Below are 199,451 nucleotides of genomic sequence, written 5' to 3'. Positions count from 1 at the left end.
AAGCAACAAGCCGATGTCATCGAGAATACTCTGCAGATGCTGAGCTCGGATCAAGCCACAGAAAAAGGCCGCATCGCCCACCAGGAGCTGCGCGAGCGCTTCCTCTCTAGGATGTGGGATTTGAGCAAATTTATGAAGCCTCTGAAGCAACGCTTCAGCCGTTGGTACAATGGTCGCAACGCCCGAAAAGGCACACTCTGGGAGGAGCGCTTCGATAGCACACTCGTGGAAGGTAGCAACTGTGCCATCACCATGGCGGGCTACATCGAGCTCAATCCCATTAGAGCGAAAATGGTCAAACGCCCCGAGGACTACCATTGGTGCAGTTACGCTGAGGCGGTGGCTGGAAACGAGCAGGCGCGACTCGGCATTGCTCGACTCCTTGAGTACTGTGAAACCGAATCAGAAGTGCAGCGCGTGCTGGAGACAAGCCAAGTGCATGACAAGTACGCCTGGCGCAGCATCGCCAATCGCTTCCGCATGTTCCTCTACGAAGAAGGACGCGACCTCTACCAAGACAGCTCGCCTAGCGGACCAGAAGGCAAGCAAAAGCGCGGTGGCTTCAGCGATGCAGAGATCGCCCAAGTCCTCAGTCATGGCGGCGAATTGACGGTGCGTGAGAGCCTAGCCCAGCGTGTCAGGTTCTTTAGCAAAGCCGCGGTCATCGGCAGTCAGAGCTTTGTCGAGGAAGTGATCGAGCAACTCCAAGAGAACCACTACTGGCCTACCGCCAAGGGAAGCAAGAAGCCCAGAAAACACAAGCCTCACAGCACCAACTTCAACATCAACAACGAGCCGCTCAATACGCTCCGATCGAGGCAGCTAGAGTAGCAAGAGGCGGGGCCATTCGAGTTTTAGGCCAGCCGGCACAGTCCCACCACCTAACACGCTTCGCAACAGGCAAAGCACTGGCACCACCTTGCCACAAAACGGGTATTCTAGGGCATTCCGGACCGAACATACCCAAATGTTCGCATCCAGCGCCCCATAAGTTCATGTGAAGTTGATCATCAAAGAAACTACCATGTTAGGCTCAGACCTTCTCTAAAATTAGTCTATCTGTGTTATTATTAACACAAAATATGTAATCCAAAAGATAAAGCCCGCTCATTAAATTCGTTTAAATCATGTCCTACAGGAAACACTAATGAGTCCGAATATTCAAAACCACCAGAAACAAGAATACCATAATCTTCCAAATAAAAATCCATAATACGTTCTTCTGGAGAGTTTCGCTTTATTTTAGCTAGATAATCTTCATGTGATAACAAGACATAATCCTCAACATGTTCATATTTCTCCCCTCTCAAAGATTTATAGAAATCATACATCATCGAAGAATACTCTATTGATTTCAACTCATCTAAAGGGAAAATACTAGCAAACTCATCTCTAGTTAACCAATGATCAAAAACTGTTAAATCAGCTGAGTCATAACCAACTTTTGATCGATCTGAATCCATATTTAATAATAGATCCGCATCGGGAAATTTACACTTATCACTCACAACCTTTATCTATTTCTACTTTCCCCTGAATCAGCCCAAATAGAGTCATCGCGTTTAGGGTTCTTTTTAAACCTCTTTTCACTTTTCCATTTATTGTAGTTTTCGTCAGGATGTTTTGTGTCATATTTTCTTAAATACTTCCCCTGTTTCTTTGAACTATTCTAGACAGACTAAAACCAGAAAAATCGATGGCCAGTATTTCAATATTACATTATTCTGTATTATATATTTTTTCTACTTAAGTTTTAGTTGCCTCTTCCATGCCAATGGCAATTCCCCCATGGGACCGTATAAACATTGGTAAATCATTCCCTTCAAAGATCTAACTTTAAAGTTTTTATTGAGTGCATCCTCACGATATAACACATTATGAATTAGCCACGTGTTCTTTTTTTTTCACGAAAGATATCACAACCTCATCCATGCTTTCAACCCAGACCCTTTGCTCTGAATCACCATCATTCCTAACTATGACAGAAATCTCTATGTCAGTTTCTGAGACCACTACATCACGGATTTTGAAGTGGTTTTCGAAAATTGAAGATGTCCAAAAAATAAGGTCTTTCGGAAAATATCCGATAGACAGGCTCTGAACACCTATTAGATATATATCCCTCTCATTTGCAATAGAAGACAACCTAATCAATTCATGGTTAAGAGATTGCAACTCATTCAACTCTCTAAGTAAATCTTTGCCTATATAGTCCTTCAAAACACTTTTAGAAGGATCTAAAGGTTGTTTCCCGTCATGATTCCGAACTTGGTCTATATATGATTCTATAACAGCCCGTATTTCTCTTCTGACTTCGTAGTATTCCTCAGCAGCAGAGACTAATGTTATCAAGAAATTAAATAGTACAAAATGTATTACATGTGCTTTCATGTTTTGTTATTTAGGTTTTCCTGAAGCTCCTGTACCTCTTGGAACTCTCGCTGATGCTGATGGTTTAGTAATTACCTCATGCCAATCACCTGGTTTTTGCTTACGAGAATCCATGGGCACACCTTTACCATTTACATTTTTGATATTGATCTCTCGCCTGAATCGAACCATCTTTATTTAAAACTATTCTAGACAGACTAAAATCAGAAAAATCGAGAATTAAAGGGGAGTGCCACGTCTTTGATCAAGCTATAAAACTTTCGATTTCTTGATTATCTAGCCCCTACGTCTCGTTCACTGTTCTAGGCACTCCCTCACCTAACATTAACTTAGTCTATCTGAGTTACTTTTGAGTTATTACGAGGAGGGCTCACTTGGAATTCCAAATCATCAGCGAGATGCTGTAGGCGAAGGATAAAATGACAATAGTCAGGGTGTAGAAGACCCAAGATGCTCCTGTATCGTTCATATCACATAGGCCGAAAGCTATAATGATTGCGGCGGACAACCAAATGGCAGCGACGGCAATGGCTTTGGCAATATCTCTCATACTTGTCGACTGTTAGAGTTGGTGTTGGAGGTTTTATTCCTCCTCATTGATCTCACCGTTTTGATAAGCCTCCACAAGGGATTCGAGCGCATGAATTTGCTGACGAATTTGTGAGCCACGGTCGGTATCTTTGACCAAGCGCAGTGAGTCATAGGTGCGGATTTTACGCATGGTGGGAATGATATCTTCACCGGTACGTACGACTGAGACTGGATCCTTGAAGCCGTGATGCTCGGCGAGGTATTCTCCTTGGGGTGAGAGAATCAAGGTAAAGCCTCGATCTCCGTATGCCTCCGAAAATGCGCCATCAATGGTGACAGCATTGCCCCCCCGCTTCACTGGGTCTTCGCCTTTTTCCACCTTCACTGGCACGTGACCATTGACGATGAGTCCCCCGTCCTGGACTCCCATATCGCGACAGACTCGCTCGCAGAAGCTATGGTCATGTAGAAATTCGAACCACGGATTGCGGTGTTCTTTTTTGGCTTCTTTGTCTTCGATAAAGTAGGACTCGAAAGTGGCCATCTTATCCTTTCCGAAGAGTGGTGATTTAGGCCCGGCCCATAGATAGTAGAGCCAGTCTACATCGCTTTGATCGGCGGCAGTGCCTTTCTTGAAGGCGCGCTTGATGACGCGATTGAGGGCTCCGAATTGCTCAGGTCCACGGAGGTCTTTGCCATCGATATTGAGGCTTTGGTAGGCACCATCTTCATCGAGTGCGAGGCAGGCGTGGAAGATGACAGCCTTGTCGCGCACTTCGGCCATGCTGCCTCGCTCAGTGACCCACTTCATGTGCTCCCATAGGCGAGCGGAACTGACGAAGGACTCGATTAAGCGTTGCAAGCAGTGCTCCTCTTCGGGGCTGAGCTTGTTAGGGTCTGATGGGTCTACGGTGGGTAGGTGGCTATCTCGGAGTGGGTACTGTTTTCCTTTAATGGTAACGGTGCCGGCTTCGAGGTCGAGGTTATGCAAGATGTTGCGGTCGTCCATTTCCCACTCTCGGTGTCGTTCTACCAACTGCCCCTCTAACTTAAACTGGATGATGGCGATTGCCTTTTGCATGCGTGCGATGACGCGCTCGTCTCGCTCGCCGCCGCGCTTTGGCAAGAAACAATCAGCTGGGTCATCAGCGTAGACGCTCTCGGCTAGCATTTCGAGTGGCTTGGTCAGGATACCATAGCCCTCTTCGAGCTGGAACATCCTGCGGTAACGAAGTGAGACACGCAGGACGATGGCAATCAGGGCTGGGTGCCCCAAGCAGGCTCCCATCCAGCTCACATCGTGATTCCCCCAGACGATGCTGACATTGGGCTGGTGCATGAGGTAATCAATAACCCAGTCGATACGCGAGCCGCGATCGCCTAGATCTCCAGCAACAACGAGTTCTTCGACGCTCAAATTTCGGATGAAGCGCGATGCTGCTCGCAAGGCTTCGTATTCCATTTTGCGGTTCACTAGCTCGCGTATGGTGGCGAAAAGGAAGGCTTCGTGGTGCCCACCGGCCGGGTAATTGAGCAAGATTTCGAAGAGCTCACGAAATTGCTTAGGCGTGTAGTACTTGATGTCCTTGCGGCGCTTGCTGTGGATTTCCCAGCGGATGATATCGAATTGTCGTTGCAATGTCTGCAGCACCCACTGGTAGCGGCCTTCGGAATTGTCTCTGAATTCCTCCTCCTTCATCTGCAGCAATTCAGTCGGGTAATAGAGCAGGTGGAGAAATTCCTTGAAGCCTGGTGAATTGGTATCGCCATCAAAGAGCTCGGCCACCTTGGGGCGTAATCTACCTGAGGCGTTATTGATCACGTGACGTAGTTTGCGCGCTTCACCGTGCACATCGGAAATGACATGTGTCACACCCTTAGGCAGTTCTAACTGCGCCTTGAGCGCCGCAATTTCGAACACCGCACTCTCGGAGCTGCGGTAGGTCTTTGATAGGATTTTAAGCACCATGGGTTCCATGAATCCAACAAAACAATTTTTCGAGAATTTGTAAGTAGAAAAAACAACAATAATTTGCAGAACTTGCACCCTAACAGCCCTTTCAAAATGGCTTACGCAAAATATGAATTCAGTATTGGCAATTGGGGAAATTCCTGCATTTTCGGTGTATGCAAAGGATCAAAGTAGCAGTCATTGGGGCAAGTGGGTACACTGGGATGGAACTCTTGCGTTTACTGCTCATGCACCCTCATGCAGAACTCAGCTGTGTGACTTCGCGTCAGTACGCCGGCCAGCCTCTCAGTGAGGTATTCCCTCGTTTTGCCCAGGTGGAGGGTTCCGACCTGCCGTTCATTGAGCCAGACGCCCAAGGCGTGAAAGAGAGCGGTGCGAGTCTTGCCTTCCTCGCCTTACCTCATGGAGTGGCAGCCGAATATGCGAAAGCGCTCCTAGCACTTGGTATCAAAGTGATCGACCTTTCAGCGGACTTCCGTCTTAACGATCCAGCGGTGTACGAAGAATTTTACGGTGACACCCACCCAGCTCCCGAACTCCTCAGTGAGGCGGTCTATGGCATGCCTGAACTACCTGGTCGCAGCCAAGCAATCACGACGGCTGATTTAGTGGCATCCCCAGGTTGCTACCCTACGAGCATCATCTTGCCACTCGTTCCTTTGTTAGCGAAGGGACTGATCGAAGCCCAATCGATTGTCACCTGCTCGATGAGTGGCGTCAGTGGGGCCGGCAAGACTAGCAACCAGCTATTCTCGTACTGCGAAGCCAACGAGAGCGTGAGGGCCTACGGGGCGCCCAAGCACAGACACCTTTCCGAAATCGAACAAGAACTCAGCCTTGCGGCGGGTGCTCAGGTACGCATGTCCTTCACACCGCATCTGGTCCCAGCACACAATGGCATTTGCACCACGAGCAGCGCGCTAAGTTCAGCGAGCATCGAGGAAATCACTGAGGCGCTAGAGTCTGCGTATTCAGATTGCGATTTTGTCAGATTATTAGGTCCCAATAAGATGGCTGATACTAAAAACGTCACTCGTACGAACTTTATCGACATCGGCTGGGCTCTTGATGAGCGCACTGGCAGAGTACTGCTCTTCAGCGCTGAAGACAACCTAGGTAAAGGCGCAGCGAGCCAAGCAGTACAGAGCTTCAACCTCATGTGTGAGCTCGAAACCACCAGCGGGCTACAAAACCTCTAGCCAAAGCACTGGCTTTTTTCGTACATTGGGGATTCCAGCATCTCCCGGAGCACAATTTACCTATCACTACACACGAATCCCTAACAATGGCCTCACCATTTAGAAGAACATCCGGCGGCGTATGCGCGCCAAAAGGCTTTATCGCCAACGCCGTCAGTGCCGGCATCAAGAACCCGGATGCAGAGCGCCTCGACCTCGCCTTGATCTATAGTGAAAACCCCTGTGTGGCAGCGGGGACATTCACTACCAATCGAATCAAGGCGGCTCCGGTCCGCGTGAGCCAGGCGCACTTGAGAGACCGCGACATCCAGGCCATCCTCGTCAACAGCGGCAACGCCAATGCCTGCACTGGTGTGGAAGGGATTCAAGACGCACGACTCACCGCGAGGACGGTAGCCAAGCAGCTTGGTCTCCGCCAAGCGCAGGTGGCGGTATGCTCTACTGGGGTCATTGGTCTACCGATGCCGATGGTACGTATCACGCCACAACTCGAGCCGCTCGTTGAGGGACTCGATCGTAAGAAAGGCTCAGATGTAGCGCAGGCGATCATGACCAGCGACACCACCCAAAAGGAGATCGCAATCTCGATGCGCATCAATGATTATAAGGTCAAAATAGGTGCTTGCGCTAAGGGCGCAGGAATGATCTGCCCGAGCATGGCCACCATGCTCTGCTTCATCACCACGGACGCCAACATTGGCAAGACCAGCCTCGACAAGGCCGTGCACGATGCAGTTGAAAATTCATTCAATCGCATCACCATCGATGGCGATATGAGTACCAACGATTCCGTCGTGGTTCTCGCCAATGGCCAGAGTGGCATGCCTAGGATCAAACACAATTCCAAGGAATACCGCTTATTCCGTGAGTCGCTCGAGTTCATCATGCTTGAAATGGCAAAGGCACTCGTGCGCGACGGCGAACGCGTCACCAAGTTTGTCACCGTCAAGGTCCAAGGAGCCAAGACATACAACGACGCTAAAAAAGTGGCGGAAGCAGTCGCCAACTCCGCACTAGTCAAAAGCTCTTGGAATGGCAATGACCCCAATTGGGGGCGCATCATCCACGCAGTTGGGTACTCCCGTGCGATGATTCGTGAGGAGCTCATCGACATCCACATTGGCTCGAAGGCTGCCTGTATCGGCGGCATGGAAGCCAGCACCCCGATGGACGAGCTGCGCAAACGCGTGGCTAAAGATAAATTCCAAATCACTATCGACCTCCACCTCGGTGAGGCTGAATACACGGTCTATACCAGTGACATGTCACCGGAGTACATCGACTTCAATCGCTCAGAATACGCATACTGGAAGCAAGCGCGTAAAGATGGACTCACCAAGCAATAGGTCGATAAGAGATAATTCCTAACTTGCAGTAAGAGCCCCTCCCCATCTAACGTACCTAAACTAGGAAATGATGAACCGACCGCGACTCAACACCCAATCCCTCCGTACCGGTATCACGGCTGCACTAGCCTTGAGTAGTCTCTTCATCTTTTCTAGCTGTAGTTCCCACAGCCCTGGCGGCACCATCACTGTGGCCCAAACCAGTGGCTACCAACCAAACTTTGGTCCCTTTGATAGCAATGGCAACTACGTTGATGCCTGGGCAGACAAGCCTCCGCGCAGGCGCTATGTCAACTCAGATGGGAAACCATCTTCACCATCACGCAATAGCGGCTCCGGCTACACGCCGCCAGCTCCAGTGGCCCACACTCCACCCCCTAAGGCGAGCAAACCCACTGCCAGCAAACCCAAGCCTAAGCCGGCACCTAAGCCTAGCTCGAGCGCTCGCAGCCACACCGTGAAGCGCGGCGACACACTCTATGGGCTATCACGTAAGTATGGCGTGAGCGTCAGTGCGATTCAGCGTGCCAACAAGCTTCGCAACACGACCATTCACGTGGGCCAGCGCCTATCAATCCCACGCTAAAGCGCAGACCCATGACCCTTTCTTCTCTCTCCCTGGAGAAGCCAACCGATTCAACCCTATGAAAAAGCTACTCTTCACCTCCATGGTATGTCTTGGCTGCAGTGCCTCATTGCTGGCTGAAAGCTACGAAGTCTACCTCGGCAACGACACCCGCAATGGTATCAATCGCGTACTCGTGGACAGCGAGACAGGAACCTTCTCAAAGCTAAGCATCGCAGCAGAAGCCTCCCACCCATGCTTCCTCGTCATCTCTGAGGATCAGCAATTTCTCTACAGCGCAGGTGTGATCGGTGAAGCCGCAGACGGCAAGCCACTCGAAGGCGTGACTGTATTCCAGCGCAAAGCAGACGGCAGCCTGAGCCAAGTCCAAAACCAGACAAGCAAGGGACGAGCCACCTGCCATATCAATTTATCCGCAGACGGCAAGGTGCTTGCAGCATCGAACTACTGGACGGGTTCAGTAGTCAGCTACTCCATCAAGCCAGACGGCAAACTCAGTAATATCGCTAGCTTCAAGCAACACGAAGGAAAAAGCATCCACCCTCAACGCCAAGAAGCGCCGCACCCGCACTCAGTCTATTTCAGCCCAGACAGCCGCTTCCTTTACGTCGCTGACCTCGGCACAGATACCATTGAAGTCTATGCGGTGGATGCTACTACGGCAAAGCTTAAGCACGTCAGTACAGCCAAAACTCCAGCAGGCTCCGGGCCACGCCACGTCGCCTTTTCTAGCGATGGAAGCCAAGCCTTTGTCCTTAACGAACTGACCAACTCCGTGTCGCAGTTCAAGCGCAACACCGAAAGCGGCGCGTTAAGCATAGTCGGCACCACCATGCTTCTCCCTGAAGGCAGCGAGGGCATCACTAGCTCCGAGATTAAAATAAGTAGTGATGATCAGTTTCTCTATGCGGCAAACCGCGACCTTAAGGGTCTGCAGCGAGACAGCATCTCCGTGCTCAGCCTCGACGCCAATGGAGCCCCCACACTGCAAAAAAACATTGCCGTGGGCGCGTCAATCCCGCGTCACATTGAGCTTAGTCCCGATGGCAAACTACTCCTCGTAGCGGCGAAGAACGCGGACGCTGTCATCGCCTTCCACCGTGACCCAAAGACTGGACTACTCAAGCCAAGTGGTCAGCAAATTACGGTCGAAAAGCCGATGTGGATCGGCTTCACCAAATGATCAAAGCTTGGCTCCACAGCGACGGCAGTAGGTGGCATCAGCAAGGTGTCCGTGCACGCCGCAGCTTGGGCAGGCGTCAGTGGTTTTATCCGTCTCCTGACCTTTGATCAACTCGCTGGTGACAATCCCAGTAGGCACCGCAATCACCGCATAGCCAGTCAGGATCAATATCGTGGTGATAAAGCGCCCAAGATCCGTCTGAGCCACCATGTCGCCATAACCGACAGTAGAGATCGATACAATGGCATAATAGATACTCATGGGGATGCTAGTGAAGCGACTTCCCTCCACGCCACTCTCGACATAAAACATGAGGGTCCCCGCAATGGTTGCGATCAATAAAATGGCGAAAAAGAACACCGCAATTTTTTCTTTCGACCGCGCGAGTCCATGCCAGATCACCTCGGCTCCGTGAACATAATGGACCATTTTTAATATCCGAAACATGCGCATGAGACGTAGCACGCGCACCACAGCAAATGCAGACTCACCACCGGCGATGAAGAACACCAAATAGGCGGGAATACAGGACATCATATCCACAATGCCATAAAAGCTAGTGGCATACTTCCATGGTCGTTTGCTCAGCCACAAGCGAAGCACATACTCAATGGTGAATGCTATGGTAAAGAACCACTCGATCCCTTCCAGCTGGTGGTGAAACTTGGCGTCAATCGCCTCCACGGTCTCGAGCATGGCCACCCCCACACTGAGCAATACAAACCACAGCAGCACCAGATCGAATGCCTTACCCGCTGGGGTCTCAGCTTCAAAAATGATTTCACGCAATTTGGCCCGGATGCCATCCACAGATTGGGAATCGCTCATGACATTATGGATAGCAAATCTAGCAAGTTTCCAACAGCACAGATTCTAACGAAACGATCAGGCGCTAGCAGATGCATTTTCTGCAGCCTTCTCAGCCAGCTTCTTCTGTAGCTCTGGCCACTGCTCACGGCTCACGATGTAGCCCACACAATTGTCGGAGCCACAGAGGCATGGATGATCCTCGTAGCACTCGATATCAAACCCGTAGTCAAAGGTGAGTTCCTCACCTTGCTTGATGGCACGCAGAGAGTAGATATAAATCTCATCCTCCTCAATCCAGGCTTCACAATTAGGGTCACAAGAATGGTTGATGAGTCTAGCGTCATTCCACGGCACATTGCCATCAATATCCCACTTCTCATCAAGGGTGAAAATGTACACTGCTGCGTCGCCGGTCGCTTCAGCCGTAGCAGCTTGATCCCACGCTCGCTTCTCGCTTTCCTTCTTATTCACATACTCACCGATGTATTCGATGATCTGAGTTTCCTTGCTAATATCTTGGCTAGCGTAGACACCTCGCCCATGAATCACCGAATGGCGCACTTCACACAGTTCGCTCTTACCTCGTTCGTGGAGCTCCTTCATCAGGCGAGTGGCTTTGGCTAATTTCTTGAGCCTCTTGTCACGTGCCTTTTTATCTTCGTCGACTGACATCTCAAATTACGTTTGTATCAACAAGTTAGAGTGCTGTATCCACCTTCTCTGGCAGCACCAATTGCTGTGGCAAGAGAGGAAAGACACTACGGAGGTCTTGCTTTTTGAGAGTGGCCCCATCGATGAAGGTCCAGCTGAGTCCTCCATCTCCAGAAATTGCAATTTGAAAGCTCTGACGCAAGAAACTACGCTTAGGTTGATCTTGTGAGTAAAAACTCATTTTCATTTCAGTAGGCACGATGGCAAGGATTTCGTAGTCCACATCATCGCCACTACGGATCTGGCGCACGCCCTGCTTTTTCTTTGGGTGGACGTGGAATACTTTGTAGACTGGCTTGGCCACAAAGGAATCAATGGTGATCCCCGCCTCCTCCATCTGAGAGCCCACTTGCTGGAGCGCGGCCCTAAGCCTCTGCTCGCTGCCCATGCGCTTCGCCTGACGCTGCAGCCAACGTGGATACATCTTGTCGACAGCATAGCTGAAGTTCGATTTAAGCACCTCATTACCGAGCGCCTGGGTAGCTTCCATTGCAGCTTCTTTCGTGGCTTCAGGCAGAGAAATCTCCCCACCAACAAGCTCCTGCGCCTGCAGCGTCGCCATGCATGACAAACACACCCCAATCATTAATCTTAAAATCGCCATATCGAACACAAGCTATTGATCAACTGCTGACGCAGTGGCGTCAAGCTTCAGAAGCACAAGACCACAAAATATCCCCGCAATTCGATTCATCCAAAATTTATCAAATCGGCATTGCTTTCCAGCCAATAACGGCACTAACCTAACGATCTATGGCGAAGAAGGCATTAGGTAAAGGACTTGGCGCATTGATCCAAAAGCAGGAAGCTTCCTCGATTTCGACAAAATCGCAGGCGAATAGCGGCCAGGATGGACAGCCTGGATCTTTCGATAGTTCTGTTCGCTTAGTATCTGTCGATCAAGTCGTGAGCTCGCCCCTTCAGCCACGTAAGCAATTCACCGAAGGGATGCTTGACGACTTGATGGAGTCGATCCGCCAACACGGAATCATCCAGCCACTCATCACCCGCCAGGTGGGTGATAAGCTAGAGCTCATCGCCGGCGAGCGCCGCCTCCGCGCCTCCCTCCGGCTTGGCCTCACGGAAGTCCCCGTCATCATCCGCGAAGCACTCGACAAAGACGTGCTGGAAATGGCACTCATCGAGAACCTCCAGCGCGAAGACCTCAACCCCATTGAAGAAGCCGCAGGCTATGTCCGCCTCTCGAAGGAATTTAAGCTCAAGCAGGAAAACATCGCCAAGCAAGTAGGTAAATCCCGCGCCAGCATCGCCAACGCGATGCGCCTACTCGACCTCAGCGAAAAGGCTCAAAACTTTCTGTCCCAAGGCCTACTCACGGTCGGACACGGTAAGGCCATCCTAGCGATCAAAGACCCAGAGGCTCAAGACAGCGCAGCAGAGACTATCATCCGCAAAAAACTCACTGTACGTGCCGCGGAAAAACTCGCTCAGGAATTCGAAAACCAGGGAGCGAGTGACAAAGCTTCAAAACCCAGCAAGAATGCTCCCTCGGCTGCTGACCAAAAAGTCATCGCCCGCATTCAAAAGCAACTCACCAAAGACTTCTCCACGGCTGTCAACCTCAACCACTCCGGTAAAAAAGGTAGCATCGAAATTGAATTTAAAGGAAACGAAGAGCTCTATCGCATCCTTGAATTACTTGGTGTCAGCATGAAAAAGTCCAATCTGCTCAAAGACTAGCAAGATTCGGTAACACCTAAGCCAACACCGATCGGCTCGATCCCAACATGCCAAACCAATGGCCTGAGATCACATTGAGGTAAATGATTCTCTGCGGTCTACCTCCTCCACCGTCACGCCCCACGCGTTGACTTCCATTCCACTCGGCAAGCACAGGAACCATCGAATTTGAGACAACCGATTCATGGTCAGGGAAGCACGAGACTGTACCCCGAGGGACTCACTCATCCACTTGAAAAAAATCGCACTTTTGTACCATTTTTATGTTGTCAAAGTCTTCGCGCCCCCTTACACAGTGCGCACCGCAACGCGGCAGACATCGTCTGAAAGGCCCATTAGCTCAGTTGGTAGAGCAACGGATTGAAAATCCGTGTGTCCTTGGTTCGAATCCGAGATGGGCCACCATTCTTCCTTTTCTTATCGCCCATCACAGCATTTTGCTAGGTGGGCTTTTTTGTGTCACAGAGCAGCCTAGTGTTTGGTGGTTCAAACACCCATGACAGCATGTATTCGCTTTAGAGTATGCGTACTGTGTTTGCCTGAGCGATGGTGGAGAGCTCACCCGAGGCATGGTGCAAAAGGAGGTGACCATCTTGATTGATTCCAGCCATGACGCCACGGTGCCAATCCTCTCCCTGCTGTAATTGCACATCTTTACCTTGCAGCGCTGAATGCGCATTAGCCTCATCCACAATCATCTTGAAGTGACTATCGCAAAGGCTTCCGAGTGCGATGATCTCACGCACTATTGCTGCGAGAAGTTCCTCCCTAGAAACTTGACCCTCAAACTCGTTTTCTACCGAAGTGGCGACGACGCCTTCGGGGAAATCAGTCACGGAGACATTGACTCCTATACCAATGATCACAAACTCTCCGCAACCTTCTACTAAAATTCCAGAGAGCTTGCGTCCCCCCACCCAGATATCGTTCGGCCACTTCAGCTCAGCAGAAATGCCATAGCGGCGCATCGCTCGAACTACGGCCAAGGCGGCGACGATAGAAAAACGACTCCATAGCGCACGATCTATCGTGGGTTCGAGCACCAAAGAAAACAACAGGCCCTGCTGCGAAGGACACAGCCAAGCATTTCCGCCCCGACCGCGACCGGCTGTTTGGTACTCAGCCAGCACCAAGGTGCCTGATCCCGAACCGTGTTCAATCAATTCAGACGCAGTGTCATTCGATGATTCCAATTCTTGTGCATAGTGGAACAAACCACGCAATTGCGGCATGAGTTCCAGAAACTTTGCACTGTTGAATTTCATAATTCACTATCTGTCCGATCGAATGATCCCGCAAATGGTTTCTCTGAATAGCATCCCATCGTCCCACTAGCAAAAGCTATCTCATCGAAGAAATTTCAAGCTTCCACATCCCCCTAGAAACCTAGGATTTTTTCACACATCCAGTCATATCGCACGGTGGTGTGACCCAATGCATCTAGACAGAAATTTTAGATTCTGTTATAACTAAGGTTCCAACTACTCATCTAACAATGGAAATCGTCATCCAAAACCCACTCCACGAAGAACTCTGCGCCCCGATCACCTCAGGGCACCATATGACCGACATCGACATCGGTAATATTTCCCTCAAAGAACTGGTCGCAACCGAGCTACGTCGCGCTGGTTTCAGTGTCATCGACCTTGCCGACTGCCGCCCCTCAACAGTCCACCTCCCTCTCGACCACTGGATCGATGTCGGCGCGTTGTGCATGCTATCCAGAGAAGATCCAGGCACGTGTTTGTACGACTCTGAAGGAGACTTAGTGGCCTGGAAAGGCTGTGATTCGCCGGATCAATGCAGCAACAAGATGGTGACTGAGGCAAATTGCTTCCGCATGCGCTATCCATGGGAAATTTTACAACTCAACTCTCAGGTAGTTGCCACCATTGACGAACCCTATATCCAAGGTGAGGTGAGTCCATTGGCAGAAGTCGATGGCATCCTTCACCTTGGCGAAGGCTCACGCATTTTACCGGGCGTGGTGATCGAAGGCAATGTCACCATCGGCTCGAACTGCAAGATTGGGCCCAATGCCTACATTCGTGGTGACACCTCGATTGGAAACAGCTGCATCATTGGCAATGCCGTTGAAGTTAAAAATTCGATGATTGGCCCGAACACCGAAATTGCCCATCTCAGTTATGTTGGAGATTCTGTCATCGGTTCCCACGTGAAACTTGGGGCTGGTACGCTCATCGCCAATAGCCGACACGATGGCAAGAACCACCAACTTTTAGTAGACAAGGAACTCCTAGATACTGGCCTCGAAAAGTTCGGAGCGATCATTGGCGACGGAGTAAAAACTGGCGTCAACACGGTGATTTATCCGGGCCGCAGGATTGGCAACGGACGAACCACGATGCCCTCTTCAACCGTCGATCGAGACATGATTTAAGCAACGATTCCCTCCCAAATAACAAAGCCGCTCAGTTAACCCTGAGCGGCTTTTTCGTATTCAAAATATTTTAGAATTAACGAGATGCAGCGCCTGAGAGAGCCTGACCACCTGCGGAGATGTCTTTGCCCACACCTTCCATGGTTTGGCATGAACTAAACGCAAGAACACCAGCGGCTGCAGCAACGAGAATAAGTAGTTTCTTCATGCTGGTTTTATACATCATCCTTGGAGCTTTGTGCAAATCAAATCTGCTAGGTCAAGCCAAGCTCTATGGCGCCACGGTAAAACGCCACACCGCACCTTTGCTGGCGACTCCAGCGACATCCACTGCATCCACTCTCCAGAAATACGTCTTACCTGGCTGAAGCGAACGCTGGGGCGCTAGCACATTATGCTGCACATTCCCGAGCAAGAGAGGTGACTGAGCGTCGGCTTGGGACACCGCGTCGTGGGACTCACCAAAATAAACATGAGCACGCTCTGATTGCCATGCATGAAGCCAAATGAGGTCGCTATTCGCTTGCACTTGGCCGGCGCCGTCAGATGGGATTGGCCTGCTAGCGTTAGCCGTTTGAAATCCTGGAATCCAGTAATCAAGGGCGTCGTATTGGTAGGGCCCCAAGTCACGCTTCCTCAGCCACCAGTCTTCCGTTACCCCCATCACCACGTAAGCTTTCTCAGCGATCTCAGCACCATGCTTAGGGCGGAAATCCCGTTGTTGTGGCTGGCGCAATTGAGCCGCTACACCACCACCCCAATTGTGGTCTGCAATCCCCGGGATGTGATCCTCTGCTGGGAGCCGTTGGGTACCGATACCATTCACATCCGTCACGTTGTTGCGCGTGACCGTGTGCTTGTTTGCCCAGCCCCCATGAGCAGGCAAACAAATATCTCGCACCTGATTATCAAAAGATAAATTGTGGTAGATCATATGGTGGTCGCCTTCAATGTGAATTGCCGGTTTGGTGGACTCACGTTGGTCAATCCCCCAGACGACATTGTGATGAACTAGGCATCCCAGCCCCTCAGACTCAGCTGGGTCGGCACCCTTCTCGATCATGTGTCCCGCAATGTCAGCTCGAATCCCAAACTTCGTATGGTCGTGAGTCCAACAATACCGCACAATAGAGCCAAGGTGAAGGTGCGGACGGAACTGGATCGCGGCTCCATCTTGCTGTAACATTCCAACATCAGGTCCAATATCACATAGCTCCACCGTGTTTGCTCGCCCAGCGCTCAGCACTTCAGAGGCACCTGCACGGTGGATGCTAACGCGTCGTACAAGAGCATTCTCAGCCCCCTGAAGGTGCCAGGTATGGTATCCCACTCCCGACCAATCGAGGTCATGCGCTAGGACATTCTCGATTCGGTCATAGTTGCCTTCCACCCACAAGGCCCCGCCGTCACAATAGCTGAATGTGCAATTGATGACTGCATTGTATGAGCCAGAGATTGGACCGTGCAACCTTGTGGCACAGGTGAAGTCATTGTGCTGCCCCGCATCCTCCTCACCGAGCATTCTTTTGCTGTGCTCAAAATAGAGGAAGTCGCAATCCATGATGGTCGAGTTTCGCGCGTTCTGGAAATCGATCGTACAAGCAAAGAAGTCGAGCCCCTGCACCACCACATGATTCAGCCCATGCGCTTGTATCCCATAAGTCCGGTGCTGCGCTCGCACCTTCTGCGGCCTGCCTCCACCAGGAGCCCAGAGGTAGAGCATGGACGTCTTAGGGTCGTAAAACCACTCACCCTCGCTATCCAAACAATCGAGGTGGCACTCGAGGTAATAACGCTGAGTTTGCTCCCAATAGCCATCATCCCAGAACGTTGGGTCATCGAGTACTGGATTGTCCGCTTTATAACGGAATGCATTGCTTCCAGCTTGGTGAGACATGACTCTCCGCGAGTGAGTCTGCCACTTACCTATATTCATGACTGCCATAGCCCCAGTAAAGTCGATACCAGTAGCCGAAAGGTCAGGTCTTCCAGCTTCTGTACGGGTCACCATTTCACCAAAGCCACTGGCTTTATCGCCATGTGCCCAGTGCGTATCCTGCTGCCATACCGAGCCATCTTGTATGGACGCATTCGGCCACCTCGCCGGCATCATCATCGTGTCGCCCACAAACAATTGCCAAGTATCACGCTCAATCTGCGCTTTGTAAATTTGGCCCTCATGCTGAACCCAATCAACATTCACTGGGTCTGAACCATCAATGGACACTGATTCACCTGCATAGGCTTTGATCACAACAGGCGCGGCGGCAGTAGCCCACATGTTTTCTAACTTTACAGCCTCACGGTACACCCCTTCACGAATGATGCATGTGTCTCCAGGTTTGAGGCGATCGACCGCAGCTTGGATCGTCCGCAAAGGAGTCGCCTTGTCTCCAGAATTACTATCACTCCCATCCGGAGACACGTAGTATTCTGCTGCTGATAGACCGCTCGCTGAAATGAGAAAGCACCAAATCCAAGATAACAATAGACGCATGAGGGTATTACGTAGTAACACAGCACCTGCTAACAAGTATTTTGAGATCGGCAATTTTGAGGATGCCAGAATGCGACCCTACCTTTTACCGTTGGCTCACACCACAGACTATTGATGGGTGGACAGGATCGAGCCACTGGGTCGTAACACCAGCACCTGATGGAGAGCCTGTCTAATTCGTGTACTTAGGCCTTTTCAGGCAAGGCGGCTTTCTTCGACTTCCCTTGAGTCAATGCCATGTAGAGTCCAACGAATACCACAAGCGCTTCGAGCGTGTAGAAGCTCCAGATAGCCTTGAGACCTGAGCCACCAGTAAAACCGTAGTTGTGAAGACCAATGCTCAAGAAATTTACGTGCCACCATGAGAAGGTAACCATTATCGCTAGCAAAATAGAACAAATGTGAATCCCCCAGTCGCGGATGTAGCCGGCCATGCGGGCGTGTAGGATCACCAATGTCCAGAGCACGATGATCAACGCGCCATTTTCCTTTGGATCCCAGCCCCAGAAGCGCCCCCATGAGTCGTTCGCCCAAACACCACCAAGGATAGTACCCACCAAGCTAAAGAAGAGCGTGAAACAAACACCGCCGTATACCACGCGCGTTAGAAAGCGCGAGAAGGACTTGTCATCGTCACCAATCTTGAACAAACGGGAGAAAATATAGACATGCGAAATCCCCGCGGTGAGCAGCCCACCTGCGTAGCCAATGGTGATTGTGATCACGTGTGTCGCGAGCCAGAAATTCGAGCGCAATACAGCGATCAATGGGTTCATGGGGTCGACACCTTTGGATTCTTCATACCACATCGCAAGGAACATCCCCAAGGTGGCAAAAAAGAAGGCTAGGCCGATACAGACGCGGCGCTTAGTGAGCCACTCCATGAAGCCGAGTACAAGGATCACCACCGCAGTGATGAACGGAATCGTGTCATACAAGTTGCCCACCGGTGGGCGCTCCATCAAGATACTTCGATGAACGATGCCTAGAGTGACCAGAATAAAGCCATACACCAAAAGCACCCAGGCAATGCGGTTACACACACGCCCCCAACGGGTCGCAGGTGCAATCCAGCCAAAGGCCACCACAAGGAAACCTAGCACGAAGGGAGTGAGTGAGCGGTAAAAGTAATCGAGCTTGTACATCATGATCTCGCTCTTGATCTTATCCCCTTCGCCACCACGTGCTTTCATCTTTTCTGCGACTCGACCTTTGTAGGCGTTCACTTCTTTCAGTAAGCCTTTTTCACCATCATATGTGTAGCCAAGCGCTAACTTCTCCATCTCTTTGAGATAGGTGATTTGATCGGCGTCTGGCCCAGTCTTGAACTGCATGTAGTGCGAGAGCCAACCTTGACGTTTTGGCCAAGACTTTTGCTCTGGGTCAGAGGGGGGCATCATGGCGATGTCTGAATAAACCGACTCGCCAATTCGGGTCGCAATCATATTGGTGACACGACGCAGACCATCCATTTCAGCTCCTTCTTGCTGAGCTGCTGAGCTAAGAAATTGGCTAAGTTGGGGCCATTTCTCCACCCAACCTGAAAACAATTGAAGCTCAGGGGCTAGTGGACTGCCTTCGTCAGCCATGCGGTTTTTCACCGGATTGAAATGTGAGCTCATGCTCACGTAGCTTTGAATATTTGAATAAAGTCCCAGAAATTGGTCTTCCACCAGATCAAGCTCTTGGCCTTTCTGGCGTTTTTCTGCCAGCTCATTGCGCAGGCGATCCACTTCATGGAGGTGTTCGCCAATCTCAAGGTAACTGTATCGGTCACGGCGCTTTTTACCTTCGTGACTCATGCCGATCATATCGAGCACATTGGCGTCTTCCACTTGGAAAACCTCCATTTTATTGGCAAATTCGTCGCGGAACATCATGTCCAAGACCCACTCAGTAGGTCCAATCTTGACTGATTTCCCATCGCTCTTGAATTTGATACTACGCTTGCCATTGAGCGCAAGCAGTTCAAACCCAGCCCAAGTCGAGAGTGGCTTCACTCGGCCACCATCTTGCACAGCCATCGAGCCAAATGCTTCAACCAAGTCTGGATCCCACTGTGTGTAACCGTCTATTTCAACAGGAGCTCGACGAATCATCGAATCCTTTGCGGTGTAGAGCAACATCGATGCTGCCACCAACAGGGCGAATACAAAGCCCACCCAACGTCCGATTTTACCACTAGTCATGTTTGTTCCTTGCTATGCTGGATGAAACGAATCCAAAAAGTTTAATAATGAAGTGCACAAAAAGTGCGATACCACAGGCGTAAATCGAGTACTTTGGCCATTGGTCCGAGGGATTGGTCTTCACGGTGAAGCCAGATTCAACCAACCCGTCCTTCTCTTCCCAACTCGTCTGGTAGAAAGTGAGATCCTTGTAGCGCAGCGGCTTATTCATCTCGATCTTGAAGCTGCGCTCAGCATTGCCATCAGAATCGAGGACGGTGACATCACTCTCATAAATCATGGCCATCCCTGTGCCTGGGTGCTTTTCCCCGCGTGAATCATCGAGACGTACCTGAAATGGTGTGTTCCAGACCTCACCATGCATGCGAAAACCATAGACTTTCCCATCGATCGTGACGGTCACATCGTGCCCGACTCCCTCGTAGAGCATGACTTCGTGTTGCTTACCTGATTCACGTTCAATGACGCGCACCACACAACTTGAAAGGTTTTGTTCCTCATGCCCAGTAGGTTCAGCGGCCATGGCGTAATAGCCATCCACTGCCACTGCTCCTTCGGGGGCGGATCCTTGCATCGGGTAGAGCTTGGCATTGATGTAGTAATCACTCACCCGAATATCAAATGGTAGCTCGGGAAATAAGTATTCCTGGGTTGCTCCCACTTGTCCACGCACGGCTTCCAATTGCTTGGAGTCGATCACATAAGGGCGCTTCTTGTCGTAACCATCAATCTCAGCAACCTCGACGGATAGCTCAGTCAAGCTAAAGGCGAAGTCCCCTGAAGCTCCGACGGGAAGCACCATGTAGGCCTCACGTGATTGGTGGTATGTGATCGCACCACCGATCATGAGCATGGCCATGCTCACATGGGAAAAGAAAATAGGCAATTGCTTGATCCCCTTGCGCATGCGAATGACCCCGCCAAAAATAAGGTTGAGTGTGAACACCACACATACCCAGTAACCTCCCGGAAGGATGATCGGCAGGTCTTTGCCATTCAAGGTCGGCACCACATACCAGGCGTCGAAAGAAAAATACTTCTTGAGTGTCCAGTACAGGCCTCCAGGCCCAGTTTGCTCAAGCGTGGAGAGCCAAGTAAGGATGAGCAGGAGCACCATGCTGACGATTGCCACATGGAAGCCTCCTAGGACATCGATGACGCGGGTCGCGACGTTTTTATTCTTCTTAGCCATCTATTTTCTCCACTCAATGCTGCGGCAGAATGCCATAAAGTTTTCTCTTTGGGCCGCCACCTCATCGGCTTTGGCTACCATCTTCACTGTGATCAAATTGCCGGCACTCTCCACCATCATGCCAAGCAATGCGGCATCCTCGATGGTGATCCCACGCATCCCTTGGAAAGTGCCTTGTGCCTCAATGAGGCGACCAGTCGCGCCCATCGATTCAATCCCGGCTAATTCCTCCACAACGACAGCATCAGAAGACCCAAATTGCTTCAGCCAACGTTCGGCATTTTCTTTGATGCCACCAGAAGCAATCGAAATGTACACCTCGCCATCCTCATTGAATCGGCAGTTGTAGTCGCGGAAGCGAGTGCTTGGAACGCGCCGCCACTCTGAGGGCATCGCTACCTTTAAATTCCCTTCGGTGTCGTAACTGGTCAAGTCACGCCTTTCCGTGATCTCGATCGGTGGATTTTCATCCTGACAAGAAACCAATAGAATTCCGGCCAATAGTGTGGGAATTCCTAGCAATAACTTTCGAGAGTTCATGGTCAATTGGGGCGATAGTCGCAGTGCAATGATCGTGCAAGGGCAATCTAGTCTTGAGAGGCTAATTGCCGCAACTTTATTCCCTTTGGATATTAATTTCTTGGAATCATTTCATCCAAAATTAAGACTATTACTGAGTTGCTTTTCATCTTCTTTCACACAGACTCCGCTTCGTGCAACCTGTTCGCTTCTATAACCGCTACACAAAAGAACTTGAGACCGAAAGAATTTACGGTGAAGGATTTCTAAAGTGGGCCTATGGAAACCCACTTGGTAAAATTGCGTTGCACGCCTTCGTCAAGCGCCCCCTCTTTTCCTCTTGGTATGGCCGTCGCATGAATGACCCAAAAACTCGCGCAAAAATCGCGCCATTCATCGAACAATATCAAATGAATCCCGATGAATTCCTTGAAGCGACGGATTCTTACCGACACTTCAATGACTTCTTCTTTCGCAAGCTCAAACCGGAAGCTCGCCCGATCGCCGATAGCGATCTCGTATTCCCAGCCGATGGCAGACACCTAGGCTTCGAACACGCAGAAGATGTCGCAGGAGTCTTTATCAAAGGCCAACGTTGGGACCTCAGAGCTCTGATCCATGACGATGCTCTCTATCAAAAATTTAAAGGTGGCAGCCTCGTTCTCTCACGACTTTGCCCCGTCGACTACCATCGCTATCATTTCCCCTGCGCCGGCACCCCGGGTGAAACACGCATGATCAACGGACCCTTATTCTCCGTATCCCCTCTCGCACTGAGGCAAAACCTTGGCTACATGTGGGAGAATAAGCGCACCTGCACCGTCGTCGAAACGGAAAAGCTAGGCACTGTGCTCATTCTTGAAATTGGTGCCACTTGTGTCGGCTCGATCCACCAAACCTTCACCCCCGGTAGCCCAGTCGCTCAGGGCGATGAAAAAGGGTATTTTGCTTTCGGCGGTTCATCCACCATCACCATTTTCCAAGCTGGTAAAGTCCAGCTCGACGATGACCTTCTCAAGCATAGCGCAGAGCAAATCGAACTCTACGCCAAGGTAGGTGACCATATGGGCAAAGTCATCTAACACTTTAATCTATTGGTTATGAATAACTGATAGAAAATTCCTTGCTTGGCGTTTTGTAAATTCTTGCTCATAGTGGATCTCATTCAATTCACTAGGTTAACGGTACCGTTATTGAGCAAAATAGTTGCAACTATCTGATTCTAGTGGGTTGAAGGTAAATAAGACACGTACCCCTACGTGAAAAAACCCTAACTCACCTTACATGTTCCCACGTATTTTAGCCATCCCACTAAGTGCCATAGGTCTCAGTGTGTACGTCAATGCAGAGCCCTTGCCGAAAGCAATGGTGGAAAACGCCAGCAAAGAAATCGACTACATCATCACCAGCGGTAATGAGAAAGAGGGAGTCGAAGCCCTACCCATTGCCGATGATGCAACCTTTCTTCGCAGAGCTTATTTGAACATTATAGGCAGGATTCCAACACTAGAAGAATCCAAGACATTTTTAGATAGCAAAGATCCAGCAAAGCGTGAGCAATTGGTTGACCTCTTGGTCCAATCGCCTGGCTTCAATTCACACTTGCTCAACTTTTACGCTGACCTACTGCGTCTGGAGAACTCGAGTGGCCAATCCGGGTTAGGCTGGGAGCTTTGGCTCAAAGAATCAATCCGTGAAGACAAGCCCTATGACCAGATGGTTTACGAGATGCTGACCGCTACTGGCCACTGTGCAGATGAGCCAGCAGTCGGCTACTACTTGCGCGATCGAGGAATGCTCTTGGACAATGTCTCCAACACCGCAAAGGTATTCCTAGGCACTCAAATCGGTTGTGCTCAGTGCCATGATCACCCATTCGAAGACACCACGCAGAAAGAATATTACCAGCTAGCAGCCTTTGCAGCTCCGCTCCAATACTCAAGCCAGCGGGTAAACGATCAAGTACGCAGCGCCGTGGAGTATCAGATCGAACAACATATGACCAATGTTGACGACATAACGCCTAAGCAAGCAAAACGCCTGCTACACAAACGCAAACGACAGATGACCAAAGACATCATGTCGATCTTCAAAAACTACCACCGCAGCTCAATCAGCCTGAATGAGAAGCTTACCATGAAGCTCCCACACAACTACCAGTACAATGACGCGGAGCCCAATTCTGAGGTCACCCCGCATGTGCTATTTGGAAAAGTACCACTCGCGCACGATAAAGCAGACGCCACATCGCTCGACCAATTTGCAGCTTGGGTCACAGACCGTGGCAACCCGCTATTCACCCGCGTCTTTATCAATCGACTCTGGAAGCACGCCTTCGGATATGGCCTCGTTGAACCGCTGGATAACTGGACCGACCGCACCAAAATTTCGCACCCAGAGGTACTCGACACCTTGGAGCAGATTGCACATGCCTCAGACTACAACACCCGGGAGATTCTTCGGGTCATGTTCCACACGGCTCTCTTTCAGCGCGAAGCTTACAATCAGGAACTCAGTGGTGGCGAGAGCTACGACTTCCGCGGCATGGTGCTCAAAAGAATGTCTGCAGCGCAGTTCTACGACTCCATGCTGACCATTGAATTTGGCAACGTAGACGACCAGGTCAATGAACAGAAGCAAGTGAAGTGGGAGGAATTCCAGAGTGAAGTCAACTTCATGCTCACCGCCTCACCGAGACAGCTCATCGAGCTCGATGAAAAAACCGACGCCGTGGAGGAAGCCACAAAGGAGCTCCAACGTAAAGCCACCCAATTGCGGACAGAAAAGAATAAGCTCGCCGCCGATGGCCAACAGATGAAAGCCAACAAAAAGCAACGCGAACTCAATGCTGTCTATAAAGAAATAAAAGAAGTCAAACGCATGGCAATGGAAGCTGAATCGATGGAAATGAAAATGACTTCGAATAACTACAACCTCAAAGCCAAAGCTAAGAAACGGATGCGAGCTTCCGAAATGAATACCCCCTTTTACCCAGGTAGCATCAATCGCCAATTCGGCGCATCAGACCGCAAGACCACCAATGCGCAGAACACCGACGCCACCATCCCACAAGCTCTCGTCTTGCTGAACGGCTACCAGGTTCACAACACCATTACCACCGGCGTTCTTGCCAAAAATATGAGAAAATCTGGAAAAGCAGAAGACCGCCTCAACACGCTCTTCCTCACGATCTACAATGCTTACCCCACCCCTGAAGAACGCAAACGATTTAGTGACTTACATCGCAACCGCAAGGATGCCGAGCTCCTCGGCAAAGCCATGCTCAACTCGAAACGTTTTCTATTCATTCAATAAGCTCCAAGAACCATGTCTGAACTCGATCGCAGAAGATTCCTCGCCCACACAGCTAAAACCTGCTTTGGCGTCTCCCTGGGCAGCTCAATGGCCACGCTTTTCAGCCCACAGGCTAGCGCTGCCGCTCGTACCGCGGCCAAAGTCGCAGGAGGAGGCAAGGCAAAACACATCATCTACTTATTCATGAATGGTGGGATGTCGCACATTGACACCTTTGACCCGAAGCCAGCTGCTGAAGAACGCATCATGGGCGCCACCAGTGCCATCAGCACCAATGTAGACGGGATTCAATTCGGCCATTACCTCCCAGAGCTCGCCAAGCAAGCCGACAAGCTAGCACTGATCCGTTCAATGAATACTACCCAGGGTGCCCACGAACAAGGGAAGTACTTCATGCGCACCGGTTATGCGCAGCGTGCCTCGATCGTCCACCCCACTGCAGGAGCATGGGTGAATCGACTTAGCGAACCTCTCAACGACACCTTACCACCCTTCGTCACGGTCAATTGCGGTAATGGCCATCCCGGGGCCGGCTTTCTTTCATCAGAATACCAACCACTACCCATCGGCGACCCGAGTAAAGGCCTCCAGTTTTCAAAACGCCCCAAACACACCAGTGCGGCGGCATTCGATAAACAACGAGAAATCCAGCAGATGCTGGATCGCGAGTTTGATGAACGCTTCCACGGAGGCCACAAGCTTGTGCGTTCTTATGGCGAGGTCTACAACTCCGCCGTCAAGTTGATGGAGAGCAAAGACCTCGAAGCCTTTGACATTTCAAAAGAGTCTGAGGCCACGAAGAAGCTATATGGTGGTTCTAAATTTGCCAAAGGTTGCCTATTGGCCAAAAGATTGGTTGAGAAAGGTGTGCGCTCAGTAGAAGTAGAATATGGCGGATTTGACTGGCACCTTGATAACTTTGGCAAGGCTGAAGAGATGCTCCCCATCCTCGATCGAGCTCTCTCAGCATTGCTGATCGACCTAGAGGCCAATGGGCTCTTGGACTCGACTCTCGTCGTCTTAGCTACCGAGTTTGGGCGCACCCCACGAGTCTCCAATGATGGCGGCCGCGACCACTACCCCAAGGCCTTCACCACCCTCATGGCTGGCGGCGGTATCAAAGGTGGATTCTGCTACGGCAGCACCGATGAAACAGCTTCTAATGTCACCAGCACTCCCGTCAATGCCGGCGATTTCAATGCCACCATTGGCCACGCCATGGGACTCGACTTCGAACGCGTGATTCAATCGGACAGTAAGCGCCCATTCAGAATGGCCAGCCGCAAGGGCCAAGTCATCAGCGACTTATTTGCCTAGCGACGCCCCTGTAGAGCTCGCATGAGTGTGAGCTCATCAGCGTGTTCCAGCCCACCTCCAGCAGGAAGCCCTTGAGCGATACGCGTGACACGACAATCAAGGTCACGCAGCATCTCGGCTAGGTAATTAGACGTCGCCTCACCTTCCACATCAGAGCTCAGCGCCAAGATAACCTCCACGGTTTCATCGCTGTCGTGGTGTTCGATTGCCCCCCGCACGCGTCGCTGTAGTTCACCAATCTTGAGGTCTGCTGGGCCAATATTATCCAACGGAGAAAGCTTCCCTCCCAGACAATGATAGTACCCCTGAAAGGCACCGCTGCGCTCGATTGGGAGCACATCCGTAGCTTGTTCGACCACACAAAAAAGCTGAGGCACGCGATGGTGGTCATCGCAAATATCACAGCCTCCATCGCGAGCAAAAAAACCACAAGTCGGGCACAAAATCACCTCATCCTCAGCACGCTCAAGCGCTGAGGCTAGCTCAAGAGGATTGCGCTTCTTATGCTGGATCATCCACACAGCAATGCGTTCGGCACTGCGTGGCCCCACACTGGGCATGCGTTTCAACTCATCGATAAGCGCGCGAATCGGCTCTGGGTAATCAATCTGTGCCATCGTTTAGATCATTAAATATTCACATCGAGCTGCACCCGTTCCTTGCGCAGCACCACCTGCACATCATCGCAAGGCATCTTGTGCTGGGCAGCGTACACCGCAGAACAGACCCAAGCCCAGACCACTGAAACAAGCTCCAGATGTGCCAGCCAAAGGACATTCCAAAGAACGCAGGACATCGAGAAGCCAACTAGAGAAATGAGCGCCATTAACAGCACAAAGGCACGCCTGAGTAGACCAGAGCTCATCAACGTGAACATACTGGTCAAAATACTAGCGACCAAACTCAGCCCCCACTGCACCTCAATCGGGATGATCCAGGGTTCAGAAACTGCGATGGGGTCAGCCATCACTGCCGATTCGAGCCCCTGGTGAATGGATTCCATCCAGCCAAATAACGATAATCCCATGGCCGCAATCAAGCCAGTCATCGCACACAACAAGGCGGGCATCGGCACCGTGCCTATCGGTTTTTGTTTGGGAATTGATGCACGCTCACTCACGGATGACTGGCACTATAACGAGGCGATAGATGCTGACAAGGGAATACCCGGGGATATCAAACAACACGTATTGCCATCACCCTAGGGATTATTTTTGAATCACTTCAAATGCCTTACGGAATGCACCGAGCAACACCTCTCGATCTTCCGCCCCCACTGAAATGCGGATCAGGTGCGCTGGCACGCCACAGGCTTCCGCCCAATCGAGTTCATCGTAGTGCGCCAAGATCGTGTAAGGACACACGAGGCTAAACTCATTACCCAAACTGGGTCCCTTAGACAGCTGCAACTCATCGAAAAACTTCGCTGAATGCTTTTCATTCTTCAAAGTGAATGAGATCAAGCCTCCATAGCCACGGCCATCGCGCTGCACTTTTTGATAGTTCTCTTGGTCATGGATACTCGGATACCAAACTTGATCTACCAATGGATGGGATAGCAACATCTCCACCAAGGCTTCAGCATTATCATTCACTGGAGCGATGCGCTCGAGAAAGCCTCTAGAGTTCTCGTCCAGCACAGCCGCATCTGCTGCATAGAGCCTGCATTGATCTGGACAATCGTCGCTGAGATGCTCGCGCAGATTCTCAAAATAAGGTGACTGTTCAACGACCTGCACACAGCCGGCCATCACGTCCCCTTTACCAGAGATCCATTTACTCAATGACGTGGTGATGATATCCGCATACTTTGCCACGTTCACATTGTAGACACTGGCGATGGTATCATCGACCACGAGTGGGACTCCTCCTTCACGGCATGCCAAAGATACTGCCTCTAGATCTACGGTACGCAATAATGGGTTGCTGGGCACCTCACAGAACACTGCAGCAAACTCGCCAGTGCGGATGCGGCTAATCGCTTCATCAAATGGCTCACCGCAGCAATCGTGCAACATCACCGTTCCCACACCAAAATGGTTTTGCACCTTCAGCACATCCACATAGGGAAAATCCAGCTGAAGTGTCTTCTTTCCAGCATGCAAGGAACTGATCGCACGGTGCACAGCATACACTGCTGACATTCCACTTTCGTAGAGAAACACCGAGTCCGGCCGGTAGTCTCCAAAGCCGGCCAGGCGCTGGCGAAGCTCGGTACTATCATATTCCCAGAGGCCATCGCCCTCCAACACATCCTGAGCTTGGCGGCTCGTCACCACCTCACCTGAAAATCTCCAATACTCCATCGCCACCGCATATGCAGTGTCCGGCACGATCACCGCCTGCAGCCCATCGTAGCTAACCACGCGAGCTGCCACACCAGCACGCTTTTCGATGTACTTGATGGCTCGTTGAGCAGCCGCACGGTGTGGAAGCACAATCACACGCTCGCTTTCAACCGCCAATTCCTTTGCTGCAGCAGCAAAGAGGCGCTCAATCAGTGGGTGCTTAAAGAACCGTGGGTAACCAGCTCTCAGCTTCTTCATCACCTTGTCGCGGCCTTCTTCATAGTCGATGACTGACTCCCAGGTCGGCAGGCAAACAGAAATCGCATGACGGTCGGGCGGGATCGGATGACCCAGCTCTTCTGCTGTCCAGATTGGTGCTGTCTGTAAGTTTCTCAACGCAAGAAGTCGATAGTCGAAGTGCAGCAGATTGCAAGCCCATCTTGATTCCAAGCACACGAATCCAAGTCACCATGAAGCAACATTGCCTAAGTTTAGAATGGCTGGATCTGCGCAGCTATGCCTTAATTCTGAGCATGCAGATCCGCTCAGCCATACTCCATACAACTCTCCTGAGTGTGCTACTCAGTGGCGTCACTCTGGCGAATGACACCCAGCAGCGCCTATTCAAACAATTTGACGGCAATGGCGATGGCAAGCTCACAGAATCCGAGTTCACCCATGCCGTGATGCTCAGCCTCTTCAAGGAATACGACCTCAACCATGACGGAAAAGTATCGCGTGAAGAATTCCTCCAACACGCCAAAGACAAAGAAATGGCCGCGAGAGAATACCCACTCATCGACCGCGCACAAAAGGGTCACATCTCGTTCAAAGACGTCAAAAAGTACCAAGCCTTGAAGGAGGAGCTGCGCGCTACCTTCAAGCGCGTACTACCCGCAGGACATTCTTCGGTCTCGCTGGAGCAACTGCAACAACTACAACTTACCCACTAGAGGTCACCTCCGATGCGTGTTTCATTACTCAAGGCCCCCTTGCTACGTCACTCCGGCATTCTGTGTCTGGCACTCAACCTCATTTCCTGTAGCACACCTGAACAAACCGCCCGAGCTACCAAAGGTTCCCTCGCAGGAGCAGGCGTTGGAGGCTTAATGGGAGGCTGGTCTGGAGCCGCTACTGGTGCAGCCGTGACGGGTTTGCTAGGTGCTGCCACGGCTACCGGCGACCCCAGCTACGGACGCTACCCAAGCGCTGGCACCCCCACACGAAGCACCAGCGGCAGCACCAATTCGCGCTCAACTGGATCGATGCAATACCGATTCTAGAAAACCATGAGGCTCGATCGCTTTATCTCACACCACACGCGCCTCGGCAAAAAGCGCTCCAGAGCGCTCATCGAGAATTGCGAGGTTCGCGTGAACAAGCACATCGTAAGGGACCCACTCCTGAGAGTAGACCGCTTCGACACCATCACCTGTGGATCGGAAACTCTACAGGAGCATCAAGCGCATTACCTCATGATGCACAAGCCGGCCGGCATCCTCAGCGCCACCAAGGACCCAGAGTTTAAAACTGCCATCGACTTGATTGACACCCCCTACGCCCATGAACTCCACATCGCCGGAAGGCTCGATCGTGCCTCCACCGGCCTGCTGCTGCTCACCAATGATGGGCGATGGTCAAAACAACTCACAGAGCCGGAGCAAAACGTTGCTAAAGTCTACGAGGTCGGTCTAAGAGACCCCATTGAGGAGCGCTACCACGAGATCTTCGCCAATGGTATTTACCTAGCCTACGAAGATCACACCACCCAGCCCGTTACTTTCACCCAGCTCAACGAGCGCAGGGTCGAAGTCACCCTACACGAAGGGCGCTACCACCAAATTAAGCGCATGTTCCATGCCGTAGGAAACCAAGTCACTAGCCTGCACCGAACCCGTATTGGTAAAATCGAGCTCGGCGACCTCAGTACCGGTGCCTTTCAAACGATCGAAGCGGACGCGATTTTCTAAGCCACACTAGTTGCTTCGCTGTATCCGCAAACCAACAAATTCAGTATCGGGCATGATGAACTTCTCGATCTCTAGAGTGATCTGCTGGATCTCAAATTCCTCGAGTAAGGTAGCGCAAACTTCTTCAGCTAGCGTCTCAATCAACTTCCTAGGCTTATCAGCCGCCACTGCTTTCACCCGCTGACTCACTTCGTAGTAATTAAGCGCCTGATCAATATCTTCATCGAGCTCCGAAAAGCCACGTGCAGGAATCATTTCAAGATTGAGATGAATCACCTGCTGTTGAGCTCGCTCCTCATCGGGCACGCCAAGATAGAGTGGCACTCTGAGTCCTTTCACAATGATCGTGTCTTTCATGATTCGGTCTGGGTTGGATTGTGTTGAAATAGCTGGCTCCAGTTGCTCACTTGTTCAAGGGCCTGGCGGAATTCCAGAAGATCATTCACCAAGTAGCTGGGATCCACAGACTCTAGCACGGCTCTGTGGTTGTAGCCAGTCAGCACTCCAGCAGACAAGATCCCTCCATGATGCGCAGTCTCCACATCATGCGTCATGTCACCTACGAAAACGCAGCGGCTGGAATCGATACCATGATCAGACACAATGGAGCTGATGACATCGCGCTTATCGAGCACACCTGAATACGTTTTGCTAAAATACTGGTCGAGCTGGAGATCTCTTGCTTGCTGGTGGAAGTCAAGGGTCGACATGCTGGTGAGCACGTACATCTGACAACCGTGACCACGCAAGAACTCTAAAAATTCGCGTGCATGCGGCAGGGCTGGTACCGGGTCATCAGAGAGGTCAAAGCCAAGCCGAAAATGAGTCTCTAGCTCGCTTAAATCAACTCCCTCAAGACATTCTTCATAGAATTCATTGTAAGGCAGTCGAAAGCTACGGCGGAACGCTTCACGCTCCCACTCCGGCTTTCCATAATGTCGCATCACATAGTTCGTCGCGCTCACCACCAAGGCAAGATCATCCACTAGGGTGCCAGACCAATCGAATATCCACGACCAGTCGCTAGGCGTATCTTGGCTTATTTCCTCTGTCCTCATTGCACTCGTTTGGCTCAGAGATTAACCGATTTTAAAACGGATCTGTTTCACCACCCCTTTACCTAACTCGCGGTGAAAGTTGTTGAGCATTTTACCTTTCAATTGCTCCAAGTGAAAGCGCATCGATGGCTGCACCACCTTCAACACAAGCACCCCATTGCGGAACGATTCAGGCTCAGCATGCTTGGCCACAAAGTCCCCGGCGACAGTCTGCCACGCCTGACGTAGCCGCTGTTCATCGAGCCCACCATGGACGCCTACCTTCTTTAAAATACTATCCACATGCTCGGAGGCGATGTGGACATTGCGGTTGGGATCCAGCACCGGATCTCCATGACGCCACTGCCGCAGCGTCATCTCCCGCAGCCACTTCATCGTGTGCGGGAGTTGTTTTTTGTTGCTTTGAGAAGATGGATTATTCTTCGCCATCGTCACCAATCGCCTCTACAGGGCAACCTTCCATGGCTTCGACGCACTGCTCGCGTTCTTCCTCATTTTCTGGCTGCTTGTATACGTAGGAATACCCTTCGTCTTCTTCGCGGGTGAAATTGTTTGGTGCAGTTTCACGACAAAGGTCGCAGTCAATGCACTGGCTATCTACGTAAAAGGTACCTTCGAGGTTTTCAGGATTTTTGTCTTCTCTGTCTGCCATAATATCTATGTGTGATTGGGCTCAGTGCTAGACTTGCGCACCTGAATAATCAACCCAATTCGGATAAATATCAACTATTCCTAGTGTGGATGCGCTCTTAAAGGAGCTAGTTTTGGGCCATTGATGGCGCTTTGTGCTAGGCGAAGCCAGTGTTTTCCTATACTTCCTGTATCCATGCAACATCTACTCTCCATCGAAGAGCTAAACGCATCAAAACTTGAACAACTTATCGATTCGGCAGCTGCACTCAAAGCGAGCCGAGGATCCGGTGCCCACCCAAAACCACTGGCAAATCAAACATGGGCCATGATTTTCACCAAGTCCTCCACTCGCACACGCGTCTCGTTTGAAGTCGGCGTGCGCGAACTCGGGGGCTCCATCATGTTCCTGTCTTCCAATGACATCCAGCTAGGTCGCGGAGAGCCGATCAAAGATACCGCCCGCGTGCTGGGCCGCATGGTGCATGGATGCATCATCCGCACCTTTGCCCAACAAGATGTCGATGACTTCGCCACATACTCCAACATTCCAACCATCAACGCGCTCACCGACGAGGAACATCCATGCCAGATCCTTGCCGACCTCCTCACCGTGAAAGAAAAGCTCGGTACCTGGGTGGGTAAGAAGGTGGTCTTCATCGGTGATGGCGACAACAACATGTCGTGCTCGTGGATCTGGGCGGCCAAGTACCTCGGTTTCGAACTCGTGGTCGCCGCACCAGAAGCGTGCCTCCCCCCCACGGAGTGGATGAACCTAGTGGATGCGCCCAATGTGAGTTTAACGTCTGACCCTGTAGCCGCCATGCAAGATGCTGACATCATCAACACCGATGTTTGGTTGTCCATGGGACAAGAAGGGCAATCTGAAAAGGAAGCTTTATTTGGTGCCTACCAAGTCAATGCCGAACTGCTCAAGAACGCCAAGGAGGATCACATTGTTCTGCATTGTCTACCAGCCTACCGCGACAAGGAAATCACCGAGGACATACTCGAGCTTCACGCCGATACGATTTTTCAGCAGGCAGAGAACCGCCTCCACGCACAGAAGGCTGTGTTAGCCGCTATTGCGAAATAAAATTGTTCAACCTTTCTAATCACGCAAAAGGCCCTGAATCACATCTCGCGATTCAGGGCCTTTTCTTTTAAAGACAATTCTACTGCTCGTCTCTCAAGAAGACTGGAGCATCGGGCTTGGAGCTCGCCTCATCGTAGTAATAGCCCGCGGTATTGAAACCTTTCAACTGTGCCACCTCGGTGATTCCATGACGCACAATATAATCAGCCATCATACCCCGAGCCTTTTTGGCGTAAAAGGAAATCACCTTGTATGTTCCGTTCTTCTCATCCTTGAATACGGGGCTCACAAGTTCACCATTCAAAGACTTCTTCTTCACCGACTTGAAGTACTCGTTCGAAGCTAAATTCACCACCAGTGATGAGCCACTATTTTCTAAATCTTGATTCAAAAGCTCAGTAACCTTATTGCCCCAGAACTCGTAAAGGTTCTTTCCCCGAGCATTCTCAAGCTTCGTTCCCATCTCCAATCGATACGGCTGCATCGCATCCAAAGGGCGAAGCACACCATACAAGCCCGAAAGGATGCGAATACTTTGCTGCGCAGCATCAAACTCCTCGGCAGACCATGAAGCAAAATCAATCCCTTGGTACACATCCCCCGTAAATGCAAACAAAGCTGGGCGGCTATTCTCTTGGGTAAAATCACGCTCCCACTGCACATAGCGCTCAACATTCAGCGTTGCTAACTTGTCGCTAATCGACATTAAAGAACCAAGCTCCGCCTCGCTCAGCTGGCGCAGGCGCTGCACCAATTCCTCAGAATCGTCAATCAAACGCGGCAAACTAGACTCCGTAGCAGGGAATTCCGATGAATAATCGAGCGACTTCGCAGGGGAAAGTAAGATGATCATGCTATGACTTAGCCCCCAAGGCTTTACCTTGGCAAGCAGAACCCATTAACTAATGCCTCACCAGCAATATCAGAGCGCTAGCGGTCTTTATAATGCCCGGACTTGGTCCACTTGTAGATCCGTGACTTCAAGCGCTTGAATCGATCCTTCAAATCGTAAACAAATTGAGACTTATCTTGGGAATTCGAATCGAGCCTGCGGTGCCACCCAATGTGAGCAGTCGCAGAATCAAAGAGTAGAACCGAATGCATGTTGGCATCCTCGAGCACACGGGATATCCCGAGCTCAATTTCCTCCTTGAAGCGAGCTAGTGGTAGGAACTTAGGAAAATCAACCGCCCGACGCAGCGATGGATTGAAAGAACATATCTCTTTCACCACCAATTCACCCACCACCTTACCGTCAGCGTCCAAATATTCTTCTCCAGAGAATAATGCATCTGGAAAGTCATCTCGCGCACGCACCCACACACAAAAGGCCTGCGTATCCTTCTTAAGTACCTCCAGCGAGTCCTCAATAAATCCAGAACGAAGAAACTCCCAATCATCCTCACAGTGAAAGACATAATCCGAAGTATTCGCGGCATACGCTTTATCGATACTAGCAAGCTGACCAATGCGCTGACCATTAGAAATCAATGTCACTGGGCAGCCCCAATCGTACTGGTCGAGTAAGGCCTGCGCTTGCTCGCCATAGGGTGAATCTTCAGTCACGATCACCTGGCTCAGAGGATAAGAATTCCACTGATGAAAGCTCGCAAGTGTCTGCTCTAATAAATCCATTCGAGCACAGCTCGTGATTACCAATGATACTGTATCCATTACCTTTTATTCCTCAATCCCACTCTCGCAGCGGTAGTATGTTTTATCATTCAAGACGCGCTCGAGTAGCTTATCATTTTCTGGGAGTGCCTCCCTGGACTCTTCTGGGTGGTAGATGTGTAACGCCACTGCTGAAAACTTCAGCTTGCGACGTTTCACCCCATAATTCACCAGCCTCCACGCAAGATCACTATCCTCACGCCCCCATCCCTCATAACGGTTGTCAAACCCATTCACAGCATAGAGGTCGTCTCTCCAAAATGCCATATTGCAGGTGCGTGTGTTCTTCGCCGTCGCTTTTGCTTGGAGCCCAATGAGCTTGGTGGCCCAAGGTTTACGAAGGAGGTTTTTAGCATTCCCTAATACGCCACCCTCAATAGCAGCTTGATCCCATGACCAGGCCTTCGGATCTCGCATCATCTGCTTGCTAAAACGGTCATTCAGAAGAACCCGTGATCCTTGCACGAAACTCCCTTTCTTTGCATAAGCCACATGGTCTGCCACAAAGTCCCTGTGAGCTACCATGTCTCCATCAATACAAATGACATATTCAGCTGTGACTTTTCGCAAAGTCAGATTCCTGCTCCGAGCAAGCCTGAACCCAGTATCCTCCTGCCATTCATGAATGATGTTGAGCTCAGAGCACCAACTATCGATCACTGATCTTGTTTCAGCCGCAGAGCCATCATCACCGATGATCACCTCATCAGGCTTGTGAACTTGCTTAGCTAGAGATGCCAGGCAGAGATCTAACGCTTGCGGCCAATTGTAGGTAGATATAATGACTGCAACCTTCATTTACGCTCCCTTGCTATTTCAGCAGCTCGCCAATGTTTATGGAATACCCCACCCGCATTCATCAGTGAAATAATGAATCCGTCGCGGCCAAAACAAATCCCCTTCTTGAAGAAGTAGAACTTTATAAAAGCAAATTTTGCCCTCAACAGTATGAGTAACACAGGCTTTGGCTTACCCTGGTAATTCTCCGCGTACAAACTGGTATACTGGATTAACTTCTGCAGCAACTCATGACTCCCATTAAACGAATAATGTAAAATGTGCCCCTCTAGCTCGCGAACTTCCATACTCGAAGTCTTCGGCTTCACGGATTCATGCACAATATCATCACTGAAATTTGCCACTGATCGATGGAATAGACGAACTACCCAGTCAGGATACCAGCCGCAGCCACGGATAGGCCTTCCACAATAATGATTCAGTCTCTTAAAGCGATACACTTGAGGGCTCGTAACATCCAGCGACTGAAGCGATCTAACACATTCCTCGTCTGGCCATTCATCCGAATCAATCGAAAAAATCCAATCGTAACGAGCCAAACCTACCACCTTCCGCTTAGCTGGCCCAAAACCCTCAAACTTATACCGCTCATACCTACAGCGCTCTATCTGAGACAACGCGGCATCCACCTCCCGCCCACTACGGTCATCAATGAGTACAACCACCTCAGCGACAAATCCCAAAAGGTGGCGAGCCAATGTTGCAACACGCTCTCCGTCATCACGGGTGATTAAAACTGCTGAAACCTCCAACATATCACTTCGCTAGTTGAATTCGGATGTATGCTTCTAGCGTCGCGCGTATCCCAATCGCATGGGAAACTTTGCCCAGTGCTTTGAGATACTCCTTCTTCAGCTCCTTCGTCCGATTAGGATGTGCCCTATATTCTTGCGGTAAAAGTTTACCAAAATCTGCAGGAATGGAAAAAACACTACGACAATATTCAAAAAAACGGGCCGTCGCCGCCTTTCGATGTATGCGTGCCGGATGCTTAGAAAGAGCTTTGTGATTGTTTGTAGGGTGCACGCGATACTTCACGGTGACCTCATCCGATGCATACTTATAGCCACCACTCAATGAAGTGAGCCAAATCGTAATGTTATCAGCATTGACAACCCAGTCCTTTTCGAGATCTCGGGGTAAAGGCAAGTACGGCTTTAGATCCGCAGCTCGAGCCACAAGAGCAGAATTCAATCCGCCAACATATGAATTACCGACTGCAGTAAGGACTGTCGTCTGACCAATGAGCTTAGGACAATAGCTCCGATATAGGTTCTTGTCCCCTTCTCCAAACTCCTTACTGGCGGAAAAATATAAACTTAGCTTTGGCTCATTCAAAAACTGCTTCTCCGCAAGCTCGAGATGGTTTTCATGCCAAATATCGTCACTATCTAACAAGGCTACAAGATCTCCAGTGGAGTGAACAATACCCTCACTCACGCAACTCAGCTGCCCACCATTTTTCTTCTCTACCACTCTAGCCCAAGAGACCTCCTTCAGCATCTCTCGTGCAATGCTTACAGACTCATCTGGCGACTCATCATCCACCACGATAAACTCGTCTGGCTGGCGCGTCTGATCCAGCACACTCTGAATCGCCTCTGCTAAATACGGAGCCGAGTTGTAGCTATCAATAATCGCCGTGATCTTCATAAACTAATATGAAACATCAGTAGCCATTCCTCCGACAAACAGCAACACTCGATCTTCGAAATTTCAATCAGACACAAGGCCTCGCATGAATAGTGCCCAATTTTTGGTATAATTGAGAAACTTCACAGGATTGACAAAAAAGTAATACTTTTTTGGCTTTAATCTTCCTACTAATGCAGGCCTATCTCGATGAATACTGGCCTGTGTAATCGATTTAGCATAAAGATACTTGTCATCAATGACATTGAGCCAATCTCCTGAATGTAGCCCCTGATTACTCCAATCTATGAGCATCTTCTTTTTTAAGAATGGATTGCCAGCTCGGCAAAATGGTTTCCATAGAGCAAACGAAGGATTAATAGTCATCGCCCTGTGAGTGATCGAGTACCACCTTGGCTTGGCCATAGCACGCATACATGTATGCGCATTCGTTTCTTCATTCTCAACCTTCACCAAGTACGGGGCAATATGTTTTTCAACAGGGAAAGCTGCTCCAACACAAAAACCCTTCTCTACCATGAATTGGCTCATACCAACCTCTCCACAGTGGATGACTGTGTCGTAGTCACACTTAAAATCGTAAGCTGCCCAAAATTCTCTCAGAGCCTCAAATACAACCTCAGTAAAACAAACAAAGTAGGATTGGATGTGGTAGTTTATTTGCCAGCTGTCCGTCATTCCCCATACATCGAACCCAGTTTTTCTCATCCGGTCACAGACCGATTTTAATGAGGCAAATGGACCATACACGCTATCGTTACAGTGAAAGATACTACGAAACTGTCCGAGCCTAGCTTCAAATTGCTGAAACCCAGTATAGTATGACTTAAAATCGTAGCCAATATTTTTCCGGTGAATCACAGAAACCCCCATCGCAGAGAGCTTCTCTTTGTCTTTTTCATCTAACTCCTCCGAAGTTGTCACAAAGACCACATGGGCACCCAGCTCATCGATTATCCGATCAAGCTGATGGTACACATATTTCTGCACCCGACTCTTGGCATCGTAAGATGCGTATACACAGAGAGATTCCCGACCCGCAGGGTCTTCAAGTGCGCGATAAATGATCTCTTGATTCATGGAGTTTGATTCACTACATTGCAGTATTTAATACCTAGTCAAGAATTTGCTTTTCGTGCAAGCTCTTGTATAAATCGCTCTCCAACATGAGCTCCTCATGAGTTCCCTCGGCAACTATTTTACCAGCATCAAAAACCAAGATGCGGTGCGCAATCTTGATTGAGCTAAATCGATGGGCAATAATGAGCGTAGTCCTTCCTCGGACAAGTTCCTCAAGCGCCCCCTGAACAGCCTGCTCACTTTCAGCATCCAGAGCCGAAGTGGCTTCGTCCAAAATAAGAATTGGGGAGTCTTTTAAGAAAGCCCGTGCAATTGCCAAGCGCTGACGCTGCCCTCCTGAAAGGCGCGTTGCTTTTTCACCCACAATAGTATGGTAACTATTTGGCAATTTTTCAATAAACTCATGGCAGTGCGCTAATCGCGCCGCTTCACGGATTTCTTCTTCACTAGCATCAAGTTTGCCTAACCGGATATTGTTCTCTACAGTGTCGTTGAATAAGTATGGATCCTGCGAGACAACGGATACATTGGCTCGTAAGTCATGTAATTTATAATCACGAACATCTAGCTCATCGAATAAGAGGTGCCCCTCTTCAAAATCGTAGGATCTAGAAATCAAATGAGTAAAAGTTGATTTCCCGGCCCCACTAGGACCGACGAGAGCAACAATTTCACCTGGTGCAATTTCTGCATTTACACGATTCAACGCTGGCTCACCTTCTTCGTAATTAAATAATACATTGCGGAAAGAAATCTTACCACTCAGCTGCGGTAACACCTTCGGATTTTCTGGGTCTTTCACCCCCACTTCTGCATTAAGCACACCCTCCAAACGCTCAATAGCAACAGCACCCAATACTAATTGATTCTGTAAGGCTCCCATCCGCTTAATCGGCTCATAACTCATATACAGAGCAAAAATAAGTGGTAGAACTTTCTCTAGAGTCAGACCGTTTTGTGCTGAGTAATAAATGGCGACTGACACCCCTACTGCTGTAATAAACTCCACAGACGGGTTTATGAAGGCTCGGTATTTGGTCATCTTCATAATCATTCTAAAAAAGTCATCAAGAATCACTTTAAATTTAGACTTTTCACGCTCTTCTAAATTGAACGATCTAACGTCCCTGACCGCCATGAGGTTTTCCTGCACACAGTTCCCCAATTCCCCTTCCCCCATAGCACCAATACGCATTTTCTCCATCATCCGCTTAGATAGCTTCCTTACAGGATAGATTGCTGCAGGAATCACTGCAAAACAGACTAGAATGAAGGCGATCTCACTCTGCTGGATGGACATGTAGATAAGCGAACTGACAGCGGCTATAAAAGTTACAGGCTGCTTAATCAAATCATTCGCAGCTGATGTGAGCATCTGTTGCAAACGAGCAGATTCGGTCATAATTCTCGTCATGAGATCACCTGTTCCATGCTTTTGAAAGAATGAGAGGTCTAGCTCCTGAAGCTTATTGAACACGTCTTTACGCAGGTGCTCTAAAACAAAGTTACCACAGTATGTGATCTGATATGTATTGGTAAAACCTGATATTCCACGAACCAAAAATACAGCAGGTAACATCATTACGACTCCAAACAAGAACCAGCCATCACTCTTTTTTTCAGCCTCTTGAGTGATAGGTTTGTATTCCTGATGCGAGCTCTTAAAATAGAGGGTTGGTTGAATCGACTTGTACTCATCTGAGTCATTCAAATAAAACAGATCCCCAATCGATTGCTTAATCTCGGAACCCGGACTTAAATAGGTTCCATCAATGGACAGAACTGAGCCCTCTTCTAATTTCTCATACGTCTCGGCCGCAGTTTTAGTGTACAATCGTTCAATGTGCGTGAACTCATCTTGGGTTCCCAAGTCATAATGAGCAGGCTTCAAGTCGCTACTAGCAACTGCTAAGACAAGCCCCTGTTGATCGGAAGAGAACAACAAAGGAAAGACTTTGGAAGCCATGAAGGGCAAACCAAAACCGGAGGCCACTCCGTAGATAATACCCGCAACAATGGCCAGTATAAAGCGCCATTTCACTGGCAATATTAGCTTAAAATAGGGAAGAAATTTATTCATTAATTGTAATTAATTTGAACATCATTGATGTGAGTGAAAAACCTACTACTTATCCCTAGCTTGTCAAAGCATTCTGAGATACAAACCTGTGACGAACTTGGACAGCTCTGGACCGATCTATCAGCGTTCCCATATTATAGATTGGACTTGCCACTCTAGGTATAGAGTAAAGTGCCAAGCCCTTAACCAACTGCCCGCTTAGGGATTTCCTGCCCCATGTACTCCACTTCCTCAAAGCTGTGAACCTTAACGTATTCCATACTAGTTCCAAATTCGCCAGCATATGCACCATATTTGATCGCACCTTTCTTCCCAGAAGAAGTTAAACTTTTATCGCCAATCATAGATACTACGCCATTATGAGACCTTGGTGCGTGAGCGGCGTTCAAGCCTTTATAAAAACTTGTTCCGGCTATGACAGACGGCTTCCCCCAATAGGAGGCTTCAGCCCCCATAGTTGAACCGAACGTCAAAACTTTGGATGCCGCGTCTAGTAATGCATAACTACTCACTTTAGATTCAGGTGAAATAACCGTTAAATTATCATATTTCTCGTCTAGCTGGTTCCATTTTAACAGCTCTTGGTCACACACATCCTTTAAGTTGGGGTGCATCCGAAGCCAAAAATGTATATTCTCATCATCAATATCTGATAGAAGCCGGTCAATTGCCTCACATTGACTCGAATAAATTGGGTTGGCCCATTCCTTACCAATTGCCACAAATTCGTCTTCAGAACTGTTAAAAATAACAACATTATGTCTTTCCTCGTCCCACCCCTTCGGTAGTTCATTGAAATTTTGGTCTTTAACAAATGAGACCCAGCCTTTGTCAGCCCCTAGCCTCTTCGCTCCATAAAAGCTCTTTGCCGCAGAAGCTAATGTAAATCTACTGCGAAACATCGACCATCGACGAACACTTGCTCGAAAAGCTTTCTGATCATGAGGTAAATAGTTTTTGAATATGTGATACTTAGCCTTGTCAGCGCCTCTCTCATGGAGCCAACAATGGATCCTCTTTTCTCTCGAGGCGCGTAGAACTCCTCTACTAGAGGCAAACCGGCCATTAAACGTAAGTACCACCCTAGGATTCAAAGCATCCGTGTATTGGCATGTGAGCCTATATTGAGCATAGGCGCAACAGAGCAATGGTCTCAAACGCCCCCACTCCTGCTTGACAGAGACATCTAATAGCCTCGTCCATGACACAAAGGACGACACAGCGGCTGAACCCACATCGAACCCATGAAATGTTTGCTCAGACAAGTCACCTAATGATTCGATATTTTCAAAAACATCTTGAAGCCATTCCTCAAACTCTCCTTCAAACTTGATAGGCTCAGCTTCAATGACTTCGATTGAATCCGAGACCATTGAATACACCCTACTCATCTTATCCACATAAGCCTTAGACTCCGTCTCTAAATCATCAGGGGTATAACAGGGGGCGACTGTATCAGCCAGAACGTGACTCCAGTGAGGGATAACGGCTGTCACCTTATGACCCTTCTTGATAGCCTTGGTTAGTATTTCCATTTCACAAGCGACATGCCAGTCATGGTCAATGCGAGTAGGAATAGAGAGTATATGCATTTCTTGGGTATTTTCTTTATCCGATAGATCTTTCTAGTACGAAAGCTTCTGCTGCCTCTAGTCCGACTTGAGCTCCTCGAAATTTAGCTTGTACTTCTAGAGCTTTAATAGAGCGTGCATGTGGAAAATCACGCATTTCCTCACTATAGGCTTCGAGAGCTGTCAGCTTGCGGTCAAGTTGCTGACTGATGTCTATGTAGTGGTTAGGTGAAAATGCGGAACTGAGAGAAGATCCTTGCCAGGCTGTACTAGAAGCTACTTCGAAGGAGTAAATTTGCGAAAGAAAACTACCTGGCTGAGGACGACAGGCAGTTAGGACAGCTTCGAGTACTCGGCGGTGATCTATGTTAAGATCACCACCATGGTGGGTGTAGATGGTCTCTGGCTGAAATGATTTTATATACGGCTCCAACGCTTGAATAATTTCGAGCCGTGAGACACTGTCCATGGCGTTATCTGGAAGCTCCAAGCGTGTGAGTGAACGAGCCCCAACAATACCCAACGCTTTTTGAGCTGAACAATCTCTAAGCTCAACATTCTGAGAATCTTCTTCTCCAGCACCGCGTGAACCAACTCCATTGGTGAGAAATATCACTGCGACATCATCACCTGCATCGGCATGCTTGGCCATGGTACCACCACAACCGAGGATCTCATCGTCAGCATGTGCTGCCACTACTAGAATATTTTTACTCATAATTTTCCCTGTAGGCTACTCGTATCTATTTTCCGCTATTCATGAATAGATCAATAACTGACATGTAGAGAATGTGTAGACGTGTCTTTTGCTAGGCCAGCAAAAAATATTCAAAATGGATTATACGACACCCTTCCACGCCGATACTAATATCATAGTGAGATCTTGGCACCTTTTCAAACTCAAGGCAATAATTGGGACGCTCATTTGATACACAAAGAATACTTTAATCACCCTCATATATCTCCCAATAAAATTTTGGCATCTCAGATCTGCAACAGACATCTATGATTAACCTAAAATAACTCTAGCAGCCCTTATTGCACCCTGGCTATCAATCAACCCATGTAGGTTATGCGTCATTCTATTACGTAAGTTATAAGAACTCAATTTATTTAAATCCTCTTTTATCTTTTCAAGCCAGTCCACATCATCCCAATCGATTCTAGATAAAAATAAACCATTGGAGACATAATAGTCTCTAAATTTCTCTTGATCAACATCAACACAAATCCCGATCATTGGAACTCCCATGTAGGATAACTCTCCCAGTGTCTGTCCACAGGCTGTAATAGCCAAATCAGCTTTTTGCATCAAGTTTCTCATTTCAACCGCTGAAGCACGACCATAAAGCCTAAGGTTGCTGTAGGCCGAAGCTAAACTTTCAAGGTCGAGCTGATAGGCGCTCGTACCACACACACAATGAAAATTTATTTCAGGGTAAACTGCCACCACCTTACCTAACAAACGTGGAATCAGCTCCCTAACATCACTACCACCCACTGTTATGAGAACCTCATGTATACTCTCTCGCACACGGATTTCATTACGTTCAAAATGAAACTCATCTCTCAACAAACAATATCGCGGGCCTCCAGCAAAACTCACACCGCTATATCGATAATCATTTCTTTGATAGTAGATATTCGGATTAATAACACAATCAACTGGGTACTCAATCCGGTCATAATCATCTATTACAACTACTCGTTGAGCTGCAAGTTTAAGCGACTTGTATGAATCTAGATTAGCGAGATAAGAGTCAACCACCACAATTGTATCCTCCTTCACCAGTTCACTAAACAGAAGTTCATTTTCATGCCATGAATGGTAGGACTGCTCATAGCCAGTATCATAAAGATCCTCTCTCCAGTCGTATGAGAACAGACAGAACCTGACCGAAACACCAAGCTCTACTAGACACTTAGCAAGCGTCTGGCACCGCATCACATGCCCGTAACCAATGCGCGCACCAAGCTCAGTAAAAAAAACAACCCTATGACTACCTTGCTTCCCCACAGCTACAACTCCAATAAATCTACCGCGTTCTGATAAAACACCCTATCTAAAAATTCATCAGAGAATTTATGCCTATTGTAGAAAGATTGAGCATCATTCAATGCTTCATCAAATTTAAAATAAGGGTCATCGGATGCAAACATCACTCTATTTGGCCCTAACTTTTTATACATATAGGCCAAATCCTGTTCTACACTTGACCCCAAATACCAGGTAAGTGAAATTGAACTTTCCACATAGATATTTGGCCGATCTAACGCCAATAAGCATATGCTCAAGCATTTTAAGCCACCACTATGCAACACAATCACTGGAACTTCAGTTATATGACGAGCAACACAGCAGATAAAATCTACTGTATCATGTTCAGTCATGTATGCAGTTCCATAACTACCATCGAGGCAAATGGCCATATTTAGCGATTCTGCATACTTACATAATTCTACTATCACCTTATAATCATCAATAGTGATCTGCTGTTGGTATGAGTGAAACTTAATACAATGAGTGCCCGCTGCACGGGCAGCCTCTATATGTCGAATACAGTCAGAGTCCCTAAAGTCGATTAGAATAGTCAACGCAACTTTCTTTACCTTTCTACGGGCATATACAGCAAAAGCATCCCCACTTAAAAATAAGCTTGAATTAAAAACCATAAAGTTAGCTCCTGCCAACTTAGGCAGAAAAGAAACTTGGTCTAACCTCTTAATAAGTTCATCATGATTAGCTGACATCTCCGTCGCCGTACGATCATTCACCGTTGCTTCGATCGGCGCCGGCAAATGGATGTTGAAATCAAATATTCTCATCTAGACATTGTATTCCTCTAATTTCTGCCTCAACACTTCAGGTAACACCTCAGGATCTCCTAGATAAGCCTTCAAACAGATAGTCTTATATGTCGACCACTTTAGGGTATCTATGCAGTAGTACCATATGTCCTCCTGCAACTCGATAAATTGAAGGCGCTTCAAGGTATCTTTAGTGAGTTGTTCCTTTCTAATCAGAGTACAGCCTGAGTCATCACAAACTACTACACCACCCTCAATCTTTCGCCTATTTTCCTCAGCTAATTGAAGAACTTCTGCCGTTGGCTGCACCTCTTTATTGTAGCAACCCAGTGGTGTCACGCCTTGAGCCCAGATCGGGTAATCTTGCTTGATCAATGAATGGATATCTCGCATCAAACCATTCACTACGATTCCCTCAATCTCTTTATAAAGTATGAAATACTTTGCCACAATGTCGCCAAATGCTGCATGATTCCCGCAATCAAATGTATCAACATACAGAACTCCACCTTTTTTCACTACCTCACCTTGTTCATGAATAGGCCAATTTGACTTGCTATGACCATAGATGTAACTCACTTCACCAACCGTAAACTTTTTGGAGACAAGAGGGCGTAAACCTTCAATTACACCAGATTTCCCAAGTGCATCAGCCACTTCTACCGAAGATATTCTATTATTCTTTATGACACTTATTATCTGATCCTTGAAATATGACATTATTCTGTATGCTTAAAAACTCTAGCGAAGTTGTAAAATGAAAAAACTATCCAATGGCCTAGCTATCAACTCAATCACTATTCATACTCTATCGTAATAGAGGCAATCACTTGATCAGCTTTCCGTCTAGCATCCTTCTTGTCATGAACAATCACAAAACCGTGGCGGTCTGCATCGTTTGTGATAGGCGCTATCACCTCTCCCTCTTTGAAAGCTAATCGATACTCTAACACATCGGGGTCAACCTCTAGTTTATTTAGTCCATTTATCGATTTTATGACACCTGATTCAAAAGTGAAAAATTTCAAAATCACCTGGTTCCTATCCACTACAATCTCAGATCCATCAAATTGGCTTTCCCCAAGTGCATTCAATACTAATTCTTCAACTAAATCTACGCCACTCACCTTAGGTACTATGAGCTCGGAAGTAAAACACCCACCACCACGATTCGCAGCTTCAACAAGATAAATATGCCCCTTAGAATCAATTAGGTACTCAGCATGCGTCATGCCATAGCTAAATCCTAAGCCTCTACAAACTACCTCATTGTTTCGCATCGCTCTTTCGTACAACTTCTTATCCAGAGCTCCTGGATATTCTATATCGATCGCAACTTGCAGTCCATCACCTAGCTTCGACTTCGTAGCTAAGGCTATGGACATGGGCTCTCCACCCACACAGTATCCGTCCACAGTAATTTCATCACCTTCAATAAATTGTTCAGCAATAACCAATCCTGATATACTGTTTCTGTATGCTTCCATATAAGCCTCTGTGACCTCGTCGGCACTGGATACTTTGGATACTCCAAAGCTACCACGCGCATCCACAGGCTTCACAATCAGCGGGTAACCACATCGTTGAGCAAAGCCCTTCAAATCTTCAGCCGAACGGCATTGCTCATAACGTGGAACCCTTATACCCATCTTCTGGCAACGCTTGCGTTGAACGTACTTATTCGTTGCTAACTCAGCAATATCCACACTGGGGCCTGGCAGCCCAAACTCCGTAGCTACATATGACTGAGCCAAGTAAGCATAGTCGTCCTGGTCAGAGATGACAGCTGTTGGTCTAATTTTTTTCGCAAAGGCTAGTATTTCCGTAAAATCTAGCATGTCAGCAATCAAGACCTCTTTGTACTCGACACCTTTATAATAATCTTCGGAGTAGTGCACAGCGTACAGGTCGATATCACCCCGTAATGCTAACAATTCAATCAGAGGAACCTGCTCCCAGCCAATTGCCAAAATTAACACACGTTGCTTCATATCAAAGAGAACATTGAGGGTAACAACAAACTGCCTACTGCCACATTTTCACTCAATGAAGCTCCTTCAAAAACACCAAAATCACGACAATCGATACCTTCCGGATATCTCAAAAAATCAACATCATCCACACTTAAAGATTCTCCTCTCTTAATATCTTTTTTGGCAAATAATCGGTATAATATGGATTGTTTGAACTCACTCTCAGAGGATTCTAGTCGTGTTCTAGGTAAGGAGCCGATCGCTTTTTCAGTAATACGAATCCCTTCTACCATATTTTTAAACTCGTCAGGGTCTAAAGAAAATGGAGAATCAGGTACGGGCAATGTTTTATCGATAGCAAAATGCTTTTCAATCACTTTGGCGCCCTTGGCCACAGCAGCTATTGCAGTATATACTCCATCGCTGTGATCAGAAAAACCCACGATTTTGTTAAACATCTTCTGGTAAAGCTCGATGCGCCCCAAATTAACCTCCTCGTATGGCGTGGGGTACATACTATTACAATGTAAGATGATATAGTCTGGATTATTCTCAGCTTCAAAAATATTAACTACCCCCTCTAACTCAGCATATGAAACAATCCCCGTTGAGATTATAGTCGGCTTACCTAGACTTGCAACTTTCCTCACCAACTGAGGGAAGGTTCCAATCTGTGCAGAAGCTAGTTTATATAGCGGCACATCAATATCCTCTAATAAATCGATAGCATCAAAATAAGTCGGGGCTGAAAAAAATGTGACCCCCTTCTTTTTACAGTATTCATCTAGAGTATAATGCCAGGATTCCTTAAGATCTATTTTCTTGTGTAGTTCAACGATACTCTTACTTGGATCACGATAGAGCTTATCAACGTTTAGAGATTGGAATTTTACTGCATCAGCGCCAGACTCAACAGCTGCATCGATCGATTCCAAAGCGAGTTCCCAACTTTGGTTATAATTTGATCCAATCTCGGCAATTACATATGTCGCCGCCCCTCCAATTTTAAACCCATTTACATTTATAGTTCCTTGCATTTTTCAATATAGCTATTGAGCCTATTAAGCCCTTTTTTTAATTCTTCGGTATCAACACAAAATGAAAGCCTAACGTAATCATCAAAACCACTCCCATACGCTCCCCCTGGAATAAGAGCTACGGCCTCATGTTCCAGAAGACCCGTACAAAAGTCTTTTGCATCCAACTTGATTCCTAAAAGGCCTAAATCAAAAAAATAATAGAAGCCTCCAGCTGGAGTAAACGGCAACAGTTCAGGGATTATCTCAGACACTAAAGAGCGATTTTTTTCATAATATGCTGCATAGCCTGAAACTACTCGATCTAACTCATTTATTTGACTTAAACCATACTGGGAAATCGTATTCACGCAGGTAATCGTGTTCTGCTGCACCTTGATAATCTGTTGGCAAAGACTTTCATTTTTACTGGCAATGTAACCGACTCGTAATCCCGTCATCGCATGTGATTTCGAAAAACCATCAAAAAGAACCACATTTTTAAGGCCTCTAAACCTAGCCATACTATCGACAGCATGATCATAGGAGAAAAACTTATATATTTCGTCAATTAAAAGCTCAGCTCCCTTATCCTTTACAATTTCAAGAATTGTTTGGAGTTCTGAATCTCTATAGACATAGCCGTCCGGGTTGTTGGGATTGCATATGATGAGTATATCAAATTCAGAATCCTTCAATGATTCCAACCAATTGTTTTGATACCTATTGACTCCATAATAATTTTTTCCTGCAAGCCTACACAACCCTTTATAGCCTAACCATGCTGGCTCGATAGCGCATACTGATTGACGCTCTGTAGCCAAAAAATAGGAATACAACCCATTCTTCACACCATGACTTATGATTATTTCGTCACTCAAATAGGTGCCTTTGTAACTTCTCGACACTGCATTCCTGAGGTCCATTTCTCCTTGCGCCAGTGAATAATGAGTACGGTTGGTTGACATTGCCTCGGAAATGCCTGCTTGCAGAGCACGATCTAACGGAAAATGTGTGTCTCCAATCGACAAGGATACAACATCAACACCGTCAGCCTTAAGTTGATTAGCTAGTGCCGCCACAACCATCGAGGCCGACTCTTCAATTTTATTACTCATGATAGTCCTTCTAGTTAGCACTCTGGTCTATAATGTTTATCTTTTTCAATTTTCAGAACATACTTATTCCCTCTATGATAAAAAAATGCTGGATAAGCAGTATTGTCGACAGTCCTCAGCAATTCAAACTGGTCACGGATAGTACAATCTACATCTATCTCACTATCTTTCGGCCCCCTGCGTGCATAGAAGCTCTCTTCCCCTAATTGCGGTACAGACTCTCCAATAATTTCTGGGTAGCTTTCTAAGAATGAATAACATAGAGAATATGTTGCATTAGCCTGCTTCTCTCGAATTTCTGACACCAACTCACTCCCGTCTAATAAAATGGTATCCCTTATATAAATATTCCCAGCATCCACTTTAGCCTCAGCTTCAAACAGAACTATTGGAATCTCGTTTTGACCTTGTATCACCTGCCATGTCGTAGGAGACCATCCCTTCCCTCTAGGCAGATCACTTTCGTGTACGACGATATTATGCACATTTTTTTCTAATACATCTTCTGGAATCAATTGCCAAAAAGAGAGGAGAAAAAGCACATCACAAGGTTCAATTTCATCAGCCTCATGGACAACTTGTACACTGTGCCCTAATTTCTCTAACTTCCTAACAAAGTCGTCTATCGTTGAAGACATCCACCCATCTGCTGCTGTTGCTACGACAATATTAAGCCTTTGAAATAATACTGCGGAAACCCTTAGTGCGCCTATGCCATCTGGGGCATTTAGACTATATACAGGGCCCAACAACCTCAAAACACTCCCCTCACCTTGCGATTTCCACACAGATTTTTCTACCGTTTCATTAAGAACAACATCACACCCGTTTGGGGCCTCAGACACTTCATCTGAAACCAGCATAACCTTACTCGATTTACTTACGAAAACAGATTTATGTCTTTCGAAAAAGCTATAGCCCATAATCACAAGCCACTCAATTGGCCTACCTGCTGCGGCCATCTGTAAACGACTACTCCAGCCCCCTAAACTCTCATTATTCATTACGAATCCTTCCTCACCCCCCTTTTGCTCCCCATAACCACCGTGGGATTCAGACAGGATGATAGCATCCCCCCCACGAGCGGCACAGGCATTCGCAAGCTTAAGAGCACGGCTATAATAACCACTCGTATTAGAGAGTTTCGCACCTTCTGTTAGAATAATTACTAGTGGTTTCACTTTTTCTTTTCAAGTAATTCATACGCAAGTTCGGCGCACCTCCAGTCTTCTGGAGTATCTATATCTTGAACTCTCTCTCTCGGAATAACCACACCAGTTGAGCGAGCACTGAAAAATCCATCATTTTGAAATACTGCATCTCGGCGAAACCAATAAAACTGCCCAGCATCATGGTAGCACTCTTCAAAATCTTGACTACGCTTCTTTTCATTTTCGGGCTCCAGCATCGCTACTCTTCCTCTTCCAGTGAGTCGGAGAGCCCTCTGAATAGGAAATGGATATGTAGCCACGCTAAACGCAAACTCGAGGCTTACATCACTCTCTAGAACTGAATAGCCCTCTTGTAATAGTTCAGATGTCACAAAAGGAGCTGTAGCATACAAGCAGCAGCCTTGATCGACATGTCTCCCAAAGACAGCCTCTATCTCTAACACCGCATGCGTCAATACAGGCATAGTACCAACTAAGTCACCCGAGAGGTCCTTAGGCCTCAAGAATGGAACGGTAGCTCCGTACTCCCGTGCAATCATTGCAATTTCTTCTGAATCGGTCGAAACCACAACGTGATCAAAGCATCCAGATTGCAGAGCAGCCTGAATCGACCACGCAATCATAGGTTTACCACAGAATTCCTTAATATTTTTATGAGGAATTCGTTTACTGCCTGAGCGAGCAGGAATGATAGCAACTTTCATAGTCATATCCTTAATGCCTCAACTCTAAAACTTCTGCGATGATTTTTTTTACATCCTCGTCTGATAAGTCTGGGTAGAGCGGGAGACTCAATGCCTCACTATAAAAATGCTCAGCGTTAGGGCATTTTCCAGGATTATAGCCGTAGGAATTACGGTAGTAGGGTTGGAGGTAAACTGGGATGTAGAGCACTTGTGTACCAATGCCTTTGGAGCGCAACTCAACCATGACTACACTACGCGTTTTACCGATGGCGGTGAAATCGATCTGTAGGGTATAGAGGTGCCACGAAATAAAACCTTTATCTTCGGCAGAGCGAATACCTGGAGTCTTAATCCAATCAATGTCGGCGAAAGCTGCGTTATAGAGTGCAACGATTTCCTGCCGGCGTTTAATAAAGTGAGGTAAGCGCTTAAGTTGGCTAGATCCCAGTGCGCATTGCACGTCAGTGATGCGGAAATTATGGCCGAGTTCAAGCATCTCGTAATACCATGGACCTTGTTCGCCAAGACTCAGAGAGTCCAAACCTAGTCCTTGAAAAGCATTCGAATCACGAGTCATGCCATGAGTTCGTAGGAGTCTTGCTTTAGACGCGTATTCATCATTATCGGTAACTAGTATCCCCCCCTCACCTGTGGTGAGTGTCTTTACCGGATGAAAGCTAAACACCGTCATATCCGCCCATGGATGGCCTCCCTGTTTCCAAGCTTTACCGTCTTGAAAAAAACCTCCTCCAGTACCATGTGAAGCATCCTCAATGACGATAGCGCACTTACCTCGGGCAAACTCAGCAATCCCTTTCATATCTGCGGACTGTCCGGCATAGGCCACAGGAATTACAGCCCGAACATCTTCGGACCACGCCTGCTTCAACGACTCAAGATCCATCGTATAGGTATCTGAATCTATGTCACAGAAGTCGGGCGTAGCTCCTACAAATGCGGAGCAATTTGCGGAAGACAGAAAGGTATTAGGACTAGTTATAACTCGATCAGCAGAACCAATATCAGCTACCAACATACTAAGGTGCAATGCAGCGGTAGCATTGCATACGGCGATCGCATGCTTGGCTCCTACAAAGTCAGCAAACTCTTGCTCGAATGTTTCAACCCGTGGGCCACACGTCAAGAAATCAGATCGCAGCGTTTCAACAACAGCTAAGATGTCTTCTTCACTAATTGATTGCTTTCCGTATGGTATCATAAAAAAGAGGAGGTCTATGATTATGAAGTAACGACATGATCATCGATCAGCTTCTGTAGCTCTCCAACATTAAGAAAATCTTCGTTCTCGCCAGAACTGTAATTAAAACCTTGCTCAACAAGCTCCGCATTAAAATGTTTTTTATAACTCTCAATATCCCAATTAGGCACTTGAGGAAGGATCGCATAATATTCGCCTAGGTCATAGGTAGTAAATGAATCTGAACTAGTGATCATTTCTTCGTGAATTTTCTCACCTGGTCTAATTCCTACAACAGGGTGTTCACAATCAGGCCCTATTGCCTCGGCTATATCTGTGATTCTGTAAGAAGGTATCTTGGGTACAAACAACTCGCCACCCCACGCATGTTCCATGGCATGTAGTACCATCTTTACACCGTCCGCAAGAGATATGTTGAACCGGGTCATATTAGGGTCAGTAATGGGCAAAACCCCCCCCTCACGCTTCTTCAAGAAAAATGGCATGACTGAGCCATTCGAACCCATAACATTCCCATAACGCACAACGGAAAATTTCACATCTTGCTCACCTGTGATGTTATTTGCAGCAACAAATAATTTATCTGAGGCAAGCTTTGTTGCTCCATAGAGGTTGATCGGTGCACATGCCTTATCCGTTGATAAGGCGACCACGTGCTTCACGCTACAACTAAGAGCAGCTTTAATGACATTCTCAGCTCCTCCAATGTTTGTCTTAACGCATTCATCTGGATTATATTCGGCGATATGTACATGCTTCATCGCCGCCGCATGAATCACATAATCCACGCCATTAAAGGCTCGCTTCATTCGATCCAAATCTCTTACATCTCCAATTAAAAAGCGGATAGCTGGATATTTTTCAGGAGGAAATTCCTGAGCCATCTGAAACTGCTTTTGCTCGTCACGCGAGTAAATCACAAGACGCTTCACATTTGGCCACTTCTCGAGAATAGTTTTTGTTAGTGCCTGACCTAACGAGCCTGTACCGCCCGTGATGAGAATTGATTTATCGTTAAGCATGAATGTCTATTCTATTGTAATTTATATATTTCGTTTCGTAAAAAATCAGCATAAGCATCAGAGCAAGACTCCAAAGATTCGTATTGATAAAACTGGACAGAAGCTCGGTTACCACCCTTGGGAAATAGAGTTTCACCTGTCTTCATAAGCGGGAATTCAGCAAATAGCCTAGGCTGGGTTTTATAAAACACTCCCCAATAGACTTCTTCCTTCAAACTTTTAACAGTATGGCGAAGAATATATTTCCACTCCTCATCTAAATAATTACTTGGCTTCGTTGAGGTGAAGGACGCTGCATAATTATATGCATATGAAAACCCCGTGGTAAATTCGATCAATAGGGAATATAAATCACCAGGACACCGTCTGGCCACTTCGATAATATATGGCTCTTTTGATTCGACTATAAATTGCACATGAAAAAGGCCGTCTACCAGGTTTAACTCTGAAGCCATCTTTTCAATCGCACCGGACATCAAAGAAGCAACATTCGGGTCGATATCATCTAGGACATAGCTGGTGTCTACCGCATAAGCGTCGACTGAACTGCCTTCTTTTACATAGAAAGATTTTTGAACCTTCTTGTCTTCAATAAATGCACTGCATGAATAGAGCTGCCCCTCGTGATATGACTCAATCAAATAATTTGACCCGGCTTGCTCAGCAATTGCACAGGAATGGGATAAAGCCTTCATATCCTCCCCATTAAATTTAGATACTCCTCTACCGCTAAATGCATCAATTGGCTTACATATGTAATTACCTTTTTGGGGGAAAGATGCTAAATCAACCTCCCTTGGGGCTGGCAAATTCAGTCGTGCACACAAAGCTCGAAATTTTTTCTTATCAGCTAAAATATCATTAGAATCTGCTGTATCACATGAACTATTCGGCACCTGAAGTCTGCAGCAAGTCTCAATAGATACATCCGTACATCCGGGTACAATCGCCTCAATTTCATTACTGTCACAATGCGATTGCACAGCTAAAATATCGCTGTAATTTTCATCAATCCATTGATCTCCAGCTCGCAGCGCAAGCACATCTTCAGAACGGTTACCTACTACCCAAACATCATGCCCCATTTCAAGTAGTGCCTCATAAATTGGCACAGCAGCAAATGAAGTATCTACTAACAAAACTCTCATAGAAAATTGATCTACGAATCTGCCAACTTTGGCAACTCTATAACCCTTCCCTTTTCAATTGATTCTTTAATAGCCTCAACTACGGCCATATTACGATACCCATCGAGTGCGCTAACCATAGGCTCTTCTAGTCCCCGTATCACATTGATAAAGTGGTCTAACTGTAATTGTAGAGGATCTGAGCTCTCTCGCTCACCAGCGCCGTATGAAAAGTCCTCCCACCACGAGGGTGTAACAGATGAGTCATAGTACCTATAGTTCATCGTTGGGAAATCTACAGAACCGTTAGTACCAGAAAAATGATAACATGTATCACCTAACTGCTGGGGATAGGCCGGATTTTCCCCTGCTGTTAGCTCCCAGCTCTTCGAGGATGCTGCCGCATCCGACAGCAGAAAGCTCCCCATAGCCCCATTCTCAAAATGAAGACCAATTGTAACGGTATCTTCTACTTCAAACCCTCTCACATCATGCCCAGCTAAGGCTGTTACTTTTACGACTTCTCCACACAGGTGCCTCATTAAACCAACCTCATGAATCATATTGATAAGTAACACACCCCCGCCAAGCCGTGTCCTCCAACTACCTTCTACAAAATAATGGTCAGGCTTGTAAAATAAAGCACTCCCTTGCATTGCTACAAGCCTACCAAACATTGATGACCTTATAAGTTTACGTACTTCACAAACTAAAGGGTTATAGGTTCTATGGTGCCCTACAAGGACTGGAACTCCAGAGGCTCTTGATTCGACGAGTATTTCCTCTGCTGAACTTAGGTTGTCAGCTATCGGTTTTTCTACGAGCACCGGAATTCCCTTTCGGATACAAATTAGTGATTGTGAATTATGGAACGCATTGGGAGAGCTTACGATAACACCATCCACATCTAATGAATCCAGAGCATCCTCTAGATCGTTATATAATGGCACATCACAAAAAATACCATCAACATCATGATTCACACAATCTTTAGGCTGAACAACACCAACGAGGGTTGCATCACTGCTCTGTCTAATTCTAAGAGCATGTTGAAACCCTATTAAACCTAAACCTGACACTACAATTTTTATGGGGCAATCCATTCTCTATAAATTCTACAATTTCATTATTGGCTAACCTCTGGAAACACCTCAAATTGCTGCTTAGCGAGCATACGAATTTTATCTATATACTCCTCTTCAGAATATAGCTTATCGTATTCAGCTACTAGTTTACAATTGAGCTCCTCATAGTTTTTAGGCTGCGCCAGCAACTCCTTAATTGTATTTACAATTTGCTCACACATCCCAGAAGAAGACTCAAATATATTAGGATACTGCTTGAATGAATGTGATGGAAAAAACTCTTCATTATACACAGAGAAACCAATGCCACCTTGATATATTGGCTGCGCTAAGTATCCATCGAACCCCTCACCAAAGGTTATAGAAAACTTACAATTAGTTGCTAGTTCCATAAAATCATCAAAAGAAATATCTCTGATTTCTATGAACTCAAAGCTAGGCAATTCCCTTTCTAAAATCGAAAGGACTTCAGCCTTGTGCGGCGCCTCATCTAGAGAATAAATAATAATATCTTGTTTATGAGCAATCTGAGATTTTGGGTAAGGAGTCAGATCGGTATATGCAGGTAATAGCAACGTAGGTAGACCATATTTATTTGCGAAGTCTTGGCCAGCATATGAATGGTGAGCAACTGACTGCGTCACATTTTCAGTCAGCTTATAGAGGTCTTCGAAAAGCTCTTTTTCAGGCATCAACTGTATATTCTGATCTAACAAGTTAATAGATAATTGATCAACAGATTTCAAGTAACTCTTTAATTCGTCATCTAATTCAGCATAAAACTCAGCTGAAGCGTATTCTGGAATATGCAAATAAAGGTCTTTAACTTTAGTACACAACTGAACTTGCTCGAAGCGATAGACATTCTCGGAATTCTTGAACCAAGAATTTCTGAAATACGTGTCTCCATTTTGATTTGGACGCGTCATCAAGACAATTTCGTAGCCATGATCAGCCCTCATACGCCGCAAGTGGTTCGTTATTGAGAATATTGAATAAATTCCTCCACTCATCGCATCGTGCTCAGGGAGTAAAAGAACCATTAGCTTTTCAGCCTGCACTACTTTCACAGGAAAAGTAAGATTCTGCATCGCAGAGGCAGTCTCAATTTCATAATCACTATTACCATAGCCACCAGCCATAGCGCTCCCTAGGTCGCGGCCCCTTGTAAAAGCATTCTTCGCTCTATAATATTCGAAACTAACCTTAGAATAAGGCTTTAAACATTTTTCCCGATACTCTTTGCGTTCTTCAGATGAACGAAAACGTAAAGCCAAAATATTCGTGAACAATTTGATGAGTCGGAATCTAAGAAAGCTAATCTCTTTTTGCTTAGACATAAAATGATTATTTTTGATTTAATGCCCCCTTTAGAGCTTCACAAACTCTCTTAACCTCTGGACGAGTAAGCGACGGGTAGATCGGAAGACATAAAACATTATTCGACAATTTATTAGCCACAGGAAGTCGATCTTTCAACGCCGAATCTAAATCTTTATACTGACAGATATTTGACATTAATGGGTAGAAATACTTTCTCGGGTGCACGCCTTTATCACACATAAAGCTCACAACACGATCCCGCACCCCCTCTGCTTCACCACACATTATTATTGGATAGTAGGAATAGTTGCTGACATGCCCGTCGATGGGTTTAGGAACACTCACCACCTCAAGCCCTATTAGTTCTTCATCATACCACTCGGCTACTTGCTTCCGTTTTGAGAGAATGAGTGAAATTTCATCAAGCTGAAGCATTCCAATTGCTGCTGAGAACTCATTCATTTTCCCATTAAAGCCTAGATATGGAATCATATCTTCACCTGAAATACCAAAATTTTTGATCAAATTTATTCGATCAGCACACTCCTTATTAGATGAGACTACTGCACCGCCTTCAAATGTATTAAACACCTTTGTCGCATGAAAACTCAATGTCGAATAATCTCCATAGCTCAACAAACTACGTCCTTGATACTCACAACCAAAAGCATGGGAAGCATCATATATAAGCTTTAAATTATATTTTTCAGCAATATCTTTCAAAGCCTCTACATTACATGGTCTACCATAAACATGAACGGCTAATATAGCCGAAGTCTGTTGAGTTATAGCCCTCTCCACAGCCATTGGGCACAAACCAAAAGAGTCACCCTCCACATCAGCAAAAACTGGAGTTAATCCACATAACTTTATAGAATGGGTAGTTGCAGCGAAGGTGTAGGGCGTGGTTATGACTTCACCACTGAGATTGGCAGTAAATAAAGCCGCCATAATTGCCGATGTTCCGTTGTTGCATAGTCTAAGGTGGCTAATATCAAGCGTGCTTTCGAGCTTAGACTCTAATTCCTGGTGAAATGGTCCAGAATTCGTCAAAACCCCATTTTCCCATATCCTCTGTATATATGGATACACCTTCTCCAAATCAGGGAGGTGAGGTTTTGTTACATAGATTGGAGGTTCTTTATGTTCCATAATTAATAGCTTTCATCTAATGACATAAACATCAGCTTTTAAACCCTGATAAAAGACTCATCAAATACTGTCCATATCGTGACTTCTTATAAGTCTCAGCATGCTCCGCTAATTTAGCATCATCAATCCAGCCGTTCACCCAGGCAATTTCCTCGAGACAAGCAATTTTCTGGCCTGTTCTATTTTCGATTGCTCTAACAAACTCAATTGCTTCGACCATGGAATCGTGAGTACCGGTATCGAACCAAGCCATTCCACGGCTCATTGTATTCACTTTGAGAGAAGCTTCTTTGAGATAGAAATCGATCACCTCCGTGATCTCAATTTCACCACGCGCCGAAGGCTTAACTTGCTTAGCTATTGCTGGAGCTCTTTCATCAAAGAAGTAGAGACCTGTGACCGCCCAGCTTGACTTAGGATTTTCCGGTTTTTCCTCGATAGAGAGAGCCTTATTATCCTTGTCCATCTCTACGATACCATAGCGTTCCGGATCTTGCACGTGTAACGCGAAAACTGACGCCGTAGAGCCACCATCATTTGCTTGCTGCAGTGTTTTAGTTAATCCATGACCATAGTACAAGTTATCGCCTAGAATAAGACACACAGGAGCTCCATCTAAAAATTGTTCACCTAAGATAAAGGCTTCAGCTAGTCCATTCGGGTGCTCTTGGATACTATATTCAAGAGAGATACCAAACTGAGAACCATCTCCCAAAAGGTTTTTGAAGGCTTCTTGATCATGTGGGGTGGTGATGATTAAAACCTCTTTGATACCTGCTAACATTAAAACTGATAAAGGATAATAAATCATCGGCTTATCATAGATCGGCAAAAGCTGTTTGCTGACCGACTTAGTGACAGGATAAAGCCTTGTTCCGGAACCCCCGGCTAGGATGATTCCCTTTCTTAATTTTGATGTTGCGCTCATGTGCTTAGTAATTGTTTTGAAAGTATTTCGAGAGTGAGGATTTCCAATCTGGAATATTTAAATTGAAAGTGCTTTGAATTTTATCCAAATTCATTACCGACCAAGCAGGCCGTTTAGCAGGAGTGGGGAAATCTTCTGTAGTGATAGCATTGAGCCTGTCTGGCACCTTTAACCCTAGAGCTTTAGCATGTGTAAACACCTCATTGGCAAAACCATACCAACTCGTTGGCTCGCCATCATTAGAATAGTGGTACACCCCCGCATCATCATCACTCGCATGGACTCCAATAATCATGAGAGTGCGTGCTAGATCTGAGGCATAGGTAGGACGGCCGAATTGGTCAGAGACAACGCCTAATGTATGACGCTGCTCGGCAAGCCTAAGCATTGTAGAAACGAAGTTATTACCATGATCGCCGTACAGCCAACTCGTTCTCACAATGATACTAGAAGGATTCTCGCTTACCGCGAACTGCTCACCTTCAAGCTTCGTTTGACCATAAACCCCCATTGGCGCAACCGCATCAGACTCCTTTAGTGGGGCAGTAGCAGTACCATCGAATACGTAATCTGTAGAAATATGGATCAATTGCAGCGATGCTTGCGCACACAAACGTGCCAAAGTTTGAACTGCCGTTGCGTTGATGTTCCGTGCGCTCTCTATATCGCTTTCAGCCTGATCCACCGCAGTGTATGCTGACGCATTAATCACAACATCTGGGCAATAGACCTCCAATACCGACTTAACTGAATCTACATTGGTAATATCGAGTTCAGGTCTGCCCACTGCGTGAATACTGCATTTGCTAAATTCACCAGTCAATGAAGTCAAAGCCTTGGCCAACTGACCAGACTTACCTATGACTAATACTCTTTTAGTGGGATGATCGTTCATTGAAGAGAATTCAACATTATCTTGTTAGAGCCCTAGACGCTCACCTGCATACTTCTGCTCTAGGATTGGACGCCACCATGATTCATTCTCTAGGTACCACTGAACCGTAGCTTTGATTCCTGTATCAAAGTTCTCTTCAGCTTTCCATCCGAGCTCATTTTCAAGCTTGGTCGCATCAATCGCGTATCTTGCGTCATGTCCAGGGCGATCAGTCACATAAGTAATGAGTGACTCATGTCCTCCTTCAGGTGTTGAGTCGACCATATCATCGAGTAAACGACAAACTGTCTGCACCACTTCAAGGTTGGTGCGCTCATTGCGCCCACCCACATTATATTTCTCACCGAGCTCACCAGTTTTCAGAATAGTCCACAAGGCCTTGGCATGATCATCAACAAAGAGCCAGTCTCGCACATTAGAGCCATCACCATAGATGGGCAGTGGTTTATGATGTAAGGCGTTTAGAATAATCAACGGAATCAGTTTTTCTGGGAAATGGTAGGGACCATAATTGTTGGAGCAATTAGAAATCACCACCGGCAGGCCGTACGTTCTATGCCATGCAATAGCGAGATGGTCAGATGCTGCCTTGGAGGCTGAATATGGAGAAGATGGGTCATAAGGAGTCACTTCTTCAAACAAGCCATCCGCCCCAAGTGACCCATACACTTCATCTGTGGACACCAATAAGAATTTAAACGTATCGGCCTTTTCCTTATCCAGGCCTCTCCAGTGCTTCAGAGCAGCATCCAGAAGCACAGATGTACCGAGTACATTGGTTTCGATAAACTTTTGAGCACCAGTGATCGAGCGATCCACATGCGATTCAGCTGCCAAATGCATCACCCCATCTGGTTGATACTTCTCAAACACTTGCTGCATCGCCTCGGCGTCACAGATGTCTGCTTTGACAAAGGTATAGTTATCAGCATGGGCCACCGGCTCGACCGATGTCAAATTTGCCGCATAGGTTAGCACATCCACATTGATGACATTGGCAATTTGATTGGAAACCAAATAACGACACACTGCTGACCCGATAAAGCCAGCTCCGCCAGTAACAATTACGGTTGGTAGATTCATGTTAGTAGGAAAATTCAGATTCTATTTCAGAAAGAAGGGGTTGGATTTTATCTTTGGCCGATAAAATTGGCTCAGTCACGCTCCCCCAATCGATAGCTAAAGCGGGATCGCTCCACAAAATACCTTTATCATGATCAGGGGCATATGGATTGGTTACTTTGTAGAAAACTTCAGTATCCGGTTCTAATGTGACGTATCCATGTGCAAACCCTTTGGGAACAAGCAATTGCTTCCAGTTCTCAGCGGAGAGCTCAACAGCCATCCATTCACCATATGTTGGTGATCCCTTACGAATGTCGACGGCGACATCAATAATCGCACCTTTCAATACTCTGACCAGCTTATCCTGAGCAAATGGTGGAGATTGGTAATGCAACCCCCTCAATACTCCGACCTCACTTGAATAGGCATGATTATCCTGGATAAATTCATCCTCAAAACCATGCTCCGCGAAAGCTTGCTTCTTGAACACTTCTGAAAAAAAGCCTCGTTCATCTCCAAACTTCTTAGGGATTACTTCGATAACATCAGGTATTTTCGTAGGTGTAAGTAGCATTTGTTGTTTACGTGTGAGACGTAGCAAATTAGACACGTGACTATCGGATAGCAAGCCCCGTTTCTTAATACAAATATGCGCATCAACATCATCAGCCGAAGCAATGGCGTGGGACTAGATCAAGACACTAACATTGTTCAATATACGTTAGAATCTGCAGGTCATGATGTCACCACGAGTCACTGCAGAGCAATCCCATGGTGGCATAGCTTATCTCCAAAGAATCGTGACAAATACGACATCAACATCTTTCTAGAGCGTTGTTTCCCTCGGTGGTTCCGCTCGGCCAACACCAACCTTCTCATCCCAAATCAAGAACGCTTTCCTCATAGGCTCATCAAGCATCTTAAACAAATCGATACCGTGCTCTGTAAAAGCAGGCATGCGCAGGTAATCTTTGCAGAACTCTCGAAAGCTGAATTCATTGGCTTCACCTCCCCCGACCGCAATTCCAAGGAAACTGCTGCTGATTATCAATCCGTCTTACACCTAGCCGGAAAGAGTACTCTAAAAGGCACAGAGGATATTCTTGAACTCTGGTGTAAGCACCCAGATTGGCCCACGCTCACGCTTATTCAGCATCCCTCGAACGCCCCAAGTAGTGTCCCTAAAAATGTGCGCTTGATCAGCGATTACATCTCTGATGAGCAATTATCATCTCTCATGAATTCCCACGGCATTCATTTATGCCCGTCGCGCAGTGAAGGCTGGGGCCACTATATCGTTGAAGCGATGTCCTGCTCCGCGGTTGTCGTCACCACTGACGCCCCTCCGATGAACGAACTGATCAGCCCTGCACATGGCGTACTTGTCCCTTTCAAACATGACGAAGCCCGTCACCTAGGCACCAATTACTATGTCGACTCAGGCAAGCTAGAGAACCAGCTCATACAACTCTTCAGCATGAGCGCTGATGACAAAATGGTGATCGGGAAGAGAGCTCGAGATTGGTATGATGCCAATGATCTTCGCTTTAAAAACCTCCTAATTGAAACCTTTTCACGTCAACTGAGCCAATAGAACACCACGTTAGATAGAATGCATCCATCACTCATCACACGGTTCGGCGGAATCGGCGATATCGTCTTACTCACACCCACTCTCAAGGCGCTCCACGAGCGAGATGGTGTGGCTCCTGATCTCATCACTGGCGCCAAGTGGACGATACCAACCCTCAAAGGATGCCCACACATTGGCAATATTCATATCCTTCAAAAAAGAGGGCTACCACACTTCATCAATCCCTCCTCGATTCAGCTGAAGAGATCGCTAAAATCTCAAACATTCCATACCGTCTACAATCTCCATCCCGAACAGAGAACAGCCAGACACTTGGGCTTCCTAAACCTCTCGCCCTTACACGACATATCGCACGATGGAATAGAACATGAAGCGTCTCGCCGACTCAGAGAAACTGGACTAGTGGCCCAATCCTGCGCCGAAGATCTAGAACCATGGCTCTTCTCAAGCCAGGATGCGATTGACGCTTTAGTAGCTAAACTCCCTATGCTCCAACGACCATTTGTACTCGTTCAGCCTGGGAATAAAAAAACCATGAAACGTGGTTCTCAGCACAGTGCTTCAAATACAAAATGCTGGCCAAACACCAGATGGCAAAGTGTCATCAAAGCCTTATTGGAAAATTATCTAGACCTGGAAGTCGTCCTGACCGGCTCTCCCTCAGAATTTGAATACCTCAATGAAATTACCAAGGGAATCGAATCTGATCGCCTCCACAACCTATCGAACGACCTGAACATCATCGAACTCAAAGCAGCATCATGTCTGGCTGCTGGGATGATCACAGTCGATACAGGCCCTGCGCATATCGCAGCTGCATTAGGTTGTCCTATGATTGAGCTCTTTGGGCCAGTATCTCAAATTTCTCACGCCCCCCTCACACTGGGACAACCAACTGCATTTATTTCAAAGTTTCACCCAGACGAAGGAATAAACTTCCCTCAAATAGGGCTAATTTCAGCAAGTGACGTTATTGGCAAGTTTGACTCGGTCTTTGACTTCTCAAGGGAGCTTCCATACTCTCGCCTCCGCTAATACTATGCAATCTCACGACATCACCACATTACAGCAAGACCTCACCAGCCAATGGCACGCTGAAAATCCTTCAAACCAGGCTCAAGAATTCCTCGGACTGATCACAGAAAATCATCTCTGTAACTTCCTGTTGTGGCATGAAGAAGATGTGGCGCGCCGGGAAGACATCGGCTTCGAGCCAATCTACCACGCCAAACGCGCGATCGATGGCCACAACCAACGCCGCAATGACCATATCGAAAAAATAGATAAGTATTTAGTCGATACACTCACCCCCAAGACAGAAGGAGTGCCCTTCAACTCAGAGACACCAGGTATGATGATTGATCGCCTCTCCATCCTTGCACTCAAGGAGTACCACATGCAGGAAGAAGTGGACCGCACAGATGCCAGTGAAGAGCACATCGCTAAGTGCACCCATAAAGTCGCTGTCATCAAACAGCAGATCGCTGACCTTTCCCTGGCTCTCGACCAACTCCTATCTGAAGTCGCTGATGGCACTCGCAGTTTCCGTGTCTATTATCAATTCAAGATGTACAACGATGCATCCCTGAATCCACAGCTTCGTGAAGCTGCTGCTAAATAGCACCTAACACCATCTATCCGATGCTCGAACTCATTCTGGGCAATTCTAATAAGAAGTTCTCTGGTGTAAGCTCTACGATGCTTCAGGTACTCCCCTATCAGCAGGAGGCCATGAAGCTGGCAGTATTGGGAGCTCATCATCTACCAGATTCTGCGCCTTGCATCGGCATTTTAGAGGCTGCGAAGCGCACCAAGGCCCCTCTCAGCTCAGGTGGGTATTGCGTCTTTCACGCACGTCGCAATGATGAGATGATCCAAGCTCTCATCCTGAAAAAACTACTAGGAGCAAAAATCCGAATCGTCTTCACCTCCACAGCTCAACGCCACCATTCAAAATTCACGAAGTGGTTGATTGGTCAAATGGACGGCATTATCACCACAAGCAAGTATGCAGGCGCCTACTTGGATCGTCCAGCAGACATCACGATACCGCACGGTGTCGATGAACAAATATACACCCCAGCCGCAGACAAACAAGCTGCCTGGAGTGCGCTTGGACTTCCAGGAAAGTTCGGCATCGGCATCTTTGGAAGAGTACGCCACCAAAAAGGCCTCGACCTCCTCGTCGATGCTGCGATCCCATTATTCAAAGACAATCCAGATCCTACCATTGTCGTTGTTGGGGAAACCACAGCAAAGCACCAAAGCTACCTAGACTCCCAAATTCATAAAATGGCTGAGGCCGGCCTCGCCGATCGTATCATTGTCCTGGGCAAACAACCATTCAGCGAAATCCCTAAACTCATGCGCTCCATGTCAATCGTGGCCGCACTCAGCCGCAATGAGGGCTACGGTCTAACCGCGCCTGAAGCCATGGCGAGTGGCACAGCTGTACTTGCCAGCGAAGCTGGAGCTTGGAGAGAAGTAGTAAGAGACAGAACCGACGGTTTCGTCGTACCGTGTGGCGATACCACAGCAACTCGCATGGCTCTTAAAAGCCTCCTCACGATGACAGAACATGAGCGAAACGCCCTAGGCCAAGCTGGCCGAAATCGCATCCTCGATCACTACACAGTAGAACAGGAAGCCGCCGCGCTGTGCTCATACTACCGCCAGCTATCCAAGTCTTCTTAGCCTAGGTGAGCCTCGCTAGAGCAAACTTCAGAATACTCAGGCAGTACAAAGTTGCCGTCTCCACACGCAACACGATGCTACCGAGGCTTACAGGTAGATATCCCGCCGCGATAGCTGCATCATACTCTCCCGCAGAAAAGTCACCCTCCGGCCCCACGAGCAAGCCCACCGACTGCTTCATTGACAGAGCAGCAAGAACCTCCTCAATTGGCTCGCTCCGAGGGTCGAGCGCTGCCACAACACAATACTGAGCAGGCGTATCCTCTTGGATCCATTCCGAAAATTTCATCGCTGGCATCACCTGTGGCAAATAGTTTTGCCCACATTGCTTACACGCCTCTAGAGCCACACGCTGCCATTTTTCTACCTTCTTAGCGTCCGCCTTGGCCACAGTGTTGTCTGTCTCTAATGGCTGGATTGAAGCAATCCCAAGCTCCACCGCCTTCTGTACGATGAGCTCCATATTCCCAGCTTTAGGAACCGCTTGAATCAATCGAATCTCATTCGAACGCTCTTGCAGCATGACCGATGCCGTAGGCTGAACCATCACCTCCTGCTTACTTGCTTCCACGATTTCACCTTGGACAGATCGTCCCTCCCCATCAAAAACCACCACCTCGTCACCCACCTTTTGACGTAACACACGCACACAATGGTGTGACTCCTCTGAAGACAGCACCAAGGGACCATCGCCCCAAGCGGCTGGATTTAAAAAAAAGCGAGACAACGAATTCATGGGCGTAGCTTGAACGCTCCAAGCATCGCTGTGAAGCGGTAAGTGCAAGATCTCATACTTCGACACACATCAGCATCACAACCGACACTTGGGCCGCATTTTTCAAAACAATGATTTCAATTCTTCATTTGACTTCAACACCAATTGGTTCCTTATTGTCATTATCATGCCAGTCAAAGACAAACTCATCACCAGTGCGCTCAAGATCTTCTCAAAGTCTGGTTACCGAGATGGTCGGGTAGCAGACATCGCCAAACACGCCAAAGCGAATATCGCATCCATCAACTATTACTTTGGCTCCAAAGAAGCCCTCTTTGCTGAAGTTTTACGCCATGCCTTCCAAGCCGCTGAAAAAAAATACCCCGCTGATGGAGGATTAGACGCTTCAGCCAGCTGTGAAGAAAAATTGGCGGCCTTCGCACGCTCGATCATCTATCGCACTCTAGATCCTGGCCCTGCGGGTAACTTCAATCGCATCATGAGCCTCACGGTCAAATCCCCAGGCTCCCCCACAGGCACAATTTGTGAAGAAGTACGCTCACTCCAAGTCATGCCCCTGGCCCCATTGCTCCACGAATTTATTGGAGAAACAGACGAGGTCGTCTACCAGATTGCCGCACTCAATTTCCTGAGCCTCTCCGACATTTTGGCGCAATACCCAGAGGTCGTAGAACACATCTTCGGTAAAAAGCCTGACGAAGCATTCAAAAAAACCTTCGTTGATGGCCAAGTCAAAGCCGTCATAGCAGCCACCAAAGCATTGGCCGTATAACTTTAATTTAGACGAATCCTAATAAGATAGTCGCTCATGCTGTGGCGAACCTTTCATGCGACCAACACCTGAACCTTTCATGCTTAATCGACACCTACCTACCTATTCGGTCATTGTTGCGGCTGCCTTTCTCTTGGGCGCATGCGCAGAGCTGCCCAGTAACAAGGCATCGCAGGCTGGAAACGTACTCCCGCTGCCGAAGCGCTATGACGCCACTCAGCCACCCGTACCTCAGGTAGCCAACAACATTCAGCAACTCTTTAGTGACGCTGCACTCAATCAACACATTGCAGACGCTCTGCGCCACAACCCTGAACTCAGACTCAGCGCGGCGCGCCTAGAAGAGGCTGGATTCAACACCCGCAGTGCCAAGGCGGGTCTCAGCCCACAACTCAACGCCAATGTCGGAGGTGGCCCTTCTAGGTCGAATCCAACAGGGCTCGCCGCCATCAATTCTGAGTCCTACACCGCGAGCTTAGATGCACAGTGGGAGATCGATGTTTGGGGGCGCATCCGTTCTGGTATCGATGCCAGCAGCAGCGATCAGGCCGCGATTGCTGCAGATCTCGCAGCCGCACGCCAATCAATCGCCGCCCAAACTGCCCAAGCCTATTTTCAGCTCCTACGCGCCAGCACCTTATTGCAACTCTCCGAGGAACGCCTAGTTTCATTTCAAAACACACTGAACCACGTCAACCGTCGATTTGAAGCTGGCACAGCCAATTTAGGCTCGCTCGACCTCGCCCGCACAGACCTAGAAAGCACACGATCCCAAGTAGCTCAGCTCAAGGACGAACGCGATCAAGCCGCCCGCTCACTCGCCATTCTAACTGGCAAATACCCTAGCAACCGCTCGAAGGCCACACGCTGGCCGACTCTCAAACGTAGTGTGCCAGCCAACATCCCATCCACAGTGATGATGCAGCGCCCAGACATCGATGCGGCCTACCAGCGCATCCGCGCCGCCGACTCTAGAGTCAATGTGGCCCACAAAGACCTCTACCCAAGCTTCAGCCTCACAGCTGGCTACGGGCGTCAGTCCTCCATCCTCGAAGACCTCGCCAGATCCAACTTTAATGCATGGTCCATCGTTGGTAACGTCAGCGCACCACTCATCGATGGCGGTAGAAGACGTGCCGAATTAGGGGCTGCGAATGCTCGCGCCAAGCAAGCTCTCGCCACGTACCAATCTACTGTTCTCAACGCCTTCCAAGAAGTTGAGAACGCATTAGGCTCCGAGTCCTATCTACGCCAACAATTCTCAGCAACGAGTAATGCGCTTAAAGCGGCAGAACGTGCCGAAGCTCGCGGCATGAGATCCTATGATTCCGGCCTCATCAACATCCTCGACCTCCTCGAAGTCCAACGCAGAACCTTCAATACTGAAGAAGCACTCATCAACCTCAAAGCCTTACGCTACCAAAACCGAGTCTCCCTCGCTCTGGCCTTGGGCAAGGCACTCTAATGAGAATGCTACTTGAACATCACGCCCACCTACCCATCACACACCCAATCCCGTGAAAACCATACTACGCATCATTCTTCCAATTATTCTGCTAGGAGTCGCAGCTCAAATCGCTGTGGTCATGGTGAAAAGTCGCAAGCCACTACCACCTCAAAACCCAGAGGTCGCGCTAGCGGAGCTTACCGTCTCCGATGTAAACCCAGAACTCCATTCACCACCAATCGAGAGCTATGGTAACATCCGTAGCTACTTCGAAACTCGTCTCACCTCCCAGGTATCAGGTATGTTGATCAATGTGTCTCCCGAGTTCCGAGTCGGTAGCCACGTCAAAAAAGGCACAATCCTCGCAGAGATTGACCCCACTGATTACCACGCCGCTCTCACGCGCGAAAAAGCAACATACAGCGGCTACCAGAGTACCTATGCCGAAGAAACCATCACCTCCGAACAAGCGCGAGAGGATTGGCTAGCATCTGGCAGAAGCCTCACCACCGCCTCGCCATTTGTCCTACGCACCCCCCAACTTAATGCTGCCAAAGCCAATATGGAGGCTAGCCAAGCTGCGATTCAAAAAGCTGAGGCGGACCTTGAGCGCTGTAAAATTCGAGCACCCTTCGACGCCGTCATCAGCGATCGCAGTGCCTCTCTCGGTTCCTACACTTCAGCTCAGAGTAACCTAGGCACACTCATCTCCACCGAGATCGTTTCGGTAAGGCTCCCGCTCACACCCAAGCAAATCAGCCGCATCGCACTCCCTAGCAACGACGAACAAGGGATCAACATCACTCTGACCAGCCCGGTCCAACCGGGGGCCAAATGGCCCGCTCGCATCGTACGCACCGTACCCAGCGTAGACGCCAATAATCAAGTCACCTACGCCATTGCTGAAATTAACGATCCCTATGACAGCGAAACACCACTCGCAGTCGGCACCTTCGTCACTGCCAGTATCCCTGCCACACCGATTGGACACTCCATCAAGGTTCCAGAAGCAGCCCTCGTGCGAGATGCCTACATCTGGTTGGTAGATCAACACAATCATCTGGTGAAGGCGCCGGTGAAACGCATTGCCAGCCACGAAGGATCCACCTTCCTACAAATCACTGAAACCTCACTGCAGCCTCCCTATCGCGTGGTGCAACGACCACTCACAAATTTCCGCAATGGTACAGCCGTGAAGGTCACCAACTAAGCCAACACCTAACTTCGTTAGAACTCAACTATCCCACTACTCGCTTTGGAATCACCACTGAAAAAGCACCCCTACATCACCTGGTTTGCCACCAATCCAGTCGTCGCGAACATCCTCATGTTCTCCATTTTGGTTGCTGGGATTTTCACGGCATTCAGCGTTCGCAAAGAAGGCTTCCCCGCCTTCGCGGCCGAGACCGTGGTCGTCAATGTGCCGATCCGAGGTGGCACCCCTGAAGACGTCGAACGCGGCGTATCCATCAAAGTAGAGGAATCACTTCAGACCGTGGATGGTATCGACCACGTCCGCTCCACCAGCTCCGATAGCCAAGCGCGCATCACCGTCCAAGCCAAAGAAGGCTACGACATCACCAAACTACTCGATGATGTCAAAATTCAGGTAGACGCCATATCCAGCTTCCCAGAGCAAGCTGAGAACCCAGTAATTACCGAACAAAAACGCAGCAACCCAGTGCTCTGGATTGAACTCTACGGTGACGCTTCTGAAAGCACACTTAAAGAGGCTGCTCGCGACATGCGCGACGACCTACTCAGGCTCTCAGCCATCTCAAAAATTGATACCGTCGGCAACCGTGACTATGAGATCTCTATCGAACCCTCAGAAGAAAAACTGCGACTCTACAAACTCACCTTTAATGAACTCGCCAATGCCGTCACCAATAACTCCATCGATCTCGGCGGCGGTGATGTTCGCTCTCCCAATGGAGACATCTCTCTGCGCAGCAGAGACCAAGCATACAACAAGCAAGACTTCGAAAACATCCCTGTACGCACCAACCCTGATGGCACTCGCATCTTCGTCAAAGACGTGGCCGAAGTCAGGGATGACTTCGTCGACCAGAAGCACCTCAATCGCTTCCGTGGCAAACCCAGCGTGAGTCTTCGCATCAAAACCGAAGGCAATGATGACATTCTTACAGCTGTCGAGCAGGCGCGCGCCTTCGTAGATGAATATGAAGCGAACCCTGATCTACTCCCCGAGGGAGTCAATATCGCAAGTTGGCGCGATGGCTCCACCAACATCCGCGATCGCCTGGTCCTTCTGGGCCGCAATGGCTTTGTAGGCGTCGGCTTGGTATTCCTCATCCTCACCCTCTTCCTCAACCTTCGCCTCGCCTTCTGGGTGGCTATTGGCGTTCCCGTGTCCTTAGCTGGTGCCCTCGCCTTGTTTCCTGTTCCTGGCATCGACCTCTCCGTCAATGTCATCTCAGCCTTTGGTTTCCTTGTCGTTCTAGGGATTGTGGTCGATGACGCCATCGTTATCGGTGAGTCGATCTATTCCGAAAAAGAAAAACAACAGGAACACACCGACAGCGAGGGCTATATCCGCTCCACGGTGCGTGGCGTCAGCAAGGTCGTAACCCCAGCCACATTCGGCGTGATCACCACCATCGCCGCCTTCTTGCCACTCACACAAGTCAGTGGCCGAATGGGCAATGTCTTTGGCCAGATTGCCATCACCGTGGTCCTCTGCCTCATCTTCTCTTTAGTGGAATCCAAGCTCATCCTCCCCTCCCACCTGGCTCACATCAATGTTCACGCCAAACCGAAAAACCCAATCAGCAAGCGGTGGGCGAAGTTTCAAGCTTCCATTTCAAAAGGCCTCCAGTGGTTAATCCATAAGGTATACTCGCCTGCCATCGCGGTACTCGTGCGATGGCGTTATGCCGTCTTGACTGCTTTCCTCAGTGTGTTGATTGTCGTAATCGCCCTCCTCCCTGCCGGCATTCTTCGCTTCGTCTTCTTCCCTACCATCTATGAAGACCGTGTCACTGTGACCCTTGAGCTCGAACAAGGCCAATCCGTCGACTACCTTCACCAGCAAGCCCTCAAAATTGAAGCTGCCGGATTAGAACTCATCGAAGAATTTGAGGGGAAGTACCAGCACAACCCCATCATAGAAATCCAAGTTTCCGCCTCCACCAATACCTCCGCCACGGTGGAAGCTGAGCTCACTCGATCCACCCAACGTCCCTTACTCGACACTGAAACGATCCTCAAAGAATGGCGTAAAAAAGTGGGTAACATCGCCGGCGCTCGCTCGCTCACATTCGCAGCCAAAGCCGGCCCGCCAGGGGGCGACCTTGTCATCAACTTGGAATCTTCAGATCTCAATGAACTCAAAGCCGTGGCCGAAGACCTAAAGTCAGTCGTCGCGAAGTACCCCGGAGTTTATGAGGTCATTGACACCTTCGACTCCGGAAAACCAGAAATCCAATACTCTATCACCCCAGAGGCTCAGTCTGCCGGCATCACCAAACGCGACCTCGCAGTGGGCGTACGCGACGCCTTCTACGGCCGTGAAGCCCAGCGAGTGCAACGTGGCCGAGATGAAGTACGAGTCATGGTTCGCTACCCGATCGAACAACGCGAATCACTCGACACCCTACGTACCATGCGCATTCGCAAAAATGGTGACACCGAAATCCCGTTCTCGTTGGTCGCTGACACAGAGCACGCCACCACACTCGCATCGATCGATCGCTACGACTTCAAGCGCGTCGTCGCAGTCGAGGCAAACATCGACAAAGGCATCACCTCATCTGACGAAGTTCTCACCAAGTTAGAAAAAGAGTTCTTCCCTCAAATGCGCAACAAGTACCCCAACATTTCATTAAGCCAGAGCGGTGAAACCGAACAACGAATGAAGTCGATGAAGTCCCTGCAGATTGGCTTCATGTTCTCCATCATCTTCATCTATATCTTGATTGCCATCCCATTGAAGAGCTATGGTAAGCCACTCATCATCATGTCGGTGATCCCATTCGGCATCATTGGCGCTCTCATGGGGCACTTCATCATGGGCATTCCCGTATCGATTCTCTCCATTTTTGGTATTCTCGCTCTCTCAGGCGTGGTGGTGAACGATTCACTCGTCCTCGTCTGCCGTATTGACGATTTACGTAAGGAAGGAATGGGAATCCGGGAGGCATGCATGCAAGCTGGCGCCGATCGCTTCCGAGCCATCCTACTCACCTCACTCACCACCTTCTTCGGCCTCTACCCATTATTGCTTGAGACTGAAGTGCAGGCACAATTCCTCAAGCCGATGGCAGCCTCACTCGCCTTTGGTATCCTCTTCGCCACCGTGATCACCTTGATTCTCTTGCCCATCCTATTGATCATCATGAACGACTTGCAGCGTGGCTTAAACTTCCTCTACGGAAAGCAATCCACCACCAAGTAGCTTCCTAAAAAAAACGGAGCCCGTCACAGCACCTCACTTGGCACCCAACGGACTCCGTTAACTATTTGGCTAGAAATAAGAGCTTACCAGCCCTTCAGCACACGCAGTCTCCAGCTCTCGCTGAGATCAGTGCTTGGACGCTTGATATTGAATGAGTAATCAATGTTACCATCGGCATTGAAGTAGCCCTGATAGTAATCACTATCGAGGAGGTTCACATTCTCAAGGAACTGCCATGTACCATTCACGAAGCGCTGCACAATCACCCAGCCACCAGCTGGCACATCAGTGATCGTAATCGGCACTGAGCCGATTCCACCATTCTGGATAGTGATATCAGCTAGCACCGCATTGGTCGTGTTTGCCTTCACACTCACTGGGAAGTTTTCTTCCACAGTGCCCCAAGTTGCAGTCACCACTAGGTCATCATTGTTCTTCACTTCATCGTAAACAGCATCCCACTCATTCTGATGGGTGGCCAAGCGACCAGCAAACTCGCTATCGCTTCCCCAATAAGCAGCAGAATCAACTGGCACCATCAAGAACTCTACTCCACCTTCGACCACATCACCTGCTGAGTAAGAATTTGTTACCGCGTCAGAGCTGATGTCAAAGAACATGCGCTCATGAGCCCAAGAGTTCCCCCACTTGTGAACATGAGGTGTCATGGCTGCCCCATTGAGACTAAAGTCTCTGGCGATGATACCGCGACGTGCATGACTTGCATTGCCCTCCATGGAAACCAAGTCATCAATCGCCAACCAACGATCATTGAATGGGAAAGACCCTTTGTAAGTGTCTCCACCCTTTTCCGCTGCATGGGTAGCAATCAAACCATTGTCATCACCGAGGTCGTAGTAGTCATAGGCCGGTCCGTAATAGCGATCTGCAGCCATTTGGTAGAATACCAAGCGCGTCGGGTCATTCACATCCTGAAGGAACTCATACTTGAAATCTAAGAAGCGACGCTGATAATCAAAAGTTCGACCAAGGCGGTTCTTGTAGGTGAAGCGAATCTTGTCGTCATCGGTCACCCCTGAGTAATGCACCTCAGTCACGTTTGGACCAGTCCACTTGTAAGCCGTCTTCACACGCTTCTGCAAACGCATTTCGTTGTTGCTGTCGTAGTAAACAAGGAAGTTACCACCGCCTGAACTATCGGTCCAATTGTGCGTACCACCACTCATCGAGGTCGTGAAACTAGGTCGAATATCCGACAGAAACGCTCCCCCCAATGATTGGGTAGGGTCAAAGCACATACTCTCGCCCCAGCCACCCAAAGCACTTTCATCCCACTTCCAGTTACCGCCCCAACCAATCAAACTAAGATGGGCATGTGATGCTGCAGGCTGAGCCCCCCAGTTCCCTCGAACCACCTTCAAACGAAAGCGCTTGGTTTCATTCGCGTCTAAGGTCAACACCGTAGAACCGCGCAACCAACTCCCATCATGAATCATCGGTTGGTCTGCAATCCAATGCCAGTTCTTGGAAATCTGCACCGGCTGACCGAGTGGCGCACCATAATTGACATCGTCTAATAGCACCATCGAAGTACCAGTAATTGCACCTACTTGCCCCTCATCAAACACCAAAGGGATCGTGATCGGACCTCCAACAGGATTCGTCACTTCGATCTCAAATTCATCTACCTGATCGATGTCAGCAGGCCAGCGGAAGTATTTCTCGTTGGCTAAATCAATTTTCACCGCTCCCAGCACTTCATCAAAGCTCACATCGAGCGCGCTGTTATCACTCACATTAATCGCATCATTCACAAAGACAGATGGTGACTGAACTCCAATCTGCACATTGAATTGAGGCATCACCCCCAATGACACATGGTTCTCTGTGGCACTTGCAGAAAACTGGGTGCCATTGGGAGAAACAATGTCGATACTCGTGTCCGTGATGCCTGTCACCACCGGATCACCATTCACATCACGAAAATCTAGCGTGAACGTCACACGCTCAGGCCAAGCACAGATTTCGATGCGGCCATACGCTCCAAGCTGATTGCCTTGGTCGTCCTCAAAGACCAAACCTTGATGGTCAAATCGCTGCAGATATTGCCCAGCTTCGACCAAACGTACATTCAAGTTATATCCATCACGAACATCTCCTGACACACAGGTATAAACAACTCCATCCACCGTCACCGATAAATCCATATCTGCTGGAGAAAAAGTAGTCACATCCTCTGTCAACGCTGACATATAATCAGAACCAGACACTGCATCAAAACCCGTCAATTGCACATCATCACAATCAAAACGCAAACTATAATATCCTGTTTGAATAATCACATCTGGATTGGCTTCCGCTGCTGGATTCACTACCCCCCAGTAGCGTGGACTAACAATCGGATTGCCGTGCTCCCAGTAGATGTACCCGTAGGCTTGATTGTTGTGTAAGATTGCATCTGCATCCTGCGTACTAAAACATTGTACTGCAGCCATTAACGCCAGCCACTTACGACTAAATGGGCGTCTAGTTTGGTTGTTTTTCATGAATAGGTTGTGGTTTTATTGCTTCATCTACAGACAATCCCGATCAACACTCAGAGCTCTAACTAAAAACTTGAACAACCTAACACTGTTCACCCCAATTTAGTTATCACATTCTGGCCACACATGAACGTAATTACCTGTATAACTAATAGGTATGAACTGAATTAATTTTTGAGTCAACTTAGATTAATTTATCAAAAATCCTATAAATGTATGATTCACGCCATAACAAACTCAACAAAACAAAGGGTTAAACAACTTCTGTATTCATGATAAAAAAATTCGATCAATTAGATGTATCAATTAATTTCTTTACAGGTGATAAGCAAATCATGTATAATATCAAAAACTTTTACTACACCCCTAACAATACAGCTGTTAATTTAACTCCCCATATTGGTAAACACAGGCTCGATGAACCGCCCTCGCAGGCATGCTTGCCACCATGAAACTGGGGCTCCATGCTATCTCAAGAAGCCATGCATGCAGTAAAGCCAGTCCGACGGCACAAAAAAAGCTGAGCACCTAAGCGCTCAGCAATTATAACAAGGCTCCAAGAACCTCTTTACTGACCTAAAGACTTTCGGATCACTGCATCTGGAGTATTCGCCCCTGAAAGCGTGGTCTCTTTTCCTTTGAGGTCACGATAGGTAATCGTCTTCACCTCGTTGCCATTTTTATCCGCATCTGAACCATAGATAATGACCCCAGCCGGCTTATACTTACCGTCGTTGGTCTTCAAATACACCTGGTTCTTATCATCAATGTCGATGGCGATTTCCTGCGATTCCATCACTGTGGACTTAGGAAGTTGCTTTTTAGCAATAGGTTTTACAGGTTTTGGCTTGGGTGCCTCGACGACCTCGCCTGCCGATTTACGTGGCAGTGGTCCCACATATTCACTGGCCTGCCCCTGAGTGACATTCCCACCATCTACCTTGAGCTGCATTCCTACATGGATCACATCTGAGCTAAGCTGGTTGCGAGACTTCAAATCCTCAACTGAGAGCCCATAGCGTCGGGAGATAGAACTCAAGGTATCCCCCTTCTGTACCACATAAACATCCTGCTTCTCTTCAAAGAGATTATTAAACATCCCCTTCAAACCCGAGCCATTGCCCTCATTGTAGTTCCAAAACCAAAAGGCACCTCCAAGCATCACAAGCATGAGCAAAAACATTTTCATGCTGAAGTGTTAGCAAAGGATCAGGCACTTTGTCGATACTCAGTCCTATCCAATTCCAACTCAGCCCCTCAGAGCAATGTGCTCTTTGAGCGCCTCAGCAGCACCCCTAGCCCAGCAATCCAGAACATCGCTGCAGCTGAAGGCTCTGGAATCGCCACCACATCCTCCGTACTGCTGATCACAAAATTGTAGGACGCTAGACGATAACCATTGTTCAAATCATTGGTAGGATCTCCCGGGTCGAGGTTCTCAGCATAACCCACCTCTATCGTTTGCTGTAGTGTCGAAAAATAGATGCTATCTCCTGTAAGATTCGCATCCCCCACCGTCTCCCCCGTACCAGCTCCATCACCATCGTAAAACGCATGACGGTCATTGTTATCATAACCGCGAAAGCTCAGCCCCTCAAAACCATCAAATGCAATGTTGTAGCCACCAGCGACACTGATAGACTGCACAGAGACCAACATCCTCTCATCAGTCGCACTGATGGAAGCTCGATTATCACCACGGTAGCCAAAACTCCCATTGCTGTTACTTCGCGTGATGCGTCCATTGAGCCCCACTGGCTCCACACGGATCACCACCGTCACAGGATCAGGAATTCCATCATCATTAAAATCGAGATCTTCAATCACATAAGTCATGTCACGAGCACGTCCATTTGCTAGATCCACCCGCGCATTCGATACAGACAATGTCCCCAAACTTGATGTCCCGCCAATAGCATTCGCTTCACTCAATGTGATCGTGGTGGCTGCTGTAGCCACGCCACATAGTGATAGCATGATTGTGGGTATGTACTTTCCTAGTTGCAAAATTGGGGGATAGCAAAATGATCGAAGTAAAGAAAAATCATGCCATTGTTAGGCAAGTAAAGTCAAGACTCTAAAACATTGATAACAAACAACTTCTCCTCGAGATCTACAGAAATAGTCAAAACATTTTTAAATAACAGCCTCTCCAGCACAACGGCAATAGTAAGCTCTATGCCAGTAAACAAAGGTCGATCCTCTGTCCCACCCTCAATCACAAGAGATCAATGAAAGCTCATAGCCTTCACTGGAAGCGCCACTGGTTTGCACAACCCCTTCTTAGAATTACAAACACGTGCACACTTCTTGCAGGCATAACGTGGTTCATCCGTCCATTCTCCTAATGTCTCGAGATGCTTCAAGATGTCCTTAGACCCCCACTTACACAATGTCTTCACTTTTCCCATCACAACCATTAATTCCCAATTGATACTGAATCTCAATAACATCTATACTGATCTTAGTAAACTAACATTTCAAGAATTAGATAAATCCATGACAGAATTGAAAAAATAAGGGCAAGCAAGTTGGAGACTTGCCTGCCCTTATGAATAGGATTGGAATGGTTTAGCGTTTGCTTAGTTACGTTTGATCCAGACCTCGACGCGGCGGTTCTTCGAACGTCCAGCATCGCTGTCATTGTCCGCCACTGGCATCGACTCGCCAAAGCCAGTTGCTACCACACTCTGCACCCCTTTGGCTTGGAGAAGGTTTTTAATCACATTTGCGCGGCGCTCGGAGAGACGCAAGTTGGATGATTTTTCGCCCACACTGTCAGCAAAGCCAGCCAAGATCACGGTGTAATTTTCGCGACCTGCATTCGCCAGGTAGCTCGCAATACGATCAAGGTTATTGATGGAGTTTACGTCTGGGTTGTTGGAACCAAACATGAAGCGGATGTTGGCCTGCGTATCGCGACGGTCAGCATCAGCAATGAGATCCTTATAGCGCTGAGGTACTGCGGAGTCCATGAGAAGCTGCTTCTTGAGCTTGGCAGCGTTATTCGCATCCTGCTGGGTAGAGAGACCCTGACCAACAAGACCAACCTGATCCACCACTGCCTGCCCTTCGTTCGACATCGCGAATTTCACGAGATCGCGAGCCATGTCATTTGAGTCAATCGGCAAGTAGAAATACAAGAGACGTGCTAGTGGGTAATCCTGAGTCTTCACAGTCAAGCGAGTTGGCTGGAAACCACGTGTGCTAGCACTGGCCTTCACACCGACACCGCTCACTGAGGAATCAACATAGGCAAGGCCACAGAAGCCAATACCGCCACGATCACTCGCCACGTTACGTACCAAGAGGCCTGAGTCTTCGAAACGCTTCACTTGATCACTCCGAAGCTTCGCCTTCGTAGGCTTGAGCACGCGAGACTTGAAAGTATCCCAAGTACCAGATTGCTCATCACGAGCGTATACATTGACTGCTTGATCCGGGCCACCTAGCTCTTTCCAGTTTTTTACCTGTCCTGAAAATAGCGCCGCTACCTGCTGCACCGTGAGCTCTTGAATCGGGTTATTACGGTTCACAATAATCGCCACTCCATCTAGAGCGATGGGGAATTCACAAGCTGCAGAGCGAAGGTCACCCTTGCCGATATCACTCAGCTTCACCTGTTCTTTGTCTTTGATTTGGCGTGATGCCATCCCAATATCTGCAAAACCTTTGAACAGCCCAACATTCTTGGATGAAGTCGTTTCACCAAATGCGGTGCTAGAGCCGTGCGCCTTGATCTCAACAACGCTAATTTCTCGCTTGCCAAGTTGCTTGTAGCGAATCTTGGACTCCACGCCTTCTTTCTCCACAGAGATTTCAGAGTGTCCTAGTTTCGCTAGAAATGCTTTCACAATTTCAGGAGCCAAGCTCGCACCCACGGTGTTCGAGCCGTGAAGGCGAAGCGTCGTTACAAACTCAGGTGCTGAGGTGTCGACACCCATCCGTTGCGCAAACAACTTTGCCACATTTGCAGCACTGGTATTTTCCAATGTTGCGATAATCGCAAACATGCGCTGGCGGTCCTTGTTCTCCGCATGCACCACGGCCTTAGCAGCCAGTGGCATACTGTCCTTAAGTTTCAGAAGGCCATCCACCCCTTCGGAGGCTTCCTTCGTGGTCTTAAGGTAGTCGATCAGCGTCTCGCGCTTCTCGCGTTGGTCTTTCAAGCTTGCAAACTCTTCATTCAGAGTTGCGGCAGGAGCCATGCTCATCATAAGGGCCGATATCAACCCAATGAACCAAGCTATCTTCTTAGTAGTTTTCATCATTGTCTTTAGGGTATAGTTGGGGGGAATAGTTAAAATTAGTGCTTCATGGCATCGAGCAAGCTTTCCTGCTTGCCCTCATTGTGGATCATTGCTTCCAGGCTTGCCTTGTCAGTGGAGACTTTCTCTGGAGCTGTTTTTTCAGTCATCGCATCCATCAAGCTCTTCAGCTTAACTTCTGACTGAAGCACTTGCTCCTCAGATGTCGAAGTAGACGAAGTCAGCATCACATCCACCATGCTACTTTTTCCCCCTACTGCTTTGCCTGGCTTGCCAAGCATCTCTCCCATCAAATCATTCTCTTCACTTGGCTTAGCCTTCACCATCGCATCAAGGCTTAGCTTCGCTGGAGCGACAGGTGCCGACTCCACTTCAACCACCTTGACCACCTCGATTATTTTGGGCTGCTCTACCTTAGGCTGTGCCTTTTCTAACTGAGCCTCTACAAGCACCTCATCCTTCACCAGTGCCGGCTTCTCGACGACCTCTTGAACCTGCGTAGCGGCAGGCGCTTCGTTCAACATAGCTTGGCCCAAGGCAGTGCCAGTAGTATCAAGACTTGCAACCTCATCCTCAGATGAAGCACCGAACAACAACCAGCAAAGAGCCGCTATTCCCAATACCGTACACGCTGCAATACTGCCGATGATTGCAGACTTTGATGTGCTAGAGGACGTCTCATCCTGCTTCGCCCTATCACCCTTTTCTAACTCTGGTGTCTGCCCCACGAGCACCGTCGCAGTCCCGGGAGACATCGTAGTTGAAAGAATACTGCGCATATGGCCTAGTGGCACATCCATCAAGACACTGATCGCTCGCTCCAGTGATACCGCTCGGTGGTCTTCATTTTCATACCCCCAACGAATCACCAGCTTCTGCTCCCCCGAGCGATCGGTGTGGATCATGTAGCGATCTAACGATTCACGAGGATTAGGAACGCGAAAATTCAGCAAAATGGAAGACGCACGTGCTGGAACGCCCCCTTCCTGCACCTTGCGGCGCAGACGAATCCACCCTTCCATCAATCGCATCATCTCTGCACGAGGGATATCGTTGATATTCTTCGCTGGCTCTACCTCAGGAATAATATCCTCACCCGCCTTGTTCAAGACCTGGTAGCGTTTCTCACCATTACGTCCAGTCACAATCTCTGGGAACATCATGTTGAACGACTCTTTCAACACCCTCTGCACTTCCGTGCTGTCATAGCTCAATTGATGCTTCGGTGACTGCAATCCCGGTACTTGAACCGTCTTCCAAACCTTAGTATCAATGAGAGCATAGTCCTCTTTTTCCATACGAGCCAAAGCTATAGAGCATGACTTAAATTCTGGAACATCAGAAAAGTGACAACTGCGACACTAGCTACATATCACTCTATCACAGTCTAGCAATTGCCGACAAACTAGCTTGGGCTTGCATCCCAACAGACATCCATCTATAGCTGAACACGCATTTCAACCACAGAATTCCATGCCAGCATACATCTACAACATCATCCACGTCGTCGGTATCATCCTCATCTTCATGGGCTTCGCCTACGGCATGAAGCAATGGTCCAAAGGAGCCGCTATATCCCACGGCCTCGGGCTTGCACTCACATTGATCTCTGGATTTGCCATGGTAGGCGGCAAGTTCCCTATGTGGTTTTTTATTAAGCTCGCCATCTGGCTTGCACTTGGCGGTACTCTCACACTCGTCAAGCGCAAGAAGGTGACAGGCCTAGCAGCATGGATCATGCTCGTCACTCTCGGTGCAGCTGCCGCTTGGACTGTCTATCATGGCCGATTCATCATGAGCTAATTTCGCTCTAACATAAAAACCTCGTAGAACTCTCTATCTCTTCCAAGCGCGACCATTCAGGTCGCGTTTTTTTTGTCTACTGCACGCATGCCCAACAAGTACTTGTCAAGCCACCTCCCATTGCTACCTTGTGCCCATGAGACTGCGTATTCTTGCATTACTTTCACTCACACTCCTTCCCAAAATCACTCTGGCCAATGATGCCCAGACTGCGAAACAAATCGTTGTCGAACAGCGTGTGGAAGAACTCGAGTGGCGCCAAAAGATGCTAAAGGCCCAGACTCCACAAGAGAAGCTGAGCCTATTAGAAATCCGCCCTGACAATGAGGCCTATGGCAAGCGCATGGTGGCCGCTATTGCCAGCTCGTTAAACCAAGCGTGGTCGATGGAGTACATCATTTGGCTCTTGCGTCATCACCCGACACTGAGCGCCAAAGGAACCATCAATCTCACCAAATACATCGAGCAATACCACGCGGGCTCACCAGAGCTGGGCAAGTTCTGCCTCGCACTAGTCGATGCCGGAAATTCTGATCCACAAGCAACAGCCAGCAACCACTTGGTGCAAAAGAAAATTGCCTTCCTCGAGTCGATTGTCGATTCAGACAAGAGCAAGGTGGTACGCGGCCAAGCCAGCCTCGCGCTCTCAGGCATACTCGGACAACTTGGCGATTCCTCCTCGATCAACCGCCGCCGACTCGATCTCATCCGTGTATCCATCATCCATGCGGCAGATACAGACATTGATGGCATCCCGCTCGCCGATATTGCAAAAGAAGAGATTTACAAGATGACCAAACTCTCCAAAGGCGTCCAAGCCCCCATGCTCGTGGGCAAAGACAGCAATGGTCTCCCACTCAAACTCAGTAACTTTGCTGGCAAGGTCATCGTGCTCGTTTTCTGGAATAGCTGGGAACAAGCGCCAGACACCATCAAGTTCCTCAATAAACTCCATCAAACCTATCAAAGGCAGCCAGTACAGATTGTTGGAGTCAATCGCGACCAAGCCGCCACGCTACGCAAATTCCTCCAAGAAACCCCTGTCGCCGGAGTCCATTTCAGCGATCCTGAAGGCCAGCTGAGCTACCAGTACCGCATCCAAGCCACCCCGAGCTGCTACCTCATTGACCAACAGGGCTATATCCAATATTCGGGTCAACTCGGCAGCTTTGTCGACCTCACGGTCTCTGCGCTACTCGCCCCCAATCCAGAGAAAAAGTAACTTTTGCGCAAAGATTTTCTTGCCAAGCGCTGAGATCCGGCTACAACACCGCCACACCAAACAACACCTTGCTCGGGTGGCGGAATTGGTAGACGCGCTAGACTAAGGATCTAGTGGCCATTGCGGCCGTGGGGGTTCGATTCCCCCCTCGAGCACCATTCTTTCAAAAGGCTTTCAGTAACTCTGAAAGCCTTTGTTGTTTCTACCACTCAGACACCTCCAGAGAGGGGGGGATGAGAACCCGCTAGCATATTTCTTTTCCACAAAACTAGCTAACATGTATCCTCACTGGAATGCCATCATGTTTAAAATAATCCTTATCCTACTTCTCGCTGGCTTTGCTGCTGTCCTGTTCATGGATTTTTCAGACCCAACGCTCCCGACTTCACCAGAAAGTGTCTCGATCCCAGGTCGCTATATGATTGATGATCACCGCTTCGTCGAAGTACGCCAGCATGGCAAGGACTTCGTGTATTACGAGGGAAAACTCGATTCTCCAGCCATAGGCTCGCGCATGATCAACAACTCCAAGCACAAGCGTACCAGGCTAGACACGATCCAACTCGGCACCTCTTGGACCCTGTCACTCGTGCCTCCTGAAACAATTGTCATCACCACCAGCTCCAGCGGCACCTTGCGCCGACGCTTCGGCACCAGCAGTTCCCATGACTCCAAGCCTAAATCGCTGATCCGACGCTCCCCTAAAGCGCTCCCACTTCCCACTCATTGACCATGAGCCTGGTGGATCAGGACATTGATAATCAATTCCTCCAAAGCTCTATAGCCTCCTCCTCGAGGCCTCAGCCCCCTGAAAATCAAGGAATTCTCTATTTTAGTCTGACTAATTTTGAACCCCTTCAGCCAGCGTCAACGATGTGCGGGTGTTAAAGTAGACCTTGTTCATCATGATCTTCGATAAAGCCTGGATCAGGCTGGAGATTAGGTTTTTCGGTCTCGGCCACTGCCAGCTCGTCACATCGTTCATTCATCGGATTACCAGCATGGCCTTTGACCCATGTCCAAGTCATCTCGTGCGCAGACGCGGCTCGATCGAGCCGTTGCCAAAGTTCTGCATTCTTAAGTGGTTTCTTTGGTCCACGCGACCAGCCCTTCTTTTTCCAACCATGGATCCAGCCTTGTCGCATGGCATCGACCACATACTTGGAGTCAGAGACTAGCTGCACCGCGCAGGGTTGCTTGAGCGCTTCGAGGGCGACGATGGCAGCCATCAGCTCCATGCGGTTGTTGGTGGTCTTTGCAAAACCGCCGCTGAGTTCCTTTTGATGAGATCCGGCCTGAAGGACTGCAGCATAGCCACCTGGACCTGGATTGCCGCGCGACGAACCGTCGGTGTAGATGGTGACCTGATGTTTCATGTGCCAATCCATAGCCTCAACACTTGAATCTTCCAACAGGAAACTGCAGACTCCCGGGCATGCGCATCGACATCATCACGCTTTTCCCAGAAATTGCGGAAGCTCCACTCAGCGAGAGCATCATCAAGCGGGCTCGTGAGGCCGGGATTGTCGAGATCCAATGCCACAACCTCCGAGACTGGGCTACCGGAAAGCACCGCAAGACAGATGACTACCTCTGCGGCGGTGGGCAAGGGATGCTACTCAAGCCTGAGCCCATCTTTGCCTGCATTGAAGAACTTCGGATCCCTAGCACCAAGGTCATCCTCATGACCCCCCAAGGCACGCCCTTCAAGCAACAACACGCGCAAGCATTCGCCAGCGATGAGCACCTGATCATTCTCTGCGGTCACTACGAAGGCGTCGACCAACGGGTGATCGACAGCCTAGTGGACCTTGAGCTCTCGATTGGTGACTACATCCTCACCAATGGTGCCATCGCCGCAGCGGTGGTGGTAGATGCCATCGTACGCCTGCTACCTGGCGCCTTGGGTGATGAACGATCGCACCAAGAAGAATCATTCTCGCGTCCAGACCGGCTGGAAGCCCCCGCCTACACCAAGCCGAATTCCTTTCGTGACATGGATGTGCCCGCAGTACTCCTTTCTGGCAATCACAAGAAGATTGCTGAGTGGAAAGAACATCAGGCGCTGGAGCGCACCCGCAACAACCGCCCTGACCTGCTCGGCGAGGCCTAAGATACTCGGACCCGCGCAGGCCGCCTCGCTGAGGGGGAGAAGCGCAGCTCATTCTGAGCCGCTGACCGACGCTGCTACATCCAGCAGAGCCTTATTCGAAGCCTAGCAGCTTGATGAACTCAGTATTGCCATCATAAGGACGCAGCACCTCAGCATCACCCTCATATTTCGGATGATACTTGCTGAAGGACTCGCGTGATGAAAATTGATAGAGATCCTCGCTAGCGAAGTACTTTCCAGTCTTTGTCTCTTTCAATAGGAAGAGCGGCTGTGTGCCTTGCTTCGGCCAAGCATACAGTTTGAGCTCTCCGGAGCGATTCTCTGAATCCACCTGCACCGCCACCTGAGGAGCGTCGTCAAAGCTACTCACTTGGTAGCTAGCCATCGGCACCAAGTCCGCCACTCGCTTCGAAATATTCTTCAACTGGTCCACCACCACATAGACTTTCACCCGCAGCGTCTCTTGCTTCTTCACCGGCACTAATGGATTCACCACCGACACAAAATAATCGCGAGGATTGAGCTTATTGCCGGCATAGCCCCAGCGATAGCGTACCTTGGCCGCTGTGTGGTTGGCCCTGCTGTTGCCGAAGACCAAAGCAATGCCCCAGGCCTCGGGATCATTTTTGGTAAAAAAGCCACTCCAGCCACCAGTCAGGTGCGCACTCTTGATTCCTTTCCCAGCGAAGGGAATGAACTCGGTGGGCGCGTAGCTCCCATCTGGCGTAGAAAGGATGTGTACCGGGAGGTTGCTATGCCTCACCCCGCCCCACGGAGTATTGAAATAATTCAACACATCATCCCCAAAGTTATGGATCGCATAGTTCAATTCGATCGTTCCATCCTTCAGCGTGTTGAAGCGCGTGTAATACAATGCTCCAGACTTGTAGATGGTTGGGACGTGCGCGTGCTGCCCCCAGTTCAGAATAGCGTAGGAGGAATCACAAGAACTCTCTGCTAACACAGGATTGTAAAATGTCTCCTCAAGCTTCGGGTCACGCTTGTAAACCCCCGAGCCATGAATGAAATAAGCGAGAGGGCGCTTCCTCACCTTCCCCTCTCGCACCAGGGTGCGATCGTTCTTACTGGTGCAAATCGACACCAACTGCCAGACCTCATCATTCCACTCAGATCCCTTGTGAATCTGAGGCGGCATCGCCTCCCCAAATGGACCTACAAAGGAATAGATCTGACCGCCCTTACCCACGCGCAACTGCCAGCCAGTTTCCTTGTCCCCCCAGCGGATTTCATGTTGGAATACCTTCTTCTCTTCAAGGCCTGGCGCCCATTCTGATCCATTATCAGTACACTCAGAGCTATGCACCACCATGCCGCCAGACTCCACAGGCATGAAGGAAAAGAGTGCGTCATCGTCAGCCCCTACCGTGGCCAAGTTTGCCGCTGCTAGCATAGCGGTAAGAGCTACTCGCCCACCCACCTTGATCATTGAGCCTGCATGAAGTGTCATGCTGGAATCATACGAAATGAGGAGCTCACATCTATCAACATCAGGCATACTCACAATACGCCCTGCCCAGATTCCCAGACATTCCCTTTTATTTTCTTGGAATTGTCCTACATTCATAGCACGCAGCTACTAGCATCATTTAAACCATGGAAATCGACCGCACACCCGAACTACTCTCACCCGCAGGCAACTGGGACTGCGCACGCGCCGCTGTGGCCAATGGCGCCGACGCCATTTTCTTCGGTCTATCCAAGTTCAATGCGCGACTGCGTGCTGACAACTTCACGGATGCAGACCTTCCCGAGCTTATGGACTTCCTACACGCCCATGGCGTGAAAGGCTTCGTCACCATGAACACCCTCATTTTCACCGAGGAATTAGCAGCTGCGGAAGAACAACTTCGTCTGCTCGAGCGCTGCGGAGTCGACGCCATCATCGTCCAAGACCTCGGCCTCGCAAAGCTCTGCCGCAGGGTCGCTCCCTCGGTCGAAATCCACGCCTCCACCCAGATGACGATCACCTCACCCGAGGGACTTGAGTTCATCGATTCTATCTACAAGCTCGAACGCGCCGTACTCTCGCGCGAGCTCTCCCTCACCGAGATCAACAAGTTCAAACCCAGCGAGTGCGTCCCACTCGAGGTCTTTGTCCACGGCGCACTCTGCGTTGCCTACTCTGGCCAATGCCTCACCTCCGAATCGCTGGGCCAACGCTCCGCCAACCGTGGCGAGTGCGCCCAAGCCTGCCGCATGCCCTACGAGCTCGTCGTCGATGGCGAAACCGTCGACATGGGCGAGAAGCGCTACTTGCTCTCACCCCAAGACCTAGCCGCCGTCGACCTGATCCCAGACCTCGTCAAGCAAGGGGTCGTTTCCTACAAAATCGAGGGACGACTCAAGACCCCAGAATACGTAGCCGCCGTCACCCGCGTCTACCGCAAGGCGATCGACGACGCCGTGGCTGAGCGCGCAAGCACCATCACCGACCGCGATCGCTACGCCATGGAAATGACCTTCTCGCGCGGCCTCACCACCGGCTGGCTTGCCGGCACCAATCACCCCTACCTCACCCACGGTAAGTTCGGCAAAAAGCGCGGCGTCCGCGTCGGCACCGTCGAGAACTGCGGCTCTGGCTGGATCATTTTCAACCAAGAAGGCGAGCACGGCCTCAAGGCCGGAGACGGTATTGTCTTCGACGCAGGCGAGAACCGAAACCTCGAACAAGGCTCACGCATCTGGGCAGTTGAAGGCAACACCCTCAAATTCCACGTCAAACATTGTGGCATCAATTGGGACCGCATCAAACCCGGCATCGTCATCTACAAAACAGACGACCCCAAGCTCAACTCCGAAGTCAAAGCATTGTGGAAAAATGCCAAGCTCGAACCACTCCGCGATGGACTCCACATCACCGTCACAGGCACCCTGGACTCCCCACTCACACTCAGCTGTAATGGCATTTCTGTGAGCTCTAGCGAAAAACTAGAAGCCGCGCAAAACCGCCCACTCAGCACCGAGACCCTCGCCAAACAACTCGGCAGACTCGGCCAGACAGCCTACGAACTCGGCAGCGTCGACAACCAACTCGAAGGCGAACTCATTCTCCCCGTCTCCGCCCTCAATCGCCTACGCCGTGCCCTCGTGGAAAAGCTCGACGTCGCCGCTGCTGCCGCCACACCGGCTGAGAAGCCAGTCGCCAGCGGCACCCTCGCCGACATCATGCCGGCCACTCCGAGCGAACCAATCGAACGCGCTGCCGAACTCTCAGTTCTGACCCGCCACCCACACCAAATCGAGGCCGCTCTCGAGGCTGGCATCAACCGGATCTACGCCGACTTCGAAGACATCCGTCGCTACAAGGAAGCCGTCGAAATCGTCCGCGCTGCCGGTGGCAACGCCAGCATCCACCTCGCCACCCCGAGGATCCAAAAACCCAACGAAACCGGCTACTTCAAATTCATCGACCGTTCCGAACCCGATGGCGTGCTCATCCGTAACCTCGGCGCCGTCAACTACTTCGCCGAGCGCGATGGCCTCTACCGCACCGGCGACTTCTCGCTCAACTGCGCCAACCCAGCCACCGCAAAAATTCTCAAGGAACACGCCGCCTTCGACCACCTCACCCTTTCCTACGATCTCAACATCCAACAACTGCTAGACATGCTGCGCAAGGCCCCTAGCGATTGGTTCGAGCTCACCCTACACCAGCACATGCCGATGTTTCATATGGAGCACTGCGTGTACTGCACCTTCATGTCCGAAGGCACCAGCTACAAAGACTGCGGCCGCCCCTGCGAAAAACACCAAGTCCAGCTGCGCGACCGCGTCGGCCAGCTCCACACCCTCATGGCAGACGTCGGCTGCCGCAACACCCTCTTCAATGGCCGCGCCCAAACCGGCGCCCGCTTCTACGATGAGGTCCGCGCCACCGGCCTCAGCCGCTACCGCATCGACTTCCTCAACGAGGACAAAGTCGCCACACTCCTCACCCTCCAAGCCTACCAACAACTCGTAGACAAACGCACCGACGGCCACCTCCTCTGGCAAGACCTCGGCGCCATGGAAAAACTCGGGGTTACTGAAGGAACGCTGGAAGTAAAAGCGTAGAAGTGAAATCTGAAAAGTGCCCCACCCACCGCTAGAGCACACTGCATCTGCTCTCTGAAAACTGAACTCTGAAAACTCCAGCCGCATGCTGAGCACCCCAAGCCCCAAAGGGGCGACCTATGCCACCGTGTCCTGCGAAGCTTTAGCGAAGTTGGAGCCTAGGGTCAGGCGAAGCCGCAGCCCTAGGTGTCAGAAAAAACATGAGCCCAGCCATGTAGGGGCGGTAGATAAGGTTCATGTATCATTACAGACACTCCTAACCAAGAACGAGCTTCGCTGAATAAGTTAAAGGTTTAGTTATCTTCATCTGGCAATGCACAGCGTGTTAGGGGAGGCTAATGCAAATTGTTCTACTCAAATGAGGTTATGGAAAACCTCTGGTTGGATATTCTACACTATGGTCAAGCTTAACCGAACCATGTGACCAAAATAGATGAACTATATAGCCATCCTGCACTCTTAAATTGATCATTACTAGCTTAGGCTCTTTTGAAAGTTCTGGACTTCGGTATGACACTACCTGTTTTTCTTGGGTTAAATTGTGTAACTAAATGGATCTATCCAGCCAAATATCCGTAAAGGGTATATTCCATCGCCTAATATCTGAAGCCATATACACCTCACCAATGTCACATTCACATTTGGATGAATGTTTTGATTCACTCGAAGTAAACGTAAAATAAGCAAAATTAATTAGTATCACCACAAGTGCTGATATGATGATTTTTGTATGATGTTCCACAGTCTAGATGATTGGTCATTATGATAATAACTCTTCAACCAATTCAATAGCTGCAACCTCCTCAGGGCGGAGTTTCTTGCCCACCCCTAGAAACCCTCCTTTAGGTTGAGCTATTTTTGAAGCTAGGTCCTTCAAAAAATCTATGTAATCTTCGCCACTTACTTCTACAAAATTTGATATAATCAACTCTCTGACCGCGGGCAATTCTAGCCTAGGGTTCATTTCTCTATCATTGACTAACTTGAGGTATTCCGAAGAATTTTGGATAGATTGTTCAATACATGCCACCACGAAGGGATTATCAGAATCTAGGCCATCTTTCAAAATTGAAGTAAAGGCTTTCATCTCATCTTTCTCAATAATCCCATCTGCTCCAGCAACTTTTTGAAATACAACATAAGGCGCTTTCAACAGGGGCTGAATGAGTTCTACAAAATCTTGCCTTGAATGATCAGAGTTTTTTATTCGAAGGGGAACCTGCCCAGTTAACTTAATATTTCCAAGCTCTTCATAGCCATTTTCCTCAGAATATTGTTGAACTAACATGATACCTTTACCGGAAATTCTACACCCCGCTTCGACAATAATCGAATCGCGCCTGATACCATCGAATGTCGTGTATCCATCTCGGGCTATAGCATAAGCAACTATGCTATCCGAAACCTTATCTATCTCGGCTTGAGCTAATTTAGAGACTTGATCTGGTTCTGCCACAAATCTGTTAATACTTATTTCTCCGTCATTCGTTAAGAAAAGTGCCATAGGTACCAGCTGCCCTAATCCCTCTTTTATTATTTCAGACGACTGATCTATAGCCTTGCCAGCTATACCCATTCCAACCTCGGACAAATATTCACCACTACTCATTGATTTATTTATTTTAATACAAAAATTATCCTAATTCACAGATTTACTACATGAATCATTTAACCTCACATATGTCTTAAAGGATATTTTAGACACTCCCTTTCACAGCATCCAATAGATTCCACGCTTAATTTAACAGAAAACTCGTTAGGGATACAAACATGTCATTGCCATTCAAACGGTCAAGTTTTAATAGCTCAGCACTTACATTCCTTCTGCCCTCCATACGAAGATAAGAGGTACAATAACCATCATAGAACATCGCGACATGAGAAATATATGCAATTAAGACTTTATTCCCACCCTCCAAGCCTACCAACAACTCATCCAAAAACGCACCGACGGCCACCTCCTCTGGCAAGACCTCGGTGCCATGGAAAAACTAGGCGTCACCGAAGGAACGCTGGAAGTGAAAAGTTAGAAGTGAGATCTGAAAAGTGATCTATCAACCCAGGGTTGATAGATTGGTTTTATCTGTTAGGTATTAGATGATTACGAAATCAAGTAGCCTAAGCCTCTCATGGAATTCACCGCCCCATTTACGAAGAAGAAGTACTTCCTAATTTTTACCCCCTTAATGATTGGCGGGGTTATAGTTGGCACATTTGGTTTGGATATTTTACGGGACGAAGTAAGCTCAGAATCAATTTCACATTATCTACTTCCTGCGGTGGTTGCTCCCGCTGTTGCTTCTTTGTTGATTTATAAGAGCGTGAACTGCTACACGATCAGTGTGAAGGACAGCATACTAACAGGTCCGAAATCACAATCCTTCTATTGCGATATAGATTGCATCGACCTTACCCTGCCCTTCACCCTTAAACGGCCATTCCTCAAATTCCTTTCACACCCCGTGATCACGGTGAAGCAAGGAGAACATCAGGTCGTTCTCGATCAATGGAAAATGTCCAAAGAAGACTTTCGTATTCTTGAGTCATTGCTACAGGAAACCCAGGGTGCCCAAGTGAAAGTAAAAAATCAGAAGTTAAATCTGAAAAGTGATTGATCCACCGCCACAGGCGCACACTGATTCTGAAAACTGAACTCTGTAAACTCCAGCCACTGGCTGCTGCTCCCAAAGCCCCAAAGGGGCGCCCCATACAAGCCTAGGGTCAGGCGAAGCCGCAACCCTAGGTTTCAGACAACAAGTAAATCCAGCCCTGTAGGGGCAGTAGATAGGAATAACACATAAAACCTAACACCTTCAGTCAACAGCTAGCCCAACATTTTCTTCCCTAATAGCAGACATTGCGATAGCAATTGTAACGATGAAATTTTCTCTAACTGTTATCCTACAACTAGGCTTGGTGGGCATGGCGTTCTGCAATGAATTTGCACAAAAGTTGTCAGAGGCTGCGATTGAGCGTACCGAGCACACGGTACGTTACGATGGATCTTATCATTCCATCCCCTACCCGAATGGTGACGTCCCATCGCACCTTGGCGTCTGCACCGACGTGATCATCCGCTCCTACAGAACCCTGGGCTTTGATCTGCAGAAGTTGGTTCATGAAGATATGAAAGCCAACTTCTCCGCCTATCCCTCGAAACGCATTTGGGGACTCAAGCGCACCGACCGCAACATTGACCACCGCAGAGTCCCCAATCTCCAAACATTCTTCACACGCCACGGTAAAAAACTTCCTGTGAGCCAAAAGGCTAGCGATTACAAAGCTGGAGACCTCGTGACTTGGATGCTCCCAGGGAACCTTCCTCACATTGGGATTGTGAGCCACAAGAAAGCTCGCAGCGGACGTCCATACATCGTGCATAACATTGGCTCAGGTCCCGTGTTAGATGACATACTCTTCGACTACAAAATCACAGGTCATTACCACTACGCGCCAGAGCAATAAAGAACCACATATCCCATCTCCTGTCGTACTTTTCACCCAATGTCTGAACAACGCGCTACTGAAGACCTTCCTTTAGAATGGACCACGCCCAGAAAGACTGCTCACCTGCACATTCTGCGAGCACACGCTGCACCTATCGCGGTAATCATTCGCCGCAAGCCGTCGAAATGTTACCACATCATTGAGTGGAACACTGAGACGGATGAACTTAAGTTCGGCTCGTGGTTCAATGGTAGGATTTATGCCGAACGCTGTGACCTATCATGGGACGGAAAGTGGATGGTCTATCTGGCTATGGGCAACAAGGGCCAAACATGGAATGGTATTTGTGAGCCACCAAAACTGACTACTGTCGTCGACGTGCCCAATCACGGCACCTACGCAGGGGGCGGTTATTTCCCATCTAACCAGAAACTCATCTCGAATGACGCTTGGGTAAATGACGAGTCCCTCAGCGATTACTCGAAGTCTTACGAATTTCCCTTTTCCATAGAACGCATGGAGTCAGGCGGCGCGGTCTTCCCTATACTAGACTTCCGCCTTGAGCGCGATGGCTGGCAACGCCAAGGCGAAATGACAGAAGATCGTGTGATCTATCTGAAACATAGCCCCTATTCCACCATCAGTGATGATGATCCTGGCTGGGCATGGCAACCTACCTCTAAGCATCCCACATTGCGGATGTTTTACCGTGGGTATTTGGTGGGAGGCTATACCTTTGAATTTCAGCTGGACGGACACGAGATACTCGGACCCGACGTGACCTGGGCCACATGGGACTTTAAAGGTGACTTGTTGGTCGCTCGAAAGGGTAGAATTGAACGCTACACGCTCGATGCATTAAAAACAGGCACGCCAATCTTCAGCCACAATCTCGAAGACCTTAGCCTCCCAACACATGGAAAAAACTCGACATTTAATTCGTAAGAGCGCTTTGCGGATTGCAAAGATCACGCTAGATCTCTCACTCTCTACGACACCCTCCGGGCTCGGATATTATTCTCATGACGCTTCCCTTGGTCTCCGCTAGCTTCGACCAAGGGCTAGCCTCTGGGACTACTCCGTAGTCGTTATTTCCACATCGATTCGAACGATTTCTGCGACCTTTTGTGCTTTTTTGCGGCGATGGATATCTCAACGTTATCTGGTGAACCTCCCACCCAGTACTGTGTCCTGCATAGCTATAGCTAAGCAAAGATGCCGCGCCACACGCGGCAAGCGGTGGCAAGCCACCGCACTCCGAAAAGTCTTATCCATGTTCTAACCCGGGTTTGAGGCTCCACACTTTACCTCCCAGCCCAAGGCTGGGCTGGACTTTTTGCTTTATCCTTTCACTTTTTCCCTCCTAACTAGCGTCAAGAACCACTCACGATTTTGCGCTTAAAACTCACCATTGCATACGACGGACGACCCTACTCTGGCTGGGCGATCCAGCCCAATGCCACCACGATCCAAGGCTTGATCAACCGTGCGCTGAGTGCGGTGGCGAAGGTAGACATCGCCATGCAAGGCGCGGGCCGTACAGACACCGGCGTGCACGCTGAGGCGCAGGTGGGGCACTTCGATGCCCCCGAGCACTTGCAGATGAATCCCTACAACTGGGTGCCTGCACTCAATACCAAGCTTCCTGCCACCATTCGAGTATGCGACTGTGAAGAAGTCCCTGCCGACTTCCACGCGCGCTTTTCAGCCAAGTCGAAGACCTACGAATACTTTCTAGCCACCTCACCAATATTGCACCCGATGATGGCTGGGCGCGCCTGGCACCTTCCACGACAACTCAGCCCCGACGATTTGGCATTGGCCCTGGGCCACTACCTTGGCACCCACGACTTCGAAGCCTTTGGCGCGCTGCGTGGCAACGAGACTGACACCACGAACTTCACCCGCACCATCACCGAAGCGAGCCTCACGGCTCAAGACGGAGGCTACCTCCTGCGCTACACTGGCGATGGTTTTCTCTACAAAATGGTGCGCCTACTCACGGGGGCTGCGGTCCATGTCGCACAAGGCCGCCTGCGCCCCGACGACCACCTCGCCTTGCTTAACCAGGGTCAAGGTAAGGAACTGCGGCGCTCCCCCTACTGTGCGCCAGCAGCGGGGCTCACACTGCGCCAGGTCGATTACTAATTCTCTTACAAGATGAAAGCCATCATCACTGCCACCGCAGTCACCGTTCTCGGCCTCTTTGGCTACTATGCCTACCTGAAAGGCTCGGTAAGCAAGGCCACTGACTCGCTCATGTCACAGTCTGCCCAGGCAGCCGAAGGGCGAATAGAGGAACTCAAAGACATCGGCCAAAGCATCGGGAAAGATGCCAAAAAAGGATCGCAAGCACTCCAGCAAGACCTAGAGGATCGCCTCAAAGAGGGAGCCAAAAACGTCGACGACAGCCTCGAAGAACTGGCGCAATAACGCGCCTCAACAGAGGCTCGTCACACTTAGCCCTGTTGCTCGAGAAAACGCCGGATCGCCTCCAAGGTTTCCTCACTCAAATGGTGCTCAGCACCCTCGGCATCTGCGTCAGCTTGTGTGTCGCTCACACCCAGGGCCTCAAAAAAGCGCTTGAGTAAGGCGTGCTTTTCGATCGCCCGCTCAGCCACCTGCCTACCTTCATTGGTCAGACTGATCTCCTTCGACTTGGTACCCGAAATCAATCCCTGCTCCTGCAGCCGCTGCAGGGTCCGAATCACCGTCACGTGCGACACTCCAAACACCTTTTGTAAGGCACTAATCGTCACCGCACTGCCACCCTCCAAAATCTCATGGATCGCCTCCACATAGTCCTGCGCAAGTTCTGAAGAATGCTGCTGGCGCACTCGTTCATGGATCGCTGCTCGGTGCTTGGACTCATCACTCATCCCAAGCATCTTCCCTGTTACTCCATGCTTGACAAGGTTAAAACGTAGCCCATGCTACACAAACAATGTAGCTCGTGCTACAGTAGCTCAAGCTACATAAACCAACCGATTACCAACAAGGCATGAATCAACCAAGCATAGGCGCGCCGCAACGAGCGGGCCTCCCCCACAGCGTGGCACTTTGGGCAACAGCACTAGGAATGTGTACCAGCGCATCACTCTGGGCTCAGGACACAGGCAGTCCGTTTGACACCTTAGAGACCACGGTAGTGACTGGCTCTCAGGTAGCCGAGCCGCTGCGCGACACCCCGGTACGCACCGAAGTCATCGACGCAGCATTGCTCCAACAGACAGGCACACGCACGCTGGCAGAGGCCGTGGAGTTCTCACCCGGGGTGCGCATCGACACCGCCTGCTCGAACTGCAACCAACAGTCGATCCAAATGCTGGGATTGCCACAACAATACATCGGCTTGCTCTTTGATGGCATGCCTAGTTTTTCCACGCTTGCCGGCGTCTACGGCATCGAACAGATCCCAGCTGGCACAATCGGGCAGATCGAGATCGTCAAGGGAGGCGGCTCGGTACTCTATGGGCCAGGAGCTGTCGCTGGCGTCATCAATCTCGTGCCACGTGAGCCTGAGGAATCCGGTGGCCGCATCGAGGCACGCCTGCAGGGCAGCCAGGGTGATAGCTTTGGCCAAGCACCTGGCGGGAACCTTTTTGGCCTGTACGATTATGTGAGTGATGACGAGAAAGTGAAGGCGACATTCTATGGCGGATTTGACCGTGTCCAACCGCTCGACTTGAATGGCGACGGGTTCACCGATGTGTCCATGCGTAACCTTGCGACGGCCGGCTTCCGCACCCTCTGGCGTCCGGCCGAAGATCACACCCTTAGCATCGACTTTTCCTACTCTGATGAAGAGCGCCGCGGTGGCGATACCGGCGACGCCTTCGAGCGCGCACCTAATGAGTCACAAATCGCAGAGGAGATCATGTCGCAGCGCCTGACCAACACAATCAAATGGCAGGCCGATTGGAATGCGCAATGGAGCACGCGCTTCGCCTATGCGTACTCGCACACCAAGCGCGATTCCTATTACGGTGGCACGGTGGCTCTGGGTACGGACTCAGCGCTAGGCTTCGGCAACACCAAGGATGACCTCCACTTCCTGGATGCACTCGCTAGCTACCAGCTAAGCGACCAACATCGTTTCACCTTTGGGTCGAACTTCAAGTCTGAGAATATCGTAGACAACCAAGGCTCCGTAAACCGCAACCTTGACCAAACATTTGAAAACCTAGGCATCTACGCTCAGCACCGCTGGAAACCTCAAGAGCTCTGGACGCTTGAATACGGACTCCGCGGCGACTTCAACTCCGAGATCAACGACCCCATCTTCTCCCCGCGCGCCGCCATCCTATGGTCGCCAGAAGACGACTTGCGCATCCGTGGCGCAGTCTCCACCGGGTTCCGAGCCCCTGAAGTGTTCGACGAAGACCTCCACATCGAGAGTGTCGGTGGCGATCTCCGCACCACCTTCAACGACCCCAATCTCAAAGAAGAAAGCTCGGTCACTATCTCCCTATCGCCCGAGTGGCAGGTCAACGAACACTTGCGCCTCGAAATGAATGCCTTCCACACCTGGCTCGACGACACCTTTGTGGTGCAGCCCAATGACGACCCCAGCACCCCGGGCGTGATCGAGGAAATCCGCACCAATGGTGAGGGCTCCAAAGTCTACGGGGCGGAGTTCAACCTAGGCTACTTCACCGACTTCTGGAGCCTGGAGCTCTCGTGGGTGCAGCAACGCCTAGAGTACGACAGCCCACAGCTGGTGCTCGGCGATCCTGACGACACCATCGACAATGCCATTTTCTCCAACACCTACGTACGCACGCCTGAGTCGCTGGGTCTCCTGCGCTTCAACCACGATGGCAAGTGGGTCGATTCCTTCATCACTGGCAAGCTCACCGGCCCGATGGACATCCCACGCGTCGTCTCCAACCCCGGCACTGGCGACCTCGAAGGGAACCGCCTAGAGCGCAGCCCTTGGTTCTTCAATGTCGATATCGGCGTGTCGCGAGATTTCCTCGTAGGCGATGGTGAATTGACTACGACACTCGGCATCAAAAACCTCTTCGACGACTACCAGAGCGACCTCGAGAGTGGGGCCTTCAGGGATGCCAGCTACATCTATGGGCCGGCATTCCCACGCACCTTCTTTGGCAGCCTCAACTACAGCTTCTAAGCGCGCCTCTGCCCTAGACTCAATAAACTCAAAGCCTCGCAAATACCGCATCTTATGCTGCGGTATTTTTTTGCACATTTGGGTGAGTTTGGCCTGGCAGGCTAGACTATTGCAGCCCCACGACCCGGCGCAGCTCGTCAATATACTTCGCCTGCTCCTCAGTCGCTTTCATCGCTTGGGCAGCTTCGTACTTTCCGAGCGCACGCTTGTAGCGCTTTTGCTGCACCAACAGGCCTCCATGAGAAAGTAAGGCGTGGTAGCGCGATGACTCCAGCTGCTCCGCACGCTCATAGAGCACCTCTGCCGCAGCAGCATGCCCCAGTGACACTTGGAGCTTCGCAGTCAGTAATATCAGCTCGCCATCGAGCGGCTTGCTTTTCAATAAACCATCCAGTAAGGGCAGCGCCTCTGGCATGCCAAGCTGCGCCATGCAAAACGCGCGATAGCGAGTCATCTGCTGACCTTGGCTCTCAGCTAGGGCATCGAAGCGCCCAGCCACGTGATCCAGCGCATCGAGCGCATACTGCCACTCACCGAGCACCACCACGGCCCCAATGACCTGAAGCAGCGCATGGGCGTCGGCAGCCTGGGTCTTTGCTTCGCTTGACTGAAAATTTTCCAACACTGCAGCGATGTGAGGCTTTGCCATCCTAAAGTCACCCTCACCCGCATAGAGTTGGGCCAAGAGGCTACGATCCGCGAGGCTGAGTCGCTCTTGGCGTAGCAGGAGCTCCAGCATCGCAATCGCTTTCGCGTGTTGCTCGTCTTCCAGTAAGGCATGCACATACAGCTGAGCATAGCCGAGCTCCTGTGGGGCCTCCTTGTACACCTCCTCGATCATTGCCAAGCCTTCGGAGAGCTTGTCCATCGCCATCAGGCACTGCGCCACTCCTGCCTTCCAAGAGATGTTGTTGGGCTCAGTCAGTTGGGCCAATTGATACGCTTGGAATGCGGAGCCGTAGTTCTCTGCCTCGAGATGACAATAGCCCAACACCCCGAGTGTGCTCGCGCTCATGTCCCCCAGCTCCACCGCCTTGAGCAGGCTCTGCATCGCCAGTGCTTGCTGATCGAGCCGCATCAAGGTCAAGCCGAGGTTCTTGTGGGCACGGCGAAAGGATGGGTAGCGTTTTAAGGCATGTTGATAGGCGGCGCGCGCCTGCTCAAAGTCACCTTCTTCAAAGTATAGGCTCGCGAGATTGAATTGCAACGCAGCCGACCCATTGCTCAATGGGCTGGCCTGAATCGTCTGAATCGCGGCAGTCCGAGCGCCCTTGGCCATCTGGCTCTGCACCTGCTGCAGCACCACCTTTTCCTCGCTCGTGATGTACGGTTCAATCCGAGCGTTGGTGCGGTAGGACCCATTGAATGCCTTCACAAACTCCGCGGACTTCCAGTACGACTGAGACAATGGCATGGCTTCGGGCTGCGCCATGAGACCGAGCGGGATTGCTGTGAGGAGGCTGGTGAATAAAATATGCTGTTTCATCTCTTCTGAAAGCTGTTGGGCCAATGAAAGACGACCTTGCCTACGGGCTTGCCATCTTTTTTCGGTACGGTGAATCGTGTGGTTTTGACGTAGTCTGAGAGCATCGAACGAAACCGTTCATCATCCAGCGACACAACCTTGAGCAATGTCGCGCGCCCGCTTTGGTTGAGCTCGATGCGCAGCACCGCATTCACACTGCCACTGCGCACGCCGCGAGGCCAGCGTAGGATACCCTTGCGCAGAACGCGGGGTTTCGCATCCAAGTCGCCCAGCCCCACATCGCGCTTGACCTTGCCGATCTTCAGCTTCGGCTTCGTTGGTTTAGGCTCGGGGGTGGCACGCTTTTCAACAATCAACGGAGCTGGCGCACGCTCAGTCGAAAAGAGGTCGGTCTGGGCATCAATCGTAATCTGCACCTCCACAGTAGGCAGGCTGACTGCCGTGGGGTCTGCTGATGGCACAAGCTCGTCAAAGCTCGGTGGCGGTGGCGGCGGCACATCCTCCAGCGGCTCTGGTTCATGGAGCTCCTCGATCTCCTTCTCAGCTGGTGGCTCGTAGATGGCGAGCTCGATTTCTTGGATTTCAGCGAGATCTTCATCCGGCATGTAGCGAATCACTCGGGTCACGGCGAGACCGATGACCAATACGATCACGAACAGGTTGCTGATGATGAGGGCCTTCCAATTCATAGGACTCGATTCACTTGGCGACGGCTGAAAATACTTGCTTGGCACCGGCAAGCTTCGCCGCATCGGTGACCTTCATGATCACCCCATGCTTGGCATGACGATCCCCCTGAATCACCACTGGCATCTCCGGGTTGTCTGCCAACATGAAAGAAACCACCGACTGCACGCCATCGACTCCAATATTCTTGCCCGCATAAAACACCTCGCTCTCCGCCGTGATCCCCAGGATCACCACCTCTTGATCCACCTTCTGCGCGGTGCTCGCTTGTGGTTTCTGAATCTCCACCCCGGGGTCCTCCACAAAGACCGTAGTGACCACAAAGAAAATCAGTAAGATAAAAACGATGTCGATCAGTGGCGACATGTTGATCTCGCTGGCTTGGGCACCTCCGGCTGAGCTGATGGATCGTCTACGCATGCCGTGCTCCCTTCAATTGCATCCATCTCACCTGGCGCGACTGGCATTGCTCCAGCATGTCATGCACGCGCTTGAGCCTGAGCTTCAACAACGCAAAGGCAAAGACTGCTGGCAGCGCAATCAATAGGCCAGCCTGCGTGGTGATCATCGCCTCAGAGATACCCGCCGCGATCTTCTCCATCGGCTTGCCCCCATCGCTACTCGCCATACTCGAAAAAGTCACCAACATCCCAGAAACTGTGCCGAGCAGTCCAGCCAAGGTACAGACCCCCACCATCACCCCAATCACCGGCATCCGGCGATCCAACCACGCGAGATTCTGCAGCTTAAACACTTCAAAAAAGCGGAACACATCTTCTTCGTCACGCTGCCCCACCATCGGCGAATCCATGGCACCGAGCTCCCGCTCGATCGGCCGCAGAGCAAACCAAGTTGACAGGATAATATGATACATCCAAGCACCCACTAGCAAGATCCCCACAAAGACGATGCCACCTTGCTGGAGGATGCTCAATAGCTCGCGGTAGATGATGAAAAACCAATTCATTGCCTACTTCTTCAGTCCATTGGTAAAGGTGAGACTCAATCGCTCAGAGGTCTGAACAATCCCCGAACTGCGGCGTGAAAGCATCGTGTGCAACACCAGTGCTGGGATCGCCACCACCAAGCCAAACAAAGTAGTCGTCAGCGCCTCAGAGATCCCCCCAGCCATCGGCTTCACATCACCCGTGCCCGTCACAGTGATCACATTGAACATGCGAATCATTCCTGACACCGTACCGAGCAGCCCCAGCAAGGGAGCCGCTGCCGCCGTCACAGCAATGAATGGGAGCCAACGCTGCATCGCATTCTGCACCCCGATCATTTGCTCAAAAATCACTTCGTCCACGACTTCTGCGCCGTGCTCCACAAAGCTCAGCGACTTGGCAATCACCTCACCCACCGGGTGCTGGGTGCCAGCGCAGATCTCAGCAGCGCGTTCGAGCTCTTGGCCCTTCACCGCCTGCAGTAGTGAGCCGATCCATGCGGCATCAGGTTCTTTCATGCGCCGAAGCTCAAGGAACTTGAAGACACCACAAATCAAGGAAATCACTGCAATAGCGATGATTGGCCAAATCCACACCCCGCCCTTCTCAAAGAGCCTGAGTGGGTCATCCTGGATCTTAGCAATCATGCGCGCCTTTCCCCCAGTGAGGTCGAGCATCATCTGAGCTTCCCTACCAGCAAAGAGCGCCTCTAACGCAGCACGATCTACGGCGGTATCCAGGTTGCCATATTGCTTACCACTGAGGTACTGAACCACCCCAGACTCTTGCTTGTCAGCACTCTGGAACCACGCCAAAGGACCAAAGCTATAGGTCTTACCCTGCACCAGATCGCCCTCGCCATTCACCACCTTGCTGTCACTTAGCTCACCACCAACCTTTGACTCTATCACGTCCAGAGCTGCCCCCAGCAACGCCACCTGTGATGGCGAGGCACTGTCCGCTCCAGACTCTGGAAGTTCCTGTCGCGAGCGCAGCCAGAACTGCACCGAAAAATCTTTCAGCGTGCTCTCGATGGAATCAAAATCGCGCTCGAATGCCTGAGCCTCACGCTTTACGGAAAACTTCAAGTCATCGCGTCCTTTGCGCCCGAGCTCGATCAACTTGAGCTCCTCGCGAGCCTCGCCTAAGGCAACCTCCAGTTGAGCCAATTCCTCTGCCAGCGCGATGTTCTTTTCACGTTCCGCCGCACGGAAGCCACCGAGCTTTTCTTGCGATTGCTTCAGGTCATCGCGTAGGTCGCTGAGCTCGAGCGCGGGTGCCACGCCTAGCGTGCTCGCCACCGCAATGGTTCGTATCAATCCTCTGATCATTTTGTGATTTGCACTGGAAGTTTCACCAAATCTGGGCGGGCATTCTTCTTAAAGATCGCCATCGCACGCTTCGCCTCAGACGCCAGTCCCTCATCCACCTGCCATTGCCAGCCTGCAGCACTCACCGTTCCCCGCCCCGCAAGTCCGCCACTCACGAAGTACGCACCCCCGAAGCCCAAATAAAGGATCTCAAGTTGCTTCTCCTGGCCCTTGATCTCATGAAACTCCTCTGCATAGCTGATTGATTGGTCGAACTTTGCGAGCTTCTGCAAGTACGTGCTGCATGCCACGATCTTATCCTTCAAGGCCGCATCGGCATCACCAAGGCGCGCATACTCAGTCTCAAGCTGCTGCTTCAGCAGCTCGGGAAGCAGCGGCTGCATCGCCTCGATCCGCTGGATCTGCTGCACCAAGGCATCCTGCATGTCCTGGCGCTTGCTCTTTGCCTGCCTCACAAACTCTTGATCCCTGCGCAGCGACTCCATATCCTGCGTGTGTGCCGATCCAGCTGCCTCAACCTGCTTGCGAATCGCATCCAATTCCACACGATAAAGTGCCTTAAGCCGCTCCTCCTCCACGCGCCTTGCCTGAAGCTCCAGCATCTCCTCAGACAACTGGCGCTCATTGGCCACGCGTTCCTCTACCAGCTTCAGAGCCAGCAGCGGTTGCTCCAGCGTCTCACCCAAGGCCTCAGACCCTGCTCCGTCGGCCGCCATCACCGCCACCATCGGCACTAGCGCCGCTATTCTTAATCCTTTTAGAACCATCATCATCTCGTTCTCTCACCTAATCCAATACGCCAATCCCACACAGCAGCAATCAGCAAATCACACAATTGATCACTCACCATGTAGCACAAGCTACAAATCGAGCAAACACCATGAGCTGCAGAGCCACGATGTCAAGTAAAGAATAGGCAGCAGAACAGTCAGTACAGCTCACTTCAGAACCGTCTCAATCCCCATCGCACTCTTCCGAGCAAACTTCGGGATCTTATGCTCATAACGCCGGTGGAAGATCCGATAGACTCGCCCGAGCAGGCGGAGAGTCACGAGGTGGTCAATCACGCGGTAGCCACGCTTCTTGCGAAAGAAGAGACGCTGTAGAATGCTCAGGTCCTGGGAGCTGAGTGGCACCCGAGTGAAATCAGTTTTAATGCGATAGCGTGAGCGCTCGCTGCGCGGGTACTTGGCCTTGTAGGCACGTTTTTTCTCAATCACCTTGGCGCGAAGCTCCTCAGTGAATGGAGCAAACATATACTCCCGAGAGAGGGCAATCATCTCGAACGTATCGTGCATAAATTGCACGTCATCCCCCCCCCAGCCCAGGGTCCTTGCGAGGCTTTCCATCTCGGAGAAGTTTTGCAGCACATCGTAGCCATCAGCGATGGCTTTCTCCCAATCGCCGACGAAGTGTTTGGAAATCTTTTTAATCGGGTGTTGGAAGAAAATACAATCCCAATAGACATGCAAGAGTGGCGGGATACGCACGCGACGGAAAAACCATTTTTGTTTGGCAAATTCCTCAATATACAATCCACGTAGGACTGCGTCATTGGCTAACTCCAGAAATCGCCGCACTTGCTCAAGCTTCAATGAGCCATAAAACTTCGTGAGCGCCGCATCCACACTCAGCCCGTACTGCATCACCTGCACCGTCACCGCACTATTCAGCTCGACCCAATACGAGCCAGAAGCCAAGTAGGAACGACGCTTGAAAGCATGCCAGCCCCCCGTTTGAACCCAGACACTAAAGCCCACCAAATTCTGCGCCTGCTCCAGCTGATGGGCATAGTTTTCCACATCCCAACCAATAAAACTTGGGTATTCCCCAGCCCCCTCGTATTCGCGCCGCGCCTGGAACTCAATCACCTTCGGAACCTCAGTCTCGAAAAATGCCTGAGTCAGTGGCAAGTAGCGGAAAAAATCACTCTCTCCATACTTCAAAGACAGAATAAATTTAGGACTCTCAATCCCTTGCAATAGCCCACGCACCCTACGGCGATGCCAGATGAGATCACCCACCTGGTAGGCTCCCACGGTCCAAGTGCGGCACAGCAACATCTTGCCATGCCTCTCCATCACCTGGAGTAACCCCTTCAACAATTGATTCGCCTGCTGCGCGGTCTCCACAAACAAGGTATTGTGCAGATCCCCCTTCACATCCTTGCCATCGCCTTCCCCCAAGCGCAGCACCACGCCATCCACCTCTGGAAACTCCGTCAAAAACTGATCAATCAAGGCATAGAAATACTCAGCAATTCGCGCGCGCTTCCCACCGAGCTCATGCACCAAATCCCCACTAGTCGGAACGGCATCAGTCGTCATCAGCACCTTCAGCCCTGCTCCCTTGATAATCGCAATCACCTTACGCATCTCCTCACTGAGACGCTCCACACGCCTCATCAACTCAGCCGAGTAAGAGCGATGGGCCGTCAAATGAGCCACATCATCCAGCGTCACCGTGTTGTAGCCATGCGCTCGCACACGCTTGACAAACTCAGTCATATCCTCGCGCACCCCCTCCCAGTATCGATCCGCTTCCTCCCCCTCCACGGGCAATTCAGCCAAGGGAATCTTCGACCAATTGATACGTCGCTTGGCATAAGCACCAAAAAAAGCACCTATCCCATCCACTATCACCCAATCGTAGTTCCCAGCTTCAGTTCTTCTAGACATATCTAACAAATAGACACCGTGACTCAATCAGACTGAAGCAGCAAGAGCTCAAGGATGACAGAGTCGACACAGTACCCTAGTCAAAAACAGCCACCCAACCCGGCCGGTTGAAGGCCCCTTAAGATCAATCCCAGAGCAGCAAAAACACCCCAGTCCTAAAGACCATCGTGGCAACAACGGATCTAGCGAACGAACCGAATCATAATGAGAAGAGCCATCTCTCAAGACTCTCCAATTCCCCTCCGACACACGAAACCTGACTCACTCCCAGCGATCAACACCCCCGCCCTTCCAGCTCGCTACGGACTATCGTCAGCTCCACGAAATTGGCTCCTCTACCTGCTAGTTTGATGGATTGACCCAAGCAAAAGGAACTTGTTAAAATCAGCTCCGCTGTTAGACCTTGCGTAGCACTCCGACCGAACAAATGTTCGGCGGGTATACTTAACTGATCTAGATGGAAATGAATAAAATCATATCAGGACTTCCGTGGTTTGGCCTGGGGCTAATAACTTCTAGTTTGAAGGGATACTTTACTCTGCACCACTGGATCCAAGTGTCAGTGGGACTAACACTGATTGTCTATGGCTGCATGAAAAATAGAAAAGATAAAGGATCAGATTCACAAAACCAGGATTCTAAGCCATGAGTCCGCGTCACTTGGATTTAAACCCTCACAGCCTACTGGCTAGATCAAGACGCAGTAGTCAACGTTCGACTAAATATGTTCATTCCTGAATCAGAAGCCAAAGAGCATTTTGCAACTTTAACATACCAAGAGTGGAGGCCTCTATTGGAGCTGATCAAAGAAATTAGAGCAACTCCAAGAGATTCATACACGCTGCCTTATGAGCCAGCTAAGCATGATATTTTATCTAGGTTCATAAAAGTAACATACATGAGGCCTAGTATAATGATCAACTTCGATTGGCCTTCTTGGGAGGATGGGAGAAAGATTATTAACGATGATAATATAGATTACGATTCGATCTGTATGGTAACTAAGTGCAAACTAATTACAACCCTTGTAAGAAATGATCGATTTCACGAGGGCGCTCTCGCATTAGCATTCAGAGACGGTACCATGCAGAAAATCTTGGAGAGTGTCGATAAGGAAGTTCGAAGAAATCACAGGGGAATGAAGGGTATTCTTTCTCGAATCCTCGACTTCGATTTTTCTTCGGCCCCATTCTATGTCACCACCATTGTTATTATTTTTGTGCTCCTATCACTTATCAAATCGTTCATAAACTAACTTACCTAACAGGACGTTGCGCCCAATCCCTTCACCGTCGAGAAGCGAGCCATTTCTAATCTTCAAACATTAACCCAAAAACAAAGCGCGCTGAGAGTTCAGTGATTGGTGTGCTTTACGTTAAATAATGCCTATCAACATCTACAAAACCCTTTCTAACGATGAAACTGAAGACATAGCTTGGCTCTGCAATGATAATTGGGATCTGACTGAGCAAATGAAGAGCCTAGAATTATGGCTAATAGAAAGCGGGACTCAATTACCTGTTGGAGATTACATTGCAGACGTAGGTATTTCAGTACGTGAAGGATCAGAAGCTAAAGGTGGTGGTGCCGCCTTCCCTCCTGAAGCGATGTCAGTCATGGCAACCAAAGGAATCTACTTATTCATTTCTGAGTACCCTAAGATTTAAAATCTGCCTCTGCTTAGTAACATGCACAAAGTGCAACACATACTTGGATGCTCATATTCCATTGTAACTCTATTCTACTTAGCATCTTGCTCTGAAGAAACTGTAGACATCAACGCACCAGAAAAAGTCACGGAAAACAAAAAAGAAGGGAGCTCACCTTACCCCTATGGCGTACTGGTTGATGGTCGAGATGGTTACGTCTATAGTCCACATGACCCACTGAGGAACCCACTAGATGTTCGAGGATTACCCATCAACACCCCCGTTAGAGATCCATATTCAAATAGTTTATTCCTAGTTCCAGAATTACCACCAATTCCAGGCATGCGACCTCAACAAGTATTCCAGGATGGCAGTATAGTGCCTAGGTCCACAGAAAACTAACTTGCAGAACAAGAAAGAATGAGATGGTGCACACGGATTGTTTTCTGTCATACTTCTGAACTCATCAGGAGATGAGACAATCAGAGGAGGGGGACACGCATTTGATATGAAACCATGGAGATCTAATTGTATTCCGCAGCGCAGTTCCATCATCATGACCGTGCTTGTGGCGATCACGGCGTACCTTTGTTCAAGTATTTCAGCGCGTGCCGGGTATTGTTTGGCATTCGTCTACATGCTGCTTCTCATCCTCAATTCTCTCTTTGATCAGCTCAGCTGCTGGCCCAGAGGAAAGAAGGTTGAGAACAAGTATTTTTTTGCTCTCTTCTGGGGGATTGGTCTCGGAGTTCTTGTTCCATACGTCGTGCGTCAATACCTCTTGCAGTGATCATTGTGGTCATCGGGAGACCGTGCGAGCACCAGTAGAAAACCTCATAGCCCATGGCAGGCGCTGGGCTTGCTACTGGCGACTCGCTGTGAGCCACCATCTAGTCCTTCGCTCCTGAGGTGAAGCGGAGGCTGCCATGCTCGCCGAGATCGACCTGGATCGTGTCGCCTTCTGAGAACTTCCCTTCGAGCACTTCGAGGCTGAGTGGGTCGAGGATGAGCTTCTGAATCGCCCGCTTGAGTGGTCGCGCACCGAAGCTTGGGTCGTAGCCGCTGCTGGCGACTTCCGCGACCGCGGCATCGGAGATATCCAGCTTGAATCCACGCTGAGCCATGCGTTCGGCCACGCGCTGGATTTGGAGTTCGATGATGCCGCTGAGTTCCTCTTTATCGAGGCGATCGAAGATGATGGTTTCGTCGAGTCGGTTGAGGAATTCTGGGCGGAAGTGTTGCTTGAGCACCTCGTGCACCTTGGATTCGCGTTGCTCGGCATTGGCCTCATCGAGGATGAATTGGCTACCGATGTTGGAGGTCATGACGAGGACGGTATTGCGGAAGTCCACAGTGCGGCCTTGGCCATCGGTGATGCGGCCGTCATCTAGCACTTGGAGCAAGACATTGAACACATCGGGGTGCGCCTTCTCGACTTCATCGAAAAGAACCACCGAGTAGGGCTTGCGACGCACGTGCTCGCTGAGCTGCCCACCTTCTTCATAGCCGACGTAGCCCGGAGGCGCGCCGATCAGACGCGACACCGCGTGCTTCTCCATGTACTCGGACATGTCGATACGCACCATCGCCCCTTCATCATCGAAAAGGAACTCCGCGAGGGCTTTGGAGAGCTCGGTCTTGCCGACACCTGTGGGGCCGAGGAAGAGGAAGGAACCGATCGGGCGGTCCTCGTCCTGAAGTCCAGCACGCGCGCGGCGCACTGCATTCGACACTGCTTCCACTGCTTGCTTTTGGCCAATGACGCGCTCGCCTATCCGCTCCTCCATGTGCACGAGCTTGGCGCGCTCCCCTTCTTGGAGCCGGCTCACGGGAATGCCCGTCCAGTTCGACACCACATTGGCGATGTCTTCCTCGCTGACTTCCTCGGTGAGCATGCGGCCGGCTTTCTGAAGGTCTTCCAGCTTGAGCCTGGCCTCATCGGCCTCTTCGATCACCTGCGGGATCGTGCCGTAGGTGAGCTCTGAGGCCTTGCTGAGGTCGCCCTCGCGCTTCGCTTGCTCGGCTTGATTCTTGAGTGATTCTATCCGTTCTTGGGCCTGGTTGACGGTATCGATGACTTCTTTTTCATTCTGCCATTGCGCCATCAGCCCATCACTCTGCTCCTTGAGGTTGGCCATTTCTTCCACCACCTTGTCTAGGCGCTTGGCGCTGGCGGGGTCGCTTTCTTTCTCGAGCGCCTGACGTTCCATTTCTAGCTGCATCACTTGGCGCTGCAGCACATCGATCTCGGTCGGCACCGAGTCGAGCTCGATCTTCAGACGCGAGGCCGCCTCGTCCACGAGATCGACCGCCTTGTCTGGCAAGAATCGATCCGAGATGTAACGATCACTGAGGGAGGCAGCAGCGACGATGGCGGCGTCTTGGATGCGCACCCCATGGTGCACTTCGTAGCGTTCTTTTAATCCACGTAAAATCGCGATGGTGTCCTCCACACTCGGTTCGCCCACCATCACTGGCTGGAAGCGACGCTCGAGCGCGGCATCTTTCTCAATATACTGGCGGTACTCGTCGAGTGTGGTGGCTCCAATCGTACGCAGCTCACCACGCGCCAGCTGGGGCTTCAGTAAGTTTGAGGCATCCATCGCCCCGTCGGTAGCTCCCGCCCCCACAATGGTGTGCAATTCATCAATGAAAAGAATCACCTCGCCCGCCGATTCGGTGACTTCCTTGAGGAAGGCTTTGAGGCGTTCCTCAAACTCACCACGGAACTTGGCACCGGCGACCATCGAACCGATATCTAGAGCGATCACGCGCTTGTTCTGCATCGATGTAGGCACATCACCACTGACGATTCGGCTCGCGAGTCCCTCGACGATGGCGGTCTTCCCCACCCCAGGGTCACCAATGAGTACCGGGTTGTTCTTGGTGCGGCGGCTGAGCACCTGCATCACGCGGCGGATCTCCGTGTCGCGGCCAATCACCGGATCAATTTTCCCTTCACGCGCTTTCGCCGTGAGGTCTTGGCCGTACTTTTCTAAGGTCTGGTACTTCCCCTCTGGGTCTTGGTCTGTGACGCGCTGGCTACCGCGCACTTGCTGCAAGGCTTGCTTGAGCAATTCCTCGCTCACGCCCGCCTCTTTCAGTAACTTGCCTAGCTGGCCATTCGCCTGCAAGCTCGCCAGCAAGAAATGCTCGACGCTGACAAAGTCATCGCCCATCTCGCCACGCACTTTTTCGGCACCATTGAGCACCTCGCGCAGCTCATAGCTCGGACTTGGCTCGGCATTGCCGCCTTGGATTGTCGGCTCATTCGCCAGCGCATTCAGCACCGTGGCCTTGACTTGGGTCACATCAAGGCCTGCCGCCTCAAGGATCGGCACCACCACACCACCATCTTGTTTCAATAACTCAATAAAGACATGCAGAGCCTTCAGCTCAGCATGCTTCGATTGCTGCGCCGACAAGCTCGCAAGCTGCAACGCTTCTTGTAATTTCAAGGTGAACTTTTGCATTTTCGTATTCTCCATTTAGGGTTCAAACCACCACATCGTGTGGTTCATTCATTTAGACAAACACAACATAGTGTATAATATTCGAAAATCAACACTACAATTGATACCATATTTTGTATTCACCTCGCTAATTTAAAGTAAGAACGAAAAAGTAGAAACGTAAAAGTGTTAGCACGACAGGCGGCTAGGAACCCTAGGTTTAGTTGATTCCGAAACGCTGACGCAGGAACTTAAACCTAGGGTCCTTGCATGCTTAAACTTCAACTAGCGGCAGCCACCGCGACTGAACTCTCAAATGAGCCGCAACTAGAATAAAATTGACTCTCACCAGTTGTCCAATATATTGGACAATATGAATGCAATCACTTACTCCCACGCACGTGAAAATCTTGCGAGCACGATCACTGAGGTTTGCGTGAATCATGACCCAGTGATTATCACAAAGAAAGGCACTGATGCTGTGGTGATGATCTCGCTAGAAGATTTTGAGGCGATGCAAGAAACCACTCACCTCTTGCGAAGCCCTCGTAATGCGAAGCGCTTGATCGAGTCTATCGAGCAACTGAATGCAGGTTCAGGGAGAGAGCGAGAATTGGTCGAATGAAGAAGATATTCTCAGACCGGGCGTGGGAAGATTACCTCTATTGGCAAAAGACCGACAGACGCATGCTGAAGAAGGTCAATGAACTCATCAAAGACATTGATCGCAACCACTACGAGGGCATTGGTAAACCCGAACCCCTGAAACATGCTCTCGCTGGTTTCTGGTCGCGACGCATCAACTCCGAACATCGTATCGTCTACCGAATCTCAGAAGACGAAATCCAGATCGCCCAAATTCGCCACCATGATTAAAAGCCTTCTTCAGAACCTAGGGTGCTCACTTTCGGACTGCGCTCGCGATAGCTAGCGTGCGCCACAACATCTGTAAGACAGGAGGAGCTCACTGAGTATCTATAAAACTATGTTAGACAGGCGATCATTTCTCACACGTTCTGTAGTCGCAGCGGGAGCGGCGGCTCTAGGTTCATCGGCCAAGGCTGCACCAAGTAAAACAAGCATAGGATTGGTAGCTGGGAGTCGCCTCTTGTTCCAGGGCGACTCGATCACCGACATGCAATGGGGGCGCAACCAACGCGACCGCAACCATTACTTGGGTCACAGCTATGTGTTTCTATTGGCAGCCCGGCTCGGGGTGGACATGCCGGAGGCCAAGCTCGAATTCTACAACCGTGGAATCAGCGGCAACACCACGCAAGACCTGAAAAAACGCTGGCAGAAAGATGCGATCGACATCAAGCCAGACTTGCTCAGCATTCTCATCGGAACCAATGATGTGGGCAAAGGGATCACGCCTCAGGAATTTGAAGCAAATTACCGCCAATTGCTAGATGCCAGTTTGGCCGCAAACTCGCAGCTGCGGCTCGTCATGCTCGATCCCTTCGTGCTGCGCAGCGGTGGGCTAAAAAGTGAACAAGCATGGAAGGCAAGACGCAGTGCCACCGACAAGCTCGGCGCCATCGTGGACAAGCTGGCCGCGGATTACAATGCCGTGCACATCCAGACCCAAGCGATCTTCGATGCCGCCACGGAACTAGCCCCCCCAGAGCACTGGATCTGGGATGGCATCCACCCACTACCCCAAGGCCATGAGCTCATCGCCAGAAGCTGGCTTGAGGCGCTGTGCCCACTCTCTCAGAAGAGCTAGACTTGTCCTTTGTAGCGAACAGCGGCCTGAGCGATATCGCTAGAGATGTTTGCCTGCGGCTTGGCGAAGGGCGGGACAAACCAAGGGTAGCCACCCACGAGGTCGGTGATGACGGCAACTTCGCCGTCGCATGTGTTGTCACCACAGCCGATGCCGATGGTGGGGACACTCAATTGCTCGGTGAGGCGTTGGGCGGTGGCCGGCACAACACTCTCGAGTACAATGGCAAAGACTCCGGCGTTTTCGAGGGCCCGACATCCTTCTAGGATTGCTTCGTACTCGGCCTCGGACTTCCCCTTCTTTTTGTAGCCTCCTTCTTCGAGAACACGCTGAGGTAGCATGCCCATATGGCCAAAGACTGGGATGCCAGCATCGACGATAGCCTTGACCTTTTCAGCCTGGCGAACACCACCTTCTAGCTTCACAGCATCGGCGCCTGCGTCGACCAAGAGCTGGGCATTTTCCAGAGCCTCTGCGGGACTATCGTAGGAATGGATCGGCAGGTCTCCCACCACCAGGGCATTGGTGTTGCCACGCGCCACGGCAGCCACGTGGTGCAGCATATGCTGCATGGTGACGTGAGTGGTGTCAGGGTAGCCAAGCACGACCATGCCAAGCGAATCACCTACCAACAACAAATCGATACCAGCTTCGTCAAGCAAGCGTGCCGTTGGGTAATCATAGGCGGTGAGGCAGGCAATCTTCTGCTGCCCTTTGCTCTGGCGGAGCCTCTCGGCTTTGGCTTGGCTGGTGGTGCTCATGGTTCAATATCTATCCCGGGCAATCTCGCTCTGGGTATCGGCTTACCAAGTCTCGGATACCATGATCAGGGGGCGTTCTCCACTCTGTAATTCTTGGAAATGCCACTCCATCGGTTTCTCGGACTCGGGCAAGACGAGCTCGGGAGCAATTTGCACCAAGGGCTCTAGCACAAAGCGGCGGTGTTGCAAGCGTGGATGCGGTATGACCAAACGCGGCCACTTGAGAACGAGCTCACCCATATAAAGGATATCGAGGTCGATGGTGCGAGGCGCATTCACCCCGTGCGCACTCGGACGCCCCATTTCCACCTCAATGCGCTGCAGAGCATCCAATAAAGCCAAGGGCTCCCCATCGAATGTGAGCTCAAGCACCGCATTGTAGAATTCTGGTGAACCAGGTGGGCAATCGACAGGGTCGCTACTAAAGACCGAGGACACCGGGCCCAGTGCCACCACACCAGGAATCTGTTGAATCCGTTCTTTCGCCTCAGCCAGATGCTGCAGGCGCTCACCCAAATTGGAACCCAATGCAATGCCCGTTCTCATCGACCGCTAAATAGTGTGATTCAATGGTACAAAAAAGTGGAGAGGCGATGGGGATGATCCGGCCTCTCCACTGATCTAAAGTTTCATTGTCGCGCAGGTACTCTTGAATTACTTCAAGCCCAGCACGTCCTGCATGTCGTAGAGACCAGCTGGCTTGTCCTGCACCCACTGTGCCGCGCGCACGGCACCTCCTGCGAAGGTAAGGCGGCTAGAAGCCTTGTGCGTGAGCTCCACACGCTCGCCATCTGCAGCGAACATCACGGTGTGATCACCAACGACATCTCCCCCACGTAGGGTGTGCATGCCGATCTCCTTGCTAGGGCGCGGGCCGATATTGCCCTCGCGGCCGTGAGTCACATCATCTTCATAGCTCGTGCCTGTCGCGTCATTGAGAATCTCTAGCAAGCGACGTGCGGTACCTGAGGGCGAGTCAATCTTATGCTTGTGGTGCATTTCGGTGACTTCAATATCAAAGGTGTCATTGCCGAGGATCTCCGCAGCCTTCTGGGTGAGATAGAACAAGGTGTTGACTCCGATGGAGTAGTTGGCGGCGAAAACGATCGGGAGCTGCTTGGATGCCTCGACGATGCGCGCACGTTCCTCGTCAGTGTGCCCTGTGGTGCCAATCACCAGTGGCACGTTCTTGGCAATCGCTGCTGCCAACACTTCATCCGTGAAGAAGTGAACGGTGAAATCGATAGCCGCATTGACACCGTCAAATGCAGTCTGCAAGTCCTCACCAGTGTCGTGAGTCTTTGTTACGGTGGCGCCGGGGTCAACTTCGGCAGCCTCCACGAGTGCTTGGCCCATACGGCCAGAGCGACCAAGAATAAGAAGTTCTGTCATATTAAAGGATGATTTAGGGATGGAATGATCAATGGATGCCCAGACAAGGAAAGCGTAAAAACTTCTGGCGCTGTTGGGCGTTCAAAAAAGGTTTATACGAGATCGTATTTACTGAGAAGCTGACGCACAACTTCTAGCTTGTCCGAAGGAAGTGGCAAGAGCGGAAGACGCACTTCATCAGAGCACAGCCCCATGAGCGCAGCGGCGGCTTTGATCGGCATCGGGTTGGTCTCCACCGACATCAAGGTGCTGAGTAGATCCACGTACTGGTCTTGCACCGCCTGAGCGGCCGTTGGGTCGTTGGCGCGCATCGCATTGACCAACTTCACCACAACTTCTGGCACGATATTGGATGCCACCGATACCACACCACAAGCACCACGCTTCATGAACTCGATGGTCAGTGGGTCATCGCCTGATAGAATTTCGAAGCCATCGGGCAAAGCCGCCTTGAGCTCGTCCACACGATCCGGATTGCCTCCAGCCTCTTTGATTGAAATGATATTATCACACTCAGCGGCAAGTCGTGCTGCTGTCTCAGGGGCAATCTCTACCACAGAGCGGCCCGGCACTGAATAAAGCATGATGGGAAGCTGGGTGCTCTCAGCCACTGCGCGGAAGTGCTGGAACAATCCTTCCTGAGAGGGCTTGTTGTAATATGGAGTGACCTGCAACGAGGCATCGGCTCCGAGAGCTTCAGCTTCCTCTGTGAGCTGAATCGCTTCAGCTGTGGAATTTGCTCCAGTACCGGCAATGACCTTCACGCGGCCAGCTGCAGCATCTACAGCAATACGGATCACTTCGAGGTGCTCCTGCGGGTCCAATGTCGGCGATTCACCAGTAGTACCAACTGGTACGATCCCCTCGACACCGCCGGCAACTTGCTTCTCTATCAGTGCTCTAAAAGCGGATTCGTCTACCTGCCCATCGCGGAATGGGGTTATAATTGCTGTGTGCGTGCCTGCGAACATGGCGCCAGACTAGACAACAAGCTTCACTAGTCAAGAGTGCAGACGCTTTGATGACACTATGGAGTTGACATCCTAAAATTACCTTGTAAATCACCACTCCCGCCGCGACGGAAACGTGGCACAACATTATCAAGACTATGAAAGCTGATATCCATCCTGATTACCACCCAGTAATCTTCCAAGACATGACTTCCGGTAAGCGTTACTTCACACGCTCCACCGCCAAGTCCGACACAACTGAAACAGTAGACGGTGTAGAGTACTTCGTGATCTCCACTGGTATCACTGCAGACACTCACCCATTCTACACTGGTAAATCTACCTTCGTGGATACTGAAGGTCGTATCGACAAGTTCCAGAAGCGTTTCGGTGCTGTTCGTCGCGCCAAGAAGCCATCACTCAACGCTTAAGCGGCCGAGTGCGTGTTCGCTCACTGAACACCAACGATTTTCCAAAGTCCTCGCTAGTCAATCTAGCGGGGATTTTTTTTACGCCTAATAGCCCGCTTGCTCCCGCTGCGAGGCGGCAACTCAGAGAGTGCACCGGGCCGATACCTTGTGCGTTTGCAGCCAACAGCAAACAAGCACCCTCACGCGATGCAAGGGTACCCGATGAGAAAAGCCCGGCTTTAAAGCTTACTTAAACTTGATGGCAGTCGCAGTGGCTGAGCTAGGGTGCATGCCACGATCGCTACCTTTCTTGATGCCCAAGAAGCCCTTTTCAAGTGACTTCATGATGATCGCATCCGCGCCCATCTTTTTGGCCTGCACCTGAAGGTGTGCCATCATAATATCTTCACTACCACCGAGCACAATCTTGTCGCTGGACTTGCCACTCACTTCACCAAGCACCTCATAGGCGCGCCCTTTTGGTGCTTCTTCGTAGATGGTCACATCGTCAGCAGTGTAATAAATCACCGGCTTCGGCATTGAGTCTTCGTCTGAGACAGCAGCGCCCGCAGAGGCAGCGGTTGTCGTCGCCGCAGCCGCAGCATTCTTCTCAGTGGAAGAAGATTGCGCTGGAGCAGCTACAGGCTCAAGACTAGGGGAAAATGACGGAAGCTCGAAGGTGTAGGTCTTCTTGATGCATGATGAGAGCGAAACAAGCGCTCCGAGAGCAACGGCGGTGGTCAATGGTGAAAATTGGCTCATGTGATTGTTAGTTAGTTACTGTCTAATACCTAATGATTCTAGCTAAACTGTACAAGCACCATCACAGCAACACAGCTGAACCATGTGACATTTCCGCCCCAAGAGCAACTCACCCCTACGATCGAGTTGCGGATTCACACACTCTCAGCAACTGACTGGTCAACTTGACGCCTTGCCTCAGAACGCTGGAGCACTCTGGGTACTGCCACTGGGCTCGCAGACGCCTCTATCTATTGATTCTCCGACCCGCGCACTCGGTCATAAGCCGTGATAATACGCTCTACCACCGGATGGCGCACCACGTCGGTAGCACTGAAACGGATGAAGCTCACCCCATCAATGTCCTTGAGAGCCTGCACAGCCTCAGACAAGCCCGAGCGCATCCCCTTCTTCAAATCAATTTGCGATTGATCCCCCGTGACCACACAGCATGAACCTTCGCCAATGCGCGTGAGCAACATATAAAGCTGTTCTGGTGTGGTGTTCTGAGCCTCATCAAGAATGATAAAAGCATTCGCTAAGGTCCTGCCGCGCATGTAAGCCAATGGAGCGATCTCGACCGTCCCGTCTTCCAGGTAGCGTTTGCTGAGATCTGGATCGAGCATGTCCTGCATCGCATCATACAGCGGCCGCAAGTATGGAGCCACCTTCTCCTGCATATCTCCCGGAAGGAATCCTAAAGCCTCACCTGCCTCCACCGCAGGACGCGTGAGCACAATCCGGTGCACCTGCTTTTCCTTCAACATTGCTAAAGCTTTAGCCATCGCAAGGTAAGTTTTCCCCGTACCAGCCGGACCCAGACCAAAAGTCACATCATGGCAATCCATGGCATTGAGGTAAGCGAGCTGCTGGGCTGAACGCGGAGAAACGGGCTTGCGCCCCGCCGCCCCCTGAATCTTGACCTGCCCGAGCTTCGCCACCTTCGTATCCATTTGCCCCTGCACCACCTTCAGCGCCGTGTTAAATTCTTTAGCAGAGATTTCGCCGCCGACTCGAAGCGCATCCTCCAAATCCTCTAAAGCATCCTTGGCCTTTTCCACCTGCTCTTCGGCCCCTTGTAACAAGACCCAACCATCACGACTCAGCACTTTCAAGCCAAGAACCTGCCCCATCTTCACCACATTTTTACAATCATTCGCAAAGAGGTCGTGCACAAATTGTGCTGATTCATACTCGATTCGCTCCTGTACTTGATCGCTCGTGGCCATAAGGCTCTTAAACAAATACTTTACCAATTTGCAACCCTACAGCATCGTGCCGCGCATCAATCGTGGAAAAAATTAGAGATATCCGAGAAAAAACTATTGCTATTTCGAGGAATCTCCCCTTAATTCCGCGTCCCGCGAGTCCGTCCAACCGTTGTAGGTCCTCTATGGCCTATCTCATCGAGATAAGGTCAACCACTCGCTAGAGGGTAACCCAACGCACTACTAGACATTATGTCAGAAGAAACGACAAATACTGAAGAACAAACAGCCGAAGAGAAGAAAGCAATCCTTCTCGACCGCTTCGAATTGCCAAACCGCGTCATCAAAGACGAGGACACTGAAACTGATACCTACGCACAATTCACCGCCGAGCCATTCGAGCGTGGATTTGGCCACACTATCGGCAACTCACTCCGCCGCGTTCTCCTTTCCTCATTGGAAGGCGCTGCAATCACATCTGTACGTATCGCAGGTGTGCAACACGAATTCTCTAGCCTCGCTGGCGTTGTAGAAGATGTCACTGACATCATCCTCAACCTCAAGAAGGTGAAGTTCAAGCACCACGCTAAGGAACCACGCATCCTCAAGCTCCAAGTCGAAAAAGAAGGCGTTGTCACTGCAGGCGACATCCAAGACGACAACATCTACGAAGTTGTTAACAAGGACCAAATCATCTGCACACTCGACCGCAAGACCAAGTTCGACTGTGAATTTGAAATCAAGGTTGGCCGTGGCTTCAATACTGGTGACGAAAACAAGCGCCCAGACATGCCAATCGGCGTGATCGCGATCGACTCCATCTTCTCACCAGTGACTCGCGTGAAGTACTCCGTGGGCCAAACTCGTGTGGGTCAGATGACTGACTTCGACAAGCTTGTGCTCGACGTTTGGACTGACGGCCGTGTGGACCCACCTGAAGCACTGCTTCAGGCATCCGCTATCCTTCGCCACCACCTCGACGCATTCGTCAACTACGACGACGATGCCGTAGAGTTCGAATCTGCACAACCAGAGCAGAGCGAAGAAAACGCAGCCCTCAAGAAACTACTCAACATGAGCGTCAACGAGATCGAACTCTCAGTACGCGCTGCAAACTGCCTCAACAACGCGAACATCACGTCTGTTGGTCAGCTTGCCATGAAGACTGAAGCAGAGATGCTCAAGTACCGTAACTTCGGTAAGAAATCTCTCAATGAAATTAAGGACAAACTTGTCGAGCTTGGTCTCGGCCTTGGAATGTCCTTCGACCCTTCACTCCTCACTGGCCAGACACTCTCCGTGCCTGCACCACGCCTAGGAGCTGAAGAAGAAGCACCGGTGGGTCTCGCTGACCTCATCGCGCAGAACCTTAACGACGAATAACCAAGATGAGAAAAAGACGCAAGACAGTCAAACTCCAGCGTGACGCAGCACACCGCCGCTCACTCCTATCCAACCTTACATGCAGCCTTATCGAGCACGGTAAGATCCGCACCACACTCGCCAAAGCCAAAGCTCTCCGCCCAGTTGCAGAGAAAATGGTGACTCTTGGTAAGCGTGGCGATCTTCACGCACGCCGCCAGGCAGTTGCATTCCTTCAGCAGAAGGACGCAGTGAAGGCACTCTTCGAAGAAATCGCACCAGCTGCTGCAGACCGCCAAGGTGGTTACTGCCGCATCATCAAGCTTGGTGCTCGCCAGAGCGACTCCGCTCCTATGGCTCTCATCGAATGGGTAGACGCACCAGCTGAAGTCGAAGAAGTTGAAGTGGTTGAGGCATAAGCCACACACACACCAACAACACACCATTTAAAGCAAACGCACCTGATCAATCAGGTGCGTTTTTTTGTACACTAAACCAAGAAGAATCACCCACAAGCACCGCCACGCAACACCCAAAGCATCCTTACCACCTCTCAAACCCCCTCCTTCATATTGGGGAGATCTCGCTCATTGGCCCATTTTCTCCCCCATCACACATGAATGAGATTGATCCATGTGATGAGCCAGCAGTGACTTAAATATCAATAATTGGCCGCATAATCACTAATTCAACTTGACCGTTGGTTAGGTGAAATCTAGCGTGTCGCCATGCGTCACGAAGGCGTTTTAAGTCATGAATATTCACGAATATCAAGCTAAAGAACTGTTTGAAAAGTTCGGCGTACCAAGCCCTAACGGCAAGGTAGCTAGCACAGCAGAAGAAGCGGTAGCTGCAGCCGAAGCCATCGGCGGCAACGATCTTGTAATTAAAGCACAGGTTCACGCTGGTGGACGCGGTAAAGGCACATTCAAAAACGGCTTCAAGGGCGGAGTTCACTTCCCTAAAGACGCAGCTGAAGCAGGTGAGCTTGCTGGCAAGATGATTGGCCAGACGCTCGTCACCCACCAAACCGGTGAAGCGGGCCGCCTTGTCAACAAGGTCATGATCGCTGAATCAGCAACAATCGAGCGCGAACTCTACCTCGCGATCCTTCTCGACCGTGAAACATCACGCCCAGTCATCGTAGCCTCCACAGAAGGCGGCATGGACATCGAAGAAGTCGCTGAAAGCACACCAGAAAAGATCGTTCGTCAGTTCATTCACCCACTCGCTGGCCTCCAGCCATACGAAGTACGCAAACTCGCTGCAGCACTCGAGCTCTCCGGCGACCAAGCAAAGCAATTTGCTAAGCTCATCAAGAATCTCTTCAAGCTCTTCATCTCCTGTGACTGCGACATGGTGGAAATCAACCCACTCGTAGTGACTCAGGAAGGTAACGTGCTCGCACTCGACGCCAAGTTCGGCTTCGACGACAACGCGCTTTACCGTCACCCAGACATCGTGGCAATGCGCGACACCACAGAAGAAGATCCACGCGAAGTGGAAGCTTCTGAGTTCGATCTCAACTACATCGGTCTCGACGGCAACATCGCGTGTCTCGTGAATGGTGCAGGTCTCGCCATGGCGACCATGGACATCATCAAGCACTTCGGTGGTGACCCAGCAAACTTCCTCGACGTAGGGGGTGGCGCAACCAAAGAGCAGGTTTCTGCTGCATTCAAAATCATCCTTTCTGACCCGAAGGTCGAAGGCATCCTTGTGAACATCTTCGGTGGCATCATGCAATGTGACATCATCGCAGAAGGTATCCTCGCTGCTGCTGCTGAGCTTGAGCTCAAGATCCCACTCGTGGTTCGCCTCGAAGGCACCAACGTGGCACTCGGTAAGAAACTCATCGAAGAGTCCGACCTCGCCGTCATCGGCGCAGACAACCTCAACGATGCAGCACAAAAGATCGTCGCAGCAGTCCAAGGCTAATCCACTCAAACTTTAACACTTAAAACATAAAATTATGTCCATTCTAGTAGACGAAAACACCAAGGTACTCGTTCAGGGTATCACAGGTGGCTTCGGTGGTAAGCACGCACAGCTTTCTATCGACTACGGCACTCAGATCGTAGCTGGTGTGACTCCTGGTAAAGGCGGTCAGACCTTCGGCGACAAGACTCCAATTTACGACACAGTAGCAGACGCTGCCAAGCAGTCCGGCGCTACCGTTTCCGCGATCTTCGTACCACCACCATTCGCAGCTGACGCAATCCTCGAAGCCGTTGACGCCGAGCTCGACCTCGTCGTCGCAATCACTGAGGGAATCCCAGTGGCTGACATGATGCGCGTGAAAGCAGCCATGGCTGGCTCCAAGACTCGCCTCATCGGCCCGAACTGCCCAGGCATCGTGACTCCTGGTACTGGCGAAAACTCACACGGCGGTTGCCGTATCGGTATCGCTCCTGGCTACATCCACAAGCGTGGCAACGTGGGCGTTGTGTCCCGTTCTGGCACGCTCACCTACGAAGCAGTGTACCAGCTCACTGAGCTCGGTTACGGCCAGTCCACCTGTGTGGGCATCGGTGGTGACCCAATCAACGGCACCTCACACCTCGACGTTCTCAAGATGTTCAATGAAGATCCTGAAACTGAAGCGATCATCATGATCGGTGAGATCGGCGGCAACGCAGAAGCTGAAGCAGCACGTTGGGCTAAGGAGAACTGCTCCAAGCCAATCGCCGGCTTCATCGCTGGTGCTACAGCGCCTCCAGGACGCCGCATGGGCCACGCTGGTGCGATCGTTGGTGGTGCTGACGACACAGCAGAAGCCAAGAAGAAGATCCTTGCTGAGTGCGGCATCGCCGTCTCTGAGACACCTTCCGAAATGGGCCGCACGCTCGTTGACATGCTCAAGTAATCAGTACTTGATCCACAGTATTTCCAAAGGCGCTCTACAAGTTAGAGCGCCTTTTTTGTGCCCACGCGGGAAGCTAAAGTTGGTTGAAGAAGGCGAGATCTTCCTCTGCGCGCGCGAGGTTGGGATGTTTCATCTTTTGATAGACGTGGACACGCAGCTTCAGCAGCTCTTCTTCCGTCACTGGGAAGTGAGGTTCGAGGTCTAGTACACTGGCGAGTGTTTCAGCATCGCCGATGCGACGTGCCACCCCAAGCTTGACCAAGCGCTTGGTCTTCTCAAATAGATAACAGGCGGACTCCGAATCCAGAGCTTGGTAGATCGCAGCTGCATGGTCTTGGTACTTCCACTCTCCACGATGCAGCCGGATCTTCAGCGCCGTGAGCTGACGATTGATCAACCACTCAGTCCCCCACGGGTAGGTCTGCATCTTCTCTAGCATGTCACAGATGGCCTGCACCTCTTGCGCCACCTGATGCTGCTGGCGATAGTATTCCGCCATCAAGCAATGGTAATCCAAGGGGCTTTGCTGGCGGAACAACTCAATCGCCTTGAGCGCCTTTGGACTCTTCTGTCGCAGCAAGCTGTAGGCATACAATCGACGCTCAAACAGGTTCACTGGGATGAAGCCATCCAATTCCACCTGCTTTGGATTCACACGCATCTCATTCAATAGCTCATAGCGTCTTCTCAATGGCTTTACTTGCACCCTCTTGGCCGCAGTGTAGGCAAACATCTTGCGCTGGAGTCGGCGCGATGCCGCTGCCAAGTTCTGTTCATAGAATGCCTGATCAAAGTCACCCTCAAGCTCCGGCAGCACAATACCTGTCTTAAAGCCATTGTAGAGCATGAGCTCGATTGGCTTCTCATGCTTGCTCATCCCCGCCATGCGCCCGAGCCTGAATTCCAAGAGATTGCGATCGTCCGTATTGATCTCTTTAGCCTTAGCCGCGACGGCTTTACTGAATATCCGATTGCCCACAGCGTAACTCATCACGCCCTCTAACGATGAAGTCTCCCAAGCAATATCCAAGCCCATTCGGTATGGATATTGAGCCAATTTCTCCCGAATGGCAGGGGCTTTCCAACCAGCCTCATCCTTGGTGCATAGAAACAACAAATCAGTTCCCTGCGATTGATAGACCTCCACCTTTGGGAAAACCGAACTCAAGGTCTTGATGATCAAAGCCACCTCAGAAGAACTGATTTCATATGCCTGAAGCCACTGGCAAAACACGCCCTTGCGCGATAAGTTCCTCATCACCGAGCGGTAGTACTCACGGGTGTAGAGGCTCGCCACCCCCGCTCGGTGAGGGTTCGATGGTTCAGAAATAATCAAATCGTACGGCGAGGTTCGATCCACCATCAGAAATTCACGTGCATCACCCAAGTGGATCTTCACCTTAGGATTATCCCAAAACGCAAAATTCACCGCTTCGAATTGCTTGCTAGCCTCGACCACAGCCGGCTCCAACTCCAGGACATCAATGTCTTGGACACTCTCAATCTGGCTCAACCACCCGATAGTGGTGCCGGTGCCAATGCCGATAACACAGGCATTGCGTGCATCACCATCATACAACAAAGGCGGCAGCAGGCCCACCATCGTCATCGTACCCAAATCCCCCATGGCAGAGCCATCACTCTTGCCATTACTCAAAATCGATAAGTCATCAGATGCCGCCAGCGCGGTGCTCAGCTCGCGCCCGTCACGATGGTAAATGATCTTGCGCTCCACACTCCGGATCATCCCCTCAAGAACCACAGGGCTCTGAAATGGCCCCACGGTGGTGCGCCCAAAACCAATCGGATTACTATGCCAATACGGGCTCAAAGGTTTGAGATTACTCGCCACCAACACCGTCAAAGCAATCACCAAAACGGCAGACCACGCCGACGAGTGACGACGCCACCCGCGCAACAATGCCACCACCGCGATAACAAGGCAGAGGTATCCCATCCATTGCCAGGTCTGACTCACCCCCCATTTAGGAATCACCACAAAGCCCCCCAGTAATGCGCCCACCACCGCCCCAGCCGTATTGAATCCATACACCTTGCCAACTTGCTCAGCCACACGAGCATCACCTCGCCCGACCAAAGACAAAAATAAGCCAAACTGGATGCCTGCAAACAACGAAGGCAGAAAGGTAAAGCCACCAGCAATCACCCCCCAAACCCACAACTTCGACAGCAATGGGTACCCCAAGTAACCTTGCTGAAGCACCAAACAAAAATACGCGTACTTCTCATTCCACAACAATGGCAACAACAGACACAAAGCCATCATCGAGGACACCATCGCCAGGAGTCCGTAACTTGGCTTGATGAATCGCAACAACACCGAGTACAGCACGCCACCAAGACTCATCCCCAGCAACACCAGGATCAAAATCAAGCCAAAGTTGTACACCGAGCCACCCAAGAGCGGAATCGAAATACGAAACCAAACAAGCTCAGCCACAAAGAATACCAAGCCACTCACCAATGCCATGCCATAGATCATCCGATCCGCCTCTCCCCCTACTGGCTCCACCACCTCCTCGTCTACTGGCACACGCAACACCTCCTCCAGCGCTAGCATCCGGTATGCAAGTGCGGCCAATCCCAAATTTAGTACAGCCACCACCATCAGCGTCAGCGTATTGCCGAAGCGCTCTAAAAAGAAAAAGTTGGCACTCGCAGCCCCAATCACAGCACCTGCAATGTTGAGCCCATAGAGCAAGGCTGTGGCATGACGAGAGACATCCGCCCCCTCCTGCACCATGCGAACCGCAGCAGGTAAGGTCCCCCCCATAAAAAAACACGGTATGCCAATCACCAATAGCGTGAGCACAACCTGAAGAGCCGTCGCCACTGGCAACCCAAGCTCAAGCACCCCACCCGTGGCGTAATACACCTTGCTCGTCAGAAAAAACAGCAATGGGCTCAATAGAACACTCAAGCCAATCAACGCCTCGATCACCACATACGACCTCCCCACGCGCTTCCAAACATCAAGCTTCTTGCCCAACACCCAACTCCCCAAACCAAGAGCCCCCATGAACACCGCAAGCACCGCAGATGCCGCCGGCGTCGACGCCCCAAAAAGCATACGAAACTCACGCAGCCAAACCACTTGGTACGCGAGGGAACAAAATCCTGATACAAACAAACACAGAATCACAATCCCTAGCTTTCGATTCATGACCTAACACAACACTCCGGACGACTGCTTAGCAAGACGATAAGTCACCTAGCAACACCGAACACCCCCCAACAAGGCTCGGCGTAAATCTCCATTAGATGTTTACTCGGAGCCTGTCACTAAGTACATAATGATCGCATCATGCACGATATGATTGCTCACACCCTCAATGTCTTTCTTGGCTTCTTTGCCATCATGAATCCCGTCGCCAACACCGCGGTATTCATCGGCCTCACCTCAGATGACAGTAGCTACACAAAAAAACTTATTGCATTGAAGGCTCTACTAGTTGCCTTCTGTATCGTCTCCGCCTTCGCCTTGCTGGGCAATGTCATCTTCCACATGTTTGGCATCACCCTACCCGCACTCCGCATCACCGGCGGGGTGCTCGTCTTCCTCATCGGCTACAACATGCTCAATGGTGAACGCTCGAAAATGCACAAACCCCGTGGCCAAGACCAAAGCGCAGACGACGAAGTCGCCATCTCACCACTCGCAGTGCCCATTCTCGCTGGCCCAGGCACCATCGCCACCGCTATCAATTTTTCCTCAGCTGGAGGCTGGAGCGAAACCTTGATCACCATTGCGATGTTTGGCCTCCTTTGCGGCATCACCTATGGCTTCTTCAGAGGTGGCGAAAGAATCGTCTCAACACTCGGCAAAGGCGGACTGAATATCGTCACCCGCCTGATGGGCTTGATCCTCGCCGTGATTGGCGTGCAAATGCTGATCGAAGGTGTCGCAGGCGCTGTGGCGCATTGGCAAGACTATGCTGGCTAGCAGACTCGCTCTAGCAGCACTGCGATCTTAAACGTTGCGCTGTCGTAGGATTGTTGCCATCTTGGTGCCAGATCAGTCAGATACCTCAGTCTGCAACACTCTCGAATCTCTCACACCGACATGGAACTCGACCTGATAGACACCCCTGTAGACTTACAAATCTTCTCTCCTCGTGAAATCGAAGAGGTCTTTGAAGACCCGTTTACCGTGCGCCTCATCCCCGACAATGAACGCTCCGATGGCGAGTCCCGCTTCTACATGTTAGGCAGAACCGTTGGTGATCGCTTCCTCTTCATTTCCTTCTCTACCGACGGCAAAAAGATGCGCATCTACGCAGTGCGTGATATGTCTGATCAAGAGCAACGTTTCTACGACCGCCGCTACGCCTCATACAAATAACACGTCACCATGAAAGTCATCACCCATTGGTCGGATATCCCGGACTTTGAATCCGATGCCGACGAAGCAGCCTTCTGGAACGAGCACGAACTCGACAGCAAACTCATGCACGTCTCGGTACACGAGATTGATTCTAAAGAGTCCACCACCATCACGCTACGCTTTGACCCACGCATGCTCTCACGCATCAAGCGTATGGCGCGCTCACGCTACCTCAATTACCAGTCGATGATGAAACAATGGCTCTCCGAACGCCTCGAGGAAGAAGCACGCCTCTCGACGATCGAACAAGATCTAAAAGATCCGGAATAAGCCGTCGTGATGCTCAAGTTGTGCACCAAGCTAATGGCGAAGCCCGCCCTCTGGTTGATCGCTTGGATCATCTGGTTTGCCACCCTCTGGATACTATCTAGTGCCCCAGACATGGACCAACTGCCCCCGATCCCCATGCGTGACAAGATCCTTCACTTTGGCTATTTTTTTTTGGGGGCAGGCCTCCTCTACGTCGTACTCCACCACCTGATGCAGCGACGCACCACCGCGCTCAAGGTCGCACTCTGTACCGCCATCGGCATTGCCACTGGAGTCATCGATGAATTCCACCAAAGCTTTGTACCGGGGCGCTGCGGCAATGACCTCGGCGACATCACAGCCGACACGCTGGGCAGCCTGATTGGAGCCCTCATCATGGCGAAGATCGTGAATCGCCTCCTTCCCTCAGTGCCCGCTTGACCGATCCCCCATCAAGCCCTAATTTCCTTCAAGCAAAACCACCCACACGTTTTCAATATCACATTATGATCGTTAAACCAAAAATTCGCGGATTCATCTGTACCACCGCACACCCAGATGGATGTGCTGCTCACGTCCAGGAACAAATTGACTATGTTAAGTCCAAGCCAAAACTCGAGAATGGCCCTAAGAACGTGCTCGTCATTGGTTCCTCCACTGGCTACGGCCTCGCTTCTCGCATCGTCCCAGCCTTCCAGTCCGGAGCCAACACCCTAGGCCTTTTCTTCGAAAAACCGGGTAGTGAGAAACGCCCAGGATCTGCAGGTTGGTACAACTCTGCCGCCTTCGAAAAAGCCGCAAATGCCGAGGGGCTCTTCGCCAAATCACTCAATGGTGACGCGTTCTCCAACGAGCTTAAGGAACAAGCGATCGACATCATTAAGAACGAAATGGATGGCAAGATCGACCTCGTCGTCTACTCGCTTGCTTCACCGCGACGCACCGACCCAAATACCGGAGAAGTTTACAAATCCGTCCTCAAAACCACTGGAGGTGAGTACACCAACAAAACTCTCAATACCGACAAGGGCGAGATCGATGAAGTCACCATCGGCGCAGCCACATCTGAAGAAATCGACCACACCATCAAGGTGATGGGCGGCGAAGATTGGGAATTCTGGATGGACGCGCTCATCGAAGCTGACGTGCTCGACTCCGGCGTCAAAACAGTCGCCTATTCCTACATCGGCCCAGAACTCACTTGGCCAATCTACACCGATGGCACCATCGGACAGGCAAAGAAAGACCTCGAGTCATCCTGCGCCAAGATTGACGCCAGCCTCAAAGAGAAATTCAATGGCGAAGCATTCGTTTCCGTCAACAAAGCACTCGTGACTCAGGCATCATCTGCCATCCCGGTCGTGCCACTCTACATTTCTATCCTCTACAAAGAAATGAAAGCCAAGGGCACTCACGAAGGCTGTATCGAACAAATCGAACGCCTCTTCTCCGACAGACTCTACTCAGGCGATCCTAAACTCGACGAAGCCGGCCGTATCCGCATCGACGATTGGGAAATGCGCGAAGAAATCCAATCTGCCGTTGCCGGCATCTGGACTTCAGTATCCAACGAGAACTTCGGCGACGTGGCCGACTTCGATGGCTACCAAAGCGAGTTCCTCAAGCTCTTCGGCTTTGGCCTCGACGGTGTTGATTACGAATCTGAGACCGACACCACCACAGCGGTGCCATCGCTCGCAGAATAAGGAGTAGTGGGTAGAGAGCAGCTCAGGGCTCACCCTCTACTTGAAAAATTCCTCAATCCTAGTTTCCAATGATCGGACACAGCCCGATTGGAGCCCTAGGTTTCGCAAACACACTAAGAGCTTAAAAACCTCTTCTACGTATTCGCCAAAGGCGATACACATACCACCTAGGGTTAAGGCGAAGCCGCAACCCTAGGTTTCGCAAACACACTTCTCAGCGCCTCGCCCGGATCTCAGGCGAGGCGCTTTTTGGATAAAGATTCTCACCAACACCCACGTAGACTCACCATGGAACTCGCCAACAACATCCACCTTTCCTACTGCACCAACATCCACCCAGCAGAAACCTGGGAGGAAACCTTCGCAGCCCTGCGCGACCACGCACTCACGGTGCGTGACCAACTGAGCAAGGAAACTGGTGAGTCCCCAGCCTTTGCCTTGGGCATGCGCCTCTCTGCCGTGGCAGCTACAGAATTGCTCGCTGGGGATCAACTTGAACAATTCCAATCCTGGCTCGTGCGTGAGAATGCCTACGTCTACACCATCAATGGCTTCCCCTTCGGAGCCTTCCACGGCACACGCGTCAAAGAAAAAGTCTACCAACCCGACTGGACCACTGCCGAACGCCTCAACTACACGCTGAATCTCTTCAAGATTATTGCCGAACTTGCCCCAATTCAGGCCGGTGGTTCCGTCTCCACCCTCCCTGGCTCGTTCAAAGAATTCCAAGCCGATGAAGATCTGATCTTCCAAAACCTCTACGCCTGCGCTGAGCACATCGCCGTGCTCGCGAAACAACACGCCAAAGACCTGCACCTCGGGCTCGAGCCTGAGCCGCTTGGCCACTTTGAAAACACCGAAGAATCCCTCGCGTTTTTCCAACGCTTCAATAGTTGGGCAGAGCAACACGGCAAGGACCAGACACTCATCCAACAACACATCGGCATCAACTACGACACCTGCCACTTCGCCCTCGAATACGACGATTGCTTCACCGCGCTCAATGCCTTCGCGGAGGCAAAGATTCGCATCTCCAAAATCCATCTTTCCAATGCTCTCTCGATCGATCTATCAAACGATGACGCCCTGGCATCGATCCGAAGCTTCGATGAACCCACCTACCTCCACCAAGTGCTCACAAAAGCACCCAATGGAAAGATCCAACGCCACCGCGATATCCCAGAGTTCTTTGCCTACCTCGATCGCCAAGCAGCCAATTTCGAGCTACTCGGAGAAGCACGCGTGCACTTCCATATCCCACTCTACGCGGATCCAGATGCACCACTGGGCTCCACCCGTGACCACGCCGAAGCTGCACTCGCCTACATCAGCCAGCATCCACAAACCTGCCCACATCTGGAAATGGAGACCTACACCTGGGGCGTACTCCCCGCAGCCATGCAGCTCCCGATCCACCAGCAGCTCACCCAAGAGTACCTCTGGACACTCAAAACACTCGAATCAAAGAACGCCTAAGCCTCCATGCAATTAAGCAAACCCTCCGCGCTCCTCGCCACCGGCCGCGTGTCCAACCTCCCCACCGTCTGGTCGAACCTCATCGTCGGCTTCCTCATCGCCGGTGGTCTCCATGCTGAGCATGCGATCTTACTCTTTGTGGCCTGCCTCAGCGCATCACTACTCTACGTCGGTGGATGCTTCTTAGGCGACGCGATCGATGTCGAGTTCGACATGACCCACAAGCCCACCCGCCCAATTCCATCGGGCATCCTCATGCGTTCGAGCATCTTCACCAGTGCCTATGCGATGCTAAGCGCCGGAACCGTCATCCCACTATGCTATAGCTATCTCAGCAGCGGCACAGTGGGGGCGGCGCTGCTCGGTACCTTGGTCCCCCTCAGCGGCAGTATCATCGCCTACTCGATCTGGCACAAAAAATCACCGTGGCTCGGCCTTCCTCTCATTGCCGCCTGCCGCATCTTTCTCATACTCACCGGCTACGCCATGGTTCAGCCCGATGGCCTCAATGGCAGCATCATCGGCATCGCAGTCGCAGTGGGCGCCTACACCGTTAGTTTCGCCAGTGTCGCTCGCACAGAATCATCACCCAGTCCCTTCACCTGGCGCAAATCACTCATCACATTGATGCTGGCTCTGCCCCTCCTATGCTTCTTGGTACTTCGGGTAGACCTCAGCGCAGCGCGGCTCGAAGCAAGCATCGCCCTCAGCCTCTATATGGTTTGGATGCTCAGCGCCTTCCACTTTCTCAAGTTTCATAAAGGCAAGTTTGTCGCCATGTCGTTGGCGGGCTTTTGCCTGCTGGACACCACCGTGGTGGCGTCCCATTCTGTAGGAGCCGCTGTCGCCACCACCCTACTCTTTGGTCTCGCCCTCCTGCTGCAGCGCTGGGCTCCCGCCACATAAAAAATGCGGCCAGCTCACCGAGCTGACCGCATCCTAAAACAATCAATCGATAACGATTGGATTACTTCGCAGCGAGCACGCCACGATTCACCAAGTTATTGAGTCGTAGCGCAGCGTCGCGTAGACCGTCCACCACAGCATCAGTGTAGGACTTGCCATCAAGCGTATCCACACCGAAGCCTTCAATCGCATCGCGCATCGGAGCGAGAGCGTCATCTTCATGGTGGAAAAGCTCCACAATCACCTGCTCAAGCTTGCCAGTCTTGGCGCACTCCGCAAGAAGCGCCGCAATCCAACCATCATCGGTGCTGTGGTGACCACGAGTCGTCGCAGCAGAAGCATGGAACATCCCAAGCTCACCAGATTCAGCAATCTCAGCAATCAACTTGGCATTTTCTTCCAATGACAGTGGACCATCGGCGCAATGTGCCGCATCGATCAATAGACGGAAGAACTTCTTGCCAATCATATCATTGAGCTTCTTCGCTACCTCCCAAGCACGCCCTGCATCGGTGAACGTCGCAAACTCGGTGCCACGCAGGAACTCGAGATGCCACTTTTCAATGCTAGAATTTGCAATATCCGCTTCATCATACACGCGCTTGTGCACTTTGATTACTTGCGCCACTGCCGCTTCAAATGCTGCGCCCTCGAGGCGCTCTTTCCCAGAAAGCCACTCTTCAAATGAAGTCGAACCTACCTGAGTGGTGCCAAATTTCTTCGCCGTGTTCACCCCTTCAATCAGCTGTGAAACCACAGCATCCTCGTCAGCAGGGTTCATTGGGTCAGCCCCACCCACCATCAAAATAATGTGAATCGTCAAACCAAGGTCACGTAAACCACCATACATTTCATCGAGATCCGCTGCATCGGTACCATTGAACTGGGAAATCTGCACAGATTCAATCGCCACAGGTGAACGCTCCTGCAAGGTGCGCATCTCCGCCACCGCGTAGAGCTCACCACTCTCAGTGCGCGGTAACTTGGCGTCTTCACCTGGTACCAATCCACCGACAAACTTCACGTGCGTCGGGCACACTCCCAACTCCACACCGGCTTTCAATTCTATTTTATTCTCCATAAGATTGTGGCTATTTTCTGGCATCTATACCGCCCAGCGTCAACCCCTACACATCGGCAAGATGCTTCTATTTCTTGATCGAATTTCCCGCTCAGAACAATCCATACCACAGCGCGCCGATTCCATTCAAATTTTAGACAGCAGCGCCTGCACCACAAGCTCCCCATTCCCCCCACCAGCACGAAGTTTAGAGTTAGAATATAATCAATACTTCCTTACTATCCTGACCGCTTAATTGAAATTTTGAAAACAATGCGTCGATAGCTCAGAATGCCAGCGGGTCGAGAGCTAGAAGGGTCCAGAACTCACGCATTTTTTTGAAATTTTCCGACCTCCTAGCAGCAGCACTTGAAATAGTGAAATTCCCACTTTCCAGCCATTGAGATGATCGTACTCTGAGCGGCTGTGAGCCTCAGTAAGCAAATATTCCGAGACACCCCCAATAGCTTCTTCTCCGTACTGACATGGCGGTATGGAAAGCAATACATCGACGTATTAGACGGCATCGAGTCCCTGCAGCGGCACCGCCACGGCGTGGGACTGAGCCGCCCTGAGCTACTCCAGCTATGCCAGGACGTGATCGACCAGGCGTCATTCCCAGAGGGTGACCCGACTGACGACTCCGAGGAGGCGCAGACGATCACAGCTCCTGAGATGCTACGCCAGATGCTACAATGCCAGTGGCTAGAGGAACCAAGGCGCAGCGACTACCAGCGCGTCTATTACCTCGATAGCCGGGCCGAGCTTCTTCTTGAATGCCTACGTCGCATGGCACACCCTGAGCAAGTCAACTTCACCGACAAACTGCACCTTGTCTGCACCCGCATCATGGATGAGCAAGCCTTCGAGGACCACCCACTCGCAGACATCGAAGTATGCAATGACAACCTGCGCTACGGACTCCAAGAGCTGCGCTCGATGCAGCAGAGCATGGCGCGTCTCACCCAAAGACAGCTTCACTCAGACACGCTCAAGGAAAACCTCCAAGTCCTCTACGATGAATTCTCTGAACACATCTCGCAGCGCGCATACAAATCCTTGATCGACTTGGATCTACCAGTGCGCATGCCACTGATCCAAAACCAACTAGAAAGCATCCGCCGCAACCCGCAGGTCGTCGCTAAAATGGAGCTGGAAATGCAGAAGCGCCGCCCAGACCTCAACGAAAGTGAAGTGGCGGATTATGTACTGCAGCAGCTCGAAGACACCCAGCACATGCTCAATAGTGTGGAGCCTCAGGCTGAAGCCGTCGACCGACGCGCCGCCGAATTTGCACGGCGCTCCTTCGCACGCTTCCGCTACCTGCAAGAAGTCTCCAGTGGTCGCCGCTCCGAAGTGCGCGAACTCTTCGAAACCATCAACGACCAATACGCTGGCTGTAAGCTCAATTCCCTGCCGCTAGCGCTCCAACTCCCTGACCTCAAGATCCCGCACGTCGACCTCCTCGGTGGCATGGACTCACTCTTCACCCCACGCATCCAGCGCGAGAAAGGAACACCAAACCCACTCAGCGAATACTTCGATGAGGCAGACATCGACTTCGCCCTCGATGAAATTTCAGAAAACATCAATGCCTCGCTCTCGGTCATGCGCGCCAATAGCTACGCCAGCACCCTCGACATCCCAGAACAAGGCCTCGCCTCAGCCGAGCTACCAACCGACCACGAGCAATGGGCCCTCAATACCGTGGCCCTCTTGCTGCACTCCGAGGCACTCGATAGCAGCTACGAAATCAAAACGCCAAGGGACTCAAGCGATTACACTGAGATGCCCGATGCCGAACTCGTGGATGATCGCTACATCGACCCATTCACGCTCCACCATAAATAAGCCCCCAGCAACCACGCACCCTTTACCTACCATCATGAGTCTTTCAACGTCAGCTAACGACACCCAGCATTCCTTGTTCAACGAACAACTACGCGAACGCGAACGCTCCATGCTCCAAGAGATCGGTCATCGCCTCCTCGCGCACGGCTCCATCATCCGCAGCCGCAATACCGAGCGCCCACTCTACGACTGGGCCGTCGAACACCTTCCTTGGGTAGAGGAATGGGCAAGCTTGATGGGTCTCAAGCTCATCCTGCAGCGCGATGAACGCCTCCTCATGGCTGTGCCCGAGGTCTCCGCTATCACCCGTAAAATGAAGCGCGATGAGACCCTCGTGGCACTCGCGCTCTGGTACGATTACGACGTCGAAGTACGCGAACATGGCGCCCATGAAGTCAACCTCAACCTGCGCGAATTTAACGAACAATTCCAAAGCAAATTCCCCAACCTTCAACCGCTATCTCAATCGCGTATGAAAGAGATCCTGCGCAGTTTCGCACGCCACAACTTGATTGAAACCGACTGGGAGGACGACTTCTCAGATTCCACAATCCAGATCCTCCCCACACTACGCTTTGCCATCCCATTCCCAGGGATCGAACAATGGGTAAAAACAGCCAGCAACCTAGGCGCTAGCACCCCTCCGCTCGAGCTCGACAATCCCGACAGCTCCACCGCTCCAGAGCCCAGCAACGAACAGCTTCAAGAAGAGCAGGACTAACCCCCACTACACATTTCTATCATGAGTCAAAACATCGAACTCACCCGCATCCACGCCATCAATTGGTTTGGTTACCAAGACAGCCTAGACATCAATGGCAACCTCTTGATCGCTGGGGTCACAGGCTCTGGAAAATCCATCCTCATGGACTTGATCCAGCTCGTCTTGATCGGTGACCAAAAGTCGAAATACAACCAATCAGCCACCGGCCGCGCCTCTTCACGCACACTCAAAAGTTATTGCCTTGGTGATACCAAAGATGAAATCGACGGTCTGCCACAATACATGCGCAACGACGGAGCAATCACCTACGTCGCCCTAGAATTCACCTGGCCAGACCAGCAAAAAGTTGAAACCTGGGGGCTGAGAATCGAGTTCGACAACGCCGCGCAAAACACGCCGTCTCGCCGTCATGGATTCATGATTCCAGCGAAGCTCGACAAAACCGACTGGATCGATTCCTTCGGCTTCCCGCTGGAACTCCCAAAATTCAAAGACTTCATCAACGAGACTGGAGGCCGTTGCTACGACACCATGGAAGCATACCGCCGCGAGATGGCTCTCACCCGCCACCTCAACTACGATCGCGACACGCTCGACTACCTCTTGCCTGCTGCCATGTCGTTCACCTTCCTGGACAACTTCAACAAATTCTGTCGCAATTATGTGCTTCCGCCGGACGAGATCCGCATCCAAGAAGTACGCGATTCCTACCACGCCTTTCTCTCGCTGCGCCGCGAGCTCACCGCCTTGCGACAGCAACTCGAACTGCTCGAATCCATCTCCAGCGACTTCAAAGCAAACAAGCAATCGATCATCGACAAGGACCTCTATGCCGAGATCAGTCGCGACCTCAAATGCGAAGAGCTACGCGAACTCGTCGAAGAACTCGAAGACGAAATCAAGGAACTTGAAGCACAAGCAAGTTCGGAGAACTCCCGTGAACATGAACTCGAAACGCTCCTCACGCAAGGGCGTGAAAAACGCGACCTCCTCCGCAATGCACTCAACGAATCAGAAGACGGCAGACTCTACTTACACATCCGTGATGACAACCGAAAATTAGTTTCGCAGATCAACCAACTCAGAGAGGCAGGCAACACCATCGGCGAAGCTCGCGTGCTGCGCTGCAAGATGATCCGCAACTGGCTCCATAGCCTCATCAAGACCGGCATCGACCTCCCGCACGGACAGGTCAAAACACTCGAAAAAGTACTGAGTCGTGCCGAACAATGTGAGCTCCATGAACTCACCGAACATCTCGAAACCCTAGCCGATGCGGTGCGCAACCTCCACTTCGCCTCCAAAGATGCCGAGAAGCCACTGCGCGATGAAGTGGAAAAGAAAGTCAACAAACTACGTAGCATTTCCGCGCGACTTGAAACCCTCGATCGCGGCAAGGTGAGTCAACGCTCCGCCCTGCTCGATTCAATCAACTCCACCCTCCCACGCCGCCGCAATGGCGACCCCGCCGCCTTCGCCCTGCGCGAGCTCTGTGAGGTCAAAGACGAACGCTGGCGTCCTGCCGTAGAAATCGCCTTCAACCGTAAATTTGCCGTTGTGGTAGAAGAAGAAAACTACCGCTACGCCGAGACCATTTACCGTGAAATGAAAGGAGGGGCCCCGGGGGAATCGCTGATTCACCCACAGCAAGCACTTGAGCTCAACTCCCGAGTAGAGCCAGACAGCCTCGCCCACCACCTCGAATGCCACGACCCCGTGGCCCAGTCGATTGTGAACCACCTCTTTGGCCGACTCATTTGCGTGGAAGACGCCAAAGATCTCACCAAGCACAAGGCATCCATTCTTCCAGATGGCTTCACTTACCGCCGCCCATTTGCCGAACGCCGCGCCCACTACGACAACATCCCCTACATCGGCTCTAAGGGTCTCGAGCAACAAAAACACACACTCGAGCAAGAGCGCCAAAAAGTGCGTAAAGAGCTCGAACGCCTGCAGCCACTCGCCGAACTACTCGCCGAGTGCGAACAAAACTTCCGCAAGCAACGCCTCGACAGTCCGAGCCTCGGCGCACAACTCGCCGACATCCAACAGCTCAAAGCCTGCGAAGATCGCCTCCAAGAAAACATCCAACGACTCAAATCGATCGAAAGCGGTGGGTTCGAAGAGAAGGAAGCCGAACTCGGAAACCTCGAACACACACTCGGAAACTACGACCGCGAGCTCAAAAGCCTGCGCAAGTCCGAGCTCAAAATCGAACTCGGCAAACGCCAAGGCAGCCTCGAGGACCTCCAAGAACAACTCTCAGAAGCTGAGGATGAATGCACCAAATTCATCGCCGAAAACCCCAACAATGTTGAGTACAAGCAACGTAGGGAGCAACTCTACCAGAACCTATCCACCGAGTTCCCCGCACTCGACCTCGCGGTCGCCCAGGCGATTCGACTCGAACGCGCCTGCATCGACCGCAGCCACCTCAGTTGGGCTTCACTGGTAGAAACCCGTAAAGAGCTCAGCCGCGAATTCCCCATCTACAATGAATTTGCCCCTGATGACACGAGCAACAAAGCTTGGGAAGAACGCCTCGAGCGCATCGCCAACAGCGACATCCCAGCCTACCAGTCCAAGGCCGAACGTGAGGAAAAGAACTGGCAAAACATCTTCCGCAAACAAGTACTTGTTAAACTCCGCAGCGCCCTCATGCGTGTCGACCTCACGCTCAAACTCCTCAACAAAGAGCTCAAAAAACCGATCGGCATCCACATCTATCAAATCCGCAAGAAACGCAATCCAGACTTCGCTGTCTACCAGCGCTTGGTCGACAATAGTGCCCTCGCCGAAGAAGGCTCGCTCTTCTTCGAATCCATTGACGCCGAAGCCCAAGAAGAAGTCGAACGTATCTTCAACACCCTCGTCGAAGACCCAAACAATGCTGAAGCACTCAACTTCCTCGATTACCGTAACTACTACGACTACGACATGTCCGTCCTCGATACCCGAGACCCAGACGGCCACGAAACCTCAGTAGACAAACAATCCGGCAAATTCTCAGGTGGTGAAAACCAATCCCCCTACTTCATCGCGATCCTCGCCTGCTATCTACGCGCCTACCATCGCTACGATCAACGAGGAAAAGAACCCAGTATCGGGCTCGTGCCGATCGATGAGGCCTTCTCAAAGCTATCTGGCGAGCGAATCCGCGATTGTATCGAAGCCCTCCGTGCACTCGGTCTCCAAGGAGCCTTCTCAATGTCCTCAGGAAACATCCCATACGCCATTGACCTCTGCGACCAAACCATGGTCGTCTCCAAAAAGGAACACAGACAAGGAAAACTCAATCACATCCGCAACATCGCCGTGTCACTTACCAGAAAAGATGCCATTAGAAAATTAGTGAAATCCTAGAAATTGATGTGACATCCTAGCTTAAACTAATAACAGTTAGACATGTCACCTGAACTGGAAGACCTGATTGAACAACTGTCAGAAAAAGGCATGAATGAAGAGCAGGTCTATGCTGCGCTGAAAAGCACGACTAAGATCAATGAATCCTTCACCCTAAACGACGTCTGCATCACTATGTCGCGCAGGCGCATGGGTCAAAATATTCTAGGTAGGAACAAGGGACCAGCGCACGGCCGAAGAATCTTCGGCGCCCTGTGCCTTCTGGGCGGTCTCTACGTCTTATTTTTCGTGGGAAGCGATACAACAGGCTTGGCTAGCATGAGCAAAAAAGTCGGCGGCTACGCTCTCCTTCTCTCTCTTTTGGGTGCCATTTTAATCTTCAAACCAAGAGCAGAACTGGACTAAGCCCCTTCTATTAGCCTCTCTTATAGCCACTATTCCGGAGCATCACTAAGAAACCAGTTGCGAAACACCTGCTCCTCGCATAGATACATGCGCAACAAGCGGCTCGGGCACCAGCCCAAGCTCGCATCTCCCAACATTCTTAACTAAGAACAAATCACTATTATGTCAGTACTTGTAGGTAAAAAAGCACCATCATTCACAGCGAAAGCAGTCCAAGGCCAGAAGATCATCGACGAATTTTCACTCGATCAATTCATCGGTGAAAAATACGTGGTACTCTTCTTCTACCCAAAAGACTTCACCTTCGTTTGCCCAACCGAGCTCCATCGTTTCCAAGAAGAGATCAAGGAATTTGAAGCACGCGGCGTTCAGGTTGTTGGTTGTTCCACAGACTCTGAGTTCTCTCACTGGGCTTGGGTCAACACCCCGAAAAACCAAGGTGGTATCGAAGGCGTGACATACCCACTCGTTGCTGACATCAACAAAACCATCTCCCAAGACTACGATGTGCTCGCAGGTGAGACATACGTCAACGAAGAAGGCAGTGTAGAAATCGACGGAGAACTCGTTGCTTACCGCGGCCTCTTCCTCATCGACAAAGCTGGCACAGTTCGTCACCAGGTGGTCAACGACATGCCGCTCGGTCGCTCCATCAAAGAGTGTATCCGCGTGATCGACGCACTTCAGCACTTCGAGGAACACGGCGAAGTTTGCCCAATGGACTGGCAGAAGGGCGATGACGCCATGACTGCAAACCACGAAGGCGTCTCAGAATACCTTTCCAAGTAATCGGCCCAATCGATTCAAGATTTACAAAGCCACTTAGGTGACACCTGGGTGGCTTTTTTACGCCTAGCCTAGGTGTTCCCCCCCACTCCATCCAAAAAATTACAACGAGTTGATATGGCTGGCACACCCCATGTTCAGCCCTCAGGAATGAGAAAAGATGCCAATTGCGCATTTTTGGCTATCAGTTATCACCAACTTAGTTTAGTCCTAGAGCATCCAAACAACCCTAACAAAAAAACTCCCCCTCTTTCATTTCAAGTCACATACTAAAAAGCTTCCAATGTGGCGCTAGTAAACTATCAGAGCACTTCGTAGGTTCTGATGGCTTTCCAGCCATCTAGACTGGCACAGAAAAAATAACCAATAGGTTATGAAAACACATTCTCTAAATTTAGATTCGTAATGGTGATAACGAAACTAAACACATAACATCACCAATTAAAATACACAGTAATATGAGCACAGGTACCGTAAAGTGGTTTAATGCCGAAAAAGGTTTTGGCTTCATCACTCCAGATGACAGCGACAAAGATTTATTCGTACACCACTCTGAAATCGAATCAAATGGTGGATACGCATCATTGGACGATGGTCAGAAAGTAGAGTTTGAAGTTGGCGAAGGCAAAAAAGGCCCATGCGCAAACAACGTAAAACCTCTATAAAAACATTATAGGGCATCGAATCTGCCGCCATTCATGCCTCACCTCAAGTTCCAGCCCGATAGGAATGGGATCTGAGGGAGACACAACGATTTCTAGCTAACTGAGATCAAAATAAGCGGCTCAAAAAAACGCCTCATGCAAATTGCATGAGGCGTTTTCTATTCAAACTTTATCGATGTGAAGCTGGATTACTTCACAGCAGCTTCCACACGTTTCAGAACCTCTTCATAGGCTTCCATCACGTCACCAAGGTCTTGGCGGAAACGATCTTTATCGAGCTTCTTACCAGTCTCGATATCCCACAGACGACAGGTGTCGGGACTAATTTCGTCAGCCAACACGATCTTAGCATCTGCATCCTTGGTACGGCCAAACTCGATTTTGAAGTCGACGAGTTTGAGACCTGCATGCTTGAAGAACTCAATCATGACGTCATTGATCACCAGAGCCTTTTGCTTGAGTTCTGCACATTCTTCAGGAGTGGCCAAGCCCATCTCACGAGCGTAGTCGTCATTGATGAGTGGGTCACCTAATGCGTCGCTCTTGTAGGAAAACTCGACGATTGGCTGCTTGAATACAGTGCCTTCAGCCACGCCCACACGCTTGCTGAATGATCCAGCTGCGACGTTGCGCACGATGACTTCAACGAGCAAAATATCCACACTCTTGACGAGAAGGTTAATGTCATCAATCGACTCCACGAGATGAGTCTCAACTCCCTTCGCCTCGAGCATGCGGTAAATCGCAAGTGTGATCGCGGTGTTGAGTCGCCCCTTATTTTCAAATTCAGCCTTCTTCTCTGCGTTGAATGCAGTGGCTTCGTCTTTGTACTCCATGCGAAGCACATTCGGATCGTCGGTTGCGTAAAGTCGTTTGGCTTTGCCTTCGTAAAGAGGTTCCATGACAAATTCATTACGGCTAAAGCAACAGATGGTCAAGCCACTTGCCACACGATTTGACCTGAAAGCCAAATCAAACGAAGCGCCACAAGCTAGAATATCAAGCTGAAGCGATGTACACAGACGCGATACCACCAGTGAGTGGGATCCACTGAGCATCGCTGTACCCTTGATCCTCAATCAGCTCGAGCATCTTCTGACCACTCGGGAAATCGGCAATCGAACCAGCCAGATAACTATAGGCTTCCTCTTCACCAGTCAGCACACCTGCTATCTTAGGCAACACCTTGTTCAGGTAAAACGCATATGGCTTTTCTAGCAGCCCAGTAGGAATCGAGAAATCGAGCACCAATACATGCCCACCTGGACGGATCACTCGGCGCATCTCACTCAGTGCCGCTGGGTAATCCGCCATATTGCGCAAGCCAAAAGCCACAGTGAGCACATCGCAAGTATCATCGTCAAATGGCATCTGCATCGCATCCACCACCATCGTCTGTCTGACCCCGCGATCCTTTGCATGAGCCAGCATCTCTGGACAGAAATCGGAAGCCAAGAGCTCGGCGTCTGGGCAAGCCTTCTGGAGCTCCAACGCGAGATCCCCCGTGCCAGTAGCCACATCCAGAATGTTTTCAGGCGCCCAATTGCTCACAATGCGCCCCACTTTCTTTCGCCATAAGATATCGGTGCCCATACTGAGCACGTGATTGGTGAGCACGTAGCGGTCGGCAATTTTACTGAATGCGTCTTTTACAAATCCTGGATCCTGCATGAAATCGTTGTCGGTTGCCCGTGGGCCTTAGTCTGGAAGAATGTCTCGGTAGATACCTGGAGTGCTGTTGGGAATGGCTGTTGCGCCTATCGCCTTCTCGTAGAATGCACGCGGCCCCACCCCGCCGATAATACCATAGACGTAGCCGGCTTCTTTCAGAGCCTCCATCGAGCGTAGCAATAGAGCCTTACCGATGCCCGTACCGCGGGCTGCTTCAGAAACCCCAGTAGGGCCGTAGAATGCCTTTGCCGTGGTCTCCACACAGGCGAAGCCTAAAATTTCTTTATCACGCGTGGCGATATAACATGAGACTGGCTGACGACTGAACGCCACCTTCACCTCACTCACCCACTTGGGCGAAAAATGCTCACCCACCCACGCTGCGACGATGTGCCGTTCAAAGGCATTGGCTCTGCGTAAGATGATCCCCTGCTCGCTCAGTCTTGCGTAGAGAGCCGTCGAATCAGGCAGCTCATACAGGTTCACTATCATGTCGATCATAGCTGCAAAAGTAAGTTAGATTCTGTGGCTTACAAACCTAAAATATCGAGAAATGGCCATGCCTCGATCTCTTCTTGGCCATAAATCACGTCAGTGATCACTTCGACACCACACATTTCCTCGACAATTCCTTTGTTGGTAATGGTAGCCGTATCCATTTCATCGTGAAGGTTGTTAAATACCATTCCAGCAGGCTCGATCCCGCGCGCACGGAGCGCTTCCACAGTCAACAAGGTGTGATTCAATGCGCCTAGCTTATTACCTACCACGATGATCACCTTAGAATCGATCATCTTAATCAGCTCGGCAATCATGAAGTCTTTGCCGTCAATCGGCACGAGCAAGCCTCCAGCACCTTCGGTCAGTACCACTTGATGTTCTTGAGAAAGCTTGCGGTGCTGCTGCAGTAACTCTTCGCGGTCGATTGGCGCGTTCTCAAACATAGCAGCCACGTGCGGCGCTGCAGGTGTCTTTAGCCACACTGGATTCACAGCATCCACATCCAGCACATGCTCACTTGCATCCACCAATTCCAGTGCATCGTTGCGGTCGCCACAGCAAATTGGCTTGTAGCCCACAGCATCCACTCGCTCGGCGCGTAGTGCTCGAATGATCAACGATGACACATAGGTCTTGCCACAGTCAGTATCAGTACCAGTAATAAAAATTCCCTTGCTCATAAGTCGGAGTTACTCCGCGCTGGGAATGCCTTAATCTGAGCAATGATGCAAGCATTGCCCAATAGATTCTGAGGCGGATCGCACAAACGAAGCAATCAGTCCGAGGTGGCAGAGTCACCCTGGAAGCTGATGCTCTCGATCTCGCCACTAATCAGAAACCATACCACGATCGCTAGCACCAGGGCCGTCAGCTTCGCTATCCAATAATTCTTCAGCATCTTCATCTTCTGTCTTCTTTTCCGGTAAAAAGATTTCTTCGAGTATCGCACGGAACTCAGCATGTTCCAAGTTGTGCCTCAACTCACCATTCATCGCGATTGAGATGGCGCCAGTTTCTTCACTCACCACAATGGCCACCGCGTCAGTCTCCTCGCTGAGCCCCACCGCGGCACGGTGCCTCAAGCCCAAGGTTCGATCGGCCATTTCCTTCTGGCTCACCGGAAACACACAACCCGCAGCCGCCACGCGACCCTGAGCCAAAATCAATCCCCCATCGTGCAGCGCCGCCTTCGGGTGGAAAATACTCTGCGCTAGCTCGGCTGAGAACTCAGCGTCCAGACGCACGCCTGTATCTGCCAACTCCCGCAATGCAATATCCTTCTCTAGCGCGAATAAAGCACCCAAACGCGATTTTGCTAACATAATCACCGCATCAGCTAGGACCGAAGTGAATTCAAGGCGCTGGTTCTTGGAAAATGAAAACAAACTACTACTGCCCAACTTTGCCAGTGCTGAACGCAATTCAGGCTGGAAGATAATCACCACGGCAAACGCACCCCACAAGGCCGAACGCACTAAAATCCAAGCAATCACCTTCAACTGAAAAATAAATGCCAAGGCCGTCAAAATAGCCAAAATCATCACAATCCCGACCAGGATCTTCGCGCCACGAGTCGCACGAAAGGCACGGTAAATCTGGTAGATACCAATCCACAAGATCAAGATCTCTACCCCGTCACGCCAATGATCCAGCAACAATTGCATTACTAGCGACTATAAAAGCCTCATTGAGGCATGGGAAGCCTTATCTGGTAGATTATTACGCTCTCTAGCAAGGCACAAAAAAGCGGCTAACACATCGTGTTAGCCGCCACTAAATCTTTGCTTATTGATCCCTGAGGATTACTCGCTTGCTTCAGCTGGTGCAGCTTCTTCAGCAGGAGCGTCCACATTGAGCTCTTTAAGTAGAACGTCGGTCACGTCATACTTGTCCTTCATGAAGGCAAACACTGGTGTGCGCGTCGCACTGCTAGCGGTGTTGTCGACGATGATGTCGAGATCCTGCTCACGTGCGTAGTCGTCAACGTACTTCTGGATCTTCTCAAGGATGATGCGTTGCTCTTCGCTAGTTTGCTCACCAAGAGCCTTGCTCTGACGCTGAAGCCACTGACGACGCTCGCTATCCGCTGCGTTACCTTCGCTGAGCTTGAGCTTAATTTCACGTTCGATCTCGAGGCGTTTCTTATCACTGATTGTTGCATCAGAACGCTTCTTGCCAAGCTTTTCAATCTCTTCCTGCAGCGCGCGAATGTGCTCGAGACGCTTTGCGTTATCCTTCTGGATGCGCTCTTGGTCAACACGTACTTGCTCCTGAACCTTCTTGGTCATGTGGTACTCGTTGAAAAGCTTTTGCATGCTCACGGAGGCAATCTTCAATTCCTCAGCTGTTGCTGCTGTTAGGCTCATAACGGAAGCCGCGATCACTAGGATAGTTTTTGAGATGTTTTTCATAGATAGAAAATTCCAGTTTAGTCTGAACGTTTGCTAATGTGCACAGCAACCTATCAGTCGTCAACTTAGATTCCGTACTCTTTTTACTTTATTCTTTAAGAATCTGCCGCCACCTTTCCCGCACTTCAAGCTATGGAAATTGCGCGCACTATTACCGAGCTCTTGCTGGCGAAGAGAAAATACCATTACGCACCTGTCTTGGTACCAACGATGGGAGCCTTGCATGAGGGGCATCAGTCACTGATTCGCATGGCACGTTCGATTGCCGGGCCGAATGGTTGCGTGGCAGTCTCTATCTTTGTCAACCCAATCCAATTCAACCGTCAGGACGACCTCGATGGCTATCCGAACACCCCAGAAGAAGACCTCGCGGTCTGTGAGCAACTGGGAGTCGATCTAGTCTTCATCCCAAAAAGCTCTGAGCTTTATGCCGAAAACCGTTCCATCAAGATTCAGGAAAGCTCACTGTCGAATCTGCTCTGTGGCGCGACTCGCCCAGGCCACTTCGACGGAGTGTGCACCGTGATTGCCAAGCTTTTCAATCTCTTCACTCCGATGGATGCAGTGTTTGGTAAAAAGGACTTCCAGCAACTGGCAATCATCAACCGCCTGGTACGCGACCTCAATTTTCCCGTCGTGGTACACGGGGCCGAAACTGTGCGTGAAACAGACGGGCTTGCCATGTCCTCGCGCAATGTTCGCCTCAGCACAGAAGCGCGCGCCCAAGCCCCCGCAATTGCAGCTGCACTCAACGAGGCAAAGCAGCAGTTCCTAAATGGACAACACAATGCCAACGAGTTGACCCAGCTGATCCGATCAGAACTACAGGATGCAGCACCAAGCTCCACAATCGACTACCTCGAGTGCGTCGACGCCGCCACACTCCAAGCTCAAGAAGTCGCTGACGCTCACTCTGTCATTGCCATTGCCGTGTTTTTCGGCGATGTACGCCTCATCGACAACATCGAACTCAACTCATAAGGCACGCCGCCCCAATCAACACCCATTATGCAATCTGATTTCCTCGTCATTGGCTCAGGCATCGCTGGATTAAGCTTTGCCCTCAGAGCTGCATCACACGGCACAGTTTGCATCATTACCAAGGGCGAATCCTTAGACTCCAACACAGCGTGGGCCCAGGGTGGCATATCAGCAGTACTTAGCCCAGAGCTCCGTAGCGAAGGCGACACCTTCGAGACTCATGTGGCCGACACCCTCGATGCAGGTGCTGGACTTTGTAAGGAAGATGTCGTGCGCTCGATTGTCGAAGAAGGCACTGCCACCATCGACGATCTCTTAGACTACGGCGTGCAATTCGATAAAGTGGAAGATAGCCAGAACTTTGCGCTTGGCAATGAAGGGGGCCACACCAAGCGACGCGTGCTCCATTCCAAAGACACCACAGGCTACGCGATTGCATCCTCAATGTTGGAGAGGGCCAAAGCACACCCCAACATCACCTTACTTGAAAACCACTTCGCCATCGACCTCATCACCTCGGGTCGCCTTGGCTATGTCACCGAAGACCGCGTGCTGGGGGCATACGTACTCAACGAACAAAGTGGCGAAGTGCAAATCTTCCGATCTCACCGCATCGTCCTCGCCACTGGTGGCTGCGGAAAAGTCTACCTCTACACCACCAACCCTGACTCCGCCACAGGAGACGGGATCGCCATGGCATGGCGCGCTGGCGCCACCATTTCCAACATGGAATTCATGCAATTCCACCCAACTTGCTTCTACAACCCCGCAGCAGTGGGAGCCAAAGCTCGCTCCTTCCTCGTCTCCGAAGCCGTGCGCGGTGAGGGCGGCAAGTTAATCAACTCCAAGGGCAAAGAATTCACTCTCGACCACGACCCTCGTGGTTCGCTCGCTCCTCGCGATATCGTCGCACGTGCTATTGACCACGAGATCAAGAAAACCGGCGCGAGCTGCGTCTACCTCGATGTCACACACAAGCCAAAAGGCTTCATGAAGGAGCGATTCCCCAACATCTACAACACACTATTGAGCTTTGGGCTCGACTGCGAAACCGCGCCCATCCCAGTGGTACCAGCCGCACACTACCTATGTGGCGGCGTCGTGACGAATGACAGCGGCAAGACCAGTATTCGAGGTCTCTACGCAGTGGGCGAAGTCGGCTGCACCGGCCTACACGGCGCCAACCGCCTCGCCTCAAATTCGCTTCTTGAAGGCAATGTCGTGGCACGCCGAGCTCTAGATTCATTACTCATCAGCCAACCGCTAAATGCCACAGAGAATGAAGATGACTACCAAATCCGCGAATGGCAAATCGGAGACGCTACCCCGATTGACGAACAAGTATTGATTTCCCACAACTGGGATGAGCTACGTCGACTGATGTGGAACTATGTCTCGATCGTCCGCACTGACAACCGTCTCTCACGCGCTGCCCATCGCTTGAGAAACCTACGCAAAGAAGTCCGGGGATTCTATTGGGGCTTCAAAGTCACCCGCGATATCATCGAACTGCGTAACCTTGTGACGACGGCCTCCTTGATTGTAGATTGCGCCAATCAGCGCAAGGAATCGCGGGGCATTCACTACACACTCGACTATCCTAGAACGAGTTCCAAGTTTGAGCGCGATACGGAGATGCGCCGATTCTAACATTAGTTCTGGCATGAATTAAGGATCTATGTATGATACAGGGCGACCATAACCCCTCTCCCCGTACTCCCTTACATGACCTCCTTCATCATCGCATCCAATAGGTTGCCATTCAAGCTGGACGCCTCTGGCGAATTCCAACCCTGTGCAGGCGGCTTGGTCTCTGCACTCAATGGAGTCATCGACAACGACACCACCACCTGGGTCGGAACTGCTCAGGCGCCTCAAAGCCGTCAATTGCGTGAAAAGCAACACGCGTATTTCCAGTCGCAACGCATTGAGGCAATCTACCTCAGCAAGCTAGAATTCGATGGCTACTACAATGGGTTTTCCAATTCTTGCCTCTGGCCCTTGCTGCACTACATGTGCGAAATTTGCGAGCACGACCCCGAGTGGGATGTGCACTACAAGTCAGTGAACCAGCAATTTGCGAATCGCATTGCCGAAATCGCAGACGAAGGAGCCTGTGTGTGGATTCATGACTACCATCTCATGCTGGTGCCCTCGATGCTTAGAGCACTCCGCCCGGACTTACAAATCGGCTTTTTCCTTCACACTCCATTCCCCTCAAGCGAGGTCTTTAGAGCATTGCCTGAACGCGAAAGCATCCTCAAAGGTCTACTCGGGTGTGACTTGATTGGCTTCCACACCTTCGGCTACTTACGCCACTTCCAATCCGCCGTACTACGCCTCACCGGCCACCACGCAGATCACGGTGAAGTGCGCTTCCGCAACCGAACGGTCAAGCTCGGTGTCTTCCCAATTGGCCACGATCACGTCAACTTTGAAAAATCCTGCGACGAGCCAAAATACTTGGAAATGCGCCAGCACATCCAGCATGAATATGCAGACAAGAAAATCATCCTCAGCGTCGAGCGCCTAGATTACACCAAAGGTTTTCCAGAAAAGCTCAAAGCGATTAGACACTTTCTTACCCATCATCCGGAGCACACAGAGCAAGTGAGCTTCGTCCTCATCGCAGTGCCATCGCGCCTCGGCCTGAAACACTACGATTTACTCACCAAACAGGTGAAAAATGAAATTGGTGACATCAACCAAGAATTCGGTCGCTCTGGCTACCAACCGATTCAGATGATCCACGGCTCCTTCGAAGTCGAGGAACTCGCGGCGTACTACGCCGAAGCTGCCGTTTGCTTGGTGACACCGATCATCGATGGCATGAATCTGGTGGCAAAAGAATTCATTGCCTGCAAAAGCCCCTGCCACCTGGCTCGTCCTGGAGTTCTTGTACTAAGTGAATTTGCAGGTGCTGCCGAGGAAATGCCCAATGCCTTGTTGGTGAACCCCTTCGACACCACCGCCGTAGCGGACGCCATGGTCGAAGCACTCACGATGCCTCGTGCGGAGATTGAAGTGCGTAACGACGAATTGCTGGCGCGCTTAGAGTATAACGACGCCCGCAACTGGGCAAATCGCTACATCAAGGAACTCAAAGCCACCACGGGCAAACCTCAGAACGACAAAATCAATGAATTGAAGCGCTTGCTTAAGGCCTGCAAAGACACTCTATCGGAGAAGCAGCACCTCAACTTATTCCTCGATTACGATGGCACCTTGAGAGCCTTTACGAACCGCCCCGAAGATGCGACGCCTTCCTTACAATTGTTGGCCGACCTTCAAGCAATCACAGCCAATCCACAGATCGACGTGACCATTGTGAGTGGGCGCGCCCAGTCATTTCTTAATCAGCACTTTGCCCACCTGCCGGTGAACCTCGTCGCCGAACACGGGGCCGCTAGCAAACACGCCAATAGCCCACACTGGCTCAATCACTCAGCAACTTCAGAAACCGATGATTGGAAAACTCCAGTTATTGAATGCCTCAACGACACCTGTCTCGGAACACCCGGATCAGAGGTCGAAGAGAAAAAATACTCGGTGGTGTGGCACTACCGTCAGGTCGATCCTGAATTTGGTGAGTGGCAGGCTAAGGTGCTGAAGTCACACCTCGAAAAGCTCGCTGAGTCGCTCCCGATCAAAGTCCAGCATGGGCAAAAAATTGTCGAAGTTAGCCATCAAAACATCAACAAAGGATACGCAGTACTCAAGCACCTCGAGCAACAAAGGCCTCAGCTTGCCATCTGCTTTGGTGATGACGTCACTGATGAAGCGATGTTTGAAATCCAAGCACCACGAGGAACTTCCCTCCAAAGCGTCAAAATCGGCTCAGGTGATACAGCTGCAGAATTTAGGTCAACCATTCCATTACTCGCACAATTTTTACACAAACTAGCAGACGAGCACCAACACCTTAACCGAGAGCCAATCAACACCAGAAGCACCAGAATATGAGCGACGACAACTATAACCATGCAATTATTGGCAATGGCCGAAGCTGCGCACTCATCGATGACGACTCCAGCATTGTCTTTTGCTGTTTGCCGGACTTCGACTCAGGCACAGTATTCGCAAAGATCCTCGATGAGGAACGTGGCGGCACCTTCGGGTTGAGCCAAGTGCAGGGCAATGTCAAAAAACAAGCATACGTAAACAAAACAGCTATTTTTAAAACCACCTTTGAAGGCCCAGACGGTAGCTTTGAAGTCATTGATTTCATGCCAAAGCAATGCCATGAAACTGAATATGCGAATCGCGATGATGCCGCTAGTGACATCGTACGCATCATCAGACCACTCGACGGATCCCCAAAGGTGAACATCAATTACGACCCGAAACTCGAGTATGCGCGCTTTCCCACTCATTCTGAATCCTACCTCAACAATTCCATCAAGAGCACCAGTATAGGACAAGACGCCACGGGTGCCCGCATGTATGAATCCTGCTACCTCTACACGAATGTTCCACACGATGTGATTCTGGATGGCGGCGCATTCACACTCGAGGAACCAAAGTTTTTCATTCTCAGCTATCACGACAAAATTGTAGAACCTGACCAAGAGATTGCTGAGCTACTCCTGCAAGCAACCCACGCCTACTGGCTCCAATGGACCGCGCGTACCCATTATTCCTTGAAGTACCGTGATGAGGTCCTCCGCAGTGCCATCACCTTGAAACTTCTCCAGTTTTCTCCGACCGGAGCGGTACTCGCTGCAGCCACGACCTCCTTGCCCGAAACCATTGGTGAAGTTAGAAATTGGGATTATCGATTCTGTTGGGTTCGAGACGGCTCCATGACCATTGATGTGCTCCACCAAATCGGACACAAACGCATGGCCAAGCGCTTCATCAATTGGCTCATCCACACCGCGCCCACCAAGGACGACAACCTCCAAATCATGTATGGAATACGCGGTGAAAAACAGCTCACTGAAGAAACACTCGAACACCTGAGCGGCTACCTAGGATCAGCCCCAGTGCGTATTGGTAATGCAGCCTACAAACAAAAGCAGCACGATATTTACGGGATTTTGATGGACTTGATCTACCGCGATCTAGAATCGCGTGGTGTGCCAACCAACACCCCCACCCCAGAAGCTCTAGACCGACGCTGGACCCAGGTGCGTTCCATCGTCAAATCAGTAGAAGAACACTGGCGCGATCCAGACCGCGGGATTTGGGAAATCCGAGGGGAAGGAAAACACTTTGTCTTCTCAAAAGTCCTCTGTTGGGTGGCTGTTGATCGAGCGATCAAATTCGCTCGCATCATCGGAAAATTTGAGTGGGCCGACCAACAACTGGCACTACGCGATGCAATTCACGACGACGTCTACGAGCGTGGCTGGAATGATAAGATAGGCGCGTTTAGCCAAACCTACGGATGCGACCACCTGGATGCCTCGAACCTGTTGATGGCCGAATACGGCTTTATCGACCACAAGAACCCTCGCTTCATCTCGACGGTGAAGGCAAGTAATGAACAACTATGTAAAAACGGTTTGCTGTTCCGCTACATCAACACCGATGACTTTGGTGAGCCCACGAGCGCCTTCTCAGTCTGTTCTTTTTGGATGGTAAAAGCTCTGGCAAAATGTGGTATGCGAGAAGAGGCCAAAAGGCGCTTCGATGAACTGCTCAGCTACGCCAACCCCCACGGCCTCTATGGCGAAGACTTAGACTTCGAAACCAAACGCCACCTCGGAAATTTCCCGCAAGCGTATTGTCATCTAGCATTGATCGACTGCGCTCTAGAAATTGATAAGCACGGCTAACGCTGTCGTAACATCTCAATCAACACTCGCTTCACCGGATGCCATTCATCGGATGAAGCGACATTGATGTATGGTTCCCAGAGGAAACCATCTACCTTGATGTCTGCGTAATTCAGGTCTCCCGTACCGAGGGCTTGCATTCCATGATACTGAGTCTGAGTGATCTCACAATACGTCTGCCATAGATCATTCAACCAAAAAGATTGCTGCTCTGGCGCCATGACCCTCAGCACTCCATAACCGCGACCATTCATCCGACATCGACCATTGCCACGGAATGAAAATTGCTCACCGAGCAGCGCCAGCTCGGGCACCAACACCTCTCCTCGGTGTACCTGCGCCGATGCCTGAAACAGATCAAACCTGACTGGCAACTTGTTGTGCGATTCTATGCCCTCGACACCAGAGGAAATAAGATGCATTTTAGCGCGCCATTCTAGTGGCCTAAAGATGGGCCCAATCGCCTGAAAGCGTCCACCCACAGACTCCGCCTGCCCGCTGACACTCCAGGCTCCAGCATCTATCTTAAGCGGTTTGAATGGTTGCTCAGGCAATTGCACATCAAGCATGTAAACGAGCCCCAAGTTCGTATTGATAATTCCGATCTGGGGGTCGATATGCATCCCCATTATCTCCACCTCGGGCTCTTCCACAGTCAATCTGGCATGCGATTTATGAAGATTCAATGCGCTCTCTCCCATGATCGGCTGATTGAACAATCTGAGCCCATCCCAACGAATAAACCCACGAACATCAGCCCCAGAGATCGGAATCAAGGCCTGCACTCCCAGCAGCTGAGCCAATTGCTTGCCATCCCAACTCACTTCGAGGTCAGCTTGTTCAAAACGAAGCACCATCTCATCATCGAGTTTCTCGAGCTCATCTGCCGCTTCAAGCATCGTGGGGGTACTCGCAGTGACACTCAACGCGTGGCGCTGTATCAATTGCTCATCTGCGGCCAGAGAATCGCTAGCAGCCAGACTTGGAGCCTGAGGCTTGCTTGGTACTGGTCGAGGCTCAGGGGCTGCCTGTATGGGTTGCCCCTGATTACCAAGGGTACTACGTTGCTTAGAGGCTAACTTTGCAATAGGAGGTACCGCATGAGAAGGTATCTCTCTCCTCCGAAATTTAGCGAGGTCCACATCACCGATCAGGTCATAAAATGCCACTTGTCTGGGCTTAAGCATCCCATCGCTGAGGCTCGACCAATTCAACGTTACGGTCGTTTTGCCAATCGAAAGATCGGGGTGCTGAATACCCACCAAGTGCACACGGCCACGCCAGTCTAAATACATTGCGTGCACCTGCCACTCACCAGGTATCACTTGCGAAAGCACCCGGGTCACATGAGCTTTCATCCATGAGCTATTGCAAATGCAACTCAGAGTCGTAAACAGCAAGCCAGCACACACAAAAAAAGAACAAAAAAGGCGCACGATGATACGACGCCTTTTGCTCCTTCCTTTCTGTTGCTTACAGGGATACGGCAAAGCTGATTATTTCTTCTTAGCCTTCTGGCTAGCTGCAAAGCGGATCACCATGCTATCGTCAAGCAGAGGCTTACCACGAGAAGTCACTTCCTGTAATCGGTAAATCAACAGGTGGTACTTTCCATCAGTCGTGGTGCCAAAGGCCATATTTTCCTTCATCTTCGTGAGAGAATTTTCCGATTGGAATCTCCACTCATAACCTTTCCACTCGCCAAGCAAGCTACGCTTGGGAGCGTCGATATCACCGATACGCTCCATCGCGCCATTAGGGGAAATGAACTGTTCAGTTTCTGCATCAAATACGACCAATGAAAGCAATGAAACGACCCCTGTGCCGCTAATTTGCCATTTACCGGGACGGATCTCACGTACCAACAAGGTCGTGTTTTCAATCTTTTTCGCCTCGCGGCTGTCCCACAACTTGGCATAAGCATCATATTCTTCCTGAGTCATCTCCAACTTAGGATCGTAGGCGGGCATTGGGCTGCCCGGAGTCTTCTTCATGTGCTCCGCAAACCACTCCGGATCTTTCTGGGATACCGCGCTGAGCTTCTGCACAAACTCCTCAAAGGCTGGTGGCGGGATGACAGCGACGACTTCAGCAGGAATCGGCTTATCATCCGAAAAACATGAAGCTAGTAATTCTGGCATCTCTGCCGCCTGAATAGAAGCTGCGCACATCGCGACAGCAGCGCATATTGATTTCATCAATGAAAAGGATCCTGACATATTCGATCTTATTATAATTTCTCAGGGGAAACTAAACTACTTTGTTGGCAATTCAAGGTTCAATGCGAGGATTTCACAGCCTGCAGCAATCACTTAGACCAACCACGCATCACCAAACGATCTATGTGAACATAACGAGCTGATATACTATTCTCTGGATAACGTAGATCTAAAATCACCGGCATCGAAACTTCTTTTCCTTTTGCTAGAGAACAATATGAGATCAACGACCTATCAGTAGCAGTGCCAATCTTGGTATACCCCCAAAGGTATTGCTCCTCACCAGGGACCGTGATTCGAAAACAACGGTATGTATTGTACTTGCTGAACTCAAAAGCATGCACCCCATTGAGTTGAGCATACTCCACATTCACACGAAACTCGACCGCTTGACTCGTCTTGTTCGCAATGAATCGCCCCCAATCATTTACTTGATATGCCACATCTGCTTCCCAATCTACAAGATACTCCCCATTGTCTTGCTTCTCAATGTAGAGGTATCCACGGCCATCGATTTTGGCGAGCCACATCTTCTCACCAAGACTCTCAGCCTTATAGAAGACAAAACGATTCGATAAGACCTCCGGTATCACCGGCCTCAACTGATAGTACTCACGCATGAGTGGCAAGACGCGCCCGACATCTCTCACATAGAGTGCGCGTTCCTCAACGCTTTCAGACGACAGGTACCTTTCTACCGCTTCCTCTCTGAGTCTCAATTCACTCCTCATCTCCTGTGTGCCAGTCATTGCTACGACTTCACTCTGCCCAGCATTGGAACGAATTTTCACCAAAGACCACACCGCACCCGAAACAAACGCCAACACCAAGACACCTAGTAAAATCATCAAGGCTCTACGCCCGGGCGTATTTTCCTCTAGCTCACCCCACCCGTCCTCTGGGTCGCCGGTCCAAAATGTGTCATTACTCGGTGCCTTCTCAAAATTAACTTCAATTTCGGCTGAGGCCAGAGCCTCTGATGATTTAGGTTGATTCAGAACATCACCCTCAATCGGGCGCTTCTTGCTCTCAAGGCCATGCTCTAGCTCTCTAGAATTGGGCATTGGGTATTCCTTCACCTCGTTGGAGTCCTCATCTCGCATCACAGCTAGATTTAATGAGGATCACACGGTCTGACTAGACAAATCCATAACGATTCGTGACAAATGATTCACAAGTTCCATCTCTACAGTCGCCGCGATCTATAGAATCTGCTAATGATCACACCCTCATGAGTGAACCAGCCACCATCACCAAGCTCCCAAGAATTATCATCACCACCGCAGGGTTTGGCGAAGGACACAACAGCGCGGCCAATCATATCGCCGCCGCACTCGATGGCAGAGCTGAGGTCGAAATCATCGACCCTTGCGAGCTCGGAGCTCCGTGGGTCAATCAAAAGCTGCGTGACTTGTACCGGTTCATCACCACCCACGCCCCAAAGACTTGGTCGAAAATCTACAAGACTACCGACCACAGGGACTTCTCCAAAGAACGCCTGCCCTTGATGCGTCACCCAGAACTGGCACTTCACGAATCTCTACTGAGCTTCGAGCCAGAAATGATTTTGAGCACCTACCCGCTCTATCCCTACTTTATCCATCGCTCATTTCATCGAGGCGCTCGTAGGGTTCCCGTCATCACGGTGATCACCGACTCCATCGAGATCAACAGCTCATGGACCAAAGCTCCTACAGACTTCTGGTTCGTCACCGACACACTCACACGCCAAAAATTGATCAAGCACGGGATAGCTGCGGAAAAATTGGTCGTGACTGGCTTCCCGGTGCACCCACGATTCGAGACACTGAGCCCCGTGCCATCTACTGATCCTTGCGAGCCATTTCGAGTTCTCTACTTCCCCACTTCAAAAAAACCCATCGTACGTCGCATCATGCGCGCAATCCTCAAAAACCCACACTGCCAGACAAAAGTCACCGTGGTGCTCGGCCGCAACGTACGAAAGCTCTATGAAAAAGCCCGTGAGATTCAACTCGAATTCCCAGACCGCGTGGAAATTAAAGGATGGACTCGCAGTGTCCCAGAACTCCTCACCAACCATCACCTCGTGATAGGTAAAGCGGGTGGAGCCACCGTGCATGAAGCGATTGCTGCTCAGACACCCATGCTGATTCACCACCTCGTCCCGGGCCAAGAGGAAGGCAATCTCACCCTGCTTAAAGAAATCGGTGCAGGCCAACTCACCGAATCGTCGAAGCAAGTCAAACGTGCCATCGCCAAGATCACTGAGAATGACGCATCGCTCTGGCGAGAGATGAAAGAGAACTTGGCAAAATCCTCGCTTGCTTGCGGGGCCAGAACTGCTGCAGACTTCGCTCTAGAACAGCTGAAGCAGCAACCATGAGCACCTACCTATTTGATATTGGCAACGTCCTACTAGCCTTTGATTTCCAGCCCGCCCTCAGCAGCCTGATCGGAGCAAAGCCAAAAGCAAATGCCCTAGCTCAAATTATTGCTAAAAAAGACCACTTTGAAGCGGGTAAAATCGAAGTGCCAGACTACATCGATTGGGCATCAGAACTACTCGATTTTCAGGGTAGCCATGATGAGTTCAAACGAGCATGGACCAGCATTTTCACCCCCATCGAAGGGTCTTGGGAGCTCGCCCGTGAGCTTCACCACAAAGGGCACCGACTCATTCTTTTTTCCAACACTAATGCAATCCACGCACCGTATTGCCTAGAAACCTATCCCGACTTTTCTCTATTCGAGCATGCCGCATTCTCCCACGAACTTGGTGCCATCAAACCCAATGACGCCTTCTACACCTCAAGCATTGAACAATTCGATATCGACCCGAGTGACACCTATTACATCGATGACCTCCCAGAAAATATCGAAGCAGGCAAAAAGTTTGGCTTGAATACCCACCTGTACCGACAAGACAAGCATCACGACTTGCTTGAATGGGTGGCTCAACATTAACACCATCACATTTTCCACCATGTCAGAAAAGACAATCAAACTCGCGGTTCTGAATGGTGAACCAGAAATTTTCCACACCATCCAGGGAGAGGGCGTTAGCATGGGTGTTCCCTCCATCTTTATTCGAGCCTCATTGTGCAACCTACATTGTAAATGGTGCGACACTGACTACACTTGGAATTGGAAAGGCACCCCTTGGCCCCATGAACACGATTCCGATCCAGCTTACCAAAAGTTTGATAAACAAGACTTCCTCACTGAAATTGCTACGAGTGAAGTCGCCTCGCTGGTCGCCCAATTTCCATGTCGCAACATTATCCTGACCGGCGGCGAGCCCCTACTGCAGCAAGACGCCTGGATCGACCTCATCCAGAAGCTGCGCGCTGTAGACACCCAATATCGCTTTGAAGTAGAGACCAATGGCACCCAAGTCCCGCAACAAGCATTTGCCTCACTCATCGACCAATTTAATGTTTCACCAAAGCTGGAAAACTCTGGGAACGCCCTAGGACTCCGCGACAAACCCGAAGCCATGGCTTATTATGCCGGGCAAGACCGTACTTGGTTCAAGTTCGTTATCAGCGAGACATCAGACCTCCAAGAGGTCCTCGCCCTAGTCCAACAGTACCACATCCCGCATGACAAAGTCCTTCTCATGCCTGAAGGCAGGGATGATCAAACACTCCAGCAAAAACGCCTCTGGCTGGCCGATTATTGCCGCGACCACGGATTCCGCTATTCGGATCGCCTCCACATCCAACTTTGGGGCTCCAAACGCGGCGTTTGATTCCTTAGCAAAAACTTTGCAACTTTTCAGATCGTGCAGAGTTTGATATAGAGAACCTGCGATTCATTTCGCTCCCCAAGAACAATCCAATGAAGGCTCAGAACGAAAAAGACCCACTCTGGGATGTGCTCTCCAATGCTTCAGAACAGAAGCCAGATGCACATTTCAGCCACAATGTGATGCGCGAGGTACGTAATTTGCCCGCTCATGAACCATGGTGGAAAGCCTTCAAGCTCCCACAACTCGCTACCGCCACTGCAGCAATCGCACTCACACTAGGCGTGGTATTTATTGGAGCAGATCCGCAGCATGCCAATCCTACCAACATAGTCACAAAAGATGTGGGCCAAACTATCCCCCCCACTGCCCTGAGTGAAAATGACCTGGACGACATCCTCACTCCAATATCAGTAGTCGCTCACCTCGACACCACGGACTTCGATGAGTTTCAAGAATTACTAGAACTGTAGTCAGCTCCTCGTAACCCCACCCATCCACTCGCATCTGTGTGAGTGGTTTTTTTGTCTCTAGTGATCGATTACTAGAAACAAAAAAACGACCAGAGCATGATGCCCTGGCCGTTTCGTAAAATACTATCGTATTAGTTCTAAAAATTAGAAGCTAACTGAAAGTGCTACACCACCGTGGAAACGGTTTTGCTCCTGATCGCTAACGGAGAATGTTGTGTCGCCAGCGTCAAGTTCGAATGTGTATGCAAGGTACGGAGAAAGAGTTGCGTTCTCTGAAATTGCGTAGTCGTAACCGAGTGTGGTTGTTACGTGATGTGCTTCCCAACCTTCGGTAAGGAAACCGAAGTCAACACCGAGACCGAGATTCTCAAGGAAGAGATCGGACTTGGAAGCTGAAAGCTCGGAGTAACCGTTGTTGTCGAACTTGTCTGGGTTACCAGTTACGTTCCAGTAATGAGTGAGGCTGGTGCTGAGACCGTATGCAAGGTCCTTGGAAAGTGCGAAGTACACTTCCTTTGCGTCACCTTCAGAAGAAGCGTTTGTGTCGATCTGGTAGTAGATGTAACCAGTGGTGAAGTTAACGAAACCGAAGTCCTTAGAAACTTCAGCGTAGAGGTCAAGCTCCTGAGTCTGATCTTTGCCGGATTGCTCCTTGAAAGAACCGAGCCATGCGCCACCTGCGAAGTCGAGACCCCAAGCGGACTTGGAGAGATCAACGCCAGCGTCGATGAGTGGCTGACCTTGCTTAGTACCACGCCAGATGTAATCGCTGTGGTAACCAGCATAGATGTTGCCTTCGAAACAAGGAGTGTCGCATTCTGCGACTGGAGCAACTACTTCACCTGCGAAAGCAGAACCTGAAACAAGTGCACCACCGAGTAGGGATAATGTAATTTTGTTATTCATAACGACACCTTGTTAGCACAGCTCGTTCCAGATCGTAAACAAAAAAATCACGCCTTTGTCACACGGATCACGTTGACCACACACTTTTTTTAATACATAATTGCCGATTATTTTTCCAAATAAGCACCTGAAAACAAGAACCCCTAAAGAAGCGTAATCCCTTGGTAATCACTCATCTACAAGACATCAACACGCCAATTGAGCAAGGAGAATACAGTAACAATCCATAGCAAATCAGGGATTATTCGACTAATGCTTAATCTTTCTTAAAAAAAATCTCATTTTCAGCCCTTCGGGCCCACATACAATTCTACAGCGTCCTCAACCATGCCGTCATGGATGCTCATTTAACCTTCGGCATGAAGATCCAAAGTAGTAGGTATGGTAGCACTCCAAAGCCGTACAAGAGCACCGAGCAGACAAAGATCAAGCGCCAGCCCCAGGTGGGGATCTCACTGAGTAGCTTCTTATTGAGTGTGTAACACACACCTCCAATCATGGGCTTATCTTTCGATGCATTCATACCAAGCACACTAATTAGATGCCCATCCATCCGCAAAACAAATCTTCACAGTGCAGCGAGCTAAAACTCAGTTCGAATCTCCTACTTTAAGTTTTCAATTAGCGTGCAGATGCGTTAGTCTTACCATCAAATTCATTCACCATGTTAGAAAAAGAATTACAAGACGCCCTCAACAGCCAGATCAACCAAGAACTCACTGCTGCATACAACTACCTTGCGATCTCTGCCTACTTCGAAGAAGAAAACCTCGTAGGGTTCGCCAATTGGATGCGCATGCAGCACCAGGAAGAAATGGAGCATGCAGAGAGACTACAGACCTACCTTCTTGATCGTGGTGGACACCTTGAACTCGAAGCCATCGAAAAACCACGCTCCGAGTTTTCTGGCGCACTAGAAGCTTTTGAATTTTCCTTGGAAACAGAACAGGAAAACACTCGCTCCATCAATGCTCTCTACGAAAAAGCATTTCGACTGAACGATCATGCTACTAAAACCCACCTCCAATGGTTCCTCACAGAACAAGTCGAAGAAGAAAAAAGTGTCGAAGAAGTCATCACGACTCTGAGGATGATTGGTGACGACGTGGCTGGTTTACTCTACCTCAATGATAAGCTAGGTGAGCGCAAGCACGACGAAAGCGAGGAAGCATAAGCACTTTTACACACACCCATCATGCACGGACAGCATAGCAGGCTGCCGTGCATTTTTTGTTTATGCGTGGTAAGCGTCCCAAGCAGCCTTAATCGCATTCAACTCTTCCCAACGTTCATAAAGCTCCAACACCCTGGCCTCCAGCACTTCAAGTTTCACCTCATATTCACGATAATCATGGGTATGCTCAGCATAGAAGTTAGGAGCGTTGATAATCGCTTGCTGGCTCGCAGCAGCCTCTTCTGCCCTTAATATATCCTCTTCAATCGTCTCTAGCTCTCGCTCTTCGCTCCACTTGAGCTTTTGAGGCTTTTCCGAAGATTTCTCTTGCTTGCTCTCCACTGTCGCAGGAACGACTTGCTCGCTCATTTTAGTATAATTGGCGCGTTGTTTATCACGCTCAGCCTTCTTTTCCAAATAGTAATCATAACTCCCAACGTTATGATAGAGCATACCATCATCTTCAAATGCGAGGACCCTAGTACAGACGCGATTGAGAAAATAACGATCATGAGAGACGACCAAGACTGAACCTTTAAACTGAGCCAAAGCCTCTTCCAAAAGCCTCAGAGTATTCAAATCCAGGTCATTGGTTGGTTCATCGAGAACTAATACATTACCACCTTTCTTGAGAATTTTAGCCAATAAAACACGGGAGCGCTCGCCGCCTGAAAGCAAATTGATCTTGGTATTGATACGATCATCATCAAACAAAAAGCGCTTTAGGTAGGCTCGTAAGCCTAAGTTCTCATCCCCCAGCTTCACGTATTCCTGCCCTTCGCCAACCTCATCAAAGATAGAATTCTCGCCATTGAGGGTAAGCCGGTTCTGATCAACGTAATTGATACTCACACGCGCCCCTACCTGCACTGAGCCTTGACTGGGTTCCTGCATCCCTAGCAGCACTTTGAGCAAGGTTGACTTCCCCATGCCATTGCGACCCACCACACCAATCCGCTCTTTCGGTTCTAGCTTAAAGTCAAAATTACGGAAGAGTGTGCGATCACCAATTTCACAGGTAAGGCCCTTACCTTCGATGACAATATTGGGCAGCTTACCAGCTGGTGGGATGATCAAATCGACATCGACTTCTTGCTCAGGCGCTTCTTGGTCTGCCACCTCAAAGTACTTATCCATGCGGTCACGCGATTTGGTTCTACGCGCTGATGGACGACGGCGCACCCACTCTAGCTCCTTCTTTAAAAACCTCTGACGCTTGTGCTCATTGACAGCTTCTTGTGCCATTCTCTCGGCGCGTGTCACCAGGTAGTCGGTATAATTCCCTTCATAACTCACACACTTTCCGCGACTCATTTCAACAATACGGGTCGCTATGTTATCCAAGAAATAACGATCGTGCGTCACAAACAAACAGGTGCCAGCATAACGAGAAAGAAAGGTTTCCAACCATTCAATGGATCCAGTATCTAGATGGTTGGTGGGCTCATCGAGAATCAAAAAATCTGGCGCTGCAAGCAAAGCCCGAGCCATAGCAACTCGGCGCTTTTCACCACCTGACAGTGTCCCAATAAGACGGTCTGCTTCTGGAGCATGTAGATTGTTTAGTAATGCCTGCGCTCTGCTCTCAATCGTCCAGCCATCCAAATGGTTGATGGCTTCCAAGAGCTCGGCTCCTTGTTCCGAGCTTGGGTCACCTTGCTCATACTGCTGAATTAAGTCTATAACGTGCGCTGATCCACTTAAGGTTGCCTCAAGCACAGTAGCTTCATCATCTAGTTCGAATTCTTGTGGCAAATACCCAGTCACCAAATCATTGCGTGTGACATACTCCCCCGAATCCGGCACCTCCACGCCAGCACAAATCTTGATAAACGTGGACTTCCCCGAGCCATTGCGGCCGACCAGGCCAATACGGTCGCCCGGCTGGATCGCTAACGAAGCGCCATCGAGCACGGTATGATGTGAATAACGGACGGTCAATTCAGAGGCGCTCGCAATCGCTGGTTCAGACATGCCCATCTCATTATCAGCTGGATGGTAATAGTCAATCGATGATGAGCACTCAGGTAAATAGACGAGTACAAAGCACGAAAGAATACATCTCACACTGCGTACTTATTGATAACATTTTTATGAATCTTTCCTATTCCATCCTCACCAGCATTGCTCTGACTAGTCTGGTCAACGCCCAGATCACTTACAAACCAGATCCTAGCGCTGACAATGGGAAGCACCTAGTATTCATTGCCTCAGATCACGAATACCGCGCTGAAGAAACTTGTCCCGCACTTGCCAGAATCATGGCAAAGCACCATGGCTTCAAATGCACCGTACTTTTCGGAGTTGATCAAGACGGCTACATTTACCCAGGTGCCTCCAACATTCCTGGTATGGAAGTACTGGATAGCGCAGACGGACTATTCTTGTTCACGCGGTTTCTTGACCTTCCAGACAAACAAATGGAGCCATTCATCAAATACCTCGATAATGGCGGACCCATCGTGAGCGTCAGGACCTCGTCACACGCCTTCAAAATCCCAGCTGGTAAAACCTACTCAAAGTTTAGCTTTCGCTGGAAAGGAAACGATTTCAAAAATGGCTTTGGCCAGCAGTACCTCGGAAACACCTGGGAAGGCCACTACGGCAAGAATCACGTGCAAGGCACACAAATCCAACTCGTGCCCGACAAACTCTCACACCCGATTCTCAAGGGCGTGCACGACAAAGGATTCTGCTACGCTGGTGCATACCGTGGCGTCATACGTTCAGGAATGGAAGTGTTGGCCAATTCACAGCCACTCACCTCGATGGATCCAAAAAGCACTTTGGATCACGACAAACCACCCACACCTTTCGCTTGGACCTTCCATTACGATACGAGCAATGGGAAAAAAAATCGAGTATTCCACTCCACCCAAGGCGCTTCGCAAGATATTCTCGACCCCAACTACCGCCGTATGCTCGTCAACGGCATGTATTGGTCACTTGGTATGGAATCAAAAATCAAAGCCGATTCGACCATCGACTTTGTAGGTTCGTACCACCCAACCACCTTCCGCGATATCAGCAGAATCGCTAACTACAAGAAGGTCAAACCAGAGCAACTAGCTGGATTCGACTCCACGATTGGCGAACCTTAGGCCTTTATCTGAACGATCAAAGTCGGATACTCTTTCTAGACTGCGCGAGCAATCGATCCCCACGTCGCACGCGAAGTTCGGTGTGTCGGTGCACACTCACCAGCAAGCCAATCGTCGCCCAAGTAAACACGAGGTTGGTCCCCCCATAACTGACGAATGGTAGCGGTAGCCCGGTATTGGGCAACACCGCTGTGGTCACGCCAATATTCATCATAGCCGGCACCACGATGCTACAGGTCAACCCGATAGCCAGCAGACGCCCAAACAAGTCAGAGCTCCGAGCCGCAATTGCTATGCCAAAAACGGCTAACATAAGAAAACAAAAAACCGTACCCAGCGTGAACCAAAGCCCTAGTTCTTCCCCCACCATTGGAAAGATAAAATCCGTGTGAGCAAAAGGAAGGTAGCCATGTTTCTCTGCCCCATTACCCAAACCACGGCCACTCACGCCACCATTACCAAAAGCCAATAACGCCCTCCATTGCTGAAAGAAAGCGCCACGCTGCGCTTCAACATTATCAGGATCCATGAACGCCATGATACGTGCCATACGGTTCGGGTTAAAATACACGACCAAACCCAACAATGTGGCACCTGCCCCCGCTGCCAAGCCCAAGAGCCATGTGCGCACCCCAGCCACAAACATCATAGCGAATGCTGCCACAGCCAAACACGCTGAAGTTCCCATATCTTTTTCAAAGAAAATGAGACCCAATAGCAAACCTGTGATCACCATCGGCATGAGGAATCCCCTACGGAACTTTTTGATCTCAGCCTTGTAATGGGTAAACCAAGCTGACAGAGCGATGACTAGAGCAATTTTTGAAGGTTCCGAAGGCTGAAACGTCAGTCCAGCTAGGCTGATCCAGCGCGACTCACCATTCACCTCCTTGCCGATACCCGGAACAAAACATAAGGCCAACAAGAAAATCGCAAGCACATAGATCGGCTTCGCAAATCGCCGCCATGTTCGGTAGTCAGTGTAGGTGAAGAACATCGCAGCCCCACAGCCCACCACCGCAAAAAAAGCCTGCTTCTTGAGTAGAGAATATTCTTTCCCTTCCTCGACCCAAAGACTCGTGGAGGCCAACATCACCAGCCCGAGCACCATCAACAGACAAGCAGCCAGACAGACGATGATGGCATTGCGGTTATCTAACCACCTGTTGAGGATCGGATCCACAGCGTGTTACTTTTTCAATGGAATCTCTAGCTTTTGCCCTACGCGTAGCTGGCGAGCATCCTCAATTCCATTTGCAGCCATCAATGCATCTTGGCTCACACCCTTTGCTTTTGCGATCCGGTAGATGGAATCACCTTTCACCACAGTGTATGACTCAGCGAGGGACTTCGCTTCTTCCACCACCACAGCCTTCACCGTAGCAGCTGCGCCTTCAGCACTAGGCTGAACTTTCACCATCACGGGCTCAACCTGCTCCTCCTTCGGTAAATACAGCACCTTACCGGCATGAATAGTCGTATTCTTATTCAGTGCGCGCAGCTTTTCTACTGAGACTTTATGCCGCGTGGCAAAGCTTTCATAGGTGTCGCCACTTTTCACCAATTTTGGCTCCAAGCCTTCAAACTCATTCGAACTAGCAACATTCGCTGATGGGAGATCAAGGGGTTGTAACTGAGACTTATTCCACTCAATGGCAACGTATATCACGCCGACAGCAACGACATGCAAAATAATGACAACCATCCAAACACTAGCTAGGCTCTTGTGCGGCACTTCTGCCTGCAGCTCTCCTGGTCGCGTGCTCGCAGCAGCCACGGCTTGCTTGCGGCGTGAACCAGAACTCACACGTGCATGCACAGCGCGAATGCCGCGCTTCTTCTGCGGCTGAACTCGATTGGTTTGTAGCTTTCTAGAATTCATGGGATTTCTTTGGTTTATTGATACGTTAGAGCGGTAGGGACTCTACCAGTTTTTTAAAATGTTTTCCGCGCGCTTCATAGCTAGGAAATTGATCGAATGAAGAGGTACCAGGCGACAACAAGACGGTGTCGCCTGCAGCACTCACGTCGTGAGCGACCAAGATAGCCTCATCCAATGTCTCCACTGCTGTGACAGGGACTGATAGTGAGAACCTTGCCTCAAGCTTTCTCGCTATCTCACCGAAAACCACGCTATGCTTCACCGTCTTCGAAAGCGTCGGAAGCAGCTCCTCATACTCTAGCCCCTTCTCTTTACCTCCAGCGATCAAAACGATCGGTCCTGGCAAGGCATTGAGGGCGCTCTGAAGCGCATGAATATTTGTCGCCTTGGAATCATTGATGTAATCCACTCCCTTCACTGAGGCCACAAACTCACATCGATGCTCAGGTGGTGAAAAATTCGCCAATGACGGAAGCACCTCTGCCACAGAAATAGCTAAGGCCTCTAATGCCGCAATCGCAGCCATCACATTCTCAGCGTTGTGAGAGCCTCGCAGTGCAGAGTCTCGCATATCAAGGATCGGCTTACCGTGCTGTAACAACTGATGACCATCAAGCGTGTAGTCAGCATCCTCGCTGACACTAGAAAAAGTCACCCCCTGGGCAACTAGCTCACCCAAATCTTCCCCTTGTCGGTAGACCGCAGTGTCTCTCGACGTTTGATTCTTAAAGATCTGCCTCTTTGCATCGAAATAGGTCTGTAGGCTCGTATAACGATCCATGTGATCCGCAGAAAAATTTAACCAAATCGCAACGTCGGCATGAAATTCTTTTACCGTCTCGAGCTGGAAGGAACTCAATTCTAAGGAAACAAAGTCGGGATCATTGCCTTCTAGCACCACCTCAGCCAACGGCTTTCCATAGTTTCCACATGCCACACAAGTGAAGCCTGCAGCTTGAATCAAGTGCTCGATCAAGGCTGTCGTGGTTGTTTTTCCATTGGTGCCAGTGATGCCGATCACCTTACCTTGATAATAGCGGGATGCCAATTCGATCTCTCCTAGCACCTCACCCGCCAGGCGACTGAATGCTGCCACAAAAGACCCATAGGTATCTATCCCAGGCGAAAGAACCAAAACGTCTGAAGCCACCGTAGCTCCAAGCTCTTCACTAGCCCCGGAATACCCTACAATTTCAGGTTTCCAAGCCTCAAAATGAGCAGCGGGATTGGCGTCATAAACACGCACATTTGCCCCCTTCGACAGAGCCAGCTCAGCCGCAGCTCGACCACTTCGGCCAGCTCCTAACACGACTACACTTTTTCCGGCGAGTTCCATGCTCTATATAATTTTCAATGTCGCTAATCCGAGCATTGCGCTCAAAATCGAAATAATCCAAAAACGCACGATCACTTGGCTTTCATGCCAGCCTCGCAGCTCAAAGTGATGGTGGATGGGAGCCATTGCAAAGACTCGCTTCTTACGCAGCTTGAAGCTTCCCACCTGAATCATGACGGAAAGCGCTTCCATCACAAAAATCCATCCAATGATCACCAACAACAATTCCTGCTTGGTACAAATCGCAGCAGTCCCGAGTGCTCCACCAATTGCCAAAGACCCAGTATCACCCATAAAGACCTTCGCCGGGTGGCTGTTGAACCAAAGAAAGCCAAATGATGCTCCGACCAATGCTAACATTACAACAGCGAGCTCGCTGAGCATTGGGTGGTACGCAATGTGTAGATAATCAAAACCTAACACCAAATGTCCTCCAAGATACGCCAGCGCGGCATAGGCTAGGCCAGTAGTGATGGTACAGCCTGCAGCTAATCCATCTAAACCATCGGTAAGGTTCACCGCATTGGAAGCCCCAATGATAATCAAAGCAAAAAATGGAATGGCGAAGAACCACATGTCAAACAATGGGCGCTTGAAAATCGGAGCCGTCAGTTGGCTTGAGCTCATTGGCTGAGCCTTTCCATCCACCTGAAGCCAATAACCAGCAGAGCCACGTGGTGGATAGCGGTCGACTTCTTCGCTGACACTCTCGGCCTCGCCAGTAGACACCATCACAGTTTGTAAGGCATCTGAACCAAGTGCCGCTCCATTGGCATCCCCAGTCACTGCTGGTTGCGCATACAGGAACAATGCTGCAACAATCGCAATCCCGAACTGCCAGGATAGCTTCACTCGCGGGCTCACTCCATCAGAATTTTTCAACTTCACTTTGGTGAAATCATCCACAAAACCAAGCAAGCCAAGTCCGAGCATCACAAACATCGTGACTGCGACAAAAGGATTGAGAACGCGACCACATAAAAGCACCGCAACCAACACTGAACCTAGGATAAGCACGCCTCCCATCGTTGGTGTGCCAGCTTTCGCCCCGTGGAGTTCATGCAATTTGTGCACCTCTTCTGCAGAACGAATCGGCTGACCGACTTTCAATGAAATCAGCTTTCTAATCACCCATGGCCCAAAGGCCAATGACAAGACAAAGGTGAGAGCACAAGCCAAGCCAGCACGCACTGTAATGTATTTCAACAGGTTTAAGAAGCTCGTCGCTTGAGCCCATTCAGCCCCCGACTGAAACGCTTCATTCCACCATTCGTAAATTAAGTATAACATAGAAAAATTAATTTTGTGGGAAGGCCAAGCGCATGACTTCCTCCATCTTTGCTGAGCGACTCCCTTTGAAGAGCACTGCATCGTTTGCTTTGCAATGGTCTTTGAGCCATTCTGCAGCCACGGCTTGGTCGTCGAAGTGATACGCTGCACCGCCGGCCTTGAGTGCTGCATCTGAGATTGGCTTTGCCTCTTGCCCAACTGTCACTAACTCGACTCTACGCTTCGCGGCCAATGAACCTACCGACTCGCAGGATGTCTCAGCGTATTCACCGAGCTCAGCCATCTTCCCCAATACAGCATAGCGCTCAGCATCGGTCGCTAGCTCCAATTCATCTAGCGCCTCAATTGCCGCCTTCATCGACTCTGGATTCGCATTGTATGTGTCATCAAACACCTGCACCTCTCCTGAAATAAACGACCTAAGTCTACCACTCGTAAGCGTCGCTGCATTCAATCCATCAGCAATTTCAGCCAATGTCATGCCCAATGCCTTCCCTACCGCTGCTGCTAGTAATGCATTGGATACCATGTGGCGCCCCACCACTGGCAAGGTCACGAGTTCACCTTTGACCTCATCGCTCACCAAGTGGAAGCTCGAACCACTCTTACTCATAGCCAGCTTCTCCGCACGAATCTTGCCACGGCCATTCCCAACAATGATCACTCGCGATTTAGTCTGCTTGCAGTAATGGTCGGCAAAATCACAAACAGCTGATAAGCAAAGTACGCCATTCGCTGGAAGGTAGCGCACCAGAGCACCCTTTTCAGTAGCTATTGCTTCACGGCTTCCAAGGTATTCAATATGCGCCGTGCCAATGTTGGTAATGACACCGATGCGAGGTCTGGCGATTTCGCACAAGGCCGCAATCTCACCATGCCCACTCATGCCCATCTCAAGCACACAAACCTCCGTTTCTTCAGGCATTGAAAGAATGGTCAGCGGGAGTCCGATGTGGTTATTGAAATTCCCCGCCGTAGCATGAACCTGATACTTTTGCTGCAATACAGCCTTAGTGAAATCTTTGGTAGACGTCTTACCATTGGATCCAGTGATGCCGACCACTTCGACATTTGCTTCCTTCAGATGCCAAGCTGCCAATGATTGTAGAGCTCGTAAGGTGTCATCAACCACAACCACTGCGATGCCTGTCTTGGTAAAACCCTCCGGAAGGTGATCCACAATGAGAGCCTTCGCACCTTGATCAATCGCTTGATCCAAAAACGCATGCCCATCAAAATGATCGCCACGCAACGCAACGAAAGCCGCCCCATCCACGATCGCTCGTGTATCAGTCGATACCGAAGTAATCTGCCCAGTGAGCTCGCCGCGGCTCAGAGACCCACGACAGGCATCAACGAGTGAATGGATTGGGATGGCTTTCATTGGTCTAGTTGTAGTTATTCGTTGCTAGATTGTTCTCCTGGGTTTCTTTTAGGATTGAAGGGGCGTTTGAAATCCTTTGCTCCACCGACACGACGCTCACCGTACTTCTGAGGTTTTTCATGCTCGGACTTATAGTTTGGATCGAACTCGCGTTCCTCTCTAGGTTGGCGCTCATCGCGTTGCTTTTGGCGTAACATTGCCTCGCGCGCACGCTCTTCGTTTTCACGTTGTCGCGCTTCGCGCTTCTGGTGCATGGCTAACTTTGCCACCCTGCGATCATCAAAGTCTACCTTCCCATCGGCAAATTCCTGATAGGTCTCATGCCCTTTCCCTGCGATCAGCACAATGTCACCTGCTGAGGCCACATCAATGGCGGTGCGAATCGCCTCTGCTCGATCCACAATAGAACGGTACACCTTGTGCTTCATTCCTGGTTCAATTTCTTTAAGGATCGCCTCTGGGTCTTCTGATCGTGGGTTGTCTGATGTGATAAAACACATATCAGAGTACTGACTCACAGCTTCAGCCATGAGTGGGCGCTTCCCAGCGTCTCGATCGCCGCCACATCCAAAGACTGTGAGAAGCTTACGCGGGTCTAGCTCTTTCAAGCTACTACACACTTTGTCGAGCGCATCAGGAGTGTGAGCATAGTCCACGAACACATTCACTCCGCCAGTAGAACTCACCAACTCGAGGCGACCAGGCACCTGCGGCAGCTCTGCAAGAGCCTGCACCGCATCACGTAGTTTAATGCCAGCTGCTACCGTTGCAGCTATCGCACCCAGGCAATTATAAACATTGAAGCGGCCAATCAGAGGCACGCGTACCAAGTAGGACTTTCCTCTGTTGTCTAGTTGAAACTCGGTGCCTTTCACCTGCTCTTTAAGGTTGGAAACTTTGAAGTCGCAGTGCGCATTCATGCCAAAGCTAATCAACTTTGCCCCCTCTGGAAGTTCCTTGGCAATTTTGGCTCCATAGAAATCATCCGTATTCACCACTGCATAGCTCCCACGTGTGGTAGCCACATCATTGATGAAGGATTGCTTCACCTTGAAATACTCCTCCATATTCCCGTGGTAATCGAGATGATCTTGACTCAAATTCGTAAAGACAGCGGCCTTAAACTGGACACCAGCCAGACGTTCTTGCTCGATTCCGTGCGAGCTCACTTCCATCGCCACACCGCGGCAGCCGTTCTCCAGCATCGTTCCAAACAAGCCATGTAGCACCTCTGCATTTGGTGTGGTGTGACTAGCGTCCGCACGCTCAAGTCCGTCATCAACCTCAACAGTCCCAATCAAGCCCGCACGCAGCCACGCTTGCTTCATGATATGCTGTATCAAATAGCAGGTGGTCGTTTTACCATTGGTTCCAGTCACACCCACATTGGCTAACTGGGCACTTGGTTGACCATAAAACTGGCTGCTTACCAATCCAAGATTCTTACGATTATTGGCACAATGAATCCAGGTAACTGCCTGATCAAAGTCTGCTGGCTGAGCCACTTCTGAGAGTACCGCCACAGCGCCATTGGCTATGGCGTTATCGATAAAGCGATGCCCATCATTTTCGATTCCTTTGACGGCAACGTAGAGCGCCCCTTTTTGAACCAAACGGCTATCCGAAGTAACCTGCTTGATGATGATGTCGAGGTCTCCTGAAGCCACGGCTTTAGGAAGACATTCTAATAACTGTCTTAAATTCATTGTTTTGTAAGCTGATGAGAGATTTCTTCCGTAGGAGTCAAATGCATGTGCGCAGCAGTGCGCTCAGCAATTCGCTTCCAAATCGGTGCAGCAATCGTGCCGCCGTACCGCTTTACTTCAGTTGTCTGTGGATCGTCAACTACGACTATGCAAACAAACGCAGGATTTTCTGCTGGCAGCATCCCAGCGAAGGAAACTGTGTACCGTCCCTCGATGTGCCCACCATTCACAGGATCATGCTTCCGCGCAGTTCCTGTCTTCCCACCTTCGGTGAATCCAGGCACATCCGCTCGAGTCGCTGTCCCGCCAGTAGCCACCACGGTTTTAAGTGCATCACGAAGCGATTCTGCGGTCTCTTCAGAGATCACGCGCTTCAACATCTTGGGCCTGAATTTTTCAATCACCACCCCCGCATTCGTATCCACAGACTTCACGATCTGGGGCTGCATCAGCTTTCCACCATTGGCAATCACACAGTAGGCGTTGGCTACCTGCAAAGGTGTCACACTCACAGCATAACCATATGACACACGCGAGAAGTCGACCTCATTGCCAGTGTTCACTAACAGGCCTCGGCTCTCACCAGCCAAACGAACTTCCGTCTTCTTACCAAACCCGAAATTCTTCGCATACTCGAAAAATGTTTTCTTTCCCTGCATCTGAGCCAACTTAAATGCTCCGATATTTGAAGATTTCTGGATCACTTTCCAGACCGGTAAGTCACCGTAGGGGTGATGGTCTTTCACCTGCAGTCTTCCCTTGCGATAGTTTGCCCAATGACAATAAATAGTGGTATCTTTCGATACGAGCCCCTCGTTCAGCGCGCCTGCCGCTGCCACGATCTTGAATGTTGAACCCGGTTCGTAAATTGCTTGTAACGCATAATTGAAGCCATTCGAGACCACCTTCTGGCGCAGATTCAAGTTGAAATGTGGGCGACTAGCCATTGCTAAAACCTCGCCGGTGTCTGGCTTCATCATCACCACACAACCTTTGACACCCTCAAATTCTTCCATGCCGCGGTCTAACTCCTCTTCACAGATCGCTTGAATACCCATGTCGATCGTGAGTTGGACGTTTAAGCCATTGTTTGGAGCGCGAAATGACCCTTTGTGCGCCGGCATGATGTTGCCGCGGATATCACGCATCTCCACCTCATACCCATTGGTTCCCTCCAGAAAGCCATTCATCGAAGATTCGACCCCAGCCAATCCCCTTCCGTCGCGGTTCACATAACCTACCACATGAGTAGCAAGCTCAGGCGCTGGATACCAACGGCGCTTCTCCTCACGCAAAAACACTCCCTTAATACTGCGATCCTTAATCAGCTTCTCAAGCCTAACAGCTAACTCGCTCGCAAGACCATGGTAGATCACTTGTTCCCCCATGCGCGACATATCCAACTTCGCACGAAGCTCTTTTTCACTCATCCCCAATGGACGCGCCAATTCATCGATCAAGTAGTTTACATGACCATCAATAATCGCCTGCGGATCAGAACTGTACTTCTCCAGCAACTTCCTCGCCCTTGCATTGATTTTGCTAGATTTCTGCGCACTATTCCACGTCCGCCATTCTCCCTCACTTCTGAGCTCTGCACAAGCAACCCCCTTGGCAACATGCTTAACATCCTTCAAATGATAGAGGTCTACCACTACCGATTTGGATATCACCGTGGTAGCAATGATCTCCTCGTCTCGATCCAATAAAACACCGCGGTTTGCCTGAATCACCTCGGTACGCTTATACGAATTACCCGCTGACTTCTCGTAGCGGGCGCGATCAAAATACTGTAAATAGACTAGCCTACCCGATAGCGCTGTTAGACCCACACTCAATGCGAGCGTTAGAAAAACACAGCGTGTACGAGTGGCTTTTTCCATTTTACGGTGATGTTGTGGCGAATGAGGCTGCCGGGATAGTAATGACCTCGATATCTTGAGAGCGAATCGAGACTAACTGAGAATCTCGGTTCTCTAGATCCGCGCGAATCATGTGACGGTTCAATTTGCGATCAATCTTGACCTGCACCATCTTAATATTTTCCTGCGTTTCCTCGATACGTCGCTCAGCAGCGTCGATTTCTCTGGCAGTTTGAACCTGAGCATTCTTCAGGATCGCATGCATCACACCACCGGTCGCCAACATGGCGCCAAGCACAACCAAAGCAATCATATGCAATGGATTTGAAGGGTTTCTATCTGACTTTCTGTGATTCATATCAATCCTTTCTATTAAATTCTCTCTCCCACACGGAGCACCGCACTACGAGAACGAGGGTTTCTAGCAACCTCTTCTTGGGTCGCTTTGATGGGTTTTCTTGTGATTTGTCGAAATGTGTAATCAGGATTTGGACGGGGCTCTGGCCATTCGGGGCGGTCGATCTCAGGCATCGATGTGTGCCTAAGAAAACGCTTCACCATTCTATCCTCGAGGCTGTGGAAGCTAATCACGCAGAGCCTGCCTCCTGGAGCCAGTATGTCCTTGGCCGAGTCGAGTAGGCGTCGCAAAGATCCAAGCTCGTCATTCACTTCGATTCTCAGGGCTTGAAATACTTTAGTTGCTGGGTGAATTTTTTTAGGACCTCGTGGAATGAGCTTTTCGATACCAGCTGCCAGTTGAGTGGTCGTTTCGTATGGCACGTTCTGTCGTTGTTCCACAATGTAGCGAGCGATTTTTCTGGAAGCTCTCTCATCGCCGTATTCCCAAAAGATGCGCGCAAGCTCCACCTCATCCCAAGTGTTCACAATGTGTGCCGCAGTGATTGGTGAGCTAGGCCCCATACGCATATCCAAAGGCCCTTCCTTGCGGAAAGAAAATCCACGAGCATCACAATCAAATTGACGTGAAGACACGCCAAGATCCACCAACACTCCGTCCACTTGCTCGATCCCTTTATGGGCTAATAAGGAATGAGCATCTGCAAAATTACCCACTAGTGGCTGAAAACGTTCTCCATAAGCCGAGAGTCTTTGCCCCGCGTACGCGTGAGCTTCAGGATCGCGATCCACCCCGAACACAGTTGCCCCTTTGTCGAGCATCATATGGGTGTGCCCCCCGCCTCCCAAGGTTCCGTCTACTAATACCTTACCTGCGCCAGCCTGCATTGCGGTAACAGACTCATGTAAAAGTACTGTCTCGTGATAGTGAGGTAACGCGCCACCACCTGCACTGAATTCGGATTCAGAGCGTAGAAGTCCTGAGTTCAGGCTTCTCGGAGAAGCCTGAACTCTGACTTTTGCTATAGCTGGCTTGTAGCTGCTGTTCATTTCCAATTAAAAGATATCCATCTCCTCGTTGAGGGCTAATGTCTCTGCATCCTCACGAGCACACATTTCTGAGTAATTCTCGGCACTCACGATTTCAAAGTATGTCCCACGGCCCACCAACATTGCCGGGCCGTCTGGCTCAACTCCAGGGTGATTACAGAGCGCCTTTGGTATCAAAAGCTTCCCCTGTGGATTCATCGTCACTTTGATGCAGCGGGAAAATAATTTCCCTCGCATCAACGCACGCTGCTTGGGTGTCCATTCCGCACGTGAGTCGATTTCACCTAAAACACTCTCAAACTCCCCCTCTGTGTAGACCTTGAGAATCGGCTGATCATACTTTTCAGCCTTGAGCAATCGCAGCACCCCGCTACCCGCTAAAACCCGCCAATCAGAAGGCACAGAGACCCGACACTTCGGATCAAGCTTGTGCTCAAAAACCCCCTCAAGGGTATGTTCGTAGGTTGGCATAGGTAGGCGTTATTTACTGTCGACACACTTTTATACACTTCAGTACACTTTGATGTCAAAACTTAAATAACAGAACCAACTAACGCATTGTTAGGAAGATAGGAACATTCCACTCATTTCAACAAACCACCGTCGAACCACCTAAAAACAAGAAGCAGAGTGATTCAAAGATCTACACGCGAATGATGTGAACTCGAGTGCACCAGAAAACAACTCAGTGTACCAAGAATCTTAAAAGCATCCAATTTAGGCACAAAAAAGCGGCAGCACCTCATGGATGCTGCCGCAAATAAATCAAACGAATCGTTTAAGAGGCTTCAGACTCCCCCTTTGGCTTTGACTCAGCCGGAGCTTTCCTCTTGGAAGCGGAAGAGGTGTAGAGCACACCATTGTGCATCAACACCAAATACCCCTGGTCGAGCATCCAGTGCAGATCGTGATACCAGAGATGCTTATCCTCGTCAGTCACTTCAGCAGGCAGGACCGCCTCCCAAAGTTTGTCAATACCAGCTCCCTCGTTTAGCGAAACCCATTCTTTAATCTTAGTCAGACGGTCTGAGAGAGTCACATCATCAGCAATTTGATGTGGCCGTGATGGACCACAATGCAATTTCCCCATCCACTTGAACACCGCGAGATTGCGACCAGACAGCTGGCGACAGAGGAATGGAGCCAACTTACTTGGATAACGTTTTTGATCCGCGATCGTATCTTTCAACAAAGTAAGAAGCCCTGGTGCAAGTGACTTACCTGGGATCTGAGAGTCCACATCCGCACGATGCGTGAATCTGAACACCTCCTCCAACGCGTTCGTTTTAAAGTGCTCAAGCATTGCCAACTCACCGTCCACCACCTGAGTAGGATCTTTCTTGTAGGTGTATCGTGTCAGCTTCTTCGTGGAATCCACCCATGCTTGCACCACCTCTTCAGCAGAATCAGATTCAATTCGAGATTTGTATTTCTCAAGATCCATAGCGGCAAAATGAGCCGCATGGTGAGCCGCTACTTGCTTGCCAAATTCATGGTGACTGGAGGGACCAAAAACAAACCCTGAGAACCCGCACTTAGAAACGGCAGAATACTTACCATTCGCACCCTCCACCTCAACTTGTTCTGAGGAATAAATCTCTTCTTTCCAATCGGACTTCGCAAAATGAGACACGCATTCTTCCTGCGTCAAGAAGACTGCTCCATCATGCTTGCTCTGATAGAACACATTGGTGCTGTCTTCTCTGCGAAACACCACTTTATAGCGCTCACGGGCTACGAGAATCATGCGAGCCAACTCAAAGACTGAATGAGTGCGTCCGGATGCCACGATCTCTTTAGCAAGATTATCCACCCCTTCTTCTATAGGCATAATTTCAGCCGCGACACCCTCTGGTGCTATTGCTGGCTGAGGGCGCGGGCCACGACGGCGCTCACCACGTTTGGCGTCGCCTGAAAACGGTTTACGGCCCTGACCACGCTGCGGGCGCGCTTGGTCACGTTTACCTCTTGGTTTAGCGCCTTTATCACCTCGCTGATCTGCGTGCTTTTTGCGCGGCTGCTCACTCTTATCTCTAGCCCAAGATGGGCCAAAATCCAAAGCACTCAGGTCAAGTGCGTTATTCTCTTCTGGTTTCTCGTTCATCAGACGGCGCCATGCTGGCATATTTTTTTCAGAAGACAACACCATCTTTTCGCATCTAGCCATCGAACTAGCAATCCACACCCATCCAGACAAAATATCCTACACATTCCCCCTTCCAATCACCCAAAGCTCGACTACTATGTGCGCATGCAAGCATTCGCAAGTGCAGTACTTTTTGATTTTGATGGCGTCATCATTGACACCGAGTGGCCCATCTACGAAGCATGGGCTGAGATTTTCCAATCTGAAGGGCAACACCTCGCTCCAGAAACCTATGTACAATGCGTCGGCTCTGACTTCAATACATGGTCAGCCGAAACCCATCTCGAAGAACTGACTGGCAAGACCTATGACTGGGACGCCATCAACAAACCCAAACAAGCCAAAATTATGGCAGCCCTAGAGCAACCGAGCACTCTGCCGGGTGTGCGCGAGGTCTTTGCAGCATGTGCCGCTCATGGTATCCCCATCATGGTGGTATCTTCATCCACCCACCAGTGGGTGGACACCTTCCTCAAAAAACTCGGACTCTACGACCTGATTCAAGGATCTGTATGCCGCGGTGACGCAGCGCAAATCAAGCCAGCTCCGGACCTCTATCTTGAGGCCGTGCATCAACTCAAACTTCCAGCCCACGAATGCCTCGTGATCGAAGACTCACTCAATGGCACCAAAGCCGGAGTCGCTGCTGGGTGCCAAACCTGTGTCGTCCCATCAAAGCTCACCTCGAGCCTCGATTTTTCGATTGCGGATAATGTCATTGGCAGCTTACTCGAGTTGGATATACAAGCTATCAAATCCATTTAGACCATGTTTTTGCTAAATAAAGCATTCCAACTTCGCGATAAAGCGAACAAAAATGAGGATGAGAAACCATTCCTCGAACACCTCGAGGACCTAAGAATCACGATCACCCGAATCGTGGTGGTACTCCTCATTTCCACCCTGGCCTGCTTTACCCTCAAGGACAAATTAATGGATTTGCTCCGCAAGCCTATCGTCACGGTGTGGGAGCAATCGCAGGCCGCCACACTTCCAACATCCCTCACCCCTGAAATTTGGGAACTAGCCAAGCGTAGCGCGCATCACGCCGAAACACTCAACCCTGAAGAGCGCGCAGTCTATTTTTCCCAATTCGAAGAAGAAAAGCTCGCCTTCTACGCAAGCTGCACCAACTACTACCGCGCAGCGCTCACACTCAAAGATAAGGACGCGCGCCTAAAATTTATCCAAGAACTTCCAAAGCTCAGTGACGAGCAGCGCACCCTCCTCACCACCATGCTAGATAAGGGCAAGGACGAAGCCCTCGCCAACGCCAAGGTGGATGCAAAAAACAACGTGGTGTACATGCGCTCGTTGAAGCCCACTGAGACCTTCATGCTCTCGCTCAAGCTGGCGTTCTTTGCTGGCATCGTCGTCGCATTCCCGCTCGTTCTATATTTCACACTACAGTTCGTGCTCCCCGGTCTCAAGAACGAGGAAAAGAAAGCACTATGGCCAGCCATGTTTGTAGGATTTGGCCTCTTCCTATCTGGGGTATTCTTCTGCTACTACCTCGTGCTCCCCAAAGCACTCGAATTCTTCTATGTCTATTCCAATAGCATGGGAGTGGAAAACGAATGGCGCATCGGGGAATACATCACCTTTGCCACACAGTTCACACTAATCTTTGGCCTCGCCTTCGAGCTCCCAGTCGTCGTCATGACCTTGGTGAAGCTCGGATTATTAGATTACGACCTCATGAGCCGCACGCGCTCATACGCGATTGTCTCTATTTTTGTTATAGCCGCGATCATCACCCCGACTGGCGATGCCCTTACCTTGAGTATGCTAGCTGTACCGATGGCCTTACTCTACGAATGCTGTATTTGGTTCGCCTACTTCACCCGCAACAAAGAGCTTAAGGAGGAAGAAGAGGAAGCATTCGCCACGGCATCAGCTCCTATTCAGGAATATGGCATGAGTGAGGAAGAGCAACTCGAGCAATACCGACGCGAACATGCTCACCTCTACGAGAATACCGAAGAGGACACCGATGAGAGCAAGCATTACGATAAAGAATATTTCGACAAAGAAGCGGAACAACAAACTGATGGTGAAGGTGAGGAGCTCGACGATGGCGAATCGGAGGAAGACCCACTGAAATTCCTCGACCAAATCCGTCAACCGTACGATCCTAGTCTCCACGGTGGCGTGGATGAGCAGGGTGAAGATGAATCTGATGAGGATGAGTCTGCCAATGCCTCCTCAGAATCTGAACAAGCTTCTGACATTGAGAACGAAGACCACCCCAAGGCTCAAAAAAATGAGCAAAACGAAACTGAAGACGATACGAAATGATGAAATCAATGACTGGATTTGGGCGAGGAAACAGCGCCAGCGACACACTTATTTGCAACGTCGAGGTGAGCTCGGTAAACCGTAAACAATGCGAAGTCGTCATCCAAATCCCACGCTCACTTTCTGAACTCGAGTCGCCACTTCGCAAGCTCGTCCTGCAGAAAGTCTCACGAGGCCGTGTCAACGTTAGCATCAGCATCGAGCGCAACGGCGACGCTGAACCATCAGTCCAAATCGATGTACAGAAAGCCAAAGCTCTCACCAGTGCACTCGACAAGCTCGCCCATGAAATTGGCCAGCCATTGAGTCTCAATGCCAGTGATATCCTGCGCACACCTGACATCATCTCCTTTGACGAAGAAGATATCGAGCTGGATAAAGCATCCCCACTGGCGCACTCGGCACTCGGCCTAGCCCTAGACCAACTCATCGAAATGCGCAGGCGTGAAGGCGACGACCTCAAACAAGATTCGCTCGAAAGACTCACGATGCTACAACAACTTAGCAACAACATCGAGGCGCAAGCACCCAGTGTCGTCACACGCTACAAAAACAACATGATGCGTCGACTTGCTGAGGCAAACCTAGAAATCAGCCTCGATGATGAACGCCTTCTCAAAGAAATTGGCATCTACGCCGAAAAGTGTGATATCAGCGAGGAAATCACCCGACTGCGCTCACATTTCAATAAATTCACCGAATACCTCAACTCCCCAGAACCCGTAGGTCGTTCACTCGATTTCCTCTGTCAGGAAATTAATCGCGAATTCAACACGATAGGCTCCAAAGCAAACGACGCCACTCTTGCCCAATTTGTGGTCTCCGCAAAAACTGAGCTCGAAAAAATTAGAGAGCAAATTCAAAACGTCGAGTAAGCACGAAAAACGCTCCAAAACCTATGCTTTGGAGCGTTTGAGAATGTGAACCTATTTGAGAGCTATTGGCTGAAGCCACCAAGCACTCCCTGTCCTTCTCCCGGGAGCCTGCGGTTCCATGGAATCGCACTATGCTCACTGGTTGGGCCAAGATCCTTTTCTGATTCCGGAAGGTTGCATGACACAGATGATGCAGCAAAAACTAACAGAAGGGCTTTGAAGCTGAATGATACGAATTTCATATGGAGGCATTCTTTAATCTGATCCGCTGAGCATCAAGAATAATCCGCTAGAATACTAGCAAACGGCATTCAAAAATCGTGCTTAACTCGCACAAGTTTCACCCCCTGAGGAAGACGAATCAAGGTATCCCACCACTGATCCCCCTCATAAAGGTAGCGTAACTGCAGCCCCCTTAGCTTGCCCTCCACCAATGCCTGCACAGCATCATCAATATCGACTTTCTCGGAGTCATCCACATAGCCAGTAGAAGCATACTTGGGAATCACCTCCAAGATTTGAGTACACACCTTGATGTCAGCAATCAAACGCTCAAGGGCTTGAGGCTCCAGCGCCCCTTGAAACAATTCAGGAAAGTCTATACCACTTCCTGCTGGTGGCTCTACATTTTGGTCGTTTGTCATGATTCGTATATACTAGGAAATGGTGATCGCAGACAGTGGAGCGGGACACACCTCGACACAAACACCGCAGCCCGTGCAATGCTCTGCCTGAAATATAGGTTTCCCCATCGATGCCACAATCGCTCCAGGCTCAGGGCAACGCTCCCTACAAGACGAACAAAAGCTGCGCTGGAATGCCAGACAATGCTCCTCATTCAGAATTGCCACGCCGGCCATGTCTTGGTCATCTGATGTCTCCGCAGGCTCAGCATGGCCGCCTTTCCATGGCTTAAGAAAACTCTCAAATAAATCACGCCTACTTAATGATTCCTTCACGACTTCGCCTCACTGTTGTTTGAGCTCAAAGCGCTCCCGATTATCAAAGCCGCTGTGGACAGCGTGACACTGCATGCAATTTTGCCTTTGTGGATGGGATGTCTGGATCGCATTCGCACGGCCTTCACCATGACAGGCCATGCAATTCTGTCTCATATGCACAGGATGCGGCATCACAGGTGGAGCCTGAGCGAACGCTCGCTCTCCCTTACCAGCAGAGGATTTGCCACCAAAAACATTTTCTACTGACAAACCATACATCGCTTCATGTGTCATGAAGTCCTTCTTCACCGAAGGGGCATGACATTGAATACAGTTTGGTAGATACTCATGACTCATTACTGGTGAAACTTTCCCAGCCATCAACACAGGACGCCCAGGAGAGTGGCAAGAGACACACGATTGAGTATCGCGCGTGGAAATCGCATGTGGGATCACTGGCGGGGCTCCATCATAGGCCCTACGCGATTGCCGCCTCATCACGGCCTCCTCACGTTCTTCTTTTGTCAGAACCGGCATCTCGTGATGGTTGTGTGAGACTCGGGTCAACTTATTCAAATGATTGACCCATTGTGCGTTATTCTTAAACAAGTCACTGGGAATATTCTGGTAAGTGGGCGCAGTGCGATCTGATGGCACAACCACGTTCGAATCATCCACGACTTCAAGATCCAGCCAAATTCGATTCCCAACATCGTCCTGAGAAGAATGCCGCATCTCCATGAAAAACCCCGACACTGAGACAATCACGACAACAAAAAGCACGATCGAGATGGCACCTTTCGAGGTCAGCCCGTGCTCTTCAGGATTGGGAGTATTGTTATTATCCACGGCTTATTGTCCTCTCTAGAGTTATCCTACTTTCTCGATACGCACCGCGCACTTTTTGTAATCAGGCTCAAAGGACACCGGACAAAATGCCTCAAGAGTCACCTCATTGATCAACTTGGTTTCATCGAAGAATGGCACAAACACAGAACCTTGAGGCGGCAAAGAACGCCCATTCACCCATGCAGGCAGCACCATTTCCCCACGCCGTGAAACTACTTTGACTAAATCGCCATTGCCAATCCCCTTGTCGCGGGCATCGTCTGGGTGGAGCTCCACGTAGGCGCTGGGCATTGCATTATGCAACTCCTTCACACGCATCGTCATCGTTCCTGAGTGCCAGTGCTCAATCACACGCCCGGTGGACAACCACATAGGAAAGGCTTCATCCGGCACTTCCGGTGGAGCTTCATAAGGGCAGAACCAAATCTGCGCCTTATCATCTTTTGTTACAGAATGGTAAAATTGAATCCCTTTTCCTTTACCAACATAGCTGTCACTGAACTCAGAAAAACGGAATTTCGTCTCACGATACACACCGTCATCTCCCTGCACTACAGGCCAGCGTAACCCCGTATGTTGGGCCAACACATCGTAAGGTGCTAGATCTTTGTGCTTCTTAAACGTGAAGTCTCGGTACTCATCGTATAGCACACGATCCACATTAATATCGTGGTAATGCGCATAATCCCATACAGCCACTTCATCCCCCCCCTCATCAGTCATCTTGAACAAGAAATCACCATGCTTATCTTTCATTCCAGCATAGCCCATGTCGTAGAGTTTACGTGCAACAGCCAGAGTCATCCAGGTGTCTTCACGTGCTTCACCAGGAGGTTCCACCATCTTGAACCATTGCTGAGTGCGGCGCTCTGAATTACCGTACACACCATTCTTTTCCACCCACATGGCAGCAGGAAGGATCAAGTCAGCAAGTGCGGTCGTCGCAGTGGGATACACCTCAGACACAATCAAAAACTTATCCTTCAATGCCTCTTTGTTCGTAAACAACTTGGCGAGATTGGGTAACGTTTGTCCCGGATTGGTCACCTGCACAAACATTGTAGTGATGTCGCCACCCTCAGACGTCGGAGTACAAAACTTCTCCCACATCTTCACCGTATGGTACCCTGGCTTCGGGTTCACAGTACCAGCAGGTAACTTCCAAATTTTTTCACAATCAGCGCGATCATCAGGCTTGGCAACCAAACGCCCACCCGGCAACGCATGACACAAGGTGCCAACTTCTCGTGCAGTACCACAAGCGGATGGCTGACCCGTCAAACTAGTCGGTGCATTTCCCGGAGTTCCAAAGTGCCCAGAAAGCAGATGAATCCCATGCACAAGCCGATTGATCGCAGTTCCACGAGTATGCTGATTCATCCCCATACACCAGAGCGAGGTAATCTTCAATTGATGGTCCGCAAAGTAACCTACCAGCTTTTGTAGCTGCTCCACACTAAGTCCAGACAACTCACTGACATACTCATAAGTGTAGGGCTTTAGCTTCTCTCGGTATTCCTCAAAGCTACTTGCTTTCCCCATCAAATCACGTGTGCGTTCATCCACATCGATCCTAAAATTACAGTGTTTCTCCACGAATGCTTTATCGTAGGAGCCGTCCTCTATCAGATAGTGAGAGATACAATTAGCGATCGCCATATCGCCTTGTGGCTTCATCTCCATGAACTCGTCCGCAAATTCAGTCGAACGCGTGCGGCGAGTCCCGATATCCACAATAGTCACCGTCTCACCACGAGAACGGCGATCGATGATCCGAGAAAATAATACCGGATGCATTTCAGCTGGATTATTACCCCATAAAATCACGACATCAGCCACATCCAGGTCATCATAGCACCCTGCTGGTTCATCCACCCCATAGGTTGAAACATAACCAGTCACAGCAGACGCCATACACAAACGCGCATTCGGATCTATGTGGTTGTTCGACAATCCACCCTTGATGAACTTTTGTGCAGCATAACCTTCTGGCACAGTCCATTGGCCCGATCCATAATTTGCAAAGCCTTTTGGATTATCATAAATCTTTTGCGCCATGATGTTAATTGCTTCATCCCAAGTGATGTTCTCTAACTTCCCATTCACTCGTAATTGTGGCTGCGTAAGACGGTCTTCACCATACAGAATCCCACCCACATGATATCCCTTCATGCACAACAAACCTTTGTTTACATCGGCACCTTCATGGCCAGCAATTGCCTCCACTTTACCATCTCTCACCCCCACCTTCACATGGCAGCCAGTGCCGCAAAACCGGCAGGGCGCCTTGTCCCACTTCAATCCTCCTGCCACCACAGGAGAATGGTGCTCCTGACCAGCCTTCGCTGCAGCCGCAGATGTGGCAGCAGCCATAGCGGACACCTTTAAAAAATCACGTCTCTCTAGCATAATAGGGGTTTTATGTATTTAAATTTAATCAACACTAGCAAATATAACATCTACACTAACAACATTATCTAATCCTTCCAGCATTCGATGGATCATCTTTGATTGTTGAGGTGAGTCAACTTCGACAACCACAGGCAAAGAATCACCCACAAGCTCACCCACTGTAACCTCCTCTATCGACTTCAATTGAGACAAAATCTCAACATCATCGAAGGCTCCACGGGCAAAATTTAAAAGCAATCCATTGACAGGCATAACACAAAAACAATCGCATAAAGCTACATCACACCCTCAATGTTAGGCAATCAAAAAATGTATCCATTTACCACTTGCAAGACATAAATTAAATCGCCTATGATACGAAGTGAATGCTATAGTATAGCGGCCTAATCATCCACCTCGTTTGATGAACACAAACCTTCTTTACAAAACCTGCATTGGGTGTGCGATCGCATTGATTATCGCAGCACTCGTAGGCGGCGTCATCTATTACGCTCCAGAGCCGGATGACACGCACGAGTACTCAGACTCCCCATGGGATCCTAATGCTCCGAAGCACCCAGTCACGATCAACTCCACACCCTCTCTGCCATTTGTCGATTCGGGCCGCAAAGACCAAGCGGGCAACCCCATAGGAGTGCGCTGTAACACCTGCCACTCTAGCAAAGAACCTAATCTCACCCTCAACAATGGGGCCTTACTACACGAATTCCATCAAGGACTACACTATGCCCATGGGGGCATGAACTGCGTGAGCTGTCACAACCCAGATGACTATGAATCACTCAGGCTCGCCAACGGCGAATCCATCCCCTTTTCAGAAACCATCCAACTCTGCGCACAATGCCACGGCACCCAATACCGTAGTTACCGTGATGGCAGTCATGGCGGCATGACTGGATACTGGGATCTCAGTAAAGGCCCACGCCAGAGAAACACCTGCACAGACTGCCACTCCGCACACGCCCCGGCTTACCCCAAAGTGATGCCCGTATTCCCGCCAAAGGTTCGCGAAGGTAGCAAACTCCCCTCCCAGCACTAATCACCAATCACCTCACCAATAACCCTATCAGCACTAAAAAACCCATGAGCTCATCATCATCAGGAGGCTGCGGAGGCAATTGCAGTTGCAACAGTGGAGGCGGCGACAACAGCGACTCCAAACTCTTCGACCGCAGAACCTTGCTAAAAACCACTGGAGCCACGCTCGGTATCGCAGCTTTCGCCAAAGCACTCGCGCCACTCACAGAATGGTCTGAAGATCTATCCGTTGAGGAATTTGTCCAAAAGCATTACCGTGAGCTCGACGACAAGCAGCTCAGCGAAGTCATCAAAAAAATCGAGGCCGATACCAAAGCAGAATATGGAGCGGATGTGACAGTCACAGCACCAAAACCTCAGAAGGGCGTCAAATTTGGTTACGCACTCAACCTCAGTGTCTGCGTGGGGTGCCGCCGCTGTGCAGAAGCCTGCCATATCGAAAACAACCACGACCGCGCATCTGGCAATTCATACATTCGAGTTCTAGAAATGGAAAAAGGCTCGATGGATCTCGAACACGGCAACGCCAACTACAACCATCCGGTCCCTCGCGGTGACAAATTCTACATGCCCGTGCAATGTCAGCAATGCGACAACCCACCCTGTGTCGACGTTTGCCCAGTGGAAGCCACCTGGAAAGAAAAAGACGGTATCGTCGTTGTCGACTACAATTGGTGTATCGGCTGTCGCTACTGTGAAGCTGCCTGCCCCTATCACGCACGACGCTTCAACTGGGAAAAACCGCAAATCCCCAAAGAAGAAATCAACCCAAATCAAAGCTACTTAAGCAATCGCGTAAGACCGCAGGGAGTGATGGAAAAGTGCACCTTTTGCCTCCACCGCACACGCAAGGGGCAGATGCCTGCCTGCCTTGAAGCCTGCCCAACCGGTGCCCGCGTGTTCGGCAATTTGCTCGATCCCAATTCTGACATCCGCAAAGTACTAGCAAACAAGCGCGTCTTTGTTCTGAAAGAAGAATTGGGCACCAAACCAAACTTCTTCTACTTCTTCGACAAATAAGACCCCAAGAGCGCATTCGCAGTGCTATTTCCACCCACGAAAAGACCCCACACCTATGGCTGACCAACCGAAACATGACGCCAAGTTCCACTACCGCTCCTTTCCCAGGTTTATTCTCTTGGCGCTAAAGCTATGCACACAAGGTTCTTGGACATTCTATGCTTGGATGATTTTCCTCACATGCATTGCCTTAGTCGGAGCCAATGCTTGGGCGATTCAGGTGCGAGATGGCATGATTGGCACAGGCATGAGCGACCACGTCTCTTGGGGGCTCTACATTGCCAACTTCACCTTCATCGTAGGACTCGCAGCCGGCGGCGTGATGATGGTGATCCCCGCGTATCTCTACAAAAATAAAGACATGCATGACACCGTGATCATTGGCGAGCTTCTTGCCATTGCCGCGATCATTATGTGTATTCTCTTTGTGGTGGTGGACCTCGGAAGACCCGACAGGTTTTGGCACATGTTTCCGTTGATTGGTAAGTTCAACTGGCCCATCTCCATGTTGACCTGGGATGTGCTCGTCCTCAATGGCTACCTCTTGATCAACTTGCACATTTGTGGCTACCTACTCTACAAACGCTTCTTAGGTGAAACTCCAAATCCCAAGCTCTACATCCCCTTCGTATTCATCAGCATCGCTTGGGCTATCTCAATTCACACCGTCACCGCCTTCCTGTACTGTGGATTAGGCGGACGCCCTTTCTGGAATACAGCGCTGTTAGCACCGCGCTTTCTCACCACTGCCTTCTGCGCCGGCCCTGCATTCATCATTTTGGTGTTACAACTCATCCAACGCCTGACCTCCATGCCCGTTGGAGCAGGAGCGATCAAAACCCTCATGGGCATCATGCGTGTCACGATTTGGATCAATCTCGTCATGCTCGTGTCAGAACTTTTCACCGAGTTCTACACCGGAGGATCACACGCCACTGCAGCTAAATACCTCTACTTTGGATCACACGGGCTCAATGCCCTAGTGCCTTGGATCTGGACCTCCACCATCTTTGTGGTGGTTGCGGCCATTTTACTACTACGCCCCAAGCTTGAGAATCACATGCGCACGCTAGACATCGCCTGTGTCCTGGTTTTTGTGGGGATTTGGATCGAAAAAGGCATGGGATTGATCATTCCGGGGTTCATCCCATCCACCCTCCACGAATACGTTGAGTACATCCCCAGCTTGATGGAGTGGAAGGTAACGGCGGGCGTCTGGGCTGGAGGCTTGATGATCTACACCCTCCTGCTAAAGGTTGCCATTCCTATCTTCACTGGTGAAGCGCGCGATCACTACCCACAGAAGAAAGCTGCACTCAATGACTCAAAAGCTCATGAATCAAACGACCCTGAGCACTCAGCCGAAAGTACATAAAGCACGCCCGATTCGACCTTCCAGCGTAAGTCCCATCCCGCAATAGCACTCCCGTACTCGCGCGCATCAGCCCCTTGGTAAGCTGGTCGCGGGTCTAAAGACAAACTGCCCTCAATGACGCTTCGATGCCTCGAGTCACTGGGCGCTTCACATCGCCACTCAAGCTCCAACCTCTCGGGCTCGCCGCTGACAAAACCTCCCACAGCCTCCGGTACCGAATCCGAAAATGGGACATACGGTTTTATATCGAGTATCGGTGTACCACTAACGATGTCCACACCCTTCACTTTGAGCCGAACACCAGTCTCAGCACTGATCTCGACCCTCTCTAACTCCACCACCGACATCCCAATTCGGTTCGGCCTGTAGGGCGCTCGTGTGGCAAACACTCCCATGCGTTGGTTTCCCCCGAGTCGAGGAGGGCGCACTGTTGGACTGATGCGCTGCTCATCTGCTTGATGAAACTGGAACAACAACCAAATGTGGCTGAATGCCTCCAGTCCACGCACGTAGGACGGGTCATTAAATTCCCCATCGAACTCAATCCACCCCCACGCTTCCTCCACCAACCGAGGCTGGCGTGGCACGCCAAATTTCTCGCGATAACACGTCCGAATAGTGCCAATTTGCTTGAGCTCTCGATCCATGACACCCAAGTCACCTCAAATACAACGATCTCGCAAATGAATTTTACAGGATCCTTTATCCTCAGCATTGACCACAAAGCCATCAGCACCTAACTTGTTCGCTCATGCGTATCACTGCCACGATCATCATCACCATCGCCTTTGCGGCTCTTAACGCATCCGTGGCAGCTCCTAAAAAAGAGCAATCTCTCGATCAGGAAATCCCCGCCTATGACTTTGGCATCCAAGCACTCGCTGACCACCTCCCTGAGCTAGCCGTAAAACGCTTCGAAGAAGCATACAAAGTACGCAAGCTCAGCGACCAACAAAACCGTGAAATCCTCTACCGCCTCACAGAGGCTCAGGTTCGTGCAAACCAACCAGAAAAAGCGCTCATCACACTGAGAAGTAAGTTTTTTGAAAAACATCCCGAGAAAAACTTCTGGATGGCTCACGCACTCGCCGCACAAGGGCAATACCGCCAAGCAATCAAACATTTTGAGATGCTAGGTGACGATTCAAAATACCGCGATGAAGCCACCTTGAGCCTCGCCAATCTGCAGACAGCCGTAGGCCGCAGCCAGGATGCGATCAACAACTTCCAGAAAGCAGCCAAGTCCTCCAATGCGGCAACCCGACTCAAGGCCAACACTGCCTTGATCGAGCTCTACATCGAAGAAGGTAAACTGAAACGAGCCAAGAAAAACCTCGCAAGCCTTCCGAGCGACCATCCTGCGACAACGCAAATCAAGGCATTACTCGACGCGCAAATTTCACTGCAAAGCGAACAATTCACCGAGGCAATCGCTCAATTCTCCACCTACCTCAATGCCGACCAACCAATCAATTCGCGCTTCTACGGTATTGCTCTGATCGGACTCGCCGACGCACGCCACGCAGCCGGCCAGGTTCAAGAAGCAAAGATTGGGCTTATCAATTTCATCAAAAAACACCAGAATGCCGACATCAATAGCCTTGCGTTTGAACGCCTGAGTGCCTGGAGTGACACTGGAGCAAATGAAGATGATCGATTCTTTAAACAACTCCAAACATGGGCTGGGCGCGACCCAAAAACGGTAATTGGCTTCCCACTAGCAGTCATTTCCCATTCCACCATCAACCCCTTCTCTCCACCTGCAGCACTCAGCACGATCAGCCCTGACCTTCAAGCTCTCGCTCAGTACTATTATGCAAAACATTGCGCTGATGCCGGCACCGCAGACGGATATTCAAAGGCACAATTTGAATTCACAGCCTTCCGGCTCCTCGCGCCGCAGCACTCACTATTCATGCCCTCAGTCTTCGAATCAGCACGCTTGCAATTACTCGCAGACAACAAAGATGACGCACGGATCACCTTGGCAATCCTCACCAAGATGGCCCAAGCCCAGCCCTCACCTGCAAACCGCGAAATCCTTACCCGCGCTGGATTCATCGCTGGATTGCTCAATGTTGAGTCCGAAAACTACGAGGATGCCATGCAGGCATTCGATCTGGCCACTCAAGCACCTCAACAAACCATCGCAGACGCAGCCCAATTCAATCTCGCACTCGCAGCCCTGCGAAATGCAGATCTTGCCGCATTTGATGCCAAGCAAAATGAGATCAGTGACCGCGAACTCGCGATCCAACTCGAAGTCGAGCGCGCACTCTATCTAGCTCACCAAGAACACCCCGAAGCCCGTTCGGCGCTCAACACCTTTCTGATCCACCACCCCCAACACCCGCAGAGTGTCAATGCCCGCATTGCCTTAGCCTCTATCAGCATCAGTCAGCCCCCCATCGACCCCATCATTTCAAAAGCACTGCTCGACAGTGTCGACCGCTCAGCATTGAACGAATTGCAATACACCGATTACACACGCGCGGCTTACTTACTTCACACGCAACAACAGGACTGGGATGCAGCAATTGAAGCCCTAGACAATTTCCTCATCCTCTTCCCGGAGTCGCCGCATGCAGACGAATTCACCATGCAGCAAGGCCTCACTCTCTACAGAAATGGCGAACATAATAAGGCGCGTCAGCTCCTCACCAAACTTGCGGATGATAACCCTGATAGCCCACTCGCACCATTCTGCATCTACTATGCCGCCATGGCCGCCCGCTTCGAAGGGACTCCCCAATCCCTCAATGAAAGTGTGGATCTCTTCCAAAACGTCATCGAGTCGAAATCCGCACTCTCCACGGAAGCTCGTATCCAACAAGCTAGAATCTTGCTAGATACCAACCGCACAGAAGAAGCAAAGTCCTCACTCCAAAAAGCCTACAACCCAAAATCGGAAGTCCCCCAACAAAGAGAAATTGGCCTATTGCTAGCCACAGCACATTATACCGAAGGTAGCGAATCCAGCGCAGCCTACGATAAAGCACTCGCGATTTACACTCAGCTCCTGAAACAGAAAGATCTGCCCCAAGCGTGGAGTAACCAAATCCATTACATGAAGGGTCAAACCCTCGAAAACATGGACAGAGATCAAGACGCCCTCGATGCCTACTACCAAGTGATCAATGAAGAAGCCACCCACCAACAAGGCCAATCCCAAGAATGGAAATGGTTCTACCGCTGCGGCTTCAAGGCCCTAGCTTTACTCGAAAAACAACAAAACTTCCGTGCCGCCGTCTCGGTCGCGAAAAAAGTAGCCAATGCAGGAGGCCCCGAGTCTCAAAATTATGCCAAACGTGCCCGAGACCTAGAGATGAAATATATGATCTGGGAAGACTAACAAATTCCTTATTTTCTTTACCCCCACAACGATTACCCTACTAAGAACTCATGAACAGCAGAGAACGATTCCTTACCGCCGTGCAATGTGGCTCACTCGAACGCCCCCCCGTGTGGATCATGCGCCAAGCAGGTCGCTACCTACCGGAGTACCGCAAGCTCAAGGAATCCTATAGCTTTACCGAAATGGTCAAGTCTCCAGAGCTCGCCACCGAAGTCACCATGCAGCCACTCCGCCGCTATGACCTCGATGCCGCAATCCTTTTCTCTGACATCCTCGTCATCCCAGAAGCATTGGGCCAGCCATACCACTTCCGCGATGGCGGAGGTATCGGCATGGACTTCATCCTCGAGACAAAAGAACAAATTGAAGCACTCGATGAGAAAAACACAGGCGACAAGCTTCTCTACATGGGTAAAGCCCTCGAGTCCATCCGCGCCACGATGGGAATGGACAAAGCGCTACTCGGATTCGGCGGATCACCATGGACACTCGCGGCCTACATGACTGAAGGTGGCTCGCTCAAAAATTGCTCTCGCCTCAAACACCTCTTCTATGAAGATCGCTCGCTCTTCGAGACACTCATGGAAAAAGTGACCACTGCCTTGATCGACCTCTTCAAAATGCAAATTGCCCACGGTGCAGATGCACTGCAGCTTTTCGACTCAGCTGGCGCATTCTGCTCAGCCTGTGATTACCACGAAATGTCAGTGAAGTGGATGCAAAAGGTCATCGACGCAATGCCAGCGGACTACCCAATCATCATCTATGCCAAAGGCATGGCCCACCACTCCACTAGCCTCATCGCCGCTGGAGCCAAGGTTCTCTCAGTCGACTGGACTGTTGACCTCCCTCAGTTCCACTCAGCGTTACCTGAAGGCATTGCCGTGCAAGGGAACTTCGACCCATCCATCCTCGACGGCACCGCGGAGCGCACCCGCATTGAGGCCACGCGCCTCCTCGACTCAATGCGAGGAAAGAATGGCCATATCTTCAACCTCGGGCACGGCATTCTCCCATCTGCCAAGCCTGAAAACATGGCGGCATTGATCGAAACGATCACCCAATACCGCTAACCTCCTATAGTCCGCTGTGAGCGAAGAGCCATACCCATATGCCACACTTGAAAAAGAAGGCTACGAACTCGAAGCCGTCGAAGTGGCTAACTGGGAAAATCATGGCGTCATCAATGAGCCTATACCCAGTGATGAACAACGCTACGCAGTGGGTGAAGGCGATGTGGTAAAACTCATCTTCCACTACCGCGAACCGCTCAAAGTGAAAGGTAAATCCTACCACGCCGAGCACATGTGGGCGGTAGTGACGAGTACCGACCAAGGGTTCATTACTGGCTTCCTTGATAACGAACCCTTCTACACCAAAATCCTTCAGCCTGGAGACGAACTCACCTTCCACCCAGAGCACATTATTAGCATCTGGCGTGGCGAGTGATCGCTTGCCAGCATGACAACACCACAGCACCTTGACCGAGTCAGAACCATCCATTGGCGTCTTGGACTCCGGAGTCGGCGGACTCTCGGTGCTACTCGAGCTGCGTAAGATTCTCCCACACCATGCATTCCACTATGTCGCAGATTCTGCGTGGTGCCCATACGGGAGCAAGTCACCCGAGCAAATTCGCCAGCGCACTCAAGCCGTAGCAAAACATCTCATGGAGCGTGGAGCCAGCACCATCATCGTGGCATGCAACTCCGCCACCATCCACGCAATTGCAGCACTCCGCGAAAACCATCCTCAGATCGACTTTATCGGTCTCGAACCAGCCCTCAAACCCGCCAGCAAACTCACCCAAAATGGCACCATTGCAGTGCTAGCCACCTCCGCAACCCTCGCTGGTGATAAATTCCTCCGGCTCGTTGACAAATGGATCACCCCAGCTGGTCACACCCTAATCACCCAAGATTGCCCAAAGTTCGTGGAACTTGTCGAACAAGGTATCACCCAAGGTGCCGAGGTGGAGGCTGCGATCGCGCACTACCTTCAGCCAATCGTGGAGCAAAACCCCGACACCCTCGTCCTAGGTTGCACGCATTATCCATTTCTAAGCGAATCGATTCGCGCATACATACCCAATCACATCAGGATCCTCGACACAGGTGCCGCGGTAGCGCAACATACTGCTAACAAACTCTCCCAACGACCACCAGCTCAAGACCTCACCAAGCTATGGAGCGCGCAAACCACCGTCCACAGCACTGGTGACATCGCGCTACACAACACGCTCATTCCAAAGCTCTGCGTTGCTCACCAGCTTCGAGTCCAATCCATCAGCATCTGACCATCAAGCCCAGCAGTGGCTACTGATTTCCCCCAAACACCATTCTCCAACCACCATTTCCCATGCCATTCACACAACTTCACAGTCGTCTCCAGCAAGCCCTCGATGAGCTCAAATTCACCAAGGCCACTCCCATCCAAGAACGTGCCATCCCCAAAGTCATGAAAGGTGGCGATGTCATCGGCATCGCCCAGACCGGCACCGGTAAGACAGCCGCTTTCCTACTCCCCCTGCTGCATGCACTCATCGAGCGCACCGAGGCCAAGGAAACCCGCCACACTCGTATCCTTGTCATCGCCCCAACACGCGAACTCGTCTCTCAGATCCAAGAAAACTGTAAGGCATTCTGCAAATACACCAACCTACGCTCCGCCGCCATCCATGGTGGCATCTCTGATAAAGGGCAAATCGATAAACTCAATTCGTCAGTAGACATCGTCATTGCAACGCCAGGCAGACTCCTCGACCTCGTAGAACGAGGCTTTGGCAAATTTGGCCAAGTCGACGCACTCGTACTTGATGAAGCTGACCGCATGCTCGATATGGGATTCATTCCCGATATCCGCACCATCTGTAAAAAGCTCCCCAAGTCCCGCCAGACATTGCTCTTTTCGGCGACGATGAACAAACAGGTGGAATCTATCACCAAAGAATTCCTCCACTCACCCACGATTGTCGAAGTCGACCGCCGTGCAAACCCAGCTGAAACCATCCAGCAAAGTATTTACGAAGTATACGAACACCAAAAAATCGACCTCCTCAAACACCTTCTCGCCAGCTCACACACGTTTTATTCAGTCATCGTCTTTGTCCGAACACGTCACGGAGCCGAAGACCTCATCCAGGCACTCAAGGCTGATAAAATATCTGCAGAAGCCATCCATGGTGACAAGAAGCAAGGCCAACGCCGCCGCGCACTCAAGGACTTCCAAGCCGGCGACGTCCGCGTCCTCGTCGCTACAGACGTAGCAGCTCGAGGCATCGACATCTCAGGAGTCACCCACGTGATCAACTTCGACTTCCCCGAGCACAGTGAAGACTACATCCACCGTATCGGCCGCACAGGTCGCGCCGAACAAGAAGGCGAGGCCATCACCTTCACCACCCCACAAAACCAGCTAGCACTGCGCAAACTCGAAAAGCTCATTCGCGTCACTCTACCAAGAAAGCGTGCCGAAGGATTCCACTACGACAAGCAACCCGTTCACGCTGAACCAAAGCGCCGTAACAAAAAACAGGAAAAACCAAACCACCACCAATCACCCTCGAAGTTCTCAAATAAGAACAAGCCAAACACCCGAAGCTCACGCGACTCCAAGCCAAAGCGTAAGCGCAGATAAATCCATGGAGCTCAGTCAATCGATCCCCCCTATTGACCCGATCGCTACTCAGCTTGCAGTTAACACGAAAGCCCCGACACCGTGCGAGAACCCTATACTTCTAGGATCTCAAGTAAGTCGTCGAGGTGCGTCGCAGGTTTTACTTTCTCCATCACAGCCTCGATCTTGCCCTCAGCACCAATCACCACCGTAGTGCGCACGATCCCCATGTAAGTCTTGCCAAAGTTCTTTTTCTCAACCCAAACACCATAAGCTTCGAGCATTTCAGTCGATTCGTCACTCAGCAATGGGTGCACTAGTCCCTGCTTGGTAATGAAATTTTGGTGCTTACGAATACTGTCGGCACTCACACCAAATACCTTCACATCTTGAGGAAGGCGTGAGTACGAGTCTCGAATATCACAAGCCTGAGTCGTGCAGCCCGGAGTATTGTCCTTCGGGTAAAACACGAGGACAACGCGAACTCCGCGGAGATCCTCCAAGCTCACTGTGCTCGGCTCTTCATACTCTCCTCCTACTACAGGTAGTTCGAAGGCTGGGGCGGTCATTCCTGTCTCTAGTTTCATGATACTTACGCGATTGCTAGAACTAGGGATATAGCGTATGGTGCCACTGCGCAAGCCATCATGAGAATCAATCTAGCCAATGCCATTACCTGCATACGCATCGCCTTGATTCCAGTATTTGGCATTTTTGCCGTTAAGTATGGCGCCAGCATCACAAATGGTCAGCCCATCGAATGGATGCGCTACGCCGCCCTCGCTAGCTTCATCATAGCAGCCTCCAGTGATGGCCTCGATGGCTACATCGCACGCAAATACAACATGACTTCAAAGCTTGGTGCGGTGCTGGATGCACTTGCTGACAAGGTCCTCATGCTCACAGGCCTCATCACCCTGTCTTATGTCTCATGGGGTGCTAGCGACTGGCTCATCCCCAAGTGGTACATCATCATGGTAGTTGGACGCGATGTGAGTATTGGCATAGGCTGTGCCATGATCCTCTCGCTGGGTCAGACGCTGCGGGTCAAACCACACTGGACAGGAAAAGCAACCACTGTCGTCCAGCTTTTCACGCTCGGCTGGGTCATGCTCAAGGTCGTCCCCTGGTCGCCACTATACCCCACCATCGTTGCAGCAGTCTTGACACTCTGGTCATCTTGGGCTTACAGCCTTGACTGCATTCAGCAGCTCAACAAAATAAGAACCGACTAGGTTCTGCATCGCCTCGTGCGAGCCCATCGCTGCTCTCCCTCCCGCTCACTCAAACGTTCAACTTTTCTGCATCATGCCAAAGACACCTACTATCGCCATCGTCGGCCGACCCAATGTTGGTAAATCAGCCATTTTCAATCGATTGGCTGACCGCCGCATTGCCATCGTACATGACGAGCCAGGGGTGACCCGAGACCGCATTGCAGCCCCCTGCCGCATCACCGATGTCCCATGCGAAATCATCGACACTGGCGGTATTGGCATGGAGCTCGAAGACGGATTCCACGACCAAGTCACCATCGAAGCCGACCTCGCAATGGCATCCGCAGACATGATCATGTTTGTTGTCGATGCTCGTGACGGACTCACTCCCACCGATGAAGCACTCGCACAAAAGTTACGCCGCGCCAAACCACCAATTCTCCTCATCCTCAACAAATCTGACCACGCCGAGCAAGAACTCATGATCGGTGACTTTGCCCGCCTCGGTCTCGGCGCAGGCATCCCCATCTCTGCCGCACACGGACGCGGCTTTGGTGAACTCGCTGAACGCCTCGACCAAATCGCACAAAACGTGATCGACACAGCAGAGGCAGAAGAAGAGGAAATTGAAGAAAAAATCACGCGTGATGGACTAAACATCGCCATCGTGGGCAAACCCAATGCAGGTAAATCCTCATTGGTGAACGCGATCCTCAAGGATGAGCGCACCATCGTTTCAGACATTGCAGGCACCACGCGTGATGCCATCGACATCCCCTACACTTGGGGGGAGGAAAAGCACACGCTCATCGATACTGCAGGCCTCCGTCAACGCCAGAAAATGGACACCTCAGTCGAGGTATTCTCTGCCATGCGTACCGAAAAGTCGATCCGCCGTGCTGACATCTGCCTTCTCGTGATTGATCTTGCCGCAGGGATTTCTGCCATGGATCGTAAAATTGCAAAAATCATCAAGGAAGAACGTAAGCCATGTTTGATCATTCTCAACAAGTGGGACCTATTCCACCCAGGGGGCGCACGCCAAGCCCGACTTGAAGAAGCAGTAGAACTCGTCAATCGCGAACTCTTCTTCCTTTCTTGGGCACCTTACGCATGTGTCTCAGCGCGTGAAGGACAGCACATCTCGCAGGTCTTCAACCAAATCACAAAAATCCGCGAAGCAGCCAAAGATCCAATCACCACAGGACGCCTCAATCGCTTGCTCAACGATGCCATGGAGGTAAAGCCACCATCGCAGCATAAGAAGTACAACAAGCGCGTGAAGCTCATGTATGCGACCGCCGTTGTGAATGATAAATACACTGCCATCCCGGTCCCTCAGTTCATCCTCTTCGTCAATGACAAACGCCTCATGCACGAACACTACGAGCAATACCTCGCGAACCGCATCCGCGAACAACACAACGTGCTCGGAGTACCAATCGTATTCTCTATTCGCTCGCGAAATGCCTCCAAAGGCGGCGGTGCTAAGGGTGGATCTGGTGACCTTCGCTCAGACCTCGAAGAATAGGCATCCACTGCTGCTGCAGGTAGCCCATCAGGGCGGCTCCTTGTCATGAACATTCGCGAACTCAAAAGCATCACCGCTTTGGCCATCCCCTTGGTCATCGGCCAGCTAGGTCAAATGCTTCTCGGAGTCGCCGACACCATCATGGTGGGCAAGCTCACCGTACTCGACCTAGCTTCCCTCTCATTCGCCAGCAGCCTATTCATCATCCCCTTTGTGTTCTCAATTGGGATCCTCGCAGCCGTTTCCATGCGTACGGCAAAAGCGCGTGGCCAAAATGACCCAGCCACCGCAAAGAGGAACTGCCACAATGGCCTCGTACTGTCTTCTATCGTTGGCTCAGCACTCTTCCTTATAGCTCTGGCTCTCTACCCATTTCTTCACTTTCTCGGGCAGCCATCCGATGTCGTCGATCATAGTAGTGGCTATTACCTCATCGTCATGGCTTCGTTGATTCCATGTGCGATGTCGATTGCCCTTAAAAACCATGCCGACGCGCTAGACCGTCCATGGCCAGCATTCTGGATTTTCATGGCAGGCGTCGCATTGAATATCACCCTCAATGCCGGCTTCATCTTCGGTAAATGGGGCTTTCCGGAATTGGGCCTCTCTGGAGCAGCTGTAGCCACCTTCCTCGCACGCTGGGCAATCGTAATCGCCATGCTACTCTGGTTTCGTTTTGACTCTAAGCTCGTCAATTGGACTCCCCAACAATGGTGGACCCGCCCAGACATCTCGACACTCAAGAGCCTCAGCAGCCTCGGTATGCCCGTCGGCTTACAAACACTAGCCGAGGTGAGTACCTTCGCTGCGGCAGGGCTTCTCATTGGTCACTTCGGCGCGATCCCCTTAGCTGCCCACCAAGTCACGCTCCAAGCATCAGGCATGGCCTTCATGCTCCCGCTTGGCCTCTCCATGGCGCTCACCGTGCGCATGGGTGAAGTCCACGGAGACCCAACACGCCACCGCGATATCATCAAATCAGGTTGGTTCCTCACCCTTCTCTGCTCTTGTAGCACAGCGGCACTCTTTATCACAGCAGGCCATCAGGTTGCCTCATGGTTTGTTGAGTCCTCAGATATTATTCAATTAGCGGCCTCACTACTCATCGTTTCTGGCGTTTTCCAGATCGTCGATGGACTACAAGCCTCCTCAATGGGCATGCTCCGAGGACTACACGACACCAAAACACCTGCCAAACTCGCCATCATCTCCTACTGGGTTATCGGTATTCCAAGCGGCTTTATCATGGCAAACTATACCCCACTCGGCCCCCAAGGTATTTGGTGGGGGCTTGCCCTAGGATTAGCAGTAGCCTCCACACTCTTGTCGCGCCGACTCTGGACTAGTAACAAATTATGACTTTTGCCATAGCTGACTATAAATCCAGCCATGCTGCCATTCCGTAGTCTCTAGCAGCTTCCAACCCGAGCGTTCTATCATAGCATCCACACGCTCCACCTGCACCCTACTGACACCGGATAAGACCGCAAAAAACACCTACATGGTCCACAACAGAATGCGTCCACGAATACTCACGCTGGGATCAAAGTCACTGAGCATCATCAGAGCTCCGCAATCAGCTCTCTCCGTAATTTTCTCCAAAATCGCTTCGCGTTCCTCCCCGTCATAGTGATCCAAGAAAAAGTGTGCCAACACGAGCTGGTACCGATTAACTGAAAAGTTCTCGAACCTCTCATGATGCCACCGTACCCGAGCATCCTCGCCAACGCGCTCACGAGCGACAACAAGCATCTCAGAGCTACAGTCGACATAGTCCACCACTGCCGATGCTGGTAACATGGTCAATAAACGTTCCAAGAATCGGCCGTCCCCACCACCAACTAACAATACCTTAGTCGAGCCCCCCTTCAAACACCCAACACCGTGCTCTAAGTGATAGAACCGAGCATCCTCCAAGATCTGACCATAAACGAGCCGCTCCAAATAAGCATACACTCTGGCAACACGGCTGTAATCGATAGTCCGCATAGAAACGAGGTTCATTTCATAGAGAATCTATTTTTCTCCAATCGCCCCCCTCAATGCATCCAGGCTCCAGCGGCGATCGAATAAGTTTTCATCCCCATCGTCCAATGCTTCAAGCCCTTTGATCAATCGGACATAGCTCTCAAGCTCCAAGTCCTTTATAAATTGTAGCATTTCAACTTCGGCAGGAGTATGCTCAGCGACATGCTGCTCATAGATTTCGACAAGTTGCCTGATCATATTTAAATGCCCCTGGCCTGGGTCAACCGATGGAAAATTGGTAAGAGCAAAGTCCTCAGTGAAAAGAATCGGCACGGCCGCTATTTTCTCCTTACCGCAAACCAATGCCGTGTTGATCAACAACTCCACATCAAAAGTTTCTTTGAAGGATTGGATCTTGGGTATCACCCGCTTCAAAAGCTCAGCATCAAATGCCTTAAATCCTGCCTGCGTATCGAGGATGTTCTCTAGCGATGGAATGAGTGATGCTCTCACAAAATGCCTAAAAAGGATGATCAACTTATCTGGCTTCGTTCCCGTACTCAATGGCTCGGTCAGCACGCCCTGTTCTTTCACCAGGATCGCGCCTTGCATCCCGTAGCGCTGCCCTGCAGTGCATGCCGCGGTGGAATCAAGAATCGGCACTGCCATCTTTCCTAACTGCGCTAGATTCGCGGATAGATCACCATCAGTGAACAGGACAATATGTTTTTGGGAGCCCTCATGGCCCACACCACCACGATGCAACGCATGCCACATTGCCAGAAGAATCGACCCTCCCTTTCGAGAATCATCCGTGGTTTTCATCTTTCCGAAGTAGGCATTCACCGCCTCAGCCGAATCAATAGCATCTTGCAAGGTGATGACATGAACGCGATCACCATACCCTTCATCCGCAGCAATCTGTCGTGCGTAGGCGCTGCTAGGTGGTTGCTCAGGGCACCCATCGTCACAGAGTACGATACTCCAGCTAGAAGGCGTCTCGAGTCCAGTGAACAACCATTCAAGCTGCTTCACTTTCACTCTCAAGGCATCCTCTCCGTGTGGGTTCTGTTCGCGAGTCTGCATGCGACTCGTTTCTCCATACATTGCCCATACCACAGTGGCGTGAAACGGCTGCGTGTTCCTCAGTAATTTGCTCTTACTTGCAGCGATCGACAAGGCCTCCAAGAATACTGGACTTGCTTGCGAAACAAATTCTACATCACCACACAAACGAGCTTCTAGCCCCTCAACCGCTTCTCCTTCTGCTCGAAGTAGATCACTCGCAATATCCAATATACGTAAGTTCTGCGCGTTGTCCGTCAGGTCTCGTTGCTCGGCAGGGTAGTCAGCTAAATAGGGGTGCATTACACAACTATATAACAGTTAGAACCTTTGACGTCTATTCCTAACTACTCCTCCCCTTTCAAGCTCAAGATTCGGTAGCCGTCACCAATTGTATCGAAAGCAGCCCAGACACCTACAGATCTAGCCTTTAGACACCCTTTTCTGAGTTGCATTTTCCATGGATGTGGATCAGCGTTCAGCAAGTTCATCAACCTATGGAAACACTCAACTTTCTTACAGAAGCTCAAGCCAAACAAGCGGCTTCAACCATCGGCACTCCATGCTACATTTACTCTCGCGCAACGATCGAACAACGCGCCGCTGAGGTACTCGCATTCCCAAATGCCTACGGCTTCAATGCACGTTACGCACTCAAGGCAAATCCAAACATCGCCATCCTCAAGCTAATTGAAAATGCAGGCCTCCACTTCGACGCCTCCTCCGAGTACGAAGTCATGCGCTGTCTACACGCGGGTATCCCTGCGGAAAAAATCCAGCTTACTGGTCAGCAATTCCCACGTAAATTCCTCAAGCAAATCATCGAAGCTGGCGTCCTCTACAATGCCTGTTCCTTGAACCAACTCGAACAATTCGGCCAAGCATTCCCAGGTTCTAACGTTTCCTTCCGAATCAACCCTGGCACAGGTTCTGGTTCAAACAGAAAAACCAATGTAGGCGGTGAATCCGCATCCTTTGGTATCTGGCATGAATACACCGATAAAGTTCAAGAGATCGCTGACAAATACGACCTCAAAATCACCCGCATCCACTCACACATTGGCTCAGGCTCCGATCCAGAAGTCTGGAAAGGTGTGACTGAAATGACTCTCGCACAAGCAGACAAGTTCCCACTCGTACACACCGTCAACCTCGGCGGTGGATTCAAGGTCGCGCGCATGAGCTCCGAAAAGAGCACCGACCTCCAAGAAGTTGGAGAGTTCGTAAAGAATGTCTTCACCTCTCATGCCGAGAAGACTGGCAATGAATACAAGCTCGAGATCGAACCAGGCACCTACCTCTCAGCGAACTGCGGCTCACTCATTGCCGAAGTCGACGACGTGGTTGATACAGGCGACAAGGGCTACGATTTCCTCAAGCTCAACACCGGCATGGACACCATCACACGCCCAGCACTCTACGGTTCTGAGCACCCGATCGTCGTTCTAAACGACTCCGACAAGACCAAGGACTACGTCATCTGCGGCCATTGCTGTGAATCCGGCGACGTCTTCACTGTCGACGATTCAGACACCATTCTACCGAGAACTGTCAAGGAAGCTCAAATCGGCGACCTCGTCGTCATCGAAGGCGCTGGCGCCTACTGCGCCGCCATGTCACTTAAGAACTACAATTCCTTCCCAACCACCCCACAGCTTCTTCTCGACAACGACGGCTCCTTCAAGACCATCCTCGGCGAAGAAACACTCGACGCCATGTTCAGCAAAGAAATCATCCCTGATTTCGCCTAAGCCGAACCAGTAGATCTTTTACACACCAAAAGCTCCACGCAACGCGTGGAGCTTTTTTATATACAGACATAGCACCACAAAGGCCTCAGCATCTAGACACAAAAAAGCCCGATCTCAGCGCTAGCTAAGACCGGGCATATAACCTGGCGACGACCTACTCTCACAGGGCCTATCGCCCAACTACCATCGGCGCTAAAGTGTTTCACTTCCGGGTTCGGAACGGGACCGGGTGGTTCCACTTTGCTATGGTCACCAGAGACCGCACTTCGTGCGGAGTGATCAGTGTGAAGTAAGAAGTGTGAAGTTCTTAGTCACATCACTTTTTGATGGCTCAAAAAGCGGTCTCTATTGGCCTTAGCTTTCG

The 199,451-nt window shown here is 50.3% G+C and carries 189 protein-coding genes, 2 tRNA genes and 1 rRNA gene; 85 read left to right on the top strand and 107 right to left on the bottom strand.

Features of this window, described 5'->3' with window-relative positions; translation table 11 throughout:
* The coding region (locus F454_RS16510) for a hypothetical protein (RefSeq protein ID WP_018969674.1) at positions 1 to 831 on the top strand (831 nt) is incomplete at its 5' end.
* A 239-nt stretch (positions 832 to 1,070) separates the two neighbouring features.
* Here F454_RS16510 and F454_RS0105710 read toward each other — a convergent pair.
* The 4 genes from F454_RS0105710 to F454_RS0105690 all read right to left on the bottom strand — a co-directional run bounded on the left by F454_RS0105710 (position 1,071) and on the right by F454_RS0105690 (position 4,891).
* Entirely contained in the window at positions 1,071 to 1,463 is a 393-nt protein-coding gene (locus F454_RS0105710; RefSeq protein ID WP_156817153.1) for a hypothetical protein, read from the bottom strand.
* Between the two features lie 412 nt (positions 1,464 to 1,875).
* Positions 1,876 to 2,391, bottom strand: coding sequence for a hypothetical protein (locus F454_RS0105700; protein WP_018969671.1), 516 nt, complete (start codon positions 2,389 to 2,391; stop codon positions 1,876 to 1,878).
* A gap of 370 nt (positions 2,392 to 2,761) precedes the next feature.
* Positions 2,762 to 2,941, bottom strand: coding sequence for a hypothetical protein (locus F454_RS0105695; RefSeq protein ID WP_018969670.1), 180 nt, complete (start codon positions 2,939 to 2,941; stop codon positions 2,762 to 2,764).
* Positions 2,942 to 2,974: 33 nt separating this feature from the next.
* Positions 2,975 to 4,891, bottom strand: a complete 1,917-nt coding sequence (locus F454_RS0105690; protein ID WP_169334330.1) for a fructose-bisphosphatase class III — start codon at positions 4,889 to 4,891, stop codon at positions 2,975 to 2,977.
* 158 nt (positions 4,892 to 5,049) lie between these two features.
* Between F454_RS0105690 and argC the strand changes: the two genes are divergently transcribed.
* The 4 genes from argC to F454_RS14330 all read left to right on the top strand — a co-directional run bounded on the left by argC (position 5,050) and on the right by F454_RS14330 (position 9,208).
* A complete protein-coding gene (gene argC, locus F454_RS0105685) occupies positions 5,050 to 6,093 on the top strand; it encodes an N-acetyl-gamma-glutamyl-phosphate reductase (RefSeq protein ID WP_018969668.1) in 1,044 nt (347 codons plus the stop codon).
* An 86-nt stretch (positions 6,094 to 6,179) separates the two neighbouring features.
* The gene (gene argJ, locus F454_RS0105680) at positions 6,180 to 7,439 is read left to right on the top strand and encodes a bifunctional glutamate N-acetyltransferase/amino-acid acetyltransferase ArgJ (protein ID WP_018969667.1); all 1,260 of its coding nucleotides are present in this window, start codon (positions 6,180 to 6,182) and stop codon (positions 7,437 to 7,439) included.
* A 67-nt stretch (positions 7,440 to 7,506) separates the two neighbouring features.
* Positions 7,507 to 8,025, top strand: a complete 519-nt coding sequence (locus F454_RS0105675; protein ID WP_018969666.1) for a LysM peptidoglycan-binding domain-containing protein — start codon at positions 7,507 to 7,509, stop codon at positions 8,023 to 8,025.
* Positions 8,026 to 8,083: 58 nt separating this feature from the next.
* The gene (locus F454_RS14330) at positions 8,084 to 9,208 is read left to right on the top strand and encodes a lactonase family protein (RefSeq protein ID WP_018969665.1); all 1,125 of its coding nucleotides are present in this window, start codon (positions 8,084 to 8,086) and stop codon (positions 9,206 to 9,208) included.
* On the opposite strand, the gene F454_RS0105665 is transcribed toward F454_RS14330, so the two are convergent.
* Genes F454_RS0105665 through F454_RS0105655 form a run of 3 tightly spaced genes read right to left on the bottom strand, consistent with a single transcriptional unit; the run spans position 9,209 to position 11,333 of the window.
* Positions 9,209 to 10,036: an ion transporter gene (locus F454_RS0105665; RefSeq protein WP_018969664.1), complete on the bottom strand. Its 828-nt coding sequence runs from the start codon at positions 10,034 to 10,036 to the stop codon at positions 9,209 to 9,211.
* 57 nt (positions 10,037 to 10,093) lie between these two features.
* Entirely contained in the window at positions 10,094 to 10,690 is a 597-nt protein-coding gene (locus tag F454_RS0105660) for an SET domain-containing protein (protein ID WP_018969663.1), read from the bottom strand.
* Between the two features lie 25 nt (positions 10,691 to 10,715).
* Positions 10,716 to 11,333 carry a hypothetical protein gene (locus F454_RS0105655; RefSeq protein WP_169334329.1) on the bottom strand — a complete coding sequence of 206 codons (618 nt, stop codon included), beginning with the start codon at positions 11,331 to 11,333 and terminating at the stop codon, positions 10,716 to 10,718.
* A 149-nt stretch (positions 11,334 to 11,482) separates the two neighbouring features.
* Between F454_RS0105655 and F454_RS0105650 the strand changes: the two genes are divergently transcribed.
* Together F454_RS0105650 and F454_RS0105645 are read left to right on the top strand one after the other, a co-directional pair.
* Positions 11,483 to 12,430: a ParB/RepB/Spo0J family partition protein gene (locus F454_RS0105650; RefSeq protein ID WP_018969661.1), complete on the top strand. Its 948-nt coding sequence runs from the start codon at positions 11,483 to 11,485 to the stop codon at positions 12,428 to 12,430.
* A gap of 329 nt (positions 12,431 to 12,759) precedes the next feature.
* Positions 12,760 to 12,835, top strand: a tRNA-Phe gene (locus tag F454_RS0105645).
* A 110-nt stretch (positions 12,836 to 12,945) separates the two neighbouring features.
* Here the strand turns inward: F454_RS0105645 and F454_RS15635 are convergent.
* A complete protein-coding gene (locus F454_RS15635) occupies positions 12,946 to 13,695 on the bottom strand; it encodes a biotin--[acetyl-CoA-carboxylase] ligase (protein ID WP_018969660.1) in 750 nt (249 codons plus the stop codon).
* 230 nt (positions 13,696 to 13,925) lie between these two features.
* Here F454_RS15635 and F454_RS15630 point away from each other — a divergent pair, with 230 nt between their 5' ends.
* On the top strand, positions 13,926 to 14,831 hold the full coding sequence (locus F454_RS15630) for a hypothetical protein (protein WP_018969659.1): 906 nt from the start codon (positions 13,926 to 13,928) through the stop codon (positions 14,829 to 14,831).
* A gap of 76 nt (positions 14,832 to 14,907) precedes the next feature.
* Here F454_RS15630 and F454_RS16075 read toward each other — a convergent pair whose 3' ends face one another.
* The 5 genes from F454_RS16075 to F454_RS0105610 all read right to left on the bottom strand — a co-directional run bounded on the left by F454_RS16075 (position 14,908) and on the right by F454_RS0105610 (position 21,249).
* A complete protein-coding gene (locus F454_RS16075) occupies positions 14,908 to 15,039 on the bottom strand; it encodes an entericidin A/B family lipoprotein (RefSeq protein WP_156817152.1) in 132 nt (43 codons plus the stop codon).
* A 63-nt stretch (positions 15,040 to 15,102) separates the two neighbouring features.
* Positions 15,103 to 17,328, bottom strand: a complete 2,226-nt coding sequence (locus F454_RS0105625; RefSeq protein ID WP_018969657.1) for a right-handed parallel beta-helix repeat-containing protein — start codon at positions 17,326 to 17,328, stop codon at positions 15,103 to 15,105.
* A gap of 185 nt (positions 17,329 to 17,513) precedes the next feature.
* Positions 17,514 to 19,517 carry a cytochrome c biogenesis protein gene (locus F454_RS15625; protein WP_018969656.1) on the bottom strand — a complete coding sequence of 668 codons (2,004 nt, stop codon included), beginning with the start codon at positions 19,515 to 19,517 and terminating at the stop codon, positions 17,514 to 17,516.
* Positions 19,510 to 20,709, bottom strand: coding sequence for a cytochrome c biogenesis ResB family protein (locus tag F454_RS0105615; protein WP_018969655.1), 1,200 nt, complete (start codon positions 20,707 to 20,709; stop codon positions 19,510 to 19,512). The genes F454_RS15625 and F454_RS0105615 overlap by 8 nt, the downstream gene beginning before the upstream one ends.
* Positions 20,710 to 21,249 (bottom strand): hypothetical protein, encoded by a 540-nt coding sequence (locus F454_RS0105610; RefSeq protein ID WP_018969654.1) that lies wholly within the window; start codon positions 21,247 to 21,249, stop codon positions 20,710 to 20,712.
* A gap of 173 nt (positions 21,250 to 21,422) precedes the next feature.
* Between F454_RS0105610 and F454_RS0105605 the strand changes: the two genes are divergently transcribed.
* The 3 genes from F454_RS0105605 to F454_RS0105595 all read left to right on the top strand — a co-directional run bounded on the left by F454_RS0105605 (position 21,423) and on the right by F454_RS0105595 (position 25,860).
* A complete protein-coding gene (locus F454_RS0105605; RefSeq protein WP_018969653.1) occupies positions 21,423 to 22,310 on the top strand; it encodes a phosphatidylserine decarboxylase in 888 nt (295 codons plus the stop codon).
* A gap of 202 nt (positions 22,311 to 22,512) precedes the next feature.
* The gene (locus F454_RS0105600; protein ID WP_018969652.1) at positions 22,513 to 24,543 is read left to right on the top strand and encodes a DUF1549 domain-containing protein; all 2,031 of its coding nucleotides are present in this window, start codon (positions 22,513 to 22,515) and stop codon (positions 24,541 to 24,543) included.
* Positions 24,544 to 24,555: 12 nt separating this feature from the next.
* Positions 24,556 to 25,860: a DUF1501 domain-containing protein gene (locus F454_RS0105595; protein ID WP_018969651.1), complete on the top strand. Its 1,305-nt coding sequence runs from the start codon at positions 24,556 to 24,558 to the stop codon at positions 25,858 to 25,860.
* Here F454_RS0105595 and recR read toward each other — a convergent pair.
* The gene (recR, locus tag F454_RS0105590; protein WP_018969650.1) at positions 25,857 to 26,477 is read right to left on the bottom strand and encodes a recombination mediator RecR; all 621 of its coding nucleotides are present in this window, start codon (positions 26,475 to 26,477) and stop codon (positions 25,857 to 25,859) included. The two genes, F454_RS0105595 and recR, sit on opposite strands and share 4 nt — an antisense overlap.
* A gap of 11 nt (positions 26,478 to 26,488) precedes the next feature.
* Positions 26,489 to 26,887 (bottom strand): hypothetical protein, encoded by a 399-nt coding sequence (locus F454_RS0105585; protein ID WP_018969649.1) that lies wholly within the window; start codon positions 26,885 to 26,887, stop codon positions 26,489 to 26,491.
* Between F454_RS0105585 and F454_RS0105580 the strand changes: the two genes are divergently transcribed.
* Positions 26,886 to 27,065: a hypothetical protein gene (locus F454_RS0105580; protein WP_018969648.1), complete on the top strand. Its 180-nt coding sequence runs from the start codon at positions 26,886 to 26,888 to the stop codon at positions 27,063 to 27,065. The two genes, F454_RS0105585 and F454_RS0105580, sit on opposite strands and share 2 nt — an antisense overlap.
* A 3-nt stretch (positions 27,066 to 27,068) precedes the next feature.
* Here F454_RS0105580 and F454_RS0105575 read toward each other — a convergent pair whose 3' ends face one another.
* On the bottom strand, positions 27,069 to 28,544 hold the full coding sequence (locus tag F454_RS0105575; RefSeq protein ID WP_018969647.1) for a PLP-dependent transferase: 1,476 nt from the start codon (positions 28,542 to 28,544) through the stop codon (positions 27,069 to 27,071).
* Positions 28,545 to 28,588: 44 nt separating this feature from the next.
* Between F454_RS0105575 and F454_RS14310 the strand changes: the two genes are divergently transcribed.
* Genes F454_RS14310 through F454_RS0105560 form a run of 3 tightly spaced genes read left to right on the top strand, consistent with a single transcriptional unit; the run spans position 28,589 to position 30,118 of the window.
* Entirely contained in the window at positions 28,589 to 29,101 is a 513-nt protein-coding gene (locus F454_RS14310; RefSeq protein ID WP_156817151.1) for an EF-hand domain-containing protein, read from the top strand.
* 12 nt (positions 29,102 to 29,113) lie between these two features.
* The gene (locus F454_RS15620) at positions 29,114 to 29,431 is read left to right on the top strand and encodes a hypothetical protein (RefSeq protein WP_018969645.1); all 318 of its coding nucleotides are present in this window, start codon (positions 29,114 to 29,116) and stop codon (positions 29,429 to 29,431) included.
* A gap of 6 nt (positions 29,432 to 29,437) precedes the next feature.
* Positions 29,438 to 30,118, top strand: a complete 681-nt coding sequence (locus tag F454_RS0105560) for a pseudouridine synthase (protein WP_018969644.1) — start codon at positions 29,438 to 29,440, stop codon at positions 30,116 to 30,118.
* Positions 30,119 to 30,124: 6 nt separating this feature from the next.
* Here the strand turns inward: F454_RS0105560 and F454_RS0105555 are convergent, their stop codons facing one another.
* From F454_RS0105555 to F454_RS0105540, 4 genes are read right to left on the bottom strand one after another with little or no spacing between them, the layout of a single operon-like run.
* Entirely contained in the window at positions 30,125 to 30,475 is a 351-nt protein-coding gene (locus F454_RS0105555; protein WP_018969643.1) for a dihydroneopterin aldolase, read from the bottom strand.
* Positions 30,472 to 31,176, bottom strand: coding sequence for an HAD family hydrolase (locus F454_RS14305; RefSeq protein ID WP_083912901.1), 705 nt, complete (start codon positions 31,174 to 31,176; stop codon positions 30,472 to 30,474). The genes F454_RS0105555 and F454_RS14305 overlap by 4 nt, the downstream gene beginning before the upstream one ends.
* A 21-nt stretch (positions 31,177 to 31,197) precedes the next feature.
* Positions 31,198 to 31,605, bottom strand: coding sequence for a DciA family protein (locus F454_RS14300; RefSeq protein WP_018969641.1), 408 nt, complete (start codon positions 31,603 to 31,605; stop codon positions 31,198 to 31,200).
* Positions 31,592 to 31,828 carry a ferredoxin gene (locus F454_RS0105540; protein ID WP_018969640.1) on the bottom strand — a complete coding sequence of 79 codons (237 nt, stop codon included), beginning with the start codon at positions 31,826 to 31,828 and terminating at the stop codon, positions 31,592 to 31,594. Before F454_RS0105540 ends, F454_RS14300 begins: the two co-directional genes overlap by 14 nt.
* 174 nt (positions 31,829 to 32,002) lie before the next feature.
* On the opposite strand from F454_RS0105540, the gene argF reads away from it, so the two are divergent.
* Entirely contained in the window at positions 32,003 to 32,902 is a 900-nt protein-coding gene (gene argF, locus F454_RS0105535; protein WP_018969639.1) for an ornithine carbamoyltransferase, read from the top strand.
* Positions 32,903 to 32,981: 79 nt separating this feature from the next.
* Here argF and yaaA read toward each other — a convergent pair whose 3' ends face one another.
* The 27 genes from yaaA to rfbC form a co-directional block, all read right to left on the bottom strand.
* Positions 32,982 to 33,755 carry a peroxide stress protein YaaA gene (gene yaaA, locus F454_RS0105530; RefSeq protein ID WP_018969638.1) on the bottom strand — a complete coding sequence of 258 codons (774 nt, stop codon included), beginning with the start codon at positions 33,753 to 33,755 and terminating at the stop codon, positions 32,982 to 32,984.
* A gap of 77 nt (positions 33,756 to 33,832) precedes the next feature.
* Entirely contained in the window at positions 33,833 to 34,576 is a 744-nt protein-coding gene (locus F454_RS15615; RefSeq protein ID WP_083912900.1) for a glycosyltransferase, read from the bottom strand.
* Between the two features lie 6 nt (positions 34,577 to 34,582).
* Positions 34,583 to 35,374: a glycosyltransferase family 2 protein gene (locus tag F454_RS0105520; RefSeq protein WP_018969636.1), complete on the bottom strand. Its 792-nt coding sequence runs from the start codon at positions 35,372 to 35,374 to the stop codon at positions 34,583 to 34,585.
* Positions 35,371 to 36,129 carry a glycosyltransferase family 2 protein gene (locus F454_RS0105515; RefSeq protein ID WP_018969635.1) on the bottom strand — a complete coding sequence of 253 codons (759 nt, stop codon included), beginning with the start codon at positions 36,127 to 36,129 and terminating at the stop codon, positions 35,371 to 35,373. The genes F454_RS0105520 and F454_RS0105515 overlap by 4 nt, the downstream gene beginning before the upstream one ends.
* Position 36,130: 1 nt before the next feature.
* Positions 36,131 to 37,027, bottom strand: a complete 897-nt coding sequence (locus F454_RS0105510; RefSeq protein ID WP_018969634.1) for a glycosyltransferase family 2 protein — start codon at positions 37,025 to 37,027, stop codon at positions 36,131 to 36,133.
* Between the two features lie 63 nt (positions 37,028 to 37,090).
* Positions 37,091 to 38,107, bottom strand: a complete 1,017-nt coding sequence (locus F454_RS0105505; protein WP_018969633.1) for a rhamnan synthesis F family protein — start codon at positions 38,105 to 38,107, stop codon at positions 37,091 to 37,093.
* A 34-nt stretch (positions 38,108 to 38,141) separates the two neighbouring features.
* Positions 38,142 to 40,187, bottom strand: coding sequence for an ABC transporter ATP-binding protein (locus F454_RS14290; RefSeq protein ID WP_018969632.1), 2,046 nt, complete (start codon positions 40,185 to 40,187; stop codon positions 38,142 to 38,144).
* A gap of 182 nt (positions 40,188 to 40,369) precedes the next feature.
* Positions 40,370 to 41,722, bottom strand: coding sequence for a capsular polysaccharide export protein, LipB/KpsS family (locus F454_RS15610; RefSeq protein ID WP_205618993.1), 1,353 nt, complete (start codon positions 41,720 to 41,722; stop codon positions 40,370 to 40,372).
* A gap of 73 nt (positions 41,723 to 41,795) precedes the next feature.
* Positions 41,796 to 42,476, bottom strand: coding sequence for a PIG-L deacetylase family protein (locus F454_RS0105490; protein ID WP_018969630.1), 681 nt, complete (start codon positions 42,474 to 42,476; stop codon positions 41,796 to 41,798).
* 291 nt (positions 42,477 to 42,767) lie between these two features.
* The gene (locus F454_RS0105485) at positions 42,768 to 43,775 is read right to left on the bottom strand and encodes a PseG/SpsG family protein (protein WP_018969629.1); all 1,008 of its coding nucleotides are present in this window, start codon (positions 43,773 to 43,775) and stop codon (positions 42,768 to 42,770) included.
* A gap of 2 nt (positions 43,776 to 43,777) precedes the next feature.
* Positions 43,778 to 44,533 (bottom strand): amidohydrolase family protein, encoded by a 756-nt coding sequence (locus tag F454_RS0105480; RefSeq protein WP_205618992.1) that lies wholly within the window; start codon positions 44,531 to 44,533, stop codon positions 43,778 to 43,780.
* 51 nt (positions 44,534 to 44,584) lie between these two features.
* Positions 44,585 to 45,286 (bottom strand): RraA family protein, encoded by a 702-nt coding sequence (locus tag F454_RS0105475; protein WP_018969627.1) that lies wholly within the window; start codon positions 45,284 to 45,286, stop codon positions 44,585 to 44,587.
* Positions 45,287 to 45,363: 77 nt separating this feature from the next.
* A complete protein-coding gene (locus F454_RS0105470; protein WP_018969626.1) occupies positions 45,364 to 46,557 on the bottom strand; it encodes an ATP-grasp domain-containing protein in 1,194 nt (397 codons plus the stop codon).
* Positions 46,554 to 47,576 (bottom strand): N-acetylneuraminate synthase family protein, encoded by a 1,023-nt coding sequence (locus tag F454_RS0105465; protein ID WP_018969625.1) that lies wholly within the window; start codon positions 47,574 to 47,576, stop codon positions 46,554 to 46,556. The genes F454_RS0105470 and F454_RS0105465 overlap by 4 nt, the downstream gene beginning before the upstream one ends.
* Positions 47,561 to 48,673, bottom strand: coding sequence for a pyridoxal phosphate-dependent aminotransferase (locus tag F454_RS0105460; protein WP_018969624.1), 1,113 nt, complete (start codon positions 48,671 to 48,673; stop codon positions 47,561 to 47,563). Before F454_RS0105460 ends, F454_RS0105465 begins: the two co-directional genes overlap by 16 nt.
* A 14-nt stretch (positions 48,674 to 48,687) precedes the next feature.
* Positions 48,688 to 49,854 (bottom strand): formyltransferase family protein, encoded by a 1,167-nt coding sequence (locus tag F454_RS15605; protein ID WP_018969623.1) that lies wholly within the window; start codon positions 49,852 to 49,854, stop codon positions 48,688 to 48,690.
* Positions 49,851 to 50,549: a pseudaminic acid cytidylyltransferase gene (gene pseF, locus F454_RS0105450; protein WP_026292733.1), complete on the bottom strand. Its 699-nt coding sequence runs from the start codon at positions 50,547 to 50,549 to the stop codon at positions 49,851 to 49,853. Before pseF ends, F454_RS15605 begins: the two co-directional genes overlap by 4 nt.
* A gap of 10 nt (positions 50,550 to 50,559) precedes the next feature.
* Complete coding sequence (gene pseC, locus F454_RS0105445; RefSeq protein ID WP_018969621.1) at positions 50,560 to 51,750, bottom strand: UDP-4-amino-4,6-dideoxy-N-acetyl-beta-L-altrosamine transaminase; 1,191 nt, start codon at positions 51,748 to 51,750, stop codon at positions 50,560 to 50,562.
* Between the two features lie 20 nt (positions 51,751 to 51,770).
* Positions 51,771 to 52,772 carry a UDP-N-acetylglucosamine 4,6-dehydratase (inverting) gene (gene pseB, locus F454_RS0105440; protein WP_018969620.1) on the bottom strand — a complete coding sequence of 334 codons (1,002 nt, stop codon included), beginning with the start codon at positions 52,770 to 52,772 and terminating at the stop codon, positions 51,771 to 51,773.
* Between the two features lie 11 nt (positions 52,773 to 52,783).
* Positions 52,784 to 53,920: an ATP-grasp domain-containing protein gene (locus F454_RS14280; protein ID WP_018969619.1), complete on the bottom strand. Its 1,137-nt coding sequence runs from the start codon at positions 53,918 to 53,920 to the stop codon at positions 52,784 to 52,786.
* 11 nt (positions 53,921 to 53,931) lie between these two features.
* Positions 53,932 to 55,002, bottom strand: a complete 1,071-nt coding sequence (locus F454_RS0105430) for a Gfo/Idh/MocA family protein (RefSeq protein ID WP_018969618.1) — start codon at positions 55,000 to 55,002, stop codon at positions 53,932 to 53,934.
* A gap of 23 nt (positions 55,003 to 55,025) precedes the next feature.
* Entirely contained in the window at positions 55,026 to 56,324 is a 1,299-nt protein-coding gene (locus tag F454_RS0105425; protein WP_018969617.1) for a hypothetical protein, read from the bottom strand.
* A gap of 7 nt (positions 56,325 to 56,331) precedes the next feature.
* Positions 56,332 to 57,459, bottom strand: a complete 1,128-nt coding sequence (locus F454_RS0105420; RefSeq protein WP_018969616.1) for a DegT/DnrJ/EryC1/StrS family aminotransferase — start codon at positions 57,457 to 57,459, stop codon at positions 56,332 to 56,334.
* A gap of 31 nt (positions 57,460 to 57,490) precedes the next feature.
* Positions 57,491 to 58,387: a glucose-1-phosphate thymidylyltransferase RfbA gene (gene rfbA, locus F454_RS0105415; protein WP_026292731.1), complete on the bottom strand. Its 897-nt coding sequence runs from the start codon at positions 58,385 to 58,387 to the stop codon at positions 57,491 to 57,493.
* Between the two features lie 4 nt (positions 58,388 to 58,391).
* Entirely contained in the window at positions 58,392 to 59,282 is an 891-nt protein-coding gene (rfbD, locus tag F454_RS14275; protein ID WP_018969614.1) for a dTDP-4-dehydrorhamnose reductase, read from the bottom strand.
* Between the two features lie 24 nt (positions 59,283 to 59,306).
* Complete coding sequence (gene rfbB / locus F454_RS0105405) at positions 59,307 to 60,365, bottom strand: dTDP-glucose 4,6-dehydratase (protein WP_018969613.1); 1,059 nt, start codon at positions 60,363 to 60,365, stop codon at positions 59,307 to 59,309.
* Between the two features lies 1 nt (position 60,366).
* Complete coding sequence (gene rfbC, locus F454_RS0105400; RefSeq protein WP_018969612.1) at positions 60,367 to 60,921, bottom strand: dTDP-4-dehydrorhamnose 3,5-epimerase; 555 nt, start codon at positions 60,919 to 60,921, stop codon at positions 60,367 to 60,369.
* Positions 60,922 to 60,996: 75 nt separating this feature from the next.
* On the opposite strand from rfbC, the gene F454_RS0105395 reads away from it, so the two are divergent.
* The 4 genes from F454_RS0105395 to F454_RS0105380 are packed head-to-tail and all read left to right on the top strand — an operon-like array spanning position 60,997 to position 64,635.
* A complete protein-coding gene (locus F454_RS0105395) occupies positions 60,997 to 61,941 on the top strand; it encodes a glycosyltransferase (protein WP_018969611.1) in 945 nt (314 codons plus the stop codon).
* 18 nt (positions 61,942 to 61,959) lie between these two features.
* Entirely contained in the window at positions 61,960 to 62,976 is a 1,017-nt protein-coding gene (locus tag F454_RS0105390) for a glycosyltransferase family 9 protein (protein ID WP_018969610.1), read from the top strand.
* Positions 62,977 to 62,980: 4 nt separating this feature from the next.
* Entirely contained in the window at positions 62,981 to 63,562 is a 582-nt protein-coding gene (locus F454_RS0105385; protein ID WP_018969609.1) for a DUF4254 domain-containing protein, read from the top strand.
* A 20-nt stretch (positions 63,563 to 63,582) separates the two neighbouring features.
* Positions 63,583 to 64,635, top strand: a complete 1,053-nt coding sequence (locus F454_RS0105380; RefSeq protein WP_018969608.1) for a glycosyltransferase family 4 protein — start codon at positions 63,583 to 63,585, stop codon at positions 64,633 to 64,635.
* 1 nt (position 64,636) lies between these two features.
* On the opposite strand, the gene F454_RS0105375 is transcribed toward F454_RS0105380, so the two are convergent.
* Positions 64,637 to 65,371, bottom strand: a complete 735-nt coding sequence (locus tag F454_RS0105375) for a 16S rRNA (uracil(1498)-N(3))-methyltransferase (RefSeq protein WP_156817150.1) — start codon at positions 65,369 to 65,371, stop codon at positions 64,637 to 64,639.
* 166 nt (positions 65,372 to 65,537) lie between these two features.
* Here F454_RS0105375 and F454_RS15600 point away from each other — a divergent pair, with 166 nt between their 5' ends.
* The 4 genes from F454_RS15600 (at position 65,538) to F454_RS0105355 (ending at position 72,007) form a co-directional block, all read left to right on the top strand.
* Positions 65,538 to 66,143 (top strand): TetR/AcrR family transcriptional regulator, encoded by a 606-nt coding sequence (locus tag F454_RS15600; RefSeq protein ID WP_156817149.1) that lies wholly within the window; start codon positions 65,538 to 65,540, stop codon positions 66,141 to 66,143.
* Positions 66,144 to 66,222: 79 nt separating this feature from the next.
* Complete coding sequence (locus F454_RS0105365; RefSeq protein WP_018969605.1) at positions 66,223 to 67,608, top strand: efflux transporter outer membrane subunit; 1,386 nt, start codon at positions 66,223 to 66,225, stop codon at positions 67,606 to 67,608.
* Positions 67,609 to 67,660: 52 nt separating this feature from the next.
* Positions 67,661 to 68,800: an efflux RND transporter periplasmic adaptor subunit gene (locus F454_RS0105360; protein ID WP_018969604.1), complete on the top strand. Its 1,140-nt coding sequence runs from the start codon at positions 67,661 to 67,663 to the stop codon at positions 68,798 to 68,800.
* Between the two features lie 45 nt (positions 68,801 to 68,845).
* Positions 68,846 to 72,007 (top strand): efflux RND transporter permease subunit, encoded by a 3,162-nt coding sequence (locus tag F454_RS0105355; protein WP_018969603.1) that lies wholly within the window; start codon positions 68,846 to 68,848, stop codon positions 72,005 to 72,007.
* Positions 72,008 to 72,090: 83 nt separating this feature from the next.
* Here the strand turns inward: F454_RS0105355 and F454_RS0105350 are convergent, their stop codons facing one another.
* From F454_RS0105350 to F454_RS0105310, 5 genes are all read right to left on the bottom strand, one after another.
* Positions 72,091 to 74,514 (bottom strand): hypothetical protein, encoded by a 2,424-nt coding sequence (locus F454_RS0105350; RefSeq protein ID WP_156817148.1) that lies wholly within the window; start codon positions 74,512 to 74,514, stop codon positions 72,091 to 72,093.
* A 565-nt stretch (positions 74,515 to 75,079) separates the two neighbouring features.
* Entirely contained in the window at positions 75,080 to 75,700 is a 621-nt protein-coding gene (locus tag F454_RS0105345; protein WP_018969601.1) for a LysM peptidoglycan-binding domain-containing protein, read from the bottom strand.
* 68 nt (positions 75,701 to 75,768) lie between these two features.
* Complete coding sequence (locus tag F454_RS0105340) at positions 75,769 to 76,488, bottom strand: hypothetical protein (RefSeq protein ID WP_156817147.1); 720 nt, start codon at positions 76,486 to 76,488, stop codon at positions 75,769 to 75,771.
* Positions 76,489 to 77,093: 605 nt separating this feature from the next.
* Positions 77,094 to 78,719: a DUF1318 domain-containing protein gene (locus F454_RS14265; protein WP_018969596.1), complete on the bottom strand. Its 1,626-nt coding sequence runs from the start codon at positions 78,717 to 78,719 to the stop codon at positions 77,094 to 77,096.
* A 98-nt stretch (positions 78,720 to 78,817) separates the two neighbouring features.
* Positions 78,818 to 80,077 (bottom strand): hypothetical protein, encoded by a 1,260-nt coding sequence (locus F454_RS0105310; RefSeq protein ID WP_018969595.1) that lies wholly within the window; start codon positions 80,075 to 80,077, stop codon positions 78,818 to 78,820.
* A gap of 175 nt (positions 80,078 to 80,252) precedes the next feature.
* On the opposite strand from F454_RS0105310, the gene F454_RS14260 reads away from it, so the two are divergent.
* The 4 genes from F454_RS14260 to F454_RS0105290 all read left to right on the top strand — a co-directional run bounded on the left by F454_RS14260 (position 80,253) and on the right by F454_RS0105290 (position 82,534).
* Positions 80,253 to 80,582: a hypothetical protein gene (locus F454_RS14260; protein ID WP_018969594.1), complete on the top strand. Its 330-nt coding sequence runs from the start codon at positions 80,253 to 80,255 to the stop codon at positions 80,580 to 80,582.
* Positions 80,583 to 80,718: 136 nt separating this feature from the next.
* Positions 80,719 to 81,804, top strand: a complete 1,086-nt coding sequence (locus F454_RS14255) for a peroxiredoxin family protein (RefSeq protein ID WP_018969593.1) — start codon at positions 80,719 to 80,721, stop codon at positions 81,802 to 81,804.
* 70 nt (positions 81,805 to 81,874) lie between these two features.
* Positions 81,875 to 81,962 (top strand) — tRNA-Leu (locus tag F454_RS0105295).
* Positions 81,963 to 82,105: 143 nt separating this feature from the next.
* The gene (locus F454_RS0105290; protein WP_156817146.1) at positions 82,106 to 82,534 is read left to right on the top strand and encodes a hypothetical protein; all 429 of its coding nucleotides are present in this window, start codon (positions 82,106 to 82,108) and stop codon (positions 82,532 to 82,534) included.
* A 154-nt stretch (positions 82,535 to 82,688) separates the two neighbouring features.
* Here the strand turns inward: F454_RS0105290 and rnhA are convergent, their stop codons facing one another.
* On the bottom strand, positions 82,689 to 83,180 hold the full coding sequence (rnhA, locus tag F454_RS0105285) for a ribonuclease HI (RefSeq protein WP_026292728.1): 492 nt from the start codon (positions 83,178 to 83,180) through the stop codon (positions 82,689 to 82,691).
* 59 nt (positions 83,181 to 83,239) lie between these two features.
* Here rnhA and trmD point away from each other — a divergent pair, with 59 nt between their 5' ends.
* Positions 83,240 to 83,917: a tRNA (guanosine(37)-N1)-methyltransferase TrmD gene (gene trmD, locus F454_RS0105280; RefSeq protein ID WP_018969590.1), complete on the top strand. Its 678-nt coding sequence runs from the start codon at positions 83,240 to 83,242 to the stop codon at positions 83,915 to 83,917.
* A 91-nt stretch (positions 83,918 to 84,008) separates the two neighbouring features.
* On the opposite strand, the gene F454_RS0105275 is transcribed toward trmD, so the two are convergent.
* Entirely contained in the window at positions 84,009 to 85,385 is a 1,377-nt protein-coding gene (locus F454_RS0105275) for a hypothetical protein (protein WP_018969589.1), read from the bottom strand.
* Between the two features lie 146 nt (positions 85,386 to 85,531).
* Between F454_RS0105275 and F454_RS0105270 the strand changes: the two genes are divergently transcribed.
* On the top strand, positions 85,532 to 87,991 hold the full coding sequence (locus F454_RS0105270; RefSeq protein ID WP_018969588.1) for a U32 family peptidase: 2,460 nt from the start codon (positions 85,532 to 85,534) through the stop codon (positions 87,989 to 87,991).
* Positions 87,992 to 88,751: 760 nt separating this feature from the next.
* Here F454_RS0105270 and F454_RS0105265 read toward each other — a convergent pair.
* Positions 88,752 to 89,600, bottom strand: a complete 849-nt coding sequence (locus tag F454_RS0105265; RefSeq protein ID WP_156817145.1) for a hypothetical protein — start codon at positions 89,598 to 89,600, stop codon at positions 88,752 to 88,754.
* A 520-nt stretch (positions 89,601 to 90,120) separates the two neighbouring features.
* On the opposite strand from F454_RS0105265, the gene F454_RS0105255 reads away from it, so the two are divergent.
* From F454_RS0105255 to F454_RS0105235, 5 genes are all read left to right on the top strand, one after another.
* Positions 90,121 to 90,606 carry a hypothetical protein gene (locus tag F454_RS0105255; RefSeq protein WP_018969585.1) on the top strand — a complete coding sequence of 162 codons (486 nt, stop codon included), beginning with the start codon at positions 90,121 to 90,123 and terminating at the stop codon, positions 90,604 to 90,606.
* Between the two features lie 262 nt (positions 90,607 to 90,868).
* On the top strand, positions 90,869 to 91,456 hold the full coding sequence (locus F454_RS0105250) for a DUF1287 domain-containing protein (RefSeq protein ID WP_018969584.1): 588 nt from the start codon (positions 90,869 to 90,871) through the stop codon (positions 91,454 to 91,456).
* A gap of 39 nt (positions 91,457 to 91,495) precedes the next feature.
* A complete protein-coding gene (locus F454_RS15595; RefSeq protein WP_018969583.1) occupies positions 91,496 to 92,383 on the top strand; it encodes a hypothetical protein in 888 nt (295 codons plus the stop codon).
* A 447-nt stretch (positions 92,384 to 92,830) separates the two neighbouring features.
* Complete coding sequence (truA, locus tag F454_RS0105240) at positions 92,831 to 93,586, top strand: tRNA pseudouridine(38-40) synthase TruA (protein ID WP_018969582.1); 756 nt, start codon at positions 92,831 to 92,833, stop codon at positions 93,584 to 93,586.
* Positions 93,587 to 93,598: 12 nt separating this feature from the next.
* Positions 93,599 to 93,871 (top strand): hypothetical protein, encoded by a 273-nt coding sequence (locus tag F454_RS0105235; RefSeq protein WP_018969581.1) that lies wholly within the window; start codon positions 93,599 to 93,601, stop codon positions 93,869 to 93,871.
* Between the two features lie 26 nt (positions 93,872 to 93,897).
* On the opposite strand, the gene F454_RS0105230 is transcribed toward F454_RS0105235, so the two are convergent.
* A complete protein-coding gene (locus tag F454_RS0105230; protein ID WP_026292726.1) occupies positions 93,898 to 94,317 on the bottom strand; it encodes a metal-dependent transcriptional regulator in 420 nt (139 codons plus the stop codon).
* 122 nt (positions 94,318 to 94,439) lie between these two features.
* Here F454_RS0105230 and F454_RS0105225 point away from each other — a divergent pair, with 122 nt between their 5' ends.
* Positions 94,440 to 96,572 carry a TonB-dependent receptor plug domain-containing protein gene (locus tag F454_RS0105225; RefSeq protein ID WP_083912897.1) on the top strand — a complete coding sequence of 711 codons (2,133 nt, stop codon included), beginning with the start codon at positions 94,440 to 94,442 and terminating at the stop codon, positions 96,570 to 96,572.
* Positions 96,573 to 96,678: 106 nt separating this feature from the next.
* On the opposite strand, the gene F454_RS0105220 is transcribed toward F454_RS0105225, so the two are convergent.
* The 7 genes from F454_RS0105220 to F454_RS0105190 all read right to left on the bottom strand — a co-directional run bounded on the left by F454_RS0105220 (position 96,679) and on the right by F454_RS0105190 (position 103,701).
* The gene (locus F454_RS0105220; RefSeq protein WP_018969578.1) at positions 96,679 to 98,058 is read right to left on the bottom strand and encodes a tetratricopeptide repeat protein; all 1,380 of its coding nucleotides are present in this window, start codon (positions 98,056 to 98,058) and stop codon (positions 96,679 to 96,681) included.
* Positions 98,055 to 98,747, bottom strand: a complete 693-nt coding sequence (locus F454_RS0105215; protein ID WP_018969577.1) for a hypothetical protein — start codon at positions 98,745 to 98,747, stop codon at positions 98,055 to 98,057. Before F454_RS0105215 ends, F454_RS0105220 begins: the two co-directional genes overlap by 4 nt.
* A 10-nt stretch (positions 98,748 to 98,757) precedes the next feature.
* Positions 98,758 to 99,165, bottom strand: a complete 408-nt coding sequence (locus F454_RS0105210) for an ExbD/TolR family protein (RefSeq protein ID WP_018969576.1) — start codon at positions 99,163 to 99,165, stop codon at positions 98,758 to 98,760.
* Positions 99,158 to 99,712 (bottom strand): MotA/TolQ/ExbB proton channel family protein, encoded by a 555-nt coding sequence (locus F454_RS15590; RefSeq protein ID WP_018969575.1) that lies wholly within the window; start codon positions 99,710 to 99,712, stop codon positions 99,158 to 99,160. Before F454_RS15590 ends, F454_RS0105210 begins: the two co-directional genes overlap by 8 nt.
* Before the next feature lie 3 nt (positions 99,713 to 99,715).
* Positions 99,716 to 101,023: a MotA/TolQ/ExbB proton channel family protein gene (locus tag F454_RS0105200; RefSeq protein WP_018969574.1), complete on the bottom strand. Its 1,308-nt coding sequence runs from the start codon at positions 101,021 to 101,023 to the stop codon at positions 99,716 to 99,718.
* Positions 101,020 to 101,796, bottom strand: coding sequence for a DUF3450 family protein (locus F454_RS0105195; RefSeq protein ID WP_018969573.1), 777 nt, complete (start codon positions 101,794 to 101,796; stop codon positions 101,020 to 101,022). The genes F454_RS0105200 and F454_RS0105195 overlap by 4 nt, the downstream gene beginning before the upstream one ends.
* A 165-nt stretch (positions 101,797 to 101,961) precedes the next feature.
* Positions 101,962 to 103,701, bottom strand: coding sequence for a hypothetical protein (locus F454_RS0105190; RefSeq protein ID WP_018969572.1), 1,740 nt, complete (start codon positions 103,699 to 103,701; stop codon positions 101,962 to 101,964).
* 724 nt (positions 103,702 to 104,425) lie between these two features.
* Here F454_RS0105190 and F454_RS0105185 point away from each other — a divergent pair.
* The 3 genes from F454_RS0105185 (at position 104,426) to F454_RS0105175 (ending at position 106,140) form a co-directional block, all read left to right on the top strand.
* Positions 104,426 to 104,956: a DUF6508 domain-containing protein gene (locus F454_RS0105185; protein ID WP_018969571.1), complete on the top strand. Its 531-nt coding sequence runs from the start codon at positions 104,426 to 104,428 to the stop codon at positions 104,954 to 104,956.
* A 127-nt stretch (positions 104,957 to 105,083) separates the two neighbouring features.
* Positions 105,084 to 105,368 carry a hypothetical protein gene (locus F454_RS0105180; protein WP_018969570.1) on the top strand — a complete coding sequence of 95 codons (285 nt, stop codon included), beginning with the start codon at positions 105,084 to 105,086 and terminating at the stop codon, positions 105,366 to 105,368.
* A 490-nt stretch (positions 105,369 to 105,858) separates the two neighbouring features.
* On the top strand, positions 105,859 to 106,140 hold the full coding sequence (locus F454_RS0105175) for a hypothetical protein (RefSeq protein WP_156817144.1): 282 nt from the start codon (positions 105,859 to 105,861) through the stop codon (positions 106,138 to 106,140).
* A 100-nt stretch (positions 106,141 to 106,240) separates the two neighbouring features.
* Here the strand turns inward: F454_RS0105175 and clpB are convergent, their stop codons facing one another.
* Positions 106,241 to 108,838 carry an ATP-dependent chaperone ClpB gene (gene clpB, locus F454_RS0105170; RefSeq protein ID WP_018969568.1) on the bottom strand — a complete coding sequence of 866 codons (2,598 nt, stop codon included), beginning with the start codon at positions 108,836 to 108,838 and terminating at the stop codon, positions 106,241 to 106,243.
* Between the two features lie 337 nt (positions 108,839 to 109,175).
* Here clpB and F454_RS0105165 point away from each other — a divergent pair, with 337 nt between their 5' ends.
* The 3 genes from F454_RS0105165 (at position 109,176) to F454_RS14240 (ending at position 110,531) form a co-directional block, all read left to right on the top strand.
* Complete coding sequence (locus F454_RS0105165) at positions 109,176 to 109,427, top strand: type II toxin-antitoxin system Phd/YefM family antitoxin (protein ID WP_018969567.1); 252 nt, start codon at positions 109,176 to 109,178, stop codon at positions 109,425 to 109,427.
* Positions 109,424 to 109,678 (top strand): Txe/YoeB family addiction module toxin, encoded by a 255-nt coding sequence (locus F454_RS0105160; RefSeq protein WP_018969566.1) that lies wholly within the window; start codon positions 109,424 to 109,426, stop codon positions 109,676 to 109,678. The genes F454_RS0105165 and F454_RS0105160 overlap by 4 nt, the downstream gene beginning before the upstream one ends.
* 109 nt (positions 109,679 to 109,787) lie before the next feature.
* The gene (locus F454_RS14240; protein WP_018969565.1) at positions 109,788 to 110,531 is read left to right on the top strand and encodes an SGNH/GDSL hydrolase family protein; all 744 of its coding nucleotides are present in this window, start codon (positions 109,788 to 109,790) and stop codon (positions 110,529 to 110,531) included.
* Here the strand turns inward: F454_RS14240 and panB are convergent.
* The 4 genes from panB to dapA all read right to left on the bottom strand — a co-directional run bounded on the left by panB (position 110,528) and on the right by dapA (position 113,655).
* On the bottom strand, positions 110,528 to 111,292 hold the full coding sequence (gene panB, locus F454_RS0105150) for a 3-methyl-2-oxobutanoate hydroxymethyltransferase (RefSeq protein ID WP_018969564.1): 765 nt from the start codon (positions 111,290 to 111,292) through the stop codon (positions 110,528 to 110,530). The genes F454_RS14240 and panB overlap by 4 nt on opposite strands.
* Positions 111,293 to 111,334: 42 nt before the next feature.
* A complete protein-coding gene (gene folK, locus F454_RS14235) occupies positions 111,335 to 111,838 on the bottom strand; it encodes a 2-amino-4-hydroxy-6-hydroxymethyldihydropteridine diphosphokinase (RefSeq protein WP_018969563.1) in 504 nt (167 codons plus the stop codon).
* A 108-nt stretch (positions 111,839 to 111,946) separates the two neighbouring features.
* Positions 111,947 to 112,684: a 4-hydroxy-tetrahydrodipicolinate reductase gene (dapB, locus tag F454_RS0105140; protein ID WP_018969562.1), complete on the bottom strand. Its 738-nt coding sequence runs from the start codon at positions 112,682 to 112,684 to the stop codon at positions 111,947 to 111,949.
* A gap of 92 nt (positions 112,685 to 112,776) precedes the next feature.
* A complete protein-coding gene (gene dapA / locus F454_RS0105135; RefSeq protein WP_018969561.1) occupies positions 112,777 to 113,655 on the bottom strand; it encodes a 4-hydroxy-tetrahydrodipicolinate synthase in 879 nt (292 codons plus the stop codon).
* A 137-nt stretch (positions 113,656 to 113,792) separates the two neighbouring features.
* Here dapA and F454_RS0105130 point away from each other — a divergent pair, with 137 nt between their 5' ends.
* Positions 113,793 to 114,065 carry a type B 50S ribosomal protein L31 gene (locus F454_RS0105130; RefSeq protein WP_018969560.1) on the top strand — a complete coding sequence of 91 codons (273 nt, stop codon included), beginning with the start codon at positions 113,793 to 113,795 and terminating at the stop codon, positions 114,063 to 114,065.
* Positions 114,066 to 114,290: 225 nt separating this feature from the next.
* Here F454_RS0105130 and F454_RS0105125 read toward each other — a convergent pair whose 3' ends face one another.
* Together F454_RS0105125 and F454_RS0105120 are read right to left on the bottom strand one after the other, a co-directional pair.
* Complete coding sequence (locus F454_RS0105125; protein ID WP_018969559.1) at positions 114,291 to 114,806, bottom strand: YbjQ family protein; 516 nt, start codon at positions 114,804 to 114,806, stop codon at positions 114,291 to 114,293.
* 230 nt (positions 114,807 to 115,036) lie between these two features.
* Positions 115,037 to 116,014 carry a PhoH family protein gene (locus tag F454_RS0105120; protein WP_018969558.1) on the bottom strand — a complete coding sequence of 326 codons (978 nt, stop codon included), beginning with the start codon at positions 116,012 to 116,014 and terminating at the stop codon, positions 115,037 to 115,039.
* Positions 116,015 to 116,245: 231 nt separating this feature from the next.
* Here F454_RS0105120 and F454_RS0105115 point away from each other — a divergent pair, with 231 nt between their 5' ends.
* From F454_RS0105115 to sucD, 4 genes are all read left to right on the top strand, one after another.
* Positions 116,246 to 117,376: a DNA-directed RNA polymerase subunit alpha gene (locus F454_RS0105115; protein WP_018969557.1), complete on the top strand. Its 1,131-nt coding sequence runs from the start codon at positions 116,246 to 116,248 to the stop codon at positions 117,374 to 117,376.
* A gap of 5 nt (positions 117,377 to 117,381) precedes the next feature.
* A complete protein-coding gene (gene rplQ, locus F454_RS0105110; RefSeq protein WP_018969556.1) occupies positions 117,382 to 117,774 on the top strand; it encodes a 50S ribosomal protein L17 in 393 nt (130 codons plus the stop codon).
* Between the two features lie 334 nt (positions 117,775 to 118,108).
* Positions 118,109 to 119,293, top strand: coding sequence for an ADP-forming succinate--CoA ligase subunit beta (gene sucC, locus F454_RS0105105; RefSeq protein WP_018969555.1), 1,185 nt, complete (start codon positions 118,109 to 118,111; stop codon positions 119,291 to 119,293).
* Positions 119,294 to 119,327: 34 nt separating this feature from the next.
* Positions 119,328 to 120,221, top strand: coding sequence for a succinate--CoA ligase subunit alpha (gene sucD, locus F454_RS0105100; RefSeq protein WP_018969554.1), 894 nt, complete (start codon positions 119,328 to 119,330; stop codon positions 120,219 to 120,221).
* Between the two features lie 73 nt (positions 120,222 to 120,294).
* On the opposite strand, the gene F454_RS0105095 is transcribed toward sucD, so the two are convergent.
* Positions 120,295 to 123,405 (bottom strand): fused MFS/spermidine synthase, encoded by a 3,111-nt coding sequence (locus tag F454_RS0105095; RefSeq protein WP_018969553.1) that lies wholly within the window; start codon positions 123,403 to 123,405, stop codon positions 120,295 to 120,297.
* A gap of 141 nt (positions 123,406 to 123,546) precedes the next feature.
* Between F454_RS0105095 and F454_RS0105090 the strand changes: the two genes are divergently transcribed.
* From F454_RS0105090 to F454_RS0105060, 7 genes are all read left to right on the top strand, one after another.
* A complete protein-coding gene (locus tag F454_RS0105090) occupies positions 123,547 to 124,185 on the top strand; it encodes a MarC family protein (protein WP_018969552.1) in 639 nt (212 codons plus the stop codon).
* Between the two features lie 120 nt (positions 124,186 to 124,305).
* Positions 124,306 to 124,584: a BrnT family toxin gene (locus F454_RS0105085; protein WP_018969551.1), complete on the top strand. Its 279-nt coding sequence runs from the start codon at positions 124,306 to 124,308 to the stop codon at positions 124,582 to 124,584.
* Positions 124,585 to 124,593: 9 nt separating this feature from the next.
* The gene (locus F454_RS0105080) at positions 124,594 to 124,896 is read left to right on the top strand and encodes a CopG family antitoxin (RefSeq protein ID WP_018969550.1); all 303 of its coding nucleotides are present in this window, start codon (positions 124,594 to 124,596) and stop codon (positions 124,894 to 124,896) included.
* 9 nt (positions 124,897 to 124,905) lie between these two features.
* Complete coding sequence (locus tag F454_RS14230; RefSeq protein WP_018969549.1) at positions 124,906 to 125,316, top strand: VanZ family protein; 411 nt, start codon at positions 124,906 to 124,908, stop codon at positions 125,314 to 125,316.
* A gap of 65 nt (positions 125,317 to 125,381) precedes the next feature.
* Positions 125,382 to 126,581: an enoyl-ACP reductase FabV gene (gene fabV / locus F454_RS0105070; RefSeq protein WP_018969548.1), complete on the top strand. Its 1,200-nt coding sequence runs from the start codon at positions 125,382 to 125,384 to the stop codon at positions 126,579 to 126,581.
* A gap of 288 nt (positions 126,582 to 126,869) precedes the next feature.
* Entirely contained in the window at positions 126,870 to 128,057 is a 1,188-nt protein-coding gene (gene eboE / locus F454_RS0105065; protein WP_018969547.1) for a metabolite traffic protein EboE, read from the top strand.
* A 6-nt stretch (positions 128,058 to 128,063) separates the two neighbouring features.
* Positions 128,064 to 128,963, top strand: a complete 900-nt coding sequence (locus tag F454_RS0105060; RefSeq protein ID WP_018969546.1) for a UbiA family prenyltransferase — start codon at positions 128,064 to 128,066, stop codon at positions 128,961 to 128,963.
* A gap of 61 nt (positions 128,964 to 129,024) precedes the next feature.
* Here F454_RS0105060 and F454_RS0105055 read toward each other — a convergent pair whose 3' ends face one another.
* Positions 129,025 to 130,044: a hypothetical protein gene (locus F454_RS0105055; protein ID WP_018969545.1), complete on the bottom strand. Its 1,020-nt coding sequence runs from the start codon at positions 130,042 to 130,044 to the stop codon at positions 129,025 to 129,027.
* Positions 130,045 to 130,449: 405 nt separating this feature from the next.
* On the opposite strand from F454_RS0105055, the gene F454_RS16505 reads away from it, so the two are divergent.
* The 6 genes from F454_RS16505 (at position 130,450) to F454_RS0105025 (ending at position 137,817) form a co-directional block, all read left to right on the top strand.
* The gene (locus F454_RS16505; RefSeq protein WP_018969544.1) at positions 130,450 to 131,874 is read left to right on the top strand and encodes a Wadjet anti-phage system protein JetA family protein; all 1,425 of its coding nucleotides are present in this window, start codon (positions 130,450 to 130,452) and stop codon (positions 131,872 to 131,874) included.
* A gap of 34 nt (positions 131,875 to 131,908) precedes the next feature.
* A complete protein-coding gene (locus F454_RS0105045) occupies positions 131,909 to 132,595 on the top strand; it encodes a DUF4194 domain-containing protein (protein ID WP_018969543.1) in 687 nt (228 codons plus the stop codon).
* Between the two features lie 21 nt (positions 132,596 to 132,616).
* Positions 132,617 to 135,961 (top strand): SbcC/MukB-like Walker B domain-containing protein, encoded by a 3,345-nt coding sequence (locus F454_RS0105040; RefSeq protein WP_018969542.1) that lies wholly within the window; start codon positions 132,617 to 132,619, stop codon positions 135,959 to 135,961.
* A 42-nt stretch (positions 135,962 to 136,003) separates the two neighbouring features.
* Positions 136,004 to 136,366, top strand: coding sequence for a hypothetical protein (locus F454_RS0105035; RefSeq protein WP_018969541.1), 363 nt, complete (start codon positions 136,004 to 136,006; stop codon positions 136,364 to 136,366).
* Positions 136,367 to 136,528: 162 nt separating this feature from the next.
* Entirely contained in the window at positions 136,529 to 137,155 is a 627-nt protein-coding gene (locus F454_RS0105030; protein ID WP_018969540.1) for a peroxiredoxin, read from the top strand.
* A 455-nt stretch (positions 137,156 to 137,610) separates the two neighbouring features.
* The gene (locus F454_RS0105025) at positions 137,611 to 137,817 is read left to right on the top strand and encodes a cold-shock protein (protein ID WP_018969539.1); all 207 of its coding nucleotides are present in this window, start codon (positions 137,611 to 137,613) and stop codon (positions 137,815 to 137,817) included.
* A gap of 188 nt (positions 137,818 to 138,005) precedes the next feature.
* Here the strand turns inward: F454_RS0105025 and purC are convergent, their stop codons facing one another.
* From purC to F454_RS0104995, 6 genes are all read right to left on the bottom strand, one after another.
* A complete protein-coding gene (purC, locus tag F454_RS0105020) occupies positions 138,006 to 138,719 on the bottom strand; it encodes a phosphoribosylaminoimidazolesuccinocarboxamide synthase (protein WP_018969538.1) in 714 nt (237 codons plus the stop codon).
* Between the two features lie 97 nt (positions 138,720 to 138,816).
* On the bottom strand, positions 138,817 to 139,488 hold the full coding sequence (locus tag F454_RS0105015; protein WP_018969537.1) for a ubiquinone/menaquinone biosynthesis methyltransferase: 672 nt from the start codon (positions 139,486 to 139,488) through the stop codon (positions 138,817 to 138,819).
* Between the two features lie 27 nt (positions 139,489 to 139,515).
* Entirely contained in the window at positions 139,516 to 139,989 is a 474-nt protein-coding gene (locus F454_RS0105010; RefSeq protein WP_018969536.1) for a GNAT family N-acetyltransferase, read from the bottom strand.
* Between the two features lie 29 nt (positions 139,990 to 140,018).
* On the bottom strand, positions 140,019 to 140,669 hold the full coding sequence (bioD, locus tag F454_RS0105005) for a dethiobiotin synthase (protein WP_018969535.1): 651 nt from the start codon (positions 140,667 to 140,669) through the stop codon (positions 140,019 to 140,021).
* 147 nt (positions 140,670 to 140,816) lie between these two features.
* Positions 140,817 to 141,653 carry a diadenylate cyclase CdaA gene (cdaA, locus tag F454_RS0105000; protein WP_018969534.1) on the bottom strand — a complete coding sequence of 279 codons (837 nt, stop codon included), beginning with the start codon at positions 141,651 to 141,653 and terminating at the stop codon, positions 140,817 to 140,819.
* A gap of 138 nt (positions 141,654 to 141,791) precedes the next feature.
* Entirely contained in the window at positions 141,792 to 142,400 is a 609-nt protein-coding gene (locus F454_RS0104995) for an OmpH/Skp family outer membrane protein (RefSeq protein WP_018969533.1), read from the bottom strand.
* A 132-nt stretch (positions 142,401 to 142,532) separates the two neighbouring features.
* Here F454_RS0104995 and panC point away from each other — a divergent pair, with 132 nt between their 5' ends.
* The 4 genes from panC to F454_RS0104975 all read left to right on the top strand — a co-directional run bounded on the left by panC (position 142,533) and on the right by F454_RS0104975 (position 149,161).
* Entirely contained in the window at positions 142,533 to 143,381 is an 849-nt protein-coding gene (gene panC / locus F454_RS0104990) for a pantoate--beta-alanine ligase (RefSeq protein WP_018969532.1), read from the top strand.
* Positions 143,382 to 143,408: 27 nt separating this feature from the next.
* Positions 143,409 to 145,031, top strand: a complete 1,623-nt coding sequence (nadB, locus tag F454_RS0104985; protein WP_018969531.1) for an L-aspartate oxidase — start codon at positions 143,409 to 143,411, stop codon at positions 145,029 to 145,031.
* A 75-nt stretch (positions 145,032 to 145,106) separates the two neighbouring features.
* Positions 145,107 to 147,344 carry a bifunctional alpha,alpha-trehalose-phosphate synthase (UDP-forming)/trehalose-phosphatase gene (locus F454_RS14225; RefSeq protein ID WP_018969530.1) on the top strand — a complete coding sequence of 746 codons (2,238 nt, stop codon included), beginning with the start codon at positions 145,107 to 145,109 and terminating at the stop codon, positions 147,342 to 147,344.
* Positions 147,341 to 149,161: a glycoside hydrolase family 15 protein gene (locus F454_RS0104975; protein ID WP_018969529.1), complete on the top strand. Its 1,821-nt coding sequence runs from the start codon at positions 147,341 to 147,343 to the stop codon at positions 149,159 to 149,161. The genes F454_RS14225 and F454_RS0104975 overlap by 4 nt, the downstream gene beginning before the upstream one ends.
* Here F454_RS0104975 and F454_RS0104970 read toward each other — a convergent pair.
* The 3 genes from F454_RS0104970 to F454_RS0104960 form a co-directional block, all read right to left on the bottom strand.
* Complete coding sequence (locus F454_RS0104970; protein WP_018969528.1) at positions 149,158 to 150,519, bottom strand: hypothetical protein; 1,362 nt, start codon at positions 150,517 to 150,519, stop codon at positions 149,158 to 149,160. The two genes, F454_RS0104975 and F454_RS0104970, sit on opposite strands and share 4 nt — an antisense overlap.
* Positions 150,520 to 150,657: 138 nt before the next feature.
* On the bottom strand, positions 150,658 to 151,359 hold the full coding sequence (locus tag F454_RS14220; protein ID WP_156817143.1) for a hypothetical protein: 702 nt from the start codon (positions 151,357 to 151,359) through the stop codon (positions 150,658 to 150,660).
* A 110-nt stretch (positions 151,360 to 151,469) separates the two neighbouring features.
* A complete protein-coding gene (locus F454_RS0104960) occupies positions 151,470 to 152,483 on the bottom strand; it encodes a hypothetical protein (protein WP_018969526.1) in 1,014 nt (337 codons plus the stop codon).
* Positions 152,484 to 152,611: 128 nt separating this feature from the next.
* On the opposite strand from F454_RS0104960, the gene F454_RS0104955 reads away from it, so the two are divergent.
* The 4 genes from F454_RS0104955 (at position 152,612) to F454_RS0104940 (ending at position 155,583) form a co-directional block, all read left to right on the top strand.
* The gene (locus F454_RS0104955) at positions 152,612 to 153,745 is read left to right on the top strand and encodes an MGDG synthase family glycosyltransferase (RefSeq protein WP_018969525.1); all 1,134 of its coding nucleotides are present in this window, start codon (positions 152,612 to 152,614) and stop codon (positions 153,743 to 153,745) included.
* A complete protein-coding gene (locus F454_RS0104950; RefSeq protein WP_018969524.1) occupies positions 153,742 to 154,326 on the top strand; it encodes an HAD family hydrolase in 585 nt (194 codons plus the stop codon). Before F454_RS0104955 ends, F454_RS0104950 begins: the two co-directional genes overlap by 4 nt.
* Before the next feature lie 19 nt (positions 154,327 to 154,345).
* Positions 154,346 to 155,113 (top strand): 7-carboxy-7-deazaguanine synthase QueE, encoded by a 768-nt coding sequence (locus tag F454_RS0104945; RefSeq protein WP_051083286.1) that lies wholly within the window; start codon positions 154,346 to 154,348, stop codon positions 155,111 to 155,113.
* Positions 155,114 to 155,202: 89 nt separating this feature from the next.
* Positions 155,203 to 155,583, top strand: coding sequence for a hypothetical protein (locus F454_RS0104940; protein WP_018969522.1), 381 nt, complete (start codon positions 155,203 to 155,205; stop codon positions 155,581 to 155,583).
* A 144-nt stretch (positions 155,584 to 155,727) separates the two neighbouring features.
* Here F454_RS0104940 and F454_RS0104935 read toward each other — a convergent pair whose 3' ends face one another.
* Positions 155,728 to 156,489 (bottom strand): TorF family putative porin, encoded by a 762-nt coding sequence (locus tag F454_RS0104935; RefSeq protein ID WP_018969521.1) that lies wholly within the window; start codon positions 156,487 to 156,489, stop codon positions 155,728 to 155,730.
* A 343-nt stretch (positions 156,490 to 156,832) separates the two neighbouring features.
* The gene (locus tag F454_RS0104930) at positions 156,833 to 157,012 is read right to left on the bottom strand and encodes a PspC domain-containing protein (protein ID WP_169334327.1); all 180 of its coding nucleotides are present in this window, start codon (positions 157,010 to 157,012) and stop codon (positions 156,833 to 156,835) included.
* A gap of 141 nt (positions 157,013 to 157,153) precedes the next feature.
* Between F454_RS0104930 and F454_RS0104925 the strand changes: the two genes are divergently transcribed.
* The gene (locus F454_RS0104925) at positions 157,154 to 157,663 is read left to right on the top strand and encodes a ferritin (RefSeq protein WP_018969519.1); all 510 of its coding nucleotides are present in this window, start codon (positions 157,154 to 157,156) and stop codon (positions 157,661 to 157,663) included.
* 60 nt (positions 157,664 to 157,723) lie between these two features.
* Here F454_RS0104925 and F454_RS0104920 read toward each other — a convergent pair whose 3' ends face one another.
* Positions 157,724 to 159,637, bottom strand: coding sequence for an ABC-F family ATP-binding cassette domain-containing protein (locus F454_RS0104920; protein WP_156817142.1), 1,914 nt, complete (start codon positions 159,635 to 159,637; stop codon positions 157,724 to 157,726).
* Positions 159,638 to 159,756: 119 nt separating this feature from the next.
* Between F454_RS0104920 and F454_RS0104915 the strand changes: the two genes are divergently transcribed.
* A complete protein-coding gene (locus F454_RS0104915) occupies positions 159,757 to 160,764 on the top strand; it encodes a type 1 glutamine amidotransferase family protein (protein WP_018969517.1) in 1,008 nt (335 codons plus the stop codon).
* 16 nt (positions 160,765 to 160,780) lie between these two features.
* On the opposite strand, the gene ftsW is transcribed toward F454_RS0104915, so the two are convergent.
* The 11 genes from ftsW to F454_RS0104860 form a co-directional block, all read right to left on the bottom strand.
* Positions 160,781 to 161,947, bottom strand: coding sequence for a putative lipid II flippase FtsW (ftsW, locus tag F454_RS14215; protein WP_018969516.1), 1,167 nt, complete (start codon positions 161,945 to 161,947; stop codon positions 160,781 to 160,783).
* Between the two features lie 6 nt (positions 161,948 to 161,953).
* Positions 161,954 to 162,646, bottom strand: coding sequence for a LysM peptidoglycan-binding domain-containing protein (locus F454_RS0104905; protein WP_018969515.1), 693 nt, complete (start codon positions 162,644 to 162,646; stop codon positions 161,954 to 161,956).
* Positions 162,647 to 162,671: 25 nt separating this feature from the next.
* Positions 162,672 to 163,982: a UDP-N-acetylmuramoyl-L-alanine--D-glutamate ligase gene (murD, locus tag F454_RS0104900; RefSeq protein WP_018969514.1), complete on the bottom strand. Its 1,311-nt coding sequence runs from the start codon at positions 163,980 to 163,982 to the stop codon at positions 162,672 to 162,674.
* 3 nt (positions 163,983 to 163,985) lie between these two features.
* The gene (mraY, locus tag F454_RS0104895) at positions 163,986 to 165,272 is read right to left on the bottom strand and encodes a phospho-N-acetylmuramoyl-pentapeptide-transferase (protein WP_018969513.1); all 1,287 of its coding nucleotides are present in this window, start codon (positions 165,270 to 165,272) and stop codon (positions 163,986 to 163,988) included.
* A gap of 7 nt (positions 165,273 to 165,279) precedes the next feature.
* Positions 165,280 to 166,656 carry a UDP-N-acetylmuramoyl-tripeptide--D-alanyl-D-alanine ligase gene (locus tag F454_RS0104890; RefSeq protein WP_018969512.1) on the bottom strand — a complete coding sequence of 459 codons (1,377 nt, stop codon included), beginning with the start codon at positions 166,654 to 166,656 and terminating at the stop codon, positions 165,280 to 165,282.
* 14 nt (positions 166,657 to 166,670) lie between these two features.
* The gene (locus F454_RS14210) at positions 166,671 to 168,362 is read right to left on the bottom strand and encodes a UDP-N-acetylmuramoyl-L-alanyl-D-glutamate--2,6-diaminopimelate ligase (RefSeq protein WP_083912894.1); all 1,692 of its coding nucleotides are present in this window, start codon (positions 168,360 to 168,362) and stop codon (positions 166,671 to 166,673) included.
* Positions 168,359 to 170,245, bottom strand: a complete 1,887-nt coding sequence (locus tag F454_RS0104880; protein ID WP_018969510.1) for a peptidoglycan D,D-transpeptidase FtsI family protein — start codon at positions 170,243 to 170,245, stop codon at positions 168,359 to 168,361. The genes F454_RS14210 and F454_RS0104880 overlap by 4 nt, the downstream gene beginning before the upstream one ends.
* Position 170,246: 1 nt before the next feature.
* Positions 170,247 to 170,537: a hypothetical protein gene (locus F454_RS0104875; RefSeq protein WP_018969509.1), complete on the bottom strand. Its 291-nt coding sequence runs from the start codon at positions 170,535 to 170,537 to the stop codon at positions 170,247 to 170,249.
* 59 nt (positions 170,538 to 170,596) lie between these two features.
* Positions 170,597 to 171,571, bottom strand: coding sequence for a 16S rRNA (cytosine(1402)-N(4))-methyltransferase RsmH (gene rsmH, locus F454_RS0104870; protein ID WP_051083285.1), 975 nt, complete (start codon positions 171,569 to 171,571; stop codon positions 170,597 to 170,599).
* A gap of 66 nt (positions 171,572 to 171,637) precedes the next feature.
* Positions 171,638 to 172,102 carry a division/cell wall cluster transcriptional repressor MraZ gene (locus tag F454_RS0104865; protein ID WP_156817140.1) on the bottom strand — a complete coding sequence of 155 codons (465 nt, stop codon included), beginning with the start codon at positions 172,100 to 172,102 and terminating at the stop codon, positions 171,638 to 171,640.
* Between the two features lie 307 nt (positions 172,103 to 172,409).
* Positions 172,410 to 173,756 carry a hypothetical protein gene (locus F454_RS0104860; RefSeq protein ID WP_156817139.1) on the bottom strand — a complete coding sequence of 449 codons (1,347 nt, stop codon included), beginning with the start codon at positions 173,754 to 173,756 and terminating at the stop codon, positions 172,410 to 172,412.
* A 126-nt stretch (positions 173,757 to 173,882) separates the two neighbouring features.
* On the opposite strand from F454_RS0104860, the gene F454_RS0104855 reads away from it, so the two are divergent.
* From F454_RS0104855 to F454_RS0104845, 3 genes are read left to right on the top strand one after another with little or no spacing between them, the layout of a single operon-like run.
* Entirely contained in the window at positions 173,883 to 174,542 is a 660-nt protein-coding gene (locus tag F454_RS0104855; protein ID WP_018969505.1) for an HAD family hydrolase, read from the top strand.
* A gap of 3 nt (positions 174,543 to 174,545) precedes the next feature.
* Complete coding sequence (gene tatC / locus F454_RS15585; RefSeq protein ID WP_018969504.1) at positions 174,546 to 176,075, top strand: twin-arginine translocase subunit TatC; 1,530 nt, start codon at positions 174,546 to 174,548, stop codon at positions 176,073 to 176,075.
* Positions 176,072 to 176,950: a YicC/YloC family endoribonuclease gene (locus tag F454_RS0104845; protein ID WP_018969503.1), complete on the top strand. Its 879-nt coding sequence runs from the start codon at positions 176,072 to 176,074 to the stop codon at positions 176,948 to 176,950. Before tatC ends, F454_RS0104845 begins: the two co-directional genes overlap by 4 nt.
* 62 nt (positions 176,951 to 177,012) lie before the next feature.
* Here the strand turns inward: F454_RS0104845 and F454_RS0104840 are convergent, their stop codons facing one another.
* The 6 genes from F454_RS0104840 to F454_RS0104820 form a co-directional block, all read right to left on the bottom strand.
* Complete coding sequence (locus F454_RS0104840; protein ID WP_018969502.1) at positions 177,013 to 177,192, bottom strand: hypothetical protein; 180 nt, start codon at positions 177,190 to 177,192, stop codon at positions 177,013 to 177,015.
* A 69-nt stretch (positions 177,193 to 177,261) separates the two neighbouring features.
* The gene (locus tag F454_RS0104835; RefSeq protein WP_018969501.1) at positions 177,262 to 177,594 is read right to left on the bottom strand and encodes a hypothetical protein; all 333 of its coding nucleotides are present in this window, start codon (positions 177,592 to 177,594) and stop codon (positions 177,262 to 177,264) included.
* A gap of 12 nt (positions 177,595 to 177,606) precedes the next feature.
* Positions 177,607 to 177,909: a 4Fe-4S binding protein gene (locus F454_RS16070; protein WP_083912892.1), complete on the bottom strand. Its 303-nt coding sequence runs from the start codon at positions 177,907 to 177,909 to the stop codon at positions 177,607 to 177,609.
* Positions 177,910 to 177,918: 9 nt separating this feature from the next.
* Positions 177,919 to 178,740 carry a hypothetical protein gene (locus F454_RS15580; RefSeq protein ID WP_018969500.1) on the bottom strand — a complete coding sequence of 274 codons (822 nt, stop codon included), beginning with the start codon at positions 178,738 to 178,740 and terminating at the stop codon, positions 177,919 to 177,921.
* 21 nt (positions 178,741 to 178,761) lie between these two features.
* Entirely contained in the window at positions 178,762 to 181,149 is a 2,388-nt protein-coding gene (locus F454_RS0104825; RefSeq protein WP_033367445.1) for a molybdopterin-dependent oxidoreductase, read from the bottom strand.
* Positions 181,150 to 181,173: 24 nt separating this feature from the next.
* Positions 181,174 to 181,404 carry a hypothetical protein gene (locus F454_RS0104820; RefSeq protein ID WP_018969498.1) on the bottom strand — a complete coding sequence of 77 codons (231 nt, stop codon included), beginning with the start codon at positions 181,402 to 181,404 and terminating at the stop codon, positions 181,174 to 181,176.
* A 151-nt stretch (positions 181,405 to 181,555) separates the two neighbouring features.
* Between F454_RS0104820 and F454_RS0104815 the strand changes: the two genes are divergently transcribed.
* From F454_RS0104815 to dsrP, 3 genes are read left to right on the top strand one after another with little or no spacing between them, the layout of a single operon-like run.
* Positions 181,556 to 182,191 carry a cytochrome c3 family protein gene (locus F454_RS0104815; RefSeq protein WP_018969497.1) on the top strand — a complete coding sequence of 212 codons (636 nt, stop codon included), beginning with the start codon at positions 181,556 to 181,558 and terminating at the stop codon, positions 182,189 to 182,191.
* 44 nt (positions 182,192 to 182,235) lie between these two features.
* Positions 182,236 to 183,210 carry a 4Fe-4S dicluster domain-containing protein gene (locus F454_RS0104810; protein ID WP_018969496.1) on the top strand — a complete coding sequence of 325 codons (975 nt, stop codon included), beginning with the start codon at positions 182,236 to 182,238 and terminating at the stop codon, positions 183,208 to 183,210.
* A 55-nt stretch (positions 183,211 to 183,265) separates the two neighbouring features.
* Positions 183,266 to 184,585, top strand: coding sequence for a sulfate reduction electron transfer complex DsrMKJOP subunit DsrP (gene dsrP, locus F454_RS0104805; protein ID WP_018969495.1), 1,320 nt, complete (start codon positions 183,266 to 183,268; stop codon positions 184,583 to 184,585).
* Here dsrP and tsaA read toward each other — a convergent pair.
* Complete coding sequence (gene tsaA, locus F454_RS0104800; RefSeq protein ID WP_026292716.1) at positions 184,543 to 185,232, bottom strand: tRNA (N6-threonylcarbamoyladenosine(37)-N6)-methyltransferase TrmO; 690 nt, start codon at positions 185,230 to 185,232, stop codon at positions 184,543 to 184,545. The two genes, dsrP and tsaA, sit on opposite strands and share 43 nt — an antisense overlap.
* A 104-nt stretch (positions 185,233 to 185,336) precedes the next feature.
* Here tsaA and F454_RS0104795 point away from each other — a divergent pair, with 104 nt between their 5' ends.
* The 5 genes from F454_RS0104795 to F454_RS0104775 all read left to right on the top strand — a co-directional run bounded on the left by F454_RS0104795 (position 185,337) and on the right by F454_RS0104775 (position 191,576).
* Positions 185,337 to 187,937, top strand: a complete 2,601-nt coding sequence (locus F454_RS0104795) for a tetratricopeptide repeat protein (RefSeq protein ID WP_018969493.1) — start codon at positions 185,337 to 185,339, stop codon at positions 187,935 to 187,937.
* Positions 187,938 to 187,987: 50 nt separating this feature from the next.
* A complete protein-coding gene (gene hemE / locus F454_RS0104790; protein WP_018969492.1) occupies positions 187,988 to 189,013 on the top strand; it encodes a uroporphyrinogen decarboxylase in 1,026 nt (341 codons plus the stop codon).
* Positions 189,014 to 189,029: 16 nt separating this feature from the next.
* Complete coding sequence (locus F454_RS0104785; RefSeq protein WP_018969491.1) at positions 189,030 to 189,389, top strand: DUF2314 domain-containing protein; 360 nt, start codon at positions 189,030 to 189,032, stop codon at positions 189,387 to 189,389.
* A gap of 31 nt (positions 189,390 to 189,420) precedes the next feature.
* The gene (murI, locus tag F454_RS0104780; protein WP_018969490.1) at positions 189,421 to 190,236 is read left to right on the top strand and encodes a glutamate racemase; all 816 of its coding nucleotides are present in this window, start codon (positions 189,421 to 189,423) and stop codon (positions 190,234 to 190,236) included.
* A gap of 62 nt (positions 190,237 to 190,298) precedes the next feature.
* Positions 190,299 to 191,576, top strand: coding sequence for a DEAD/DEAH box helicase (locus tag F454_RS0104775; protein WP_018969489.1), 1,278 nt, complete (start codon positions 190,299 to 190,301; stop codon positions 191,574 to 191,576).
* A gap of 92 nt (positions 191,577 to 191,668) precedes the next feature.
* Here the strand turns inward: F454_RS0104775 and F454_RS0104770 are convergent, their stop codons facing one another.
* Positions 191,669 to 192,142 (bottom strand): peroxiredoxin, encoded by a 474-nt coding sequence (locus F454_RS0104770; RefSeq protein ID WP_026292715.1) that lies wholly within the window; start codon positions 192,140 to 192,142, stop codon positions 191,669 to 191,671.
* A 60-nt stretch (positions 192,143 to 192,202) separates the two neighbouring features.
* Here F454_RS0104770 and F454_RS0104765 point away from each other — a divergent pair, with 60 nt between their 5' ends.
* The 3 genes from F454_RS0104765 to F454_RS0104755 all read left to right on the top strand — a co-directional run bounded on the left by F454_RS0104765 (position 192,203) and on the right by F454_RS0104755 (position 195,662).
* Positions 192,203 to 192,790 (top strand): CDP-alcohol phosphatidyltransferase family protein, encoded by a 588-nt coding sequence (locus F454_RS0104765; RefSeq protein ID WP_018969487.1) that lies wholly within the window; start codon positions 192,203 to 192,205, stop codon positions 192,788 to 192,790.
* Positions 192,791 to 192,863: 73 nt separating this feature from the next.
* The gene (gene der, locus F454_RS0104760) at positions 192,864 to 194,303 is read left to right on the top strand and encodes a ribosome biogenesis GTPase Der (protein ID WP_018969486.1); all 1,440 of its coding nucleotides are present in this window, start codon (positions 192,864 to 192,866) and stop codon (positions 194,301 to 194,303) included.
* A 45-nt stretch (positions 194,304 to 194,348) separates the two neighbouring features.
* A complete protein-coding gene (locus F454_RS0104755; RefSeq protein WP_018969485.1) occupies positions 194,349 to 195,662 on the top strand; it encodes an MATE family efflux transporter in 1,314 nt (437 codons plus the stop codon).
* A 138-nt stretch (positions 195,663 to 195,800) separates the two neighbouring features.
* Here F454_RS0104755 and F454_RS0104750 read toward each other — a convergent pair whose 3' ends face one another.
* Positions 195,801 to 196,292, bottom strand: coding sequence for a class I SAM-dependent methyltransferase (locus F454_RS0104750; protein ID WP_169334326.1), 492 nt, complete (start codon positions 196,290 to 196,292; stop codon positions 195,801 to 195,803).
* A 27-nt stretch (positions 196,293 to 196,319) separates the two neighbouring features.
* Positions 196,320 to 197,639 (bottom strand): glycosyltransferase family protein, encoded by a 1,320-nt coding sequence (locus F454_RS0104745; RefSeq protein ID WP_018969483.1) that lies wholly within the window; start codon positions 197,637 to 197,639, stop codon positions 196,320 to 196,322.
* Between the two features lie 161 nt (positions 197,640 to 197,800).
* Between F454_RS0104745 and F454_RS0104740 the strand changes: the two genes are divergently transcribed.
* Positions 197,801 to 199,087, top strand: a complete 1,287-nt coding sequence (locus tag F454_RS0104740) for a type III PLP-dependent enzyme domain-containing protein (protein WP_018969482.1) — start codon at positions 197,801 to 197,803, stop codon at positions 199,085 to 199,087.
* Between the two features lie 141 nt (positions 199,088 to 199,228).
* Here the strand turns inward: F454_RS0104740 and rrf are convergent.
* A 5S ribosomal RNA gene (gene rrf / locus F454_RS0104735) occupies positions 199,229 to 199,344 on the bottom strand.
* Positions 199,345 to 199,451: the final 107 nt, after the last annotated feature.

This window comes from Rubritalea marina DSM 17716 (assembly GCF_000378105.1).
Taxonomy (GTDB): Bacteria; Verrucomicrobiota; Verrucomicrobiia; order Verrucomicrobiales; family Akkermansiaceae; genus Rubritalea; species Rubritalea marina.
Note: the sequence above shows the minus strand (reverse complement) of the source record. Positions and strands in the feature narration are given on the sequence as shown.

Coding starts and splice junctions, on each gene's coding strand:
- F454_RS0105710 (WP_156817153.1), bottom strand. CDS start 1,463: ATGGATTCAGATCGATCAAAAGTTGGTTATGACTCAGCTGATTTAACA.
- F454_RS0105700 (WP_018969671.1), bottom strand. CDS start 2,391: ATGAAAGCACATGTAATACATTTTGTACTATTTAATTTCTTGATAACA.
- F454_RS0105695 (WP_018969670.1), bottom strand. CDS start 2,941: ATGAGAGATATTGCCAAAGCCATTGCCGTCGCTGCCATTTGGTTGTCC.
- F454_RS0105690 (WP_169334330.1), bottom strand. CDS start 4,891: ATGGTGCTTAAAATCCTATCAAAGACCTACCGCAGCTCCGAGAGTGCG.
- argC (WP_018969668.1), top strand. CDS start 5,050: ATGCAAAGGATCAAAGTAGCAGTCATTGGGGCAAGTGGGTACACTGGG.
- argJ (WP_018969667.1), top strand. CDS start 6,180: ATGGCCTCACCATTTAGAAGAACATCCGGCGGCGTATGCGCGCCAAAA.
- F454_RS0105675 (WP_018969666.1), top strand. CDS start 7,507: ATGATGAACCGACCGCGACTCAACACCCAATCCCTCCGTACCGGTATC.
- F454_RS14330 (WP_018969665.1), top strand. CDS start 8,084: ATGAAAAAGCTACTCTTCACCTCCATGGTATGTCTTGGCTGCAGTGCC.
- F454_RS0105665 (WP_018969664.1), bottom strand. CDS start 10,036: ATGAGCGATTCCCAATCTGTGGATGGCATCCGGGCCAAATTGCGTGAA.
- F454_RS0105660 (WP_018969663.1), bottom strand. CDS start 10,690: ATGTCAGTCGACGAAGATAAAAAGGCACGTGACAAGAGGCTCAAGAAA.
- F454_RS0105655 (WP_169334329.1), bottom strand. CDS start 11,333: ATGGCGATTTTAAGATTAATGATTGGGGTGTGTTTGTCATGCATGGCG.
- F454_RS0105650 (WP_018969661.1), top strand. CDS start 11,483: ATGGCGAAGAAGGCATTAGGTAAAGGACTTGGCGCATTGATCCAAAAG.
- F454_RS15635 (WP_018969660.1), bottom strand. CDS start 13,695: ATGAAATTCAACAGTGCAAAGTTTCTGGAACTCATGCCGCAATTGCGT.
- F454_RS15630 (WP_018969659.1), top strand. CDS start 13,926: ATGGAAATCGTCATCCAAAACCCACTCCACGAAGAACTCTGCGCCCCG.
- F454_RS16075 (WP_156817152.1), bottom strand. CDS start 15,039: ATGAAGAAACTACTTATTCTCGTTGCTGCAGCCGCTGGTGTTCTTGCG.
- F454_RS0105625 (WP_018969657.1), bottom strand. CDS start 17,328: ATGCGTCTATTGTTATCTTGGATTTGGTGCTTTCTCATTTCAGCGAGC.
- F454_RS15625 (WP_018969656.1), bottom strand. CDS start 19,517: ATGACTAGTGGTAAAATCGGACGTTGGGTGGGCTTTGTATTCGCCCTG.
- F454_RS0105615 (WP_018969655.1), bottom strand. CDS start 20,709: ATGGCTAAGAAGAATAAAAACGTCGCGACCCGCGTCATCGATGTCCTA.
- F454_RS0105610 (WP_018969654.1), bottom strand. CDS start 21,249: ATGAACTCTCGAAAGTTATTGCTAGGAATTCCCACACTATTGGCCGGA.
- F454_RS0105600 (WP_018969652.1), top strand. CDS start 22,513: ATGTTCCCACGTATTTTAGCCATCCCACTAAGTGCCATAGGTCTCAGT.
- F454_RS0105595 (WP_018969651.1), top strand. CDS start 24,556: ATGTCTGAACTCGATCGCAGAAGATTCCTCGCCCACACAGCTAAAACC.
- recR (WP_018969650.1), bottom strand. CDS start 26,477: ATGGCACAGATTGATTACCCAGAGCCGATTCGCGCGCTTATCGATGAG.
- F454_RS0105580 (WP_018969648.1), top strand. CDS start 26,886: ATGGCCGCAATCAAGCCAGTCATCGCACACAACAAGGCGGGCATCGGC.
- F454_RS0105585 (WP_018969649.1), bottom strand. CDS start 26,887: ATGGGATTATCGTTATTTGGCTGGATGGAATCCATTCACCAGGGGCTC.
- F454_RS15620 (WP_018969645.1), top strand. CDS start 29,114: ATGCGTGTTTCATTACTCAAGGCCCCCTTGCTACGTCACTCCGGCATT.
- F454_RS0105560 (WP_018969644.1), top strand. CDS start 29,438: ATGAGGCTCGATCGCTTTATCTCACACCACACGCGCCTCGGCAAAAAG.
- F454_RS0105555 (WP_018969643.1), bottom strand. CDS start 30,475: ATGAAAGACACGATCATTGTGAAAGGACTCAGAGTGCCACTCTATCTT.
- F454_RS14305 (WP_083912901.1), bottom strand. CDS start 31,176: ATGAGGACAGAGGAAATAAGCCAAGATACGCCTAGCGACTGGTCGTGG.
- F454_RS14300 (WP_018969641.1), bottom strand. CDS start 31,605: ATGGCGAAGAATAATCCATCTTCTCAAAGCAACAAAAAACAACTCCCG.
- F454_RS0105540 (WP_018969640.1), bottom strand. CDS start 31,828: ATGGCAGACAGAGAAGACAAAAATCCTGAAAACCTCGAAGGTACCTTT.
- argF (WP_018969639.1), top strand. CDS start 32,003: ATGCAACATCTACTCTCCATCGAAGAGCTAAACGCATCAAAACTTGAA.
- yaaA (WP_018969638.1), bottom strand. CDS start 33,755: ATGATCATCTTACTTTCCCCTGCGAAGTCGCTCGATTATTCATCGGAA.
- F454_RS15615 (WP_083912900.1), bottom strand. CDS start 34,576: ATGGATACAGTATCATTGGTAATCACGAGCTGTGCTCGAATGGATTTA.
- F454_RS0105520 (WP_018969636.1), bottom strand. CDS start 35,374: ATGAAGGTTGCAGTCATTATATCTACCTACAATTGGCCGCAAGCGTTA.
- F454_RS0105515 (WP_018969635.1), bottom strand. CDS start 36,129: ATGTTGGAGGTTTCAGCAGTTTTAATCACCCGTGATGACGGAGAGCGT.
- F454_RS0105510 (WP_018969634.1), bottom strand. CDS start 37,027: ATGAAGATCACGGCGATTATTGATAGCTACAACTCGGCTCCGTATTTA.
- F454_RS0105505 (WP_018969633.1), bottom strand. CDS start 38,107: ATGAATCAAGAGATCATTTATCGCGCACTTGAAGACCCTGCGGGTCGG.
- F454_RS14290 (WP_018969632.1), bottom strand. CDS start 40,187: ATGAATAAATTTCTTCCCTATTTTAAGCTAATATTGCCAGTGAAATGG.
- F454_RS15610 (WP_205618993.1), bottom strand. CDS start 41,722: ATGGAAATACTAACCAAGGCTATCAAGAAGGGTCATAAGGTGACAGCC.
- F454_RS0105490 (WP_018969630.1), bottom strand. CDS start 42,476: ATGAGTAAAAATATTCTAGTAGTGGCAGCACATGCTGACGATGAGATC.
- F454_RS0105475 (WP_018969627.1), bottom strand. CDS start 45,286: ATGTCATATTTCAAGGATCAGATAATAAGTGTCATAAAGAATAATAGA.
- F454_RS0105470 (WP_018969626.1), bottom strand. CDS start 46,557: ATGAAGCAACGTGTGTTAATTTTGGCAATTGGCTGGGAGCAGGTTCCT.
- F454_RS0105465 (WP_018969625.1), bottom strand. CDS start 47,576: ATGCAAGGAACTATAAATGTAAATGGGTTTAAAATTGGAGGGGCGGCG.
- F454_RS0105460 (WP_018969624.1), bottom strand. CDS start 48,673: ATGAGTAATAAAATTGAAGAGTCGGCCTCGATGGTTGTGGCGGCACTA.
- pseF (WP_026292733.1), bottom strand. CDS start 50,549: ATGAAAGTTGCTATCATTCCTGCTCGCTCAGGCAGTAAACGAATTCCT.
- pseC (WP_018969621.1), bottom strand. CDS start 51,750: ATGATACCATACGGAAAGCAATCAATTAGTGAAGAAGACATCTTAGCT.
- pseB (WP_018969620.1), bottom strand. CDS start 52,772: ATGCTTAACGATAAATCAATTCTCATCACGGGCGGTACAGGCTCGTTA.
- F454_RS14280 (WP_018969619.1), bottom strand. CDS start 53,920: ATGAGAGTTTTGTTAGTAGATACTTCATTTGCTGCTGTGCCAATTTAT.
- F454_RS0105430 (WP_018969618.1), bottom strand. CDS start 55,002: ATGGATTGCCCCATAAAAATTGTAGTGTCAGGTTTAGGTTTAATAGGG.
- F454_RS0105425 (WP_018969617.1), bottom strand. CDS start 56,324: ATGTCTAAGCAAAAAGAGATTAGCTTTCTTAGATTCCGACTCATCAAA.
- F454_RS0105420 (WP_018969616.1), bottom strand. CDS start 57,459: ATGGAACATAAAGAACCTCCAATCTATGTAACAAAACCTCACCTCCCT.
- rfbA (WP_026292731.1), bottom strand. CDS start 58,387: ATGAGCGCAACATCAAAATTAAGAAAGGGAATCATCCTAGCCGGGGGT.
- rfbD (WP_018969614.1), bottom strand. CDS start 59,282: ATGAACGATCATCCCACTAAAAGAGTATTAGTCATAGGTAAGTCTGGT.
- rfbB (WP_018969613.1), bottom strand. CDS start 60,365: ATGAATCTACCAACCGTAATTGTTACTGGCGGAGCTGGCTTTATCGGG.
- rfbC (WP_018969612.1), bottom strand. CDS start 60,921: ATGCTACTTACACCTACGAAAATACCTGATGTTATCGAAGTAATCCCT.
- F454_RS0105395 (WP_018969611.1), top strand. CDS start 60,997: ATGCGCATCAACATCATCAGCCGAAGCAATGGCGTGGGACTAGATCAA.
- F454_RS0105390 (WP_018969610.1), top strand. CDS start 61,960: ATGCATCCATCACTCATCACACGGTTCGGCGGAATCGGCGATATCGTC.
- F454_RS0105385 (WP_018969609.1), top strand. CDS start 62,981: ATGCAATCTCACGACATCACCACATTACAGCAAGACCTCACCAGCCAA.
- F454_RS0105380 (WP_018969608.1), top strand. CDS start 63,583: ATGCTCGAACTCATTCTGGGCAATTCTAATAAGAAGTTCTCTGGTGTA.
- F454_RS0105375 (WP_156817150.1), bottom strand. CDS start 65,371: ATGAATTCGTTGTCTCGCTTTTTTTTAAATCCAGCCGCTTGGGGCGAT.
- F454_RS15600 (WP_156817149.1), top strand. CDS start 65,538: ATGCCAGTCAAAGACAAACTCATCACCAGTGCGCTCAAGATCTTCTCA.
- F454_RS0105365 (WP_018969605.1), top strand. CDS start 66,223: ATGCTTAATCGACACCTACCTACCTATTCGGTCATTGTTGCGGCTGCC.
- F454_RS0105350 (WP_156817148.1), bottom strand. CDS start 74,514: ATGAAAAACAACCAAACTAGACGCCCATTTAGTCGTAAGTGGCTGGCG.
- F454_RS0105345 (WP_018969601.1), bottom strand. CDS start 75,700: ATGAAAATGTTTTTGCTCATGCTTGTGATGCTTGGAGGTGCCTTTTGG.
- F454_RS0105340 (WP_156817147.1), bottom strand. CDS start 76,488: ATGCTATCACTATGTGGCGTGGCTACAGCAGCCACCACGATCACATTG.
- F454_RS14265 (WP_018969596.1), bottom strand. CDS start 78,719: ATGGCTCCTGCCGCAACTCTGAATGAAGAGTTTGCAAGCTTGAAAGAC.
- F454_RS0105310 (WP_018969595.1), bottom strand. CDS start 80,077: ATGGAAAAAGAGGACTATGCTCTCATTGATACTAAGGTTTGGAAGACG.
- F454_RS14260 (WP_018969594.1), top strand. CDS start 80,253: ATGCCAGCATACATCTACAACATCATCCACGTCGTCGGTATCATCCTC.
- F454_RS14255 (WP_018969593.1), top strand. CDS start 80,719: ATGAGACTGCGTATTCTTGCATTACTTTCACTCACACTCCTTCCCAAA.
- F454_RS0105290 (WP_156817146.1), top strand. CDS start 82,106: ATGTTTAAAATAATCCTTATCCTACTTCTCGCTGGCTTTGCTGCTGTC.
- rnhA (WP_026292728.1), bottom strand. CDS start 83,180: ATGAAACATCAGGTCACCATCTACACCGACGGTTCGTCGCGCGGCAAT.
- trmD (WP_018969590.1), top strand. CDS start 83,240: ATGCGCATCGACATCATCACGCTTTTCCCAGAAATTGCGGAAGCTCCA.
- F454_RS0105275 (WP_018969589.1), bottom strand. CDS start 85,385: ATGACACTTCATGCAGGCTCAATGATCAAGGTGGGTGGGCGAGTAGCT.
- F454_RS0105270 (WP_018969588.1), top strand. CDS start 85,532: ATGGAAATCGACCGCACACCCGAACTACTCTCACCCGCAGGCAACTGG.
- F454_RS0105265 (WP_156817145.1), bottom strand. CDS start 89,600: ATGAGTAGTGGTGAATATTTGTCCGAGGTTGGAATGGGTATAGCTGGC.
- F454_RS0105255 (WP_018969585.1), top strand. CDS start 90,121: ATGGAATTCACCGCCCCATTTACGAAGAAGAAGTACTTCCTAATTTTT.
- F454_RS0105250 (WP_018969584.1), top strand. CDS start 90,869: ATGAAATTTTCTCTAACTGTTATCCTACAACTAGGCTTGGTGGGCATG.
- F454_RS15595 (WP_018969583.1), top strand. CDS start 91,496: ATGTCTGAACAACGCGCTACTGAAGACCTTCCTTTAGAATGGACCACG.
- F454_RS0105235 (WP_018969581.1), top strand. CDS start 93,599: ATGAAAGCCATCATCACTGCCACCGCAGTCACCGTTCTCGGCCTCTTT.
- F454_RS0105230 (WP_026292726.1), bottom strand. CDS start 94,317: ATGAGTGATGAGTCCAAGCACCGAGCAGCGATCCATGAACGAGTGCGC.
- F454_RS0105225 (WP_083912897.1), top strand. CDS start 94,440: ATGAATCAACCAAGCATAGGCGCGCCGCAACGAGCGGGCCTCCCCCAC.
- F454_RS0105220 (WP_018969578.1), bottom strand. CDS start 98,058: ATGAAACAGCATATTTTATTCACCAGCCTCCTCACAGCAATCCCGCTC.
- F454_RS0105215 (WP_018969577.1), bottom strand. CDS start 98,747: ATGAATTGGAAGGCCCTCATCATCAGCAACCTGTTCGTGATCGTATTG.
- F454_RS0105210 (WP_018969576.1), bottom strand. CDS start 99,165: ATGCGTAGACGATCCATCAGCTCAGCCGGAGGTGCCCAAGCCAGCGAG.
- F454_RS15590 (WP_018969575.1), bottom strand. CDS start 99,712: ATGAATTGGTTTTTCATCATCTACCGCGAGCTATTGAGCATCCTCCAG.
- F454_RS0105200 (WP_018969574.1), bottom strand. CDS start 101,023: ATGATCAGAGGATTGATACGAACCATTGCGGTGGCGAGCACGCTAGGC.
- F454_RS0105195 (WP_018969573.1), bottom strand. CDS start 101,796: ATGATGATGGTTCTAAAAGGATTAAGAATAGCGGCGCTAGTGCCGATG.
- F454_RS0105190 (WP_018969572.1), bottom strand. CDS start 103,701: ATGTCTAGAAGAACTGAAGCTGGGAACTACGATTGGGTGATAGTGGAT.
- F454_RS0105185 (WP_018969571.1), top strand. CDS start 104,426: ATGTTCATTCCTGAATCAGAAGCCAAAGAGCATTTTGCAACTTTAACA.
- F454_RS0105180 (WP_018969570.1), top strand. CDS start 105,084: ATGCCTATCAACATCTACAAAACCCTTTCTAACGATGAAACTGAAGAC.
- F454_RS0105175 (WP_156817144.1), top strand. CDS start 105,859: ATGAAACCATGGAGATCTAATTGTATTCCGCAGCGCAGTTCCATCATC.
- clpB (WP_018969568.1), bottom strand. CDS start 108,838: ATGGAGAATACGAAAATGCAAAAGTTCACCTTGAAATTACAAGAAGCG.
- F454_RS0105165 (WP_018969567.1), top strand. CDS start 109,176: ATGAATGCAATCACTTACTCCCACGCACGTGAAAATCTTGCGAGCACG.
- F454_RS0105160 (WP_018969566.1), top strand. CDS start 109,424: ATGAAGAAGATATTCTCAGACCGGGCGTGGGAAGATTACCTCTATTGG.
- F454_RS14240 (WP_018969565.1), top strand. CDS start 109,788: ATGTTAGACAGGCGATCATTTCTCACACGTTCTGTAGTCGCAGCGGGA.
- panB (WP_018969564.1), bottom strand. CDS start 111,292: ATGAGCACCACCAGCCAAGCCAAAGCCGAGAGGCTCCGCCAGAGCAAA.
- folK (WP_018969563.1), bottom strand. CDS start 111,838: ATGAGAACGGGCATTGCATTGGGTTCCAATTTGGGTGAGCGCCTGCAG.
- dapB (WP_018969562.1), bottom strand. CDS start 112,684: ATGACAGAACTTCTTATTCTTGGTCGCTCTGGCCGTATGGGCCAAGCA.
- dapA (WP_018969561.1), bottom strand. CDS start 113,655: ATGTTCGCAGGCACGCACACAGCAATTATAACCCCATTCCGCGATGGG.
- F454_RS0105130 (WP_018969560.1), top strand. CDS start 113,793: ATGAAAGCTGATATCCATCCTGATTACCACCCAGTAATCTTCCAAGAC.
- F454_RS0105125 (WP_018969559.1), bottom strand. CDS start 114,806: ATGAGCCAATTTTCACCATTGACCACCGCCGTTGCTCTCGGAGCGCTT.
- F454_RS0105120 (WP_018969558.1), bottom strand. CDS start 116,014: ATGGCCACGAGCGATCAAGTACAGGAGCGAATCGAGTATGAATCAGCA.
- F454_RS0105115 (WP_018969557.1), top strand. CDS start 116,246: ATGTCAGAAGAAACGACAAATACTGAAGAACAAACAGCCGAAGAGAAG.
- rplQ (WP_018969556.1), top strand. CDS start 117,382: ATGAGAAAAAGACGCAAGACAGTCAAACTCCAGCGTGACGCAGCACAC.
- sucC (WP_018969555.1), top strand. CDS start 118,109: ATGAATATTCACGAATATCAAGCTAAAGAACTGTTTGAAAAGTTCGGC.
- sucD (WP_018969554.1), top strand. CDS start 119,328: ATGTCCATTCTAGTAGACGAAAACACCAAGGTACTCGTTCAGGGTATC.
- F454_RS0105095 (WP_018969553.1), bottom strand. CDS start 123,405: ATGAATCGAAAGCTAGGGATTGTGATTCTGTGTTTGTTTGTATCAGGA.
- F454_RS0105090 (WP_018969552.1), top strand. CDS start 123,547: ATGCACGATATGATTGCTCACACCCTCAATGTCTTTCTTGGCTTCTTT.
- F454_RS0105085 (WP_018969551.1), top strand. CDS start 124,306: ATGGAACTCGACCTGATAGACACCCCTGTAGACTTACAAATCTTCTCT.
- F454_RS0105080 (WP_018969550.1), top strand. CDS start 124,594: ATGAAAGTCATCACCCATTGGTCGGATATCCCGGACTTTGAATCCGAT.
- F454_RS14230 (WP_018969549.1), top strand. CDS start 124,906: ATGCTCAAGTTGTGCACCAAGCTAATGGCGAAGCCCGCCCTCTGGTTG.
- fabV (WP_018969548.1), top strand. CDS start 125,382: ATGATCGTTAAACCAAAAATTCGCGGATTCATCTGTACCACCGCACAC.
- eboE (WP_018969547.1), top strand. CDS start 126,870: ATGGAACTCGCCAACAACATCCACCTTTCCTACTGCACCAACATCCAC.
- F454_RS0105060 (WP_018969546.1), top strand. CDS start 128,064: ATGCAATTAAGCAAACCCTCCGCGCTCCTCGCCACCGGCCGCGTGTCC.
- F454_RS0105055 (WP_018969545.1), bottom strand. CDS start 130,044: ATGGAGAATAAAATAGAATTGAAAGCCGGTGTGGAGTTGGGAGTGTGC.
- F454_RS0105045 (WP_018969543.1), top strand. CDS start 131,909: ATGAGTCTTTCAACGTCAGCTAACGACACCCAGCATTCCTTGTTCAAC.
- F454_RS0105040 (WP_018969542.1), top strand. CDS start 132,617: ATGAGTCAAAACATCGAACTCACCCGCATCCACGCCATCAATTGGTTT.
- F454_RS0105035 (WP_018969541.1), top strand. CDS start 136,004: ATGTCACCTGAACTGGAAGACCTGATTGAACAACTGTCAGAAAAAGGC.
- F454_RS0105030 (WP_018969540.1), top strand. CDS start 136,529: ATGTCAGTACTTGTAGGTAAAAAAGCACCATCATTCACAGCGAAAGCA.
- F454_RS0105025 (WP_018969539.1), top strand. CDS start 137,611: ATGAGCACAGGTACCGTAAAGTGGTTTAATGCCGAAAAAGGTTTTGGC.
- purC (WP_018969538.1), bottom strand. CDS start 138,719: ATGGAACCTCTTTACGAAGGCAAAGCCAAACGACTTTACGCAACCGAC.
- F454_RS0105015 (WP_018969537.1), bottom strand. CDS start 139,488: ATGCAGGATCCAGGATTTGTAAAAGACGCATTCAGTAAAATTGCCGAC.
- F454_RS0105010 (WP_018969536.1), bottom strand. CDS start 139,989: ATGATCGACATGATAGTGAACCTGTATGAGCTGCCTGATTCGACGGCT.
- bioD (WP_018969535.1), bottom strand. CDS start 140,669: ATGAGCAAGGGAATTTTTATTACTGGTACTGATACTGACTGTGGCAAG.
- cdaA (WP_018969534.1), bottom strand. CDS start 141,653: ATGCAATTGTTGCTGGATCATTGGCGTGACGGGGTAGAGATCTTGATC.
- F454_RS0104995 (WP_018969533.1), bottom strand. CDS start 142,400: ATGAAAAACATCTCAAAAACTATCCTAGTGATCGCGGCTTCCGTTATG.
- panC (WP_018969532.1), top strand. CDS start 142,533: ATGGAAATTGCGCGCACTATTACCGAGCTCTTGCTGGCGAAGAGAAAA.
- nadB (WP_018969531.1), top strand. CDS start 143,409: ATGCAATCTGATTTCCTCGTCATTGGCTCAGGCATCGCTGGATTAAGC.
- F454_RS14225 (WP_018969530.1), top strand. CDS start 145,107: ATGACCTCCTTCATCATCGCATCCAATAGGTTGCCATTCAAGCTGGAC.
- F454_RS0104975 (WP_018969529.1), top strand. CDS start 147,341: ATGAGCGACGACAACTATAACCATGCAATTATTGGCAATGGCCGAAGC.
- F454_RS0104970 (WP_018969528.1), bottom strand. CDS start 150,519: ATGAAAGCTCATGTGACCCGGGTGCTTTCGCAAGTGATACCTGGTGAG.
- F454_RS14220 (WP_156817143.1), bottom strand. CDS start 151,359: ATGAAATCAATATGCGCTGCTGTCGCGATGTGCGCAGCTTCTATTCAG.
- F454_RS0104960 (WP_018969526.1), bottom strand. CDS start 152,483: ATGCGAGATGAGGACTCCAACGAGGTGAAGGAATACCCAATGCCCAAT.
- F454_RS0104955 (WP_018969525.1), top strand. CDS start 152,612: ATGAGTGAACCAGCCACCATCACCAAGCTCCCAAGAATTATCATCACC.
- F454_RS0104950 (WP_018969524.1), top strand. CDS start 153,742: ATGAGCACCTACCTATTTGATATTGGCAACGTCCTACTAGCCTTTGAT.
- F454_RS0104945 (WP_051083286.1), top strand. CDS start 154,346: ATGTCAGAAAAGACAATCAAACTCGCGGTTCTGAATGGTGAACCAGAA.
- F454_RS0104940 (WP_018969522.1), top strand. CDS start 155,203: ATGAAGGCTCAGAACGAAAAAGACCCACTCTGGGATGTGCTCTCCAAT.
- F454_RS0104935 (WP_018969521.1), bottom strand. CDS start 156,489: ATGAATAACAAAATTACATTATCCCTACTCGGTGGTGCACTTGTTTCA.
- F454_RS0104930 (WP_169334327.1), bottom strand. CDS start 157,012: ATGAATGCATCGAAAGATAAGCCCATGATTGGAGGTGTGTGTTACACA.
- F454_RS0104925 (WP_018969519.1), top strand. CDS start 157,154: ATGTTAGAAAAAGAATTACAAGACGCCCTCAACAGCCAGATCAACCAA.
- F454_RS0104920 (WP_156817142.1), bottom strand. CDS start 159,637: ATGTCTGAACCAGCGATTGCGAGCGCCTCTGAATTGACCGTCCGTTAT.
- F454_RS0104915 (WP_018969517.1), top strand. CDS start 159,757: ATGAATCTTTCCTATTCCATCCTCACCAGCATTGCTCTGACTAGTCTG.
- F454_RS0104905 (WP_018969515.1), bottom strand. CDS start 162,646: ATGAATTCTAGAAAGCTACAAACCAATCGAGTTCAGCCGCAGAAGAAG.
- murD (WP_018969514.1), bottom strand. CDS start 163,982: ATGGAACTCGCCGGAAAAAGTGTAGTCGTGTTAGGAGCTGGCCGAAGT.
- mraY (WP_018969513.1), bottom strand. CDS start 165,272: ATGTTATACTTAATTTACGAATGGTGGAATGAAGCGTTTCAGTCGGGG.
- F454_RS0104890 (WP_018969512.1), bottom strand. CDS start 166,656: ATGAAAGCCATCCCAATCCATTCACTCGTTGATGCCTGTCGTGGGTCT.
- F454_RS14210 (WP_083912894.1), bottom strand. CDS start 168,362: ATGAATTTAAGACAGTTATTAGAATGTCTTCCTAAAGCCGTGGCTTCA.
- F454_RS0104880 (WP_018969510.1), bottom strand. CDS start 170,245: ATGGAAAAAGCCACTCGTACACGCTGTGTTTTTCTAACGCTCGCATTG.
- F454_RS0104875 (WP_018969509.1), bottom strand. CDS start 170,537: ATGATTGCTTTGGTTGTGCTTGGCGCCATGTTGGCGACCGGTGGTGTG.
- F454_RS0104865 (WP_156817140.1), bottom strand. CDS start 172,102: ATGCCAACCTACGAACATACCCTTGAGGGGGTTTTTGAGCACAAGCTT.
- F454_RS0104860 (WP_156817139.1), bottom strand. CDS start 173,756: ATGCCAGCATGGCGCCGTCTGATGAACGAGAAACCAGAAGAGAATAAC.
- F454_RS0104855 (WP_018969505.1), top strand. CDS start 173,883: ATGCAAGCATTCGCAAGTGCAGTACTTTTTGATTTTGATGGCGTCATC.
- tatC (WP_018969504.1), top strand. CDS start 174,546: ATGTTTTTGCTAAATAAAGCATTCCAACTTCGCGATAAAGCGAACAAA.
- F454_RS0104845 (WP_018969503.1), top strand. CDS start 176,072: ATGATGAAATCAATGACTGGATTTGGGCGAGGAAACAGCGCCAGCGAC.
- F454_RS0104840 (WP_018969502.1), bottom strand. CDS start 177,192: ATGAAATTCGTATCATTCAGCTTCAAAGCCCTTCTGTTAGTTTTTGCT.
- F454_RS0104835 (WP_018969501.1), bottom strand. CDS start 177,594: ATGACAAACGACCAAAATGTAGAGCCACCAGCAGGAAGTGGTATAGAC.
- F454_RS0104825 (WP_033367445.1), bottom strand. CDS start 181,149: ATGCTAGAGAGACGTGATTTTTTAAAGGTGTCCGCTATGGCTGCTGCC.
- F454_RS0104820 (WP_018969498.1), bottom strand. CDS start 181,404: ATGCCTGTCAATGGATTGCTTTTAAATTTTGCCCGTGGAGCCTTCGAT.
- F454_RS0104815 (WP_018969497.1), top strand. CDS start 181,556: ATGAACACAAACCTTCTTTACAAAACCTGCATTGGGTGTGCGATCGCA.
- F454_RS0104810 (WP_018969496.1), top strand. CDS start 182,236: ATGAGCTCATCATCATCAGGAGGCTGCGGAGGCAATTGCAGTTGCAAC.
- dsrP (WP_018969495.1), top strand. CDS start 183,266: ATGGCTGACCAACCGAAACATGACGCCAAGTTCCACTACCGCTCCTTT.
- tsaA (WP_026292716.1), bottom strand. CDS start 185,232: ATGGATCGAGAGCTCAAGCAAATTGGCACTATTCGGACGTGTTATCGC.
- F454_RS0104795 (WP_018969493.1), top strand. CDS start 185,337: ATGCGTATCACTGCCACGATCATCATCACCATCGCCTTTGCGGCTCTT.
- hemE (WP_018969492.1), top strand. CDS start 187,988: ATGAACAGCAGAGAACGATTCCTTACCGCCGTGCAATGTGGCTCACTC.
- F454_RS0104775 (WP_018969489.1), top strand. CDS start 190,299: ATGCCATTCACACAACTTCACAGTCGTCTCCAGCAAGCCCTCGATGAG.
- F454_RS0104770 (WP_026292715.1), bottom strand. CDS start 192,142: ATGAAACTAGAGACAGGAATGACCGCCCCAGCCTTCGAACTACCTGTA.
- F454_RS0104765 (WP_018969487.1), top strand. CDS start 192,203: ATGAGAATCAATCTAGCCAATGCCATTACCTGCATACGCATCGCCTTG.
- der (WP_018969486.1), top strand. CDS start 192,864: ATGCCAAAGACACCTACTATCGCCATCGTCGGCCGACCCAATGTTGGT.
- F454_RS0104755 (WP_018969485.1), top strand. CDS start 194,349: ATGAACATTCGCGAACTCAAAAGCATCACCGCTTTGGCCATCCCCTTG.
- F454_RS0104750 (WP_169334326.1), bottom strand. CDS start 196,292: ATGCGGACTATCGATTACAGCCGTGTTGCCAGAGTGTATGCTTATTTG.
- F454_RS0104745 (WP_018969483.1), bottom strand. CDS start 197,639: ATGCACCCCTATTTAGCTGACTACCCTGCCGAGCAACGAGACCTGACG.
- F454_RS0104740 (WP_018969482.1), top strand. CDS start 197,801: ATGTGGATCAGCGTTCAGCAAGTTCATCAACCTATGGAAACACTCAAC.